This is a genomic window from Paralteromonas sediminis (assembly GCF_003820355.1).
GTDB lineage: Bacteria > Pseudomonadota > Gammaproteobacteria > Enterobacterales > Alteromonadaceae > Alteromonas_F > Alteromonas_F sediminis.
Window position 1 is genome coordinate 115,344 of record NZ_RPOK01000002.1, and the last position, 230,686, is coordinate 346,029.

The 230,686-nt window shown below is 45.3% G+C and carries 208 protein-coding genes, 6 tRNA genes and 1 pseudogene (2 of these 215 only partly in view); 109 read left to right on the plus strand and 106 right to left on the minus strand.

The window, feature by feature from the left end:
• From DRW07_RS05775 to DRW07_RS05790, 4 genes are all read right to left on the minus strand, one after another.
• Nucleotides 1–768: the 5' portion of an ABC transporter permease gene (locus tag DRW07_RS05775; protein ID WP_165870417.1), read on the minus strand. 393 nt of this gene lie to the left of the window's left edge; only the first 768 of its 1,161 coding nucleotides appear in the window; the start codon lies at nucleotides 766–768; the stop codon falls past the left edge of the window.
• Nucleotides 755–1,468 (minus strand): ABC transporter ATP-binding protein, encoded by a 714-nt coding sequence (locus tag DRW07_RS05780; RefSeq protein ID WP_124026959.1) that lies wholly within the window; start codon nucleotides 1,466–1,468, stop codon nucleotides 755–757. The genes DRW07_RS05775 and DRW07_RS05780 overlap by 14 nt, the downstream gene beginning before the upstream one ends.
• A 12-nt stretch (nucleotides 1,469–1,480) precedes the next feature.
• Nucleotides 1,481–2,536: an efflux RND transporter periplasmic adaptor subunit gene (locus DRW07_RS05785; RefSeq protein WP_124026960.1), complete on the minus strand. Its 1,056-nt coding sequence runs from the start codon at nucleotides 2,534–2,536 to the stop codon at nucleotides 1,481–1,483.
• A 110-nt stretch (nucleotides 2,537–2,646) separates the two neighbouring features.
• Nucleotides 2,647–3,309, minus strand: a complete 663-nt coding sequence (locus DRW07_RS05790; RefSeq protein ID WP_124026961.1) for an SDR family oxidoreductase — start codon at nucleotides 3,307–3,309, stop codon at nucleotides 2,647–2,649.
• A gap of 145 nt (nucleotides 3,310–3,454) precedes the next feature.
• On the opposite strand from DRW07_RS05790, the gene upp reads away from it, so the two are divergent.
• Both upp and DRW07_RS05800 read left to right on the plus strand, forming a co-directional pair.
• Nucleotides 3,455–4,078: a uracil phosphoribosyltransferase gene (gene upp, locus DRW07_RS05795; protein ID WP_377923183.1), complete on the plus strand. Its 624-nt coding sequence runs from the start codon at nucleotides 3,455–3,457 to the stop codon at nucleotides 4,076–4,078.
• A gap of 37 nt (nucleotides 4,079–4,115) precedes the next feature.
• Nucleotides 4,116–5,435, plus strand: coding sequence for a serine hydrolase domain-containing protein (locus DRW07_RS05800; protein ID WP_240630517.1), 1,320 nt, complete (start codon nucleotides 4,116–4,118; stop codon nucleotides 5,433–5,435).
• Here the strand turns inward: DRW07_RS05800 and DRW07_RS05805 are convergent.
• The 4 genes from DRW07_RS05805 to DRW07_RS05820 all read right to left on the minus strand — a co-directional run bounded on the left by DRW07_RS05805 (nucleotide 5,380) and on the right by DRW07_RS05820 (nucleotide 8,957).
• A complete protein-coding gene (locus DRW07_RS05805; RefSeq protein ID WP_124026963.1) occupies nucleotides 5,380–6,369 on the minus strand; it encodes a 5-oxoprolinase subunit C family protein in 990 nt (329 codons plus the stop codon). The two genes, DRW07_RS05800 and DRW07_RS05805, sit on opposite strands and share 56 nt — an antisense overlap.
• Nucleotides 6,366–7,070: a 5-oxoprolinase subunit PxpB gene (pxpB, locus tag DRW07_RS05810; protein WP_205665370.1), complete on the minus strand. Its 705-nt coding sequence runs from the start codon at nucleotides 7,068–7,070 to the stop codon at nucleotides 6,366–6,368. The genes DRW07_RS05805 and pxpB overlap by 4 nt, the downstream gene beginning before the upstream one ends.
• Complete coding sequence (locus DRW07_RS05815) at nucleotides 7,046–7,786, minus strand: 5-oxoprolinase subunit PxpA (RefSeq protein WP_124026964.1); 741 nt, start codon at nucleotides 7,784–7,786, stop codon at nucleotides 7,046–7,048. The genes pxpB and DRW07_RS05815 overlap by 25 nt, the downstream gene beginning before the upstream one ends.
• Nucleotides 7,787–7,922: 136 nt before the next feature.
• Complete coding sequence (locus tag DRW07_RS05820; RefSeq protein WP_124026965.1) at nucleotides 7,923–8,957, minus strand: low temperature requirement protein A; 1,035 nt, start codon at nucleotides 8,955–8,957, stop codon at nucleotides 7,923–7,925.
• 98 nt (nucleotides 8,958–9,055) lie between these two features.
• Here DRW07_RS05820 and DRW07_RS05825 point away from each other — a divergent pair, with 98 nt between their 5' ends.
• The gene (locus tag DRW07_RS05825; RefSeq protein WP_165870418.1) at nucleotides 9,056–10,099 is read left to right on the plus strand and encodes a hypothetical protein; all 1,044 of its coding nucleotides are present in this window, start codon (nucleotides 9,056–9,058) and stop codon (nucleotides 10,097–10,099) included.
• On the opposite strand, the gene DRW07_RS05830 is transcribed toward DRW07_RS05825, so the two are convergent.
• Nucleotides 10,087–10,692: an IMPACT family protein gene (locus DRW07_RS05830; protein WP_240630519.1), complete on the minus strand. Its 606-nt coding sequence runs from the start codon at nucleotides 10,690–10,692 to the stop codon at nucleotides 10,087–10,089. The genes DRW07_RS05825 and DRW07_RS05830 overlap by 13 nt on opposite strands.
• 234 nt (nucleotides 10,693–10,926) lie before the next feature.
• Here DRW07_RS05830 and DRW07_RS05835 point away from each other — a divergent pair, with 234 nt between their 5' ends.
• Complete coding sequence (locus DRW07_RS05835) at nucleotides 10,927–11,466, plus strand: acyloxyacyl hydrolase (protein WP_124027554.1); 540 nt, start codon at nucleotides 10,927–10,929, stop codon at nucleotides 11,464–11,466.
• Nucleotides 11,467–11,478: 12 nt separating this feature from the next.
• Here DRW07_RS05835 and DRW07_RS05840 read toward each other — a convergent pair whose 3' ends face one another.
• Nucleotides 11,479–12,231 carry an MBL fold metallo-hydrolase gene (locus tag DRW07_RS05840; RefSeq protein WP_124026967.1) on the minus strand — a complete coding sequence of 251 codons (753 nt, stop codon included), beginning with the start codon at nucleotides 12,229–12,231 and terminating at the stop codon, nucleotides 11,479–11,481.
• Nucleotides 12,232–12,308: 77 nt separating this feature from the next.
• Complete coding sequence (locus DRW07_RS05845; protein WP_124026968.1) at nucleotides 12,309–12,611, minus strand: hypothetical protein; 303 nt, start codon at nucleotides 12,609–12,611, stop codon at nucleotides 12,309–12,311.
• Nucleotides 12,612–12,849: 238 nt separating this feature from the next.
• On the opposite strand from DRW07_RS05845, the gene DRW07_RS05850 reads away from it, so the two are divergent.
• Nucleotides 12,850–13,788, plus strand: a complete 939-nt coding sequence (locus DRW07_RS05850) for an SPFH domain-containing protein (protein ID WP_124026969.1) — start codon at nucleotides 12,850–12,852, stop codon at nucleotides 13,786–13,788.
• Entirely contained in the window at nucleotides 13,788–14,246 is a 459-nt protein-coding gene (locus tag DRW07_RS05855; RefSeq protein ID WP_124026970.1) for an NfeD family protein, read from the plus strand. Before DRW07_RS05850 ends, DRW07_RS05855 begins: the two co-directional genes overlap by 1 nt.
• 14 nt (nucleotides 14,247–14,260) lie before the next feature.
• Here the strand turns inward: DRW07_RS05855 and DRW07_RS05860 are convergent, their stop codons facing one another.
• Both DRW07_RS05860 and DRW07_RS05865 read right to left on the minus strand, forming a co-directional pair.
• On the minus strand, nucleotides 14,261–15,172 hold the full coding sequence (locus DRW07_RS05860; RefSeq protein ID WP_124026971.1) for a LysR family transcriptional regulator: 912 nt from the start codon (nucleotides 15,170–15,172) through the stop codon (nucleotides 14,261–14,263).
• A gap of 35 nt (nucleotides 15,173–15,207) precedes the next feature.
• Nucleotides 15,208–15,858 (minus strand): PRC-barrel domain-containing protein, encoded by a 651-nt coding sequence (locus DRW07_RS05865; protein ID WP_124026972.1) that lies wholly within the window; start codon nucleotides 15,856–15,858, stop codon nucleotides 15,208–15,210.
• Between the two features lie 157 nt (nucleotides 15,859–16,015).
• Here DRW07_RS05865 and DRW07_RS05870 point away from each other — a divergent pair, with 157 nt between their 5' ends.
• Genes DRW07_RS05870 through DRW07_RS05880 form a run of 3 tightly spaced genes read left to right on the plus strand, consistent with a single transcriptional unit; the run spans nucleotide 16,016 to nucleotide 19,987 of the window.
• Nucleotides 16,016–16,345 (plus strand): DUF2750 domain-containing protein, encoded by a 330-nt coding sequence (locus tag DRW07_RS05870; RefSeq protein WP_124026973.1) that lies wholly within the window; start codon nucleotides 16,016–16,018, stop codon nucleotides 16,343–16,345.
• A 12-nt stretch (nucleotides 16,346–16,357) separates the two neighbouring features.
• On the plus strand, nucleotides 16,358–18,526 hold the full coding sequence (locus DRW07_RS05875) for a S46 family peptidase (RefSeq protein WP_124026974.1): 2,169 nt from the start codon (nucleotides 16,358–16,360) through the stop codon (nucleotides 18,524–18,526).
• 51 nt (nucleotides 18,527–18,577) lie between these two features.
• Nucleotides 18,578–19,987, plus strand: coding sequence for a ribonuclease J (locus DRW07_RS05880; RefSeq protein ID WP_240630521.1), 1,410 nt, complete (start codon nucleotides 18,578–18,580; stop codon nucleotides 19,985–19,987).
• A 175-nt stretch (nucleotides 19,988–20,162) separates the two neighbouring features.
• On the opposite strand, the gene DRW07_RS05885 is transcribed toward DRW07_RS05880, so the two are convergent.
• Together DRW07_RS05885 and DRW07_RS05890 are read right to left on the minus strand one after the other, a co-directional pair.
• The gene (locus tag DRW07_RS05885; protein WP_124026975.1) at nucleotides 20,163–21,002 is read right to left on the minus strand and encodes a class I SAM-dependent methyltransferase; all 840 of its coding nucleotides are present in this window, start codon (nucleotides 21,000–21,002) and stop codon (nucleotides 20,163–20,165) included.
• Nucleotides 21,003–21,429: 427 nt separating this feature from the next.
• Nucleotides 21,430–22,152 carry a substrate-binding periplasmic protein gene (locus DRW07_RS05890; RefSeq protein WP_124026976.1) on the minus strand — a complete coding sequence of 241 codons (723 nt, stop codon included), beginning with the start codon at nucleotides 22,150–22,152 and terminating at the stop codon, nucleotides 21,430–21,432.
• Between the two features lie 331 nt (nucleotides 22,153–22,483).
• Between DRW07_RS05890 and DRW07_RS05895 the strand changes: the two genes are divergently transcribed.
• From DRW07_RS05895 to DRW07_RS05905, 3 genes are all read left to right on the plus strand, one after another.
• Nucleotides 22,484–26,599, plus strand: a complete 4,116-nt coding sequence (locus DRW07_RS05895; RefSeq protein ID WP_165870419.1) for an EAL domain-containing protein — start codon at nucleotides 22,484–22,486, stop codon at nucleotides 26,597–26,599.
• A gap of 58 nt (nucleotides 26,600–26,657) precedes the next feature.
• Nucleotides 26,658–28,325: an AMP-binding protein gene (locus DRW07_RS05900; protein ID WP_124026978.1), complete on the plus strand. Its 1,668-nt coding sequence runs from the start codon at nucleotides 26,658–26,660 to the stop codon at nucleotides 28,323–28,325.
• Between the two features lie 221 nt (nucleotides 28,326–28,546).
• Nucleotides 28,547–28,918, plus strand: a complete 372-nt coding sequence (locus DRW07_RS05905) for a hypothetical protein (protein ID WP_124026979.1) — start codon at nucleotides 28,547–28,549, stop codon at nucleotides 28,916–28,918.
• On the opposite strand, the gene DRW07_RS05910 is transcribed toward DRW07_RS05905, so the two are convergent.
• The gene (locus DRW07_RS05910; RefSeq protein ID WP_124026980.1) at nucleotides 28,915–29,568 is read right to left on the minus strand and encodes a dUTP diphosphatase; all 654 of its coding nucleotides are present in this window, start codon (nucleotides 29,566–29,568) and stop codon (nucleotides 28,915–28,917) included. The genes DRW07_RS05905 and DRW07_RS05910 overlap by 4 nt on opposite strands.
• 360 nt (nucleotides 29,569–29,928) lie before the next feature.
• Here DRW07_RS05910 and recC point away from each other — a divergent pair, with 360 nt between their 5' ends.
• The 4 genes from recC to DRW07_RS05930 all read left to right on the plus strand — a co-directional run bounded on the left by recC (nucleotide 29,929) and on the right by DRW07_RS05930 (nucleotide 39,359).
• Complete coding sequence (gene recC, locus DRW07_RS05915; RefSeq protein WP_124026981.1) at nucleotides 29,929–33,216, plus strand: exodeoxyribonuclease V subunit gamma; 3,288 nt, start codon at nucleotides 29,929–29,931, stop codon at nucleotides 33,214–33,216.
• Nucleotides 33,213–36,758 (plus strand): exodeoxyribonuclease V subunit beta, encoded by a 3,546-nt coding sequence (gene recB, locus DRW07_RS05920; protein ID WP_124026982.1) that lies wholly within the window; start codon nucleotides 33,213–33,215, stop codon nucleotides 36,756–36,758. The genes recC and recB overlap by 4 nt, the downstream gene beginning before the upstream one ends.
• The gene (gene recD, locus DRW07_RS05925; protein WP_124026983.1) at nucleotides 36,755–38,509 is read left to right on the plus strand and encodes an exodeoxyribonuclease V subunit alpha; all 1,755 of its coding nucleotides are present in this window, start codon (nucleotides 36,755–36,757) and stop codon (nucleotides 38,507–38,509) included. The genes recB and recD overlap by 4 nt, the downstream gene beginning before the upstream one ends.
• An 82-nt stretch (nucleotides 38,510–38,591) precedes the next feature.
• A complete protein-coding gene (locus DRW07_RS05930) occupies nucleotides 38,592–39,359 on the plus strand; it encodes a substrate-binding periplasmic protein (protein ID WP_124026984.1) in 768 nt (255 codons plus the stop codon).
• Here DRW07_RS05930 and DRW07_RS05935 read toward each other — a convergent pair.
• Nucleotides 39,356–40,483, minus strand: coding sequence for a M14 family metallopeptidase (locus tag DRW07_RS05935; protein ID WP_124026985.1), 1,128 nt, complete (start codon nucleotides 40,481–40,483; stop codon nucleotides 39,356–39,358). The two genes, DRW07_RS05930 and DRW07_RS05935, sit on opposite strands and share 4 nt — an antisense overlap.
• 98 nt (nucleotides 40,484–40,581) lie before the next feature.
• On the opposite strand from DRW07_RS05935, the gene moaB reads away from it, so the two are divergent.
• Genes moaB through DRW07_RS05970 form a run of 7 tightly spaced genes read left to right on the plus strand, consistent with a single transcriptional unit; the run spans nucleotide 40,582 to nucleotide 44,746 of the window.
• The gene (gene moaB / locus DRW07_RS05940) at nucleotides 40,582–41,088 is read left to right on the plus strand and encodes a molybdenum cofactor biosynthesis protein B (protein ID WP_124026986.1); all 507 of its coding nucleotides are present in this window, start codon (nucleotides 40,582–40,584) and stop codon (nucleotides 41,086–41,088) included.
• Between the two features lie 10 nt (nucleotides 41,089–41,098).
• Nucleotides 41,099–41,557: a cyclic pyranopterin monophosphate synthase MoaC gene (moaC, locus tag DRW07_RS05945; RefSeq protein WP_124026987.1), complete on the plus strand. Its 459-nt coding sequence runs from the start codon at nucleotides 41,099–41,101 to the stop codon at nucleotides 41,555–41,557.
• Nucleotides 41,550–41,801, plus strand: coding sequence for a molybdopterin converting factor subunit 1 (moaD, locus tag DRW07_RS05950; RefSeq protein ID WP_124026988.1), 252 nt, complete (start codon nucleotides 41,550–41,552; stop codon nucleotides 41,799–41,801). The genes moaC and moaD overlap by 8 nt, the downstream gene beginning before the upstream one ends.
• Nucleotides 41,801–42,271, plus strand: a complete 471-nt coding sequence (locus DRW07_RS05955) for a molybdenum cofactor biosynthesis protein MoaE (RefSeq protein WP_124026989.1) — start codon at nucleotides 41,801–41,803, stop codon at nucleotides 42,269–42,271. The genes moaD and DRW07_RS05955 overlap by 1 nt, the downstream gene beginning before the upstream one ends.
• The gene (gene modA, locus DRW07_RS05960; protein ID WP_124026990.1) at nucleotides 42,268–43,053 is read left to right on the plus strand and encodes a molybdate ABC transporter substrate-binding protein; all 786 of its coding nucleotides are present in this window, start codon (nucleotides 42,268–42,270) and stop codon (nucleotides 43,051–43,053) included. The genes DRW07_RS05955 and modA overlap by 4 nt, the downstream gene beginning before the upstream one ends.
• Nucleotides 43,050–43,733 (plus strand): molybdate ABC transporter permease subunit, encoded by a 684-nt coding sequence (gene modB / locus DRW07_RS05965; protein WP_124026991.1) that lies wholly within the window; start codon nucleotides 43,050–43,052, stop codon nucleotides 43,731–43,733. Before modA ends, modB begins: the two co-directional genes overlap by 4 nt.
• On the plus strand, nucleotides 43,718–44,746 hold the full coding sequence (locus tag DRW07_RS05970) for an ATP-binding cassette domain-containing protein (RefSeq protein WP_124026992.1): 1,029 nt from the start codon (nucleotides 43,718–43,720) through the stop codon (nucleotides 44,744–44,746). The genes modB and DRW07_RS05970 overlap by 16 nt, the downstream gene beginning before the upstream one ends.
• A gap of 8 nt (nucleotides 44,747–44,754) precedes the next feature.
• Here DRW07_RS05970 and DRW07_RS05975 read toward each other — a convergent pair whose 3' ends face one another.
• The 4 genes from DRW07_RS05975 to DRW07_RS05990 form a co-directional block, all read right to left on the minus strand.
• Nucleotides 44,755–45,639: a glycoside hydrolase family 17 protein gene (locus tag DRW07_RS05975; RefSeq protein WP_205665371.1), complete on the minus strand. Its 885-nt coding sequence runs from the start codon at nucleotides 45,637–45,639 to the stop codon at nucleotides 44,755–44,757.
• An 11-nt stretch (nucleotides 45,640–45,650) separates the two neighbouring features.
• The gene (locus DRW07_RS05980) at nucleotides 45,651–49,121 is read right to left on the minus strand and encodes a hypothetical protein (protein WP_124026993.1); all 3,471 of its coding nucleotides are present in this window, start codon (nucleotides 49,119–49,121) and stop codon (nucleotides 45,651–45,653) included.
• Nucleotides 49,122–49,363: 242 nt separating this feature from the next.
• On the minus strand, nucleotides 49,364–52,480 hold the full coding sequence (locus DRW07_RS05985) for a glycoside hydrolase family 16 protein (RefSeq protein WP_124026994.1): 3,117 nt from the start codon (nucleotides 52,478–52,480) through the stop codon (nucleotides 49,364–49,366).
• Between the two features lie 171 nt (nucleotides 52,481–52,651).
• Nucleotides 52,652–53,362, minus strand: coding sequence for a DUF6445 family protein (locus DRW07_RS05990; protein ID WP_124026995.1), 711 nt, complete (start codon nucleotides 53,360–53,362; stop codon nucleotides 52,652–52,654).
• A gap of 198 nt (nucleotides 53,363–53,560) precedes the next feature.
• Between DRW07_RS05990 and DRW07_RS05995 the strand changes: the two genes are divergently transcribed.
• The 7 genes from DRW07_RS05995 (at nucleotide 53,561) to DRW07_RS06025 (ending at nucleotide 64,269) form a co-directional block, all read left to right on the plus strand.
• Complete coding sequence (locus tag DRW07_RS05995) at nucleotides 53,561–55,645, plus strand: tetratricopeptide repeat protein (RefSeq protein WP_124026996.1); 2,085 nt, start codon at nucleotides 53,561–53,563, stop codon at nucleotides 55,643–55,645.
• A gap of 160 nt (nucleotides 55,646–55,805) precedes the next feature.
• On the plus strand, nucleotides 55,806–58,802 hold the full coding sequence (locus DRW07_RS06000; protein ID WP_124026997.1) for a TonB-dependent receptor: 2,997 nt from the start codon (nucleotides 55,806–55,808) through the stop codon (nucleotides 58,800–58,802).
• 53 nt (nucleotides 58,803–58,855) lie between these two features.
• Nucleotides 58,856–60,424 (plus strand): tryptophan halogenase family protein, encoded by a 1,569-nt coding sequence (locus DRW07_RS06005; protein ID WP_205665372.1) that lies wholly within the window; start codon nucleotides 58,856–58,858, stop codon nucleotides 60,422–60,424.
• 2 nt (nucleotides 60,425–60,426) lie between these two features.
• On the plus strand, nucleotides 60,427–61,149 hold the full coding sequence (locus DRW07_RS06010) for a SapC family protein (RefSeq protein WP_124026998.1): 723 nt from the start codon (nucleotides 60,427–60,429) through the stop codon (nucleotides 61,147–61,149).
• Between the two features lie 12 nt (nucleotides 61,150–61,161).
• Complete coding sequence (locus tag DRW07_RS06015; protein WP_124026999.1) at nucleotides 61,162–62,172, plus strand: cupin-like domain-containing protein; 1,011 nt, start codon at nucleotides 61,162–61,164, stop codon at nucleotides 62,170–62,172.
• 20 nt (nucleotides 62,173–62,192) lie between these two features.
• On the plus strand, nucleotides 62,193–63,692 hold the full coding sequence (locus tag DRW07_RS06020; protein ID WP_124027000.1) for a tryptophan halogenase family protein: 1,500 nt from the start codon (nucleotides 62,193–62,195) through the stop codon (nucleotides 63,690–63,692).
• A gap of 67 nt (nucleotides 63,693–63,759) precedes the next feature.
• The gene (locus DRW07_RS06025; RefSeq protein ID WP_124027001.1) at nucleotides 63,760–64,269 is read left to right on the plus strand and encodes a DUF2059 domain-containing protein; all 510 of its coding nucleotides are present in this window, start codon (nucleotides 63,760–63,762) and stop codon (nucleotides 64,267–64,269) included.
• A gap of 34 nt (nucleotides 64,270–64,303) precedes the next feature.
• Here DRW07_RS06025 and DRW07_RS06030 read toward each other — a convergent pair whose 3' ends face one another.
• A complete protein-coding gene (locus DRW07_RS06030) occupies nucleotides 64,304–65,245 on the minus strand; it encodes a glycoside hydrolase family 17 protein (protein ID WP_124027002.1) in 942 nt (313 codons plus the stop codon).
• Between the two features lie 222 nt (nucleotides 65,246–65,467).
• On the opposite strand from DRW07_RS06030, the gene DRW07_RS06035 reads away from it, so the two are divergent.
• The 3 genes from DRW07_RS06035 to DRW07_RS18265 all read left to right on the plus strand — a co-directional run bounded on the left by DRW07_RS06035 (nucleotide 65,468) and on the right by DRW07_RS18265 (nucleotide 66,990).
• On the plus strand, nucleotides 65,468–66,067 hold the full coding sequence (locus tag DRW07_RS06035; RefSeq protein WP_240630522.1) for a hypothetical protein: 600 nt from the start codon (nucleotides 65,468–65,470) through the stop codon (nucleotides 66,065–66,067).
• A 51-nt stretch (nucleotides 66,068–66,118) separates the two neighbouring features.
• Complete coding sequence (locus DRW07_RS06040) at nucleotides 66,119–66,730, plus strand: methyltransferase family protein (RefSeq protein WP_124027004.1); 612 nt, start codon at nucleotides 66,119–66,121, stop codon at nucleotides 66,728–66,730.
• A gap of 101 nt (nucleotides 66,731–66,831) precedes the next feature.
• Nucleotides 66,832–66,990, plus strand: coding sequence for a hypothetical protein (locus DRW07_RS18265; RefSeq protein WP_165870420.1), 159 nt, complete (start codon nucleotides 66,832–66,834; stop codon nucleotides 66,988–66,990).
• Nucleotides 66,991–66,997: 7 nt separating this feature from the next.
• Here the strand turns inward: DRW07_RS18265 and DRW07_RS06045 are convergent, their stop codons facing one another.
• Together DRW07_RS06045 and DRW07_RS06050 are read right to left on the minus strand one after the other, a co-directional pair.
• Nucleotides 66,998–67,186, minus strand: coding sequence for a hypothetical protein (locus DRW07_RS06045; protein ID WP_124027005.1), 189 nt, complete (start codon nucleotides 67,184–67,186; stop codon nucleotides 66,998–67,000).
• A gap of 63 nt (nucleotides 67,187–67,249) precedes the next feature.
• Nucleotides 67,250–67,918 (minus strand): arylesterase, encoded by a 669-nt coding sequence (locus DRW07_RS06050; RefSeq protein ID WP_124027006.1) that lies wholly within the window; start codon nucleotides 67,916–67,918, stop codon nucleotides 67,250–67,252.
• Here DRW07_RS06050 and DRW07_RS06055 point away from each other — a divergent pair.
• Nucleotides 67,907–68,620: an ABC transporter ATP-binding protein gene (locus DRW07_RS06055; RefSeq protein WP_124027007.1), complete on the plus strand. Its 714-nt coding sequence runs from the start codon at nucleotides 67,907–67,909 to the stop codon at nucleotides 68,618–68,620. The two genes, DRW07_RS06050 and DRW07_RS06055, sit on opposite strands and share 12 nt — an antisense overlap.
• Nucleotides 68,621–68,622: 2 nt before the next feature.
• Nucleotides 68,623–71,148, plus strand: a complete 2,526-nt coding sequence (locus tag DRW07_RS06060) for an ABC transporter permease (protein ID WP_124027008.1) — start codon at nucleotides 68,623–68,625, stop codon at nucleotides 71,146–71,148.
• A gap of 19 nt (nucleotides 71,149–71,167) precedes the next feature.
• Here DRW07_RS06060 and DRW07_RS06065 read toward each other — a convergent pair whose 3' ends face one another.
• Together DRW07_RS06065 and folX are read right to left on the minus strand one after the other, a co-directional pair.
• Nucleotides 71,168–72,082 carry a TIGR01777 family oxidoreductase gene (locus tag DRW07_RS06065; RefSeq protein ID WP_205665373.1) on the minus strand — a complete coding sequence of 305 codons (915 nt, stop codon included), beginning with the start codon at nucleotides 72,080–72,082 and terminating at the stop codon, nucleotides 71,168–71,170.
• On the minus strand, nucleotides 72,079–72,450 hold the full coding sequence (gene folX, locus DRW07_RS06070; protein ID WP_124027009.1) for a dihydroneopterin triphosphate 2'-epimerase: 372 nt from the start codon (nucleotides 72,448–72,450) through the stop codon (nucleotides 72,079–72,081). The genes DRW07_RS06065 and folX overlap by 4 nt, the downstream gene beginning before the upstream one ends.
• 69 nt (nucleotides 72,451–72,519) lie before the next feature.
• Between folX and DRW07_RS06075 the strand changes: the two genes are divergently transcribed.
• On the plus strand, nucleotides 72,520–73,584 hold the full coding sequence (locus tag DRW07_RS06075; RefSeq protein ID WP_124027010.1) for an AI-2E family transporter: 1,065 nt from the start codon (nucleotides 72,520–72,522) through the stop codon (nucleotides 73,582–73,584).
• Here DRW07_RS06075 and DRW07_RS06080 read toward each other — a convergent pair.
• From DRW07_RS06080 to DRW07_RS06125, 10 genes are all read right to left on the minus strand, one after another.
• Entirely contained in the window at nucleotides 73,519–74,847 is a 1,329-nt protein-coding gene (locus tag DRW07_RS06080; RefSeq protein WP_124027011.1) for an ATP-binding protein, read from the minus strand. The genes DRW07_RS06075 and DRW07_RS06080 overlap by 66 nt on opposite strands.
• Nucleotides 74,847–75,536 (minus strand): response regulator transcription factor, encoded by a 690-nt coding sequence (locus DRW07_RS06085; RefSeq protein ID WP_124027012.1) that lies wholly within the window; start codon nucleotides 75,534–75,536, stop codon nucleotides 74,847–74,849. The genes DRW07_RS06080 and DRW07_RS06085 overlap by 1 nt, the downstream gene beginning before the upstream one ends.
• 1 nt (nucleotide 75,537) lies before the next feature.
• Nucleotides 75,538–75,843 (minus strand): PepSY domain-containing protein, encoded by a 306-nt coding sequence (locus tag DRW07_RS06090; RefSeq protein ID WP_165870421.1) that lies wholly within the window; start codon nucleotides 75,841–75,843, stop codon nucleotides 75,538–75,540.
• A gap of 86 nt (nucleotides 75,844–75,929) precedes the next feature.
• Nucleotides 75,930–76,229 (minus strand): YciI family protein, encoded by a 300-nt coding sequence (locus DRW07_RS06095; protein WP_124027014.1) that lies wholly within the window; start codon nucleotides 76,227–76,229, stop codon nucleotides 75,930–75,932.
• Nucleotides 76,229–77,059, minus strand: a complete 831-nt coding sequence (trpA, locus tag DRW07_RS06100; RefSeq protein ID WP_124027015.1) for a tryptophan synthase subunit alpha — start codon at nucleotides 77,057–77,059, stop codon at nucleotides 76,229–76,231. Before trpA ends, DRW07_RS06095 begins: the two co-directional genes overlap by 1 nt.
• On the minus strand, nucleotides 77,052–78,239 hold the full coding sequence (gene trpB / locus DRW07_RS06105; RefSeq protein WP_124027016.1) for a tryptophan synthase subunit beta: 1,188 nt from the start codon (nucleotides 78,237–78,239) through the stop codon (nucleotides 77,052–77,054). The genes trpA and trpB overlap by 8 nt, the downstream gene beginning before the upstream one ends.
• Before the next feature lie 9 nt (nucleotides 78,240–78,248).
• Complete coding sequence (trpCF, locus tag DRW07_RS06110; protein WP_124027017.1) at nucleotides 78,249–79,685, minus strand: bifunctional indole-3-glycerol-phosphate synthase TrpC/phosphoribosylanthranilate isomerase TrpF; 1,437 nt, start codon at nucleotides 79,683–79,685, stop codon at nucleotides 78,249–78,251.
• The gene (gene trpD, locus DRW07_RS06115) at nucleotides 79,686–80,711 is read right to left on the minus strand and encodes an anthranilate phosphoribosyltransferase (RefSeq protein ID WP_124027018.1); all 1,026 of its coding nucleotides are present in this window, start codon (nucleotides 80,709–80,711) and stop codon (nucleotides 79,686–79,688) included.
• 1 nt (nucleotide 80,712) lies between these two features.
• The gene (locus DRW07_RS06120) at nucleotides 80,713–81,318 is read right to left on the minus strand and encodes an aminodeoxychorismate/anthranilate synthase component II (protein WP_124027019.1); all 606 of its coding nucleotides are present in this window, start codon (nucleotides 81,316–81,318) and stop codon (nucleotides 80,713–80,715) included.
• On the minus strand, nucleotides 81,318–82,916 hold the full coding sequence (locus DRW07_RS06125) for an anthranilate synthase component 1 (RefSeq protein WP_124027559.1): 1,599 nt from the start codon (nucleotides 82,914–82,916) through the stop codon (nucleotides 81,318–81,320). Before DRW07_RS06125 ends, DRW07_RS06120 begins: the two co-directional genes overlap by 1 nt.
• A gap of 227 nt (nucleotides 82,917–83,143) precedes the next feature.
• Here DRW07_RS06125 and DRW07_RS06130 point away from each other — a divergent pair, with 227 nt between their 5' ends.
• The 6 genes from DRW07_RS06130 (at nucleotide 83,144) to DRW07_RS06155 (ending at nucleotide 87,338) form a co-directional block, all read left to right on the plus strand.
• Nucleotides 83,144–83,989, plus strand: coding sequence for a PHP domain-containing protein (locus tag DRW07_RS06130; RefSeq protein ID WP_205665374.1), 846 nt, complete (start codon nucleotides 83,144–83,146; stop codon nucleotides 83,987–83,989).
• Between the two features lie 30 nt (nucleotides 83,990–84,019).
• Nucleotides 84,020–84,640, plus strand: a complete 621-nt coding sequence (locus tag DRW07_RS06135) for an L-threonylcarbamoyladenylate synthase (protein WP_124027020.1) — start codon at nucleotides 84,020–84,022, stop codon at nucleotides 84,638–84,640.
• Between the two features lie 15 nt (nucleotides 84,641–84,655).
• Nucleotides 84,656–85,495, plus strand: coding sequence for a segregation and condensation protein A (locus DRW07_RS06140; RefSeq protein ID WP_124027021.1), 840 nt, complete (start codon nucleotides 84,656–84,658; stop codon nucleotides 85,493–85,495).
• The gene (gene scpB / locus DRW07_RS06145; RefSeq protein WP_124027022.1) at nucleotides 85,467–86,015 is read left to right on the plus strand and encodes an SMC-Scp complex subunit ScpB; all 549 of its coding nucleotides are present in this window, start codon (nucleotides 85,467–85,469) and stop codon (nucleotides 86,013–86,015) included. Before DRW07_RS06140 ends, scpB begins: the two co-directional genes overlap by 29 nt.
• On the plus strand, nucleotides 86,012–86,902 hold the full coding sequence (rluB, locus tag DRW07_RS06150) for a 23S rRNA pseudouridine(2605) synthase RluB (RefSeq protein WP_124027023.1): 891 nt from the start codon (nucleotides 86,012–86,014) through the stop codon (nucleotides 86,900–86,902). Before scpB ends, rluB begins: the two co-directional genes overlap by 4 nt.
• 79 nt (nucleotides 86,903–86,981) lie before the next feature.
• Nucleotides 86,982–87,338, plus strand: coding sequence for an outer membrane protein assembly factor BamE (locus DRW07_RS06155; RefSeq protein ID WP_124027024.1), 357 nt, complete (start codon nucleotides 86,982–86,984; stop codon nucleotides 87,336–87,338).
• A gap of 62 nt (nucleotides 87,339–87,400) precedes the next feature.
• Here DRW07_RS06155 and recN read toward each other — a convergent pair whose 3' ends face one another.
• Nucleotides 87,401–89,080, minus strand: coding sequence for a DNA repair protein RecN (gene recN / locus DRW07_RS06160; protein WP_124027025.1), 1,680 nt, complete (start codon nucleotides 89,078–89,080; stop codon nucleotides 87,401–87,403).
• Nucleotides 89,081–89,279: 199 nt separating this feature from the next.
• Here recN and DRW07_RS06165 point away from each other — a divergent pair, with 199 nt between their 5' ends.
• Genes DRW07_RS06165 through DRW07_RS06175 form a run of 3 tightly spaced genes read left to right on the plus strand, consistent with a single transcriptional unit; the run spans nucleotide 89,280 to nucleotide 92,640 of the window.
• On the plus strand, nucleotides 89,280–90,737 hold the full coding sequence (locus DRW07_RS06165; RefSeq protein WP_165870422.1) for a capsule assembly Wzi family protein: 1,458 nt from the start codon (nucleotides 89,280–89,282) through the stop codon (nucleotides 90,735–90,737).
• A 50-nt stretch (nucleotides 90,738–90,787) separates the two neighbouring features.
• Nucleotides 90,788–91,525 (plus strand): glycosyltransferase family 25 protein, encoded by a 738-nt coding sequence (locus tag DRW07_RS06170; protein WP_124027027.1) that lies wholly within the window; start codon nucleotides 90,788–90,790, stop codon nucleotides 91,523–91,525.
• Nucleotides 91,525–92,640: a glycosyltransferase gene (locus DRW07_RS06175; RefSeq protein ID WP_124027028.1), complete on the plus strand. Its 1,116-nt coding sequence runs from the start codon at nucleotides 91,525–91,527 to the stop codon at nucleotides 92,638–92,640. The genes DRW07_RS06170 and DRW07_RS06175 overlap by 1 nt, the downstream gene beginning before the upstream one ends.
• Here the strand turns inward: DRW07_RS06175 and nadK are convergent.
• From nadK to DRW07_RS06205, 6 genes are all read right to left on the minus strand, one after another.
• Nucleotides 92,637–93,512, minus strand: coding sequence for an NAD(+) kinase (gene nadK / locus DRW07_RS06180; protein WP_124027029.1), 876 nt, complete (start codon nucleotides 93,510–93,512; stop codon nucleotides 92,637–92,639). The genes DRW07_RS06175 and nadK overlap by 4 nt on opposite strands.
• Nucleotides 93,513–93,587: 75 nt before the next feature.
• Nucleotides 93,588–94,349: a 3-hydroxybutyrate dehydrogenase gene (locus tag DRW07_RS06185; protein WP_124027030.1), complete on the minus strand. Its 762-nt coding sequence runs from the start codon at nucleotides 94,347–94,349 to the stop codon at nucleotides 93,588–93,590.
• 96 nt (nucleotides 94,350–94,445) lie between these two features.
• Nucleotides 94,446–95,441 (minus strand): extracellular catalytic domain type 2 short-chain-length polyhydroxyalkanoate depolymerase, encoded by a 996-nt coding sequence (locus DRW07_RS06190; protein ID WP_124027031.1) that lies wholly within the window; start codon nucleotides 95,439–95,441, stop codon nucleotides 94,446–94,448.
• Nucleotides 95,438–96,637, minus strand: a complete 1,200-nt coding sequence (locus DRW07_RS06195) for an E22 family MetX-like putative esterase (RefSeq protein WP_124027561.1) — start codon at nucleotides 96,635–96,637, stop codon at nucleotides 95,438–95,440. Before DRW07_RS06195 ends, DRW07_RS06190 begins: the two co-directional genes overlap by 4 nt.
• A 30-nt stretch (nucleotides 96,638–96,667) precedes the next feature.
• Complete coding sequence (locus DRW07_RS06200) at nucleotides 96,668–97,963, minus strand: GntP family permease (protein ID WP_124027032.1); 1,296 nt, start codon at nucleotides 97,961–97,963, stop codon at nucleotides 96,668–96,670.
• A gap of 74 nt (nucleotides 97,964–98,037) precedes the next feature.
• A complete protein-coding gene (locus DRW07_RS06205; RefSeq protein ID WP_124027033.1) occupies nucleotides 98,038–100,299 on the minus strand; it encodes a TonB-dependent receptor in 2,262 nt (753 codons plus the stop codon).
• 205 nt (nucleotides 100,300–100,504) lie between these two features.
• On the opposite strand from DRW07_RS06205, the gene DRW07_RS06210 reads away from it, so the two are divergent.
• Nucleotides 100,505–101,185: a response regulator gene (locus DRW07_RS06210; protein ID WP_124027034.1), complete on the plus strand. Its 681-nt coding sequence runs from the start codon at nucleotides 100,505–100,507 to the stop codon at nucleotides 101,183–101,185.
• Here the strand turns inward: DRW07_RS06210 and DRW07_RS06215 are convergent.
• Entirely contained in the window at nucleotides 101,130–104,522 is a 3,393-nt protein-coding gene (locus tag DRW07_RS06215) for a PAS domain-containing hybrid sensor histidine kinase/response regulator (RefSeq protein ID WP_338067758.1), read from the minus strand. The genes DRW07_RS06210 and DRW07_RS06215 overlap by 56 nt on opposite strands.
• Before the next feature lie 209 nt (nucleotides 104,523–104,731).
• Here DRW07_RS06215 and grpE point away from each other — a divergent pair, with 209 nt between their 5' ends.
• The 18 genes from grpE (at nucleotide 104,732) to DRW07_RS06305 (ending at nucleotide 128,189) form a co-directional block, all read left to right on the plus strand.
• Nucleotides 104,732–105,355 (plus strand): nucleotide exchange factor GrpE, encoded by a 624-nt coding sequence (grpE, locus tag DRW07_RS06220; protein ID WP_124027036.1) that lies wholly within the window; start codon nucleotides 104,732–104,734, stop codon nucleotides 105,353–105,355.
• Nucleotides 105,356–105,446: 91 nt separating this feature from the next.
• Nucleotides 105,447–107,369, plus strand: a complete 1,923-nt coding sequence (gene dnaK / locus DRW07_RS06225; protein WP_124027037.1) for a molecular chaperone DnaK — start codon at nucleotides 105,447–105,449, stop codon at nucleotides 107,367–107,369.
• A 146-nt stretch (nucleotides 107,370–107,515) separates the two neighbouring features.
• Nucleotides 107,516–108,658: a molecular chaperone DnaJ gene (dnaJ, locus tag DRW07_RS06230; RefSeq protein ID WP_124027038.1), complete on the plus strand. Its 1,143-nt coding sequence runs from the start codon at nucleotides 107,516–107,518 to the stop codon at nucleotides 108,656–108,658.
• 101 nt (nucleotides 108,659–108,759) lie between these two features.
• Nucleotides 108,760–109,245, plus strand: a complete 486-nt coding sequence (locus DRW07_RS06235; protein WP_124027039.1) for a c-type cytochrome — start codon at nucleotides 108,760–108,762, stop codon at nucleotides 109,243–109,245.
• 134 nt (nucleotides 109,246–109,379) lie between these two features.
• Nucleotides 109,380–111,275, plus strand: a complete 1,896-nt coding sequence (locus DRW07_RS06240) for a DUF885 domain-containing protein (RefSeq protein WP_124027040.1) — start codon at nucleotides 109,380–109,382, stop codon at nucleotides 111,273–111,275.
• 142 nt (nucleotides 111,276–111,417) lie between these two features.
• Nucleotides 111,418–113,301 (plus strand): HDOD domain-containing protein, encoded by a 1,884-nt coding sequence (locus DRW07_RS06245; protein ID WP_124027041.1) that lies wholly within the window; start codon nucleotides 111,418–111,420, stop codon nucleotides 113,299–113,301.
• 100 nt (nucleotides 113,302–113,401) lie between these two features.
• A complete protein-coding gene (locus tag DRW07_RS06250) occupies nucleotides 113,402–114,208 on the plus strand; it encodes a hypothetical protein (RefSeq protein WP_124027042.1) in 807 nt (268 codons plus the stop codon).
• Nucleotides 114,209–114,337: 129 nt separating this feature from the next.
• Nucleotides 114,338–115,657: a nucleotide sugar dehydrogenase gene (locus DRW07_RS06255; RefSeq protein ID WP_124027043.1), complete on the plus strand. Its 1,320-nt coding sequence runs from the start codon at nucleotides 114,338–114,340 to the stop codon at nucleotides 115,655–115,657.
• Between the two features lie 6 nt (nucleotides 115,658–115,663).
• A complete protein-coding gene (locus tag DRW07_RS06260; protein ID WP_124027044.1) occupies nucleotides 115,664–117,136 on the plus strand; it encodes a glycosyltransferase family 2 protein in 1,473 nt (490 codons plus the stop codon).
• Nucleotides 117,137–117,160: 24 nt separating this feature from the next.
• Nucleotides 117,161–118,306 (plus strand): PilZ domain-containing protein, encoded by a 1,146-nt coding sequence (locus DRW07_RS06265; RefSeq protein WP_124027045.1) that lies wholly within the window; start codon nucleotides 117,161–117,163, stop codon nucleotides 118,304–118,306.
• A gap of 11 nt (nucleotides 118,307–118,317) precedes the next feature.
• Nucleotides 118,318–119,697 carry an alginate export family protein gene (locus tag DRW07_RS06270; RefSeq protein WP_165870423.1) on the plus strand — a complete coding sequence of 460 codons (1,380 nt, stop codon included), beginning with the start codon at nucleotides 118,318–118,320 and terminating at the stop codon, nucleotides 119,695–119,697.
• 4 nt (nucleotides 119,698–119,701) lie between these two features.
• On the plus strand, nucleotides 119,702–121,216 hold the full coding sequence (locus DRW07_RS06275) for a right-handed parallel beta-helix repeat-containing protein (protein WP_165870424.1): 1,515 nt from the start codon (nucleotides 119,702–119,704) through the stop codon (nucleotides 121,214–121,216).
• On the plus strand, nucleotides 121,203–122,531 hold the full coding sequence (locus DRW07_RS06280; RefSeq protein ID WP_124027048.1) for an SEL1-like repeat protein: 1,329 nt from the start codon (nucleotides 121,203–121,205) through the stop codon (nucleotides 122,529–122,531). Before DRW07_RS06275 ends, DRW07_RS06280 begins: the two co-directional genes overlap by 14 nt.
• A 140-nt stretch (nucleotides 122,532–122,671) precedes the next feature.
• On the plus strand, nucleotides 122,672–124,003 hold the full coding sequence (locus tag DRW07_RS06285; RefSeq protein ID WP_240630524.1) for an MBOAT family O-acyltransferase: 1,332 nt from the start codon (nucleotides 122,672–122,674) through the stop codon (nucleotides 124,001–124,003).
• Between the two features lie 10 nt (nucleotides 124,004–124,013).
• Nucleotides 124,014–125,087, plus strand: coding sequence for an alginate O-acetyltransferase AlgX-related protein (locus DRW07_RS06290; protein WP_124027050.1), 1,074 nt, complete (start codon nucleotides 124,014–124,016; stop codon nucleotides 125,085–125,087).
• Nucleotides 125,084–125,704 carry an alginate O-acetyltransferase AlgF gene (locus tag DRW07_RS06295; RefSeq protein WP_165870425.1) on the plus strand — a complete coding sequence of 207 codons (621 nt, stop codon included), beginning with the start codon at nucleotides 125,084–125,086 and terminating at the stop codon, nucleotides 125,702–125,704. The genes DRW07_RS06290 and DRW07_RS06295 overlap by 4 nt, the downstream gene beginning before the upstream one ends.
• Nucleotides 125,701–127,110 (plus strand): alginate O-acetyltransferase AlgX-related protein, encoded by a 1,410-nt coding sequence (locus tag DRW07_RS06300; RefSeq protein ID WP_124027052.1) that lies wholly within the window; start codon nucleotides 125,701–125,703, stop codon nucleotides 127,108–127,110. The genes DRW07_RS06295 and DRW07_RS06300 overlap by 4 nt, the downstream gene beginning before the upstream one ends.
• Before the next feature lie 14 nt (nucleotides 127,111–127,124).
• The gene (locus DRW07_RS06305; protein ID WP_124027053.1) at nucleotides 127,125–128,189 is read left to right on the plus strand and encodes an alginate lyase family protein; all 1,065 of its coding nucleotides are present in this window, start codon (nucleotides 127,125–127,127) and stop codon (nucleotides 128,187–128,189) included.
• A 4-nt stretch (nucleotides 128,190–128,193) separates the two neighbouring features.
• On the opposite strand, the gene DRW07_RS06310 is transcribed toward DRW07_RS06305, so the two are convergent.
• On the minus strand, nucleotides 128,194–129,129 hold the full coding sequence (locus DRW07_RS06310; RefSeq protein ID WP_165870426.1) for a GAF domain-containing protein: 936 nt from the start codon (nucleotides 129,127–129,129) through the stop codon (nucleotides 128,194–128,196).
• Nucleotides 129,130–129,158: 29 nt separating this feature from the next.
• The gene (locus tag DRW07_RS06315) at nucleotides 129,159–129,866 is read right to left on the minus strand and encodes a cytochrome b/b6 domain-containing protein (protein ID WP_124027055.1); all 708 of its coding nucleotides are present in this window, start codon (nucleotides 129,864–129,866) and stop codon (nucleotides 129,159–129,161) included.
• 57 nt (nucleotides 129,867–129,923) lie between these two features.
• Here DRW07_RS06315 and dapB point away from each other — a divergent pair, with 57 nt between their 5' ends.
• The 4 genes from dapB to greA all read left to right on the plus strand — a co-directional run bounded on the left by dapB (nucleotide 129,924) and on the right by greA (nucleotide 135,912).
• Nucleotides 129,924–130,730, plus strand: a complete 807-nt coding sequence (dapB, locus tag DRW07_RS06320) for a 4-hydroxy-tetrahydrodipicolinate reductase (RefSeq protein WP_124027056.1) — start codon at nucleotides 129,924–129,926, stop codon at nucleotides 130,728–130,730.
• A 278-nt stretch (nucleotides 130,731–131,008) separates the two neighbouring features.
• Nucleotides 131,009–132,142 (plus strand): glutamine-hydrolyzing carbamoyl-phosphate synthase small subunit, encoded by a 1,134-nt coding sequence (carA, locus tag DRW07_RS06325; protein WP_124027057.1) that lies wholly within the window; start codon nucleotides 131,009–131,011, stop codon nucleotides 132,140–132,142.
• A gap of 5 nt (nucleotides 132,143–132,147) precedes the next feature.
• Nucleotides 132,148–135,372: a carbamoyl-phosphate synthase large subunit gene (carB, locus tag DRW07_RS06330; RefSeq protein WP_124027058.1), complete on the plus strand. Its 3,225-nt coding sequence runs from the start codon at nucleotides 132,148–132,150 to the stop codon at nucleotides 135,370–135,372.
• Nucleotides 135,373–135,435: 63 nt separating this feature from the next.
• Nucleotides 135,436–135,912, plus strand: coding sequence for a transcription elongation factor GreA (gene greA / locus DRW07_RS06335; RefSeq protein ID WP_124027059.1), 477 nt, complete (start codon nucleotides 135,436–135,438; stop codon nucleotides 135,910–135,912).
• 49 nt (nucleotides 135,913–135,961) lie between these two features.
• Here greA and DRW07_RS06340 read toward each other — a convergent pair whose 3' ends face one another.
• The 8 genes from DRW07_RS06340 to miaB form a co-directional block, all read right to left on the minus strand.
• On the minus strand, nucleotides 135,962–137,602 hold the full coding sequence (locus DRW07_RS06340; RefSeq protein ID WP_124027060.1) for a SulP family inorganic anion transporter: 1,641 nt from the start codon (nucleotides 137,600–137,602) through the stop codon (nucleotides 135,962–135,964).
• 147 nt (nucleotides 137,603–137,749) lie between these two features.
• On the minus strand, nucleotides 137,750–138,187 hold the full coding sequence (locus DRW07_RS06345) for an Hsp20 family protein (RefSeq protein WP_124027061.1): 438 nt from the start codon (nucleotides 138,185–138,187) through the stop codon (nucleotides 137,750–137,752).
• Between the two features lie 162 nt (nucleotides 138,188–138,349).
• Nucleotides 138,350–139,618: a Xaa-Pro dipeptidase gene (locus DRW07_RS06350; protein ID WP_124027062.1), complete on the minus strand. Its 1,269-nt coding sequence runs from the start codon at nucleotides 139,616–139,618 to the stop codon at nucleotides 138,350–138,352.
• A 17-nt stretch (nucleotides 139,619–139,635) separates the two neighbouring features.
• On the minus strand, nucleotides 139,636–141,144 hold the full coding sequence (gene lnt, locus DRW07_RS06355; protein ID WP_124027063.1) for an apolipoprotein N-acyltransferase: 1,509 nt from the start codon (nucleotides 141,142–141,144) through the stop codon (nucleotides 139,636–139,638).
• A 3-nt stretch (nucleotides 141,145–141,147) separates the two neighbouring features.
• Nucleotides 141,148–142,008: a CNNM family magnesium/cobalt transport protein CorC gene (gene corC / locus DRW07_RS06360; RefSeq protein ID WP_124027064.1), complete on the minus strand. Its 861-nt coding sequence runs from the start codon at nucleotides 142,006–142,008 to the stop codon at nucleotides 141,148–141,150.
• Between the two features lie 32 nt (nucleotides 142,009–142,040).
• A complete protein-coding gene (gene ybeY, locus DRW07_RS06365; protein ID WP_240630525.1) occupies nucleotides 142,041–142,514 on the minus strand; it encodes an rRNA maturation RNase YbeY in 474 nt (157 codons plus the stop codon).
• Complete coding sequence (locus tag DRW07_RS06370; RefSeq protein WP_124027066.1) at nucleotides 142,511–143,554, minus strand: PhoH family protein; 1,044 nt, start codon at nucleotides 143,552–143,554, stop codon at nucleotides 142,511–142,513. The genes ybeY and DRW07_RS06370 overlap by 4 nt, the downstream gene beginning before the upstream one ends.
• A gap of 13 nt (nucleotides 143,555–143,567) precedes the next feature.
• Nucleotides 143,568–144,998 (minus strand): tRNA (N6-isopentenyl adenosine(37)-C2)-methylthiotransferase MiaB, encoded by a 1,431-nt coding sequence (gene miaB / locus DRW07_RS06375; protein WP_124027067.1) that lies wholly within the window; start codon nucleotides 144,996–144,998, stop codon nucleotides 143,568–143,570.
• 300 nt (nucleotides 144,999–145,298) lie between these two features.
• Between miaB and DRW07_RS06380 the strand changes: the two genes are divergently transcribed.
• Nucleotides 145,299–146,480: an FAD-dependent monooxygenase gene (locus tag DRW07_RS06380; protein ID WP_165870427.1), complete on the plus strand. Its 1,182-nt coding sequence runs from the start codon at nucleotides 145,299–145,301 to the stop codon at nucleotides 146,478–146,480.
• A 9-nt stretch (nucleotides 146,481–146,489) separates the two neighbouring features.
• Nucleotides 146,490–146,663 carry a hypothetical protein gene (locus DRW07_RS18270; RefSeq protein WP_165870428.1) on the plus strand — a complete coding sequence of 58 codons (174 nt, stop codon included), beginning with the start codon at nucleotides 146,490–146,492 and terminating at the stop codon, nucleotides 146,661–146,663.
• Here the strand turns inward: DRW07_RS18270 and DRW07_RS06385 are convergent.
• The 6 genes from DRW07_RS06385 to DRW07_RS06410 all read right to left on the minus strand — a co-directional run bounded on the left by DRW07_RS06385 (nucleotide 146,660) and on the right by DRW07_RS06410 (nucleotide 149,542).
• Nucleotides 146,660–148,072, minus strand: coding sequence for an alanine/glycine:cation symporter family protein (locus DRW07_RS06385; RefSeq protein ID WP_124027069.1), 1,413 nt, complete (start codon nucleotides 148,070–148,072; stop codon nucleotides 146,660–146,662). The genes DRW07_RS18270 and DRW07_RS06385 overlap by 4 nt on opposite strands.
• Nucleotides 148,073–148,201: 129 nt before the next feature.
• Nucleotides 148,202–148,277 (minus strand) — tRNA-Gln (locus DRW07_RS06390).
• Nucleotides 148,278–148,325: 48 nt separating this feature from the next.
• Nucleotides 148,326–148,401, minus strand: a tRNA-Gln gene (locus tag DRW07_RS06395).
• A gap of 4 nt (nucleotides 148,402–148,405) precedes the next feature.
• Nucleotides 148,406–148,490: transfer RNA gene (locus tag DRW07_RS06400), tRNA-Leu, on the minus strand.
• 21 nt (nucleotides 148,491–148,511) lie between these two features.
• Nucleotides 148,512–148,588, minus strand: a tRNA-Met gene (locus DRW07_RS06405).
• A gap of 159 nt (nucleotides 148,589–148,747) precedes the next feature.
• A complete protein-coding gene (locus DRW07_RS06410; protein ID WP_124027070.1) occupies nucleotides 148,748–149,542 on the minus strand; it encodes an AsmA family protein in 795 nt (264 codons plus the stop codon).
• Nucleotides 149,543–149,684: 142 nt separating this feature from the next.
• On the opposite strand from DRW07_RS06410, the gene DRW07_RS06415 reads away from it, so the two are divergent.
• Nucleotides 149,685–151,169: a sensor domain-containing diguanylate cyclase gene (locus tag DRW07_RS06415; RefSeq protein ID WP_124027071.1), complete on the plus strand. Its 1,485-nt coding sequence runs from the start codon at nucleotides 149,685–149,687 to the stop codon at nucleotides 151,167–151,169.
• 34 nt (nucleotides 151,170–151,203) lie between these two features.
• Here DRW07_RS06415 and ychF read toward each other — a convergent pair whose 3' ends face one another.
• From ychF to lolB, 9 genes are all read right to left on the minus strand, one after another.
• A complete protein-coding gene (gene ychF / locus DRW07_RS06420; RefSeq protein WP_124027072.1) occupies nucleotides 151,204–152,295 on the minus strand; it encodes a redox-regulated ATPase YchF in 1,092 nt (363 codons plus the stop codon).
• Between the two features lie 25 nt (nucleotides 152,296–152,320).
• On the minus strand, nucleotides 152,321–152,920 hold the full coding sequence (gene pth / locus DRW07_RS06425; RefSeq protein WP_124027073.1) for an aminoacyl-tRNA hydrolase: 600 nt from the start codon (nucleotides 152,918–152,920) through the stop codon (nucleotides 152,321–152,323).
• A 5-nt stretch (nucleotides 152,921–152,925) separates the two neighbouring features.
• A complete protein-coding gene (locus DRW07_RS06430) occupies nucleotides 152,926–153,561 on the minus strand; it encodes a 50S ribosomal protein L25/general stress protein Ctc (protein ID WP_124027074.1) in 636 nt (211 codons plus the stop codon).
• 117 nt (nucleotides 153,562–153,678) lie between these two features.
• On the minus strand, nucleotides 153,679–154,191 hold the full coding sequence (locus DRW07_RS06435; RefSeq protein ID WP_124027075.1) for an RNA methyltransferase: 513 nt from the start codon (nucleotides 154,189–154,191) through the stop codon (nucleotides 153,679–153,681).
• A gap of 14 nt (nucleotides 154,192–154,205) precedes the next feature.
• Nucleotides 154,206–154,625 carry a hypothetical protein gene (locus DRW07_RS06440; RefSeq protein ID WP_124027076.1) on the minus strand — a complete coding sequence of 140 codons (420 nt, stop codon included), beginning with the start codon at nucleotides 154,623–154,625 and terminating at the stop codon, nucleotides 154,206–154,208.
• Nucleotides 154,626–154,655: 30 nt separating this feature from the next.
• Nucleotides 154,656–155,603, minus strand: a complete 948-nt coding sequence (locus tag DRW07_RS06445; protein WP_124027077.1) for a ribose-phosphate pyrophosphokinase — start codon at nucleotides 155,601–155,603, stop codon at nucleotides 154,656–154,658.
• 34 nt (nucleotides 155,604–155,637) lie between these two features.
• Nucleotides 155,638–155,713 (minus strand) — tRNA-Gln (locus DRW07_RS06450).
• Nucleotides 155,714–155,730: 17 nt separating this feature from the next.
• On the minus strand, nucleotides 155,731–156,579 hold the full coding sequence (gene ispE, locus DRW07_RS06455; RefSeq protein ID WP_124027078.1) for a 4-(cytidine 5'-diphospho)-2-C-methyl-D-erythritol kinase: 849 nt from the start codon (nucleotides 156,577–156,579) through the stop codon (nucleotides 155,731–155,733).
• Nucleotides 156,570–157,187 carry a lipoprotein insertase outer membrane protein LolB gene (lolB, locus tag DRW07_RS06460; RefSeq protein WP_124027079.1) on the minus strand — a complete coding sequence of 206 codons (618 nt, stop codon included), beginning with the start codon at nucleotides 157,185–157,187 and terminating at the stop codon, nucleotides 156,570–156,572. The genes ispE and lolB overlap by 10 nt, the downstream gene beginning before the upstream one ends.
• Nucleotides 157,188–157,302: 115 nt before the next feature.
• Between lolB and hemA the strand changes: the two genes are divergently transcribed.
• From hemA to kdsA, 6 genes are read left to right on the plus strand one after another with little or no spacing between them, the layout of a single operon-like run.
• On the plus strand, nucleotides 157,303–158,583 hold the full coding sequence (gene hemA, locus DRW07_RS06465) for a glutamyl-tRNA reductase (RefSeq protein WP_124027080.1): 1,281 nt from the start codon (nucleotides 157,303–157,305) through the stop codon (nucleotides 158,581–158,583).
• A gap of 12 nt (nucleotides 158,584–158,595) precedes the next feature.
• Nucleotides 158,596–159,681 (plus strand): peptide chain release factor 1, encoded by a 1,086-nt coding sequence (prfA, locus tag DRW07_RS06470; protein ID WP_124027081.1) that lies wholly within the window; start codon nucleotides 158,596–158,598, stop codon nucleotides 159,679–159,681.
• Nucleotides 159,682–159,683: 2 nt separating this feature from the next.
• The gene (gene prmC / locus DRW07_RS06475) at nucleotides 159,684–160,538 is read left to right on the plus strand and encodes a peptide chain release factor N(5)-glutamine methyltransferase (RefSeq protein ID WP_124027082.1); all 855 of its coding nucleotides are present in this window, start codon (nucleotides 159,684–159,686) and stop codon (nucleotides 160,536–160,538) included.
• On the plus strand, nucleotides 160,531–162,093 hold the full coding sequence (locus tag DRW07_RS06480; RefSeq protein ID WP_124027083.1) for a DUF3369 domain-containing protein: 1,563 nt from the start codon (nucleotides 160,531–160,533) through the stop codon (nucleotides 162,091–162,093). Before prmC ends, DRW07_RS06480 begins: the two co-directional genes overlap by 8 nt.
• 14 nt (nucleotides 162,094–162,107) lie before the next feature.
• Nucleotides 162,108–162,476, plus strand: coding sequence for a SirB2 family protein (locus DRW07_RS06485; RefSeq protein WP_240630526.1), 369 nt, complete (start codon nucleotides 162,108–162,110; stop codon nucleotides 162,474–162,476).
• 3 nt (nucleotides 162,477–162,479) lie between these two features.
• Nucleotides 162,480–163,337 carry a 3-deoxy-8-phosphooctulonate synthase gene (gene kdsA, locus DRW07_RS06490; protein WP_124027085.1) on the plus strand — a complete coding sequence of 286 codons (858 nt, stop codon included), beginning with the start codon at nucleotides 162,480–162,482 and terminating at the stop codon, nucleotides 163,335–163,337.
• 57 nt (nucleotides 163,338–163,394) lie between these two features.
• Here kdsA and DRW07_RS06495 read toward each other — a convergent pair whose 3' ends face one another.
• Nucleotides 163,395–163,670 (minus strand): hypothetical protein, encoded by a 276-nt coding sequence (locus tag DRW07_RS06495; protein ID WP_124027086.1) that lies wholly within the window; start codon nucleotides 163,668–163,670, stop codon nucleotides 163,395–163,397.
• A gap of 217 nt (nucleotides 163,671–163,887) precedes the next feature.
• Here DRW07_RS06495 and DRW07_RS06500 point away from each other — a divergent pair, with 217 nt between their 5' ends.
• The 5 genes from DRW07_RS06500 to fusA all read left to right on the plus strand — a co-directional run bounded on the left by DRW07_RS06500 (nucleotide 163,888) and on the right by fusA (nucleotide 169,060).
• Nucleotides 163,888–164,781, plus strand: a complete 894-nt coding sequence (locus tag DRW07_RS06500) for a transcriptional regulator GcvA (RefSeq protein ID WP_124027087.1) — start codon at nucleotides 163,888–163,890, stop codon at nucleotides 164,779–164,781.
• Entirely contained in the window at nucleotides 164,771–165,400 is a 630-nt protein-coding gene (locus DRW07_RS06505) for an alpha/beta family hydrolase (RefSeq protein ID WP_124027088.1), read from the plus strand. The genes DRW07_RS06500 and DRW07_RS06505 overlap by 11 nt, the downstream gene beginning before the upstream one ends.
• A gap of 2 nt (nucleotides 165,401–165,402) precedes the next feature.
• Nucleotides 165,403–165,789: a DUF423 domain-containing protein gene (locus DRW07_RS06510; RefSeq protein WP_124027562.1), complete on the plus strand. Its 387-nt coding sequence runs from the start codon at nucleotides 165,403–165,405 to the stop codon at nucleotides 165,787–165,789.
• A complete protein-coding gene (gene rlmM, locus DRW07_RS06515) occupies nucleotides 165,786–166,883 on the plus strand; it encodes a 23S rRNA (cytidine(2498)-2'-O)-methyltransferase RlmM (protein WP_124027089.1) in 1,098 nt (365 codons plus the stop codon). Before DRW07_RS06510 ends, rlmM begins: the two co-directional genes overlap by 4 nt.
• A gap of 89 nt (nucleotides 166,884–166,972) precedes the next feature.
• Nucleotides 166,973–169,060 carry an elongation factor G gene (fusA, locus tag DRW07_RS06520; RefSeq protein WP_124027090.1) on the plus strand — a complete coding sequence of 696 codons (2,088 nt, stop codon included), beginning with the start codon at nucleotides 166,973–166,975 and terminating at the stop codon, nucleotides 169,058–169,060.
• 67 nt (nucleotides 169,061–169,127) lie between these two features.
• Here the strand turns inward: fusA and DRW07_RS06525 are convergent, their stop codons facing one another.
• Nucleotides 169,128–171,452, minus strand: coding sequence for a methyl-accepting chemotaxis protein (locus DRW07_RS06525; protein ID WP_124027091.1), 2,325 nt, complete (start codon nucleotides 171,450–171,452; stop codon nucleotides 169,128–169,130).
• Between the two features lie 166 nt (nucleotides 171,453–171,618).
• Here DRW07_RS06525 and DRW07_RS06530 point away from each other — a divergent pair, with 166 nt between their 5' ends.
• The 5 genes from DRW07_RS06530 to DRW07_RS06550 all read left to right on the plus strand — a co-directional run bounded on the left by DRW07_RS06530 (nucleotide 171,619) and on the right by DRW07_RS06550 (nucleotide 173,993).
• Nucleotides 171,619–171,864 (plus strand): DUF2164 domain-containing protein, encoded by a 246-nt coding sequence (locus DRW07_RS06530; protein ID WP_124027092.1) that lies wholly within the window; start codon nucleotides 171,619–171,621, stop codon nucleotides 171,862–171,864.
• Nucleotides 171,865–171,881: 17 nt separating this feature from the next.
• On the plus strand, nucleotides 171,882–172,316 hold the full coding sequence (locus DRW07_RS06535; RefSeq protein WP_124027093.1) for a GNAT family N-acetyltransferase: 435 nt from the start codon (nucleotides 171,882–171,884) through the stop codon (nucleotides 172,314–172,316).
• A gap of 153 nt (nucleotides 172,317–172,469) precedes the next feature.
• Nucleotides 172,470–172,964 (plus strand): GNAT family N-acetyltransferase, encoded by a 495-nt coding sequence (locus DRW07_RS06540; protein ID WP_124027094.1) that lies wholly within the window; start codon nucleotides 172,470–172,472, stop codon nucleotides 172,962–172,964.
• Nucleotides 172,965–172,984: 20 nt separating this feature from the next.
• Nucleotides 172,985–173,284 (plus strand): pyridoxine 5'-phosphate oxidase C-terminal domain-containing protein, encoded by a 300-nt coding sequence (locus DRW07_RS06545; RefSeq protein ID WP_240630527.1) that lies wholly within the window; start codon nucleotides 172,985–172,987, stop codon nucleotides 173,282–173,284.
• Between the two features lie 121 nt (nucleotides 173,285–173,405).
• Complete coding sequence (locus DRW07_RS06550; protein WP_165870429.1) at nucleotides 173,406–173,993, plus strand: thiol:disulfide interchange protein DsbA/DsbL; 588 nt, start codon at nucleotides 173,406–173,408, stop codon at nucleotides 173,991–173,993.
• Here the strand turns inward: DRW07_RS06550 and DRW07_RS06555 are convergent, their stop codons facing one another.
• Genes DRW07_RS06555 through DRW07_RS06565 form a run of 3 tightly spaced genes read right to left on the minus strand, consistent with a single transcriptional unit; the run spans nucleotide 173,994 to nucleotide 177,928 of the window.
• A complete protein-coding gene (locus tag DRW07_RS06555; protein WP_165870430.1) occupies nucleotides 173,994–176,012 on the minus strand; it encodes a transglutaminase TgpA family protein in 2,019 nt (672 codons plus the stop codon).
• Nucleotides 176,012–177,001, minus strand: a complete 990-nt coding sequence (locus DRW07_RS06560) for a DUF58 domain-containing protein (protein WP_124027097.1) — start codon at nucleotides 176,999–177,001, stop codon at nucleotides 176,012–176,014. The genes DRW07_RS06555 and DRW07_RS06560 overlap by 1 nt, the downstream gene beginning before the upstream one ends.
• Before the next feature lie 12 nt (nucleotides 177,002–177,013).
• Nucleotides 177,014–177,928, minus strand: coding sequence for an AAA family ATPase (locus DRW07_RS06565; protein ID WP_124027098.1), 915 nt, complete (start codon nucleotides 177,926–177,928; stop codon nucleotides 177,014–177,016).
• Nucleotides 177,929–178,160: 232 nt separating this feature from the next.
• Here DRW07_RS06565 and seqA point away from each other — a divergent pair, with 232 nt between their 5' ends.
• The 6 genes from seqA to DRW07_RS06595 all read left to right on the plus strand — a co-directional run bounded on the left by seqA (nucleotide 178,161) and on the right by DRW07_RS06595 (nucleotide 186,178).
• A complete protein-coding gene (gene seqA / locus DRW07_RS06570) occupies nucleotides 178,161–178,724 on the plus strand; it encodes a replication initiation negative regulator SeqA (RefSeq protein WP_124027099.1) in 564 nt (187 codons plus the stop codon).
• Nucleotides 178,725–178,750: 26 nt separating this feature from the next.
• On the plus strand, nucleotides 178,751–180,403 hold the full coding sequence (gene pgm, locus DRW07_RS06575) for a phosphoglucomutase (alpha-D-glucose-1,6-bisphosphate-dependent) (protein ID WP_124027100.1): 1,653 nt from the start codon (nucleotides 178,751–178,753) through the stop codon (nucleotides 180,401–180,403).
• A gap of 379 nt (nucleotides 180,404–180,782) precedes the next feature.
• The gene (locus DRW07_RS06580) at nucleotides 180,783–183,272 is read left to right on the plus strand and encodes a glycogen/starch/alpha-glucan phosphorylase (RefSeq protein ID WP_124027101.1); all 2,490 of its coding nucleotides are present in this window, start codon (nucleotides 180,783–180,785) and stop codon (nucleotides 183,270–183,272) included.
• A 178-nt stretch (nucleotides 183,273–183,450) separates the two neighbouring features.
• Nucleotides 183,451–184,764 carry a putative bifunctional diguanylate cyclase/phosphodiesterase gene (locus tag DRW07_RS06585; RefSeq protein ID WP_124027102.1) on the plus strand — a complete coding sequence of 438 codons (1,314 nt, stop codon included), beginning with the start codon at nucleotides 183,451–183,453 and terminating at the stop codon, nucleotides 184,762–184,764.
• 51 nt (nucleotides 184,765–184,815) lie between these two features.
• Entirely contained in the window at nucleotides 184,816–185,835 is a 1,020-nt protein-coding gene (astE, locus tag DRW07_RS06590; RefSeq protein ID WP_124027103.1) for a succinylglutamate desuccinylase, read from the plus strand.
• A gap of 19 nt (nucleotides 185,836–185,854) precedes the next feature.
• Entirely contained in the window at nucleotides 185,855–186,178 is a 324-nt protein-coding gene (locus DRW07_RS06595; protein WP_124027104.1) for a heavy metal-binding domain-containing protein, read from the plus strand.
• Here the strand turns inward: DRW07_RS06595 and DRW07_RS06600 are convergent.
• The 6 genes from DRW07_RS06600 to DRW07_RS06625 are packed head-to-tail and all read right to left on the minus strand — an operon-like array spanning nucleotide 186,175 to nucleotide 189,454.
• Entirely contained in the window at nucleotides 186,175–186,321 is a 147-nt protein-coding gene (locus DRW07_RS06600) for a DUF2897 family protein (RefSeq protein ID WP_124027105.1), read from the minus strand. The two genes, DRW07_RS06595 and DRW07_RS06600, sit on opposite strands and share 4 nt — an antisense overlap.
• Nucleotides 186,321–186,998: a M15 family metallopeptidase gene (locus DRW07_RS06605; protein ID WP_124027106.1), complete on the minus strand. Its 678-nt coding sequence runs from the start codon at nucleotides 186,996–186,998 to the stop codon at nucleotides 186,321–186,323. The genes DRW07_RS06600 and DRW07_RS06605 overlap by 1 nt, the downstream gene beginning before the upstream one ends.
• Nucleotides 186,995–188,119: a succinyl-diaminopimelate desuccinylase gene (dapE, locus tag DRW07_RS06610; protein WP_124027107.1), complete on the minus strand. Its 1,125-nt coding sequence runs from the start codon at nucleotides 188,117–188,119 to the stop codon at nucleotides 186,995–186,997. Before dapE ends, DRW07_RS06605 begins: the two co-directional genes overlap by 4 nt.
• 2 nt (nucleotides 188,120–188,121) lie before the next feature.
• Nucleotides 188,122–188,469 carry an arsenate reductase gene (locus tag DRW07_RS06615; protein ID WP_124027108.1) on the minus strand — a complete coding sequence of 116 codons (348 nt, stop codon included), beginning with the start codon at nucleotides 188,467–188,469 and terminating at the stop codon, nucleotides 188,122–188,124.
• A gap of 60 nt (nucleotides 188,470–188,529) precedes the next feature.
• Entirely contained in the window at nucleotides 188,530–189,057 is a 528-nt protein-coding gene (locus DRW07_RS06620; protein ID WP_124027109.1) for a PTS glucose transporter subunit IIA, read from the minus strand.
• 10 nt (nucleotides 189,058–189,067) lie between these two features.
• The gene (locus DRW07_RS06625; protein ID WP_124027110.1) at nucleotides 189,068–189,454 is read right to left on the minus strand and encodes an ACT domain-containing protein; all 387 of its coding nucleotides are present in this window, start codon (nucleotides 189,452–189,454) and stop codon (nucleotides 189,068–189,070) included.
• 302 nt (nucleotides 189,455–189,756) lie between these two features.
• Between DRW07_RS06625 and DRW07_RS06630 the strand changes: the two genes are divergently transcribed.
• Together DRW07_RS06630 and DRW07_RS06635 are read left to right on the plus strand one after the other, a co-directional pair.
• The gene (locus DRW07_RS06630) at nucleotides 189,757–190,836 is read left to right on the plus strand and encodes a patatin-like phospholipase family protein (RefSeq protein ID WP_124027111.1); all 1,080 of its coding nucleotides are present in this window, start codon (nucleotides 189,757–189,759) and stop codon (nucleotides 190,834–190,836) included.
• Nucleotides 190,837–190,926: 90 nt separating this feature from the next.
• A tRNA-Val gene (locus DRW07_RS06635) sits at nucleotides 190,927–191,003 on the plus strand.
• A 290-nt stretch (nucleotides 191,004–191,293) separates the two neighbouring features.
• Here DRW07_RS06635 and DRW07_RS06640 read toward each other — a convergent pair.
• Nucleotides 191,294–192,826, minus strand: coding sequence for a transposase (locus DRW07_RS06640; protein ID WP_452039005.1), 1,533 nt, complete (start codon nucleotides 192,824–192,826; stop codon nucleotides 191,294–191,296).
• 144 nt (nucleotides 192,827–192,970) lie between these two features.
• Between DRW07_RS06640 and DRW07_RS06645 the strand changes: the two genes are divergently transcribed.
• Nucleotides 192,971–193,423 (plus strand): LabA-like NYN domain-containing protein, encoded by a 453-nt coding sequence (locus DRW07_RS06645; protein ID WP_124027113.1) that lies wholly within the window; start codon nucleotides 192,971–192,973, stop codon nucleotides 193,421–193,423.
• A 51-nt stretch (nucleotides 193,424–193,474) separates the two neighbouring features.
• Here the strand turns inward: DRW07_RS06645 and DRW07_RS18435 are convergent, their stop codons facing one another.
• Both DRW07_RS18435 and DRW07_RS18440 read right to left on the minus strand, forming a co-directional pair.
• Nucleotides 193,475–193,657 (minus strand): hypothetical protein, encoded by a 183-nt coding sequence (locus tag DRW07_RS18435; protein ID WP_240630528.1) that lies wholly within the window; start codon nucleotides 193,655–193,657, stop codon nucleotides 193,475–193,477.
• Between the two features lie 178 nt (nucleotides 193,658–193,835).
• Nucleotides 193,836–194,693 carry a M24 family metallopeptidase gene (locus DRW07_RS18440; RefSeq protein ID WP_240630529.1) on the minus strand — a complete coding sequence of 286 codons (858 nt, stop codon included), beginning with the start codon at nucleotides 194,691–194,693 and terminating at the stop codon, nucleotides 193,836–193,838.
• A 308-nt stretch (nucleotides 194,694–195,001) separates the two neighbouring features.
• On the opposite strand from DRW07_RS18440, the gene DRW07_RS06655 reads away from it, so the two are divergent.
• The 5 genes from DRW07_RS06655 (at nucleotide 195,002) to DRW07_RS06670 (ending at nucleotide 198,549) form a co-directional block, all read left to right on the plus strand.
• Complete coding sequence (locus DRW07_RS06655; RefSeq protein ID WP_165870431.1) at nucleotides 195,002–196,216, plus strand: aspartyl protease family protein; 1,215 nt, start codon at nucleotides 195,002–195,004, stop codon at nucleotides 196,214–196,216.
• An 8-nt stretch (nucleotides 196,217–196,224) separates the two neighbouring features.
• Complete coding sequence (locus DRW07_RS06660; RefSeq protein WP_165870432.1) at nucleotides 196,225–197,439, plus strand: sensor histidine kinase; 1,215 nt, start codon at nucleotides 196,225–196,227, stop codon at nucleotides 197,437–197,439.
• Nucleotides 197,440–197,445: 6 nt separating this feature from the next.
• Nucleotides 197,446–197,850 (plus strand): hypothetical protein, encoded by a 405-nt coding sequence (locus tag DRW07_RS06665; RefSeq protein WP_124027116.1) that lies wholly within the window; start codon nucleotides 197,446–197,448, stop codon nucleotides 197,848–197,850.
• 14 nt (nucleotides 197,851–197,864) lie between these two features.
• Entirely contained in the window at nucleotides 197,865–198,032 is a 168-nt protein-coding gene (locus tag DRW07_RS18275; protein ID WP_165870433.1) for a hypothetical protein, read from the plus strand.
• Between the two features lie 157 nt (nucleotides 198,033–198,189).
• Nucleotides 198,190–198,549, plus strand: coding sequence for a VOC family protein (locus DRW07_RS06670; RefSeq protein ID WP_240630530.1), 360 nt, complete (start codon nucleotides 198,190–198,192; stop codon nucleotides 198,547–198,549).
• A gap of 67 nt (nucleotides 198,550–198,616) precedes the next feature.
• On the opposite strand, the gene DRW07_RS06675 is transcribed toward DRW07_RS06670, so the two are convergent.
• From DRW07_RS06675 to DRW07_RS06690, 5 genes are all read right to left on the minus strand, one after another.
• Nucleotides 198,617–199,339 (minus strand): S41 family peptidase, encoded by a 723-nt coding sequence (locus DRW07_RS06675; protein WP_165870434.1) that lies wholly within the window; start codon nucleotides 199,337–199,339, stop codon nucleotides 198,617–198,619.
• Nucleotides 199,340–199,389: 50 nt separating this feature from the next.
• Nucleotides 199,390–199,551 (minus strand): hypothetical protein, encoded by a 162-nt coding sequence (locus DRW07_RS18280; protein ID WP_165870435.1) that lies wholly within the window; start codon nucleotides 199,549–199,551, stop codon nucleotides 199,390–199,392.
• Nucleotides 199,541–200,239 carry a response regulator transcription factor gene (locus DRW07_RS06680; protein ID WP_124027118.1) on the minus strand — a complete coding sequence of 233 codons (699 nt, stop codon included), beginning with the start codon at nucleotides 200,237–200,239 and terminating at the stop codon, nucleotides 199,541–199,543. Before DRW07_RS06680 ends, DRW07_RS18280 begins: the two co-directional genes overlap by 11 nt.
• A 488-nt stretch (nucleotides 200,240–200,727) precedes the next feature.
• Nucleotides 200,728–201,297 carry a tyrosine-type recombinase/integrase gene (locus DRW07_RS06685; RefSeq protein ID WP_124027119.1) on the minus strand — a complete coding sequence of 190 codons (570 nt, stop codon included), beginning with the start codon at nucleotides 201,295–201,297 and terminating at the stop codon, nucleotides 200,728–200,730.
• Between the two features lie 203 nt (nucleotides 201,298–201,500).
• Entirely contained in the window at nucleotides 201,501–202,091 is a 591-nt protein-coding gene (locus tag DRW07_RS06690; protein WP_124027120.1) for a hypothetical protein, read from the minus strand.
• Between the two features lie 1,139 nt (nucleotides 202,092–203,230).
• On the opposite strand from DRW07_RS06690, the gene DRW07_RS06695 reads away from it, so the two are divergent.
• Nucleotides 203,231–204,553 (plus strand): DUF4240 domain-containing protein, encoded by a 1,323-nt coding sequence (locus DRW07_RS06695; protein ID WP_124027121.1) that lies wholly within the window; start codon nucleotides 203,231–203,233, stop codon nucleotides 204,551–204,553.
• Nucleotides 204,554–204,925: 372 nt separating this feature from the next.
• Here the strand turns inward: DRW07_RS06695 and DRW07_RS06700 are convergent, their stop codons facing one another.
• The gene (locus DRW07_RS06700) at nucleotides 204,926–205,453 is read right to left on the minus strand and encodes a hypothetical protein (RefSeq protein WP_124027122.1); all 528 of its coding nucleotides are present in this window, start codon (nucleotides 205,451–205,453) and stop codon (nucleotides 204,926–204,928) included.
• 223 nt (nucleotides 205,454–205,676) lie between these two features.
• Nucleotides 205,677–205,946 (minus strand): annotated as a pseudogene (locus DRW07_RS18600) (topoisomerase DNA-binding C4 zinc finger domain-containing protein); the annotation flags it as partial.
• 113 nt (nucleotides 205,947–206,059) lie between these two features.
• On the opposite strand from DRW07_RS18600, the gene DRW07_RS06710 reads away from it, so the two are divergent.
• Entirely contained in the window at nucleotides 206,060–207,868 is a 1,809-nt protein-coding gene (locus DRW07_RS06710) for a tetratricopeptide repeat protein (RefSeq protein WP_124027123.1), read from the plus strand.
• A gap of 144 nt (nucleotides 207,869–208,012) precedes the next feature.
• Here DRW07_RS06710 and DRW07_RS06715 read toward each other — a convergent pair whose 3' ends face one another.
• Complete coding sequence (locus tag DRW07_RS06715; RefSeq protein WP_165870436.1) at nucleotides 208,013–209,248, minus strand: esterase/lipase family protein; 1,236 nt, start codon at nucleotides 209,246–209,248, stop codon at nucleotides 208,013–208,015.
• 403 nt (nucleotides 209,249–209,651) lie between these two features.
• Here DRW07_RS06715 and DRW07_RS06720 point away from each other — a divergent pair, with 403 nt between their 5' ends.
• A complete protein-coding gene (locus DRW07_RS06720; RefSeq protein WP_124027125.1) occupies nucleotides 209,652–210,491 on the plus strand; it encodes an alpha/beta fold hydrolase in 840 nt (279 codons plus the stop codon).
• 2 nt (nucleotides 210,492–210,493) lie between these two features.
• On the opposite strand, the gene DRW07_RS06725 is transcribed toward DRW07_RS06720, so the two are convergent.
• Nucleotides 210,494–211,537, minus strand: a complete 1,044-nt coding sequence (locus tag DRW07_RS06725; RefSeq protein WP_124027126.1) for a helix-turn-helix transcriptional regulator — start codon at nucleotides 211,535–211,537, stop codon at nucleotides 210,494–210,496.
• Between the two features lie 233 nt (nucleotides 211,538–211,770).
• Here DRW07_RS06725 and DRW07_RS06730 point away from each other — a divergent pair, with 233 nt between their 5' ends.
• Nucleotides 211,771–212,610 (plus strand): DUF2306 domain-containing protein, encoded by an 840-nt coding sequence (locus DRW07_RS06730; RefSeq protein ID WP_240630531.1) that lies wholly within the window; start codon nucleotides 211,771–211,773, stop codon nucleotides 212,608–212,610.
• A 45-nt stretch (nucleotides 212,611–212,655) separates the two neighbouring features.
• On the opposite strand, the gene DRW07_RS06735 is transcribed toward DRW07_RS06730, so the two are convergent.
• On the minus strand, nucleotides 212,656–213,429 hold the full coding sequence (locus DRW07_RS06735; RefSeq protein ID WP_124027127.1) for a substrate-binding periplasmic protein: 774 nt from the start codon (nucleotides 213,427–213,429) through the stop codon (nucleotides 212,656–212,658).
• A gap of 150 nt (nucleotides 213,430–213,579) precedes the next feature.
• On the opposite strand from DRW07_RS06735, the gene DRW07_RS06740 reads away from it, so the two are divergent.
• From DRW07_RS06740 to DRW07_RS06750, 3 genes are all read left to right on the plus strand, one after another.
• The gene (locus DRW07_RS06740) at nucleotides 213,580–214,308 is read left to right on the plus strand and encodes a type 2 periplasmic-binding domain-containing protein (protein ID WP_124027128.1); all 729 of its coding nucleotides are present in this window, start codon (nucleotides 213,580–213,582) and stop codon (nucleotides 214,306–214,308) included.
• A 43-nt stretch (nucleotides 214,309–214,351) separates the two neighbouring features.
• The gene (locus DRW07_RS06745) at nucleotides 214,352–215,311 is read left to right on the plus strand and encodes a Gfo/Idh/MocA family protein (protein WP_124027129.1); all 960 of its coding nucleotides are present in this window, start codon (nucleotides 214,352–214,354) and stop codon (nucleotides 215,309–215,311) included.
• Between the two features lie 172 nt (nucleotides 215,312–215,483).
• The gene (locus tag DRW07_RS06750) at nucleotides 215,484–217,217 is read left to right on the plus strand and encodes an N-acyl-D-amino-acid deacylase family protein (RefSeq protein ID WP_124027130.1); all 1,734 of its coding nucleotides are present in this window, start codon (nucleotides 215,484–215,486) and stop codon (nucleotides 217,215–217,217) included.
• 6 nt (nucleotides 217,218–217,223) lie between these two features.
• On the opposite strand, the gene DRW07_RS06755 is transcribed toward DRW07_RS06750, so the two are convergent.
• The 4 genes from DRW07_RS06755 to DRW07_RS06770 form a co-directional block, all read right to left on the minus strand.
• Nucleotides 217,224–217,931, minus strand: coding sequence for a crotonase/enoyl-CoA hydratase family protein (locus tag DRW07_RS06755; RefSeq protein WP_124027131.1), 708 nt, complete (start codon nucleotides 217,929–217,931; stop codon nucleotides 217,224–217,226).
• A gap of 100 nt (nucleotides 217,932–218,031) precedes the next feature.
• Complete coding sequence (locus DRW07_RS06760) at nucleotides 218,032–219,513, minus strand: sensor histidine kinase (RefSeq protein ID WP_124027132.1); 1,482 nt, start codon at nucleotides 219,511–219,513, stop codon at nucleotides 218,032–218,034.
• Between the two features lie 18 nt (nucleotides 219,514–219,531).
• Nucleotides 219,532–220,074 carry a heme NO-binding domain-containing protein gene (locus DRW07_RS06765; RefSeq protein ID WP_124027133.1) on the minus strand — a complete coding sequence of 181 codons (543 nt, stop codon included), beginning with the start codon at nucleotides 220,072–220,074 and terminating at the stop codon, nucleotides 219,532–219,534.
• A gap of 37 nt (nucleotides 220,075–220,111) precedes the next feature.
• A complete protein-coding gene (locus DRW07_RS06770; RefSeq protein ID WP_124027134.1) occupies nucleotides 220,112–221,182 on the minus strand; it encodes an AraC family transcriptional regulator in 1,071 nt (356 codons plus the stop codon).
• A gap of 40 nt (nucleotides 221,183–221,222) precedes the next feature.
• Here DRW07_RS06770 and DRW07_RS06775 point away from each other — a divergent pair, with 40 nt between their 5' ends.
• On the plus strand, nucleotides 221,223–222,134 hold the full coding sequence (locus DRW07_RS06775) for a sterol desaturase family protein (RefSeq protein WP_124027135.1): 912 nt from the start codon (nucleotides 221,223–221,225) through the stop codon (nucleotides 222,132–222,134).
• Between the two features lie 20 nt (nucleotides 222,135–222,154).
• Here DRW07_RS06775 and DRW07_RS06780 read toward each other — a convergent pair whose 3' ends face one another.
• The 9 genes from DRW07_RS06780 to DRW07_RS06820 form a co-directional block, all read right to left on the minus strand.
• A complete protein-coding gene (locus tag DRW07_RS06780; protein ID WP_377923186.1) occupies nucleotides 222,155–222,562 on the minus strand; it encodes a type 2 periplasmic-binding domain-containing protein in 408 nt (135 codons plus the stop codon).
• A 14-nt stretch (nucleotides 222,563–222,576) separates the two neighbouring features.
• The gene (locus DRW07_RS06785; RefSeq protein ID WP_124027137.1) at nucleotides 222,577–222,831 is read right to left on the minus strand and encodes a hypothetical protein; all 255 of its coding nucleotides are present in this window, start codon (nucleotides 222,829–222,831) and stop codon (nucleotides 222,577–222,579) included.
• Nucleotides 222,832–222,976: 145 nt separating this feature from the next.
• A complete protein-coding gene (locus DRW07_RS06790) occupies nucleotides 222,977–224,314 on the minus strand; it encodes a GAF domain-containing sensor histidine kinase (RefSeq protein ID WP_124027138.1) in 1,338 nt (445 codons plus the stop codon).
• Between the two features lie 90 nt (nucleotides 224,315–224,404).
• Complete coding sequence (locus DRW07_RS06795) at nucleotides 224,405–224,767, minus strand: hypothetical protein (RefSeq protein ID WP_124027139.1); 363 nt, start codon at nucleotides 224,765–224,767, stop codon at nucleotides 224,405–224,407.
• A complete protein-coding gene (locus tag DRW07_RS06800; RefSeq protein WP_124027140.1) occupies nucleotides 224,764–227,289 on the minus strand; it encodes a reprolysin-like metallopeptidase in 2,526 nt (841 codons plus the stop codon). The genes DRW07_RS06795 and DRW07_RS06800 overlap by 4 nt, the downstream gene beginning before the upstream one ends.
• Nucleotides 227,290–227,379: 90 nt before the next feature.
• Nucleotides 227,380–227,577 carry a hypothetical protein gene (locus tag DRW07_RS06805; RefSeq protein WP_124027141.1) on the minus strand — a complete coding sequence of 66 codons (198 nt, stop codon included), beginning with the start codon at nucleotides 227,575–227,577 and terminating at the stop codon, nucleotides 227,380–227,382.
• A 265-nt stretch (nucleotides 227,578–227,842) separates the two neighbouring features.
• A complete protein-coding gene (locus tag DRW07_RS06810) occupies nucleotides 227,843–229,954 on the minus strand; it encodes a response regulator (RefSeq protein WP_124027142.1) in 2,112 nt (703 codons plus the stop codon).
• Between the two features lie 3 nt (nucleotides 229,955–229,957).
• A complete protein-coding gene (locus DRW07_RS06815) occupies nucleotides 229,958–230,164 on the minus strand; it encodes a histidine kinase dimerization/phospho-acceptor domain-containing protein (protein ID WP_124027143.1) in 207 nt (68 codons plus the stop codon).
• Nucleotides 230,161–230,686: the 3' portion of a sigma-54-dependent transcriptional regulator gene (locus tag DRW07_RS06820; protein ID WP_124027144.1), read on the minus strand. The gene runs 809 nt beyond the window's last position; only the last 526 of its 1,335 coding nucleotides appear in the window; the start codon falls outside the window, past its right edge; its stop codon occupies nucleotides 230,161–230,163. The genes DRW07_RS06815 and DRW07_RS06820 overlap by 4 nt, the downstream gene beginning before the upstream one ends.

Genomic DNA, 230,686 nt, shown 5'->3' on the forward strand with positions numbered 1-230,686 from the left:
CATATCAGCAAATTGTTGTGTTTGTTCCTTTTTGAAAACCTGCTCTGTGCTAGTTCGTGTTGGCTCTACCGCATTTTCAAAAAAGGCGTCAATGTCCAGACTTACTTTTGCAGCATTTGCTGTTTTGTCTATCTGCGGTATGAACCAGTTTGCCTCATAGCGACCAAATGCTCTGGCCTCATCAAAATACTGATGATGGAAAAACGCCTGGTTGTCATTAACGCTAGGACTATTTCCCTGGAAGATGGCACTAACAGTAAAAAACCATGTGAAATGCCCATCGCGGTTCATCCAAATTGAGGTACTGATTGGAACCTTATCACCCACCTTCCAACCGAAGTTATCAGCCAGTTTTTGTCCTACTAATATACCCGTTTGTTGTTTTTGCCAGCGTGTTAATTGTTCTGCATCAAGTGCGTATTCAGGGTGCATTTGGAAGTAACTTTCATGGTCAACCGCAAACACTGAGATTTGTTGCGTTTCATCTTTGACATAGCCGCCAAACCAACTGGCATAACTTACGCTTGTGACGCCTTCAATAGACCGCATTTTCTGCTTATAGCTAACCGGTAACCCTCGTGTTAGTGATACCTTATGGCTTGAATTTAACCTTAGCTGATTAGCCTCTGTCACTGAGGCGGTGAGCGCTGTATTGATCCCCGAATAGGCGGTATATAAAAAAAAGGCTATGGCAACCGAAAGCAGAGTGAGCGCAAAGCGGATTTTGTTTCTGACACTATTACGCCAAATTAAATTAATTGTACCCACTGTCAGCCATCCTGTTGTCAGAGTTCTGTGACAAATACTGCTCAAGCTGAATCACACGTGTGGCATATTCGGCCGCCTTAGGGTCATGGGTAACCATAATCACAGTTTTGTTGAATTGCTGATTCAGTTCAGCCAGTAAACGCAGAATGTCATCTGCCGTTTTGCGGTCCAGATTACCTGTAGGTTCATCACATAATAAAAGGTTTGGATCACTGACGATGGCTCTTGCAATGGCTACCCTTTGCTCCTGTCCACCAGATAGTTCACTAGGATAGTGTTTGCATCTTTCTTTCATATCTACCAGTTCAAGCGCGGCGAGTCCGTGTTTTTGACGATCTTTTGCACTAAGTTTGGTTAGGATAAGTGGCAGTTCAACATTTTTCTGTGCGGTTAACACGGGAATAAGATGGTGCGCCTGAAATACAAACCCCACGTGATGAGCCCGCCACTTTGTGCGCTCAGATTCAGACAGTCCTGACAGGGTTACATCACCTATTTTTATGGTACCGTCACAGGGCTCATCCAGTCCACCAATGAGGTGCAGCAGCGTACTTTTCCCCAGCCCAGAAGGCCCCATAATGGCAACAAACTCACCTTGATTTATTGACAGATTGAAGCTTTTTAAAATGTCTACGCTTTCTCTGCCCTTACTAAATGACTTATTTACACCGTCTAATTGAATATAATGATTCTTTTGCATAATTCGTTTCTCTCAAATCTCTGCGACAAGACCGTCGTCTCTTTGGGGGGAAAGAAAACTCACCCTGACCCCCATATCAGGCAGAACTCTGCTATCAATTTCCAGCAGTCTTATACGCACTTTAATACTGGCTTTCTGTCTGTCTGCGGTAGGGATAATGGCGATCACTTCACTGGGAATTTCCCAACTGGGATAGGCGTCTAATTTTGCAATCACAGGTTGATCAGGCTGAATACGATTGATATAGCTTTCACTCACTTCCACTTCTACTTCCAATGAGTTCATATCGACTATGGTCCCAACACCAGTTCTAATAGAACCTCCGGACATTCCTGCTGAAATCAGCTCGCCTACCTGTGCATTTTTGCTGATCACGACACCATCAAAGGGGGCGCGAATCTGATGTTGATCCAGTTCATACTTTGCCAGTGCAAGATTACTCTGCGCTAACTGTATATGCGCGTTGGCTTGGTTTATCTGGGCGGTCAACTGATCAATACGCATCTCACTGTCTTCTGTCAGCTGTTTACTCACCAGTTGGCTTTGATTCAGTTTTTGATGTCTTTTCAGGCGCTTTTTCTCGTGTTCTTTAAGCACGACCAACTCCTGATAACTGGCTTTGCTGGCAGCAAGGTTCGCATTGGCGCGCTCATAGGCCAATTTAGCCTGAATATTGTCAACTTTAGCCAGTACTTGATCGCGTGTTACCTGCTGGCCTTCTTCTATGTGCAGGGTTTCAAGCTTTCCAGTCACCCTGGATGACACAGTAGCAATACGTCGGGCAACAACGTGGCCACTTGCATCAAGAATGGCTTCACCGCTGGATTCATCTAAATCAACAGGGATAGGCTCAGCTAGCGCTTGTGTAAGTTGAGGCGTAGGTGTTTTGGGCGTATCAAATTGTATAAATGATGTGGAAGAGGTCTGTTGTGACAGATACAAATAACCAGCCACACTTCCGCTCAAAAACAATAATGCTACCCACACGCCTTTACTTACCACTGCTTTGGTACTGCGTTGGCTACTGTCTATTCTCAGTTGGTCAAGAGCTGGTGTTTTTGCGGTCATATTCGTTTCCTGCCTGCAAAGCGTGGGGCGATCTTATCGGGCAGCAAACGAAGCAGCTAGTGACAAAAGTCACTAATATAGTGGTGAGTTTCGCAGAGATATTAGGGGAGTCACCAGGGCAAAACTTCTCCACTGCTATGTATGAAAATACCTGATGTTTCTAGACTTAAATCGTCCATTCTAGCGATCAGGCCGCTTGCAGATTCATCGGGCTCAATCAATCCATTGCCATTTGTCATTTCAGTACGCACATAGCCAGGGTGTAGAAGTGCAACGGCAATACCGTCTGCCGCCAAATCAATACTGAGACATTTTCCAACCATGTTCAGGGCTGTTTTAGATACGCGATAGGCGTAATTATTGCCGCTGCTATTATCAGCAATTGAGCCAACTCTGGATGTCACCAATCCGACTTTACTTTTAGGCGCTAGCTTACTTTTTAATGCCAATACGGTTTTTAATGGCGCCAACGTATTTATTTCGAAATGTTCACGTAGAGTGTCCATGTTGATAGTCGCAAGGGTGTCAGACTTTAAAATACCTGCGTTGTGAATGAGTGTATCTATCTGGTTAACCGGAATACGCGCAGCCAATGAGTCGACAAGTTGGTCGTCACTCACATCAACGTGCTCAATGACTTCACAACCAACTTGCAATAATGGTGCTGATGCTTTTCGGCATACAGCTATAACTGTGTCACCACGAACGGCGTATTGTTTTGCCAGTTCAAGTCCAATGCCCCTGTTAGCACCAATGATCACTACATTTGCCATTTCTTTTCCTTATTATTCTGAATATGCATTTACGCTATAACGCTATCAAAAAAACCTTTGCTTTATCCACCTTGTCTGTTTTCGTTTTGGGAATAGTTGATTTATGCTTTTATTAGTTCCTCATCAATGATTTGCGCAAACTATTATGATCAACGAAATAACACATCCCCTCATTCAGCATAAAATTGGCCTGATGCGAGAAGATATCAGTAGCAAACAATTCCGCGAGTTGGCCAGCGAAATAGGCAATTTACTTACTTACGAAGCAACAAGAGATTTACCTGTGGAGGATGTGATTATCGATGGTTGGACAGGTGAAGAATTAAAGGTCAAACGAGTAAAAGGTAAAAAAATCACGGTAGTACCGATTTTGAGAGCTGGGTTGGGGATGCTTGATGGCGTGTTACAGCTTATTCCTAATGCCAAGATCAGCGTTGTAGGCCTGTATCGCAATGAGGAAACTTTGCAGCCGGTGGCCTATTTTGACAAGGTGGTGAATGACGTAGCATTGCGCACTGCACTAATTGTCGACCCGATGTTAGCGACAGGTGGAACCTTGAATGCAACTATTGATTTACTGAAGCAAAAAGGCTGTAAAAAAATCATGGGATTGTTTTTAGTCGCCGCACCTGAAGGTATCCAGGCAGTGCAGACTCAACATCCAGATGTGACCATTTATGTGGCGTCTATAGACGAAAAATTAAATGAAAAAGGCTACATATTGCCTGGGTTAGGAGATGCTGGTGATAAGTTGTTTGGAACTAAATAACGGAAAGACAACTGTCTTGAAACGGAATGTAATAGAAATGAAAAAATGGCTTTTTATCGCTGCCGCGACAATGATTATATTAATCAGTACTAGCGCCTATTCTTCGTCTGGAGAAATACCAAATTTATCTGACGCGCAGTCAGACCCCAAAACACTGGAATTAATGCAAGGGTTTCCGCCAAACCCGGAAAAGCGTGTCATGCTGCCTGACAGTAACTTTTTTAGTTTTCCAAATTTGCGTTGGTCCGTGTGTCATATGCGTGAATTGTTACCCACAGCAAGCATCGAAAGAGCGGTAGCAGGCTATTCCCCTTTAACGTATTCACTTGTCGAGGGAATAGATGAGGTGGCGTTCACTCCCATGCATGCTAAGACAGCCATGTCTTGGCAGGAGAGCCTGGCAGAAAACTATACCGACGGCCTGTTGATCCTGCACCAAGGCCACATTGTCTATGAAAGCTACAGAGGGTGTTTGGATGCACATACCAAACACGCTGCAATGTCTATGACAAAGTCAGTGACGGGGCTGATTGCTGAAATATTGATAGCGCAGGGCAAACTGGATGAGTTTGCAATCGTCAAAGACATTGTGCCCGAGTTAACCCGCTCAGCGTTTGGTGATGCCACTGTAAGGCAGGTCATGGACATGACAACTTCGCTGGCATACAGCGAAAATTATGCTGATCCTAAGGCTGATATATGGCAATACAGTGCTGCTGCAAACCCGTTACCTAAACCCCTTGATTACACTGGTCCGGTAGGCTATTTCGAATATCTACAAACAGTTAAAAAAGCCGGTGTTCACGGTGACGCTTTTGGCTATAAGACAGTTAACACAGACGCACTTGGCTGGATTCTTTCACGGGTAACAGGTAAGAAATTCAATGTACTTGTCTCGGAATTGTTGTGGCAGCCTTTAGGGATGGAAATGAGTGCTGATATAACGGTTGATGGATTGGGTATTCCATTTGCAGGTGGTGGCTTGAGTGCAACATTGAGAGATTTGGGGCGTTTAGGTTTGGCCATAGCAAATGACGGTACGGTAAATGGGGTTCAGGTTATCCCTAAACGTGCGATTGATAGTATTCGTCTGGGGGGCAGCAAAGCGGCCTTTGCTAAAGCAGGGTATAAAACGATGCCAAATGGTAGTTATCGGAGTATGTGGTGGCACTTTCACAATGAGCATGGTGCTTTTGCTGCAAGAGGGGTTCACGGTCAAACTATCTACATCGACCCTACTGCTAAAATGATCATAGTGCGGTTTGCTTCGCATCCGGTTGCCTCAAACAGTGTTATTGACCCTACGTCGCTTCCTGCTTATGAGGCAATTGCGCGTTTTTTGATGAACCGCGAATAAGTGGAACTTCCCGACATCGATGCAACGCAAGAAGGGCATGGGCATCTTCAATTGTAATGGGTGTAAAGGTAACAACAGCACCTGTCGATGCCTGCATTAACTGATTAAGGTCAAGTGACAGCAAGGAACCAATTTTGGGATAGCCCCCCATAGTTTGCTTATCTGCGCCCAAAACAATAGGTTGCCCGTCAGGGGGGATCTGGATCGCGCCCGCACAAACTCCCTCTGAATAAAGCGCGCGCGAGGGATATTCAATGGTGGGGCCAGACAACCTATACCCCATACGATCAGCCTGTTTAGTTACTTTATAGCGGCCACTAAAAAAACGCCTGCGTTGCAAAGACGGGAAATATTCGTACTGGTACCCAATGACAACACGAAGTGAAAGTTCGTCAGGGTAAGTGGGAATATATGCTTGTGGCAATTCAACCGTAGGTACGAGTGAGGTTGGTTTTATGAACAAACATTGGTTTGCGCCAAGTGCGTTGCCGTCATAGCCTCCCATACGCTCTCTCAGCACGGTTGATGTGCTGCCTAATTGAGGTTTTACGACAAACCCACCCTTTACGGCGAGATAAATACGACAGCCCGCTTCTGCATAGCCGATTTCTATGTGGTCACCTTTTTGTAGTGTTAACACAGACCACTGTGCAGCAGGCATATTGTTAATCTTAACGCCTGCTTTTGCCCCTGTTATCGCAATTTGACAACCATGGTCACAGCGCAATTTCGTGCCGCCAATGCTAATTTCGAGTGCAGTGGTACCTTTATCGTTCGCCAGCAGTCGATTAGCATAGTCAAACGCTAATGAATCAGCGGGACCGCCCTGCGTCAGTCCCAGATGCGCTTGACCAAGTCGCCCTTTGTCTTGTAACAAACTCATAATTCCCGGGGCCAATAGGGTGAGAGCAGAAACGGCTTGATCGTGTTTCATAATGTGCCCCCTAGCGATAAGAATGTTTCCTTATCTATGGCTTCAAACCTGACTGTATCGCCAACAATATAAGGCATCGTGGGGCTTTTATTCATGTTAAATAAGTCAACCGGACACTTTCCAATAATATTCCAACCGCCGGGACTGCTAGCCGGATATACCGCAGTTTGTTGATCAGCGATACCTACTGAGCCTTTGGGAACGGATGCACGTGGTGTTGCTAACCGGGGGGTTGCGATACGCGCGTCTACCTCGCCTAAATAGGCAAATCCCGGTGCAAACCCAATGGAGTAAACCAGATATTCTTGGCTGCTGTGAAGCTGAATAACGTCGCTGACAGACAAACCTGATTGCTGCGCAATAGTCGGCAAATCTGGCCCGGTTTCAAGTGCATAGTATACCGGTAGCGTTACTTTTTTTCCGGCTGAAGCGTTCTGTGAGGTCGTGTTGACACGTTCCCAGACGCAATTTATAGCTGCTTTTATTTCAAAATGGTCCGTTAACTCAGTGTGATATTGCACCAACAAAGAAGCGAAAGAAGGTACAAGGTCAATAAGTTTGTGGTCAAGGCTATCCTGTAGGCCTTGTTTAAGACTCTGTATTAGATGCGTCGTCTTCGGGGAAGGAGACGATGAAAAATAAATGATCAGTGCATTTTCGGCGGCGGGCTCTATAGTTATTTTGGGGTTTGCGTCTGACATATTGCCTTAATTTGTTTGACCATTTCTATGGACTCTGAGTTATCGCCATGAACGCATAAAGTATCAGCCATTATTGTTATATGGCGACCACAATCAGTCGTTACTTTATTGTGTTTAACGAGTTGGTTTACTTGGTCCAATATCTGCGCCTTATTCAGTACGGCCCCAGGCTTTTGTCGATCAAGTAAATGGCCATTGATGTCATAACGACGATCAGCAAATGCTTCAAACAACAGACCAATACCAAATTGCTCGGCTTCCTTTAGGTGTTGATCTGCCTGAGCCGTTGCCAGAATCATAAGTTTAAGTTTCGAGTGATAGCTGGAAACGGCTTGCATAACCGTCTTACGACAGCTGTTGTCGGCCATCATCAGATTATATAGCGCGCCGTGGGGTTTAACGTAACTTAGCTGTTGACCATGGATACGGGCCATACCGTCAAGTGCAGCAATTTGATAATGCAGTAGGTTAATTAATTCGTCAGGCAATATTTGCATGTGCCGGCGACCAAAACCTTTTTGGTCTGGATAGCTGGGATGAGCACCAATTTGGGTGCCACATTGCTGGGTCATTGACAGTGTGTTGGCAATGACATCAGGATCACCGGCATGAAAACCACAGGCAATATTGGCCATATCTATGTGGGGGATAACCGCTTGATCTAAGCCCATTGTCCAAGCCCCGAAGCTTTCACCTAAGTCGCAGTTAAGTTTCATGTGCCTAAATATTTAATCCAGTAATACAAATAACATACAATGTTAGTGCGTCGATATATACCCCCAATCTGCGCGTAGTTTGACATTAACCTGCAACGATTGAAGATAAAATCCATAACACAAACTGTTGCGCTGTTTAAACGTGCCTAGTGGCTGCCTTTTCTTCCTTTGATAAGGTGATATACCCCTTGGTTAACGGGATAACAATTTGCGAAATTAGCGCGGTTCCCCACAAAAGATTACCGATTAATGAGGGCACTATGGGGATCACTGGTATGGTAGCCAGTGCCAGCACAATTCCAAATAATCGTATTCCCGGCGTGGCAAATCTGTGCGCAACCCGAGTTTCGATAGATTGTTGAATAAACCATAAACAGGTCAGATAACCCGCTAGACCAAGGCACCCTAGGTTGGCATAGTAAAGGGGGTAGGGGGCCCAAATCCCCACTTTGACTTCACCTGACAGGGCTACGCCGATCATAACCGCAAATAACATTAGAAATAGATGCGCTAGCCACCAGGTAACCAGAGTCAGTTTACGCTTGTCTTTTGGCTTTCCGTTTCCTACAAAGTCAAAGTAAATCCAGCAAAGTACGAAAACTGACACGCCACCAAATACATAATTAATAAACACATCTGGTGACACGTAATACACGCCTTTTTCAGACAAGGTGACAACCAGTTTAAAAAAACCTTCACCGACTACAATAAGAAGGAGCAGGGCGAATCGCTCAGCCATATGTCCCAATCGGGGTATGAAACGTTCGCATTCCAGCAAACCAATTTTTGGCAACATATACTGCAATTGAATCGCTACGATACCAAAGCCGAATAACCAATAAGCATAAGGTGCAGGTAAAAAGGCACTGATAAAAAACAACAGACTGAGTAAGAAAAAATGGCGGCTGGCTTTGGTCGCTAACTTGGTTTCTTCTCTTCCTAACCTGTCAGTTCGATAGTACAAATACGCAGTGATTAAACGATTAGCCGCAAATGCCAACGCAAAATACATCCATCCTTTGCCATCTATTGCCGGTATTGCGGCGGCCATGATCATGGCAGTGATGATTTGGCTGCACATAATGAGCCGGTGATTCATGTCTGTGCTGACATACAAAGAGTTAAAAACACTGGAATCTGCCCATGCAAACCAAATAGCAATAATGCTAATTGGGGATTGTAGCGGTTGGTGAGAGAGTTACAAAGTATAGTTTATATTAACCTGAGTGATTTCATAACTTTACAAGCTCTAGGGGCCGTGCAAGTATAATGCCGATGATTTCAATTAAACAGCACTACACCAGCGCAAAAAATCAGCTTAGCAATACAGTAAACCGTGTAAAAAGCAAGGTAAGCAACATTGGTTTTTTGCAAAAAATTAAGCACCTAACGCCCTCTCAGTGGTGTTATTTTGTTGCGCTTTTTTTATTGTTTACTGGCTCCGAAAATGGCGAATTGCCCGATGAAAGGTTAGGCCTTGTTGCATTGATAGCAGGCATTGGTTTTAGCCGTGAATTATTTAGAGTTATTCATAAAATATGGGACTCAATGCTGGGAAAAGGCATCTTCTTGCTGCTATATGCAGGCGTTGCCAATATTGCCCTTGCACTCGCTGCCGTAAAGGTTAACAGTATTGCAGGCATAGAGCCTGCCATACTAACGTTCTCCGTCGCGTTTACCCTCATGCTCACCTTACCTATTTGGTTTTTCTTTGCCACCATAGTGTTTGCCTCAGTGCTATTATTGATAGGCAATTTATGGTTGCTGCTAACCTTGCTGCTTCGTATTGTTAGGATAAAAATCAAAGCGCATTGGGAAGACAGCGTTTTTGTGATTGCTTCAATGATTGCAAGACTGGTTTTATTGGTGGTAGTGATGTTGGCAATGTCAGACATGATAGAACCTTATATCGACCAGTTCTCTGCCAGAGAAAATGGCGAACCCATATTTTCTATCTCCACGCCAAAAGACCGAGCGCGTAATGCGCAAAAAGAAGCACTGTTAGCAGAGGCTGAAGCTGCTGTTGCTGAAGCGAACAAAAATGAAGCAGACCAAGCTACTTCTGATGAAGCCATTCCTGAGAATGAAACCGAAGAGCAGGATGACCGCATTATTGATAGGCTGATTGCTGCATTTATCTACAATTTCGAAACTTATCCTAGCTCTAGCTGTAAACAAGCTGAAAATGAAAAGGTTATTGCTATTGACGAAAACAGTATTTTTGTTGCGGCTGAAGCAGACAATGAACTGGGCTATGAGTTTTATGTTATGCCTTGTATTCACCGATACAGCGATGAGCCCTATCCACCTTGATCCACACTAATCCCCAGTCCAGCGCACTTTTGCAGTAGTGCTTTTAGCTTGTTTTGGGGAATTGTTGCTTTAATAGTGAGTTTATCTGTGTAGCGTGTGTGGCCAATTTCACCAGAAAGCCCAGTGACAATGTGCCTGAAATTGTGCTCTTTGTTAAATTCCATTACAGCGTAAACCTCAGACAAAGGAACGAATGAGGTAGTTGGAAGCTGTGTCAGAACTTGTTTCGCCGCATTCGCGTATGCCCTTATCAAGCCACCGGCACCAAGCTTAATACCGCCAAAATAACGGGAAACGACAATTATAGTATTACCAATATTATGGTGCTGAATAATGTTCAAAATAGGTTTGCCAGCAGTGCCAGAAGGCTCTCCATCATCTGACATACTGGCGTGCTCTGGCTGCATCGGCTGACCAATAATATAGGCCCAACAGTGATGTCTAGCAGAAGGGTAACGCTGCTTTTCTGCCTTAAGCACATTAACCGCGCTTTCTTTGTCTCTGACTTCCGTGGCATAGGCGTGAAAGTCACTTTTTTTCACGTCTATTGACACACGTGCATGACCGTTGGGTAGGAAATACTGAGACATCATCTTTATCGTTGTTTGATTACTGAGTTAGGTTTGAAAAAGAACAAACCCTTTACCTTGTGCTCATCTTACCAAAAATGGTCGACGCGTATTGCATTGATGCATCTTGCAACAATTAATTTTTATAAACATTCCATTTCGTGATAAATTCAATATAAATATATTATTTTAAATAATGATTTAGTGCCGCCATATCTCAATCAAGTCATTTGATTGGAATTGGATACGGTGAAATACATAGTCATATTAATCATTTTTATAACAGTACTTTATAGTGGGAAAAGCAGTGCCGATAACGGCGTCCGTCAGGCTGTTGCTATCGACTATCTGCATGGTGAAGGCGATTTATCTGGCGTTCGTTTAGCCTATCGACCCTATACAGTCAATTTGAAAGAAGCCTTTCTAATGGGGGATGTAGACATCTATTGGGAAGTGAGTATTAATTTCTGGGAATTTGGTGAGAACAATCAGCACGAGACTAATTACGCCATTGCCCTGTCACCAGTGTTTTCCTGGCATCTAATGGACTTGTCGGGTAAATATCCCCTCGATATTGAATTTGGTATAGGATTGTCATTGGTGGAAGACACACGATTTGCAGGCAAAGACATTGGCTCTCACTATCAATTTGAAGACAGGTTGGGGTTCACACTTGCATTTGGCGATGAACTGGAACACGCCGCATCATTGCGCTATATGCATTATTCAAACGGTGGGCTCAATGACAAAAACCCAGGAATGGACTTTCTAACAGTGTCTTACGTGTATCACTATTAATTAATGCGGCGATTAATTTACGCGCTTAAAAGCGCGTTTTATTCTGCTTTTCATGGCTTTGACATAGTCACTTGGCTCGTTTGGAGCAACTGCAATGAGTTGATTGATATCGTCTGAGGTAAGCTGACTGGCTTTAACATGCGCAAACAACAAGGTTGGCTGCCCTAGGGTTAACAAGCGTTTTAGCGAGTCTTTGTATCGATTTGGGTAGTAGACCGGATAAGGCGGGTGATACCTGCCTTTCACTCTAACAATCAGGTCGGCGACATACAGGTTTTCAGACTCTGCGTGGAAGAGTGATAAATCATGGTTAGTATGACCTGGCGTATGCAAGGCTACCCAGTCTGTAAAGAAGGGTAACGCTTGTCCGTCTTCAAGTATAAAGTCGGGTTGCAAGATAGGATTAAACCAACCCGGCTTTTTCTTGCGGCCTATTCTATGTGCAACCCAGTGCATGAGTACAAGGTCGACAATATGCGCAGTTCTGCCAAGTAAAGAAGCATACCAGCCGGGAGCTTTGGGGTGGCTGGCTATTTGCGCGCCAGTTATTGCTCTTAATTTATGCGCGCCGCCAGCATGGTCCGGATGCATATGCGTCACGACAATAAGTTTTAAATCACTGAGCGGGCGGTTAAGGGTTGTCGTAATAAAATCGACAACGGTTTTCACATCCGCACGCCCACAACCGTCTAACAGCAAGAGGGTATGCTGATATTCTGCAAGAAAAATATTCTGGATATACCCCTGAATGGTGTGAATGTGCATACTGCTATCCGATAAGCCTACTTCAGTGATTAGCTTACCAAATTAGTCTGGTCGGATCAGCAGTTATGGTTTCTCTTTCATTCGTCAGTCTTACGAACAATAAACACAAATTTATGGTTGCCTTGCTTCACGGAAAAGTGCTCGCCTAAATGCGCGTCCAACGTTGGTGTAGAACGCTGATCATCAATCAGAATTCGGGTAGTTAAAGCCAACTCGTTAGCTTGTTTAGGCGTAACGATCAGTGTGAGGTCGTAAACACCATCTAAAAACACTCGGGCTTTTTCATTGGCCTCAACAATCAGTCGGGGTTTTCCTATTAGCTTGTTATTGTCAAACACTTCTGCATCAACGATAAAACCTGCTGTCGCGTGAGTGCTCATTAGTAGGCATAGAACACACAATAACGTTTTCATTATTACACTCTCGGTAGACCAAACACAGTCTTACCATAGACGTTATTCACCGAAGCTGGGGTATATTTATGACTACTTATCGTACCAAGCTAATATCTAATCAAAAATGCAGCTCACAAATTATAGGCAGGAATAAAGCATGCCTTGCCTAAGCTGACATAAGCGTTTATGTTGATAACCTAGTAAATAAAAAGGAGTTATCGATATGGAAATGGTGCTTGAATATCTGCTAAGTGTTGAAGTTATTGTCATAGTTTTTTTACTGGTGTTGCTGAAGACGTCGGTAAAATTTGTCCCACAAAATCGTGCATATATCATAGAGCGATTTGGAAAATATCAATCAACGAAGGAAGCCGGCCTTAATTTCATTTTGCCCATTATCGACAGTGTTTCAGCTGACCGTTCACTTAAAGAGCAAGCTGTAGATGTACCTGAACAAAGCGCGATCACAAAAGACAATATCTCTTTGTCCGTAGACGGCGTCCTGTATTTCCGAGTACTTGATCCATATAAAGCTACGTACGGTGTTGATGATTATATATTTGCGGTCACACAGTTGGCACAAACGACCATGCGTTCTGAATTAGGTAAAATGGAGTTGGACAAAACGTTCGAAGAGCGTGACCAACTAAATACTAACATTGTTAGTGCAATCAATGATGCAGCCATGCCTTGGGGTATCCAGGTGTTGAGATACGAGATTAAAGATATAGTCCCGCCCAACTCAGTGATGGAAGCTATGGAAGCACAAATGAAAGCAGAGCGGGTGAAAAGGGCGCAGATTCTTGAATCTGAAGGTGACAGACAAGCCGCCATTAATCGCGCAGAAGGTGAGAAAGAGTCTGTCGTCTTGGCCGCCCAGGCAGATAAAGAAGAAAAAATACTGCGTGCAGAAGGTGAGGCAAGAGCAATAATTGCGGTTGCTGAAGCACAGGCCGAAGCTTTGCTAAAAGTAGGACAGGAAGCTAACACTGAGGGTGGGCAAAAAGCGATTCAATTAGACTTGGCTACCAAAGCCATTGAAGCAAAGCAAGCTATTGCCAAAGAATCATCTATTGTTTTACTTCCCGATCAGCAAACGGATGCTGCATCACTGGTTGCGCAAGCGACCAGCATCATCAACACGCTTAACAAGGGGAGCTAATGGACGCAGAAATAACTAATCTTGCCAATTATCTGATTATTGCTGGATTAATCATTCTGGCCGTAGAAATACTATTGCTGGGGTTAAGCACATTTGTGTTGACCTTCTTTGGTTTGAGTTTGCTGATTACAGGTGTATTAGTCATGGCTGATGGCATATCGCCTACGCTAATGGCTGCAACAACCAGTGTGGCTGTTTTGAGTGCATTACTGGCTATCGTGCTATGGAAACCCATGAAGTCGCTGCAAAACAAAACAGAGCGCAAACAAGCACAAAGTGACTTGATTGGTTACCGTTTTGAATTAGATTCGACCTTGTCACCGACTAAGCCTGGCTCGGTAACCTATTCCGGAATTACGTGGAAGGTAGTGAGCGACTCAATGATTCCCGCAGGCACTGAGGTAGAGACTATAGAAGTTAAAGTAGGGCAATGGAAAGTAAAAGCGGTCGACGATTAACGCTCCCTTTTTCTTTAATTACCTAAAACGTTTTCGGCTTTTGGTAGTGAGAGTAAGGCATAACGCAATTGTCCGATAAAGTCTCGCGCTGCCGGGCCTAGGGTATCAGCATCTTTAAAATTTAGGTACAGCAATGCTGACCGTATTTGACCACTTTCCATTGACAGAGGTTTAAGTAGTTGTCGTTCCATTAAAGGTTCAACAAAGGGTACAGGTAGCCAAGCATACCCAAAACCTTTGCTGATCATGTCCACAGACGTACGCAAGTGACTCACCGTCCATCTTTGGTCCGCACCAAGCCAGCCTGCGTCTTTTTTTTGCTGTTTGGCAGAATCTCTTATAACCACTTGTCGGTATTGTTTAAGGTCTTGGTAAGAGACAGGCCTTTGTTGTTGATGCAAAGGATGGTCTGGATGAGCAACCGCAACAAATTCAATGTCGCATAAGTCTTCATTAAAGCCATCTTTAATTGGATAAGCCGATATCGCCATGTCCACTTCGCCATTTTGCAAGAGTTCATTGGCACCATTGAGAATCGACTCCATGAGCTCAATACGAAGAAAAGGAAAGGCCTCAGAGGTTTTATTGAGTACCTGATACAGTAAGTCAGGTGGGAAAATTTCATCAACCGCTATCCGAAGCTGTACATCAGCTTGATCATTTAAACTTTCAGCAACCCGCTCTAACTTTTCTGCTTCATCCAGTAAAAAAGTGGCTCGACGCAATAATACCTCACCTTGCGAAGTCAGGCTGACGCGTCGACCCTGATTTTCAAACAAAGTAACGCCCAAGCTCTGCTCCAGCTTTTGTACCGCATGGTGGATACTCGACTGGCTTTTGTGCACTGCTTGAGCAGCCTGATTGAAACCACCAGCATCTACCACTGCTTTAAACATTCGCCACTGCTCAAGTGTTGCTTTTAACAAGAAAAAATCGCCTATAGAAACGTGCCAGTAAGGTATCAGGCCTGAGACGATATTTCTACACAGTGAGACGGCCAGTCTATGCTTTTGCAATCTTGCACATCGATATGCTGCTCGTCTCCACTACCAACCCACTGACTTTGACTGATAATAAGTTCGCGAATGGCCCAGGTGCGTTTATCAAAAATAAAATCCCGAATCTGACCGATGACCTTACCGTCGGCGACGGCATCGTATCCTATTATTTCTTTGCATGACCGAATATGATTGACAATACCAGATTGCGCCTCACTTTCAGTCTCGTCATCTACTGGGTGATCAACCAACTCTGTGGGGTGGGCGAAGTCCCCCCAGGCTCCCGGACCAATCCAGTAATACCCATAACCAAAAAATTGGAACAATAGTTCTTCGTAGTCCCTAGAAACCGGCTTATGTTCTTCAATAGAAGGACTTTCCTTGACTAATTCACGACTAAGAGTCAGGTCTATGGCTTTCTCATCTTCATCGATATCCTTAATGGAAATGGGCGAGATAAGCACTTTTTGAGACAATGGAATCCAATTACTGGTATCGACTAAAAAATACCGAATGACAAAATCCTGATCGTCAAATAGACAATCTTTTATGTGACCAAGATTCCCATTAGTGGCGTGAAGACTATAACTTTGCAGGTTAACAAAAGATAACATTGTGAGGCGTCCTATCTTACTGTGTCATTTGTAAGTGTAGTCAGTTTTTAGTATCAGGCAGTGACTCCGATCAAACCTCAAGCAATTATCGTTCTTGTACTTGGTACAAGTGGCGCGTTATTCTTGGACCGTGACTTTTCATATACACAGGTATTCCATGCTAGATAACGATTCGATACATACTGTTACACAAATGCGAGAAAAAGATGCTATCTGGATATTGAAGGACGATGATGGTTGCGTGATGCTTACCACCGATGAAGAAGACGGTGTACCTGTTTGGTCAAGCCAGGAGCAAGCGGTAGCTTGGACAAGTGACGACTGGTCACACTGTGAACCTTTGTCGATAAATGTAGAGACATGGCTTAAAAAATGGACGGTTGGGCTAATGCAAGATCAACTAGTGATCATGCTTAATCCATCAGAATTTCAGGAAGAAGGCGTGGTAACCTCACCTGAAGCGTTCGCCGAAGCACTAACAAAATAGGAAAATATAATAATGAAAAAGACGCCCATCGCTGCATTATTTGCAGTCTGCGCGACAGTTCCCTTTGCCAATGCAGGGGAGGGCATGTACACACCTGAACAACTCCCTAAAATTGAAAAAGAGCTCCGTCAGGCCGGCTTGGCGGTTGACCCTGCAATGCTTTCTTCACTAACAGCGTTTCCTATGGGAGCGATTGTGGACTTGGCGGGTTGTACGGGGTCGTTTGTGTCAGACCAAGGACTCGTAGTGACTAACCACCACTGTGCTAGAGGATCAGTTCAATTTAATAGTTCGGCAGAAAATAACTATTTGGAAGAGGGCTTTTTGGCCAAAACACCGGCACAGGAAATTCCTGCGGCACCAGGAAGCTATGTGTATGTGACGACTGACTTTTCAGATGTTACTAATCAGGTATTGGATGGCACGGCAAACTTAACCGGTAAAGACAGGTTTGATGCCATAGAGAGAAACCGAAAATCCTTGATTGCAGAATGTGAAATGGACGAAGGGCATCGCTGTGAGGTTCCTGCCTTTTTTGGTGGAAAAGAGTACAAACTCATCAAGCAACTTGAAATTCGCGACGTCCGTATCGCCTATTCACCAGCTGATTCCATTGGCCGTTATGGCGGCGACATAGATAACTGGATGTGGCCACGTCACACCGGTGACTTTGCCTTTTATCGTGCCTATGTTGGGCCAGATGGTAAGCCTGCAGATTTTAGTGAAGACAATGTCCCTTATCAGCCTCCACATGTGCTTAAAGTGTCTGCTGCGCCACTACAAGAAGGCGATTTTGTTATGGTGGCGGGTTATCCTGGCAGTACCAACCGTTATGCGCGTCAAACACAGGTGAGCTATGTCTTCGATTGGCTGTATCCAAACTACATAGATTTAGTAGAAAACTGGATTGGCATTATAGAATCTTCTGCGCCGCAGGGCAGTGATGCGCGAGTGAAGTACGAAAGCTATTTAGCTAGCCTAAATAACTTTTTGAAAAACACCAAAGGACAAATTTCAGGCGCTAAACGCGTTGGATTAGTGGAGCGACGTGCTGAACGTCAACAAGCCATGTCTGAGTGGTTGGCCAAAACACCAAAATATGCCAATTTACAGCAGTCAATTGAGCGTTTAGATGAATTGCGTGAACAAAAAGCGCAGTTGAGTAAGCAGCAGTTTTGGTTTGTCCAGGCCAAGCGCTCACAGTTACTTTCTACTGCACAAACCCTTTATAAGTTTGCGGTAGAGCAGGAAAAACCTGATGCAGAACGCGAGTTTGGCTATCAGGACCGAGACCGTACACAGCGCGAACAACAAATGATGCGTCTGGACAGGCGTTTTGATGCCACTGTAGATAAAGCCGTTTGGATGGCCTTTATTGAGATGTATCTGTCACGCCCACAAGAAGAGCGTGTAGCAGCGTTTGATAATGCACTGGGTCTCACGAGTTCCAATGCGCTATCGTTGCCTCAAAAGCTCGAGGATTTCTATCGCCAGACACAGTTAATGGATGTCGACCAAAGGTTGGCATTACTTAAAGCGTCTAAGGAGACATTTGATGATAGCAGCGACCCGTTTGTCAAACTGGCCGTCGCCTTGTACGACACTGAAAAAGCAATTGAAGACCAGGATAAAGCGCTAGACGGCGAAATACTTGCACTTCAAAAAGACTACATGGAAGCCGTTATTGCTTGGCAGGCGTCACAGGGCACAATTGCTTATCCCGATGCAAACAGCACATTACGGGTAACTTATGGTTCTGTATTGGGTGGTTCACCTAAAGATGGACTCATCTATGAGGCGTTTACTCGACTAGAGGGTATCAGTCAAAAAGATATGGGCAGTGCCCCATTTAACGCACCGCAAAAGCAGTTGGACCTCATTCAGCAAAAAGCTTATGGTCCGTATGCCGATCCAGTGTTGGGCACCGTACCCGTTAACTTCTTGACTGACCTTGATTCTACTGGCGGTAACAGTGGTTCAGCGACATTAAACGCGAATGCTGAGCTGGTGGGCTTGTTGTTTGATGGCACCATTGAAAGTGTCAACTCAGATTGGGACTTTGACCCACGGACTACCCGTTCAATTCACGTCGACTCGCGTTATATGTTGTGGATAATGGAATACGTAGATGGCGCGCAAAACTTGCTTGAAGAAATGGATATTGTTGGCAAACCTGAATAAGTATCAAGCCAAAAGCAAAGTAACAATGAGCTAATCGTAAATAACCTCTGTATGAAAGTGCAGAGGTTTTTTTATGCAGGAGAGACGTTTCTGAATCCGGACAGCAACACACTGTGGTATATTCCGTTAGGCGGAACGGGAGAGATTGGCATGAATATGAACCTGTACGGCCACAACGGAAGCTGGCTTGTGGTAGATTGCGGTGTGTCTTTTGACGAACCCCTAATTCCCTCCTACAAAAATAGCCAAGAGAACGAAGAGGAAGGGCCGACGCACAGAGTAGTGTGTGCTGATCCTCAGTTTATCATTGAACAAAAAGAAGCGGTTGCTGGCATTGTCATCACGCACGCCCACGAGGATCATATAGGCGCAATTGCAGACATTTGGCCTTACGTAAAAGCGCCCATTTATGCCACACCTTTTACTGTGCAAGTTGCACAACGAAAGTTGGCTGAACGACAGTTATTGCATAAAGTAGAGTTGATAACCGTGCCTATCAATGGGCGGCTTCAAATCGGCCATTTTGATGTGAGCTGGTTGGCTATGACACATTCAATTCCAGAGCCTAGTGCACTGGTCATCCGCACACCCGTAGGAACAGTGCTGCATACAGCCGATTGGAAAATAGATGCAGCCCCTATTGTTGGAAAGCCTTTTGACAATACCGCACTGCTAGCACTTAAACATGAGGCTAATCTCACCGTAGTAGGAGATTCAACAAACGCGACAAAGCCGGGTTATTCGCTTTCTGAACAGGACTGTTATGAGGGGCTGCTTGCGACAGTTCGGGGGCAGGCAGGGCGTGTGGTGGTAGGCTGCTTTGCCAGTAATATCGCAAGGTTGATTTCTTTGGCTAAAATCGCATCAGAAACTGGGCGATACCTGTGCTTGCTAGGGCGGTCTTTGCATAATATGTACAGCAATGCCAAGGCGACAGGCTACTGGCCAGAAGATGCACAAATCATTGACCACAGGCATGCTGGATACCTGCTACCAGAAGAGGTATTGGCATTAGCTACCGGTACACAAGGAGAGCCTAGGGCAGCATTGGCACGGTTAGCTTCAGAAAGTCACCAAGACCTTGAACTTGATAAAGGTGATACAGTGATTTTCAGTAGCATAGTGATCCCTGGAAATGAAAAATCGGTTGAAAAACTGGTACGTCAGCTAAAAGCAAAAGAGGTAAAAGTATTGATGTCCGAGCACTACCCCTTAGCAATCCATGCCAGCGGACATCCCAACAAAGAAGAGTTAACCCAGTTGTACCACTGGACTAGACCAGAACGTGTTATACCGACTCATGGTGAGCTGCAGCACCTCAGGGCACATGCTGAGATCGCTAAAAACGCGGGAGTGAAAAAAACGTCGGTTGGCATCAACGGCGACTTATTTGAGTTGGCACCGCAATCAGGAGTTAAAAGACAAAAAGTGACTGTTGGGCGATGGGCGATTAATCGCTAAATTTATCCGAGTAGATAAACGTAATAGTGAGTGAGCACGATAATGAGACGCCTCACTTAACGCCATGCGACGCGTTATTTGAATAAAGCGGTATCATGAAGTTGCTACAATTTAATCTGTCTGCATTTTTCATTAATTTGCTTCTTTTGTACACCACGAAAAATCAACGCGGATATTAGTGCTTATACGCCACTATTTTATCCTGATACCCAACGGAGTTCTGTCTTTTACACCAATTTCCGTAATATATGGGAAAGCGTATTTCTAGACCTGCTTCTTTAAACTGATTCAGGATATAGCATTCGTTGTAGGCGACCGCCTCCTCGGGTACATTAGGGTTTTGAAGTTTCATCTCTCCCTTGCAAAAAGCAAACTGATGCGTTGCTTTACCGGCTTTAATGAGTGCTTCAGATTCCGGGTTTAATAAGAAATACGTGACCAGGCATTTTCCATTTGGTTTAAGTAGTCTAGATACTTCACCAAGATAGTTCTCCATTTCTTCAATTTGCATATGTGTAAAAACCGAGTTTAGACAGATAAAATCAAAGCTACTGTCTGCAAAGGGAAGCTTGTATTGCGCGGCTGATTCTCCCTTTTCACGATAAAAAGGGTTCTTTACATCCAGTAAATGAAAATAAAAGTTTGGGAATTCAGACGATATATTCTGATTGCACCATTTAATGCCTTTTTGTACCACGTCTACACCGTGATATTCGGTATCCCTGGTTAAATAGCTAGTTAAAGGGACTGCCATTCTGCCCAGACCACAACCTATATCCAGTACACGATCTGTCTTTTGAAGGTTTGCAAACTCAGTGAAGTACCGAAAAAACTCGTTACCTATGGCTTTAAAGTCTCCACCGCCAATATAATCGAGGCGTTTTGAAGGTAACATTTTTTGGCCGCTGACCTCTATATCACTCTTAACAAATTCCCATTGCTGCTTCAGTATCTTTGGTGTGTTTAGAATTGGCCTTAGTGACTTTCGAAGTAATGATTTGGCAGTAGTTTTCACAGAGTCCTTTCTTGTGATTTACGAATGAGATTTTTGACGAAAGAGCGGTTAGACTCGCCCACTCCGTTGATGCTACAGAAAAACGAGCATCAGGCCAACTTCGATGCCCACTGTTTTGTAACTAGATATGAATCTTAGTAATCAGAATTAGACACAAGTGCATTATACCGTTATCGTCCGAATTACGGAAAATGCAGGACGTGCAGCAAAGCTGGTAGCAGCCGACTTGCAAGCGAATATTGGGCACGCAACGAGGTAACGGATTGCTTCTTCTTTTACTTCCCATTTTGAGCGCAGGTTTGTATTAAGTCTCTTTGCCTGAAGTGTGTATCCGCGACATACCTATCTTGTTGTTAAACGGTTAGTAATAGTCATAAAACGCTATCGATGAACGTCTTGTCTTGGTCTTTTGCTGCTCTTTACCGCATTATTGGTACTGCTCGCGAATTGCTTCAAGTGCCGACCAAAACTCTTCAATCTGGTTGGCATATTGTTGATAAGTAGCGTGAGTAAAGGCAATGTGAATATCCTTTTCAACAAACGCGGGCTGTTTTTTACGCAAAATACTTTGCAGCCCTAAACTCTTTATCGCGTTGTCGCCCATTTCCTCGGCAATTAGGTAGGCGTCAAGCTTGCGCTTGCCTAACATGGCGAAGCCCTCTTTTATGCTGTAATCGATCGGTGATAACCAGCCTTGTTTCTCAAGATAGTCACGAGCAACATAGCCAAGTGGCGCGCCTATACCAAACTCAAGATTTTTAAGATCCAAAGGTCTGTCAATATTTTCATAAAAGAAAAAACGCGTCTGGCGTAGTCTGGATGCATTGTTGCTAAGCTCACTACCCTTAGGAAAGGTTAGAAAGGTTGCCCGCTCTGATGTCCAGAATAGGGCATAGATGGCGTCAATGTGGTTATTCTGGGCCAGTTGCAAACAGCGGTTCCAAGTATGATATTGGATAGTAAAGCGTATACCTGCGCGCTTGCCGGCATGAATGACTTGATCCGTAGTAGAGCCGTTAATTACGTTATTCACATCGGCGTGTTCAGAAAGCTCAGTACATACAGAAAATGTGGGCTGCTGCGCGTCTCCGCTCGCGTTTGCTAAAGCGTTAGTGCACATCACGAACACGGCAAAAACGAATATTCTCAAGGTAAGCCCGAATGATTTTTATGATTTAAAAAACAATAGCATAATAAGCACATTTCACAAATTAAGCGGCAGAACGTCTTGATGTAACATCTATTTATTGGACTGTCATCACAATAAATCACCAGTGCCTATTGATGAGAAGATGGAGCTGGGTACGTATCAAAATACGCAATTTAACTCTTTAACGACAATCGCTTAAAAAACAGTAAACAGCGATACACAAACAGTAACAAATTGATATACTTTAAAAACTATGCGGATTTATCTCCTATCAATTTGTCTGTTTGCACTCATACCAGTTGGCTTTCCAACTCATGCGGTGCTCCAGCCCTTGCCGCAGTTTTTTCAGCTTTCTACTCAGAACGGACTCAATCAAGATTCGGTTTTTGCTATCGCAAAAGATCCTTCTGGCAGAATGTGGTTTGGTACCCAATCAGGCATTCAGGTGTGGGACGGGAATACACTTATCGCTCCAAACGCAGCAAGCGGTAACATTGATCTGCAAAATGTCTATGTCACCCGATTGTATGCCGATCAGGACCATGTTTGGATTGGCACTGAGTTAAATGGGCTGTTGAGGTTTAACAAAAGCACCCATGCTGTGTCTCTGGTTGATATCAGGCCTTACCATGACTTCGAGGAAGCCATGCAAATTGTTGTCGCTATTGAGCCTGTAGATAGGCAACATTTACTCATTGCTACCCACGAAACCGTGTTTTTACTCAACAAAGCCACTGGCGCAAAACGTGAGCTGTTTGACCTTGTGCCTGTCGCAGTTGATGACGATACCGTTATTCGCAATGCAACTCTGAAAGACGACACCTTGTATATCGGCACCAGTAAAGGTCTTTATGTCGGTATAGCGCAAAATGAAAGTTTTGCTGTATCAAAAGTGACGTTCTTACCTGCGTCGGATGCCTCGTCTTTCTCAGCGGTGGTAAAGAGTTTTCATATCGATAAGCAGGGCAATATTTTCATCGGAACGGCAAGAGGTTTATACAAAACACAAAAATCTTCGTTGCTGTGCGATACCGAATTATGCACATTAGCAGCGCCCGCAACAGCAGTATTACCCGATCGCAACATATGGGCATTTACAACGGCTACAAATGTTCGCGGAGAAACGGACTTTTGGATTGCCACTGATGATGGTCTATTTGCTTATGCGTCTGGTGAAGTCAGGCATGTATTGCGGCCGCAAGTCAGTTTGGTAAAAACGTCAAAAAAACACATCTATGCCATATCGGAGGATGCGGTAGGGAATGTTTGGCTTGGAACCGACGATAAAGGTGCGCTTTTTTGGCAGCCTGACAGTTTGTTGTTTGACATTATTCAAAACACCTTGGCGCAAGACCAACAAGAGGCTCCATTGGCCGACAATATGGTGTGGGCATTGGCAGAGGCGCCTAATAATGGGCTATGGGTTGGCACAGACGGCGGCTTGACTCGGCTTAATTTGGCTACATCACAGAGCGAGCATTTTCTGGTCACCGAGGCGAACGTGTCTTACGGTGACGCCAATATTCTGGATATAGAGGTTTTATCGGGTAACCGGTTGCTGATCGAAAAGCCTACTGGCATGTCGGTGTTTAACGTTAAGACCGCAACGGAGTCTCCTTTACTCACTAAAGCGGTTAAAGAGGCCTATGACATAGAGAACTATCTGTACGGGTTGGGTATTGATAGTGAAGAGCGCGCTTATTTTATGGGCTCAACACTGTACCGCTTTGACCCTAGAACGGGCGCGGTAGATATGTTGTCGCATGAAGAATATGGTGTTAGGAAGTCCGAATCGGAAACGTTTCTTGGCGAGGAGCCTCAGCTAGGCGGTGATATGCTATTTAATGGCCGAGGCAGCCTGTGGAGAGTCGATAAGTCGAACTTTTCTATTTCTCTTTTGCATGAGCTGAGTACTGACCATGCGACGGGTAACGTTACGCCGTCGTCATATACCTTCACGTCAACGTCGTTATGGATAGCCTATGCCGGCTACGGGCTGGTTGAACTCGACCCGGTTACGTTTGAAGAAAAATCTCATGTTACCCGACAAAATGGTTTGCCGTCTTCTATCGTGTACGGCCTGTTAACAGACAGTCGCGACAATATTTGGTTTTCATCTAATCAAGGGTTACATAGGTTAACGGCCAAGGAACAGCGGCTAACCAATTTTAGATATGGTCACGAGATCCCTGTCGCCGAGTTTAACGAAGGGGCCGCGATTGTGCTCTCCGATGGCAGAATGGCCTTTGGTTCACCCAGAGGGATTGTTATATTTGATCCCGAAAAAGTGAACTCTGCCTTAAGCCAAAAGTACGACCAGGTGGTTGAGCCGGAACTAACACAGCTAAGTTTGTCTACTCGCGAAACGGCAGTCGACGTGTATGACGCAATCAGTCAGAGTATCTCACTAGCCCACGATGATGCCGGTCTCCGTTTAGTATGGTCAACCCTGAGAACCGACCTAGCCACTGACCTGTCACTGGAATACATACTCAGAGAATCTAACAACATCGTCACACGGGGCCTAGTAACAAATGGCATTATTGACTTTGCCTTATTACCCCCTGGCGAATATCAGCTAACGGTGCAACAAAACTCGTTGTTTAATACTGTCGATGTGTTGCCAAAAACGGTCAGTATTTCGGTCCCTTATCCACCGTTTCGTTCACCCATCGCCTACGGTTTGTATGTGTTAATGGCTGTACTGTTATTAACACTGTTTTTACTTCAAAGGGCGTTTAGTCGTAAACAGTTGAATATGGCAGAGGCGCAGAACCGTCTGTTTGGTGAGGCGTTTAAGCAAACCCGTGATGCCGTGGTCATTTTTTCAAAGGATCTAATTCCCATTGCCGCTAACCCGGTATTCGTGGCGAATTACGGCCTGCGGCCTGAGTTGAGCGATGTTGAACAGGTCAGTGTGTTTGCTGAATCTGTGCCCGTTTTTCAAGCTAAGGTAATAGACAAGCTTAAAAATGTGACTGCGGGCGAGCACTACCAAACAGAACAAACCTGGTCGTTGCCAGGTGGGCGGGAGTTTGATGTTATTGCCGATGTAACCGCAGTGACGGATATTCAGGAACAGCTTATTAGTCACTATTTGGTCGTTATTTCTGATATCACTGAGCAAAAGCGTGCAGAGCGCAAATTGCAACGTATTGCGAGCTATGATGGTCTGACGGGCCTTGTCAATCGAAGCTTGCTGGCAGACCGGCTCGATCACGCTATGGCCAATGCCAGAGCGCAAGGTTCAAAAATGGCTGTACTCTTTATCGACCTTGATCGGTTTAAGGGCGTTAATGACACACTGGGTCATGAAATAGGTGACAAGTTGTTGCGCGTTATTGCTACCAGAATGCGAAATTTGGCCACACCGTCTGATACCGTCGCGAGGCTTGGAGGCGACGAGTTTGTTATTGTCATAGAAGATTTAGCCGATGACAACTATGTTGCCTCTTTCTCCAGAGAGCTCATTGAAACCATTGAAATGCCAGTTTCAATCGACAACGAAGTCCTCATGCTTTCTTGCAGCATAGGTGCAACTTTATATCCGGGAGATGGTGACTCAGCGTCGGAGTTACTGCGCAATGCCGATGTTGCTATGTACGCAGCGAAAAAGAGTCAGCTCAATGCGTTTCAATTTTTTACCCGTAGCCTAAATGAAAATGCCAATCAACGCTTGCGACTTGAAAATGCGGTGAAAAAAGCCTATCAAAACAACGGTTTTTACAACGTCTATCAACCGATTGTTGATGCTACAACCGGTTCAGTAAACGGGCTTGAAATGTTGTTAAGGGCACAGGTAGATGACGAGCAACTTATGCCCAATGACTTCATTCCCTTGCTTGAAGATTTAAGGCTCATTGTTGAAGTAACACATGCGGCTATTATTCGTGCTGTGAGCGATTTGACTATATGGTACGAAGCGGGATTTAAGGGTTACATTTCTATTAACCTGTCGCCCTCGCATTTTGTTTCAGGTTACCGCTTTGATTCAGTAAAAGAATTGCTGAAAGAACATGATTTACCTGCTTCTGCTATACGTTTTGAAGTAACTGAAAACATTCTTATCGAAGATGAAAAACGCACGCTTGAAACCATACAAGCGTGCAATAACCAAGGTTTTGAAATCATGTTGGATGACTTTGGGACCGGTTACTCTAGTTTAAGCTATTTGCGTACCTTTACACTGCAAGGGTTAAAAATCGATAAAAGTTTTACTGATGATATTGGTCAGAACACCCGTAGTGAAGCTTTGATAAACGCCACGGTCAAAATGGCCCGCAGTTTGGGTATGCAGGTCATTGCCGAAGGGGTTGAAACTGAAGAGCAAGCAGCGTCGTTGCAAGCCTTTGGTTGTCAGGATTTACAAGGTTATTATTTCTCTAAGCCGGTACAACCCGCTTTAGTACCTTCGCTTTTGAAACAAGAGTTTAGCTTTGGTGAATAATGTGAGCTGTTTATAGCACTTGACTCGTATGTAAAAGAAAAGTAAACAAGGAGTCAAGATGCCTTTAACCACACACGCAAAAGACATGCAAATTCCAACCGCTCTTGAACTATTTTACAAATGGGAAAAAGAAACGCCCACTAAACCTTATCTCAATCAACCCGTTGACGGACATATTAAAACATATACCTGGAGCGACTTTGCAGACAGGGTACGGCGGCTGGCAGCAGCACTGAAGAGTAAAGGGTTTCCTGAAGGAAGCCGTATTGGTGTCTTGTCCAAAAACTGTGCTGAGTGGTTCATGACGGACATAGCCATCATGTTGGCAGGTCATGTCAGCGTGCCGATTTTTGCAACAGCGGGTAAAGACACCATTCGTTATGTGTCCGAGCATGCTGACATTCAGTTGATGTTTGTTGGGAAATTAGATGACACCCAAACTCAGGTGTCGGCTATTCCTGAACATATTCCCACAGTAGCGTATCCCTATCCCGATATCCCTGCTTCGCAAAGTTGGGACGCGTTTATCGACATTGAACCTTATGCAGAATCGCCAGTACCCGACCTCAATGCTGTAGCCACCATTATTTACACCTCGGGCAGTACAGGCCAACCTAAGGGTGTGGTGCATACGTTTAGCAGCATTTGTTGGGCTGCGAAAAATGCTGTTCATGTGTTGGAAGCGACACCAGATGATCGCGTGATGAGTTACCTGCCGCTAGCACATATTACAGAGCGTGTGCTGATCGAGCTGTGCAGTTTCTACGCGGGTTTTGAATTGTGGTTTGTCGAGTCTCTGGATACGTTCCAGCGCGATGTACAAACATGCCGGCCAACTTTGTTTGTTTCTGTGCCCAGATTGTGGACTAAGTTTCAAATGGGTATTTTAGCTAAACTACCACAGAAGAAACTGAATCTTTTACTAAGTATTCCCATTGTGAAAGGGCTTATCAGTAAAAAAATCAGAACCGGTTTGGGTTTAAATGAAACGCGTCTTTTTGGTAGTGGCTCCGCACCACTTCCGCCAGCACTGATTACCTGGTTTCATCGCTTGGGTATTAGTATTTCTGAGGGGTGGGGCATGACTGAGAATTGTGCCTATGGCACAACCTGTGTGCCCTTTAGAATTGATAAGGTAGGCGCAATAGGCAAGGTGCACCCCGGTGTTGATTTACGAATTTCGGACGAAGGGGAAATTCAGGTAAAAGGGCCTTGCAATATGCGTGAGTATTATCTTGAGCCTGAAAAAACCGCCGAAGTATTCACCGATGATGGCTATTTGCGCACGGGTGACAAGGGGGAGATTGATGCTGATGGCTACGTTCGAATTACCGGCCGATTAAAAGATATCTTCAAAACATCAAAGGGAAAATATGTCACTCCGGCACCCATTGAATCTAAGTTTATGGCTAACCCTATCGTAGAGCAGGTGTGTGTGACGGGTAGTAGCCTGCCGCAGCCTGTCGCTTTGGTTGTGTTATCTGAAGAAGCAGCCAAGCAGGACAGGGGGCAAATAACTGCTGAGCTGAGTGAATTGCTGGGAGCCATTAACGGCACACTGGAGAGTCACCAAAAGTTAGATCGGGTTATTGTATGCGATGAGCCTTGGACACCGGAAAATAATATGCTAACGCCTACGCTCAAGGTGCGCAGACACATCTTGGAAGAGAAACTCAAATCGACCATAGAAGCAAGGTACACAGATAAAGTCATTTGGAAATCTTAATTGACCTGGATTGGCGGTTACACCGGCTGTTAGCTCAGCGCCCGTCCTTTCAAAAAGGGCGGGCTAGCTACTTCTCTCTTTAAGCTTATAGCAATATCAAACAATCAATGAGACATTCCTTTAAAATTATATTGTCAAAAAACGGTAAGAAAAACCTTGTGGCAGTTAGACTTTGGATAGTGTTAGTATAAATTGTAATCAATCACAAGGATGCGTTATCTATGAAAATCAAATTATCTCATTTCGCCTTTTTCCCACTTGTAATGACATGTCAAGTGGCCGCTGACCCGCTAAAAGATGCCTCCAATAAGTTATGCGAAAAAGTGAAAGAATGTACATTTCAAGAAATGGCAAAAGAGCAGGGGTTACCTCCTGAAATGAAGGCCATGGTAGAGGGGGTGCTGGTAAAAATGTGTACTAAGTTCACGCCCGATACCATTGAGCAGTCCATGGGCAATGCCAAGTTAACAGACTTGGCTACAGAGTGTGTTGAGTCGTTAGCGGCTTTGTCGTGCAATGATTTTAAAGAGCCCGAAAACTCGGCGACTCCAGCCTGTAAAAAGCTGGAGCGTGAAGCTGAAAAATATAATTAGCCAGGGTAACGGACCTTAAGACCATCATAAACCTGCTCAGCATAGTTACTGGCATTGATATCCAGAGCATTTAGTACCTTCATTAAATGCTCATTATCTTCTTCTCCATGCCATATCTTTACATACTCACCCGTTTTGTAGCCGTGATCTTGTCGAAAAAAGTTTAGTACGTTTTTGCCAACATACTGGCGGTATAGTTCATCGCCAGACAAGTCGCATTGTTGGCAGATATGCATAAAAAGAAACGCGCTAAACCGATTTGCCGCACTTAGGCCAGTCATAAGTTGTAAATTTTCCAGTAGCCCCAAAGACTCTGGCGTATAAATCGAATCATCAAAACGTACACCGGCCTGCGACAGACTAATTTCATTGAGGATGGTTTCGGACGCTTTATCGGCATCGCCTTGGTGTTTGATAAGATAATCTGACAGGGCAAAGTGCCAAATATCTATCATCTCCATTTGCAGTTGCGGCAGGTCCTTTTCTTGTGCTTTCCACCATTTCCATCCATGGTGTTCAATAGCCTCGACAGACTCAACCATAGCAGCTCTGAGGTAGCCATAACCCGCGGTTAGCCATTCAGGGTTAACTTTTACGTTCATATTGTTTTGTAAGGCGAGCATAGTGCCGAGCTGCGTTTTGGATAACATATAAAATTCTCATACAGTGGGAAGCTTGGATTGTACCCAAACCACTGACTGTGCGCAAAACCAGTGCACTTGCACCAAAAACAGGCTGTTAATTTCTGTTTTAACCCCTTGGTGGATTTTAACCTTATGATATTTAATGGTTTTTAACTTTGGCATTAATGATGCTTTGTTAAATATGTTGAGTGTCATACACCGCATCACAGCAGTCGCGAATCGGGTGCGCGTCTGGCGGAGTATGTAAACTTCCCCGTGTTAACAACACGTGTCCTGTTGTTAACACGGGTTCTTTTCTTTACTTTAACCCTAGGTGAGTATCCATTACACTCAAGGCAGGAATAGTCTTTTTGCCAAGTATGGATTTTGTTAACCATTTACCCCTCTAACCGACTGGAACATCTTAGTGCGCTGATGCACGCTGTTCAGGTCGCCCAGCCATCCGGTGTCTTTGACGCTGACGTTATTTTGGTTGAAAGTCCCGGTATGCAGCACTGGCTGCAGATGCAACTTGCCAGCGCACAGCAAACACCGGCAGGTGCCATTAGCATGAATGTCAACTTCCCACTAACATCAAGGTTTGTGTGGGAGATTGCTAGGTCTGTGTTAGGTCAGGATGCCATTCCAGAACAATCGCCGTATCGTAGAGAAGTACTACAATTTCGTATCTTGGCACTCTTTCAGTCAGACGCGTTTTTGACCCGTTCTGAGGTTGCCCCTGTCGTCACATATTGGCAAAACGCGCATACCTCCCATGAACAAACAGTACGCCGGCTTAATTTAGCCGTTGCTCTTGCAGACGCCTTTGAACAGTACAGTTTGTTCAGGCCGGACTGGCTAGCGTGTTGGGAAGCCGGTGAGGATCCCATTGGTACAGACACCAGTGCATGGCAAATGCAGGTATGGCGAAACCTAGTTGATATTTGTGGTCCTCATCCTGCACAGTTATTGGCTAAGACGGTCGAGGTATTAAGCTCCACCGATAGCGATGCACTGCAAGCTAGGTTACCCGAACGTATTTTCCTTTTCGCCGTTAACACGCTGGCACCATCACTGATGGCATTTTTTGATGCACTGGGAAAGCATTGTGATATTCACTTTTTTTATTTAAATCCCAGTCAGGCGTATTGGGGAAATGTCCGAAGTGACAAGGCCATTGCTAAATCACTGCTGCGTACTATCTCAGGTGAAGATGAAGACAAGGGTAACCCGCTATTGGCCAATCTCGGGCAACAAGGAAAAGACTTGTTTAACCGGCTTGTGCAGCTTGAGTCGTTGGAAATAGGGGCATTTGATGCGCCACAACCTAGCAATCAATCGTGCCTGTTAGCACAGATACAACAAGATATTTTTATGAACGAGCCAGGTAGTCTCTGGGCAAAAGATCCAGATGACTCTATCAATGTAGTGTCCTGCTACACGGCGCTTCGCGAGGTGCAGGTACTGCACGACCACTTGCGTAAATTGATGATCAGTGATCCTGATCTTAAGGCGCGAGACATTGTTGTGCTGTGTCCTGAAATTGAACATTATGCACCTTATGTATATAGCGTATTCTCAAGACCTTCTGAATCAGACGGCAGCCGTTTACCTTGTTCCTTATCTGACAGGAGTGTTCAGGATGCAGACCCCTTGGTAACGGCTTTTGTCAGCTTATTGTCACTCCCTGATTCTCGATTTTCTGCAAAGGAACTGGTGGCCTATTTAAAGCAGCCTGCCATTTCAAAGCAGTTTGCGTTGGAAGAGAATGACGTTGCATTAATCGAAACCTGGATTCAAGCAGCGTCAATCCGATGGGGGCTCAATGGTACACATAAGGCCAGCATGGTCGATGAAAACACCACACAACTGAGTGAGCAAAATAGCTGGGAATGGGGTTTACATCGATTGTTAACAGGCTTGATGGGGCCAGATCAGGCGTTTTTTTACGAGTACCACAACAAACCGTATCTATCAGTGCCCAATGTAGAAGGACAGCAAACCCTAGTACTTGGCAAACTCATTCGATTCTTAGTTACGCTTCACGGCATGGCTACACAATTTCGGCAGGATTATACTATGCCCCAATGGGTTGAGTTGCTGAGATCGTCTGCTGACAGCTTGTTTTCTATTACTGCTGAGCAGGAATATAGTTGGACGCTGATTACACAAACACTTGCACAGCTATTGTTACACGCGGAGCAAGCGGAGAATTCACAGGTCTTTTGCTTGGCAGAAATAAAGGCGCTGCTGATGCAAAAGCTGTCACGCCCAGAGGTGAAAAACAACTTTCTAACCGGCAAGGTTACATTTTGCTCCATGATGCCCATGCGTAGTATTCCGTTTAAGGTAGTGGCTATCTTAGGACTTAATGATGACAGTTTTCCACGCAAAGAGACCCGTTCTAGCCTGAATCTGATGCACAGTGATAGTGTGCGTCAGGGAGACAGATCGCGGTCCAAAGAAGACAAATACCTCTTTCTAGAAGCAATATTGTCTGCTCGTCAGTATTTATACCTGAGTTATCAAGGGTTGAGCGTAAGAGATAACAGTGAACGTCAGCCGAGTTCCGTTGTCTCGCAGTTTTTGGGCATCCTGTCTGAACAGTATGCGCTTGAACTACCTGTGCATCAGGCACCTTTACACAGTTATAGTCCTGACAATTTTGGTCACTTGTGGTTATCAACTTATGAGGATGCGTTTCGGTTGGCAAAACTGCTCCAAAACCCTGACAGCATTATTGAAAGACAGTTTACGCCGTTGCTTCCTGAACATGAGGTCGAAGATTGGACTGTGGAGCAGGTTGCGCGCTGTTTTGCTGATCCCTTAGCATTTTTTACTCAATATCGCTTGGGTATAAGCGGTTTTATAGAAGGGCAAGTATTGGAAGAATTTGAACCCTTTGAAGAGAATGCGTTGCATCGTTTTTTCGCTTTTGGAGATGCATTGGAAAGCGGGTTCGATGCAATAAAAGATCGGTTGCTGCTGGACGGGCACTTACCCGATAACGAAGTGGGAGCGCATATCAGTCGACAATGGGAAAGTGGCTATGAACTACTAACCCAAGCAATGGCGACACATGAGGCACCTAGAGAGCATGTCTCCTACCAAGTGCCTTTTGGTGAGTCAGTGCTGATGATGCAATCCCATGTTTATGGTGCAGAACATGTAATGGTGTGGTCTGGTAGTAAATCAGACAAAAGATTGGTTCATTTTTGGCTCAACCACCTTGTTCTCAATGCTGTCAAGGAAACGCCTATTTCCAGCGTGGCCTATTATGTCGACTGGTCGGGGGAACCCGAAGTCAGACAAGTTACTTTGCCATTGTTACCCAGTACTGAAGCCAAGCACATTCTACATAAAGTACATGAATTGCTGTTGCAATTTTTATCTTATCCCACTTTGGCAGATGTTCGAGTAGCTGAAAAAATAAATAAGGTGTTTGATAGCGACACGCAATGTTTTGATAACAGTCAGTTACATGCGGTATTTAACGAGGCGATACAGGGTTCAGAAATGAGGCCGGGCTTATCATCGAGCCCCTATTGTGAACTTTTCTTCGCCGCAATACACACTGACAATCTACCTATTCCTGATCAGTCTGTACTCTCGCTCCTGATTGCCGTTTACGGCCCTTTATTTGCTCAGTGCTCAGATAAAAAGGTGAAGTTGTGAGTCATCGGCAAACGCAAACTTTGGATCCGATTACTCTGCCGTTAACGGGTAGACAATTAATAGAAGCCAGTGCAGGTACCGGTAAAACCTTTAACATCACCCGTTTATATTTGCGTGCCATTCTTGAGTACAAGCTCACGGTAGAACAAATCCTGGTTATGACCTTTAGCAAAGCGGCAACGGAGGAGATTAGAGGACGGGTAGCACAAACCCTCAGGGAGGCATTGTCTTACTGGCAGCACCGCTTGAAGGGGGCTGAAGCCTCAACGGGAGATGATCCTGTCTATGCACAACTGTATGCAAATTTCCCCACAGAGCAGGCGAGAGCTAGGATTAAAAGTAACCTATTACTCATTGACGACGCCGCTATTTTCACCATTCATGGTTTTTGTCAGCAAATGCTCTCAACCTATGCCTATGACACGGGAAACGCATTAAATACCTCGCTAAACAACAATACCCGGGACACGCTGTTAGCCTGCACGGCAGACTGGTTGCGAACGCAAAGCGCGCAAACTGACAATTTGCGCTTGCTAGAACAAAACAAGTGGCACACACCGTTACGTTTCTTGGCTAAATTTGAAAAAGCTATCAGGTCTCCGCTGCACATCAAAACGTTAGACTTAACGCAATTGGCCGATGATAAGGCGATTGCGTTTTATGATGAAGGTAACGCTTTGTTACCACGTAGAGAGCAGCTTAAAGGTTATATCGAAGAACACTATCAGACTTTGCATGAAGGTCTTACTCATCATAAAGATGCGAAAACGCAGGCACAACGCGAAGACGAATGGCAGTATTTGATCGCATGGTTAAATGAAGCGGCATTAAGCAGACCAGAAAAAACGATATCAAACCTATTGAATGGCAACCGTTATCGGGGCAACGAGTCGCTTAAAGTTGCGGTCAAACCCATAAAGGCCTTCAGTGATGAGGTCAAGAAAGTCATTGCTGATATCGAAAAGTCTGCATCGAAAAGAGAAGAGCTGGTGGCCGCGTTCGAGTTGGCCACACAAGGCATTAAGTGGATCGCCTCTCGTTTCAAACAGGTTAAGGATGAGCAAGGGTGGGTTGAGTTTGATGACTTAGTTGCACACCTTGCTGATACGGTGGAGAAGAACAGCTCACTGGCAGACACGTTAAAGCATCGGTTTCCCCTTGCACTGGTTGATGAGTTTCAGGATACCGACAGAGCGCAATATGCGTTGCTTGCCGCCATTTATCCTAAGGCCAACGTGCAGGTGACTTCGGAGCATACGGCGCTCCTTATGATAGGTGACCCAAAACAAGCCATTTACGGTTTTAGAGGCGGGGATATTTTTACTTATCTGGCGGCCGCTCAGGAAGCGGATGCATGTTGGGTTATGGATACCAACTGGCGTAGTACGCCACAAATGGTTCAAGCTTACAACGGTCTGTTTTGTTCGGTACCATTTGACTTTGATATGACCTATCACGAAGTCAATTATGCTAATGAGGCAAAAGCAAATAAAACGCCTATGCAAGACCCTGATGTGTCAGACGCTCTTCAGTTGATATGGTGTGACACGGAAGAGGAGAATCCGTCCAAGGAAGCGCTGCGCCTGCAGCAATCTGTCTGGCTGGCGACAGAAATAGGCCGGTTGCTGGACGATGTGCGCTTGGGTGAAAACCCATTGCAAACCCGAGATATCGCGGTATTGGTGAGAACGGGGGCAGATGCTAAGCTGGTCAAAGATACGCTGGATACGGCGGGCATTGCCAGTGTATACATGAGCAACCAGCAGAGTATTTATCTTACCCGTCAGGCACAGGATTGTTTGCGCCTGTTAATAGGCATTAATACCTTCCAGGATCCTGCGAGGCTAAAAGCAGCATTAGTGAGTCCTTTGCTGGGTCTCAATAGTGAAACACTTAACCGCTTATTCATTGAAGACGATGATCAGACTTGGCATCGTGTGATCAGTCTAGTTGAATCGCTTAAGGCAGTCTGGTTACGTGATGGTATTCTGGCAATGTTGCAACGTCTTATCGACAAACATTTGCAATTGCCTAAAGTACAAACTGAACGGGTTTTATCTAATTACCAGCACCTTGCCGAACTGTTGCAGGCACAGAGTAGTCTTATGCACTTGTTTGAGCCTCAGGCATTGATTGATTGGTTCAGTGAGCAAATGGAAAGCCCGCCAATGAACGATGAATCGGCCGTTGAACGGCTTGAGTCAGACCGCGACGCTATCCAAATTATTACCCAGCACAAATCCAAAGGGCTTGAATATCCCGTTGTATTTGTACCTTTCGCCAACGATTATCGCGATGCTACGCGATCAGGAAATAGCAAATCGATTGTTTGTCAGTATTATGACCCTGACATCTCTCAATTGGTGCTGCAAGTGGGCGATAGTCACCAGGCACTCAATAAAATAAAGCGAGAAGCTGAAGCCGAGGCGGCACGTTTGCTTTATGTTGCCGTTACCCGCGCCGCTCATAGGTGCTATTTACTGTGCTCGGACTTTTCTGGTGCAGAGCAATCAACACTAGGCAAAGCATTTGCAGTCGATAGCAAAGCCTGGCCAGAGGCACTCCGCAGGTTTCAATGTGAGCATAATTACGTCGCTTTGCGACATTTTAAGCCGCTTCCTGCTATCACTCGCAGAAAGCGAGCCTCTGATCAAGTACAAGCCCCTATGTGTCCTCCCTCAGCATTTAATTACCAAGCAGACAACTGGCGGTTATTGTCCTATTCCGCTTTGAGTCATGGTCAGTGGACTTGGCGCAGAGCAAGGGCAGACGAACAAAGTAGAGTCATAGCTGAAGACATAGAGGGAGACGATGAGGTTATTCAGGCTCGTTTTCGGTTTCCGAAAGGCGCTGCACCTGGCAATGTGCTGCACGACATATTCGAGCAACATGACTTTGTTAGTGACGTATTTTCTGAGCAGGCCAAAGCGGCCATCCTGAGTTTGTGTCAAGTCCCAAGCGTGGAAGACGTTTTAATATGGCTGAACCAAATATTAGATGCGCCTTTTACTTTAAACGATCAGACACTTAGATTAAGGGAAATACCAAGGCAAAAGACGTTGCGAGAGGCAGAATTTTATTTCCCGCTGCAAAATCTGGATGTATCAGACTTGATTAGCTGGTTACAGCGTTTTAGCCTGCGTCAGCCCGAACCTGCGCAAGTACAAACTCAATTGTCTGGCATGATGCATGGATTTATTGACCTGATTTTTGAACATGAGGGCCGGTATTACGTGGCTGACTACAAATCAACGTTTTTGGGTACGCGTCTCGAAGACTATTTGTCAGCAGCACTACGACAAGATATGCAGCAGCATCAGTACGACCTTCAGGCCGCTATTTATGCACTTGCGCTACACAGGTATTTAATGAGGAGTCTACCAAATTATGACGCCTCAACGCATTTTGGTGGTGTTGTGTATTTCTATTTGCGAGGTATGCACCCTGATAATCAAGCGGGAGAGGGGGTTATTCATCTACCCGTTGATTGTGTTCTGTTGCAGCAACTAGATGCAATCTTTGACGCTGAGGTGATGTCGTGAAATGGCTTGATGCCCTGACAAAAGGCCATTTTATCGATAAGGCTATCAATACAGAGTGCCAAGATATAGACAGGTATGCGGCAGCGCATTTTACCCATTGTTTGCCCGATGGCTTTGACGCCAATGTTGCCACTCTTTGGTATAAATTGGTATTGGTCCTGAATCTTGCTCAAAGAGCTGGGCACAGCTGTCTTATACTTGCTGACGTTGCCAATAAAGAAATGGTGACGGGGCTTAGACTGCCTGACGAAGCGCAACTAGTTGATTGCATTGCACAATGCTTAGAACATATGCCGTCAGCATGTTTTGGACTAGAGCATGGCTGTTTCTATTCAGGAAGATATATGGCTTTTGAGCGTGACATAGCAGCCGCCGTTAGTCGACGTGCGTCTGTATCAAGCCCAGACCAAGACGAGGATGATATCAATGCTTTTATGGCGCAGCATTGGGCTTCGTGGTTTGATGGTGCCGCCTTCACTGATTCACCTCAAGATAAGCAACAACAGGCTGTATCAAAGGCACTGCGAGCTAACTTATTGATTGTTAATGGTGGTCCGGGTACGGGAAAAACGTATACAGCGGCGAAGATCCTGGCTGCTTTAAGGGAGCTGTACCAGCAAAAAGAAAAGTCGTCACTCAAGATACTGCTCGCCGCCCCAACGGGCAAAGCGGCCCAGAGACTCACCGAAGCCCTGCAATCACAAAGTGGTCATGGTGCACAGACCTTGCACCGCTTGTTGGGCGTCAGAATGGATCGTGTCGAGCCTAAATTTAATGAGCACAATAAACTGCACTGCGATGTGCTGCTTGTTGATGAAGCTTCGATGATAGATCTCAGTCTTATGGCCAGATTATTTAGGGCATTGCCGGATAGATGTGTGTTGATTATGCTGGGTGATGCTAATCAGTTGCCTTCTGTTGAGTCCGGTAATGTACTAAAAGAATTGGTCGATGCAGCAAGCCACCCTGAAGCACCTTATGACGTGGTAACACTCAATAAAAGTTATCGGTTTGGCGGCGCACTGGGTGAATTTGCTGATGCTGTATTGTATGGGCAAAACAGTCAAATACGCGCCTTATTGGATGCAGACAATGGCATAACGCGGGTTGATATGTCGCAGGACCCGAATATTTTTACTCAAAAAGCCATTGCTGATTTTTCAGCACTGTTTCAAAGCGATTCGCCAAAGGAGGCGTTAGAGAGGGCGAGGTCTGCGCGATGGCTTACGCCAATGCGAAGAGGACAGTGGGGCGTCGAATCATTGAACCAGCAGATAGAAATGGCACTGAGTCGCAAATACAAACAGGTCTTGCCTGAGCGGGTATATGCTGGAAAGTTAATTATGATTACGCAAAATCACTACAGTGCATCTTTGTTCAATGGCGATGTGGGCGTAGTGTGGCCCGACGACACTGGTAATTTAATGGCGTGGTTTGAAGGCCCACATGGTGATCTTGTATCGCATCATGTTGCCAGACTACCAGCAAACATAACGGCCTTCGCAATGACAGTGCATAAATCGCAAGGCTCAGAATTTGACCATCCAACATTGGTACTTCCACCTGTATCTGATTTTACGCCGCAGACCAGGCAGCTTATTGATCGTGCGCTAATCTACACGGCAGTGACTCGCGCCAAAAAGGCACTGTGCATAAGTTCCAGTGTCGAGAGTCTTGAAATGGCAATACTGCAAAAGCACAGTAGGATGTCTGGTTTGGCCAAACAAATTTTTACACTGGCAGGTAGATAAAGTTCGCTATCATTGTTGGCATAGACTACGCTTTGGATGGTTGGGTGACGATGACATCACCCTTTAAAAAGGAGGTCATACCGTGTTTAATCGCCTGATCATATGGCTATGTGTATTCATAGTTGGAACAGGCTCTGTGGCTTTTGCAGAGGAAAAACCCGTTGTCAGTGCGTACGCTTATCATTTAAAGCCGCCATTTATCATTGATCCCCTGCAAGAGAGCGGGCTTTGCTATGACTATTCCCGATTACTCAGTGAACTCAGTGATGTTGAATTCTTCACGCTTTTCATTCCTCGAAAGAGACTTAATCGACTGCTGTCTGATGGCGGATTTGATGGAATAGTGCTTGGCGCGAATCCTTTGTGGTTTAAAGACGCGGACAAAAAAAAGTACCTCTGGTCTGATCCGCTAATTAAAGACAGGGATGAGTTTATCTCACTGAAATCAAGCAAGTTTGATTATGTCGACCCAAAATCACTATTGCGGCATTCGCTGGCTGGTGTAAGAGGCTTTTACTATGGCAAAGTTGAAAAAGCCAAGGCCTATGGGCCGATCAAACGGTTTGACACCATTGGCGAAAAGGAAGTGCTGGATATGGTGGTAAAAGGTCGTGCAGATATCGGAATTATCAGTCGCTCAACATTGAACTACATGCGGTCGCTAAAACCCTCAGAATACGAAGTCCTTTACCTGTCTCGCGTCCCCCATGAAGAATATTCGCGCTATGTTATGTTGCCAAACAAACGTCAAAAGCTGCACACCAAAATTGTTGCGCTTATGCGTTCGCCTGAATATCAAGCGCGGTGGAAAAAACTGGTTGCCAAATACAACTTAAAGTACGAAGACTAACTCGCTTCAATCGCGTAATAATTAGTGAAACACTTGTATAATTGTGTCCCGCTAAGCACAGATGCAGATGGGAAATGTAAAATAGGGATGAGATCACATGGCGCCGTAATGGTGTGAATTGCATTTTGATTGTCCAAGTCATCAATATTGAGCACGCGGGCCAAAACCTTGCCTTTCTTCATCGCTCGTCCTGGTTTGGCACAGTATTCAACCATGCCACCAAAGTCGGTGAACAGGGTTTTGTAGTTTTCTAACGCTACGCCATAACGTTTAATTGTCATAGGGAAAAACGCGTTTTTATCGAGTACTCCCTTGGCAGATAAATACGCCATAATGCCTTTTGCATCTTCTTCTCCTTCGCTAAAGCTGATCACCTCCTGACTACCCATTTCCAGAGTAAAGGCCTCAACATCAAAGGAAACAGGCCGGGAAAAGCGTTTCTCAAGTGCGCTTTGCAATGTCCACCAAGGACAAAAACAAGCTTCATCCAATGCGCCGGCAAATTTGTTTGGAATAAAAATGCAATGTGGAATTGAAAATTGCCGGGCGGCCTGTTTGGCATATTCAGGAATATAAATATGTCGGGTTGATACCGGACCATTATGCAAATCCAGCACAATATCCGCGCCTACAGCAAGCTGTTGTAACGTGAGATTGAGCTGATTAGCCAAACCAAGTCCCCAGGGGGCACGCCGTTTGTCATTCAGTGCAGAGGTTAGCATGTGACGAAAACGAGCCTTGATAGAGGTGACGGACTCTTCAGGCGTAACGGTTTCAGCAAATGCCAGAACGGCATCATGGTCGTAATGGTAGCCCCTATTCCAATTGGTACCATTGACAGGATCGAACCGTCCCAGCGTGTATTCTCCAGCCTTAATGTTTGTGCCGACTGGGTTGCAGTTTGGAACAAGCGTTATCTCGCCGTAAATCGTTGTGTTTTGTAATGCTTGGAGCAAGTGGTAAATGACGATGTTACCTTGAACTTCTGCGCCGTGAATGGAGCTCTGGATATAGACACTAGGGCCTGGTAACCCATCAGTGATTTTATAAACGGGTACATTCAGGTTTCTGCCAGAGGCGTTCTGGGCGACAGGGATATGCGATTTCGACAGTTGTTTTTTCATTTGCCAAGTATAGGGCGCAAGTTATTGAAGGCTGGGTTAACTGCGAGTAGAGTATCAGGTCATTTACTGGATTGCATCACGGGAATAAATTTCTCTTCATGACTACAGAATCTCAAACTTCATTAAATATTGCCGTACTTACGGTTTCAGACACAAGAGACCTAGAAACAGATACTTCAGGGGGCTATTTGGTAGAAGCGACTAGCGCCCAAGGTCACAACGTGGTGGCAAGAGATATAGTAAAAGACGATGTGTACCAGCTGCGTGCAATTGTTTCGCAATGGATTGCTGATTCAGAGATACAAGTCGTGCTTGTCACAGGTGGAACAGGGTTTAGTGGCAGAGATTCAACGCCAGAGGCCTTAACGGTATTGTTTGATAAGACTATAGACGGTTTCGGGGAGTTGTTTCGGCACATCAGTTTTCATGAAATTGGCACATCTACCATTCAGTCACGTGCTATTGCCGGTTACGCCAATCAGACCGTGATTTTTTGTTTACCTGGCTCTACGGGGGCGTGCCGAACTGGTTGGGAAAAAATAATCCGCGATCAACTGGATGCGCGTAATAAACCGTGTAATTTTGTTCATCATCTTCTGAAATAAAGGCGCAACTATGCAGGGTTTTTCACATCTCGATGAGCAGGGCAAGGCTGCCATGGTCGATGTTTCTGACAAAGCCGTTACTGCTCGCAGAGCGGTAGCAACTGGACGTATTCACATGCATGTTGACACGCTCAGAGCGGTAAAAGAGCAGAATTTAAAGAAGGGCGATGTATTGGCTGTTGCACGTATTGCAGGCATTCAAGGGGCTAAAAAATGCAGTGACCTGATCCCTTTATGCCATCCGCTGGCGCTGAGTAAAGTGGATATTCAGTTTCGTTTTGAGGACTCAGCCATTGTCGTCACCTGTGAATGCAAATTGAAAGGACAGACAGGCGTTGAAATGGAGGCATTAACAGGCGTAAATGTGGCGCTACTGACTATTTATGATATGTGTAAAGCTTTGGATAAAAGTATGCATTTTGAGGGAGTGACCTTGCTGGAAAAAACGGGAGGACGCGGTGATGGCTAGGGTAACCGTTAAGTTTTTTGCACAAGTGAGAGAGCTGGCCGGCGTAGAAGAAGTGCCGCTATCTATTGAAGACAATGCAACGTTGGACAGTATTCGTCAGGTATTGAGTGAGCAAAATGAATCATTTAAGAACGCGTTAGCAGGCACGATTGTTATGGCGCGAAACCAAACTATTGTAAAGGCCGATACCAAGGTGGCTGATGGCGATGAAATTGCGTTCTTCCCGCCGGTTACGGGGGGGTAATGGTCGTCGCAACCATTCAATTTGAGCCACTCAATATTGGTCAGTTACAGGCGCAGTTATTTGAGCAAACAAAAGGTGCCGGTGCCTGTGTGTGTTTTACAGGCTCAGTCAGAGACTATAATAAACATGGTGCAATAGAGGGAATTGAACTTGAGCACTATCCTGGAATGACCGAAAAGGCCTTACTGGCCCTAGCCGCGTCGACACAAAAAAAGTTCAATTGTGACGGGGTTGCCATTGTCCATCGTGTTGGCAAGGTGCTAAACCATGAGCCTATTGTTTGGGTGGGCACTGCAAGTGCGCATCGAGAGGCCGCTTTTAATGCTGCTATGTATGCGATGGATGCACTCAAGCAGTCTGTACCCTTGTGGAAGCGGGAATGGTCGGGGCAACATGCAACCTGGGTAGACAGCAAAGCCGCTGACGTGAAAGCCTTTGAACGCTGGCAAACAAGTGTTGAGGATGAATGACCAGTAAGTTTGTCGTCATGTTAATTGTTTTGTTTTTGAATGGCTTTGTGAGTTTGGTTTATGCTCAAACCGACGATGTGCCCAAAGTAAGAATTGCAGTGTCAGCTAATTTTTATGGACCTATAAAAGCCATGGCCCCATCCCTTGAAAATGCCTGTGAATGTTCGCTTTCGTTTACGGTTGGCGCAAGTGGTGCGCTTGCTGTTCAGTTTGCCCATGGTGCCCCCTATGACTTGTTTCTGTCTGCAGATAAAGACAAACCTGAATGGCTGTATCAGCAAGGTCTGACTACCGCTAAACCCGTTACTTATGCCATTGGCAAGTTAGTGCTTTTAGACAAATACAGAAGTAATCTGCGTTTTGAGGATTTGGCGAAACCGGTTCAAACGCTCAGTGGCAACCCCATTAAAATTGCAGTTGCAAACCCCAAAACGGCGCCTTATGGCGTTGCAGCAATAGAGGTCATTGACCGACACACAAGCCATCAACAAGTGCAACTGGTTAAAGGCAACAACGTGATGCAAGCCATGCAGTTTTTTACAACTGGAGCGGTTGATCAGGCCATCGTATCTGCCTCATTGGTGGTAGCTCAACCTATTTACCGCGACATGGCGGCAGAGGTTCCTCGATCTGCGTATACCGCACTGGCACAGCAAGCCGTTGTTAATATAAGCGGTCAAACAGAACTCGCTGAAAAGCTACTGGCCATTTTATTAAGTGCGCCAATGCAAGAAACGCTAAGTACACTGGGTTATTTTCCAGTACAGGGGGAGGGAATATGACAGCTGAAGACTGGCAAGCAGTCCAGCTGACTGCGTTACTAGCGGCTGTTAGCAGTCTACTTTTGCTGGCCTTTGCGCTGCCATTTTCATGGTGGTTGGCACACTGGCATAATCGTATGAAACCCATAGTTCTTGCATTCATAGCATTGCCTTTGGTTATGCCTCCTACTGTACTTGGGTTTTATTTGTTGGTGGCCTTTTCGCCTAACCACCCTTTCGGCGCTATGTGGCAGTCATGGTTTGGTAGTCCGCTCACTTTTTCTTTTACCGGTCTGGTGCTTGGCTCAATGGTATATTCACTGCCTTTTGCTGTGCAGCCCCTGTACTCAGGATTTAGTCAGTTTAATCATCAGTTGCTGGCAGAGGCCAAAGTACTTCACATTTCAAAGTCTACTTTATGGCGACGAGTGATTTTACCCGCTTGTTTGCCTGCAATTCTGGTCTCTTTGGGGTTGAGTTTCGCCCATACATTAGGCGAATTTGGTGTGGTATTAATGATTGGCGGCAGTATCCCGGGTGAAACTCGTGTCGTGTCCATTGCATTATTCGAGCACGTGGAATCGCTCAATTTTACTCAGGCTCACCAACTGGCGGCGGTACTAACCGGCTTTTCATTTTTCATGTTGATGCTGTTGTATTCCAGCGGACGTAAGAGGCGTGTAGCATGGAATTGGACTTAACAATTGTGCGCGACACTGCCATGTTGGGCCGGGTCGCTGTCCAGTTTAAAGAAAAGGTAGCCACTGTCGGTATATTTGGCGTGTCGGGCGCGGGAAAGAGCACCTTGCTATCCGCCATTGCTGGACTACTTCCTTCTTCAACAGGTCAACTTAATTGGGATGGTCACACAATCAGCCCTGCAACAACGAGTCCTTTATTGAGCCTCGTTTTTCAACGTCCTGCACTTTTCCCGCACATGACTATTGGCGAGCAATTGCATATGGTTGCGGCTCGTCCTTTACGCAGATTGAGCGCAGTTTCTGATATCAGTGAAGGTTGTCAGATAAGCCATCTCCTAAACAAAAGGCCTCACCAGCTCTCGGGCGGTGAGACACAACGGGCAGGTCTTGCCCGTGCGCTTTCCTATGGTCCGTCGGTGTTACTACTCGATGAACCTTTTAGTGCATTGGATTGGGACACTAGAATTCAGCTACAGCAATATTTGCGTGCGTGGCAGAATAAACACGACGTAAACATAATTATGGTTTCTCATCAGCTGGAGGATTTGTCAGCTTATTGTGATGGTTTAATTAAGTTTGATGGATTTGAAGCGGTTGATTTTGGTTCGAGTGATCAGGTTCTACAGCGGCACTTTCACGGTGCTGCGCCTGACGAGCAGGTCTCGGTGATCAGAGGAAAACTGCTAGAAGTAAATTCCGAAAGCAATGCTGTGGCTTTGGAGGTAGAAGGGGTAACCATCCAGGTTAAGTCGGCTATCACTCATCGTGGGCATGGCACATTTATTCTCCACCCCCAACAGATTATTACAGACCGCTCTGATGGCGTGCATCCGTCTTTGCTTAATGCCTTAATTGGCGAGGTTGTGAGTATCACTGGTACGCAAGATGGCAATAAACTTGTTGGTATCAAAGTAGGCGAGACCGCATTACTCGCTGCGGTTAATAAGCTCGCTTTTGAACGTAAACCTTTTGTTGTGGGGGAGTCAATCACTGCACGATTCGGTGTGGTGTAACAACCCCATTACTCATCCCAAAATTTGGTTTCACCGTCCTTGTCCCATAGCCCCCAATAAGCACCCACATCGCCTTCTGCATCCACTTTCCAAGCTTCGTCAAAGGCCGAAAAATAAAATAAATCAATGTTGTTTTGTTCGGTCCACTCACAAGCCTGAATAAAATACCGCATGGCAAATTCTTCAGAGGGTTGTGCTTGGCCTTCCAGAGAGCCTTTGTTTGGCCAACCTGTTTCACTGATGATCACGGGCCGTTCACCTGCAATCGCTTTCGCCCGGTAGTACATATCTCGCATGTAGATATGCGCATGCTCGATAGAGTAACCTTCCCAGAACGGGTAACAGTTGGCAAATAATACGTCGCAGACGTCAGCGACCTGTGGAAAATCTTCAAACAGATAGTAAGCGTCAACGTAGCCAACGGGGATATGTGGTACGGCTTTTTTAACGCGTTGGATGTAGTCAATGAGTTGTTCTGGCGTTAACTCTTCTCTCAATAACACTTCGTTGCCAACGGCCAGCAGATTGACATCTCCGCGTTTGGCTAGCTCGATGCCTTTTTCAATCTCAATGTCATTGTTTTCAAGGTCTTCATCAAGCCACACTCCTACTAGTGTTTTGAGCCCTTGGTCTTTGGCAAGGGCAGGGATTCGTTCATTACCCTGTGTACAGGAGAAGGTCCGAACCCAGCGGCAGTGATTTGAGATCACTGCCAAACGACTGCTTATTTGTTCATCGGTAAGTGCTGAACCAGGGCCTTGTCCTTCTAGATAAGGGCTAAAACATAAACCGTGCAGCTTTTGCTGCATGATTTCTTTAATGCGCTCTCGCGGGTTATCTGTACCCGCAAAAACATGGCCGCGTCGCTTTTTATATGGGTTCATACGAGACATGAAGTTAACTCCTACGCACTCTGCTTAAATAAGTGTGCTGTTGGCACTGAAACCGTAATTTTCTTTATAGTATTGTTGCGTAAAAACAGGGCTTTACTCGTTTCTACGTCAAGTTTTCCATGCTCCGCATTGATAGTACCGCGATCAACAGTGTCAACTTGAGCGGTCAACCCTGAACTGCCTTCATGCAGTCGGTAGATGATAGGTACCTGACACCAGGTAAAGGCTAAACTACCGGGTTCTAAAGTGAGCTTTTGCCAGTCTCCGTTAACATCAAGGTATTCAAAATCGGTTTGTGATGTTACGAATTCCTGCTGTCTAAGTAAAAACGGATTGAATGTCACAGCACCTTCTTCAACAAAACAGCCCAGCTCATTCAGACGAGTTAACAACTCTTCTTTTACCTGTCCAGTCATACCGGGCTGTTGGGCACCTGCATGTTTTGGAGTATGCGAATAGGGGTCGGTTGGGAATGCACCGTACTCTTCAGGTGTTTTATTAAAGCCAATGCCTTCTCGAATGCGGTAATAGTAATCACCTAATGCTTGTGTAACATCATCCATACAACGGTTCTGCATACTGTCTATCACGCATTCTTGGGCTGCCAGCAGCAGTTTTGAGACCATATGCCAGTAAATACAACCCAAACCCTCGAAGCCAAACATGCCACCCGAGCGACCGGTAAAGGCGTTGTGATTAAATACTGATTCAAATATTTCTTGCAACTCAGCAAGTGTTTCTGCGTTGGCCAGACTAGGATAATCCTCTGCAATACTGGCATATTTTTCAGCGAGTACGCCAGCATTAGCAATGTCACTGTTGAAGCGATAGTGACCTTTTGCATCCTGTTTAATAAGTCGTGTATCACCTGCTTTAAGCATCGTCGTGATCAAATCAATTGATTGTACTCTGTCGCTTGGAATACAGTTCTTACTTAAGAAGGAGGCTTGTTTCCGATCAGGATAGAGCATAAAGGTTTTTTGATCGTCTCTATACATGTCACTGGAAAACAGGCTCTGTAGTACTGGTAATGCCTGCTCGGCACTCAACGCGCCAGAACTCAATGCTGCTACTTGGCCTTCAAGCATGGGGTACAAGTGCTTCACATTGAGCGAATTGTCATCAACAGTGAGTGTGTTATAGGCATGGTATAAGCCGTCTTTTTCCAAATTGTATTCGATACTGTGCTGGATGAGTGTTGTTGCTTGTTTGCACAACGCTATCGCGGCAGAAATATCAGTACTTACTTTGGTTAACTGAGGTGATGCGCTGTAAACAGATTGTCTGAATTTACTGGCTGACTGACCTAAACGTTGCAAAACACTGTGTTGCAATTCGCTGGAGACCCTTTTATCTGTCAATTGCGTTGCGGCATCTGCCAGTATATCGGTGGTTTCTTGCAACCAAGTAGCAACTTGCTGAGTAAGCTGATAGTGGGTGTTACCTTGCTCATGCTCTCGTTCCAATAGCTTAATCATAAAGTCGAGATAACGATTGGTATAATAAAGCGTGACCATAGACAACCCTTGGCCAACCAGGGCATTGTTTGCATCATTCCACTCGGGACGCTGTGTATTTAGCCAGATTCCGCCATCAATAACCAAGTTACTGAGTTTGGTCAGTAAAGGCACTAACAGCTTTTCAAACAAGTTCACTTGGTACACAGCGTTATTGCTATTTAAAATAAGCTTTCCGTCGGCCCCCATATCAGCAACACGCTGGTCTATCAGGTGCGCCAACTGTTCGTCAAATAGCACGGTATCTTTTGGATTTTTTACAATCTGCTCGTAGTCTTTAATGCGATAAGGCACATTGGCATAACAATAACGCTCAGCATTCAAGAGCTCACTAAGTTGACCAGGCCAAAATTTGTCAGATAGCTCTAGTAATTTGAGCAGATAGATAATCTGGTGATCACCCCAATAGCCAATGTAACTCCATGGATCATCGGGTTCTTCTACCTCCCAATCAATACCTTGCTTGGTAATGCGGTAGGGGTTGTAGCCATCAATGGTTGATGCATTGACGAACTTGGCGATAACTGCGTCAATAAAAGCAGGGTAGCTTAATGCCAAGGCTTCCCAGTTCTGAAAAATATCTCGCCAGTTTCCTTGGTAAGACAACAAAGGGGCGCCCAATTCATCTTTTAGCTCTATGGCAAATTGATTCCACGGACGGCTAGGGTCGCCATGACGCCGGCCAAATGTAATGGGAAGGTATTCACTCAATAGACGTTGTAACTGGGGGTCGCCACTCTCTTTTGCGACCGCGTCTAAACGAGATAAGTCAAACACATCTGGCAGGCTATTTAAACGCACTTTATTAGCTTCAAACACGTATTTGTTAAAGTGCTTGATGGTTTTGATGATATCAGACTTAGTGATACTGTATTGATCGGCGAATATGCCACCGCGCAACACATTAAACAGTGTATTTGCATAATGGTGAAGTGCGACTTCAGGCTCGCCAGTAGTCTGAAAGCCATCAGATGCTGCCATTATTCTGGCAAGGTTGTCGCTACCTTTCTCGTAGGACGCATCCAGGTCTTTTTGCACTGTATCTGGTGAGGCTAACGCTTGCTGTAAACTGACGATGTCCGCTTGGTCCTGTTCCACATCAACGACCAATGTCCAGCTTTGCTGTTCACCGGCTGCAAGTGTGACGGAGTGATTTACCAAGTAGGCGCCTCTCACTCCTCGGGAGCTCGTCATCGCGTTTATTGTTGCGCCGGATTTAAACAGCGTGACAGCTTGACTGTCTAGACTCACTGTGGCGTCGGGTATACCAGTACAAAAAATGGTAGTCGCTCTTAGCGCTTCCACCGGTTCTGCTCGGTCTGTTATCGCAGAATATAGGGTGTACAAGGCTAACTTGTTGTGCGGATCCATTTCTGTCCATTTATAGGCATCCACTAAGTTACTTGATTGCGTTTGCGTGAATCTTGGCGTGCCAGCGGGCAGTACATTTTGTAAGCCGTCCAAAAATTCTAGTTGGACGTCGTCTTCATTATTATTGACAAGTTCACAAATTCGGCAGAGTCCAAATTGTTCTGAAAATCGCCACGTGTAGGCAAAGGTTAACCCTAGGTCGTGATTGATTTCTTCAAATCGCAATACGTTGCCCAGTGCACTTTTATACAAGTGTTGCGAACACGCGTATTCACTACTGTGTTCTGGGTTGAAAGGTTGCCAAAGCTGAGACTGGCCGTTATGTCCATGCTTTCGGATGAGCGTTTTGGGGCCAGAGTGCGGCGTGCTCTCGTAAATTTTGTCTACCGTTATATAAGGAAAGACGGCAGTGTCAGGCGATACTCGTCCCATGGTAACGCCACCATTTGAGGCAGCAAACAGCCAGTGGTCTTGATCAGATATCAGACTAATGAAAAAAGGAGGCATCTGATCAACGTGTTCAATTTTATAAAATGACTCACCATTGATGCTGGTAAAAGTGCCTGACGTTTTAATGTGTAAGCTGTCTGTCATAAGTCATGCGCATGTAATAATTATATTGATCGATAAACCTAGTGATACGGTCGTGTAAAGCAAATTAAACTCGCCAAGTCGGACTCTTCTTGCGATTAAATGCGCAGTCATCTTCTTAAGCGAAATATCACTGTTTTTGTCTTTTGAAATCTAAAAAAAAAGCCCTTTACAAAGGTAAAGGGCTTTTGGTTTTTAGGCGACTGAGAAGCGACCAAAATACTCTGATCGCCAACTTAGTCGTATTACTGTTTCTCCATGATGAAGCGCCACCACACGCCAGCACCAGATTCAATGTCTACGGTCATGCGTGAATTGTCATCGGAAAACTCAACCATATAAACGGTGGTTGCTGTGACTGTACCGCCATTGCCCAGCTCACCATCATTAACAGCCTTGGGAATGCCAACGTATCCACCTACACCATTGATGGTCAGCATGCCATTGTCCATGTCCAATTCCCAAGTATATTCACCCGCGCCATCATGGGGAGCGACAGGGGTGCCGCACTCTTCACCGGTTACTCCCTGCCAAGCTTCAAGCCAAGTATCATCGCCAAGCACGTTGTCAAAGGTGCCGTCTTCCATAAAGACATAGTCGTCGTCATAGAAGCAAGCTCTGGTGGTAACGCCTGCGTCATCAATCGCCCACCAGCTTATGTCGCCCATTGCCGGACCTACACCTAGTGAGTTGGCCTCAGGGGCAACCCGCCATGTACCTACGATAGGTGGCGCCTCAGGAAGTGGCTCTGGTTGGACGGTTTTGATCATTCTGTAGCGCCACCACACACCAGGACCAGCTTCAATATCGATTACCACAGTGTTGTCATCTTCCCACATGACATCATAAGTCACGTTCGGTGGTACAGATACACCAGGCAATTCACCCGCATTGACGGCTTTTGGTATACCCATGTAGCCACCCAGCCCGTCGATGAAGAGAGTACCAGTATCTTCAGTGTCTTCGGTGTATGTCCAGGTATAATCGCCGGCGCCGTCATGAGGAGCAACTGGCGCACCACACTCTTCACCCGTTACACCCTGCCATGCTTCCAGCCAGGTATCATCGCCGAGGACGTTATCGAACGTACCGTCACGGTCAAATACGTACTTATCATCATAGAAGCAAGCCCGTGTTGTTACACCTGCATCATCGATTGACCACCAACTGATGTCGCCTTGTGCAGGACCTACTCCTAACGACCCAGCTACTGGTTCTACTTGCCACGTTCCTGCGAATGTACGTTCAGGTGCAGGACCTGGGTTTCCAAAGCTTTCCAGTTTTTGCATGACAAACTGCCACCATACACCTGTGCCAGCCTCAATAGTCACAATCATTCGGTCGTTGCCAACCTCTTCAATTTGATAGGTCACATTGGGTGGAGTTGGCACTGCTGGTAATTCGCCTGCGTTTACGGCTTTTGGTATTCCTACATATGATCCAAATCCATCAATCAGCAAAGTTCCAGCATCAGCATCATAGCTCCACGAACCTGTAGTCATGCCGTCATGAGGCGAGACAGGTGTACCACAGTTTTCTGGGTTTCCACCTTGCCACTCTTCAAGCCAGGTATCATCGCCAAGTACATTTTGGAATGTACCATCTTCGTTGAATACGTAAGTATCATCATAGAAGCATGAGCGGTCTGATACGCCTTGATCATCAATGGCAAACCAGGTGATATCTCCCTTCGCAGGACCGACACCCAAAGAGCCAGCTTCTGGCGCTACTGCCCATACACCTTCAAGTGCAAATGGACCTTCGATGGGAGGCGCAGGTGGAACAGGGGCTGAAATACCACACCCTCCAGGGCTACCGCATGACAAGGTGATATTGTCAATTAACACATCTGCTGCACCCGTGGGTTCGAAGACGAACATGCTTTGAATTGAGCTGGTATCCAGTGGGCTAAAGCCTTCGCCACGGAAAGCTATTAGGTCATTGACCTTCACGCTTACCGTTGTCCACGTATTAGCAGCGAAGCTGTCAGCATCCAAACTCACCTGGCCAAGAGCAGGATAGCCACTGTCCATCTTAACGAGGAACTCACTGTCCGCTTCTGCACTTCTTACATAAATATCAAAACGAAGCTCGCCCGCGTGCAACTCAGCAAAGTTAGGATTGTTACCCATGCCAAATAATTCGATAGGTTCTACTACCGGATTGATTGAGATGTTACCGCTGTTGGAGGTGACTACTTCAATGACATTTCCGCGGCCATCAAACGGCACTTCTGCAAAAGAGAGCGCGCCATCATTATTCCAGAAAGAGTTAAGCGCAAGAGGACGTTCAAATAGTTCACCGACAATTGTCCAGCTGTATGTAGCGGGTTCATCAATGTAAATATCAAAAGATTCAGTGACCGGGCGTAATGGATCTGGCGTCTCTAAGTCTGGATTGACGTTTGAGTTACACCCTTTACCGTCTGGTGTATCGTATGAACAGCGGTAAACGCGAACATAATCCACTTCCAGTTCACCGGGTAAAGATGAATCTTCAACTAGGTTTCCAGTGAGATTTCCACCCACAGCCAAGTTGAGGATCAAATAGAACTCGGTATCAAATGGGGCGCCATCTTCAGCGAGTTCATAGGTTTCTTTAGCGTCATTATAGAAATATGAATAATAGCTATCTGATGTAATGGTTTTAAAATGAATGTCGTTCACAAAGAACCGAATTTCATTTTGTTCCCATTCAACCGCGTATTCATTGAATTCTGTTGCATCAATCTCAGCAGGCAGTCTCTCGGAAATAGACTGCTGCAAAGGCCAAGGGAAACCGTGAAACAGGGTTGAGCCTAGGAATTCTGTTTCAGCAACACCGGGATTAGCCGCCTCCATAATGTCGATTTCACCGGTGGCTGCCCAGCCGTCAGAACCATAAGGTGAATTGCTAGACAGCATCCAGAATGCACCCCAAAGGCCTTGCCCTGAGGTTGTCTTAAGCGAAGCCTCAACACGACCGTATTTAAAGTCGAGCTTGCCAGCCGTAGTGATTCTGGACGAGGTGTACGGGAAGCCATCTTGTACGGACTCTGCGCGAGCGGTAATTTTCAGGGTGCCATCGGACACAGAAGTATTCTGGTCAGTATACCACTGCTGTTCATTGTTACCCCAGCGCTCTAGTCCCCTGTCAGAACCGTCTCCGAGATCATAGCCCCAGTTACTGGTGTTAAGTGCGTCGCCGTCAAACTCATCGCTCCACACAAGTTCCCACTCTTCAGTAGGTTCCGGGTAGAATGGTGCAGTTACAGGAGATTCCTTGGTGTCACCGACTGTATCGCCCCCTCCACAAGCTGTTAAAAACAGCCCTGTGGACGCAATCAGTAACGCGTGTGTGAGTGTTCGTCTACGGTTAGTCATTTTTGTCCTCGTTTCCGATTTTATGCGTGCAACAAAAAGTAAACATTTTGTTAATCATGCAATATATGAGGATGTAATTTAATTGTTAATACCTGATTCTCCTATTTGCGGTCAGGTGGGACTAGTCTGGGGTGAAGCGGACTGGGCAGCGTCGACGTAGAATTTTTTAAGCTATTCAGGTGGTGTAAAATTGAGAAAAATGTTGGCGGTTAATCTACCTGTTGCGGGATTGGCATCGATATCGGTTTTAGGGTGAATGACACCAGAATGCAACAGATTACCCGGATAAATAGCCAACCGATTCTGTGCATAAGGTATTTCACCGATCTTGGTAAACTCGGAATGTGAACCATCAACATATCCCTGACTGAACGCGCTATGACCATTCACAAACTCGCTGATCGACGACAAATATCGATTGACGTTTGACTCATCGACACGTTCTATGTGTGTGGCGTCATGGCGGTAAAAGGCTGTTCCACCGTGTCCATTTGGATTCAAGTAATGCAGTAGGGCCAGCCGATATTGGTCTGTACCATCAAAATGTGGGAATTGTTGTTCGACAGACAATTCTTGCGGCTCAAGTGTAACGAGGGAGTAATAGCTGTCGAAAAACGCGACTTGATAGTCTTGTGGTATTTGATAAATCTTTGTTATTACAGGCAGCATAGCGGTGGCAACCGCTAATACGTATTGTTCAGGAAGTTTTGCTCGGATACCGGGGTAGTAAGTTGGTGATGTTTCAAATTCTACTTGTTCAATGTTCTGTAGCAGGCTGGGTACCAGATTTTCTAGGAAATTATCAAGAATAAATACGGGCGACTTTTCTTTGCCGACATAACTAAAATAAGGTTTGGCAGCTCGATTTATTTTGAACGACATGGTCAGTCTTCCCCAACATAACGACGTATTTTTCAGACTACCTGATTTTTTTCTCAGCGTCAGGACCCTTTCATTTTGTCGGTCTTTGTTTTAGAGCAATAGTCATTGACTCAATGTAACGGCTTGGACTAAGTTAAAAATAAGGTCATTTCGACGATCGCACCGCGCTTTTACACTAATTTACTCTGGAGTTTATTCATGTCTCCTGCAAAGAAATTGCTGTTTTCTTTCATTGCATTAGTCGTCATACCGGCGTTCTGTTTATTGGCGCTTGAGGGCGGCTTGAGATTAGCTGGTGTCGGCACCCACTATACCTACTTTAACGAGATTGATATTGATGGTGAAAAATACCTTCAAGACAATAAATCTTTTGCCAATCAATTTTATCCTTCGTCTCTTGGTGTGGCTCCACTGAACAATACCTTGTCAGTAAACCAAGACCAGGATCTAGTGCGTGTTTTTGTGTTAGGTGGTTCTGCTGCACAAGGCTTTCCTCATGTAAATCATGGAATGGACCGCCATTTGAGTGCCCATCTAAAAACGGCGTTACCCAATAAAAATATCGAGATCATCAATACGGCAATGACCTCTGTCAATTCACATGTAGTTTATGAAGTAGCCAGAACATTGCCTGCCAACTCCGCCGACTATGCGGTAATTTTGATGGGTAACAACGAAGTGGTTGGGCCTTACGGACCAAGTACATTCAGCCAAAACTTTCTGTCTAGCCTGACATTAATCAGGACTCTACAAGCATTAAAAAGGACGCGTATTTGGCAGGTCATAGCGATGTTTGTGGAACAGGCACAAGTGTCGTCGGGTGAGGGCGATCTTGAATGGCAGGGCATGCAGATGTTCTCTGGTTTTAGTGTGCCTCATGACGATCCCAGGTTGACGCAGGTATATTCGCATTATGAGAGTAATCTAAAGGATATTATTACTCTGCTACAGCAAAAAGGGATGCACGTTATTCTCTCTTCTGTACCGGTAAATACGCGTCACTCTGCCCCATTTGGATCTCGCCACAAAAGCACGCTAACGGAATCTGAGTTGACACAATGGCATGCCATGAACAGTAAAGCGGAAGAAGCCTTTATCAATGAAAACTGGCAAGCTGCTGTAACGGCCTATGCAGCAATGCTAGAAATAGACGATGAATATGCAGATAGTCATTTTAGGTTGGCTACTGCGTTGGAAAACCTGAATAAATTTGAAGCCGCAAAGCAGCATTTTGAGTTGGCGCTACATTACGATACCAAGCGATTTAGGACGAATCACGTTATTAATAATATTATCCAGCGAGTCGCTATTGAGAAAGCTGGCGAGCAACTGACATATGTGGACAATGTGGACGTATTCAATGCCGCCAGTGCACCCTATGCACCGGGCCTTGACTTACTTCACGAACATGTACATTTTGACTTTGCCGGCAACTACTACCTAGCGCGTGAGTTTACGCAGGCGATCATGTCTGATATTGCGCCGTCTGAACAGTATAAGCGCCTTGCCAAGCATCAGACTGCAGCTTTGATAGGGTTCCCAAACCATGAAACAAATCAGGTGATGGAACGTATGCTGAATATGATACAGAAAGCGCCGTTTACTGAACAAAGTAATCACATTGAACTGAAAGCGCACACCGAGGCGCGAAAAGAGACACTAGAAAAGCAAGTGGGCCGTCCTGCAGAGGTAGTAGAACGACGCCAAAGTATTGTGGATAAAGGATTAGCAGACTGGAAAATTCACTATGAACTAGCGGAATTACACCGGTTTTTACGCAACAAAGAGCAGCATTATTTCCATCTTTCAGAGGTTATCAGGCTTTATCCCCATAACCACGAAAGTTACATTAAAATGGCCGAATACCTGTCGGCAGAAGGCAAGTTTTCTCAAGCAAACGCACATTTACAACGGTCTTTGCATTACACGCGAAACAGTGTTGAAAAAGAAGTGCAAGCACTCGGTTGGTTAGGGCTTAACTATATGAAGTTAAACGATTATTTTAAGGGTAAATCCTATTTACAGGATGTTGTGCGCCAATATCCAGAACAAATAGGGGCGAACATTAGGGCTTATGGTCTTTTGGTCAAGTATGCCCGAGATAACAATCAAAATGACGATTTACGGCAAACGGTTGACGCTGTAAAAGACTATGCCTCAGCATTGATAGAAGCAGGCCGAGATAAAGAATTTCCTTTGCTATATCGGCGAATGGCACAAATAATGACGCTGGCAGGTGAAAGCGAAGAAGCAAAGCATTGGCAAGCGCTGCAAACCTCTTAGATAGGGCTCGCCACAGTGCATTCTGGTTTCCTTCCGCTTTACCGCAATGCAAAACCCACTCACCGCAACCCGTTTCTGTTTGCCCGATTCCTGTGCGAAGTTAAAATTTGAAATAAATAGATAACAAACTGATAACAAACGGAATCGGGGACACACGTTTATGTACAAGAACAACCGTCTTAAAAGCCCTGTTGCGAAGGGGGTTTCACTCGCCCTCGGCGTGAGCTTGATGGCGCCAATATACGCGCAGCAAACTGCTGATACAACTGAGAGCGCTCAGTCTGCGGCCGAACAGGACCCGACTGTTGAGGTCATTCAGGTTACGGGTATTCGCGGAAGTTTAATGCGCTCTATGGACACTAAAAGAGAGTCTGTGGGCGTAGTAGACGCGATTAATTCGGAAGATATTGGTAAGTTTCCCGATACAAACTTGGCCGAATCCTTGCAGCGCATTACCGGTGTGTCCATAGATCGACAAAACGGTGAAGGTTCAAGGGTTACGGTGCGTGGTTTTGGACCCGACTTTAACTTGGTAACGCTTAACGGTCGTCAATTACCGACCAACTCTGGATTAGGACGGTCATTTGATTTTGGTGATTTGGCTTCAGAGGGTGTTGCAGGTGTTGAGATTTACAAAACCGGTAAAGCCCATGTACCCACTGGGGGCATAGGCGCTACTATTAACATTCTCTCCCTCAAGCCTCTTGAAGCGGGTGAGATGAAAGCCAGTTTTGGTGTAAAAGCGGTTAACGATACGTCTACCATCACCGGTGACGCTTGGACGCCCGAATTTTCGGGTCTGTACAGCGATACTTTCCTTGATGATACCGTGGGTGTTGCTATTGTGGCGAGCATCCAAGAAAGAAATAACGGCGCACAGTCTGCATTGACAGATTCATGGGCTGAGGTTGATGGTGCGTCCGTTCGTGATGGCGTCAGCCTTGATGGTACAAGACCTGGAGCTGGTGATATCGTCGCCATTCCAAGAGCTGTTGCTTATAAATTAGACGAGATTGAGCGAACTCGAACCAATGCTCAACTAACCCTGCAATATGCGCCTCTAGATACGCTAACCTTTACCTTGGATTACACATACGCTGAGCAAGAAGTGTCTACCAGTTATAACGATGTTTCATTCTGGGTGGCTCAGGTTCCAGATGAAGTTTTATGGTCTGAAGGGCCTATCGTTTCACCGCTAGTATATAAGGAAACAGGCAGAGAGCCTGATTTTCCGCATGCTGCTGGTGGTGGCGCTTCGCGTAATGAGTTGAACTCTGTAGGTATCAATATCGAGTGGTTGGCAACAGAGGATTTAGAGTTTACATTTGATTACCACGAATCTGAATCAACTCGTGAACCAGATGATATGATCCGCGGAACCAATTCATTCCTAACGGTAGCGGGTTTACGTGGTCAGAGCCGTGAATCAACGACTATAGATTATCGCGGTGACATCCCCGTCACTACAACTACTGCAAGCGATCCCTTATCACCTGATGACATGCGACTAACAGGAAGCGTCTTTGGTAATTCATGGGCAGAAATGGATATTGAACAAGGTCAGTTTTCTGGTAAGTGGTATATTGATAGTGACCAGACGATTGATTTTGGTGTGGGGTTGACCAAAGTTGCCAATTTTGAGGCAAGCAGCAATGTCCAAAGAAATACATGGGGGGTTAATGCTGCCAGTGCGTTAGGTTCAATGTCAGACTTAATGACGCCAGCTAGCTTGGCGGGGATTTTTGATTCATTTAACTCTGGCGATCAAATAACCAATAACTTCTTTATTTTTGATTACACAGAAGTAGCGGCTCGAGCCGTATTCCTAGAGTCCCTTGACCCCAGTAACCCATTGTATCTTGCGCCTGACCCAGGTAACCCCGTCGGAAGTTGTGGAAACGCATTTTGCCCAGATTTTGACCCCGGCTTTGGAAATAACTTTGAAGAAGAGACTGTTTCAGCCTTTATTCAATATAGGTTGTTGGGTGAAATTGGCGACTTCCCATTTAGTATACTCGCCGGATTGCGTTATGAAGAGACTGAAGTATTATCTAGCTCTGCTTCTCGTAACTACACACGTGTTGATTGGGTAGGTGCAACGGAGTGGATAGCCATAGATGATGGCACTGAAGTACCTTCGGGGTTGGAAGCTGAGTATGATAACCTTATGCCAAGTTTGGATATAGACGTAGATATCCACGATGACATGAAACTCCGATATTCATACAGCGAGACTATAGCTCGTGCAGGCTACGGTGCCTTGATTGGTAGTTTGAACATTGCACCTTTTATCCAATATAACTCTTCTGGCCTATACCGAGCGACGGGTAATATTGGTAATCCAGGGTTGTTGCCTTATGAATCGGAAAACCACGACGTGTCATATGAATGGTATTACGATGACGCAAGCTATTTCTCCATCGGCTATTTCAACAAAACAGTATCGAACTTTATTGCTTCTACTGTACGTGAAGATGTCGCTATTTTCCCTGATTTGGCGTTCCCAGGATTTGGTTCTTTATTTGATGAGGCGGTAGCAGCCTTAGGTGGAACACCGTCAAATCAGCAGATAAGAGAGTGGATTTTCGCTAATAGGTCTGACGCGCCTGGTGTTCAACCTGACGGCAATGGCGGTGGTGTTATCACCGGTGTTGCAGGGCGAGATGCGCCGGCTGTGTTTGATTTAACAACCAGTATAAACAGCGATCAAACCTTGACCATAGATGGGTGGGAAGTGGCGTTGCAACATGACTTTGAGGATACAGGTTTTGGCTTTATTGCAAACGCTACCTTTGCAGAGGCCGACAAGAACTTTGATCGCTTCTTGAATGAGCCTCAATTTGCTGTAGCGGGATTAAGCGACTCACGCAACTTGATCTTGTATTACGACAAAGACGGCATTCAAATTCGCCTAGCATACAACTGGCGTGATTCTTGGTATGCCGGTGACGGCGGCCGTCAGCCGGGGTATGTGAATGACTACGAACAGTTTGACTTAAATGCTAGTTACGATTTCGACAACGGTGTAGTTGTCTTCTTTGAAGGGATCAACATTACCGATGCAACGACACGCGGTTGGGCAAGGGATTGGTCACAGGTCAATGGCGTAACGCAAACAGGGCCCAGATACAATCTTGGTGTGCGATATACGTTTTAAGGTAAAATAAGTTGTACCAAAAACTCACCTTAGCGGTATGCTAGGGTGAGTTTTTGAGTTTAGGACCTATGAATATCGATATTAATAATGTTGTTATTGTTGGTGGTGGAACGGCAGGCTGGTTAACCGCTGCCGTGTTAGCGGCACAGTTTGATACTCGAAAAAATTTCAGTGTAACGCTGATCGAATCGCCAAATATCAAAACCATTGGAGTGGGTGAGGGAACCTGGCCAACCATGGCGGCCACATTGAGGCGTATCGGTCTGTCAGAAGCGCAATTTATCAGTGAATGTGATGCCAGTTTTAAACAGGGGTCGCGCTTTATTAACTGGCGCAGTGGGCAGAACGAAAGCTACTATCATCCGTTTTCATTACCTGTTGGATACAATGACATCAACATTGTCGATCACTGGCTCGACAATGGTGCCACAACAAGTTTTGATGAGTTTGCCACTAATCAGGCGAGCGTGTGTAGCAGGCACTTGGCACCTAAGCAGGCTTCCACGCCTGAATATGCCAATGTGGTTAACTATGGTTATCACTTAGATGCGGGAAAGTTTGCAAGGTTATTGAAAACGCATTGTGTTGAACGTCTTGGCGTACAGCATATTTCAGCTGATGTCACCCGTGTTAATCACACCAATGAACACATAGATTCAGTCATATTAGCAGATGGTCGCGCAGTACTTGGTCATTTGTTTATCGATTGTACTGGCTTTAAGCGCTTGCTGATCGGTGACCATATGGGCGCACGGTTTATTAGTCAAAAGTCAGTGCTCTTTAACGATAGGGCAATGGCGTTTCAGGTTCCCTATGCAGATGAGCATGCGCCCATAAACTCCACCACGCATGCAACAGCGCATAAGAATGGCTGGATTTGGGATATTGGCTTACCCTCCAGAAAAGGCATAGGTATTGTGTATTCGTCCGACTATGGCAACGAGCAACAAGCCTACGATATGATGGAGAATTACATAGAGCAACAGGCTCCTCACTGTAATTTAGCTGATATCACGCCGAATAAAATTACGCTAGATCCTGGACACTTAAACACCTTTTGGAAGGGCAATTGTGTGGCAATTGGCTTATCAGCAGGGTTTATTGATCCGTTGGAGGCCACCGCTATGGTGCTTATTGAATTCTCTGCCAAGTTTATCAGAGATCACTTGCCTGCCGGTAAACAGGATTTGGGATTTCTATCTAACAAGTTTAATCAGCGAATGGATTTGCACTGGCGAAATATCATTGATTTTATAAAGTTACATTATGTGTTGTCAGAAAGAACAGATAGCCAATATTGGCTAGATCACAGGGCACAGCATTCCGTGCCAGAATCCCTCAACCGCTTGCTTACTGTGTGGGCACGAAGAGCTCCCTGGCATGCAGATATTGAAGTGGCTGAATCTATGTTTCCGCCTGCGAGCTATCAATATATTCTCTACGGTATGGGGTTTAGGTCGCTATCTGCACTTTCCGATAAGCGGTTTGCTGACAAAGAACGTGCGCATCTTAAGAAATTGCTAAGTCACAAACAAACAGAATTACAAAAGTTGTATCAACATCTGCCAACAAACCGGACGTTGTTACGTGATATCAAACACAGTTGGAATAGCAGGTTGTAAACATGTCGAAATATGAAATGCTGAATAACGTCGCCCATGCAGATCTGAAAATAAGGCTCGATAGGGCAGCAGAGCTGGGGGATGACGTGATGTTTTGCATGACCTATCCGTTTGAGTTTAGGTTGGTTTTGTCTCATTACCCGATTTTAGTCTACCGTGACAAAGACGCTCAGTCTGCCTTCCCTGTGGCACTGTTTGGTTTTGAAGAGGGCGAAAACCTGTTTTTGAGCGGCAGCAGCGGCTGGAATGCCAGATACATTCCTATCATGGTGCAACGTCAGCCTTTTTCTATTGGTTTTCAGCAAGTGCAAGGCAGCTCAGACAAACAGCAGGTTATTACCTTTAATCCGGCGCACCCGCGGGTAAATCGTGAAGTTGGTGAGTCTGTATTCAATGAATATGGAGGGTATACGCCTTACTTAGACCAAGTGGTGAAAATGCTGGAGTCGATCGATACGGGCCACGAACAAAACAGGCGTCTAATCGAGGCATTGGATAAGTACAATTTACTTGAAGAAAGTACTATTGCCATCACGCTTAAAGACGGTACAAATTATGAGTTGGTGGGCTTTAGCACGATTGCGGATGACAGATTTGAAGCACTATCTGCGGAGGCGCTCGATGATCTCAACAAGCAAAAACTGCTTTTGCCCATCACTATGATAATGGCGTCAATGTCTAACCTCGGCAATTTGGTTGATATGCGCAACGCTGCCTTAGGGTAGAGCAGGGGCTAAATGACGTTGCATTACGGTAGTCCAATAGAAGAGATTTCTTGCAGTAATGGTGAGTTTCCTGCTCACCTATACGATGCGGATATGCCTTGTATCCTAAGAGGGATGGTCGCCGATTGGCCTTTGGTACAAGAAGGTTTGCGATCTGACCAACACGCCGTTGACTATCTAATGTCTTTTTACAATCAACAACCAGTCAACGCCTTTATGGCAGGACCTGAAGCGAAACGCAGAATTTTCTACAATGACACAATAGATGGCTTCAACTTTGTTCAATCACAGGTTTATCTTAACGATGCCCTAAACAAGATTATAGAAGTGGCCGAGCAGCCCGATCCTCCTACCTTTTATGTGGGTTCACTCGAAATTGCACGCTATTTACCTGGTTTCAGTGACAACAACCAAGTAGCCATCGATCAGAATCAAATTCGCGAAAGTATTTGGCTCGGGAATCGTACAGTCATTGCGCCCCATTTTGACTTTCCCGACAATCTTGCGTGTTGCGTTTTGGGTGAAAGAAAATTCACACTGTTTCCGCCGCAAGAACACAATAATCTTTATGTTGGCCCGCTCGATTTTACGCCTGCTGGGCAGGTAATCAGTATGGTGGATGTAAATGCGCCTGATCTTGAAAGGTTTCCCCGTTTTGAAAATGCAATGGCCGCTGCAAAAACAGCGCATCTTAAACCGGGGGATGCGATTTACATTCCCAGTATGTGGTGGCATGCGGTAGAAGGGCTTGGCCCTCTTAATGGGTTAGTCAATTATTGGTGGCGCACCATGCCTGACTATCTGGGTATGCCAAACAATGCACTGCTACACGCTATTATGAGTATTAAACATTTGCCCAAGCGTCAGAGACAAGCGTGGAAAACACTGTTCGACAACTATGTTTTTGAACAACCTGAAGACTTCTACCAGCATTTACCTGAAAAGGTACGTGATAATCAGACCAAAATGTCTGATATGACAGCGCGAAAATTACGCGCACAACTGATCAATAAACTTAAGTAGCCGGATAATTCATAAACGTTATGACAGAAAAAAAGTTAGTGCAAAAAGTCATTATCGCTGGTGGAGGGACTGCTGGCTGGATGGCGGCAGCAACCCTGGCTGCAACGATAGGCAAACGGTTACAAATAACCCTTATTGAATCTGACGACATTCCTACCGTCGGTGTGGGTGAAGCTACCGTGCCGTCTTTGCTGACTATTCACCAACTGCTTAAGATTCGCGAAGACGACTTTCTCAGAGCCGTAAATGGAACCTATAAGCTGGGTATCATGTTTGAAAACTGGACCAAACTTAACCATAAGTATTTTCATTCTTTTGGCAAGTCTGGTTTGTCGTGCTGGGCAGCAGGTTTTCACCATTTTTGGGTAAGGGCTAATGAGCAAAAAATGGCCAAAGACTACGCTGCATACAGTCTTGAGTCGGTTGCGGCTGAAAAAGGCAAGTTTGCGCATATCAAAGATCCCCAATTGAACTACGCCTATCACCTGGATTCTGCTGCGTACGGTCAGTTTCTTCGTAGCATTGCACAACAACACGGCACGACGCGCATTGAAGGCAAAATTGACCGGGTTAATGTGCACTCTCAGTCCGGCCATATCGAGTCTTTAACCCTAGCTTCGGGGCAGGTTGTAGACGGTGATTTATTCATAGATTGTACCGGCTTCCGGTCGTTACTTTTGGGTCAGGCACTTAAAGTGGGTTATAACGACTGGAGCGATGTTTTACCGGCAAATGCAGCCTATGCGGTGCAAACTGAATCGCACCGACCCGCGGTACCTTTTACTCGGTCAATAGCACTGGATGCGGGTTGGCGATGGCAAATACCCTTGCAGCACAGAGTGGGCAATGGTGTGGTGTTTTCAACAGAATTTAAAAGTGAGCAAAGTGCACTTGATGATCTATTGCAAGGTATAGATGGCACGCCATTGACCGATCCCCGACTCATACGTTTTACCACGGGACAGCGAAAAGAGTTTTGGCATAAAAACTGTGTATCTGTGGGTTTGTCTAGTGGGTTTATTGAACCGCTTGAATCGACCAGTATCCACCTTATTCAGCAAGCAATAATCTGGTTGATTAGTTTGTTTCCGACCGAAGGGGTGGATGAGAACTTAGTTAACCGCTTTAATCAGCAAATGCGCGTTGAAACAGAAACTATCAGGGACTTTATCGTGTTGCACTACCATTTACAGCAGCGTGATGATCATGAGTTCTGGCGCTATTTACGCAACATGAAAGTGTCTGACCGACTTCAACAAATTATGGACCTGTTTGCCAACAATGGCACCATTGTGGAAGAGCAGGATGACCTGTTTGCAGAGAATTCCTGGGTACAAGTTATGATGGGGCAAGGTTTAACACCCAAGCAATATCATCCTATTGTGGATATGATGAGTGACCGCGACCTGAATACATTCATGCGTCAACAAGAAAGCCAGATCCAACAGCAATTAGCCAATTTGCCAATGCACACACAGTTTATTCAATATTTGCTGCAGGCACAAACACGTGCAAATTGACTAATACTAACGGATTGGATAGGGTGCTCACAGACGGACCGATTAACACTTTCACAAGGAGAGCTCCATGCTACGTCTATCTGCAATACTCTTTATTGTTTCCTTTTCATTCAATGTGCTAGCAAAAGCCGATCAGTCTTCTGATCAAAGCGGTGATGAAATTGACCGTTTATTTACCGCTATGCAGGCGGATCAAATGACCCAGCAAATGTGGACACAGATGCAAGGGTTGTTCAGTCAAATGACTCAAGACTTAAACGTGGATGCCGCAGCCAATGAAATCATTAAACAATATCAAAAGGAGTTGGTAAGCCTGTTACAACAGGAAATGTCATGGGAAAAAATGGCACCGGAAATTCGTCATATTTACGCGCAAAACTTTACGGTAGATGAAATTACTAAAATGGCAGAGTTCTATGAGAGTCCGGCGGGTCAGGCATTTGTAGAAAGAATGCCTATTGTCATGCAGGAATCTATGCAGCTTGGCCAGCGTATGGCGATGAATGCCATGCCTAAACTACAAGCGTTATCTGAGCGTATGCGCGAAGAATTAAAAGAAAAGGCTTCTGAAAAATAAGCTGAAATAAGTGAAGGGCGCCTTTCAGCGCCTTTTATTTTTCAAGGCGCTTCATCACCTGTTTCGGTGTGCGATCGACATAAAATAGTCCCCAGTGTTTTTCCGCACCATGAATGGCGTCAGGGTGCCCTTTCCATGGCTCATCAAACGCTTCAAAGAAGAAAAAGGTGATATTGGCCTTGTTAGCCCACTGATACACCTGTTCAAAGTAGGTTTGCTGATTCATGCAGTTAGCTTGTTCAGGAAACTCCTCGGCAGTGGTTGCCCAGCCACCTTCAAGCACGGCTATTGGCTTCTGAGGAAGTGCTTCATGCACGCGATGAATATTGTCAAGCGTGTAGGCTAACCCTTCCTCAATAAGCTTATGCTCCCACATTGGGTAGGTGTGTACGCCAATATAATCGACAATGTTGGCCAGTGCTTGCCCGTGCTCAATCCACCAGGCATAATTTTCAGCGACTGTAACAGGTTGTTGGATGTGTTGCTTTACCAGTTTTACATAATCAATAACAGTATCAACGGGTACCATGTGGTCATTCCAACTGACAAGCGCCTCATTGCCAACATTCACAGACACAATAATATCGGCGTAATCATTGGCCAGAGAAATGGCTCGCTCAATTTCATGACCATTTTGCAACTTGTTCTTGCTCAGCACCGATTCGGAAATGGGCTCAGTGAGCCAGGGACAACCGTCGTGATTGCTTATTTCTGCGTCTAACCAAATACCGAGTAACACCTTGATAGGAAGCTGGTGTTGACGAATGAGCGATAAAGTATCGGCGGAGTTTTGGCCACTGTCATACAGGCGAATTAAGGTAAAGTTGTGCTCAATCAGTATGTGCAAATCTTCGAGTATTTCTTGCTTGCTAGGGTTATTGGCACCTTCGCCCCTGTCTGGGTGTTGGCCTTCACGAAAGCCTGAGTAGGCAACGGCCATCACTTGGTCAGCAATTAAATTGCGCTTTGATTGCATGTTACCGCCTTTTATCAATGCATTTGTGGTGCTATTTTCTGTTACTGCTAGGCGTCTGTCTCGCCGTTAGCGTTTGGATGGGTACTTATACCGATGAAAGGGACTACGCTTTTTAAAAATACGGGCTCGATGAGGAGTTGCCTTATGCCCTACAAGCTCAGCTTATTGTGTGTATTTCTGCCTTTAACTTGTGTGCATCTCACGTTAACAATAGGTATTGGAATGGGGAATTTATCACCTTGTGTACCGTATTGGTCTGAATGCCATTCCATTAGTGCTACCGGCAGACAATACCCGGAGTTTTTTGTATTTAAAGCGTTAATGATCCCGACTGCGGTTTGCATGGCCATGTATTGGTTATTGCTCGATATATGGTTGCGTCAAATTTCTAAACGGGTATCAGCCAAGTGGGTAACCGCGCAGGGGCTGATGGCTTGTGTGGCACTCATCGTTTATACCGTCACCTTAGGGGCAGAAGGTGAGCCTTACAAACTGGCGAGAAGGGTAGGGATCGTGTTTTTCTTTGTATTTACGTCTTTTGCCCATCTTTTATTGTTAGCAAAACTGACCACTCTAGATACAAAACGTCTGGGGTTAACCACTTGGTGCAAACGAATGCACCGCGTATGTTTCGTTCTGGTTGCTAGCAGTATTATCAGTGCTATTTTAGGGTATGTTTTCCCCAATGTATGGGATAGGTGGGATAATGCTTTTGAGTGGTCGTACTCGTTGCTCATGATATCGCTGTTCTATATCGTGGGTAAAATGTGGCAGACCACTACATTTTCTGTGTGTTTTACAACCAAGAACGAGTCGCCCTAGTCTGCTACACTGTGTGTAAGAATTTCTTTACTCTTTGGGTTGGTTTAATCAATGGACTCTGAATTTGCCATTGAATTTACACGCATTTTCCTCGCGTGTTTTTACACCTTTGTTGCCGCTTTTTATATTGTGCGCCTTAGCAGAAAAAGCACTGATGGAAAAAACTTGGTATTTTCAGGTGAAAAATACAGTGCTACATGGTGGAACCACCTTTTGTTCAGATGGTTTCGTGTTGCTATTTGGGCTGCATGCCTGATTCGCGTGTTTTTCCCTTCATTTGATCAATTTCTAGGCGTGTTACAGGTGCTACATCATTGGCCTTTGATTGTGCTAGGGAATGTACTCTTGATAGCGGGGTTCGTAGCAACAGTGTTAGTGCATAAGTCAATGGGACACTTGTGGCGTTCTGGTATCGACCCTCAAGGACCGTCTAACTTGAAAACTGACAGTTATTTTCAGTTTTCCCGTAACCCTATGTTTGTATCTGTAGCCCTTGCTCAACTTGGCTTTTTTCTGGCATTCCCTAGTGTTTTTTCACTGATTTGTTTACTGCTTGGTTGGGCGGCTTTACATCGCCAAATACTGGCGGAAGAGCAGCATTTATCCGCGCATTTCCGTTATCAGTATCAGAATTACAGAAAGCGTGTCCCACGTTGGTTGTAGAGTTATTTAAATTTATACCTATGGGTCAGTTCTTATACCTTTTATTCCCACGGAATAATCCTATTGCTGCTATTTTTTTAGCTGGGAAGGGGAATGATCACATGAATACGAAGCACTCAGAGCAGGTGGTGGTTGAAAAGGGCGTATTGCAAATGTATCGCTTGAAAAGGCTTTTGAATAACGCGTGCCCAAGCATGGAAGAGCGCTACTGGCAGACGCGAATTAACCGTTTAAATGACACTAAAAAATCCAACCGATAGGCCTGATTCATACAAAGGTATCTATTCGGCTTCCTAATCTTTCATTGCTATTATTACTTGCCTGAGATGAATCTGATTGTTGAGATGGGGTTTCAAGCGACACCGATTCTCTCTGCTCAGGTTGCGAGGTTTGCGTAGATCTGGGCTCAGTAGCCAGTTGGGCTATTGCCGCTGCGTTTGTGGAGCCTACTTCCATTCTTATTTACCTCTCATGTTAGTTATCTCTCAAACAACTTATTTCACTATAGAACAGCTTTAGTTATTTGGCCAGAATAAGCGGGGTTAGTTGTTCAAACATGATGTCGGCAATAAGTGGTTGAGCTTGCTTATTGGGATGGATTCCGTCAGACATCATTAATGTCTTGTCTAGTGCGATCTCTGATAAGAAAAACGGGATGAGCGGGATATCGTATTCAGACGCCAGATCGTCGTACGCCTGACCAAACATCCTGGTATATCGGGCGCCATAGTTGGTGGGTATCTCCATATCCTGCAAAATTACGTTAGCGCCGGCTGCTTGGGAAAGCTCAATCATTTTGCGTAAGTTTTGCTTCATGGTTTTAATACTGAGCCCCTGCAAACCGTCATTTCCGCCCAATTCAATGAGGACGTGTGTCGGCTGGTTTTGTTCTAGCAGACGAGGTAACCTTTCTAATCCTCCAGTGGTGGTATAGCCACTTATCGCAGCATTTATGACTTCAATCCCGTGTTCACCCTCGTGCCATTGATTTGCCAGTAAATTTACCCAACCCTCAGATTCAAGTAACTCATAAGCAGCGCTTAAACTGTCACCAAGGACAAGTAAGCTTTTGTTACTCTTTTTTAATGCCTGGTTTGGCGTTGAAGCTTGATCCGACAGCGCTGTTGAGGGTATTAACAATAAACAAAGAGAAATAGCAGCAAAGTAGGCTTTTAGATGACTCAACACGGTAAAACAGACTCCAGTTCAAGTATAAGTGCGCGACAGGTTACTAAAACTGTCACTACGGGTGAAGGCAAGCTTCAGATCCTTCAGCCCATTTCTTTTGAAGTAATGGCTGGAGAATCAATCGCTATTGTAGGCGCATCTGGCTCTGGTAAGTCAACACTTCTTGGGTTACTCGCGGGGCTTGATGAGACGAGCAGCGGAGAGATTTGGCTGGAAGGGTCACCCCTTCACAATCTTGACGAAGAGGCCAGAGCACGCCTTAGAGGTGAAAAAGTGGGCTTCATCTTTCAAAGCTTTATGTTGGTACAAAGCCTGACAGCACTCGAAAACGTGATGTTACCGGCGCAGATTGCTGGCTTGTCCGATCCAAAAGGGCGTGCAGAACAAATTCTCGACCAAGTCGGGTTGTCGCACCGAGCGCATCACTATCCCAATCAATTGAGTGGGGGCGAGCAGCAGCGTGTTGCCATTGCTCGAGCTTTTATTGGGCAACCAAAAATTTTGTTTGCCGATGAACCTACAGGCAACCTTGATGCGGCAAACAGTGGCAAAGTGGAGCAGTTACTGTTTGATTTAAATAAACAAAACGGTACGACTCTAGTGTTGGTGACGCACGATGATGAGCTTGCCGCTCGATGCCAAAGACAGTTGAGAATGCACGCCGGCGAACTTTCAGAAGTAGCCTTGAAGGAGGCCAGTTAAACATGGTTGTTGATTTAGCCTGGCGACTTTTTCGCCACGAGGCCAAACGGGGTGAATTAACTGTCATCCTTTTTGCCATTGTGCTCTCTGTTTCTGCTGTCTTGTCGTTAAGCTTGTTTAGTGAGCGGTTGCAAAGTGCGTTGGTTGAACGCTCTGCTGCATTTATCGCGGCTGATAGTCAGTTATGGTCAAGGAATGGTTTTGATGAGAGCTGGATAAACTATGCGCAAGAACAGGGTTTAAATACGGCTAAACGCGCCTCCACACGATCAATGGCGTTTGGCCAGGAAGATATGGCGCTGGTTGATCTACGAGCGGTAAGTGACGCATACCCGCTCAAGGGCACAGTAAAAGTCGCTGATGAGCCCTTCGGGCAGCTCTACGATACAGAATCTTTACCTCAACCTGGTTTTGCTTGGATAGATGCGCGTTTATTTCAATTGCTTGACCTGACACTGGGCGGCACTATTGACATCGGAGATAAAACACTCGTTGTTGAGCGAGTACTTGGTGAAATTCCCGACGCTGGCTTTAGTGTATTTAACACTGATCCTATTGTTTTGATGGCGATAGAGGATTTGCCAGAAGCCAACATTACTGGCCCAGGAAGCAGAGTGAATTACGTCACCTACTTCACTGGCAGCGAGGATCAGCTCGAGGCGTATTATGAATGGTTGAGACCGCAGATGGACGATGAAATTCACTGGTGGCGGTCACTAGAGGGAGATGAATCTAGAATAGGTCGTTCGGTGGCCCGTGCCGAACAGTACTTTTTACTCGCTAGTCTTTTGGCCATTGTACTAGCTGCGGTGTCTATTGCGGTTGCCGCGCAGCGCTACAGTCAGCGACATTTTGATCCTGTGGCTATTATGAAAACGCTGGGGGCGACTAAGCAAATGATCCAGCGGGTATATGTTCTGCAAATCTTGTTCATTATGCTGTTAGGCATCACGCTAGGACTTGCCGTTGGCTTTGCCATTCAACAACTGGTAGTCATAGCTCTGGCAGATACCGTTGATGTCTCTTTGTCAGTGTGGCATTGGCGCCCGGTTGTTATCGCAACGTTTACCGGCGCATTATGTGCGCTAATGTTTTCGTTGTACCCGTTAATGCAGTTGTTTTCAGTACCGCCGTTGCGCGTTTTGCGCCGTGATATCTCGTCAACACTTACAGCTCGATGGCTTCAGTTCTTGCTGGCAGGTGGCGCCATATTCTTTTTGATGTGGTCCTACAGTGGTGATTTATTGATAAGCGCAATCTTATTTGCCTCTGGTATTGTGCTAATCGCAGGGTTGATCGGTGTGACTTTCGGCCTAATAGCGCTGGGTCGAAAGCTCGGGCAAGGTAGCATGGGAGCGTGGCAGCTAGCGTGGGCACGTATCCGTCGGCGTGCAATGGATAACAGTGTGCAATTAATCAGTTTCTCTATCACCATTATGCTGCTCCTTGTGGTTTTGGTAATGCGTAACGATATGATAGAGGAGTGGCGGGGCCAGTTACCCGAAGGGACGCCTAATTATTTCATGGCAAATATAGCCGACGATGATAAGGCGGCATTGCTGTCACATTTTGAGACCAATGGCGTAACAGTGGATGAACTGTTTCCAATCGTTAGGGGACGCTTTATTGAAGTTAACGGTGAACGTGTTAACACAGAAGTGACCAAAGAGGATGACGACACTCCACGCGAGGGGCGCGACGGGCTTGGCCGTGAGGCAAACCTAAGTTGGAGTAACCAACTGCAAAAAGAAAATGTGGTGGTGGAAGGTGAGTGGCATGACAAGTGGCAACCATCCACGTCGGAAGGTACTGTCTATTATCCTGTTTCTCTTGAGAGTGAAGTAGCAGGAAGGCTAGATCTTAAACTGGGAGACAAGCTGACCTTCAATATAGGGAGTGAAATGGTCTACACCGAGGTTACCAGTATCCGAGAGGTTAACTGGCAGACTATGCAGCCTAATTTCTTCTTTGTATTGCATCCAGCAGCAATGGACGCTTTCAAACCGACTTATTTAACCAGTTTCCATCTAGACGCTGAGCGCAAACCTGTGTTGACGTCATTGCTTCAACCATTTCCTACTATTACGCTGTTTGATGTGGATGCGCGTATCAATCAGCTTAGAAGCATTGTTGACCAAGTCTCTTTAGCCGTAGAGTTTATCCTTATTCTCGTGTTGGCTGCCGGTTCATTGGTGCTTATTGCACAAGTACAGGCCAGCATGGATGAGCGACAGCAAGAGCTGGCCATATTGCGAACATTAGGGGCCAAAGGCAGCCTGATCAGACAGAGCGTTGTCTTTGAATTTATCATAATCGGCGTCGTGGCGGGCTTGATGGCTGCAATAGCCAATGAGTTGAGCTTGTACTTGTTACAAACGCAAGTGTTCCAAATGTCGCCTGGGTTGCACCTAGACTATTGGGGGGTAGCAGCTGTCGCGGGGGCTGTCGTCGTGGGAACCTTGGGTGCCATTAGCTGCTGGCGCCTGCTGTCATTGAACACGACCACACTGTTACGACGAATGGTGTAAGTGCAATAAGACCAGGACGCTATTGAAAAATAGCGTCCAATGCTGGTTGCAATTCAGGATAGATAAAGTTGTAACCAGCTTCCTGTAATCGTTGGGGTAACACAAACTGGCCAGTTAGCAGCAAATCTGAGGCTTCGCCCATGAGCATATTGAGGGCAAACGCAGGCATGGGTATAACGGTAGGTCTGTTCAATGCTTTGCCAAGCGCTTTGGTAAAAGCAGCATTACTGACTGGTGACGGGGCGGTAAAGTTGAATGCACCTTTGAGTGAATCATTAGCAATCAAATAGTGTATTCCCGCAACCATATCATCGATGTGGATCCAGGACATGCCTTGCTTGCCATTACCAATAGGGCCGCCTAAACCCAATGAAAAGGGCAGTGTCATTTTGCCGAGCGCACCTTTGCCTTTGCCCAGTACAATGCCTGTTCTCAACATGCACACCCTGGTTTTTTCTGACTGTGCGCCAGACGCAATATTTTCCCATGTGGCGCAGAGCCTGTGGGTAAACTCGTCATTGATATTGTGTTCAACCTCTGTCACTGGCGTGGACGATTGACGCCCATAATAGCCAATTGCAGAGCCTGAAATAAAAACAGAGGGTGGAGATGCACTGGCCTGTAGTAATTTAATAATATGTGATGTGGTTTGCCAGCGGCTGTCCTGAATCTTTTGTTTTTGCGTTTTAGTCCAGCGTTTGTCTGCAATAGGCTCTCCCGCTAAATTGATCACGCAATCAAAATCATCCAGGTGATTAAGGTGGTTGAGTGAGGCTATTACTGCAACTTCACAGGATACATTTTCAAACTGATTAAGACAGTCCTGACCTTGTCGACTGAGCACGCTGACTTTTACCCCGTCGGGTAAAGAGCGAATAAAAGCGCTACCTACAAAGCCCGTGCCGCCTGTTATCAAGTAGTGAGAGGGTTTCACTCAGCATCCTTATTACACGACAGCGTTAACGACACGGAATCAGAAAAGCGCAATGCATGAGGCTTATCAACTTCTACTTGTGCATATTTTACCCAAGGGTGCTCTGCTGCTACTGCAAGCACATCAGCAGTCAGTTTTTCAAGTAAATAAAAACGGTTATCTTCGACCAGCTTAATGATGGCCTTGGTGATGCCCTTATAGTTTAATGCATCATCTATTTGATCACTGTTTGTTGCACGTTGACCGTCATAATGGATAACAACATTGACCACTACGTCCTGCTTATTTTGTATTTCTTCCTCTTTAATCCCTATATAAGTGCGTAAGCGAAGGTTTTTAATTCTGATTGTCGCATCGTTTAACGTCATTCTGCTTCCTGATGAGTTATTTTCTGTTAGTCTACATGCCTATGTAGGACAAGGCATTGCTATTTATTAATGGAAATTCAATCTCCCGCAGCAAAAACACTTTTGATTTTGGCCTGTTTCATTGTTGTGATGGCCGGTATTAAAGCCGCGAGCGCTATTATGGTGCCGTTCTTTCTTTCAGTCTTTATTGCCATCGCTTGTGGCCCTGTTATTAACTGGTCCAGCAAACGTGGCGTTCCGCGATGGGCATCGGTATTTTTAGTTATACTGTTAATCGTTGTGATTGGATTCATGCTTGCTGGTCTGGTAGGCCAATCGATGACTGAATTCAGAGCAAACATGCCGCAATATAAGGAGCAGTTGGAGGTAGAGTTTGCCTGGGTAGTTGAGCAACTCGCCCGCTTTAACATCCAGCTCAATCAAGCACTGATTAGCCAGCATCTTAACCCAGGTATGGCGATGTCGATTGCTACAAATTTCTTGAGCGGTATGGGCGGGGTGTTGTCCAATCTCTTATTGATTCTGCTTACTGTTATTTTCATGTTGTTTGAAGCCGAGAGCTTTCCTCGACGAATACACATCGCTATGGCAGATCCGGATATGAAGTTTACCCACATAGACCGCTTTATTCAGTCAGTAAATAGTTACCTTGCAATCAAAACGGTAGTAAGCCTGTTTACGGGGTTGTTTATTGGCGTTTATTTGTGGTTCTTAGGCGTTGACCACTTTTTATTGTGGAGTGTACTCGCATTTATGCTCAACTATATTCCCAATATAGGTTCTTTTATCGCCGCAGTACCTGCCATTTTAATGGCTTTTATCGAACAGGGGATGGGCGTGGCGGGGCTAACAGCCCTTGGTTTTGTTGTTGTGAATACGGTGATGGGCAATTTCATTGAGCCTAAATTTATGGGTAAAGGTTTGGGGCTATCTACCCTTGTGGTTTTCTTGTCACTTGTGTTTTGGGGCTGGTTACTGGGTAGCGTAGGTATGTTGTTATCTGTGCCACTCACCATGGTAGTGAAAATTGCCCTGGAATCCCGCGAAGAGAGTAAATGGATAGCGGTATTATTGTCCAGTGAGGGTAGTGAGCCGATTAAAGCTCAACCTGATGCTGGCACCTCCAGAGGCTGAAGATTCTATGGCCAGCCTGCCGCCGTAGCTGGCCATAATGTCACTCACTACTGCCATGCCAATACCTTGGCCTTCCTGATAGGTATCGAGCCTCTTGCCACGGGTGAGCAGTGTTTGTTTGTCCTGTTCTTTGATGCCGGGACCGTCATCTTCAATAATGACGTCACGCGTTGCAGAGGTGTCTTCCGAATAAATAGAGACCTGTGTGTTTGCAGCTTTACAGGCATTGTCTAACACATTTCCCAGAACCTCCATGAGATCTGTCGATTCCATCGGCAGTGTAAAGCCATCAGCAATATTATTGATCAGCGTTAAATTCTGCTCTGCATGTACTTTGGCCATGGCAGACAACAATTGCTGCGCAATGGCCTTTACTGGAATGGGGGCGTGCCAACCGGGCTTTTGGGTAGCAGCACGTTTTAACTGGCGTTGAATAATGCTTTCTATTTCATTGAGAGGCTGTATTAGCTGGGGCAGACTGCCTGCCTCACCTTTGGCAACAGTGAGAGGGGTTTTTAGACTGTGGGCCAAATCACTCAGACTATTTTTATATCTTTCTCTTTGTTGTTTCTCGTGCGTTATGAGTTGATTAATACTGCTACTAAGCGGTGTAATTTCGATAGGATAATCAGACGACACTAAGCCTTTAGTGCCATCTGATGCGGCCGCGATTTCTCTATTCAAACGGTTTAGTGGTTTTAGCAGAAACTTTATGCCCAACAACAGTGATAACAGAAGTAGTGCATCCAATAATAATAAACCTTGCCACAATGCCTTAAGGAAAGATTCCCGCTCTTGATCAAAACTACTTTTGTCGTAAACGACATAAAAATGAACCGGCGAAAAGCCCTCTGAATGGGCGAACTCTGCGGTAAAAATATAGATAAATAGACCATCCTGTTCACTGAATTGCTCGGAACCCGTTTGTGGTGGAGAGGGTAGTAGAGGCACCGGAATGCTCAAACTAGACGATGAGCGCCACACTAACTCGCCTTGCCATTTTATGTAGCCATAAACGCCGGAATCAGTAAGGTTTAGCTGTTCATCTCTTACGCTAACCGGCATGCTCGGTGCTTCGTTATCAAACTCGAATTCACTGATAAGCATCAGCGAGTTGAGTTTGAGTTGCTGGAGTGTGGCTTGGGTCAGACTGGCTTTGTACGCTTCGTCGAGTGTGAAAATTGCCGCTGGCGTGAACAACAATAAGGCTACTACGGCGATTAATACACTTCTCGCCCTTAACGAGAGAGTATTTATGTCCATTAAGCGCGTTGTTGCTCAGTCGTTCGTGCCAGCCTGTAACCTCTGCCTCGCAGTGTCTCAATGGGCTTTAACGTGCCATCAGGGTCGAGTTTTTTACGCAGTCTACCAATAAACACCTCAATTACATTACTATCCAAATCAAAATCCTGGTCGTAAATGTGCTCGGTCAGCTCAGTTTTAGAAATGACTTTTTCTGGGTTGAGTAAGAAATACTCGACGACTTTGTATTCGTAGGCGGTAAGGGAAACCGGACTACTATTTACTAGTACTTCTTCACTCACGGTATCGAGGGAGAGCGCACCGTGATTTAACACCGGGTTAGCTTTACCAGAGGCTCTTCTGATCAGCGCTTTCAAGCGCGCCAAAAGCTCTTCATCATGAAAAGGTTTGGTGAGGTAGTCGTCGGCACCCGCATCCAAACCCTCGACTTTTTCCTGCCATCTGTCTCTGGCCGTTAAAAGCAGGATCGGGCAACGAATATCTTGCTGACGACATCGACGTACCAGTTCAAAACCATCAATTTTGGGTAAGCCAACATCAACGATGGCAGCATCATAGGGGTGCTCTGAGAATAAAAAAAGCGCTTTTTCGCCATCATCGGCTAAGTCGACACTGTAGCCTTGTTGGCGCAACATTACATCCAGTTGCATCAAAAGTCTGGCATCGTCTTCTACTACTAGTAGTCTCACCCTAATTATCCTTTTTAATTTTCGGTTGCGGCGTTTGCTGCACCACTCTGCCGGTATGCCGATTAACATCCACATTCACTACACGTCCGGATTTTTGCAGCATTTTTACACGGTAATGTTGGTTCTTTTGATCAACCCTGAGGACACGACCGTCTACGCGTTGACGTGCTTGCTGGATAGCCTGCGCCTGATTAATTGTTTTGTTTTGCTTTTTATCATCACTTTGCTGCGCCATAGCCACAGAGGGGCCAAGCACCAGCGCAGCAATGGCAGCTGCTATTGCGATCACAGTGTTTATCTTGCTCATAATGCTCATGGCGGACCCACAGTGAAATTTAAAGCCAGTATCCATTTTGCAACTGAATACTGGCTGAATGCAACCGAATAGAAGCGTTAAGGGAGGACTTTAATAAAGGGTTTGACCACCACAGATTGGTAAACACCAGCCGCTACATAGGGATCTGCATCAGCCCATTTTTGGGCGTCTTCTAGGTTGTCGAAATCAATGATCAACACAGAGCCAGACACACCAGCATCGGAAATGGTCTCAGTGTCTTCGTTGGGGCAGGGGCCTGCAACAAGGACTCTGCCTTGCTCAACCAGCGGCTTCATTCGCGCGAGATGCTCTGGTCTTGCCGCTTTTCGTTTGTCCCATGTGTCAGGGGCGTCTTCGGCATAGATGATATAATACATTACTGTCCCTTACTCGTTGCCGCTTTCATCGCGGATACAAACTGGCTTAACGCGTTAAGCATCGCGTCTTCATCATTGAGGTGCTTGGCGATAATATTGACCGTTGCAGAGCCTGAAATAGCGCCAGCAGCACCCGCCTTAATAGCCTCTTTAACCTGTTCTGGCGTTGAAATACCAAACCCTAAAATCGGTCTTGCGGCACCCACAGTTTGGAGGTTATCAATAAGGGTTTTAGCGGGTATCTCGGCTTTTGTCTCGGCACCCGTTACCCCAGCTCTACCGAGTAAATAGGTGTAACCGGAGGATAGTTCACCAATAGACTTTAAGGTCTCTTGTGTGGCGTTTGGCGGGGCAATAAGGATCTGGTCAATCCCAACCCCGTCCGCGATGGTTTTAAAGCGCGCTGCTTCACGAATGGGAACGTCCGCAATTAAGATTGAATCAACACCGGCTCCTTTCGCCTGCTGATAGAAGTTGTCAATACCAGCAGCGAGTACAAGATTACTGTATAAAAGCAAACCAATAGGCACATGGGGATGTTGTTCCCTTACCCGCTTTAGCAGATTTAAACAATCAATGGGGGTAATCTTGTGATCCAGTGCGCGAATGCTCGCCGCTTGAATAGTGGGGCCATCAGCAATTGGGTCAGAGTAGGGAATACCCAATTCCAGCGCATCAGCACCACTTTCTATAAGTTGTAGTAGAATTTTTTCTGATTGCTCAATAGACGGATCACCGAGCATCACAAAAGGTACAAATGCGCCTTCATTTTTGTCATCGAGCGCTGCAAACATGTGCTCATATCGCTGCTTGTGTTGCCCATTATCCATTGATTTCATCTCCCAAAATAGATATTACATGATTCAGGTCTTTGTCACCACGACCCGACAAATTGACGACTATCAGCATTTCCTCCTCAGCTTCATCCGCCATATTCAAGGCGTGAGCAAGTGCATGCGATGACTCAAGGGCAGGAATGATCCCTTCTTTGTTCGCTAATAGTTTAAACGCATTCAAAGCCTCTTCATCCGTTGCGGCCACATATTCTGCCCGCCCGATATCGGCTAAATGCGCATGCTGAGGCCCTACAGCAGGGTAATCAAGACCGGCTGATACGGAATAACTTTCTTCAATTTGTCCTTCTTTGTCCTGCATTATGTAGGTAAATGCGCCGTGTAAGATGCCTTGTGAACCGGTCACAATTGTTGCGCCATGCTCTTTGGTATGCACACCTTTCCCTGCTGGCTCGACGCCTATAAGACGCACACTGGGCTCATCGATAAAATCAGCAAACATGCCAATAGCGTTAGAGCCCCCGCCAACACAGGCGACAACAGCATCAGGCAATTTGCCTTCTTTTTCCATAATTTGAGCGCGAGTTTCCTCACCAATCATCCGATGGTACTCACGAACGATTGTAGGAAAGGGGTGAGGTCCGGCGGCTGTACCTAGTAAATAATGCGCCTTATCATAATTAGCTGACCAGTCTCGCATTGCTTCATTGACAGCGTCTTTCAAAGTACCTGACCCCGCGTTAACCGGAATAACTTCCGCACCCATCAGGCGCATTCTAAAGACGTTTGGCGCTTGTCTTTCAACATCCTTCGCACCCATATAAATACGTGCTTTTAATCCCATTAACGCACAAGCCAGCGCGGTAGCTACGCCGTGTTGGCCTGCACCAGTTTCTGCAATGACCTCAGTTTTTCCCATGCGTTTAGTGAGTAGTGCCTGACCTAACACCTGATTCGTTTTATGTGCACCACCGTGCAATAAGTCTTCTCGTTTTAAGTACAATTTAACCTTAGGGTTACTCACCAGATTTCGAGTGAGTGTCATGGCGGTAGGACGCCCAGCATAGTCGTGCAATAGAGACAAAAACTCTTTCTTAAATGCCGGATCATCGTTGGCTTCTAGAAAGGCTTGCTCTAGTTGGTCGAGGGCAGGTATGAGTAATTCTGGAACATACATACCGCCATACTGGCCAAATTTACTGTCTAATTGATTCATAGTTTTCTCTTATCCTGCCTGTTTTAAAGCATGCACGGCAATGGCGCGCCGTGCATCTAACGTATTTTTAATGCGTGTAGGATCTTTTTTCCCCGGTGCGCTTTCGACTTTCGAATTGATATCTATGATACTCGGCCCGAAAGCGGCTGCTTGCGCAATATTGTCTTCGCCAATCCCGCCTGCAAGCACAATTTTTTCTGCAGCCCCCAAAGTATTAAGTACCGACCAGTCAAAAGCTTGACCTGTGCCGCCGCTTTGCGTTCCTACCTTGCAATCAAGCAATACCCGGTCACAGCTTTTATCGTTAATGAGTGAATTCACTGCTTTCAACTGTTCTTTCGTTGGCGATGATGACAACGCGACGGCTTGCCATAACTCCACTGACTCAGGCAAGGCGGCGCGAAGGCTCTGCCGGAATGCTATGTCTTCATCGCCGTGTAACTGCACAGCCGCTAATTGCAGGGACGTTACGTGCTGAATAATGTTGTCAACAGTACTGTTAACAAACACACCGACGTAAGATGCGCTAACTTGTTCAACTACAGCCTTTGCACTCGTGAGTGTCATAAATCGAGGGGATTTTTGAGCGAATATCAGACCTAACCGGGTTGCACCGCAGGCCTGTGCCTGTGCTGCGTCTTCTGCTTGGGTTATGCCACAAACTTTTGTGTCACCAAATATCAACCGACGCACTGCATTGGACAAATCCGATTCTGCCATGAGTGCGCTACCGACTAAAAAGCCATTGCTGACTGCAGACAATCGTTGTACGTCTTGGTGGGTATAGATACCTGACTCAGAAATCAGCACATATTCGTGAGTAGCATGTTGCAGCATGGGGACCAGTGTTTCAGTGGTTGCCAAATCGGTCGATAAATCGCGCAAATTTCGGTTGTTGATACCGATGATCTTGGCTTCCAGATCAATGGCACGTGCCATTTCTTGTTCATTGCTGACCTCTGTCAAAATGTCCAGATTCAGGGAGTCAGCCAATGTGGCCAGCGACTTATATTCTGTATCGTCCAACACAGATAACATAAGAAGAATTGCGTCTGCGTGGTAATAGCGGGCAAGGTATACTTGATAAGGTGCAACAAAAAAATCCTTGTTGAGTACAGGTTGTCTGGCGCGGGCAGTGACATACTCCAGGTATTCATAAGTGCCCTGAAAATACTTTTCGTCGGTTAACACTGAAATACCCGATGCATAAGGGGTATAGGCCTCAAGTATTTCATCTAAGTCAAACTGTGGGCGAATTAGTCCCTTAGACGGTGATGCTTTTTTACATTCGAATATAAAGCCCGCAGCAGGTTTGCTTAATGCAGCGAACAACGACTTTTCAGATGGCACCAGCGTGTCTATAAAGCTATTAAGCGGTAAAGTGCGCTCTCGTTCTGTTACTTCTTGGCGTTTATCAGCGACAATTTTTTCAAGTACGTTGGCCATTTAGCAATTTGCTCCTTTGCTGCATTGAGCTGTTTTCTCGAGTAGTGCTAGGGGAAGCTGATCTTTCATGGCTTGCATGGCTTGTTCCGTTCCGTCTTTGTAAGAATCGGCCTTGCCAGTTAATACCAGCAACGCCGCACAGTTCATCGCAATTGCAGCCCTGTGAGCCTCTTTTCCTTTTCCACTGAGCGCGTCCATGATCAGGGCCTTATTCTCTTGAGGCTCACCCCCTTCAATGGCGCTAATCGGATAATCAGGTAATCCGAAATCGCTAGCCGTTACCGTGGTGCGTCGCACGTCGCCATGTTCAAGCTCTACAATGGTACTGACACCATGCAAGGCAAGCTCATCTAGGCCATCACCATGAACAATCATGGCTTTATGTTGACCCATCAACATGAGTGTTTTGGCATAGATATCAAGCAGCTCAGGAGCATAGACACCGAGCATGCTGTGCGTGGGACGAGCGGGATTGGCCAGTGGGCCGAGTATATTGAACAAAGTACGTGTCTTAAGTTGTGTACGTACAGGCATTACGTATTTCATTCCCTGGTGATATACAGGTGCAAATAAAAACGAGAGTCCAGTCTTATCTAGGCATTGTCTGGCCGTGTCAGGTGACATCTCAAGATTGATGCCGCATTCTCTAAATAGGTCAGCGGATCCCGACTTGCTTGATACACTTCGGTTTCCGTGTTTGGCCACTTTTACGCCACATGCAGCTGCTACAATGGCGGCAGAACTTGAAATGTTAATGGTGTTGTGACCGTCTCCTCCCGTGCCCACTATATCTGCGAATGCGTAGTCGGGTGTAGGAAAAGGCCGAGCATTAGATACCATAGCACTGGCAGCCCCGGCGATTTCATCGGGAGACTCGCCTTTTATTTTCAGAGTAACTAGCAAAGCCGTCAGAGAGGTTTCATCCGCCTTTCCGTGTAAAACATCGTTAAACACACTAAAAGCCTGAGCCTGATGTAAACTGCCACCATCAAACAGCTTGCTTAACGCGCGAGATATATCCGTCATACTACACCTGTTGTTGAGTTAAGAACTGCATACAATCTGCCAACAATTGGCTTCCCGCAGTGGTTAAAATGGATTCTGGATGAAACTGAAAGCCCAACATTTTATCGGTTGGGTGCCAAATTGCCATGACCTGATCATCAACTTCTGCTAGTACCTGTAAACATTCTGGCAAATGTGTAGCAACCAATGAGTGGTATCTGGCAATGGGTAAAGGCTGTGGCATATTAGCAAAAACACCAGCGCCATCATGTGATAACAGTGAGGCTTTTCCGTGCATCACAGCGGGGGCACGACTTACTGTGCCACCAAAATGCTCAACAATGGCCTGATGACCTAAGCAAATGCCTAGTACAGGGAAACGACCCGCTACAGCAGCCAGAAGTTCAGGCATACAGCCTGCATCGCTTGGTGCTCCTGGCCCCGGCGACAACACTAGCACAACGTTTTTATCGAGACTTGCTTCGTGCATTGCTTTTAGGATTGTCTGCGCGTCCAACGTATTTCTAAACACAGTGACGTCAGCGTCCATGAGTTGCAATTCATCTACCAGGTTATAAGTAAATGAGTCAACGTTATCGAGCAAGAATATGGCTTTTGATTTTGACATTATGCTAGGCCTCCTTGCGCATTGGCTGCAATGATCGCACTGATTACCGCTTGTGCTTTACTTCTTGTCTCGTCAGCTTCTGCCTGTGGATCGGAATCGTAGACAACACCAGCACCGGCCTGAATGTGGGCCATACCATCTTTGATAAACGCTGAGCGGATAACAATACACGTATCCATGTCACCTTTTCCATTTAGGTAACCCACTGCACCGCCATAGCTTCCTCTTCTTTGCTTTTCTACCTGACGGATGAGCGTGGCTGCGCTGACTTTTGGGGCTCCCACTAATGTGCCCATGTTCATACAGGCTTGGTAAGCATGCAGTGCATCTAAATCGTTTCTTAACTGGCCCACTACTCGAGAGACCAAATGCATGACGTGGGAGTAGCGGTCAACTTTAAGTAGCTCTTTTACATGTCTGGAACCCGGCTGGCTGACTTTAGCGACATCATTTCGGGCAAGGTCAACTAACATAATATGTTCTGCTTTTTCTTTCTCATCCTCTCGAAGTGACAACTCTAGTCTGCTGTCCAAATCCCAGTCCATAGTGCCATCGATGCGCTTTCCTCTTGGGCGGGTGCCGGCAATGGGATAGACCTCTACCTGATTTGTTGTCGAGCAGTACTTTAGCGCCGACTCAGGTGATGCACCAAACAAAGCAAAATCGCCTGTTTGCAAATAAAACATGTACGGACTGGGGTTTGATTGTTTAAGGCTGCGATAGGCTTCTCGTGGCATAAGGCAGGGTAATGAAAACGTTCGCGAGGGCACTACTTGAAAGATATCACCAGAAAGAATATGTTCTTTTAACGAAATTACATCGCGTTTAAACGTATCATCGTCTTTGTCTACTTTGAGCTCAGTGCATCCCTTAATTGAAGATGTGTGACATGCTGAGGGAGAACTGCCGACCTCAGAGATAGCCTGTGCAAGATGCTCTATTTTTTGTGAAACGCTAAAATAGTGTTGGGCGACATCGGGCGCACTAAAAACACTGCCAATCAGCTCAGCAGTATTACTTTGATGATCAAAGGTCACTAAGGTTTCTGCTAAATAGAACAGGTAATCCGGACAGGTATTCTGGCTACCTTCAACAGAAGGTAATACCTCATAGCTCGCTAATACATCATAGGCAAAGACACCGCCGAGAAAAACCGCGTTATCGTGATCTCGTAAAGGCTCGATGTGTTTAATGGCGCTTCTGAGTACATCAAACACGCTGGTTGCCTTGAGGCGGCGATCCTCATCCAGCGCGCGGGCATCTCTGGCAATTGTCAGTATCAGTTTAGGCCCATCACGAGTTATGCTTGCATTTGTCATCAGCCGCTCTGCCAGCACGTCTAGTACCGCAAGGCCATTCTCGGTGAGCGCTTCACAAACTATGTGATCACCATTACATTCAAATTTGACTGCGGCACTTGTCATCAGCAGGCTCTTCAGATTGTCCTTACTATCAATTTCAGCTGATTCAAGGAGCAAGGCCGGTGTCTCAATATCACAAACTTGTTCCATCACCGACAACGGGTCACTGTGATACGGTACATTTTTTATAAGTGTTTCTACCTGTCCCGGCTTCGTGCCGAGTGACGCCAAACTCATGGCTAACCTCACTGTTTTTTGGTCAAAAAAAAAGCCCGTCTTAAAACGGGCTTTTATAAAATACGCGTGCACGCGACTCTGCCCGATATGTCAGGACATCCACCACCAGTTGTTAACGGTTTGCATACACATAAAAAATTTCTTTCTACTTTACGTTCACGGTTACTAAGCAACCTGTATAATGCTCTATAGAAGAAAACAAATAGACTCTTGTGTCAAGGGTAAAATTGAAAATAGACCTACATTCTCATACCACTGCATCCGACGGACAACTCACCCCGACAGAACTAATGCTTCGGGCAGACACGATGCAAGTCGACATGATCGCAATAACGGACCACGATACGGTAAGCGGGATTGAAGAGGCCGAACAAGCCATTGTTGATCATCGACTCAAAGTATCGTTAATTTCCGGTATTGAGCTATCAACGCAATGGAAAAGTTTCGGTATCCATATTGTTGGTTTGAATCTTAATGTAAATGAACCCACCTTTTTGCGTGGTGTAGCGGCGCAAAAAGCGGTGCGGCAAAATCGTGCCAACAAGATTGCTGAGAAATTGGCGCGCACTGGATTTTCGGATATTTTACCACAGGCTCAGGCGCTGGCTGGAAAGGGAGAAATAACACGAGCGCATTTTGCTAGAGCGCTAGTGACCCATCATGGTTTAGGTACCATGGATAATGCGTTTAAGCGTTTTATGGGTAAGGGCAAAGTTGGCGATGTGAAAGGCGAGTGGCTGTCAATCGCAGAGGCTGTAAAATTGATACATGCTGCTGGTGGTCAGGCCGTGCTGGCACATCCACTGAAATACGAGATGTCAACAAAGTGGTTACGACGCTTGATCGCGCATTTTGCTGAAGTAAATGGAGATGCAGTGGAAGTAGCCGGGCCGGGTGTCTCGGGTCAGTCACAACAATTAATTCATGAGATTGTAGCGAGTGAAAAGCTAAAAGGGTCAGTTGGTTCTGATTTTCACAACCCAGGACGATGGACTGAGCTGGGGCGTTTTCAACAGATATTACCGTCAGTAACACCACTTTGGCATGACTGGCCATGTGTGTCTGTGGCATAATTACAACAATTCTTTTTTGTAGCGCTAATTATGAGCCAGTTCTTTTACATTCACCCAGACAACCCTCAGCAGAGATTGCTCAATCAAGCCTGCGATTTGATTCGACAAGGCGAAGTCATTGTTTATCCAACCGATTCAGGCTATGCAATAGGGTGTCAAATGGCTGACAAACAGGCTCTTGAGCAGATTATTCGCATTCGTCAGCTTGATCAGCATCACAACTTCACGCTTATGTGCAGAGATATGTCTGAGTTATCTGTTTACTCAAAAGTCGACAACGTGGCTTTTAGGCAAATCAAAAATAACACACCAGGACCTTACACTTTCATTCTAAAGGCAACGAAAGAGGTGCCGCGTCGGGTACAGAATGCTAAGCGGAAAACCATCGGGTTGCGCGTGCCTGACAATACCATTGCGCTACAGCTTCTTGAAACCTTGGATGCACCATTGCTTTCAACCACGTTAATTCTGCCCGGAGCGGACAGCGCTGAGTCTGATCCAGATGAAATTCGGGACAAACTTGAACGACAGGTGGGTCTGATTATTCATGGAGGTTATTTGGGCGAGCAGCCAACGACAGTGGTTGATATGAGTGAAGGTGACGCGACCATTATCCGGCTTGGGAATGGCGACCCAACGCCCTTTGAATAAGACATACCCACGTACATGACTGCGACTAATCAGCCTGCTCAACAGCCCTTGCCTTTGGCTTTTATTAACGGCGAAGCCTTAATTGAAAAACCACAAGATTTGTATATTCCGCCTGATGCGCTAGAGGTGATTTTAGAGACCTTTGAGGGGCCGTTAGATCTCTTACTGTATTTGATTAGGAAACAAAAGCTCGACATCGTCACGATGCCGGTTGCTGACATCACCAAGCAGTACATGGAATACGTTGATGTAATGAAAACACTGCAGCTTGAATTAGCCGGTGAGTATTTGTTGATGGCAGCGGTATTGGCTGAAATAAAGTCTCGGCTATTGTTGCCAAAACGCGAGATAGAAGACAATGACGAAGATGATCCCAGAGCGGAGTTAATTCGTCGGTTGCAGGAATATGAACGAGTTAAACAAGCCGCACAGTCTTTGGATGAGCGCCCTAGATTGGAACGAGACTGTTTTGTTGCCAACGTTGGAAAAGAGACCATTACCTTGCCAGATCGTCCTCTTCCTGATGTGACTCTACAAGAATTGATACTAGCATTTTCCAGGGCGATGAAGCGCGCCGAAGCCTTTGAACATCATCAAATTGCAAGGGAAAAACTGAGCACACGTGAAAGGATGAGTTCCATTCTGCAAACGTTACAACAGCATGAAGGTGAACGCTTTGTGACCTTCGATAAGTTATTTATGCCTGAAGAGGGCAAGGCAGGCGTTGTGGTGTCTTTTTTGGCCATTCTTGAACTAATAAAAGAACACCTTATTTCATTGGTCCAAACAGGGCCGTTTGCACCATTACATATTTCACTTAAGCAAGATGAAGAAAATACAACACGAACAGCTTAAACAAATTCTGGAAGCGGCGGTTTTTGTCCACGAGACACCGCTGTCGATGGAAACTATTAAGCATACTTTGCTTGCAGACTATTCAGTGTCAAGTCAAGCCGTGAATAAAGCCATGAATGAACTTAGCCTAGACTATGCGCCAAGAGGCATAAATTTGGTCAAAGTTGCATCGGGCTGGCGTTTTCAATCAGAAGATAGCTTGGGGCCTATTTTAAGTAATTTATGGCAGGAACCGCCTCCGCGATACTCCCGAGCGTTGCTTGAGACGCTTTCACTTATCGCATATCGGCAACCCATTACCCGTGGTGAAATTGAAGATATTCGTGGTGTTGCAGTAAGTAGCAACATCATTAAAACGCTTACTGAACGGGAATGGGTGAGCGTAGTAGGGCACAAAGAAGTACCGGGACGGCCGGCTTTGTACGCCACAACACAACAGTTTTTAGATTATTTTTCGCTTGAGTCACTGGCTGACTTGCCAGATAGCGAACTTTTTGAACAGACAGGCACAGTACAATGACAGCACAGAGCGAAAAGCTGCAAAAGGTTTTAGCAAGTTTAGGTTTAGGATCGCGCCGGGAAATTGAAGGCTGGATCAGCGAAGGTAGGGTTTCTGTAAACGGAACAATTGCTACTTTGGGTGACAGAGTAGATGAAACCGCACAATTGCGCGTAGACGGTCAATTAATCAGTCGGCAACAGGCACAAAAAACCTGTCGCGTGCTCATGTATAACAAGCCTGAAGGTGAGTTGTGTACGCGAAAAGATGAAGCGGGAAGACCAACAGTTTTTGACCGCTTGCCACAAATCAAAGGAGGCCGGTGGATTGCTATTGGTCGTTTGGATCTTAACACCAGCGGCCTACTCCTGTTCACCAACGATGGCGAACTCGCAAACAGACTCATGCACCCCAGCCACCAAATTGAACGGGAATACGCAGTGAGGGTCTTTGGTGAAGTGACACCGCAGGCCCTAAAAAATCTTCGTCGAGGTGTAAAACTGGAAGACGGCATGGCAAAGTTCACAACGCTTCGACAGAGAAAGCAGGATGAAGATAGTCAGAACCAATGGTTTGACGTAACACTCAACGAAGGTCGAAATCGGGAAGTAAGGCGATTGTGGGAAAGCCAAGAATTACAAGTAAGCCGACTTATACGTTTGCGTTATGGGTCATTGGCGCTGAAAAAGCGTCTTCCACAAGGTGGGTGGATAGAACTGGAATTGGATGATGTTAATGCATTAAGGCGTAGTGTGCAGCTGCCCGATGAGGCCGAGTCTGCCGTAGACGGTAAACAGAATAAGCTTGATCATGTTCGCTTGAGCAGAATGCGTCGTTCTGTGAAAAAACATCGGGTTAAACGTGAACATAATATAAAACGAACTAAACGCGAACGATTCGGTAGTTGATTGGTCTGACGCTAACAGGTAGCATGCCTGCCGATAGTTTTTTATTACCATAATTAGAATGAAATAAATGAGTAAATACATGAAACGTCTTGCGCTCTCTTTTATCCTGGCTTTCACATTAATAGGGACAGGGTGCTCCGATTGGATATACCGTATCGATGTACCTCAGGGAAATTACCTCGATAAAAATGATATTGAGGATTTGCGTATGGGCATGACAAAAGAGCAAGTCATATTTGTGTTAGGCCGCCCCATAGTCGCGGATAGCTTTGATAATGATACCTGGTATTACATCTACGATATGAAACGCGGCATGACGAAACGCGGTAGTGATTTTCAGCAGGAATTCATCATCCATTTCGAGGACGATAAGGTAGCAAAAGTTGAAGGCGATTTTGAACTCCCTGAAAGCTTTTACGATCCGATAGAACAATAGTCAGTAGGCCGATTTATTGGCTCATCACAGACTTGCGATGAGCCGAACTTTTCCCATCATTTTCAAACTACTTGTTCCAGAAGTGCCTTTGCATTGTCTATAGCGCTTTGCGTGACCTTATCGCCCGCTAGCAGCCTCGCCAACTCATGCACTCTATCTTGCGGTGTTAAGGGTAATACGCTGGTCGTTGTTTCATTTTTTTCCGTGTGTTTCGTCACATAAAGCTGGTTGTGTGCTTGCGCAGCAACCTGGGGTAAATGTGTAACACACATGACCTGGTGCGCCTTACCTAACTTGCGTAAAAGCTGGCCGACTACTGACGCTGTGGGGCCACTGATTCCTGCATCTACCTCATCGAAGATCATGGAAGGAACGGGATTAGTTGCACGGGAAACCACTTGGACTGCCAACCCAATCCTTGATAACTCACCGCCAGAGACCACTTTTTCGAGTTTACCAAAAGCCTGCCCTTTGTTGGTTGACGCAACCAAAGCCACGCTATCTAAACCCTGCTTAGTGGCTGTTTTTTGCGTATCGAAATTTACTTGAAAAGCAATTTCAGCACTTTCCATATTCATCTGATGAACATACTGCATTATAGCCTTGGCCAGTGCTTTACCTTGTTTAGTCCTGTTAGCACTGACTTGCTTAGCAAGACTAATATAATCCTGTTTGGCGTTATCAACTTCTACGGCGAGTTGTTCCAATCTTTCGTCGCTGCCTGTGATTTGTGACAGTTCAGCGGCTAAACTTTGATGGTGTTCATACAGTGATTCAGGCCTTACCTGATGCTTCCGTGCAAGCTCGACTGCACAACTAAAACGACGTTCAACTTGCGCTAACTGAGCAGGATCAGACTCTAGATTATCAACGTAGTGTCTAAGTTCACGCACAGCTTCTTCAATTTGAATCGAAGATTCATCAAGCATCTGCACAATAGGCGCTAATGCTTTATCGTGTTCGGTTAGCCCATTTAGCCGGTCTTTATACTGTTTAAGTGTTGATAATACCGAACCGTCATCAGATTCGTATAAGGAATACAAACTCTGCTGTGATACATCTAATAAGTGCTGGCTGTGACTGAGTTTTTTGTGGTCGTCTTCTAGCGCTGAAAATTCATCTTCCTCAATAGCAAAGTCATCAAGCTCTTTAACCTGATATGCCAGGAGTTGTTCTCTGTCTTTGTTTAATTGATGCGTATTACGTGTTTCTTCTAATACTTTTTCCTTGCTTTTCCACAATTTAAATGCATTTTCTAGATCGTTAAGTAATTGACTATGGCCGGCGTAGTCATCAAGTAAACGAAGCTGCTCAGATTCTTTTAACAGTTTTAAATGTGTGTTTTGACCATAGATTAATAACAACAGAGACCCGAGAGCCTTAAGTTGATTCAATGAGGCTGTAGTACCGTTAATAAACGCTTTTGAGCGCCCCTCAGAGGAGATTACTCTGCGGATAAAGCAAACCTCAGATTCATCATCAGCATCTAATTCATTTTCACTCAACCAGGCTTTCGCTGCATGATTATTATTGAGTGAAAAATGCGCGATAATTTCTGATTTTGCGGCACCTTTTCGCACGCAGCTCGCGTCAGCGCGCTCTCCTAAGCAGAGTGACAAAGCGTCAATGGCAATCGACTTACCTGCACCGGTTTCTCCTGTAATTGCTGTGAGCCCTTGTTCAAAATTGAGCTCAAGCTGTTTAACAACGGCAAAATTCTTTATGGACAAATGTATCAGCATAATAAGCGCTATATGTTTATACAGTATAGTGTAAATATATACAGTATATTTGCGGTGTAAAGTAATTTTTTTATTCTACCGAAGAAGATGTGTATTTGTGTAACGCGCTATTGTATTGAGGATAAAATTCTTTACACTGCTGGCAACGCAGTGGTGGTAAGCGTCGCCTTTAAATATGTATTCATCAGGGATTTGTTACTTGGTTATCAGAAAGCTCTCTCTCCTTCTTTTTGTGTCTTTCGTTTTAGCGGGCACTAAAAGTCAGGCCTCCCCGTGGGTAGGTATCAGCGATGCTTCGCTTCACAATGACGTACAAACGTTAGTGGAGTTTGGCTATTTAACGTCTGTCAGTATGACGTATCCACTCCCATGGAAGGGTATTGACAGTCAATTGTCACAAATCACGGTAGGTAGCATGCCTAGTGCCGCGCGTATTGCCTACGTTCGCTTGCAGCACTACTTGGCGCAAACAGTTAATCGCCGCACTGTGCATATGGCTGGCCTGCACCTTTCGTCGGAAGAAAAACGTTTTAGCCGTTTTAGTAACAATGAATATGATAAAGGCAGACTTTATTATTCGGCTGAGATGCGATCAGGTCGTATAGCAGGGCGGGCAAAAGTGAATGTTCTAGATGATGGGAGCAGTCACATTGACGGAAGCTATATGGCGTACACCTTTGATGACTGGACAGTCAGAGCCGGTATGATCGACCAATGGTGGGGAGCGGGCCAATCAAGCAGTCTGATACTATCAAACAACGCTCGTCCTATTAAAACCTTAGCGCTATCTCGGGCTACATCCGCGCCCTCTGAATCTGCATGGTTACGCTGGTTAGGTCCCTGGTACGCAACTTTTCAGCTTGGTCAACTTGAAGCTCAGCGTCACATACCGAATGCGAAATTGGCAATGAGCAGGGTAAATCTGTCACCACTAAGCAATCTAGAAATAGGCTTGTCTTGGGTTGCCATGTGGGGAGGAGACGGCGTAGGTAATGGGCTTGGCCGATTATTTGATGTAATGACCTTCAGGGAGGTGTGCGCAGATGGCAGCGAAAATTGCGATCCTGCTTTAAACACGAAAGTAGGTAATCATCTTGCAGGGTATGATATCAAATATACGCTTATGGCGTTTGGGCAACCCGTTAATTTATATGCTCAACGTATAGGTGAAGATGCGGCGGATTACTGGCGGGTTACTGACACAGCCGACCTTTTGGGGATATCAACCTATGTTATGGGGGCAAAAGTGTCGGTTGAGTGGAGCGATACTAACGTGCAGTGTAACGGCGATGATTCCCCGAAAACGAATTGTTATTACGAGCATTCCGAATTTAAATCAGGATATCGCCACAGAGGCCGAGCTATTGGCAGCGCTTACGACTCCGATGCAGAAGTGTTGACTATGCATGTTGACAGGCGGTTTGCAAATGGTACTCGAGCTGAAATAAGCATGAGTAAAATAGAGATGAATTTAGATGGAGAAAGGCCCTCACCTGCAGTTGAGGGGGTCTCCGACGCCTTGTACCGAATCAATTTGTCTTATCAATTCCCTTATAAATCTTGGATATTCGATGCAGATATTGACGCTTACAAGGGAATTGAATCCGAAGAAGACGATACAGTAGTTGTGTCCTCTACAGCGAAATGGGTATTCTAATAGAGATGACGCCTATACATCGGTGCCAATGTCGAGTGCTTTAAGTCGCTATGCAAAACTACAATATTTTCTTAATTAATCTAGATAAGTCTGTCGAGCGACTGAGAAACGCTGATGAACAATTTAAGCGTCTTCATATTGCATACGAGAGAATGCCCGCCGTTTACGGGCCGGATCTCTCTGAAACAGAGCTTAACGTACACTACAGTGCTGAAAAAAATAGAAAGATTTATCACAAACAACTTAATGTAGGTGAAGTAGGCTGCTATCTCAGCCATCGAAAAGTGTGGCAGGCCATTGTTGAACAAAACCTGGATTTTGCCATTGTCCTAGAAGACGACTTTTCCTTAAACGCCAATTTTTTAGCGTCTATTGCAGCAGTTGCTGCTGTAGACGTTGAGTGGGACTACATAAAGCTTGCTGAGTATCCAGAAAAACGAAAAGCTCTCAGCAGCAGAGAATTCAACGGATTTTCACTAATCACCTACGACAAAATACCAGCCAGGACGGGCGCACAAGCGGTGAGTTTGTCGGGTGCTAAGAAGTTATTGGCGACATCAGAACAATTTGGTCGGCCCATCGACATTGATTTGCAGTACATTTGGGAGAAAAAACTTCGCCTGTACGGCCTTAAGCCCTATCCGGTTAATCTGAAGAGCCAGTTTGCCAGTGAGATTGATGAGATTGGCAAACGCTGTACACCCAAGGTCAATTTCTTCGCCAAAGCTTTCGATCAAATTCGCTTTAAAATCATGAATCATTTATACCGCAATAAATTGGGCGAGTGATGCAACCTGACGCGTTACCCGATACTGAACCAAAGCGATTTGCTATACATATAGATAATCTAGTGGGCGGAGGCGCAGAAAATGTCATGCTTACCCTCGCTCGTGCTTTAAAGGAAAAAGGGCATTCTGCCCACTTCTTTCTTCTTAATCAGGCTATTGGTTATGCAATCCCAGATAACCTGCCTATACATGTGCTATGTCCACAAGATCGGCTGAGTAAAATAGCCGGCTTTTTTCGCGTAAGAGCCAGTGCAAAATTACTCGAAGAGAAGGTTACTGCGGTTGAACAAGCGTGTGGAAAATTCGATATTCACATCGTCAATCTCGATGCAACAACAGCCGTTTTGTCGCATACCTCCCTGCCAAATAAGTATTTTGTTGTACATAACTCGATTCGCCAAGAATTAAAGCGAGAACGGAAAATGGGGCCTGTCAAATATCTGAAAAAGCGCCTTCAGAAGGCCTGCTTTTCAGGTAAAAACCTTATTTGTGTGTCTAGAGGGTTGGCGAGTGAAATTGAACAACTGAGGTGGATAGCTCCACGCTCTGTTACTGCAATTTACAATCCGTGTGACAAGGCGAAAATACTCGCCTTGAGCCAACAGGAAAACCCTGCGATACCCACAGAGCCGTACCTCATTCACGTAGGACGGTTCGCTAGACAGAAACGCCATGATATCTTATTTGAAGCCATTAAACAGGTACCCGATATCCCCTTGGTTTTGCTGTGTAGAAAGACAAATAAACTGTTGAAAATGGCAGAACGCCACGGTGTCAAAGACCGTTTGATATTACCCGGCTTTCAGTCTAATCCTTACAACTGGCTAGCCAGGGCCCGGCTCAAAGTACTAAGCTCAGATTATGAAGGCCTATCCATGGTGCTGATTGAATCGCTTATGTGTGGTACGCCAGTGGTTAGCACTGAATGTGACTTTGGCCCCTCAGAAATTCTCAGCGGTCATTTGTCGCAGTTTTTATCGGCGACCGGTGATGCCAATGCCTTAACCAAAAACATTAATCATGCACTTAGCGTTGATGCCAATCTGACTACGTCACCAATTTTAGAGGAGGTAGAGGCCAACAAAGTAGCGGACCGCTATTTGCAGCTGATTTAAAAGGGCTTGCTGCCCCAATTCAATTTCTTTCTTAAAACCGTAAAATAGTCGTATGAATCAGAGTGCACCATGCGCAGGCGTTCATTACATTTTTGTACGCTTACAAAATCACCGGGCTTTACGGGTAACTCAATGTGGCTGTCGCAACTTACTTGCAGGCTATCACTATTTTCTGTCGAAACGTGCATGGTGATGCGACGCTTTGCATCGACTACAATCGGACGACTGGTTAGTGTATGTGGGAACATAGGTACCAGAGTTAAGGCATCCAGCGTTGGCATTAAAATAGGGCCTCCACCTGAAAGCGAGTATGCGGTAGAGCCCGTAGGCGTTGCCACTATCATACCGTCAGCGCGCTGGCTTGAGACGAAGTGATCATCCAAAAAAATCTCAAATTGCATCATGTGGGCTACTTTACCATGGTGAAGCACCACCTCATTGACAGCCGTGTTTTTATGGATCAGTTCACCATTGCGTGTGACTTTTACTTCGAGTAAGAAACGGTCTTCCACATGCCACTTTCCCGCCATGAGAGAATCAAGCTGTTGCTCAATTTCATCAGGGCTAATATCGGCTAAAAAGCCGAGCTTTCCGCGATTAACGCCTACCACATGAATATTGTAACGCGCGAGTATTCTGGCAGCGCCCAACATGTTCCCGTCACCACCCACAACAATAGCAAGGTCGGCATGTTCGCCAATTTCAACCACACTGGATGAACTAAACTCACCTGACTCGACGTCGTTAGCGATATTACTAGCAACTAAAACAGAACAGTTTTTACTATTTAAATAAGTAACTAACGTTTGCAAGCTGGACTTAGTGCCCGCATGGTCTGGTTTACCAATCAGGCCGACAGTTTGATAGCGCATATGCTGTGTTAATTTTTGATATATCGAAAAACAGTACCATAGCTTATGCGCGAACCCAACACTAATCGCAGTGCATTAACGCGCGGTCCAACCGCCATCAAGGATCAGCGTTTGCGCAGTGATGTTCTTTGCTGCATCACTAAGCAAAAAGGCGGCTGATTCAGCCAGTTCGCTAATGTCGATAAAGGCTTTTTTGGGCATGGGCTCTAGCATGATTTTGTTCACCACGTCTTCTTCAGACATGTTGTTCTCGATAGCCTGTGCCGCTATCTGTTTTTCAACCAAAGGTGTTTTGACATAGGCAGGGCAGAGTGTATTGATAGTAATATCCACATCGCCTGTTTCGAGCGCCACCGTTTTTGCGAATCCAAGTAGACCATGCTTCGCGGCAATGTAGGCCGATTTATAGGGTGACGCAATCACTGAGTGAATCGAGCCAACGTTTATAATGCGACCATGTCCCCGTTCACGCATGCCGGGAAGTAACGCTTTGGTGAGCATCGCCGGTCCCACTAACATAACTTCTATTAGCTTTTGCCATTTGTCAGCAGGGAAGTTCTCAAGCTTAGCAACATGCTGAATTCCCGCATTATTTATCAGTGCGTCGGCCGGTTTGAATAATCTTGATGGCAGTTCAGATACTGCTTGCATATCCGTGACATCTAACTGCAACGCATATGCACCCGCTTCTTCTCCCCCCAGGTCTGCTGCAGCTTTGCTGACAGCGTCCTGATTCATGTCGGCCAGAGTAACACTGTGCCCTTTCTCAATCATGAACTTGGCGATACCAAAGCCAATACCACTGGCCGCACCAGTAATAACTATGTGCTTAGACATAAGTAATCCTCTATTTTTAAGGCCCAGTGGCCAACTGATTTATCACGCTGAATTGTTACTGACCTAATGTCTAAAGCCCATAGTACTTTGGTTTTATTACAAAGGCGGTTTGGCTAAGTTTCCTACCGTGGTTTTTATCGCCATAATTTGTGCAGCATCACGGGTAGCATAGTTTTCGCCGGTGTAGCCCCACCAGTCCCAGCACCCCTGAGGGTTCAGAGGCATAAACAGAGACTTCTTGGTTTGCGGATACAGGACCACTATATTGTTGTCGTCAGCCCATGCATTGAGTCCAGTCTTGGTCACGAAGTCCTGACCGACGGCTTCGGCGTACTGATTACAGCCGTGGAAACTCACATGTACCCGACACTCTGTACCTTCTTCACAGGCTTTAGGCACAAATAGGTAGCCTTTCTCAGCAAGACCATCAGCGGTTTCACCACCTACGACTTGTTGATTGTATTCGAATATTCGTCCAGTAATCTGTTCATCAGGTTTAACTAAATCGGTGTATAGATGATTTAACAATGCACCTGCTGCATCATAGTTACAGTTGCCAATAAAAGGGGCCGCCGATTGAGTGCAGTTTGTGCCTGTATCAACAGCAGGGAAGTGATGACCAAAAGGTTTGTCATTCAGGTAAACAAGGTTTTCTGCAGATACCCATTGGGCGTACTGTGCATGCAACGCGTCGGCTACCGTTTCGTGAATGGTGGCATCTAGAGTGCCTCGTAATAGCCACACTCGGCTGTCTTTTAGGTTGTCCAAAGGCGCGATTTTTTCCTCACTTGCCAGTTTTTGCGCATGAGAAATTAAAGGCGATATATCGAGCTTGTCACTGGCCTTATTCACACATTGTTCAAGTGCAGTGGTGATGGCATTTTGGGCACAATAGTAAGGCCCTGCTGCTATTATTCCAGCTCCTGAAACCCAGTCACTGTATGCAAGGTGCATTTGCGTAGCCATATAGCCACCTGATGAGAGTCCGGAAACCGTAATGTGGTCGGTGTCCAACGAAAGTGGAGGCACTTCTGCATTTGCACTGCTCGCCGCTAGTAATAAAGCGGCACTCAAAAAGGGAGTTTTTTTCATTTTGGGTTTTCCGGTGAAACATCAGTATTAAGAAAAGTGCTCAATGTTTTGGCCATTTTACCGATGCCCGTTACCCCCTCAAGGTGACCTTGGTCTCCCTCAATGGTATGTAACGATACCGGATGGTTACGTTTAGCCAGTTCATCTGCGAGTAACTCTGACATGTAGGGCATAAGAAGCAGGTCTTGCTCGGCTGGTAACAAAAGCACGGGCGCCGTAATGTTCGATAGCCCTTTTTCTAGTGAATCGCTATGGCCAGTAATAAACAATTGGCACGCCCGAACTAGGTAGAGTAAGTGGTTGGCATCCATCAAGGATGCACGCTGCCTTGCTCTGTCGTGAAGCCAGTTTACTATGGAGTGCTTTTGTCTAATATCGTGTAGTGGGCCTGATTCCAAAGGCTGGTAGTCAAGACTTTCACCTATCTGATTAATAAATGCAGGGGCGAGGGCAATTTGCGTGACTTGCATGAGTGCTGCCGTCAGTCCATCCAGCGGCGCTGTTTCTCTTGTGTAGTTACCCTGGTTCCATTGCTTATCCAGTCTAATCGGGATGGCCCACTGCTCAAGTTCCACAGTGGACCAGGCATCCATATAACCTGTTCCGATAACAGAAACGATTCGCTCAACCTCATCAGGGTACGTCGATGCCCACTCAATGGCCTGCATTGAACCCATTGATGCGCCAATAACGGCATGCAGTTTCTTTATTCCCAATGATTGCAACACCGCACGCTGCGTATTGACAAAATCTCTGATGGTCACAACCGGAAAATCCAGACCATAAGGTGTTTGTGTTGTTGGATTGACGCTGGCGGGTCCGGTTGTATGAACATTGGAGGAGTAGGCATTAATATTGGCCAGCGTGTCGACACTGATAACAAAAAAGCGGTTAGTATCAATTGCCTTTCCTGGGCCAATAATGGCATCCCAGTACCCGGGTGCGGGATCTGACTCCGCGTATTTCCCCGCAGCATGTGAAGAGCCGGTAAAGTAATGATTGATTAGAATGGCATTACTCTTGTCTTCATTGAGTTCACCGTAGGCTTCCCAACCTATTTGTACGTTTTTTAGTTCAGCGCCGTTAAACAGGGTGAAGCTTGGAATGACATGTTTTTGCTTTTCCACAATCATTGCCCAAGAGGGCAATGCAGTCAGTGCAAGGAGGAGTAATGTTGTGATCCTTGTAGAGGTCATGGTTACCTTTGTCATCATGGTTTTTTGTGACTAAAAAATTGAAAATAAGCCAATAGCTAATGCTAGACCCACCAATGGCACAACCACTGTCAGTGCCGCCACAGGCCCGTATGCTGCCTGATGCGTCTCACCACAAATTGCGCGTATTGTAGTGACCACATACCCATTGTGGGGCAGGGAGTCTAATGCGCCTGACGATATAGACACAATACGGTGTAGTTCGTCAGGATTAACACCCTGATCGAGATAATGTGGACCTACCAGCGGTAGGGCAATAGCTTGTCCACCCGATGCAGAGCCAGTTAATCCAGCAATAACACTCACGGCTACCGCAGCACCTACTAATTCATTACCCGGTAGATGCGTCATTACCTCAACAGTTTGCTGAAAAGCATCCGTCGTTTTGGCGATAGAGCCAAACCCAACCACGGCCGCTGTGTTACCAATCGCGACTAGTGCTCCTGTGGTACCCGCGTTTACCGCAGCACTGAGGTTGTGGAAAAATTTAAAGTTGATGACCATCAGTGTGGCTACACCGCCTCCCAACGCCACTATCAACGCTAGTTGTGCCAGTGATTCATGTAGTGTAAATGACAGGCCTAACACCACCAATAGGGGGACAATTCCAGTAATAGGATGTGGCAGTGCGCGCTCAGGGACTTCAGGGTCGCCCTGTCGGGTTTCGAATTTTTCACCACGGGCAACAGCAGCATTTACCATCTGCCTAAGCCATGCAAAACCAAACGCGGCCATAAAAATAGCGACCACAAGACTAACTTCCCACGCCGCAAAAGGAGAAGTGCCCAAGTACTGAATGGGGATCCAGTTTTGAATTTCAGGCGAACCCGCAGAGGTCATCGTAAAGGTCACTGAGCCAAACGCCATGGCTGCGGGAATGAAGCGCCTTGGTAAGTTTGCATCTTTGAACAGGCTCAGAGCCATAGGGTAGACAGAAAAGGCAACAACAAAAACGCTTACGCCACCATAAGTGAGAATGGCACAAGCCAGAACTACTGCTACTACCGCATGTTTTTTGCCAAGTTTGCTAACGATTAAGTTAGCTACCGCATCAGCAGCACCCGTGTCTTCCATAAATTTACCGAACAGGGCGCCAAGCAAAAACATGAAAAACCAAGAGGCGATAAAGCCGGTAAATCCACTCATATAAGTGGAAACAAAATTAACCTCGCCGAGGAAAAGTGGCATACCTGATGCCAGGGCAACAATAACTGCGCAAAAGGGGGCGGCTATAAACAGATTCATTCCGCGGATGGTGAGAATAATGAGCAGCAACAGCCCACCAACTAACCCTATCATGCTAAGCATTCTTTATTCCTTAATGTCAGTCTGAATGTAGATGTGGGTAACACCCTGTTACCCACACTTTTTATGATGAGTGACTAGAAACGGTACCCAACGGTTAAACTGATTGTTCTTGGGTCGCCATAGTAACCCGCTACGGTTGTATCACCACCGAAACCAGGCAGGAAGTTACCATCATCGTCTACACCGCCCACAAACACATAGCCACCAAGCAGATACTCTTCATCTGTCAGGTTTTTACCATGAAGACTACCGTACCAGTTACCATCAGTGCTTTCCCAAGCGATACTGGCATTGAACATACCATAACCGTCCTGGTTGAGTACGTCATTGTCTTCAAAGATTAAATAGTCGTCACGATAATAATAACCGGCATTGAAAACAAATGTTCCAACATCAGAATCCAGCACATAATTGGCTGACAGCGCATAGGTGTTGTCTGGCGTATTGGAAAGACCAACAAGAGGAGTCGTTATTGCTGGATCTTGTTTAACTTCAGCATCTAGCATGCCTACAGATAAATCAAATGTAAGATTATCGGTAGCAACGTAGGTGATTTCCGCTTCTATTCCATCAACATCTGACTGTGCAGCGTTGCCGAGATTTTGACCGAGAACGGTAGGGTCGTTTGGATCAGGGACTACCACAATGTACTGGCGATCTTTGTGGTCAAGTGAGAATAGGGTGATGTTTGTACGCAACGCACTGCCCCAGTCTTTTTTCACACCAATTTCAAATGAGTCAACCACTTCAGGATCGGCCGCGTTTTCGTTTGTGCTTGCTCTTGGGTTGAAGGTACCAGATTTGAAGCCTTGTGAGTAACTGGCGAAGAACATGGTGTCATCATCGTATTGATACTCAAAACCAAGACGTGGTGTAAACCGTGACCAGTCAGCTTTTTTCGGTGCATCGAGCAGGCCATCGCCATTGGTATCAACACCAAGGCTCTGTGGCACAGAAACTTCTGGACCTCTTACGTAACCGTCTGTCCAACCTGAGAATGGATAAGCTGCGCCTGGCAAGAACCCATAAAATACATCAGCCTCTTTTTCCTCTTCTGTATAGCGAGCTCCCAGCGTCATTGATAGCTTTTCAGTCAAGTCTATACTGCTTTGTACGTAGGCTGCGATAGATGTGCTGTTGTTACAGCCAGAGGTTTCTAAGGTCAGGCCCAGTCCACCTAATATGGCGTCAAACTGACCACAGGACTCGCCATCGTAATAGTACAACCCCCCCACTACAGAGAAGGTGTCAGCAAAATAGCTGCTCTGTAATTCATGGGTCGTGTTTTCATCGTCGTACACGGCTGGCACGTCAAACAAGTTAATGCCGGTATTGTCGAAGTCTATGTTAGTAGGAGAGTAGCCTTCCCGTGAAGAACCAATATATTTCAAAGACAAATTGTCTGATACGTCCCAGTTAGCGGTAAAGCTATACCCTTCAAGCTCTACTTTATTCCAAGTGGGTAAACTCGTGTACGAATCATAAATACTGTCTGGGATGGGTGCATCAGTCAATAAGCTGGGTGCTAAACGGTAGCCGCCACGAGAGTTAGAGTCGTCTTCAGATTTGTCCCAATCAAAACGAAAGAAGAGGTCATCAGAGGGACGGAACTCAACGGTCACACGTGCTGCAGTTACATCTTTGTTGTAGTTTTCGGTATCTTGACCAGCAGGGGCTACTAAAAACTCACCAAAACCATCTCGGTTGAGATTGGCATAGCCAAATCCTACATAAAGCTTGTCATCAATGACGGGGATCTGGCCGGTGAGTTTTATGTCTCGCTGACTGTAACTGCCGACAGTTGCCTGCGCATTAAACTCGGTGCTCCCGCTCATTTCTTTAGTAACGTATTTAATTGCGCCACCCACAGTATTTTTACCGTACAGTGTACCCTGCGGCCCGCGCAGCACTTCTATCCGCTCTACGTCTAATAAGTCTAATACAGCGCCTTGAGGGCGCGCATAATAAACATCGTTAACATAAATACCGACGCCAGGCTCATAACCCCAAAGAGGATCTTGCTGCCCTACACCACGAATAAACGCCGTTAATGTAGAGTTGGTGCCGCGGCTTGCTTGTAGAGTGGTACTAGGCGAAAACTGTTGAATTTCCACAATGGTGGAAATGCCTTTTTCCGCTAGTTCAGCTGCGCCTATTGAGGTCACTGAGACAGGGGTTTCCTGAAGGCTCTCCACTTGCTTACGTGCTGTGACTTCAATGCGCTCTAGTCCGCCTTCATTCGCGTCTTGCTCTTGTGCGAGAGCGGTAAAACTGGTCGATAGGGCGGTAGACACCGCCAATGCACATAGGGTCTTTTTAGTTATGTTGTGTTTCATGTGAGTCCTCTTCAGAGACAGTATCAGGTGTAATCAAAATATTGCTAAATTGTTAACGCTTGATAAGGTACACCAAATTTCTGAAGATTAACGCAGTACTTAAGTACTATGGCCCAAGGTTAGTGTGCCTGACGACAAACCTGCTAAGCTAAACAGACGTTATAGTGCGATGGCACAAATGAGCTTTACTCACGTGTAATTATTTATGAATAAAAGTGGTACCCCAATTCTAATCGTAGACGATCACCCTCTGTTTAGAAGTGCGCTGTGTCAGGCACTGAGTGACAAGGTGAGCGGAGATTTTATTCAGGCTGATACCTTTGATAAAGCAATATCAATACTGGAACAAAACAATGATATTGAACTGGTTCTGCTGGACTTAAACTTACCCGGCGTGGTGGGCTTGAATGGTCTGGTAGCGATCCGTGCCCAGTTTCCTGGCGTTCTGGTTGCAATTGTCTCGGCTAATGAAGCTCATAAAACGGTGCAGGGCGCACTGGCCTTAGGCGCATGTGGCTATATTCCTAAGTCAAGTTCTCTGGAAACGCTACACTATGCTATTTCACAAATTTTAGATGGTGAAATATGGGTGCCTGAAGAGTTAGCGGAAAGTGTAGAGGGCGATCTTGACCCACAAACAGCAGCACTGGCACACAATATTGCTCAACTGACACCACACCAGCTGCAGGTGTTAAATTATATTTCAGCCGGTTTGCTTAACAAACAAATTGCTTATGAGTTGCAAATTTCTGAGTCGACCGTGAAGCAGCACGTATCCGCGGTCCTCAGGAAACTCCAGGTTATCAATCGCACACAAGCCGGTATACTGTTTAAACAGTTGATGTCGGCTGAGCAGGATGCAGATTCTGACGAAGTGACTGCTTAAGCAATCGCTTCAATGCCAAGGGCTTCAACGGTTTAGGTAAGTAGTGCAAGCCATCACTGGTACATTGCTCTCTCACTTCTGCGGAAAGGTTTGCTGAACTCATTATGCTAAGTACTGTAGTGCCCCACAATGCAGACATGATGTTTGCGGCGTCCAGACCATTTTCGTCGTTGTCCAATTGGTAATCTACTATCATGCAGAATGGCGGGGAGGGGCATTGTGTTTTTGCTTCTTCAACATTTGTCACACCGATGACAGTGGCTCCCCAGTCGCTCAGTAAAGCCGTTAAAGCATCTAGAATTTGCAGGTCGTTTTCAACAATAAGAATAGTTTGATCACGCAAAAACTGTTTGTTTTTGCCTTCGTCCAAGGTTTTGGTCTTAGTGGTTGAATGCTGCACTAATGCCTGTTTGCGATTCACATTGATACTAAAAGCAGTACCTTTATTCAGTGTCGATGAAACGTCTAATGGATGATTCAAGAGCTCAGCAATTCTGGCTACTATCGTTAACCCTAAGCCCAGACCTTGGTTACTTAATTCTGGATTTAACTGTCTGAACTCATCAAAAATAACACTGAGATCATTATCGGAAACGCCAACACCGGTATCGATAACAAGGATAGTAGCGTGCGCTTTACCTTGTCTGCGTACTCCCACAAGGATACCGCCTTCATCTGTGTATCGAATAGCATTTGCCAGTAAATTTTGCACCATGCGTCTTAGCAATACTGGGTCGCTTTCCACCCAAAGGCTTGATTCACAATAGCGCAGCGAAAGGCCTTTTTTTTCTGCAAGAGGGCGCATGGCAACAAATAATGGCTGCAATATATCGTGGAGTCTGAATGTCTGTTTGTTAACTCTTTGGGTGCCCGATTCCAGTTTGGTTATATCAAGCAGTGACGTCAGCAAATCCTCAGCGCTTCTGAGAGATGCATTTAATCCTTCGGAGACCTTGCTCAGTTCAGTATTTTCGGTTTTTTGACGCAGCATATCCGCAAACAGCGTTGCAGCATTAAAAGGTTGCATCAGATCATGGCCAGCCGCGGCTAAAAAACGGGTCTTACTGTCATTGGCGCGCTCTGCAGCCAGTCTTGCCTCGTTTAATTGAGTAGTGCGTTCATCTACGCGTCTTTCAAGGTCTGTTTTAGCTTGTTCCAAGGCGCGTTGGATTTCGATATATTCGGTAATGTCACTAAAAGTGGTGACATAGCCCCCGCCAGGTAATGGGCTGCCATTGAGCTCGATGACTCTTCCGTCAACCTGTTTTCTGATATATTTGTATTTACTGCCTTGTGCAATAAAGTTGATGCGCTTCTCTATTTCTCTCCCTGCATTGGGGCCATCTCCAAAGAGTCCGCGCTGTGCGTTAAATTCCAAAAGGCGACGCAAAGGCATGCCGACACTGATAAAACCACTTGGATAATCAAACAAATCCAAATAGCGTTCATTCCACGCGAGTAGCTTGTGATCATTGTCAATTACGCAGATGCCCTGCTGGATATGCTGAACAGACGACTGTAAAACTTCATGGTTAAAGTGAAAGTCCTGTTGCGCTTTTTCGACCCAGTCCACCAGATCTTCTATCTGGTCTGTTTCATTTGAAGCCAGTGTTGACAGCAGAAGTCGCGCACCAGGACTACCAACACGAGCGGCCAATTGCGCTTCAATATTGGCAATTAAGGCTGGTGAAGCGAGTTTATTGCTGTGCAGCGCATCATCGGGAAGTCCCCGCTGAATTTGCTCGATGGCTTTTGCATCCAAGGTTCTTTGGGTGAGCGCCAAAAGCTGGTCGAGTCTAACGGTGACTGCAGATGTTCGGGTGTCCTGATTAAGTGTCTTATTACTCTTTATTAAGCCCAAAAAAACCAGTAGCAAACCTGTGCCAAGATATACCGTAAAATTAATCCCGATACTCTTAAGAAAACCAATACCCAGAGCTTGGTCTGTCGGTATGGGGTTAAAATAGTAACTAGATAGAATACTGGGTAAAAGCAGATAGACAAACCAAGAGACGAGGCCTGCTGTCAAACCGAGGAGGGCTGACAGGCGGTTGGCTTTTTGCCAATAGAGCCCAAACATCATTGGGACGAGTATTTGTGCCATGAGCGCCATGGCAACGACGCCTGATTTTACTAGCGGCGTATTTTGACTGATGTTGATATGGTACCAATAGGCCGCAGCGAGTACCGCCATAACAGTAATTCTGCGCACGGTCAGGATACTTGACGCTTTCATGTAAGAGTCGCCCTGCCTACGTAAGGAAAGACGTAGCCAAAGCGGGGTGGCAATGTTATTGGCAATCATGATCCCCATTGCCAGCGTCGACACTATGATCATACTGGTGGTGGCCGATAGTCCGCCCACAAACGCAATTAATGCCATTACCGTGCTGTTTTGGTTCATTGGAATGGCCAGCATGAAGGTATCCGAATTCAGGCCTTGCGTAGGCAGTAATAAATGCCCCGCAAGTGCGATAGGCAGTACGAAGACAGTCATCGCAAACAAAAAGACGGGTAAAAACCATCGCGCGGTACGCAACTCCTGTGTGCTGTTGAGTTCAACGAAGCTAACGTGAAACTGCCGTGGCAGGATGAACATACAACAAGCCCCTAAAATAACGTGACTGATGAAGGCTCCCGCACTGCCGGCGTGAGATAAGACTGCTGATGCGCTTTCATCCTTGCTGGCGTGCAGCACAATATCAGCAAATCCATCAAAAACGGAAAAACAAATGTAAACGCCCACCACCACAAATGCGATGAGTTTAACAGCGGACTCAAATGCGATAGACAACATGAGTCCAGGGTGTTTATCCGCCAAAAATAGTGAACGCGTACCGAATAATATGGCAAATACCGCCATCAGCGCTGCGATGTACATGCTAACGGTTGCCGATGAGGCTTCAGACAGATTGGTCAGGATATTTAAACTCATCGTTAGGGCGTCAATTTGCAGTGCAATGTAGGGCACTACACCAATAAAACAGATAACCGATATGGTAGCGGCTACGCTGTGTGAACCGCCGTACAAGAGCCCAACAAAATCAGCCAACGAACTAATATTGTGCTGCTGACAGAGGGTGGCGATACGCTGGATAGTGGCAAAGGCGAAAATAATGGCAAAGGACATGCCCACATACGTAGGAATGATTGCCCAGCCGTACTGACTGGCTTGGGTGACCGTGCCAAAGAAAGCCCACGACGTGCAGTGTATTCCTGTCGCCAATGCATATACATAGGGAGAGAGTGTTATATGTTTGAAATACCTGTCGCCAACAAATGCAATTAAGAACAACATGGCTAAATAGGTAATTACCACAGCTGCAGTGGCCCACACACTAATCAAAGTACGTACCTCAAAGTGACTTTGCTCATTACCTTACAAGGCACTTATCCATTGCACAACAAAAGGCTGTATCGAATAAACGTATCCACCTACAAAAAATGTGTCTTTACCCTTGAAGCACAAAAAATTGTCCCCATAACGCTTTGCAATGAAAAAATGTAACCTTTAAATCCGCAGTTTTTGCATTACCGGAGGACTGCATGAGCGAAGAACGCGATATGCAAAATGAACAAGAGCTAAACCAGGAAGAGCTGGTTGAAGAACAGGGTGTAGACATCAATGAAGATGGCACTGTTATCGACGACGAAGCGACGCGCATTGCCGAACTTGAAAAGGCGCTGGCTGAGTCTCAGGCCACGGTAGAGGCACAGAAGGATACGGTGCTCAGAGCTAAAGCAGATGCTGAGAACGCGCGCCGTCGTGCTGATACTGAAGTGGAGAAGGCGAGAAAGTTTGCACTTGAGCGCTTTGCCGGTGAGCTATTGCCAGTCGTGGATAACCTTGAAAGAGCCATTAGTGCTGCCGATGCTGAAAACGAGAGCGTCAAGCCGCTGTTGGAAGGCGTAGAAATGACGCACAAGAGCTTCTTGGACACGGTAGAAAAATTTGGGCTTGCACTTGTTGACCCTGTGGGCGAGGTGTTTAACCCGGAATTGCACCAGGCCATGTCGATGCAAGAAAGTGCTGAGCACGCACCTAATACGGTTATCGCCGTGATGCAGAAAGGTTATTCATTGAATGGCCGTTTACTACGACCAGCAATGGTTATGGTGTCTAAGGCACCAAGTGGTGAAGCAACCAGCTCTGTGGATACACAGGCGTAATTAATCAAAAAATGTCGAGTTGGGATATTGAAATAGAATCAAATAACCCCACTCTTTATGCAGGTAAAGAATTTTAGTTGGAGATTTTCACATGGGTAAGATTATTGGTATTGACTTAGGTACAACCAATTCCTGTGTAGCCGTACTTGATGGCGATAAAGCAAAAGTAATTGAAAATGCTGAGGGCGATCGCACAACGCCATCAATCATCGCTTACACAGACGAAGGTGAGACATTAGTAGGGCAACCTGCTAAGCGTCAGGCGGTAACGAATCCGAACAACACCTTGTTTGCTATCAAGCGTTTGATTGGTCGTCGTTTCGAAGATAAAGAAGTGCAGCGCGACATCGATATTATGCCGTTTAAAATTGCAAAAGCTGACAACGGCGACGCGTGGGTAGAAGTGAAAGGCGAGAAAATGGCGCCTCCTCAGATTTCTGCCGAAGTGTTGAAAAAAATGAAAAAGACCGCCGAAGATTTCTTGGGCGAAAAAGTAACGGGTGCGGTTATCACAGTGCCTGCTTACTTTAATGATTCACAACGTCAGGCTACCAAAGATGCAGGTCGTATTGCAGGATTAGATGTTAAGCGCATTATTAATGAGCCAACGGCCGCTGCACTTGCTTATGGCATGGACAAGAAAAAAGGCGACAATGTTGTTGCTGTGTATGACCTAGGTGGTGGTACGTTCGATATCTCTATCATTGAAATTGATGAAGTTGATGGTGAGCATACCTTCGAAGTACTGGCGACCAACGGTAACACTCACTTGGGTGGTGAAGATTTTGACAACCGCATGATCAACTACCTTGTTGAAGAGTTTAAGAAAGATCAGGGCGTTGATTTGCGCAAAGATCCGCTCGCCATGCAGCGTCTTAAAGAGGCTGGTGAGAAAGCAAAAATTGAGTTGTCTTCTGCACAACAGACTGAAGTAAACTTACCTTACGTTACCGCAGATGCATCGGGTCCTAAGCACTTGGCGATTAAAGTGACCAGAGCAAAGCTTGAGTCATTGGTTGAAGACATGGTGAAAGATTCACTTGAGCCAGTGAAACAAGCACTTGCTGACGCAGATTTGTCAGTGAGTGATGTCAACGACATCATTTTGGTTGGCGGTCAGACACGTATGCCGTTGGTACAGAAATACGTGACTGAGTTCTTCGGCAAAGAGCCGCGCAAAGACGTTAACCCTGATGAAGCAGTTGCAGTGGGTGCCGCGATACAGGGTGGTGTACTGTCTGGTGAAGTGAAAGATGTACTTCTGCTTGATGTGACGCCACTGTCTCTGGGTATTGAAACCATGGGCGGCGTGATGACAGCGCTGATCGAGAAAAACACGACTATCCCTACCAAGAAGTCACAAACGTTCTCGACGGCTGAAGACAATCAGTCTGCAGTAACGGTTCATGTACTTCAGGGTGAGCGTAAGCAGGCTACCGGCAACAAGTCGCTAGGGCAATTCAACTTAGAGGGAATTCGTCCGGCAGCACGCGGTGTTCCGCAAATTGAAGTGACTTTTGATATTGATGCTGACGGTATTCTACACGTGTCAGCAAAAGACAAAGACACAGGCAAAGAGCAGAAGATAACCATTCAGGCATCATCGGGTTTGAGCGATGATGAAGTTGAAAAAATGGTCGCTGACGCGGAAGCTAACAAAGATGCCGATAAGAAGTTTGAAGAGCTCATTCAGGCGCGAAACCAAGCTGACGGTATGGTCCATGGTACGCGTAAACAGCTTGAAGAAGTCGGCGATGCTTTGTCTGGTGAAGACAAGGAAGCCATTGAAGCGGCAATCTCTGATTTGGAAGGCGTGTTGAAAGGCGATGACAAAGAAGCGATTGAAGCAAAAACACAGGCGCTTATTCAGGCTTCAGCAAAACTGATGGAAGCCGCTCAGGCTGCGCAAGCGACCAATGCGGCAGATGCAGGTGCCCAAGAGTCCTCTGGCAAGCCGGAAGATGATGTGGTTGACGCCGAATTTGAAGAAGTTAAAGACGACGACAAAAAGTAGTCGTAATAGGTAAGAAAGAGGCGCAACCCAACACGGTTGCGCCTTTTGTGTGTCTTAATTAACAGCTTGTTTGTCAAATCAATTCCCCCTGTGAAGGGCGGTTTGACTTGCAACGTAAAGACTCACACCAGAAGTTAGGAATCAAAATGTCAAAACGCGATTATTATGAAGTTCTAGGTGTTGATAAAGGCGCTGCTGAACGAGATATAAAAAAGGCGTATAAAAAACTCGCCATGAAATATCACCCTGACCGTACCCAGGGCGATAAAGCTTTGGAAGAAAAGTTTAAAGAGATCCAAGAAGCTTATGAAGTTTTGACCGATTCGCAAAAGCGCGCGGCCTATGATCAGTATGGGCATGCTGGTGTCGACCCTAATCGTAGTGGTTTCGGTGGTGGCGGTGCTGGTGCTGACTTTGGTGACATCTTCGGTGATGTATTTGGCGACATATTTGGTGGCGGTGGTCGTGGTGGCCGTCAGTCCCGAGCACGTCAGGGGGCAGACCTTCGGTATAACTTAGAGCTTACCCTCGAAGAAGCAGTACGCGGTAAAGACGTAGAAATTCGTGTGCCCACGCTGGTGGGCTGTGACGTTTGTGACGGTTCTGGTGCCAAAAAGGGGACGAAACCGACAACCTGTCCAACCTGTCATGGCAATGGTCAGGTTCAAATGCGACAGGGATTTTTTGCCGTTCAGCAAACCTGTCCAACGTGTTCGGGTAGAGGGAAAATTATCAGTGATCCCTGTAATGCCTGTCATGGCCAGGGCCGTGTAGAAAAGACTAAAACTTTGTCTGTTAAGGTGCCGGCGGGTGTTGATACTGGAGACAGAATTCGGCTGTCTGGTGAAGGTGAAGCGGGCGAAAACGGTGCACCTCCTGGCGATTTGTACGTACAAGTGCACGTGCGTGAGCACAAAATATTTACACGAGATGGCAGCAATTTGTATTGTGAAGTACCACTTAGCTTTACTGCAGCGGCATTGGGTGGTGAACTGGATGTACCTACACTTGACGGTAAAGTAAAGCTGAAGATCAATCCGGAGACGCAAACTGGGCGCATGTTCCGCTTACGTGGGAAAGGTGTGAAGTCGGTCCGTGGTGGTGCGGTTGGCGATTTAATGTGTAAAGTAGTCGTTGAAACCCCCGTCAATCTGTCGTCTAAGCAAAAAGCATTACTGGAGGAATTCCAGGCTTCAATGGGCGAGGGCAAGCAGGCAGCCAAACACAGGCCAAAAGAGCACGGCTTTTTTGATGGCGTGAAAAAGTTCTTTGACGATTGGACGAACTAATGTAACGATTAGCCGTATTAAAAGCCGTAGAAATAGAAAACTACGGCTTTTTTGTTTGTATAAGAATTAAAAACGTTTTATTGACAAAACACAGGTGTGAAATGAAAAAAATGTTTAAAGTGGCGTTATTGTCAGCTGCATTGGTGGTTCCTGCCGCGGGTGTAAGTCTGCATGTTCACGCACAGGAAGCAACGTCAGAGAAACAGGCTGGGAATGTCATCACGTTTCGCCAGTCTCTATTTCAGCTTATTCGTTCGAATATGGGGCCTTTAGGTGCCATGGCCCGCGGCCAAATGCCTTTTGATGAAGCTGTGATGGCAAAAAACGCAGAGCGACTTACACAGCTCGCTGCTATGGTGCCAGATTATATGGCTGTTGATACAACAAAGTTTAATGATGGCAGCGACGCAAAAGCTGACATTTGGCAAAACAGGGATGACTTTAATAAAAAAGCACAGGCGCTGTATGATGCATCTGCTGGGCTCCTAGCCACAGTCGAGGCAAAAGATACAGACAGTTATCGCAAGGCGATAGGGGCGGTTGGTGCAAGCTGTAAAGCGTGCCACGACGATTACAAAGCCGACTGATTATGTAAAAGGCAGCGTCGAGCTGCTTTTTTTTTACATAGACATGCTCTGTAACACTTTTTTCAGACAAATTTCTCAGGGTACGTTATCTTCGTTCAACCCTCATGAACAATCAAATAAAGGTAAAATACCCTATGCGAATCGCAATGCTTTCGCTGGCTGTTACGCTCGCGCTTGCAGGATGTAGCCGTCCAGCAGATGAATCCACAGTATCTAACGCTAACACCGAAACGCCTTCTGTTTCCCAAGAATCAGCAATTACTCAAAAAGAGATCAAAGCTGAAACCGCTAGATTAAACGCATGGTTTGAGGAGAAATACGAAGCAGAAGTACTTGAAAGCCCAATTACGTTGACCTTACTTGGACGTTCAGAGCGTCAGGGTGAAATAGACAGTTTTGGCAACGAGGCGCTTGATCGCACGCTGGAAAGAAGCCGCACAAACCTGGCTGAACTGAAAGCAAATTTTGATTACAACAAACTATCCGAAGACGCCAAGATATCTTATGACATCTGGGTATACGGTGCGGAGCAAGCAGAAGCTGCAGACAAATTCAGGGGCAATGGTTATGTCTTTGAACAAATGCAAGCACTGCACAGCTTTTTCCCTCAGCTCTTAATCACCTATCACAAAGTTAATACAGAACAAGATTTACTTAATTATCTATCACGGGTGTCAGCCGTTGGGACAGCTATTGACGAGTTGATAGCACAATCCAAACAAGCCGCTGAACAGGGTGTGAGACCTCCTTACTTTGCATTTGATGCTGTTATTGAAGGTGCCCAAGGTATCATAACAGGCGCACCTTTTGACAAGGGTGATGACAGCGCGCTTTGGGCCGATGCTAAAGGTAAAGTAGCCGCGCTAGTTGAGAACGGTGCGCTGAATAAGGAAAAAGCAGATGAACTGCTTGAGCAAATTAGAACGGCTTACATTAATGACTTTAAACCGGCCTACGAGCGACTCATCACTTGGCAAAAAGAAGATAGCGTCAATGCGAGTCGCGAAGCAAAAGGCGTTTCATCGCTCCCTGATGGCATCGACTACTACAACGAGCGATTAGCGAACCAGACAACTACATCAATGACCGCAGATGAAGTGCATCAGCTCGGATTGTCTGAGGTTGCTCGATTGCGTGCCGAAATGGAAAAAGTGCAGGCAGAGTTTGGCTTTGATGGCACACTGCAAGAGTTTTTGACATTCCTGCGTGATACAAAAGACGATGAGCGTTTATATTATCCCGACACGGATGAAGGGCGTCAGGGCTATATTGACGACGCTACCGCTGCTATCGATAAGATAAAGGCACAGCTACCTAATTATTTCGGTATTTTACCGAAAGCAGATATGGAAGTGAGACGGGTAGAGGCATTTCGCGAGCAACCCGGCGCAGCACAGCATTACTCGGCGCCTGCGCTAGACGGGTCTAGACCAGGTATATATTACGCACATCTTTCTGATATGACAGCCATGCCCAAACGTGAATTGGAAGTGATCGCCTATCACGAAGGCTTGCCTGGCCACCATATGCAGATAGCGATAGCCCAGGAACTGGAGTCTGTACCTACTTTTAGAACTCAGCAGTTTTATGTGGCTTATGTAGAAGGCTGGGCGCTTTATTCGGAATGGCTAGCTAAGCAAATGCCAGGGACATTCCAAGATCCACTTTCTGAATTTGGACGCTTGGGCTCTGAAATTTGGCGTGCTGTAAGATTAGTTGTCGATACTGGGTTACATGCAAAAGGTTGGACAGAACAGCAAGCTATCGATTACTTCAAAGAGAATTCAGCCATTACTCATGAACAGGCTGTGTCTGAAATTCGCCGTTATCTGGTATTACCGGGTCAGGCAACGGGTTATAAAGTGGGCATGATAAAAATCCAGCAAATGCGTGCCGACGCAGAAAAAGCGTTAGGTGATAAATTTGACGTAAAAGGGTTCCATGACACCCTGTTAGGTGGTGGTGCTATGCCCTTATCAATCTTAGAACGAAGAGTAAACGATTGGGTTGAGCAGGTTAAATCTGCCTAGTCGCCCTTATAAAGTTCTATCTTATAAAAGCCCACTGTATGTGGGCTTTTATTTGCGTCAAATAGTTAGGTTTGTGTCGTTTTTGCAATCCCATTAGAATGGTTTCAATAATAGTGATTTGTGTAGTGTGGTAACAACATCAATGACAAGTGACGCTTCTGGGCAACCCATTCCAGTGAAGGTATTATCTTCTTTGTTAGTGTCTGCGATAGACGCGGCGGGGCAGGATAGCGTTAATGCCTGTATTAATGCGCAGTCAGGTTTATCTTTTGCCGAGTTTTCTAAGAGAGAACACAACACCGATGCCATTAATGCACTCTTGCAAGCTCTGAGTGATACAACGCAAATCCCGCTTTTTTCTTTTGAAATGGGGTGGGCGCTTTCTCCGCGCAGTTTTGGCTCATATGGCAGGGCATTGTATTCCAGCCCATCCTGGACGACATGGTGTCGAACGGCAGTGAAGTTTGCTGACCACATTGGTCTTCCTTCTGGCGCATTGAGTGTGGGGAAATCTCATGACAAAGCGGCACTTCAATTCCATGGCCTGAATTTCGAGGCGCATCAATTAGACTTGTTTTACACTGGCGCATTATTGCGGCTGTATTTACTTTCTAGCGAATCCAATCAGCAAGCCAGCGTGCACATTCGTAACGACGTCATCCCTATTGTTAATGAAAGCTTTGGCCTCAGCTGTACGGCCACCAGTAACAGTTGTCTGATATTGTCATTTACAGGCTCGGCTGGCCTGCCCAGATTGGCAAATGCAAAGGTACACGCTGTTTTTGTGCGGGATATGTCTCAGTTAGGCAGTGAGGAAGAGCCTCATCCACTGGCCTTTCATGTACAAAGGCTGATTGAATCTCAGGCTAACCTTCATCATGTCAATCAATCATGGGTCGCTGAAAAGTTGAATATGAGTGAGCGTAACCTACTCAGAAAGCTTAAAAGCGCCAATATCTCTTTTAGAGATCTCTTTAATCGGGTTCGTAGCAAACGTTCGTTGGATTTGTTATTTAGCGGTATGTCTATTGGCGAAATAGGCAATGCCCTTGGTTATTCAGAGCGTGCAACTTTTGAGCGGGCGTTCAAAACCTGGCAGGGGATCACGCCCGTCGCTATGCAATCGCGATTTGCCAGTTTGGCCGCTGAACACAAAATCGATAACCTGATCACTGCAGAGTCCATTCCGGCACCACCGACCATGTTGCCAAAACTTGTCAGCCTTATTGGAGACGATGATTTCCATATTGATGAATTGGTAGCACTAGTAGAGTCGGACCCTGTGATCACCTCTAAGGTCCTCACTATTGCTAACAGTGCACTTTATGGGTACTCAGGCATTGCGTCAGTTAAGCAGGCTATTCTTACTGTTCTGGGTGTACAAAAGCTGCAAGCAATTGTCATCACCATTTTGAGCACAGACGTGTTTTCTGATCTGCCAAGTCACTTTCCTTATGACCGATTTTGGTTTAGGTCGTTGGCGGCAGCACAGATAAGTGCTGAACTTGCGGACATTGCAGGCATTAAGAGTGATCAAAAATTTACAATTTATATTGCTGCTTTGTTACATAATATCGGCCATCTGGGACTCGCTTATTGTTTGTCAGAAGGCTTTGAAGAATTAATGCATGAAGATATGGATTCATTGTCCTGGCGTGAACAAATTAACTTGCAACGTTTGAGGCTGGGTATTCACAGCGTGCAAGTCACAGAGGTTTTATTAAACCTGTGGGCGTTTCCATCCGATATAGTGAAGGTTTTGAGAGAAAGTGGTATTTGTTCTGATTTTCTGAACGCCGACACCAACAAGGCACCGAGCATACTTCATCAAACACTAAAATTGGTTGAAATAGCGGAGCAATGTTGGAAAGACGAGTCTGCGACAAAAGACCAAGTTAGTGTATATATAGCATCTGAACTTTCAGATGGCGACCAGAAAACGCAAATATTTGAACCACTTAGTGATAAACTTGTCGCAATATGTAGTGCATTGTGGGAACATGCCGGCACATTGGTATTAAAGTAGATACCTAATTTTTGTTGAAATTGTCGGAATTTGCCATATTCAGCGGTTTTGCCGAGTAGTATCCTTTGCAGCATGAATAGGAGTATTGGTGATTGTGGTCATGTTAAGAGTATTATTGTTATCACTTAGTATTGTTTGTGGAACTGCACAAGCAAGTTTGATGATGTCATCACCTACAGGCGCTGGACCGCTTGATAACGCTATCCCCGATTTTGGTGGCGCTGTGATTGATATTGTTTGGGATACAGGTGACAGATTTAACGCTTTCCTTGGTGCGGATGCACTTATGAAGCGTGAAACCGTCACAACAGATTCAGAAACGGGTTTGGCGTCAGAAGAAATTGGCTCTTACTTGTTCAACCCTGAATTATTCTCGTCTTCTTTGATCGGTGGTATTGCCAAACTGGCGATCCGCTTGTCCTTGTACGATGGTGACAACGCTACAATGGAGGGTGTTGACAGTATCGAAGGTCAGTTTCAGGCAAACGAAAACTTTTTGGGTGTGAATGGTGCCAATTTAGGTAACTTCTCAACGGTTGAAACGGTGACGTTTACGCAAAAAGGTGAAGAGATTGTAGACACACCAGAGGGCATGACAGGCTTTTTAGGTGGGCATACTGGCGTAGGTTGGTTTTTTACAGAGGATTCATCCTTGCTTGAGACGGTTTTTAAAGGAATCGAAGAGACAGGTTCACTGCAAATGACGTTTGACGTCGACAAAGTAACTCATGACAAAGTGAAAAACTTAGAGCAAAAAAATTACGTGTCTTTTGGCGAGCCTAACAAGCGTCCAGTGATTGAACCAAAGCCTGACATTCCGACAAAGGTTAATGCACCTGCAGCTTTGATCTTGATGTTGTTGATTGCAATGGGCTGGATTGTAAAAACGCGCAAAAGCGTAGCGTAATAACAAGATAACCGATGGAATACAAAGCACCGCCTATGCGGTGCTTTTTTTTGTTCAACAATCTCTGGAGAACTTCTTGATATCGTGAAATACTTGCTAAATCAGATAGTAAGAAAGTGTTTTCTGAATATGGCAAGAATAAGTATCATGGGGTTGGGGTATGTTGGTGCTGTGTGCTGTGCATGTCAGGCTAACGACGGTCATCAGGTTATCGGTGTCGATATCAACGAGCAAAAGAATAAGCTGATAGCCTCAGGTAAAGCGCCAATAGTAGAAGCACAATTAGATGCTTTGCTCACTAGGGCGGTGACACAGGGTACATTAACCACATCTTCTGATACACAAAAAGCCGTCTTACACTCAGATATATCGTTTGTGTGCGTTGGCACACCGAGCGATAAAAACGGAGGCTTAGATCTCACCTACATAGAGCGTGTTTGTGAAGATATTGGGTCAGCACTCAAAGAAAAATCTGAATTCCATGTTGTGGTTATCCGAAGTACTGTTTTGCCGGGCACAGTGATGGGGGTAGTAAAACCCATACTGGAAGAAATGTCAGGTAAACAAGCCGGCGTGGATTTTGGCGTGGCAACCAACCCAGAATTTCTTCGCGAAGGCACGGCCGTAGAAGACTACAGAAATCCACCTATGACGGTAATTGGGTGTCTGGACGAACGTTCTGAGTCAGTACTGAAAGACCTCTATGCTGACTTGCCCTGTAAACTGATTTCCATGTCAATTGAGTCTGCCGAGTTAATTAAATACAGTTGCAATGCATGGCATGCAACCAAAGTGGCTTTTGCCAATGAAATCGGCAGTCTTGCGAAAGCATTCGATGTCGATGGCAGAGACGTGATGAACGTATTGTGCGAAGACAAAGTACTAAACCTCTCGTCTTACTACATGCGGCCCGCCTTTGCTTTTGGCGGTTCATGCTTGCCTAAAGACCTAAGGGCACTTGACCATTCTGCTCGCAGCAGACATATTCAGTTGCCTCTTGTGCACGCTGTGCTGGAAAGTAATAGGAAACACATCTACAAGGCGTTTAGCCTGATAAACAAGATAGGTAAAACCCGAATAGGCTTACTAGGACTCAGCTTCAAAGCGGGTACCGATGATTTAAGAGAGAGCCCATTGGTTGAGTTGGCGAGTATCCTTACCGGTAAGGGGTATGACCTTCAGATATATGATCCTAACTTAACGTCAGTACCTGAAAAAATGCAGCAAGATGATTCTTTCTCGCGTCACGTACCTTTTCCTTATTTGCTGCGATTGCTTAATAATAACGTTGAGCAGGTATTGAACTTTGCTGACTTGGTGATAATTGGTAACCCTGAACCTGAATTTATCGAAATAGTGAAGCATTTGCCTGATGATAAGGAAGTGCTTGATCTGGTTGGTGTGATGAAAGGCAGAAGCGAAGGTAATCAGCACGGTATTTGTTGGTAAACGCGTATGCTGAATCGGTTGATGACATTCTGTGGTTGGCTACTCTGGTTTAGTGTAGTAGGGATACTATTTCTTGCTGTTCCAGAAGGCACTTTTGATGAAAACAGTCCTAATTATCTGTTTATCATAGGCGCCTTGGGTATTTGGCGCTATGGCGTTGGGATAATGCATTACATTCGCGGTATGATATTTATCTATTTTATCTTTCCGCACCAGCGTAAGTGGGCACATAAAGCCGTAAAGCGCGTTCCTCCCTCACATATCTACCTTATGGTGACCAGTTTTAGAATAGATGCCATGACCACGGCCAAAGTTTATAAGTCTGTCATCCGAGAAGCGATTGAGTGCGGCTACCCTGCCACGGTTGTAGCGTCTATTGTGGAGATGAGTGATGAGATTCTGGTTAACACCTTGTGGGAGGCCTTTTCGCCACCTCCGCATGTAGCGTTGAAAATCGTACGTATTCCAGGAACAGGCAAGCGTGATGGTCTAGCAAATGGCTTTCGATGCATAGCAAAAGACCTTCCTGACGAAACTGCCTTGGTTGCTGTTATAGATGGTGATACTGAGTTGCAACCTGGGGTCATACCAAAATGTGCCCCTTACTTTTCGCTGTATCCCAATGTGGGAGCACTGACAACCAATGAAAAATGTCATGTGTTGGGTTCCTATTTGATGAGCCAGTGGCATCAATTGCGCTTTGCGCAGCGGCACGTCAATATGAGTAGTATGGGGTTAGCAAAGCGCGTATTAACCCTTACAGGGCGTATGTCAGTGTTCAGGGCTGCAGTTGTTACGCAAACCGAGTTCATCCAAGATGTCGAAAATGATCATTTGGAACACTGGCGTTTAGGCACTTTCAAGTTCCTCACCGGTGATGACAAATCAAGCTGGTTTTCGTTAATGAAGCGCGGTTGGGATACCTATTATGTGCCTGATGCGCTGATCAATACCTGGGAGCATCCACCCGATAAGAACTTTTTACGCGCAGCCAGACAATTAACGTTTCGCTGGTCAGGTAATTCTCTTAGACAAAATTTTCGTGCCACTAGGCTAGGGCTGCGGCGGCTGGGATTGCTAACCTATTATGTTTTATGGGATCAGCGAATTTCCATGTGGACAAGTTTGGTTGGGTTGGCTGCTGCCATTGTAGGTGGGTTAAAATATGATATTTTCTTCTTGATCATGTATCTGCTGTGGGTGGCGTTGACGCGTTCTTTAGTCGCGATTTTACTACGCCTATCAGGGCATAACGTGGGGCCCTTGTATCCTGCATTACTGTATTTTAATCAAATATTTACCGCTCTGATGAAAGTCTATGTGACATTTCGTTTAGACAGGCAAAGCTGGACAAGACAAAAAACCGCTAGCAAAAAGAGTGATGATACCTTTCAGAGGTACTTCAACGTAATTTCAACCAGGCTTATGACATTTGGCGCATTTTGCCTGTTTTTCGCATTCATTTTGCGACTTGTTTGAATATAAAAATAAGGTGACAAGTTAATGAACACTGGTTCCGATTCTAATTCATTGGTTCACGAGTCAGAAACCCAAAGACGGCACTCGCGGGTCAAAATTCCCAGTACGCTCGTTATGAAAAACGAGCAGGGTGAAGAGAAAAAATATCCATTGCTGGACATTTCAGCCAGTGGATTTGCCATTTCCGGTGAAGAACTTGAGTTAACAGCCGGGGATGTTAGATCCGGTATAGTACATTTTCAGTTTGACAGTCTTGAAATTGGACTTAAAGTCAATTTCCAAGTTGTGGCGAAACACGGTAATGACCCCGTAAGATACGGCTGTGAATTTCATAATTTAGGGCGCGAGGAAATTTCCACGCTGCGGACTATTATCACCAAGTTTCTGAGCGGTGAGGTCACCCAACTCGATGATATTCTCACCACGCTTTCACGGGAAAACTTTGCCAAAGAGCGGGTCGACTTTTCGAAAGCGTTATCGGGTTCTGAAAAACTTCGGGCACTGATATTTACCGGCGTTTTTGTCTTTTTAAGCTTGCTAGCGTTTGCCTATGTACTGTTCAGCATTCATCAGTCGTTCTTTGTTATCAAAGCGGATACTGCCATAGTATCGGCGCAGACTTCAGTGGCTACGTCGCCAAGGTCTGGGCCCGTTACGTTAAAAGTAAAAGAAGGCGATAAGGTTTCCATAGGTCAGCCGATTGCCGTTATTGAATCCCCGGCGCTGTCTGATACTTCATCCATTGCCAGTGCCGCGGGAATTTCAGATGAAGACCTGAATGCCTTACTAGGTAAGACGGTCAGCAGTGTTATTGAAAGCCGTTGCAATTGTGAGGTAGTTAGCCTGAGAGTGAGTGAGGGTGAATTTGTATCAGCAGGCCAGACCATTGCAAACTTTGGAGAAGATAACACCCAAACTATCGTGTTGGCGCGATTTGCTCACGACGTACTTCAAGATATCGCAGAGGGTACAAAGGTAGATGTTTACATCTCACCAGAACAGGGACAGATATCAGGCGTAATTACTAAGCTGCAAGTGCCAGAGCCTATTCGCTCTGAGGAACACCGTGTTCACAGTGTGCTGGCAACCATAACCACAGATGAAGCTATTCCATTTAAATACCTCAATCGTCCCGTGACTGTAAAAGTGGGCGAGCTCTCTGGTTTTTAGGATAGGGTATTGTGGCAACGCGTAATTGGATTTTGAGCAAAGCTATCATTGCTGGGGTTATCCTGGGTACTGGCACATTACAGGTGTTATCTGACGAGGTACCTCAAGCACTGCAATGGGATCCTTGGGTGTCATTTGCTGTATCAAGCAGAGACCTTAACCACCGCCCCGGCAATAGTAGTCTTAATGAAGACAATGCCTATATCCAGTTGCGTTTGGCAGCAACTGGCAGTGTATTTCAGCGAGCTGACTTTAGCTGGAAAGTCGATACTAGGACCTATTTATCGAGCAGCAACGTGGTCTTGTTTGACGACGACACAGATACGGTTAGAGAGCCCAACTCGGACAACAATTATTATTTTCAATTGCGCGAAGCATGGATCCGCTATCACGGATTAACATCTTTGCCGGGTGAACACCTGACGCTTGGCCTGCAACGTCTGAGAAATGGTGATGGACTGTGGTGGGATGTCGATATCGAGTCATTGACCTGGCAAGGTGACACGACGCAGTTGGATTGGTTGTTAGCGGTGGGCGAGGAGTTTGATACCTACCGAACTAATTCTGACCTGATTACACGTGCAGACAATACCTTGCGTTGGTTTGGAAATATAGCGTGGGACTGGACGGCCTATCACAATATCGGCGCAAGCTTCATGCAAAGTAAGCAGGATTTGAAGGATCTCAGTCAGGCTAGACAAGATACATCGATTGGTGCGAATGCCGACAGTCTGTGGTTTGGTATTAAGGTGTCCTCAGGTTGGGATCAACGTAACCCGTACCGCACTTTTGCCTACAAAGCTGAGTGGATAATGCAGCAGGGAGAAAGTGTACAGCCTTTTGATGGCAATATGCTGACATACCGAGATATCAGCGCTCAAGCCCTGGATTTTGGCCTTCGCATCGATTTAGAGCGAATGTCTCTAGGCGCTATGTATACCAGAGCAAGTGGTGGAGAAAGCGCGGAAGAATCCGAGCGCTTTAGTCAGACAGGCGTTCATACCAACCGCACACGTGCGTTTGGCAATCGACAGTATTTGTTCCGATTTAACGAAGCATTCAGAGCGGATATCAGTAACCTCACCTACCATGGTCTGTTCGCGACCTGGAATCCAGACCCAAAATGGGAGAGTGTGCTCCTGCTTGGTCACTACCAAAAAACGGATAACGCGTCTCCGGTATATGTAGGTGGACGTGAAATCGACGTGATAGACGGGCAGTCAAATGTAGGTAAGAGTGTTGATATCAATGTTACCTTTTATCCCGAAGACGGTTGGTTTCTCAATCTTAATGTGTTGCGCCTCAGAGCGGGTTTTTTTGACCCAGGCACAGGGCTGACAAACCAAAATAATGACTATCGCATTACGCTTGAATCGCAATTCAGGTACTGAAATTATGCTTAAAACGATTGTTTGCATCACACTAATGTCATTCTCCTTAGCAGCTAGTTTTGCGGGAACAGTTAACAAGGTGCCTTTATCTGTCGATGCAGCTACTAAGCCAATCATTCCCGACTATACGGTTTATACGCCAGACGCTGTGAGAGAAAAAATAACGCTGCCGCAGCGTCAAGCGACTGTGTCCATCGACAGGTTAGAAGCGTCAAGGGAGTACTTGCGTTCGGTTTACTCCCGCAATTTTCTTATGTTTGCGAATATTCAAAAACAACTGCCCCGCGGGATTTTTATCGACGGTGGGAGGATTACGCTCACCGCATTGTCTGAGCAACTCCCGCGGTTGGTTAAACGCCTTGATTCAGGAATGTTTGTCGCGCGCTTGCCCATTATTATTGAGGCTGATGCCGCATTGTTGATTGAGCCCGGTGATACGTTGCGTTTATCGGCGGAACGAGGTGCCTTTATTCACAGTAACGGCAAGCTGGTGGTAGACAGTGCCCGTGTTGAAGGTTGGCTTGAAAGTACAAACAGTTATAGCGTTTACTCAGGTGATGAGAAGGCATTCAGGCCATTTATCCAAAGCTATGGTGGTAGTGAAACCTTCCTTATCAATGCAAAATTTACTTCTTTAGGACATGATTCCGGTGGCTCTTACGGTATCAGTCTTAAGAGTGCATCGCCTAAACTCCTCACCAAATTATCAGGTGCAGAGCGGCAGCAAACCGCAAAACCGCCAACCGGCTATATTGTTGATTCTGAATTTAATGATTTGTATTTCGGATTTTACAGTTTTGGTGCAAAAGACGTGGTTATTGTAGGTAATCGTTACAATAATAATATTATTTATGGCATAGATCCTCACGATTATTCTGTCAATCTACTGATTGCTGATAACACAGTGGTAGGTACGCAAAGACACGGCATTATCGTTTCTAGGCACGTCAACGACAGTTTTATCGTGCACAATGTGTCAAAAAATAACGCGCGCACAGGCATTATGGTAGAGCGTGAGAGCCGAAACAATGTTGTGGCATTCAACGAAACTTATAACAACCAAGGTGACGGCATAACAATTTACGAGTCACCTAATAATCTGGTGTTTGGTAATAGGGTATATGATAACGCAGATCACGGTATTCGGGTGCGCAACAGTACCGACATCAAACTGCATCACAATATTGTTTTAAATAATCGCGGGGCAGGCGTGTATTTTCATGTCCGAGACCTCAGCTATCAGACCGAGCGTGATCTAAACATCGATCCCTATCGCATGGAAAGTTCAGGTGAGGTAATAGGCGGCTTAATTGCTTATAACAACAGTGGTGGCATCTTTAGTGAAAAGGCTTTGTCGTTAACGCTCGCACAGTTAAGACTGGAAAGTAATGGCAGTCGACCATTCCGTGGCGATCTGGAGCAACATTATGCTGCCATTAAAGTAACGACTTGGGACAGTCAGAACGCCGCACAGGTCGTTTTCGAGCATCAACAGGCAGGTGATAATGAAAACCCATAAGTTATTTATACTATTGGTAATTATAACCGCTGCGGGCTGTGCAAATCTGGCTGACGTTGACAGAGCAAAAAAAGCTATTGATCAACCTATTATAAATGAAGACTACGAGCAAGGTGTAGATGCGTTAATATTTCTAGCGGAAAAGGGGTATGTCGAGGCACAAGGTGAACTCGCAAGTTTATATGCTAAGGACCCTTCACCTGATGCCAAGGCACAGGCCGCACGCTGGTTTACAGAGGTAAACCAGCACACCGATAGGTATATGTCTAGGTATGTACGATGGTTGGCTAACTACGCGCAGCAAGATGATGCATTGTATGATGAGGCAGTGCTGTTATTGCAACAACAAATGCGTAGCGATGGGGATGTGGGTCCTGAGTTGGTAAGGCTCTTGGCGGCAAAGCAAACCCTCAGCAATGATACGCTGCGCAGTATAGTCAACATGATAAGCGGACCGGACGCAGAGGAAGATGGCATAAAAGTACTGGCCTATGCTGATGATTTGGGACCGTTTCTCGCTGAATTTGATGCGTTGTGCCAGGCTAATTTACAAATGAAATACGAGTGTTTGCTGGCTCGATTGCGATACGCAAAATTGCACGACAGTGAAAGTCTCGCTCGCATTGTTTCACAGGCAAATGCCGCTTACATGCAAGGTGATATTGATGATGATCACCTTACACGGTTACTCAGCCAATTGGTCACAACGGAAGGTGGAGCCGTGCCCAGCTATCCTCAATTTGCGCGATTACTCGTTGACGGTGCACTCACCGGCAATGATGCGCTCTTTTTGCGATTCGCTAAACTGGACGAGGCATATGCCACAGGTAAAGCGGATATTCTGGCTCGACTTGAGCAGTTACACGAAGCCGGTAACGCTGAAGCCAGTGTCATCCTGGCGAATATTCATATTGAAGGTAAACACCTAGTAGCAAGGCCTGCTGTGGGTGAGCGATATTTACAAAGTGTACTTGCCCATGAGGATGCTAAATTCTTTTTAGGGCGACTTTATTTATCCGGACGGCTTGGCTATGTGAAATTGCAACAAGGTGTCGACCTTCTGGTTGATTCAGGCAGACAGGGAAATCCCCAGGCATACAGAGAACTGATGAGAGTCTTTTCCGGCATGCGGGGTGTGCAGGTGAACGGTGTGTACGCACATACCTTTGCAGGTGTATTCAAATTATTTGGTTACACCTTGGCTGAGCGCGATCAGGCGCGCTTGGACGCTTTAACTCTGACAAGCCAAGAACGGACGCAAGTTGACAATAACATCAAAAACGAAATGGCTAGCGTTGACACCACGGAGTCATGAATGGGCGTAGGTAATAAGATGATTTACAATGAAATAGGCCGGTAGGCAAACGCATGGTCTTCTCTTCTAGCGTATTTCTTTTTCTCTTCTTACCACTATTTCTAAGTTGCTATTACCTAACACCTTTTCGCTATCGCTCGGTGACAATTATTGTCGGTAGTTACCTGTTTTACGCATGGTGGCGCGTTGACTTTTTGTTGCTATTTGCGCTTGTTACCATGTGGAACTTTTGCATTGCGAGACAAATACACAACAATCTCGAGTGCAAGCATCGCAATGCGAAGCGCTGGTTAACACTGGGGTTGAGTGGAAACCTGAGCGTACTGGGCTACTTCAAATATGCTAATTTTGGCGTTGAAAGCCTCAATAGTGCGCTTGCCAGCGTCGGGGCAGCGCCACTTTCCTTGGGCGAGGTAATACTGCCCATCGGCATTTCATTTTATATTTTTCAGGCGATCAGTTATTTAATTGATGTGTACCGAAAAGACACGCCTCCCGCGGCGAGATTCATTGACTTTGCCGCTTTTATTTCTCTTTTTCCCCAATTAATCGCAGGGCCGGTACTCAGGTACAAAGACTTGGCCAGTCAGTTCGATTCACGGCAGCACTCATGGACCGTGTTTGCCTCAGGTGTAGCCGTATTTATTCAGGGTTTAATTAAAAAGGTACTGATTGCAGACAATGTTGCACCTATTGCCGATACGATGTTTGCGGGTGGTGCGCTCGGTGTTGCTGATGCGTGGCTTGGACTGCTTGCATACAGTGTTCAGTTGTACTTTGATTTTTCTGGCTACAGCGATATGGCCATTGGTTTAGGCCTAATGATGGGGTTCAGGTTTGTAAAAAACTTCAACCAACCTTACATCAGTCAGAGTATCACCGAATTCTGGCGCCGGTGGCACATCAGCTTGTCGTCATGGCTACGTGATTACCTTTATATTTCGTTAGGGGGAAATCGCAATGGCGTATATCGCACATACAGAAACCTGTTTTTAACAATGTTGTTAGGTGGCTTATGGCATGGTGCGAACTGGACATTTGTTGTTTGGGGTATGTGGCACGGGGCACTACTGGCGATCGAGCGTTATTTCGGCACAGCAGAATACTCAGGTTTCAGTATATTGCGTTGGGGTCTAACGATACTGCTTGTAGGTGTGGGTTGGGTTTTTTTCAGGGCAGATGATTTGCCCCATGCAATGGGCTACTTGAGTGCACTTTTTTCTGTGGGCAGTGTCGCAATTTCGGTGGAATATCAATATGCCATTACCCGGCTTTCTGTTACTACCCTGTTTATAGCTTGCACAATAATTTTACTTCAGGGGCTCAAGCAGCATTTCACCGGGTTGCAAAGGCTCCTTGACGCAGCATTAGTTGTGACCTTGGGGCAATGGTTGAAAATGCCGCTCTTTGTACTTGCGCTCATGAGTTTGATCGCATCCAGTTACTCTCCATTTCTGTATTTTCAGTTCTAGGGGGAGCACTATGATTAAAACAATAAATGCAGCTCTTTTTAGTTTTATTCTGGTTGGGTTCTGTATGGCAACCTTGGTCAACTGGCCACAAATGCCTGACGTCAGTGCGCAAGACATTATTAAAGGTAAAGCCGCATTGCTTGTAGAGAAACAGCTAGAGGACGAACTTCTGTTAAGGCAATCACTCATAAACGCCTGGACCCAGCTTAAATTTAGCATTTTTCAGGAGGGTAAGTCTGGCGTCGTGATAGGTGACTCTGGGTGGCTGTTTAGCACGGAAGAATACGAATGGTCAGCACAAGCTAATAAATACTTTGATGAAAATCTGCGCTTAATCCGGTCGTTGGTTCACTTGCTAAATGACAACCAAGTTAACGTATATCTGGTAATGATACCGACAAAAATAGAGGTTTATCAGGACTACTCACCGTTTGACAGCGCACTGATAAATTACGCGGTTCGCCAAAACATGGCTAACCAGCTGGAGAAATTGCGAATTTCGCACCTTGATAGCTACCCTGTACTGGCTGCATCAGCTAAGACAGAGCAGATGTTTATGAGGACGGATACCCACTGGACACCGATGGGGGCATCTAAGGTGGCGATGGCCATGTCTGAGACTTTCAAGAGTTTGCGTCGAGATACGCAATTTGAACGCACATTGATGCAACCTGAACCCTTTCTAGGCGATTTAGTCACCTTTATTCCTGCAGGTGACGAATGGTTAAATAAAAACCTTGAGCCAGAAAGTCTGTCCAAACCTGTTACCTCCTTAGTTGAAGCGGAATCTGATGACCTTTTTAGCGAGTCGTTGGCACCTGAACTTGCGCTGATTGGCACGAGTTATAGTGCCGATCAGCGATGGGATTTTGCAGGCGCACTGCAGCATGCGCTTGGCGCAGAAGTGGTTAACTTTGCTGAAGAGGGCGAGGGGCCCTTTGTACCCATGCAACGATTTATTGAACAACAGGTCTTGCAGGATTTAGGTATTCGTCATGTAATATGGGAGGTGCCCGTAAGATATATGGTACAAAAACCAACGACCACACAACATTCCATACAGGAACTACGGAGGAAAGAGTGAAGGCAAGGGTAGTCATATTAATAATGGTTTGTCTGTTTTGCTCGGTAGTAAGCGCTGATGAAGCGCTGTATGGGCCTGCGCCACCGCCTGATGCTGCATTTTTTAGGTTGCTTAATTTGTCTGATTCAGAAGTAGCTCTGCAGGTAAGTGAGGGAATGTCCATCGACGTTAACGCATTAGAAATTACCGAATACGGTTACTTACCCGCGTCAGAAATACAGCTAAAGGTGAATGAAAAATCGATAGCTGATGGCCTCCAGCCTGGTCAACAACTTACCTTGGTCTATTTCGGAAATCAAGGTGGCAGCATAGTGATTGAAGATACGCCCTTTGACAATAAACGCATGGCACTGCTGAGACTTTACAATGTTAGCCATAACGATGATCTTTCAATGAAAACGTTGAATGGTAAAACGACTATTCTTGACAATATCGCATTTAAAAGCAGTAAGGAGCGCGTCATTAAAGCGGTAAAATTACCGGTCGCACTATATCGGGGAGAGACGCGTGTGATTGAATCAGAACCTCTCTTGTTGCAAAAAAATAGGGTTACGAGTGTCTTTGCTATTCAAAACGAAAATGGCACCTCTTTGCTTATCACGGAGAGTGAGCAATGAAAAAATGCCTGAGTGTAATAGCGCTAGCCTTGCTTGTTTATTCTGCTTTTTCGTCGGGAACATCACGCGCAGACTCTCCATATACTGTTAAGACTTATCCAGCCACTTGTGCCGCGATGAATGATCAAGCCGCTTACGATACGAGTTATCTAAAAAGTGTTTGGAGAATTCAACAGGGAGAGGAGGGATGGTTATCTACATCAAGACGTGATTTTCCTCCCGAGTTTGGTCTCAAAGACCGTATAGGCGCTAAGGAGTTAGACCGGTTAGTCAGTTATTTGGCGAAACAAGGTATTAAATTGATGCTAGTGTACCCGCCGACTCGTGGCTTGCTTTACCCTGAGTTGACCAGAGCAAGCGCAGCGGGTTATCAGGTAGAAGATAAGCGAAAAGCCTATATCACAGCGCTTCAGTATTTTCGTGAGAAAGGCATTTACGTGCCCGATTTTGCATCTGCGTTTGAGCACAATGGCGAGCCTTATTTGTTCTTTCCAAAAGATGCGCATTGGTCTCAGGCGGGGGCCATCTATTTTGCTAAAATGATCGCTGATGAGATGGCGGAACTAGGATATCGCGATAAGGGGCCTGCTAGGTTTGAGACAACCTATAGCGGTATTATTGCAAACAACGAGAATATCCAAAATGGGGTGGAAGATCTGTGTGACTTCAGTTATCCCAGGTTATATGTGGAAACGCACGTCACTACAGAGTTAGTGTCTGAGGAGGGGCTGTTTACCGATGAAGCAACTGATGATCCCCATGTTGTGCTTATTGGCACCAGCTTTTCAGCCCAACGCAGGTTTAACTTTTCAGGGTACATTCAGCAGTTTTCTAATATTCCAGTTATTGACTATTCAACCACGGGCGGTGGTTTTACGGGCTCGTGGATAAACTACCTTAAATCAGGCGATTTTGAAAAACGAAAACCCGATCTTATTATTTGGGAAGTGCCCGGTTGGTGGCAGTTTGAAGCCAGATATTTTGATGCAATTTTGCCTTATTTCCAAAACGGCTGCGATTCTACTAACACTATGATGCTGGCGAGTTCAGTGAAGCTCAACCCTGTGTCAGGGAAAAAGAATGCGCTCTTTTCAACTGAATTTGCCAATGTTAGGTCGAAAAATCTGCTTTTTGATGTGCGATTCTCCCATTCCAATATAGAGAATGTCAGTGTACGAGCCTGGTTTTCATCGGGGCTGTCAAAAGGGTTTACGCTGCGTCGTGAGCCAGGCACAACAACTAGCGGCCGCTTTTTGTCAAACCTTGGACTGGATCATAAATACGTAAACGAAGGGATTGTTGCATTGGATGTCGAGAATATCTCCTACAGAGGCAAAACATCACCTCCAGATAAACTGACGACCGATATTCGCATCTGCCGCTCGCAATTACCCTACGTGGACTAGGGTAAAGCAAAGTTATGTTTCGGGTTATATTGCTCTTATGCTTGAGTTTTGCGTTGGTGAGTTGTTCGCGTACACCTGTGGTTTTCCCCGCGGGTTTTGCAAAACAGATAGCACTGAAAGAATCGGCAGCAGAAACGGACTGCAAAGTGCCTGCTGCATATACAGATTCATTAATTTTCCCAAGTAAATATGAGGGCTCAGATGGCTCTCGTGATCAGTTGAATGAAGAAAGCGAAGCGCGTTATCGGGCACAGACAAGACAAATTAATCAATTTAGTGCGGGCATAGCAAAGTTATCCAGCAGGCTATACCGAGACAAGGGCGAACGGCAGGATTATGAATGTGTGTTATCCAGGTTGGCAGAATGGGCAAGTCAAGGTGCCTTGCTAGCTGAGGCCAATGGTACCGGTAAAGCGATTAGAAAATGGAACCTCGCGCTGTTGAGCAGTCAGTATTTGAAGCTTCATGATTTGCATAATAGTCTTCAGGATGAACCGCTTCAGGATAGCCGAAAGGCCATAAAAACCTGGTTGAGTAAGCTGGCTGATAAAGTGATTACTGATTATTCAGACATACCGCGAGACAAGATAAACAACCACCAGTACTGGGCTGCGTGGGCTGTTATGGTAACAAGTGCAGTTACCCAGTCACGTACCCACTATAACTGGGCGAAAGCGCAATTCGAAACTGCACTAGCACAAATTAATTCAGAAGGTTTTTGGCCAAATGAGTTAAACCGTGCGAGTCGCGCTCATCAATATCACAATTTTGCAATCGCACCTATCATCACGGTGGCACGCTTTTTACAAGTAAATGGCGACTTGATTCAGGGGCTAGATCCACGCTTACAATTATTGGCACGTAACGTATTAATGGGGATCGAATCACAGGCATTGTTCTTTAGCTTGACTGATCAGCAACAGGTTGACTATCCCATAACAGAAAGAGGGCGGCTTGCTTGGTTGCCTGTTTATCACATGATGACGGACGACCCTCTTGCAAAATTGATGTTAGAGAAATACCAACCTGACGGATTTACCCGCCTTGGCGGGGATACTTCAAGCCTGTTTAATGGATAATCGCTTAAAGTTGGTCATTGAGTTTTGTGAAAGCCCGGTATATTAAATCTTCAACGCAATCATCAGCGGCGCTCGCTACAATGCTCGCCTTAAGTGTAACGGGGAGTGGGGTTTCGACATCGTCTAGCGCGCCGTTTATGCGTTCAATAACTTTGGCTAACATCGCTTCAGTGTCATGTAGCGGTACGTTGCTTAACAGGGCGACGAAACTGGTTGGGTCGCAGCGACCCACTAGGTCTGAACTTCTGAATAATGACAGGAAATGCTCTTTTATCAAAAGGAGTACGTGAGCATATAAGGTTTCATTGGTGCGAAGACTCAGTAAACCATCCACAAATAGAAACGCCAAAGACGCGTCTAAGTTATGTTGCCTGCAAAAATCTAGACTGTACTGCCCAAGTAAGCAAAATCCTTGTTTATCAGACAACTGAGTCTCTGAATCAACTGAGACCTGCTCTTGGTTGACCAACTCTAGTTCAATGCACCTTTTCAAATCAGTGAGTAAATGCTTTTCATCCTGGCTTAAGGTTCGCGGCTGTTGATCAATTAAACACAAAGTACCCAGTGGAAGACCATTTGGGTGGATCAGCGGTGCGCCAGCATAAAATCTGATTTGAGGATCATCGGTTACCAATGGGTTATCGGCAAATCTGTCGTCTTTTAGTGCATCTTCAATAACAAAAATGTCGTGTTGTAATATCGCATGGGCACAAAAAGACACCTCTCGTGCGGTTTCGCTGGCCTCCAAACCCACTTTGGATTTAAAACATTGTTTGTCTTCATACACCAGAGAAATCAAAGCTATGGGAACATTGAATAGGTTTCTGGCTAAGTGGGTTATTCTGTCAAACCTTTCCTCTGGTAACGTTTGCAATAAATTAAGTGATTGCAAGGTTCTCAGGCGCTCTTCTTCATTGGGGTGGAAGCTGGGTGTTAACACAATGATTCCTTATTTAAAAACCTATTCAATTAGTACATCCACAGCGCTTCTTGCTCGGGGGGCCACACAACTACTGTCAAGTACAGTAGGACGCAAATCACAATTATGCTCACTATTAACTTTAGCCAGTAATCGTGAGAAATGCCTGATTCGGGCGTCGGTTTTTTGCCTGTAACCATGGCTTTGATGATAGGCTGCTTTTTAACAAAAACATAAATAAGGGCTGCAATAACATGCAGTAACACAGCAATCTGAATGACGGTAAACGCTTGATGATGCAGTGTGTTCATCAACGATTGTACGTCACTGCTTACTGCACTGAAATAAGGCGCTGAAAAGAAAATTTCATCGGTCATAAACAAGCCTGTAATGCTTTGGACAAGTAAAACAAGCAAAAGAAATAAAGCCATCCATCCACCGAGCGGGTTGTGTCCAGTATAGGTAGGTGCTTCTCCCTTAAACGTCGCGACTAAGTAGTGTAAAACCGTTTTGGGCGATGCTAAAAACTGCCCAAACCTAGCATACCGAGACCCAATAAAGCCCCACAGAAGGCGAAAAACCACAACACCTAATAACCCATAACCAAACCATGCGTGCCATTGTATGGCGTCGTCAAGCAATTCGGCGGTGACCCATTGTGCGATCACTAATAACACAATAGCCCAATGGCAAATGCGAACGGGAATATCCCAAATAGTCTGAGTCTGCTGATCCATGAAATCGTTTATTGGTTGCATTTGAATTTCATTATTGCATAGTTGGCGCTTTGCAGTAATAACTAAGAGAGCAAGTACATGAATATTGGGATATTTGGGGCCAATGGACGCATGGGACGGCGTTTAGTTGAAGTGGTACTAAACGATCACGAGAGTAAACTCAGTGGTGCCTATGTGCGAATTGGCTCTTCATTCATCGGAATTGATGCAGGTGACTTGGCAGGGAGCGGGCAGTGTGGTGTGCGCTGCGAGCCGTTTGAGAAAGCGCAAGCCAGTAACATTGATGCCATGATAGATTTCACCTTGCCAGAAACCTTATCCACTCACCTATCTTGGTGTGTAGAGAACAAGGTTGCGCTTGTGATCGGTACGACAGGCCTAACCGCTGAACAACACCATCAAATCAGTGAAGCCGGCAAATCAATACCTGTATTGTGGGCGGCAAACTTTAGTATTGGCGTCAATGTAATGTTGAGTCTAGTAAGGCAGGCTGCTCGGGTGCTCGAGTCAGTGGCTGACATTGAAATTATTGAAGCACATCACAGACACAAACTGGATGCGCCTTCGGGCACAGCGATGGCGATTGGTGAAGCCATTGCCGGTGAGTTAAACCGCGACTTAACTAAATGTGCAATTTATGGGCGTGAAGGCATTGAAGACCCTAGACAGCGCGAAACAATAGGTTTTTCGACAATTCGTGGCGGCGATATAGTGGGTGAACATACTGCCTTATTCGCATGTGAAGGTGAAAGGCTTGAAATAACACATAAAGCATCAACCCGTCTTACTTTTGCATCTGGCGCAGTCAATGTTGCGAAGTGGTTAAAAAACCAACGAGCAGGAAGTTATACTATGCATGATTACGTCAAAAGCCGGTTAGGTTAATAATGGTTTTAGCTGTTTAGTGTTGAAAATTAATTAAAATCCTTATTTTTACATTTTTTTGAAATCTAATTAGACCTTATGCCGTTAGTAATATATACTCAGCGGAATTTGCCAAAAATCTGCGCATAAAGCATTTTAAGTGCCTTAATTATGCGCATATATTAGCTGCAAAGAATGGTAAACAGATTTTGTTTTAGCAAGCAAAGTGTGTTTTTGCGCGCGTTTTTGCACTTAGTAACTGCATAAAACGCTTAGTTACCCTTAATCCGGAGGTTGACTTGGCTAATTCCGCCCTTTTGGTGTTAGAAGACGGTTCTGTATTCAAAGGCACGTCTATCGGAGCATCAGGTTTCGCTGTTGGTGAAGTAGTGTTTAATACTTCAATGACTGGCTATCAAGAGATATTGACTGACCCATCTTACGCTGAGCAAATCATAACGCTCACTTACCCTCATATTGGAAATACCGGCACAAACAAAGAAGACGTAGAAGCGAATAAAATCTGGTCTAAAGGGCTAGTTATTCGTGATTTGCCACTCATTGCGAGCAATTTTAGAACTGAGCAAACCCTCTCAGATTACCTGCAGGATAATAACATCGTAGGTATTGCTGACATCGATACACGACGCCTCACGCGTATTCTGCGTGAGAAAGGTGCCCAGAATGGATGCATCGTCAGTGCTGAGGCGCTTGATGAGTCCGCAGCATTAGAAAAAGCGAAAGCCTTTCCCGGTCTCAAGGGGATGGATTTAGCAAAAGTTGTGTCCACAGAGTCGGCACAGGAATGGACGGGCAGCACCTGGTCTTTGGGCGAAGGCTATGGACAAGCAAAGGATACACAGTTTCATGTAGTTGCCTATGACTTCGGTGCCAAGCACAATATATTGCGCATGTTGGTAGAGCGCGGATGTAAAGTGACCTTAGTACCTGCACAAACGTCGGCAGATGAGGCGTTGGCTTTAAACCCTGACGGTATATTCCTGTCCAATGGGCCGGGTGATCCCGAACCTTGTGATTATGCAATTCAGGCGATAAAAACGTTTTTGGAAAAGCGTATTCCCCTATTTGGTATTTGCTTAGGTCATCAATTGTTAGCATTGGCCAGTGGTGCAAAAACGCTGAAAATGAAGTTTGGCCACCATGGTGCGAACCACCCTGTTAAAGATCTGGTTCGTGACGTGGTCATGATAACCAGTCAAAACCATGGGTTTGCGGTTGACGAAACAACCTTACCTGACAATGTTGAAGCGACCCATGTATCGCTTTTTGACAAATCCTTGCAGGGCATACACTTGACTGACAAGCCAGCATTCAGTTTTCAAGGTCACCCAGAAGCGAGTCCTGGTCCACACGATGCCGCGCCATTGTTTGACCACTTTATTGAATTAATGCAACAAGCCAAGGCTGATTGATCACCATGCCAAAACGTACCGACATAAAAAGCATATTGATATTAGGAGCCGGCCCAATCGTCATCGGCCAGGCCTGTGAATTCGACTATTCAGGCGCGCAAGCCTGTAAAGCATTGCGAGAGGAAGGGTACCGCGTCATTCTGGTTAACTCTAACCCTGCAACTATAATGACCGACCCAGAGATGGCAGATGCGACCTACATCGAACCCATTCATTGGGAAGTTGTTAGACAAATCATTGCCAAAGAAAAGCCTGACGCTATTCTTCCTACCATGGGTGGTCAAACCGCTCTTAACTGTGCATTGGACTTAAACCGCGAAGGCGTGCTTGAAGAGTTCAACGTAGAGCTTATCGGCGCTACGGCAGACGCCATTGATAAAGCGGAAGACAGAGAGCGTTTTGACAAGGCCATGAAATCTATAGGCCTAGAGTGCCCCCGAGCAGAAATTGCACATTCCATGGAGCAAGCTCACGATGTACTGAGCCGTATTGGCTTCCCGTGTATTATTCGTCCATCGTTCACAATGGGGGGAACTGGTGGTGGTATTGCCTACAACAAAGACGAATTTAATGAAATTTGTGCCCGGGGTTTAGACCTGTCACCCACCAACGAATTGCTGATCGATGAGTCATTAATAGGTTGGAAAGAATATGAAATGGAAGTGGTCCGTGATAAAGCGGATAACTGCATTATCGTGTGTACCATCGAAAATTTTGATCCGATGGGCGTGCACACAGGTGACTCCATCACAGTTGCGCCTGCACAGACATTAACTGACAAAGAGTTTCAAATAATGCGTAACGCCGCCATGGCGGTATTACGAGAGATTGGTGTCGAAACCGGGGGGTCAAATGTCCAGTTTGGTGTAGACCCTAAAACGGGACGCATGGTCATCATTGAGATGAACCCCCGCGTGTCAAGATCGTCTGCGCTGGCGTCTAAAGCGACCGGTTTCCCCATTGCAAAAATTGCAGCAAAACTGGCTGTTGGCTTCACGCTGGATGAATTAGCAAACGATATCACCGGTGGTGCAACACCAGCTTCTTTCGAACCGGCAATTGATTATGTCGTGACGAAAATTCCTCGCTTTAACTTTGAAAAGTTTGCCGGTGCGAACGATCGCCTGACAACACAGATGAAGTCTGTGGGAGAGGTTATGGCAATAGGTCGTAATCAGCAGGAGTCGTTGCAAAAAGCCTTACGTGGTCTTGAAGTTGGGGCTTCTGGTCTTGATCCTATTGTTGATTTAGAAGATTCAGAAGCGCGGAATAAAATTGTTTTTGAATTACGTCAGCCAGGCGCAGAGCGTATTTGGTATATCGGTGATGCATTTAGAATGGGCATGACGGTTGATGAGGTCTTCAATCTGACCAACATCGACCCCTGGTATTTGGTTCAGCTTGAAGAACTGATCCAACTGGAAGATAAGGTTAAGCAAAAACCCATGAGTGATATGGACGCAGATTTTCTGCGTGCATTAAAGCGTAAAGGCTTCTCCGACACTCGGTTGGCCGAGCTTATGAGCGTGGCGGAAAGCGACGTGCGTGAAAAGCGTTTGGAACACAACATTGTTCCTGTGTATAAACGCGTTGATACCTGCGCCGCAGAATTTTCTACCAGTACGGCTTACATGTATTCAAGTTACGATGAAGAATGTGAAGCCGACCCGTCAGATAGAGACAAAATTATGGTTCTGGGTGGCGGGCCAAACCGCATTGGTCAGGGTATAGAGTTTGACTATTGCTGTGTACACGCGGCCCTGTCTATGCGAGAAGATGGCTACGAAACCATCATGGTTAACTGTAACCCTGAAACTGTGTCGACTGACTACGATACGTCTGACCGACTCTACTTCGAGCCGGTAACTCTGGAAGATGTTCTGGCCATCGTCGACGTGGAAAAACCCAAAGGCGTGATAGTGCAATATGGTGGTCAAACACCACTTAAATTGGCGCGAGCTCTTGAAGCAAACGGCGTTCCCATTATTGGCACGTCACCCGATGCTATCGATAGGGCAGAAGATCGCGAGCGGTTCCAGCAAATGGTGAATAAGCTGGGTCTTAAGCAGCCAGCAAATGCCACTGTGAATAATATCGACGAAGCACTTGCTAATGCAGAAGATATTGGCTTTCCGCTTGTCGTTCGTCCTTCTTATGTGTTGGGTGGACGAGCGATGGAAATCGTTTATGACATGAAAGACCTTAAGCGCTACTTAAATGAAGCGGTGAAGGTGTCGAACGATTCCCCTGTTTTGCTAGACCGTTTCCTTGATGATGCTATTGAAGTTGATATCGATGCTATTTGTGACGGAGAAACAGTCGTCATTGGCGGGATAATGGAGCATATAGAGCAAGCCGGTGTGCACTCAGGTGATTCAGCGTGTTCTTTGCCCCCTTACAGTTTATCCGCAGAAATTCAAAATACCATGCGTGAGCAAGTTTCTGCTATGGCACTGGAGCTGGGTGTTATCGGCTTGATGAACACGCAATTTGCTATCAAAGACAATGAGGTTTATCTCATAGAAGTAAACCCACGTGCAGCGCGTACTGTGCCATTTGTGTCAAAAGCCACAGGTGTTTCACTGGCCAAAGTTGCTGCCAGAGTTATGGCAGGTAAGTCACTGAAAGAACAGGGAATTACGGAGGAGGTTATTCCGCCTTTCTATTCTGTTAAAGAGGTTGTTCTGCCTTTTGCTAAATTCCAGGGCGTCGATCCACTTTTAGGCCCAGAAATGCGCTCTACCGGCGAAGTGATGGGCGTAGGTGATACCTTTGAAGAGGCTTATGCTAAAGCTAATTTGGGGGCAGGTTCGCCTCTACCACGTGATGGTAAGGTGTTAATATCGGTTCGCCAGGCAGACAAGCCTCGGGCGATTGAACTGGTCAAGAAAATGGTTGCTGAGGGCTATACCATCGAAGCGACACGAGGTACAGCTACTGAACTTTATGATGCAGGCATTGTGACATCGGTAGTGAATAAAATGTCGGAAGGCCGTCCAAATATTGTTGATGCGATAAAAAACGGCGAATACGCCTATATCATCAATACCACTGAAGGGCGTCAAGCGATAACAGACTCCGTTTACATTCGTCGTGAAGCTTTGCTGAATAAAGTGATGTATACCACAACGATGAACGCGGCTGCCGCGACCGTAAATGCGCATAAAGCCGACGACAGAGGAAGTGTTACCTCTGTTCAGGCTTTGCATGCGCGTATTGATCAAGCATAATCTATCGTTATTACAGCGCTTTTGATTTCAAAAGCGCTCCGAAATTTTAATACGAGGATAAGAATGAGCCAGTATCCTATGACGGCGAAAGGAGCAGAAATGCTCCGCGAAGAATTAAACGAACTCAAGTCAGTCACGCGTCCAAAGATCATTGAGGCGATTGCTGAGGCAAGAGAGCATGGTGACTTGAAAGAAAATGCCGAATACCATGCAGCACGTGAACAGCAGAGTTTTTGTGAAGGGCGGATTCAAGACATCGAAGGTAAATTGTCGAATGCGCAAATTATCGATGTTACAAAAATGGAAAACACAGGAAAGGTTATTTTTGGTGTTACCGTGACTATCCTTAACGTCGAAACAGAAGAAGAAACGACGTATAAGATTGTTGGCGATGATGAAGCAGACATTAAAAACAATCTTATATCAGTGAATTCACCGATAGCCAGAGGCCTTATTGGTAAAGAGTTGGACGATGTGGTCAATATCCAAACTCCAGCCGGTACGGTGGAATTTGAAATCATTGAAGTAGAATATATCTAAGGGTTCTACTCACAGTACATGGCCCCACACAGTGGGGCTTTTTTTTGCTTTACTGCAACATATCCGTAGCTAATTGAAGCGCATGGGTACGATCTTTCACTAAGATATCATCCAAGCTCTCATGATGTTCCTCGAGTAAGCGCAAGAGCTGTTGTTTACCAGCCTCCGTCTTCACAATTACTACGACCGCTTTATTCATCTCTCGCACTTCATGGATCAGGTTTTCAATTGACAGAGACATGGTGTCATCCAATAACGACACGTCACTTAAATCAATTAACACTACATCATGATCGGCAATTGATGAACGTTCTCTGGCAAGGGCTTTGGACACGCCAAAAATCATTGGACCGCTAAGGTAGAAATACAGAATTCGCCCATTAGCTTGATTGAGCAGCGCTTTTTGTTCTTTGTTAAGCGGTAATTGGTCATCCATATCACTGATCGCTCTGACGTTTTTCGCCTGGGTAACACTCAGCTTTTCAATGATAATAATGTTGGCAATAAATACCCCGATCCCCACGGCAACAATAAGGTCGACGAATACGGTTAACAGTAAAACCGAGTACATAATAAACGTGGTGTGAATGGACACTCGATGCGCGCGTTTGATAAAGCTCCAGTCCAGAATATCAACGCCCACTTTCACTGCAATACCGGCAAGCACTGCTAAGGGGATATTCCCCAGTAAACTAGCAAAACCAAAAATGCCCACCAGAAGCGTGATAACACGGGTAACACCAGACCAGGCACTTCGTGCACCGGTTTGAATATTTACAACGGTTCCCATGGTAGCGCCCGCGCCAGGCAGACCGCCCAAAAAACCTGACATCAAGTTGCCTAACCCTTGTCCAATAAGCTCTTTGTCTGATTTGTGTTCGGTGCGCGTTAAGTTATCTGAGATAACGGAGGTGAGCATAGAATCAATACAGCCAAGCATGCCCAGTACCATGGCATCTACCAGCATGGTTCTGAATTGCTCAAGGGTAAATGTGGGAATAACAGGCGTGGGAAGAGACATGGAAATATCGCCAATTCGACGAATACTGTCATAGTCGAACCACACAACAGAAAACACACTAATACCAACCAGCGCAATTAGCTGGGCTGGAATTTTTCGAGTCCACTTTTTAGGAATAAGGAACAGGATAACCAACGTCATCAGTGTGAGGGTAATTTCGGCAAGCTGTACATTGCTGAGTATATCTGGCAGGTTTTGTAGCGTCCCTAATACACCGCCCGGAGGTGCTGGCTGTCCAAGTGCGGGGGCTAGCTGAATAATAATCAGAATAACACCAATCCCAGACATAAACCCCGAAACCACACTGTATGGCATTAGCGTGATGTATTTACCCAGTTTGAGTAGGCCAAAAGCAATCTGGAATAACCCAGCCATCATAACAACAGTAAAAGCCATGGCTAATCCATTGTCTGGGTTATTGGCCAGTAACCCAGTAACTACTGCGGCCATTACCACTGTCATTGGACCAGTAGGTTCAGAGATTAGGGTAGGGGTTCCACCAAAGACGGCAGCGAACAAACCGATGATAACAGCGCCGTACAGTCCGGCTTCAGCGCCAGCTCCTGAGGCAACACCAAATGTAAGTGCGAGAGGAAGTGAAACAATTGCAGCAGTGATGCCACCAAGGATGTCGTTGCGAAGTGTCTTGCGTGAAAAATAGTTAAACATAAACTCCCCTTCCATTCGGCGGTTTATTCTAACCAATAATTCAAAAAAAGCGATGTATAAATATAAATGTCTGGTCCAACAACTTTGAAATATATAAAAAAGGCCACGGATGTGGCCTTTTTCAGGAAACTAATTTAACAGGGCTGCTTAGTTTTCTAGCAGGCGACTGCCAATTTCAATTTTTCGGGGTTTTTTAGCTTCGGGAATTACCCGTTCTAAATCTATGCTAAGAAGCCCGTTTTCCAAGTCTGCGCTCAATACCTTAACATGGTCGCCGAGTTGGAATTTGCGTTCAAAGTTGCGCTCTGAAATTCCTTTGTGAAGGAATTTGCGTCCTTCATTGTCATCAGTATTGCGTTTGCCTGTGACAGTCAGGGTGTTCTCCTGAACTTCAATTGTCACATCGTCCTGCCCAAACCCTGCGATAGCCATGGTTATTTGATACTTGTCCTCGCCTAATAACTCAATGTTGTAAGGGGGATAGCTGCTTTGCTTTTCGTTTCGTGCGGCAGCATCAATCATCTGCGCGAGATGGTCTGAACCAATGAAAGAGCGGTAAAGTGGTGATAGATCGATAGTTCTCATAGTCATATCCTTTCAATTAAGCAATATGGTAAAAATTATGCCCCGATAATCGGCGGCGTTAATTGTCGGCCCAGGTTCTGGCGCCGACAATTAATAGATGGGAACAACCGAATGCTTTTCAAGAAAATATTTTGAAAAATTTTTCAAGTTATTGAAAAATAATTACTTATTTTTATAAATTTTTCCATTTTTCATAACGAAACTTACGTCTTCCATGACCGACATATCACTAAAAGGGTTCCCTTTTACTGCAACAATATCGGCGTACTTGCCAGAAGCGATGCTTCCAATCTTGTCTTGCTTAAGCAGATTGGCGGTGTTGATTGTCGCAGCTTGAATGGCTTGCATTGGGGACATGCCAAAATTTACCATACGCGCGAACTGCCTGCCATTTTGCCCGTGGGGGTATACCCCTGCATCAGAGCCAAACACCATATTCACGCCTGCATCGACAGCTTTTTTGAAATTGTCTCTCTGTGTTTTGCCTACCACACGCTCTTTATCCAGACTTTCCTGCAAAATGCCCGCTTTTTCACCTTCGCCCAAAATGTATTCAGTTACATAGATATCCATGGAAAAGTAGGTGCCTTTTTCCAACGCGAGCGCGATGGCCTCATCATCAAGCAGGCTCACGTGCTCTGCGGAATCTACCCCTGCTCTGATGGCTGTTTTTATCCCTGACGTGCCATGCGCATGCGTGGCCACAGTCAAACCACGCATGTGCGCTTCTTCAACTAATGCCTTCATTTCTTCGTAGGTGTACTGCTGAACACCCACTTTTGTGCCTTTAGACAGTACGCCTCCAGTAGCACAGTACTTTATGACATCTGCGCCGTATTTTATGTTGTGCCTAACTTTTTCTCTTACTTTCCAGGGACCGTCAGCAACCCCTTCGCTGAAATTTTTATATAGATAGGGCAACAGGTTGTTGTCACAGTGGCCACCTGTAACCCCAATAGAGGGGCCTGATACAAACATACGAGGTCCATCAACCTTGCCCTTTTTTATAGCATTTTTTAGGGCAACATCAGCAAAACCAGGAGCCCCCACATTGCGTACTGTGGTGAATCCCGCCATGAGCGTTTTCTGCGCATTGGTGACTCCCGTGATGGTGGCATCGGGCAAAGATACAGATAGCCGGTTGTAACCATGAACTCCGGCATCTGAAGTTAGGTGAACATGCATATCCATAAGGCCTGGCATAAGTGTGCTGTCCCCAAGGTTTATTACTTTCGCATCAGCGGGTATTGCAACCTGACTTGCCTTTCCTACTTCAATGATTGTATTACCGTCAATAATTACAACGGCATTGTTGACCAGTGTTCCAGCTTCAACGTCGACAAGTCTGTCAGCAGTGATAGCAGTAATAGCCAAAGCCAGGGCAGGGAAATAAAGTGAACCAACAAGTAAAAGTATTTTGAGTGTTTGCATAATAGCGCTCTGTGTGATCAGATTGTTCTCATGTTGCCTCTTTTTACTGTGTAGATAAAGGTCAGCAGATAAATAAATACCAGTGGCCAGTCACCAAGCTGTCTATAGGGGGTCTGACCTCGCGTAGTGACAACATTATCGGTCAATGTGGCCGTCTCAAACTGGGGTAACATAGAGCTAATGTTGCCGTTGTGATCAACAAATGCAGTAATGCCATTATTTGTCGCACGTATTACCGGTAACCCCAGTTCTTTAGCCCGAACCTGAGCAATTTGCATGTGTTGTGCAGGACCGTGTGAACGCCCAAACCAGGCATCATTGCTGACGGTAAGAATCATATCGGTTGTGCTTGTTACATTGGCTCTGAGTTGTCTTGGAAAAGCAATTTCAAAACATAAGGCAGGTGCAATGCTTGCCCCATTTACCAAAAGGTTTGCCTGCTGATAATTCCCTCTTGAAAAAGAAGACATGGGCAAATCAAAAATAGGTGCTAGATTGCGTAGTAGATCCTCAAACGGCACAAATTCGCCGATGGGTAACAAGTGGTGTTTAGCATATCGGTTTGCGTGAAAGTAGCGGTAGTGACCATTTTCTTCGTTATGACCAGACTGGCCCAGCGCAATAACATTGTTAAATACTTCACCCGATTCGAAATTGTAATTGATTATCCCTGTGACCAGTCCCGTGTCTGTTTGCGCTGCCGTATAGTCAAGCTCGATAAGATAAGGTTGACTCAAACTTTCCAGCTTGGGTACAGCAGCTTCTGGCCATACTACAATGTCACTGTCCCACAGCGTGTCGGTAAGCGCGCGGTAACGCTGCATAGTCGGCTCATCTTGCTCTGGCACCCAGCGCAAAGATTGTGGGATATTGCCTTGAACCATGGATACAGTGTACGTGTGGGACGCCTTGACCCACGGCACTTGGTTAAGGGTGTAGCCACCCAAAACCACCACTGCAGTGATGAGAATGAGCGATTGCCATTGGCGCTTTACCGACCATAGCGCCCAGCAGGCTGACAGTAAAACGAGTAAACTGGTCAATCCGGTTTCACCTACTACTGGCATCCATCCAGATAGCGGGCTTGAGAGCTGTGAGTAGCCCAGACTCAGCCATGGAAAACCTGTTAACACCCAGCTTCTAAGCCATTCAGTGAAAAACCAAATGCATGCCAAGGCGACGGGCCACCAATGCTTAGCGGTAAATCTTGTTGTCAGATAAAGTGCCAATGCCGGAAATAAAGCCAAGTAACTACACAGTAAAGCCATCAGGGCTATGGAGCCGATCAGGGGTAGGCCTCCAAAATCTGCGATGCTCACATGCACCCAGCTGATCCCCGCACCAAACCAGCCGGCACCGAAACACCAGCCAAGCACAAATACACGTTTAGTGGGAACTTTGGGCCATTGTCGTAAAAACAATACCAGCGCAACAGGTGTGATAAGCCACATATCAAAAGGGGCATAGGCAAGGGTGAGGCATGCCCCGCTTAGTGCAGCTAGCAGGTAAGGGAGATAAGTGACCAGCGTTTAAGACTCCAGAGCAGGGATTGTCACTTTAAGCTGAATCAATCGACGTTTGTCAGAATTTGTCACCTTAAAGTGAATATCACTGATTTCAATCTCGTCGTTGGTTGCAGGCATATGGCCAAACGCTTTCAATACGATGCCGCCGATGGTATCGGCTTCTTCTTCATTAAATTTCGTTTCAAAAAATGCGTTAAATTCCTCTACTGACGTTAGTGCTTTTACTGAGTAAGTAGATTTATTCAGGGGGCGGATAGCATCAGTGCTATCTTCTTCCACATCATATTCATCCTCAATTTCGCCAACTATGAGTTCGAGAATATCTTCGATCGTTACTAAACCCGATACGCCACCATATTCATCAACCACAATGGCCATGTGATAACGCTGTTGACGGAATTCTTTGAGTAACACATCTACACGCTTGCTCTCTGGCACAATAACAGCGGGGCGCAGTACGTGTTTAAGGTGAAACTCTTTTCCAGGAATAAAGGCATAGGCCAGTAAATCTTTGGCCAGCAAAATACCTTCAATGTGATCTTTATCTTCACTGATGACCGGGAAGCGCGAGTGCGCGGTATCCAGCATAACGGGAAGAAACTCTTCCACTGTTTGATTTATATCGATGGTAGTCATTTGTGCACGAGGGATCATAATATCCCGTACACTTAATTCATTGACTTCAATTACACCCTCCAGCATTTCTCTGGTTTGTGGGTCAATGACGTCTCTGGTTTCTGCTTCTGTAATTAATTCGACCAGTTCATCTTTATTTTTCGGCTCACCAGCTAAGGTTTGCTTGATACGTCCAAGCCACCCCTTAGAGTGGGAACCGTTACTAGAGTGGGGGTTGTCTTCGCTCATGTTTTCTTTTTTCAGTGTGCTGAGTGCTCAAATTAATGATCTTGGTAAGGGTCGTCAATGCCTAATTCGGCTAAAAGCTGAATTTCTAACGATTCCATCTCTTCTGCTTCTTCATCCTGTATATGGTCATACCCAAGTAGATGCAAGGTGCCATGAATGATCATATGAGCAAAATGCGCTTGTAAGGTTTTATTCTGTTCACTGGCTTCTCTGATGATGACAGGGACGCAAATAACCAAATCACCCAGCAAGGGGATAGGGACATCCGGCACATGTTCAAAAGGGAAAGAGAGAACATTTGTCGGCTTGTTTTTGCCGCGATAGGTGCTGTTAAGCTCTTGTGATTCTGCAGCTTCAACGAACCGAATAGTTATTTCATGTTGTCTTGTATCATGCTTATTAAGTACACAGGCTACCCAGTGCTGAAGTTGCTCTGGGGAAGGGAGAACAGACGCATCTGAGTTACTAAGCGCCTGCTGAATATCCACAATGATTTCCGACATCAATTATTGTCGGCATCTTTGGATGCCTCTTCTTGTGCCCTTTTTTTATCAGCGCGAATCTTTTCCTGCTCAGCATCATATTCTTCATATGCCTGAACAATGCGCGCCACAACAGGATGTCGCACAACATCATGAGCGTTGAAAAAGTTAAACGAGATGTCATTGACATCGCCCAACACTTCAATAGCGTGACGTAATCCTGACCGCACGCCTCTTGGCAGGTCAACTTGCGTTATATCACCAGTAATAACTGCCTGTGAGTTGAAGCCAATTCGGGTGAGGAACATTTTCATTTGTTCTACCGTCGTGTTTTGGCTTTCATCAAGAATTATGAAGGCATCATTCAAGGTGCGGCCACGCATGTACGCAAGAGGGGCGACTTCAATCACGTTGCGCTCAATAAGCTTTTCAACTTTCTCAAATCCGAGCATTTCAAAAAGTGCATCGTAAAGTGGACGAAGATAGGGATCGACTTTTTGCGATAGATCGCCAGGTAAGAAGCCCAGTTTTTCACCTGCTTCAACCGCAGGACGAGTCAACAGAATGCGACGTATTTCTTGTCTTTCTAATGCATCAACAGCACAGGCAACGGCAAGGTAGGTTTTTCCCGTACCTGCAGGTCCAATACCAAAGCTAATGTCATGGCCTATAATATTCGCGACATACTTTGACTGGTTGGGGTTACGAGGTTTTATAACGCCGCGTTTGGTGCGAATATGAACCTCTTTGCCATAATGACCCGCTTCAGCCCGTTCAAGACACTTTGCTTCCTGAATGGCCAAGTGTACCTGTTCAGGCGCTAGTTCAGGTATACGACCTTTTACTGGCTGGGTTTCAATATAGAGCAACTTTAACAACTCGCCCACGCCATTAACCTGTTCGCCTTCGCCGGTTACAGTAAAGGCATTATTGCGATAGGCTATTTCAACGCCTAAGCGCCGCTCTATTTGCTTAATATTATCGTCAAATGGGCCGCACAGGCTTAACAACCGTTTATTGTCTTCGGGCTCCAGGGTGACTTCACTGGATACTAAACTCGTCAAAGTTACCGTCCTGTTATTGAGTAAAATGTTGCACACCCAACTCGTCGGGTTGTGATGCGTTTTGCTTAGCAAGAATGCTTTGTGGTGATACTGCCACACGTAATCCCATGTCCTTTTCGCGTCTTATTACTTCACCGCGAAGGGAGTTAGTCCATACGTCTGTGATCTTGACATCGACAAACTCACCAATCATATCCGGCGTGCCTTCAAAATTAACCGCCCGATTATTCTCCGTGCGACCGGTTAGCTCCATAGGGTTCTTTTTAGATGGCCCTTCAACCAAAATACGTTGCTCTGTGTTGAGCATGTTACGTGCAATGCGTACAGCTTGTTGAGTAATGCGTTGCTGCAGTAGATAAAGACGCTGCTTCTTGGTGTCTTCGCTGACATCGTCAACCGCGTCAGCGGCCGGTGTTCCGGGTCGAGCGCTGTAAATGAAGCTAAAACTGATATCAAAATCCATGGCCTGGATGAGATCCATTGTAGCTTCGAAATCAGCATCAGTTTCTCCTGGGAAACCAATGATAAAGTCTGAAGACATACTGATATTAGGGCGGATTTTTTTCAGTTTGCGGATTTTAGACTTGTATTCAAGTGCAGTATGACCGCGCTTCATCAAGTTAAGAATGCGATCAGAGCCGCTTTGCACAGGTAAATGCAAATGGTCGACTAACTCTGGAATCGTCTCATAAGCGGCAATAATGTCCTCAGTAAATTCAACAGGGTGTGATGTGGTGTAACGAATGCGATCAATACCGTCTATACTGGCTACCAGCTCAAGCAATTCCGCAAAGCGGCAGATGCTGCCGTCGTAATGCTCGCCGCGAAATGCATTAACGTTTTGCCCAAGGAGGTTAACTTCACGCACGCCTTGCTCTGCTAGTTGAGCAATTTCAAACAGCACGTCATCAACGGGACGACTTACTTCTTCGCCACGTGTGTAAGGGACAACACAGAAACTGCAATATTTGGAGCAACCTTCCATAATGGACACAAAGGCCGTCGGCCCATCAGCGCGGGGTTCGGGCAAACGGTCAAATTTTTCGATTTCAGGGAAGCTGACATCAACCACGGCTTTTTCGCCCCTGTTGACTTTCTCAATCATATCCGGCAATCGATGCAGGGTCTGCGGCCCAAATACCAAATCCACGTAAGGCGCACGTTTACGAATATTGTCACCTTCCTGAGAGGCAACACAACCGCCCACGCCAATGATAAGGTCAGGCTTGTTTTGTTTAAGGTTTTTCCAACGGCCCAGCTGATGAAATACTTTTTCCTGCGCTTTCTCACGAATAGAGCAAGTGTTAAGTAAAATGACATCCGCTTGCTCAGCCTCTTCGGCTAGCGTAAACCCTTGTGTTGCATCCAGAAGGTCAGCCATTTTTTCCGAGTCGTACTCGTTCATTTGGCAACCCCAGGTTTTGATATACAGCTTTTTACCCATACGGTGTTTGTCGAAACCTTTTAATTAAAAATACCATTGTTGCTGAATTTCGCTTGCCACCCTTCCGAGGCTGGAATGCCAAGGCAGAGCCCTTAGGGCCGGGTTTACGGCGTAGTAGCTGTAAACCTTTCCAATAATGGGCGCGTAGTTAATGACAATGGCCATAAGCTTAAAAAACAGCCCGATATTTTACGCTTTTTTGAAGGGTTTAGCCAGCCTGTGAAATGCGTTAAAAATCGGGATGAGAATCACAGAGTAAATAGGTAAACTGACAGTGAATTTGTAAGGAGCACAAGCCGGTTGAAATACGATTTTTGTGTAGTAGGAGGAGGCATGGTGGGGTCTGCGATGGCGCTCGCTGTTGCAGCCTTGGGACATCAGGTAGCTTGGGTAAGTGGTCCCTCCGTCAAACCTTTTAACCCTGTGTCTGAGCCAGATGTGAGAATGTCCGCCTTGTCAAAGGGGTCAATTGACTTCCTAATGGGGTTAGATGCCTGGTCGTACGTTACAGCTATGCGATGTAAACAATACGATACATTAACAGTGTGGGAGGGGGATGCTTCACCAGCCTCGTTTTACGCCAGGGAAATGGGCTCGGACTATCTTGGGTATTTTGTTGAGAATCGCCTTGTGCAACTGGCCTGTGAGCAAGCGTTGAGTCACTATTCTAATGTGCATAGAGTTGCTGACTGTCAGGTAGTGTCCTGTGAAGGAACGGCCCCGATCAGAGTAGCTTTGCAAAATGGAGACACCATTGAGGCTAACTGGCTGATTGGTGCAGACGGAGGACGATCTGTGGTTCGCCACCAAGCTGGTATTCTTACATCCGGGTGGCAATATACGCAGCAAGCCATGGGAATTATTGTTGAGCTGACAGAAGACAGTGGCAGCGAAACCTGGCAGCAGTTTCATCCCACAGGGCCTCGGGCATTATTGCCTATGCATGATAAATTTGCCGCTTTGATTTGGTACGACGACGCGCACCGGCTTAAGGCGATTTCCGCGTTAAATGAAAACCATTTGGTCAAAGAGATTACAGCCAATTTCCCTGCGCGATTACCAGCAATCGATCGGGTAGTGTCGTTTGCTCAATTTCCTCTTACTAGGATGCATGCTCGAACTTACATGTCTGGTAACACGCTATTGGTAGGCGATGCGGCCCATTTGGTTAATCCTTTGGCAGGCCAGGGTGTTAATATGGGCTTTGGCGATGCAAAATGTCTGGCTAAAGTAATGGGCGAATACAATCCTCATTCCCCTTATGCAGCGGTGTTTGTCGATAAATTGAAAACCGCATTTGCCCAAAAACGCCGAAGAGAAAACACCACTATGATGCTGACCTTAGACGCTGTTTACAATGTGTTTAAAGTACCTGCTGAGCCGGTTAGGTTACTCAGGCAGCTTGGTTTATTTGCGGCGCACAGGAGTGGGCCTTTGAAGACGGCAGCACTTAAACGCGCTGCTGGATTATTAGATTTTTAAGGAGTAGTAATGACCTTGCTCATTATTCTGGGCGTGTTGTTTGTTACATTAGCAGTCACAGTCACCTTGCTTGAAAAGTCGTCTTTTCGCATGAAGAGCGAAGACATGGCCAAGTGGACCAAATGGATATGGCCCTTGGTGTTTATTCTGATTATTGTGCAATTCATTCAAATGGCATTTTAGTCTTTGTTGTCCCAAATGCCGGTTTCTGAACTTCCCTGAATGTCACAATCTCCAGTTGTGTATTCAGGCAGCTCTCCCTTATCTCTTTTAGCAAAGTAATCTTTACTGATATTGACGATTGTGGGGGTCATCCACACAATGGCGATGACATTAATGAATGTCATTAGCCCCAATGCCATGTCGGCCATGGCCCATACTTGGGGTAACGCGGCCATACTGCCCCACAGGATCATGCCCAGGTAACCCGCAGTATAAAGCGCGCGGCCTAGTTTATTGTCCAGTCTAAACAAATGCAGGTTGCTTTCACCATAGGCATAATTTGCTACAACAGAGGTAAAGGCGAAGAAGCAAATGGCTGCTGCAACAAAATCAATACCGCCTGAACCTAAATGTGCGCTCATAGCCGTTTGTGTCAGACGAATACCTTCAGCCTGGTCGCCTGCAAAATCGCCGGCTAGTAAAATAATGAAGGCAGTACAGGTGCACAGGACCATAGTGTCAAGAAATACCCCTAGCATTTGTACATACCCTTGTGATACTGGGTGATTAGGATAGGGCGAGGCACTGGCTGCTGCGTGGGGCACACTACCAGAGCCCGCTTCGTTGGAGTATAAACCCCGTTGAATTCCTGCCTTCAACGCCGCGGCAAAGGCGCCAGCAGCGGCTTCCTGCAAACCAAATGCTGACAGAACAATATCTGAGAGGACGCCAGGTAAAAGCGCAATATTGGAAAAGGTGATAAAGAGTGCCACTATGACATAAGCAATTCCCATAAAGGGGACCACCCATTCAGAAAATCTGGCAATGGCGCGCAAACCTCCAATCACAATTAGGCCAGCGACGAATATAATCACTAATCCACTGTGTAGAACCGGAATATCATACGCATTATTTAGCGCATCGGTAATGGTATTCGCTTGCACAGCACTAAACACAAACCCGTATCCAAAAAATAAGCAAAGTGAAAAGGCAATGGCCAGCCAAGTTTTGTTAAGCCCTTGCTTTATATAGTATGCCGGGCCCCCACGGTACTCACCGTTTTCGTCTTTTACTTTGTAGAGCTGGCCCAGCACACTTTCGGCGAACCCAGTGGCCATGCCGAGTAGGGCAATAACCCACATCCAAAAAATGGCCCCTGGTCCACCTAATGAAATGGCTAATGCTACACCCGCTAAATTACCTGTACCGACACGCGCTGACAAACTGGTACACAAGGCCTGAAATGAGCTGATCCCTTGTTTATCACTTTTGGTACTGCCCTTGAGCAAGCTGAACATGTGTCCAAAATGACGCAGCTGAATGGCTCTCAATCGCCAGGTAAACCAAAGGCCGCAACCCAATAGCATGTAGATGAGTACTTGCCCCTGACCCCAGAGGATGTTGTTAACAAATGAGACGATTTCTGACATGTTATTTAATCCTATTGTATCGAGGTTCAGCATCAAGCTAAGTTTCTGCGTAAGTATTTAATAGTATTGAATTTTTGAGAGGTGTAAAGCAAAAAACGCCGGTAGCGTGAACTATCGGCGTTTTCAATATGGCTGGGGTAGCTGGACTCGAACCAACGAATCGCGGGATCAAAACCCGCTGCCTTACCAACTTGGCTATACCCCAAGTGTCAGGTCGCGACTAACTATGTAGATTGCAACACAACAAGAAAAATGGCTGGGGTAGCTGGACTCGAACCAACGAATCGCGGGATCAAAACCCGCTGCCTTACCAACTTGGCTATACCCCAGTAGTGGTGCGGAAGGAGAGACTTGAACTCTCACGCCGTGAAGCACTGGAACCTAAATCCAGCGTGTCTACCAATTCCACCACTTCCGCATGGTCATCATTTCTGATGCTTGGTGGCTACGGCGGGACTCGAACCTGCGACCCCATCATTATGAGTGATGTGCTCTAACCAGCTGAGCTACGTAGCCTCCAAAGGGTTACTCCTGTCTCGGAGTGGCGCGTATTATGCGTATCAGATTAGGCATCGTCAACCCCTTTTTTAGTTAAATCTATAATGGGATGATCAAACGATTATAATCTGACCAAGTGGGCGAGGTTGTAACCAGTTTTGATATCCTCGCCCTTAATCACTCGCTGCCAAGCAGGTCTTTAAGCTTGCTTTTAGCTTTCTCTTCTAATTCCTGCTTTTTCTCATCTAATTTTTCTTTCGCTTTTGCTTTGGCAGCATCCTTGAGTCGTTTCTCTGCCTCATTTTTCGCCTGTGCAATGATGTTGTCGAGCATTTTTTCTACAATAGCGGCACCAACCTGATCGGCGGGTAATCCGTTAGGTTGACCAATGGCTCCGGCGCTAAACGTGGGGAGTGTGATGTCGTAAGTCCTTTGATCAACAGGCAGGTTAAATTCGCCTGTGTCCAACTGTTCAAAGTTCAGTTTTAATTTTACTTTTGTTATCTGTACATCATCGACAATAACCAAAGGATTTGGGCCCGCGCTTGGCTTAGCGGGTGCTGAACGTTTGGGTAAAACTTGCTGAATATTGTCTTTTAATACGAGTAAATTTCCTTTTCCTTTTCCTTTTGCGTCAACTTCATAAAGCACTTCTGGCGCATTCACACTGATTGTTTGAACCGTGTAGGGCTCCTCTGAAACCTGGCCAATATCAACAGCAACTGATGAAAAAGAAAATGCACTTTGTTCGCTAAAACCACTAGGATTGGCTACATTAAAGTCGCTAAGGGTCAATTTACCTTCGGTTATGGCTAACTCTGCGCTAGCTAATGTGACCGATGTGCCGAGATACCGAGTCCCCTGAGTTTCTACCTGTTGCTTAATCAAATCTCCAGCGCTGCCGAGCAAAAAGACAATGCCTCCAATCAATAAGGCTACGAATACCACAATTGCAATTAATACTTTTTTCATCGCTTATCCCTGAGTTGCTGTTGATTGTCGTCAGGATAGACGAGGTATTTAAGCTAAGCAATAACTGGCAACACCTAACTTGCTTTTGTTCAAGGGTAGTAGCTACATTTAAGTGAAGTTTAGAATTTTATGCTGGCACAGAATGCGGACGTATGTTGCCAACCAGTCTTGGTCGCTGACACTTAGCCTTATCTTGTCATTATCGGTGGCAATTTGTTTCTTTTTTATGATGAACGTCAGCTGGTCATTCTTTATGGTGGGAGTAACTGCCATAGTGTGGCCTGCAAGCAGTGCTGCCTGTGCGTTTTTTATGGCGTTTCCCCGCCGTTATTGGGGGCCATTGGCAGTGGGTGTTGCCGCAGGCTACATAACTGGGCTGAACCAGACTGGAATGGGCTACCCTTTGGAACAATTGGGATACCTGCTAGCCAATCTAGCGGGTATTATTGTTGCGGTAGACTTGTTTAAACGCATCTACCCTACCAATGTCAACTTTCAGACATTAGAAGAAAGTTTTTCGTTTATCGCGCTAATCTGTGTGCTTAATGCAATTATATGCAGCGCCTTGGCCTTGGCCGTAGACAGTGCCGCCGCGGGCAGTTTCACGATAGGTGAAAAAAACCTTATTTGGCTCGTAGGTAATATCGTGACTAACTTTGCCTGTACCTTGCCATTTTATTATCTTCTTGTCAGGCTTCAAAACGCTGGGAAAACCTCATCTTGGAGTCGTTTGCGATCTGCCGAACTTATCATTTTATCACTGGTGACAATACTGGTGATGGCTGAAGTGTTTGGGCATCAGCATAACAGCAAGTTTAACCTTGGTTTAATCTTTACCTTGTTTCCTTTGGCAGTATGGGTGGCATTGCGCTTTAGCCATTTTGTATTGTCTCTTTGGATAATGTTTGTCTTTTTAACGTCTGCATTTTTTACCGCATTAGGTGTTGGTCCTTTTACTTATATTTTCGACGAGATGACCTATTCCATTTTCTATATGCATTTGTTTTTGTTTATGGCCTGCAGTACTGCCATGATCATAGGTGCTATAAACACACAAATGCGACAAAAAGCAGAGACGATCAGTGAATTAAATAAGAAGTTAGCAGAGCTATCTCATTTAGACCCGTTAACCAAGATTGCCAATAGGCGGTGTTATGATGATGCGTTTTATGTTGGTCTGAAAGACGCCAATAGCAAAAGTAAACCGCTTACACTGATCATCGTTGATGTAGACCATTTTAAACTGTTCAATGATCACTACGGGCATGCGGCAGGCGATCAGTGCCTAATTAGTGTGGCAACAGCAATCGCAGAAAATCTTGTGCGAGAATGCGATATTGTAGCCAGGATTGGGGGGGAGGAGTTCGCCTGCATTCTTCCAGATACTGATCGGCAAGGCGCAGAGCATGTCATGCGTAATATCCAGAAAAGTGTGGCCAAACTGTCTATTCCGCACGCCGTATCGCCAGTTTCAGATTTTGTCACTGTGAGTATGGGAGCGAGTACAAAACGTTCCTCATGTAGCAGTGATAAGATGGCACTTTTTCAGGCTGCTGATGCGGCGTTATACAAAGCCAAAGACAACGGCAGAAACCAGTTTGTTGGCGTTGATATTCATCAGAAGTAAAAAAGCCGCTTGGTAAACAAAGCGGCTTTTTTCATTATACGTTGAAGCGGAAGTGAATAACGTCGCCGTCTTTGACGATATAATCTTTGCCTTCTAATCGCCACTTACCCGCATCTTTTGCGCCTGACTCGCCATTAAATTCAATATAGTCGTCAAAGCCGACAATTTCTGCTCTGATGAATCCTTTTTCAAAATCAGTATGAATCTTACCAGCAGCCTGCGGTGCGGTAGAACCAATAGGATAAGTCCAGGCTCTGACTTCTTTTGGACCGGCAGTAAAGTAAGTTTCAAGGGTTAGTAGATTGTAACCGGCCCTTATAACACGATTAAGCCCGGGTTCTTCCAAGCCCATGTCCTGCATAAACTCTTCTCTGTCTTCATCGTCAAGCTCAGCAATATCAGATTCGATAGATGCGCACACAGCGACGACTACGGCATTTTCCTCTGCGGCTAGTGCTGTTACCTTGTCAAGGTGAGGGTTGTTTTCGAAACCGTCGTCGTTAACGTTGGCAATATACATAGTTGGCTTAATCGTTAACATATTCATGTAAGAAATCGCTGCCAACTCCTCTTTCTCCAAAGAAAGCGCACGCAAAGGCAAGCCTTCATCCAAATGAGGTTTAATTTTTTCTAGTACTTTCAGTTCGAATTTGGCGTCAGCATCGCCGCCTTTGGCTCGCTTGCCCACGCGTATAAGGGCTTTTTCAGTGGTTTCTAAATCAGCCAAAGCCAATTCAGTGTTAATCACTTCAATATCGTCCAATGGACTCACTTTACCCGATACGTGCACAATGTTTTCGTCTTCAAAACAACGAACAACATGACCAATTGCGTCTGTTTCACGAATATTGGCAAGGAATTTATTTCCCAAGCCTTCACCTTTTGAGGCGCCCGCTACAAGACCCGCTATATCCACAAATTCCATAGTGGTTGGGATCACGCGTTCAGGTTTGACGATAGCGGCAAGTTTGTCCAGGCGAGTGTCTGGCACAGGTACCACGCCGGTATTTGGCTCGATAGTACAAAACGGGAAATTTGCTGCCTCAATGCCCGCTTTGGTTAATGCATTAAAAAGCGTTGATTTACCTACGTTAGGTAAGCCGACGATGCCACATTTAAAACCCATGATTTGGTTCCTGTGTATGAATCATTTAAACAGTTGGTTTATAGGAGTGAAGCCGGTTTTGTGCCAGTTTCAACCCGTCTTGCAATAAGATATCTGTACACCTTATTGCTTCGTCTATCACACCTTCTATGGCCAGTTTGTCTTGTGACGACGGTTTCCCGAGCACATGACCAGTTACGCGACTTTTATGTCCCGGATGACCAATACCTAATCTAAGGCGCAAAAAGTCTTTGTTATTGCCAAGCCTTGCAACAATGTCTCTGATACCGTTTTGGCTGGAACTGCCGCCTATTTTAAACTTTGCAATTCCCGGATCTAAATCCAGTTCGTCAAAAGCAACCAGAATGGATTCAGGTGCAATGCGATAAAAGTTGGCTAGGGCTGCAACTGCCTGACCACTTTTGTTCATGTAAGTAGTGGGTATCAGCAGACGGATATCTTTGCCTTGTAGCGTTACCCGACCGGTAAAGCCATAAAACTTAGCGTCGTTTGTAAGGGAGGTGTGGTGCGTGCGGGCAAATTCTCTTACGAACCACTCACCCGCATTGTGTCTTGTGTCGGCATATTCTGAGCCTGGATTACCCAGGCCCACAATAAGACGAATGTCAGGACAATCGTCAGACAATCTGATTATTCCTCAGAAGCGCCTTCTTCGCCTTCTTCGTCGTCTGCAGCAGAGGCAGCTCTAGATGGCTTGATGGTCACAACAGCCAAGTCGTGATTTTCGTCACCTTTGGCCAATTCAACAGATGCTACACCAGCTGGAAGTTTAATGTCTGACAAGTGAACGGTTTGGTCCATTTCAACTGCCGCAACATCAACTTCGATGAACTCAGGCAAGTCTTTAGGAAGACAAGTGATTTCAATTTCATTCACGTGGTGCTCTGCCACACCGCCAGCCTTAACTGCTTCATTCTTGTTTTCATTCACAAAGTGTAGAGGAACTTGAGTATGAACTTCTTGACCTGCAATAACACGTTGGAAATCAAGGTGTAGGATTTTAGGCTTATACGGGTGGCGTTGTACGTCTTTAAGTAAAGCTTCAACAGGCTTTCCGTCGATATTCAAGGTAAGAACGTGAGAATAAAACGCTTCGAATTCTTGTGCTTGAAGTACTTTATTGTGTTCAAGTGTTAAAGAAACGGGGGCTTCTTCACCACCGTAAAGGATCGCAGGCACTTTGTCAGCGTGACGTAGGCGGCGGCTCGCACCTTTCCCCAAGTCTGTACGCACAGCTGCATCCAGATTGAAAATTGCATCAGACATTGTTATGTCTCCAAGTAAAAAAGTAAAATTTCAGTAGGTTTTTGCGACCAAAACCTACCTGTTTTTATTGCCCCGAATTTAAAGGGCGGCGAATTCTAGCATTGAGGGAAGGGGAACTCAATCTTTGTTTGTGCGGCGCAGGTTATTATTGTTGTCGCGGCTCTGTTTTATAGCGTCGTCGCTGTGCATGTAATGACTTTTAGCGAGCCTGTCATACAAAACTACATTGACGGTAGCCGCTAAATTCAGGCTGTTCGCCGTAGGGATATAAACCACGTCATCGACATCATCAATAACAGTTTGCGAGACGCTGCCGTCTTCAGGGCCAAAAATGTAAAAGGCATTTTCAGGATGAGAGTAGGCTGGGAGCGGCGTTGCTCCCTCTACAAGCTCTATAGCAATGGTGCTCGCACCTGCGGGCGCCATACTAAGCAGGTCATCAACGCCAATATGAGGAATATGCAAATGCGCATTTTTGGTATCGGAATGAAAATCTTTTGCGTAGCGAAATCTCTGCCCAGTATAAAATACTGACGACCCACCAAAACAACCGCATGCCCGCAAAATAGCGCCCACATTGGTGGCTGATTTGGGGTTAATTAACCCAATGGAAACAGTATTAATTGACAAATCAGCGCCTGCAATTATTTCTCTGACTGATGTTGAGCGTTGTTGTCTTCTAGCACTGTGATATGAGACAGCCTAAAAGGTATGCCAAACTGTGTGGTCGTCATAACATTGGGCTGTGGTATACCCTCAATGCGAACGTTTAATCCATCACGGCGATATTGTTTTTCAAGTCCTAAAAGGGTAAATCGTGCGCCCTGATTGTTTTCGAAGGCGTAGAACCCGCCTTCAAACGATTTGTATACAATAAAGCCAATATGAGTTTGTGTAGCTACTTGCACGTTATCCTGCCCACTCGACGAAGCACTGGCTTTTTCCGTGTCCGCCAGTGGCATCGATGACATAGCGTCGCTTTGCTCAGCGTTATCGTCCTTTTTTTTAGCTTCGCATGCCGCCAACGCAACAATACAAATCAGTGTGGTTAACACAAAACGCATCGGTTCTACTCCCTGTAAAATAAGCGTTGTTTAATAATCAAACATTGCCGAAATTGATTCTTCATTACTAATACGACGAATGGTTTCTGCAAGCATCTCTGACAGTGTAAGCTGTTTAACTTTACCGATACTACGCATTTCTGGCGCTAGCGGAATACTGTCAGTTACGATAATTTCGTCAATCACAGATTCTTGTAGATTTTTTGCTGCATTGCCTGAAAATATAGCGTGTGTCGCATAGGCGAACACGCGTTTTGCTCCGTGAGATTTCAGCGCTTCTGCTGCTTTTGCAAGCGTGCCGCCTGTGTCTATCATGTCGTCTACTATGATGCAGTCTCTGTCTTGTACATCACCGATAATGTTCATTACCTGAGCAACATTTGCCTTGGGGCGACGTTTGTCGATAATTGCTAAATCAGTATCATTAAGCAGTTTTGCTGTTGCGCGTGCTCTTACCACGCCACCGATATCTGGTGAAACAACAACAGGATCAGCAAAATCGCGTTTAAACATATCGTCAAGTAAAATAGGGGTACCAAAAGCATTGTCTACAGGCACATCAAAGAAACCTTGTATTTGCTCGGCGTGCAGGTCTATGGTCAATACTCTGTCTACCCCGACATTCGACAAGAAATCTGCAACAACTTTCGCGGTAATAGGTACGCGCGCAGACCTGACACGGCGATCCTGGCGAGCATAGCCAAAATAGGGGATAACCGCAGTGATACGCCCCGCAGAGGCACGGCGCAGAGCGTCAATCATCACGATCAATTCCATTAGGTTATCGTTAGTCGGCGCACAGGTAGACTGGATAATAAAAACGTCCGAGCCTCGGACGTTTTCATGAATTTCTACGCTTATTTCACCGTCACTGAAACGGCCAACGCTGGCATTACCTAATTTGGTATAAAGACGATCGGCGACTTTCTGTGCAAGTTCGGGGACTGCGTTACCTGCAAAAAGTTTCATATCTGGCACAAGTGTTTCCTCGGTGCGTATCAAGCTGAATAGATGGCTGGGGTAGCTGGACTCGAACCAACGAATCGCGGGATCAAAACCCGCTGCCTTACCAACTTGGCTATACCCCATCAGGTTAATTGTAGTCTTAAATGCTGTACTGCTTTAATTGTTTTAATAACGGTGATGTATGTACGCCCTGTGCAATAAATCCGCTCCACTGAGACGGAAGCTGCTTAAGGGTTTTTTCAGCAGATATTCTGTCAGAAAATACGGAAAACACACATGCACCAGTGCCAGTCATTCGCGACGGGGCGAATTGTAGCAACCACTGTAATAATTTTGCAACTTCAGGATGCCTTTTACAGACAATTTCCTGGCAATCATTTTGGGTGGCATTAAAAGAATAGTGCTGCGAAGAAATGACGGGCGTTTTTCTGGGCAAATCAGCGGCTGTAAATATAGCTTGTGTACTCACGTGTACATTAGGGTGAGCAACTAAAAACACGGTGTCGGGTGTGGTGATATCGGTGAATTTGTCTCCGGTACCCTCTGCAAAGGTGGTTCTGCCGTGGATAAATACAGGTACGTCCGCACCTAGCTGCTGACCAAGTTCAATCAGTTCCGATTGATTCAATGCAGTTCTCCACATGCTATTGAGTGCACAAAGTGTGGTGGCTGCGTTGGAAGAACCTCCGCCTACACCGCCACCCATGGGGAGTCGCTTATGAATATGTAACTTGGCCCCTTCAGTGGTTCGCGTTTCGGTCTGAAGCAACTTTGCAGCCCGATATACCAAGTTTTCATGATCAGCCACCCCGGATATTGATTGTGCGAGTGAAATCTCGCCTGTATCACTTGTCTCAACACCAATTTCATCTCCGTAATCAAGCATTTGGAAGACGGTCTGAAGCGCATGATATCCATCTTCATAGCGCCCCGTAATGTGCAGAAACAAATTGAGTTTAGCTGGGCTGGCCCACCAGGTTACTGCCATGATGTCACCTTGAGTTTTATAAAAGCATTGGGTTGCGAAAGGTCGGTAAGTGTCAGCGAATTTGGAAGTATCAAACCGTCAAAGTCAGCATAACTGTTGTAATGCACTTCCCATTTGCGACATGGGAGGCAGGTTGGTCTGAGTGTCTCAATATAGCCTTGCGCATTGAGCGTTATTTTGTCGTGGTCGTCAGGAAGTGCTTTTATCCAACGTCGAAGCTGTTGCACGGGAATGTCTAGCCCCGCAATGTCGGCTAACAATTGCTGTGCATTGTCACCTTGATAGACTTCCCCATCGGCTTCCAAAACTGTAAGCACGGGTGTGATATCGAGGCTAAGAATGGACACACCCAATGAACTAGTAAGTTTCAACGTGCTGGTGTCTGCAGATGTTTGCCAGCGAACACGAGCACTAAAGCCCTCGTCTTGTTGTTTATAGGCTAATCTGCCTTTTAACTCCCACTGAGAAAATGCCTTCAGACGAGACTCTTGCAACCGCCAGCCGCCAGTTGCAGCCAGTGATGCATTATCAATAGAAGGTTTGGTCGCACATGCTGAAACCAGACTGATAAATAATAAAAAGGTGATATGACGCAGGTAATTGGCCACAAAATAACCTAAATAATAATAACCAAGAGTTTAATGGGAACAAAAGCTGTCGCAACTTTCAATCATTTTGCGTTTTTCGTACAATGCCGCTCCAGACTCATCTTGACCAGAAGTAATGACATTCACTGCCCTAGGAATTAACCACAAAACTGCGCCTGTCTCCTTGCGTGAAAAAGTTGCATTTACGCCAGACTCCATGGCTGATGCGCTGCAAGCGCTTCGTGCGCTCAGTGGTATTCGTGAAGCTGTGATACTGTCAACGTGCAATCGCACCGAACTTTATATTCATCACGAGGGGGTGGCGCAATCCAGCCTGAGTCAGTGGTTGTCGACATTTCACAAAGTAGACAGCAAAAATATTGAAACACACCTTTATACAGAGCAGGACGAGGCAGCACTGAGTCATCTGATAAAAGTGGCAAGCGGACTGGATTCACTGGTGTTGGGCGAGCCACAAATTTTAGGTCAAGTGAAACAAGCTTACAACGTGGCGAAGCAGAACGGTGCCATTCATCGTCATTTTGACAAGTTGTTTCAGCACGTATTCTCCGCTGCAAAAAAAGTACGCAGTGAAACCGATATTGGTGCAAATGCTGTGTCTGTGGCGTTTGCGGCAGTGCAGTTGGCGAAGCATATATTTTCTAAACTCAATAAGTTGTCAGTGTTGCTCATTGGTGCAGGAGAAACCATAGAATTGGTAGCGAGGCATTTGCAAGACGCTGGGGTTACACAACTTACCGTTGCCAACAGAACGCGCGAGCGGGCTCAAAATCTGGCCGAACAGTTAAGTGCAAATGTAATCACTTTGGCACAAATGCCTGAACATTTTCATCAGTACGACATTGTAATCAGCTCCACCGCCAGCCAGCTGCCTTTAGTAGGAAAAGGGGTTGTTGAAGACGCATTGAAAAAGCGTCGAAACCAACCCGTATTTCTGGTCGACCTTGCGGTGCCAAGAGATATTGAATCGCAGGTAAACGAACTTGATAATGCGTATTTATATACAGTGGATGATTTGCAGCAAATTGTGGAGGCGAATCTGGCTTCCAGAGAAGAAGCGGCGATTGAAGCACAGGAAATCATCAATCAACAGGTACAGTCATTTATACAATGGCAAAACAGTCATGAACAAATCGACTTGGTAAAAACGTATCGGGAGCAGTGTTTACATACCCAGCAGCAATTTCTTAGCAGAGCGCTGAATCAGTTGCAGGAAGGTCGTGACGCTGAAGAGGTTGTAAAAGAGCTGAGTCACAAATTGAGCAATGCACTTATGCATGCACCGACTAAGCTATTAAAAGATAGTGGGTTAAATAGTATGGCGGGTGTATCCGACAAGCTGATAGCCCACTTTGAATTGGATAAGTCCTCACCGGTAAAGCCCGACAAGGACTAACGGAAACAGTAAATGAAAGCATCTGTAGTAACAAAACTTGAACATTTGGTTGAACGCTTTGATGAGGTACAGGCACTCTTGGGCGACCCTGATGTGATTGGTGATCAGGACAAATTTCGGGCCTTATCTAAAGAGTTTTCGCAACTTGAAAGTGTTGTGCAGACTTTTAATCAGTACAAGCAAACCCTTGATAATCTCGAAGCCGCAGAACTGATGTTACAGGAAGACGATGCAGAGATGCGTGAAATGGCGCAAGAAGAGATAAAGGATGCCAAGGCGGCCATTGATGAACAGGAACAGGCACTACAAGTACTGTTGTTGCCAAAAGATCCCAACGATGATCACAGTTGCTTTTTGGAAATCCGCGCCGGGGCGGGTGGCGATGAGGCGGCTATTTTCGCTGGCGATCTGTTTCGCATGTACAGCCGATATGCAGAAACGAAAGGTTGGCGTGTTGAGTTAGTTTCAGCCAATGAAGGTGAGCATGGTGGTTTTAAAGAGGTCATCGCGAATATTAGCGGTGAGGGCGCTTACGGTGTAATGAAATTTGAGTCTGGCGGTCATCGCGTTCAACGCGTACCAGAAACAGAGTCACAAGGGCGTATTCACACATCAGCGTGCACGGTTGCCGTTTTGCCTGAAATACCCGAATCTGAAGCAATCGAAATTAATCCTGCTGATCTGCGTATTGATACCTTCAGAGCGTCGGGTGCAGGAGGACAGCACGTTAACAAAACTGACTCCGCAATACGCATCACTCACTTACCCACAGGCGTTGTGGTGGAGTGTCAGGATGAGCGTTCTCAGCATAAAAATAGAGCTAAAGCCATGTCTGTGCTAAATGCAAGGCTAAATCAGATGGAGCAGGATAAGCGAACGGAAGAAGAGGCAACAACACGACGTAACTTGGTTGGAAGCGGAGACCGTTCTGAGCGCATTCGCACGTATAACTTTCCTCAGGGCCGGGTCACTGACCATCGTATAAATCTAACCTTATACAAGCTCGATGAAGTCATCGAAGGGGATTTGAATGCGTTGGCAGAACCTATCAGGCAAGAGCACCAAGCAGATCTTCTTGCATCGCTAGCGGACGAATAAGTGTGAACATTGGGCAGGCGCGTCAGTGGGCGCGCGGTCTACTTGATGAACCCACAGACGCTGACTATTTGCTGAGTGCCGTACTAAACAAGCCCAGAAGCTTTTTGTTTGCGTTTGACGATGTAGTCCTGAGCCAAGAGCAAGAATTGCAGTTTAAGGATGCTGTTGAGCGACGAGTAACGGGTGAACCCGTTGCTTATATTACGGGTGTCAAAGAATTTTGGTCTTTACCGTTATACGTCTCACCAGCAACGCTTATTCCGCGTCCGGAAACTGAGCTCTTAGTCGAAACCGTGCTAGAAAAAGTTAACATCGAAAAGGCCTCCATCTGCGATCTAGGCACAGGCACGGGGGCAGTAGCCTTGGCTATAGGACATGAAAAACCGAACTGGGATGTAGTGGGGGTAGATCGTATAACTCAGGCGGTCATGGTAGCGTCTCAGAATGCGGCAAATTTAGCCATAACTAATGTAGATTTTTTGCAAAGTGATTGGTTTTCCTCACTGACAGGAAAAAAATTTGATGCCATAGTGACCAATCCACCGTATGTAGAATCAGACAGTAAATATTTAGCTGAAGGCGATGTGCGGTTTGAACCCGAGTCGGCACTGTGTGCTGGATATGATGGTTTAGATGATATCCGCATTATTATCGAATGCGCAGGAACACACCTTAATCATGGGGGCTGGCTAATGATAGAGCATGGTTTTGATCAGCATCAAAATGTGGCTGCCTTATTGCGCAATGCAGATTTTGTTGACATTGCAGCTATAGAGGACTTAAATCTTTATCAGAGAGTGACAATTGCTAGGCTTAGAGCTGAGCAAAAGGCAACGCGTGGTAAAGCTTATGAATGATGAGTTTTTGTTTGCTGAAGACGATGACGATTTAGCACCCAAAATAGACGGTACATGGAAAATTCTCATCGTTGATGATGAGCCAGAAATTCACGCAGTGACAAAACTTGCACTGAGTGAGTTTGTGCTTAATGGTAAATCACTCAATTTTCTTAGCGCCTACAGCGGCGAAGAAGCTATCAATGTACTTAAAGCACACGATGATATCGCTGTCATGTTGCTCGATGTGGTGATGGAGACGGATGACGCGGGCTTGCGCGTGGCTGATCGCGTTAGAAATGAATTAAACAATAGCTTTACTCGCATTATTCTTCGCACTGGTCAACCCGGCCAGGCGCCTGAAAAAGAAGTTATCGTTAATTACGATATCAATGACTATAAATCGAAAACAGAATTAACTGCACAAAAGCTGTTTACGGTTATTATTGCGGCGCTGCGTTCATACCGCGACATTATTTCTATAGAAGAAAGCCGTGTAGGGCTTGAGAAGGTGGTACAAGCGTCGACGGATTTATTCAGTCGTCGATCACTGGAACAGTTCATGGAGGGCCTTATCCAGCAATTGAGTTCTGTACTGGGCTGTTCACAAGATGCTGCGTACATCACGAGTGCTGTCGCTGGTCATGAGCCTATTATGGACACACAGTCGGATGAATGGTTTATCTTTGCCGGCAATGGTGAATACTCCGAAAAACGCGGTAAACCTCTCGCTGAAGCATTAGGCGGCGACGAGTTTGAAAGTTGTCAACACGCCTTGGCGTCTCAAGACGTCGTTTTTGCCGATAACCATATAGTGGCGTATTGCGGCGGTCAGTCAAAATACGGCTCACTGTTATATTTGTCTGGACTGAACCGGCAAGTTAATGCCAACGATAAGCACTTGATTGACCTGTTTTCGCAAAATGTTCAAGTGGCATTTGAAAATGTTATGCGTATCAAAAAAGCGACGGAAACGCAGGCAAGGGTACTCGATCGCCTTTGTAACTTGTCTGATGTCAATGGACATGGCAGTACTCGAATGATGCGGTTGGTTGCCATGGCTGACTTTGTAGCAGGTAAAGCAGGGTTGAATGATTCCGATACGAAAGAACTGCGAATGGCAATTCCCTTAATGGGCTTGGAGCACTCCTGTCTGGCGCCTGTGCTATTAAATGATGCTGGAGTGGATATTACAGCCTGCATTAAAGCGATTTCTGAGCATGCAAAGGCATGCACAGCTGAAACCGATTATGAGGCTATACCCTTTCTTAAGAAGGCCATGGTATTGTCGCGCCAGCATCACGAAAAGTGGGATGGTAGTGGCTACCCACAAAAACTCTCTGAAGCGGCTATTTCTGTAGAAAGCATGGTAGTGGCCGCTGTTTATATGTTTGATACCCTTCTGGGTAAACAAACCTACAAATCTAACTGGTCAATCGAAGACGTGGTTGCGTTCTTCAAGGAGGAGCGCGGTAAGGCGTTTAGTCCGCAGATTGCCGACATTGTCATTGAACACCACGCATCGCTTGTCGATATTGAAAACTCACTTTCCGACGATATATTTCAAAAACCTTAGGATTTTCTATGTACATGATGGCAAAACATTTGCACCTCACGGCGCTGGTGCTGAGTATTTTATTGTTTGTTGCTCGGTTTGCAATGATGCAAATGCAGATGCAAGCTGCTAATAACAAATTTATGAAGATAGCCCCTCACATTGCCTATACGGTTCTAGTTGCAACTGCCGTCTGGCTTTGTATGCTTTTGTCGATATATCCATTTACGACCTCATGGGTAACCTTCAAATTGTTGGGGTTAATCGCTTTCATCGTGATGGGTTTAGTTGCTTTTAAATGGGGCAAAACAAAACTGATGCAGTGGGTTGGCTTTCTGGGCGCATTGGCGTGGTTAGCGGTCACAGCAAAAGTGGCAGTAACAAAACAACCTCTATGGTTTTAAGTAATGACAGTTAAATCAAAGCAACATATTACTCTCGGCGGAATTGAGATCGCTAACAGCAAGCCATTTGTTCTATTTGGCGGTATGAATGTACTCGAATCTCGGGATTTAGCAATGCGCATTGCTGAACACTACGTAGAAGTAACGAGAACACTCAATATCCCTTACGTATTCAAGGCGTCTTTTGACAAAGCCAATCGTTCATCCCTGCATTCTTACCGGGGGCCAGGTATGGAAGAGGGGTTGAAGGTTTTTGAGGAAATTAAACGTACCTTCAATGTGCCTGTTATTACCGATGTGCATGAGCCCTATCAGGCTAAGCCGGTTGCAGAGGTTGTTGATATTATTCAGCTCCCCGCATTCTTAGCGCGGCAAACTGACTTGGTAGATGCCATGGCGCGCACTGGGGCCGTGATCAATGTGAAAAAGCCGCAGTTTCTGGCTCCTCACGAAATGCGGCATATTATTAATAAGTGTCAGGAAGCGGGCAACGACAATATTATTTTATGTGAGCGTGGCACTAGCTTTGGGTATAACAACCTAGTCGTCGATATGCTGGGTATGGATGAAATGAAAACCTATGCACCGGTTATTTTCGATGCTACCCATGCCTTACAAAAGCCTGGTGGCAGGGCATCGTCGGCAGATGGTCGCAGAGCACAGGCTGCTCAGCTAGCAAGAAGTGGGATGGCGCTGGGTTTGGCTGGATTATTTATTGAAGCGCATCCTGATCCCAATGAAGCCAAATGCGATGGCCCATGTGCATTGCCGTTGCGAGCTCTCGAGCCTTATTTAGCACAAATGAAAGCGTTGGATGACCTCGTTAAATCATTCCCTGAATTAGATACAGATTCAGCGTGAAAGTTGTGTTAAGGCGACGGTATCGTCGCCTTGACAACTCAGAAGGTGTAGCAAGGGTTATTCGCCTTTAATCACCATCTTGTCTGTTGTACGCGAGTTTGAAACACTGGCTATAAAGATAGCAGTGCGTGCAACAGCTAATTGCTCGGTCATGGCTTTTTTTGCTTCGCGTTGAATAGTCTGTTCTAGCTTTGCATTTAATTCACTGTTCATAGACGCAATAGCAGATTCTGTCATTTCTGTTAGAGTTAAAGAAGACTCGTTAGAAGCTTGCACCGTGGTGGTAAGGCTTACGAGCGCAGTGAATGCAATAATTTTGCTTAATTGTTTCATTTATAAACACCTTTCTGATAAGTTTAAATAATTGTTAAAATTAACTCTTGCTTTTAACAAGTGTAAGTTTAACTGGTTGATATTATTTGCCTATATCCTGCATGGTTTAAATATTAACCAATTTCGTGAGCGGTTAAAAACGAGAATTAGTAAGGCTTTCTGATTAGAAAAACTAATGCTAATATAATATTAGTGTCACAGTAGAGGGTTTTATTATATGGCGCGTAGACTGCCTCCGCTCAATTCGTTGAAAGCCTTTGAGGCTGCCGCCAGGCATTTGAGCTTTACCAAAGCCGCTGACGAATTATTTGTCACTCAGGCTGCGGTGAGTCATCAAATTAAAGCGCTTGAAGAATATTTATCTATGAAGCTTTTTTTGCGACGTAACAGAACATTGTTGCTGACTGAAGAAGGGCAAGCGTATTACCTCGATTTAAAAGAGATATTCAAAGCATTACAGGATGCCACGGATAAGCTCCTTGCCAAAGGCAGTAAAGGCGCTATCACAGTTGCGACGCCGCCCAGTTTTGCCAGTCAATGGCTAGTACCGCGCATAAGTCAGTTTTCCAGCCAAAACCCCGATATTGATGTTCGAATTAAGGCAGTTGATTTTGATGAAGGGTTTTTGACAGACGATATCGATGTTGCGATTTATTACGGTAAAGGTCGTTGGTCAGGTGTGCAGGCAGACAAGCTGCACAGTGAGTTTCTTACGCCCATGTGTTCGCCTACGCTTCTGCAAATGGGAAAACCGCTCAGGGATCTCTTCGATTTGAAAAATCACGTGTTGTTGCACGACTCTAGCAGGGCCATGTGGAACACTTGGCTAAAGCACTTTAAGGTGAACGGCATTAACGTTAATCAAGGGCCAGTGTTCAGTCATTCAATGATGGTGTTGCAGGCAGCTGCACTGGGGCAGGGTATTGCACTTGGTAATACGGTACTTGCGCGACCAGAACTTGAAGCGGGCCGTTTGGTTGTGCCCTTTGCCGAGCGCTTGGAAAGTAAAGAAGCATACTATATGGTGTGCGACCCTCAGCACATGGATTTGGGTAAGATAACCACATTCAAACAATGGATGCAGTCGCAGGTACAAGAAGATGAGCAGTAAACTTAGGCCAATGGCAAGACTCTTACTCACGCATGGCGCTGGCGCGCCCGTAGAGTCTGATTTTATGCGGTGTTTAGCTGAACAACTCAGTCAGCACGGCATTGAGGTGATCACATTTAATTTCAGTTACATGCAGCGCCAGCTTAATGAAGGTAAAAAACGGCCTCCCTCCCGTGCACCCATATTGGAAGAAGAGTTTGCGCAACATATTGATAATACAGAACAAGACGGTATCCCTTTATTTATCGGTGGTAAAAGTATGGGGGGGCGAATTGCCACACATATGCTGGCTAATCCTGATTTTAAGGGCAGGATACAAGGGGCTGTGGTGTATGGTTATCCGTTTCATCCACCAGGAAAGCCAGAGAAATTGCGTTTGGCACACTTTGCACATTTACATTGTCCTTTACTCATTCTTCAAGGTGAGAGAGATACCTTTGGCAATAAAAAAGAAATTGAGACGTTTTCCTTGAGCAGTCAGGTTTCTGTCGACTATTTGGCAGACGGCGATCACAGTTTTAAACCCCGTAAAGCGTCTGGTTTCACCCAAAATGCGCATATTGCGTTAGCTGCAAAAAAAACAATTAGCTTTGTGCGCGCTCACAGGGGGAGAGAATGAGAGTGTGGCATAAGTATTTTTTACTGGTAGGGCTTTTTTATGCCATGACTGCCGTTGCACTGGGAGCGTTTGGTGCGCATGGGTTAAAAGCCGTATTAACCGATATGCAACTGCAAACGTTTGAAACAGCGGTTAGATATCAAATGTATCACGCCTTAGCCTTGATCGCGCTAAGCTTTGTTTCTCAACCCTTTGAGCGAAAAAAGTGGCTGACGGGATGTGGGCTGTTATGTATCGGCACGGCAGGGTTTAGTTGCAGTCTGTATGCCTATATTGGTACCGGTTTAACAGGGTTTGCTATGGTCACGCCTTTAGGAGGTAGTGCGCTAATCCTAGGGTGGATTTGGCTTATTATCGCTGCTTGGCAAGGCGCGGGTAAAACACAATGACACAATTGTTGCTGCTATGTCGGAGTGGCTACGAACAGGATTTGTCGGAAGAACTCATCCATGGTTTTGCCTTGCTCAATATCGCTGGCTATCCCAACTTTAAAAAGGGGCAAGCATGGTTGAGTTTTACTTTGGTCAACCAGCCAGCACAAGCTCTCGAACAAAAGCCGGTCAAAGCGTTGTTGGGAAGTTTGGTTTTTGCGCGGCAGGTTTGGCAGGTATTGGGCGAAGTAAGCTATGAAGACACGCAAGACAGAGTAACACCGCTGTTGCAGGCTTTTGAAAATATTGAGCCCAATGTATCGCTGGGTCATGATGTGTTGGTTGAGCATGCTGATTCAGAACAAGGCAATGAGCTGGCCAGGTTTGTGAAAAAATTTAACGTACCGCTTAGGCAGGCGATGCGCGCTAAGGGAATCATTGGACGCCGGCTCAAATCCGAAAAAACGGTTAAACAAGCCCACGTACTGTTTACCCGGTCTCACCATTGTATATACGGCGTTAGTATCAACCCCGTGAGTGCGCCTAATCCAGGAGGCATAATTCGACTCAAATTCCCTCCCAATGCGCCAAGTCGCTCAACGCTTAAGTTAGAAGATGCCATCAAACATCAACTTACAGAGCCAGAGCGCCAAGCTATATTTACAGAAGGTGCTAACGGCGTGGACCTAGGGGCGTGCCCTGGAGGATGGACGTATCAGTTGGTGCAGCGCGGAATGCACGTTGAAGCAGTTGATAATGGTTTAATTCAAGAAGCATTAATGAATACAGGTATGGTTGCGCACTATGCCCACGACGGTTTTTCCTACCAGCCACAATACGGAAAAGTGACATTATTAGTCTGTGACATGATTGAGCAACCCGACAAAGTCGCCAGCTTAATGGCTAAATGGTTAAAATTAGGTTGGACCGATCACGCCATTTTTAATCTTAAATTGCCTATGAAACAACGCTTTGACTGTGTTTCTCGCTGTTTGGATTTAGTCAGAACGGAGCTTGGTAAATCATTTTTCCGCTACAGAATGTCAGCCCGCCACCTCTATCACGACAGGGATGAAGTGACGGTTGTCGTGGTGCAATCTGACCTCATTTAAGGATTAATTTGCAAAAGGGGTATGAATTAGGGTGGGAAATCCTTTATAATCGCGCCGATTTTTTACTCTGAACCAATGAAAGTGAACAAATGGCTGACTTATCACACTATCGCAACATTGGTATTTTCGCGCACGTAGATGCCGGAAAAACCACAACAACTGAACGTATTCTTAAACTTACTGGTAAAATCCACAAAACCGGTGAAGTACATGACGGTGAATCAACAACTGACTTCATGGAACAGGAAGCAGAGCGCGGTATTACTATCCAGTCGGCCGCTACTACGTGCTTCTGGAAAGATCACCGCATGAACATCATCGATACGCCTGGACACGTTGACTTCACTGTTGAAGTTTACCGTTCATTGAAAGTACTCGATGGTGGTGTAGGTGTATTCTGTGGATCTGGTGGTGTTGAGCCCCAATCAGAAACGAACTGGCGTTATGCGAACGAATCAGAAGTAGCGCGTATTATCTTTGTAAACAAGTTGGACCGTATGGGGGCCGACTTCTACCGCGTAGTAAACCAGGTGAAAAAAGTACTTGGTGCTAATCCTTTAGTTATGACGCTTCCAATTGGTATCGAAGATGACTTCGTAGGCGTGGTAGACGTGTTGACTAAAAAAGCTTACGTTTGGGATGACTCTGGTCTTCCAGAAAACTACGAAGTACAAGACGTACCTGCTGACATGGTAGACAAAGTAAACGAATACCATGAACAATTGATTGAAACTGCCGTTGAGCAAGATGACGACTTAATGATGGCTTACATGGAAGGTGAAGAGCCTTCTATTGAAGATATCAAGCGTTGTATCCGCGAAGGTACACGTAAGCTTGATTTCTTCCCAACTTACTGTGGTTCTGCATTTAAAAACAAAGGTGTGCAATTGGTTTTGGACGCAGTTGTTGACTACTTGCCTAGCCCAACCGAAGTTGATCCACAGCCTCTTACCGACGAAGAAACCGGTGAGCCTACTGGCGAGGTGGCTACTGTATCTGTTGACGAACCTTTCCGTGCATTGGCGTTCAAGATCATGGATGACCGCTTCGGTGCCTTAACCTTTATCCGTATTTACTCAGGTAAACTGGAGAAGGGCATGACAGTACTTAACAGCGCAACCGGTAAGACTGAGCGTATCGGCCGTATGGTTGAAATGCACGCTGACGACCGTACAGAGCTGACTTCTGCACAAGCAGGAGACATCATCGCTGTTGTAGGTATGAAGAACGTACAAACGGGTCACACGCTTTGTGATACAAACCACCCTTGTACACTTGAGCCTATGATCTTCCCTGAGCCAGTAATCTCTATTGCTGTTAAGCCTAAAGACAAGGGCGCTACTGAGAAGATGGGTATCGCAATTGGTAAGTTGGTGTCTGAAGATCCTTCGTTCCAGGTTGAAACTGACGAAGATTCAGGTGAAACCATCCTTAAAGGTATGGGCGAGCTTCACTTAGACATCAAAGTAGATATTTTGAAGCGTACTTACGGCGTTGAACTTGAAGTCGGTCAGCCTCAGGTTGCTTACCGTGAAACTATCACGCAGATGGTTGAAGACAGCTACACGCACAAGAAGCAGTCTGGTGGTTCTGGTCAGTTCGGTAAGATTGATTACCGCATAAAGCCAGGTGAGCAGAACTCTGGCTTTAAGTTCGAATCTACCGTTGTTGGTGGTAACGTTCCAAAAGAGTTCTTCCCAGCTATCGAAAAAGGCTTTAAGTCAATGATGGAAACGGGTGTGCTTGCTGGGTATCCAGTACTCGACGTTGAAGTTGAACTTTATGACGGTGGTTTCCACGCCGTTGACTCATCAGCTATCGCGTTCGAAATTGCTGCAAAAGGTGCATTCCGTCAGTCTATTCCTAAGGCGGCGCCACAACTTCTTGAGCCAATCATGAAAGTTGACGTTTTCACGCCAGAAGATCACGTTGGTGACGTAATTGGTGATTTGAACCGCCGTCGTGGCATGATCAAAGACCAAGAAGCGGGTGTAACGGGTGTTCGTATTAAAGCAGACGTTCCTCTATCAGAAATGTTTGGTTATATCGGTCACTTGCGTACAATGACTTCAGGCCGTGGTCAGTTCTCTATGGAGTTCAGCCACTACAGTGCATGTCCGCAAAACGTTGCTGACAAAGTCATTGAAGAAGCTAAGGCACGTAAAGAAGCCAAATAAGCTGACATTGTTTATTTAGTAAAAAACCCTCGCATTGCGAGGGTTTTTTGTTTATAGAAAAAGCAACCTATACTTTGAAGCGTTCCACTGCATTCCTTGTCCGCGCTGCAATTTCAGCAAGCTCTAGCGCTGCGGAATTGATCTGATTAGCACCTTGTTCAGCCTCTACCGCCATTTCATTAATGCTTGAGACACTTTGCGAGACGTGCTCTGACGTGACATTTTGCTCTTCAGTTGCTGTAGCCACCTCTTCACTCATATTGAGTAACACATCAATGGTGTTGGACAGCTCATTCATCGCTTTTGTCACCAATTCTACCAAATGAATACCGCCATCAGCGGCCCGTTCGGCGCGTTCCATAGCGCTTACAGACTTGTCTGAGGTGCTATTCATGGTTTCCATAATCCGTGATATTTCGACCGCGCTTTCCTGAGACTGCGTAGCCAAGGTTCTTACTTCGTCTGCAACCACAGAGAAGCCTCTTCCTGCTTCACCGGCACGGGCAGCTTCTATCGCAGCGTTTAGCGCCAGTAAATTAGTTTGATCAGCAATACCGGTAATGGTGTTTAGCGCTGTGGTGATTTGGGTTACTTCCCCCTTAAGCGAAGCAATAATGCCGCTTGAATCTCTAATCAGCTCAACCAGTAATTCAATATTTTTCGCGGCCATTCGCACGCGTTCAACATTTTCTTTGAGGCTTGCATCGGCTTCTATACCTTTGTCTTTAGTGGTGGCAGAGGACTGCGCGATGGCATTGATAGAAGTGGTCAGCTGCTCCATCGCAGTCGCAACCGAGTAAGTTTGATTCTTTTGTTCAGCAGACAAAGAGGCGCTTTGCTGTGTGGTTGCACTGAGTTCCTCGGCAGCAGAGGCCAGTGTATCCGCATCCTGCTTCGTTTGCGCAACGATATCGCGTATTTGACCGATAAATACATTAAAGCTATTGGAAATCCTGTCTATTTCCGGGATGCGAGACGCCTTTATGCTGACGGTGAGATCACCTTCACCTTCTGTAAGGGCTTTACACGCGGTACCAAGTGTAATGAGCGGCTTGATAATTTTAAGGGAGAACCACACTGCCACTGCAACTGCTATTGAAGTGATGATAATAAACTCAATCAGTGCTGAAACAATCAAGCTGTTGCCAATTTCATCAGCAGGTGCCAGCGCCTCGGCAACATCAATTTCTGCCATTAACGCGTAGTTGTAGTCTCCTATTTTAAGCGTTGAAAACGCTGAATAAACGGGTACGTCCCGGTAGTCCTTAATTTCTAAAAAGCCGCTTTCACCGTTTAGCGCTTTTCTTGATGAAGGTGAATCAACGGGTTGAATACCTATGGATGTCTCACGGGATGCTATTTCTTTGGCTGCACTAGGGTACTTCTTCTGGATGGCCTTTAAGTAGTTGTCGTAGTCTTCCACGAAGAATCGGCTTTCGTTCATCAATAGTCCTGCTGGAGACACTAAGTAGGTTTCACCGGATTCACCAAACCCTTTAGCACTCCACTTGTCACCATGCGTCATAATGCTGTTAATTCTATCCATTGGCATCTGGAAGATTAATACTGCAACATTGTTGCCGTTCTCATCAACAATCGGTGACGCTGCAAAACCTGCCAGCGCCATGTAAGACGGTAGATATGAAGCAAACTGGCTAAACACAACTTGGTCGGGATTGCTCAGCCTATTCGCTGCGTTAAATACTTCACCTATGCCAGTCTCAGCATATGGCCCTGTTTTGAGGCTGGTTGCAAAATCCAGTTCTTTAAACACGCTGTAAACAATGTGGCCAGTTTGGCTATCTGCAATAAAAATATCATAGTAGCCAAACTCATAGAGGAACTTTTGCATAGTGGGATGAAACACACTGTGAGCACGCGCGTAGTCGGTGCCATTATTCAGATTTATTAGGCCATCCTTTTCACCCAAAGGAAGGCTAGAGCCGGCAATGAAGTCATATTGCAGCTGCTTACTCACGGTTGACAAGGGCGATACCAGACGCTCGGGTGAATCATATTCAGCTGGGTTTAGCTCCGAAAAGCGCGTAGCGAAATCATTGGTGTAATACCCCATCAATTGCGTTTCTTCGGCACGAGTGAGTGCTGAGCGTTGTTCTGAATAGGTGTTAAAGGCCTCAATGAAATCTTTTGCGGCTTGTACTGTGGTTAGGTTGTACGACTTTGCCCTAACTTGTGACTCGATGTTGTTGATGTAGTTTTCAATTGCTTCCTTTGTTTGTACATTTTGGCTCAGTAGCTTTTCTTGGACGCTCTCTTGCAGTGCATCACTTGATTCATCTACAGCAATGTTTACTGAGACAACCGCCATAACAAAGATAGATGCAACTGTGAGTGAAATGGTGACCAGCAGCAAACGAAGTTTTAAAGACATCGCAATTGACCCTTTTGATAACGAGAACAGATATTTAGCAGTTAATGCTGTGCGCTCAGAGTAAAGATTGAATTACCCTAGTTTCATACTAGACCATCATTCTATTAGTTCAATACCTGGCCATTTAATTTGTTATGCTGGTGCGGGCTTAAAAGGGAATCTAAAAATGTCGAAAATAGAACTTTCACCGGATGCAAAATCGTCGATTGTCGAAAAAATACAGGACTATTTTGAGTCAGAATTGGCCCAGGAGATTGGGCAGTTTGATGCGGAATTTCTGCTGGACTTTTTTACCCGTGAAGTCGGGGCTTATTATTACAATCAAGGTTTATACGATGCCAGAGCCATTTTTGAAGAAAGACTCAGCACCATAGATGATGATATATACGCCATTGAGAAAGAAGTAAAATAGACACAATAAGAAAGACAGTGATTATTACATGTAGAGCGGCTGAGGATTTGTTGCGCACCGCACAGTTTACCTATGACAATATGAAGGGCTATTACGAGCGCTTCGCGCCAGACTGGGATGTGAACAAAGTGATGGAGGCAGTTCAGCCCCTAGACAATCGAGAAATACTATTAGCTAACCAAGTTGTGGGTGTCATGCGCATTGAATTCAGAGAGCGGATTTGTTGGTTGAGGGATCTGCAAGTTATTGCGAGCGCGCAAAATAAAGGCATCGGCAAGGCAGCGTTAGAAAAGGTCAAAGAAATAGCTGCTCAGCATGGCGCATACGCAGTAAAGTTGAGAGTCTTCAAAATCAGTCCGGCAGTAGCACTTTATAATCGGAACGGATTTTTTACCCAATCTGAAGATGAGAAATTCTATAACATGCAGTTTGATTTGCAGGCAGAGAAGTAAAGCAACTTGGGCTTTCCGTTTGGTGGTAAGGGCGGTGGCATAGACATTGACTTTTAATAGGGACAGACACTAAATATTACGATTTACAGTAGACGGCAAAATTAGCGCCATGTTTTACTTGCAGCATATGATTAAAACGTTGATGGTGAAAACGTGGTGTTGTTGCGAGATTTTGATTATAGGGACATTAATCCACTGATCACCATTTTGAATGATGAAGCTGTCACGCGTTTTCTGTCTACAAAAATACCTTCCCCTTATACTAAAGAAGATGCCAAGTGGTGGGTAGAGGAGGGTAGTAAAACAGGCATTGTCAAAGCTATTTCGCTGAACAATAAGCTGGTGGGTTGTATTGGCGTCAATCCTGGTCAATTTGAATATGAATTAAGTGGCGAAGTGGGCTATTGGTTAGATAAACATTACTGGGGTAAAGGTATTGCCAGCGATGCATTATCCCAGATGGTGAATATTGTTTTTACTTCTACTGATTTAATTAGGCTCTTTGCCACGGTATTTGAAGACAATATCGCTTCGCAAAAGCTATTGGTAAAAGCAGGGTTTACTCGGGAAGCTATTCTCAAATCTGCGATATATAAACAGAGAAAACTGTACGACAGTCACATATTTGCAAAAATAAAAACGCCATAACGACAAAAAGGATGCCCTAGATGGACGAAAATATGGTCAGTAAGTTAAATGCAATCTGGCAAGCTGCGTTGAAGCGCTCACCCCTTAAACAAAAAAGTGCGGTATTTGTGTCTACTGTGGATACAGATGGTTATCCACAATCACGATTCGTCGATTTAAAACGCGCAAATACCGCTATTGCCCGCCCAGAAAACTGGGGGGGCTATGTCATCGAGCCGCTACTTATCGAGTTTTTAACCTTTAACGAGAACCGCGTTCATTTGCGAGAGCAGCATTGTAAGAAAGGTGATAAGTGGCATTCACCGCTGTTACAGCCCTAGTGTTCACCTGATCGCTGAACTATGCTCGTCAGTTGTAATCCAATCAGACAACCAGGAAATTTAATAAACAATTAGGATTCTTATGAAAGCAATGCAATTTTTTCTAGGGGCAATAGTGTTTATGTCCCTATCAGTACAGGCACAAAGTTTTCAGCCCGGTAAGCACTACCTAGAGGTAGAAGGGTTTCAGTCACAGGGTAAAAGCATTACAGAGTTTTTTTCATTTTATTGTCCGGCCTGCTTTAAACAAGAAGCCATTATTAAAATGATTAAAGATGATTTACCTCGGGATGTAACTTTTGTAAGAAATCATATTGATGGTATGCCTGGGCGTGACGGTAACATTGAACACATGCTTACCAAAGCCTCCATTGTGGCTGCTCACATTGGCAAGGAAGATGAGATTATCGATCAAATCTTTAAACATATACATGTTTCACGAGCAGACTTCACATCTCTGGATGACATTGAAGCCATTTTTGTGCAATCGGGTATCGACAGTCGGGACTTTTTGAGAACCTATAATAGCTTTGGGATAACTGCCAAGGCCAAGCAAAAACAACAAAATAACCAAAAGTTAGTCAATCAAGGAATAAGTAGCGTGCCAACCCTGGTAATTAACGGGAAGTACAAGCCTGTTTTGAGCGACATTAAAACGGTTGAAGAATACAAATCACTGGTTATGTATTTATTGAACAAGCCCGCTTGATCACAACGTACGCTTTAGACGATTGAGATGGTGTTTCATTTTACTTGTGTTGCCTTTTTCTAATCCACCTTGCGCATATTCCATGCGAATAAAGGCGCGTGTAATTAAGTCAAATAAGGTGTAGGCGTCTTTGCCCATTTTGTTTTTTACCGATGCAAGGTAATGCTGAGGCGCCTCGTTGTTGCGCTGGGTATTCGTTGCTTTTTCCACATAGCCTACTGCCCGCTGATAGCAATGAAGGTGTTTAGGTTTTTTAGGGCGCAAGGTTCTTGGAACAAAGTAAGCAGCCAGTAATAGACTGATAAGGAGCATGGCGCCAACCATCAAATATACCATTCTCTCGAAAGTGATTTCGCCGATGAGGCTTTTAAACAGGTTCTGTTGCTGCTTCTGGTCAAAGCCTAATACCCAGTGTGACCATAAGTAATCCATTTGATTTAGGTAATCACGCAATGTGGAAAAGAACGGCAAGTGTTGCAGCCTTCTGAGTGACAAGGGCTCGTTGGCTAGAAATTCAGTGCTGTCTTCCAACGCCTGTTCCAGGCCGAAGTTTATTCTGTTGGGGGCAACCACGGCAGTTGGATCGATGCGTTGCCAGCCTTTTTCATCAAACCATACCTCAATCCAGGCATGGGCGTCATACTGATAAACACTCAATACCTTGTTACTGAGTTGTTCCCCTCCCTGATACCCTGCAACCACTCTCGCGGGTATACCCGTCAATCGCATGATAAAGGCAGTCGCACTTGCGTAATGCGCACAAAAACCGGTTTGAGCGTCAAATAAAAATCGATCAATGCCGTCGCTTTGCATCAGCGGAGGGTTAAGGGTGTAACTGAAGTTTTGCTGTTTGAAGTAGTCAAGTACTGCGTTTAGTCGTTGTTTGGGGTCGGGATACTGCTGGCTTAACAAGGCTGCCCATTCTCGGGTGCGCGGATTTCCATCTTGTGGTACTTGGCGGTTGAGATAGCTATCTGTTCTGCTGTTGGTCTGATTTAACAAGGTAGAAGGGTAAGACATGACATCGTAAGCCATCGCACTCATTAAATTTTGATTTGCTATGAAGGTATATGAGGTGCTTTGCCATACTTTTTCAGACGTTATGGGTGAACCTGGTACAGGCACATCCAGTGTAAATAACCATTGTTGCCTAGAGGCTTCGGCAAACACCCTATACTGTAGGGCTTCACCAATAACTTGCGGTCTGAACGGACGATCCTGTAATTTGCGTTGTCCCTCCGCGGCCTTACGCCTTGCGCTCATGGTCCACTCTTCACCGTCAAAATACTCTAAAACTAGTGCACGCCAGTACCTGTCTTGAGGAGGTGGGACTTTACCTTCAAACCGGGCACGAAAGGCGAGTTCGGAAGATTGACTCAATGAGGCAATATCGCCAGGTCGCATCGTATCAGAAATGCCAGTACTGGCACTCTGGGTAGAGGGCATTTGCCACAAGGGGGGCAACTGGGGAAAAATGATAAAAAGCACAGCGGCAATCGGAAAGGCTTGTAAGGACATATTACCGAGCATTTTGAGCTGATATGTGTATGACTGATTGGACGCATATTGCAACGCCAGTGCAGTGAAAGCGACGATAACCATGGCACTGTAAAGGGCGACAAAAAGCATACCTTGCTCGAAGATATAGCCACATCCACATAAAAAGAGTATGCATAAGAACAATTGCAGTAAGTCTCTTTGGTTACGCATAACCATTAGTTTTAAACTGCAAGCAGTTACCAGCAGATTGATCATAGATATTAGTAAGCCCAAACTCAGGCTAAACCAGCCAAGTGCCAATAAGCTCAACACTGCGAGCAAGTTGACTGTTCTTGAGGCAGGAGGCTGAGGATACCAGCCAAGAAAGAGCGAAACCCTTACTACGGCTGCACATACTGATAAAAGTACCACCCACACCATTAATGGAGAAAAAAAGCTAAGGCTAATAGCGGCCAACACTAGTGATAGCAACAATCCTGCCTTGTGCTTGGCCAACGGAACATTGGGAGAGTAGCTCATCAGGCGTGCACCGTTTTGTCTGTCAAACGGTATAGGGCTAATGCGTTTAGGCATTTGTGCATATGGGTATTGCCTTTACCCGGCGGCACTGTAAGGTCAGGTAGGGCCAAGCCAAAAATCGCATTGTGTTCGCTTAACTGAATAATTTGGTAAGTAAGCTGACTGAGTCGTTGTTCTGTATCCTGGCTTGAAGCGCTCGCCCATGTCAGCCATCCAGAGCTGGACACGGGTTGATCAAATGTCTTAACCAGCCATTCATTTGTTTTTGCAACTTGTTTCCATGCCACATTCGATAAAGGATCTGACGGGCTGTATTCTCGCAAGGCATGAAAATCATCAAATCCGCCTTTTGTCACTTTGGAAACCGCCTCTTCTTCGCTAGCCAGCTCATACATTTTTATGTCACATTTTACGGGGGCGGGATAAACAATCAGATGCTGATCCAAATCGAGATGCGTCCAGCATTTAAACAACCCCAGAGGATAGTCACTGCGAATAGTCAGGCGAGGTAGAGTAGCATGCCCTCTGTTTGTCAGCGTAAAGGGAACATCGGCAAAGGTTGGATTGTCTGATAGCATTGCTGATCCTGTATCATTAAGATTGGATCGCCACCAAGAAAAATGCACTACACCCTGCGCCATCTTTCCATCAAATGAAATCATAATAGGAGCGGCACTTTCTTTGCCTGCAAATACGGCTTCAATTTTTAATGCTTTTATTCGCAAGCGAGAAAAGTTGATGTAACTGGCCAGCATGTGCAGAAGAAACAGGGAAAGTAAAAACGTGCACAGCAAACGCATCAGGTTGTTTTGATAATTTGTGCCCAACACAAAAAGCAAACCACAAAGCGCAATGAACCACACACCAAAACGCGATGGCAAAATAAATATTTTGCTATGGGAAAGTGACTGTTCCTTACCCGCTGGAATACGGCGTTTAAGCCAGCTAACAAACCAGTTGGATAATGATCGTTTAATGACCTGCTGCATGCTTGTGCGCCTCTATGCAGCCAGCGGATCAATATTATCCAGTAGTTTTTGACTCAGCAGAGCACCACTTTCGGTTGTATTTTCACCGCGAATTCTATGTTCGACCACAGCAGTGAAAACAGATTGAATGTCTTCTGGTACGACATAATCTCGGTTGTGTAAAAAGGCCCAAGATTTAGCGGCCTGCAAAATTGCCTTGCTGGCGCGTGGTGAAAGCGGGTGATCGACATAGTCTGCTGTGCGGCTCAATGCAACTAGGCGCAATATGTATTCAATAATGCTTTCGCTGGCATGTACTAAGGACACCTTATGCTGCATGTCAAGCAGTGCGTTTTCGGTGATCACCGCCTTGAATGGCTTTTTTTGTGTTGTATCATTTTGAAGCAGCATGTCTTTTTCTGCTTCCCAGTTAGGGTACCCCAAGCTCACTCGCATTAAAAACCTGTCCAGCTGAGACTCGGGTAGGGGATAGGTGCCAGACTGAAAGCCCGGGTTTTGGGTGGCAATAACAAAAAATGGCTTCGGTAGGGCGTGTGTGTTGCCATCGATGCTTACCTGACGTTCTTCCATTGCTTCCAGCAGTGCACTCTGTGTTTTTGGACTGGCCCGGTTAATTTCATCTGCTAATACCACCTGATTAAATATGGGCCCCTCATGAAAGGTAAATGAGTGGGTTTGCTGATTGAAAATAGACACACCCAACATATCTGCTGGTAGTAAGTCAGAGGTAAACTGCACTCGTGAAAATGCCAAACCAAAGGCGTTCGCCAGAGCATGAGAAAGCGTTGTTTTACCCATACCGGGCAAATCTTCTAACAATAAATGCCCATTTGCCAACAAACAGGTGAGTGCTAATTTGATTTGGGTTTCTTTGCCGAGAATGGTTCGGTTGAGCACATTTTCAATGGATTCGAGTTCTGTTGTCATGGCTATAATAAAGTAAGTGATTTAGATAAAGGCTAGTCCATCTATGGCTAACACGCTATTCATGTGGTTATACATTCGTATATTCAGTTCGTAATAAAGTTAACTACGGTTGAACGGCGCGAGACGGTCAGATTATTGTCTGTTTGCTTAGGATTTGCGCAATATACCCAATAATTTAAGCGACCTTTTTGTCACAAATTTATATACTACTGACAAAAATAAGAGGTCCAGCATGAAAAATATTGAAGTAGACGACGATCTATATGCATACATCGCAAGTCAAACCCAGTCAATCGGTGAGAGTGCATCACAAATTTTGCGCCGGTTACTGCTGCCTGAGTCCGGCACAGTAAAGTCGAATGAGCCAGTACAACCCAAGAAAAAAGTAGAATCAGCGGTTGATACGAAGGCTGATAAGAGCGCACCTGTTCAGGTAGCCTCTGGTGATGAAGACGCCACTCTTGAAACACGTATCACAGCAGAAAGATTGGCTGAGATGCCAAAAAAAGTGGCGCAGTTTCTCTATATTCTTGGTGAATTGAGTGCGCTACATCCAGAAAAATTTGCCAGTGTTGAATCAATAAGAGGCAAAGATAGACTGTACTTTGCGGCTTCGAAAGAGGCGCTTGAGGCCTCGGGAACCAGTATTAACGCGAAAGCCATTCCACATTCTACGTATTGGGTGGTGACGAATAATAATTCTGCAAAGAAAATCAGTATACTGCGTCAGGTAATGGCCTTGTTGAATTATAACGATTCAACGATAGACAAGGTTATTGCGTTATTTAAGGGATAATTCACACTCAATCAGCAGGAGCCACTATGCCATTACATCCTAACGCGGGTCAGCCAGCTGATCCGTCTCAACTGGCTAATATAGCCAGGCTAGTCAGTGATTATTACGTGAAACAGCCCAATCCGAGTAATGTTGAGCAAGCAGTTAGTTTCGGCACATCTGGCCATAGAGGCAGTGCAAGCTTGTCAACGTTTAACGACATGCACATTGCCGCAATTTGCCAGGCACTGGCTGAATACCGGCTTGCACAGGGCACTACAGGGCCATTATTTATCGGTAAAGACACACATGCTTTGTCCGAGCCTGCACTGACAACGGCAGTTGAAGTATTGGCAGCCAATAAGTTGAATGTAGTACTGCAACGTGAAGACAATGAAAGTTTAGGCTTCACCCCTACGCCCGTTATTTCAAGAACCATTGTCAGATACAACGAATTGCGTACTGAAGGTATGGCTGATGGTGTGGTGATCACTCCCTCCCACAATCCGCCGGAAGACGGTGGTTTTAAGTACAACCCTCCCCATGGCGGGCCGGCAGGCTCTGATGTTACTGCTGTGATTCAGGAAAGAGCCAATGCGCTTATGGCTGAAGGTAATAACGCAGTTAAGCGTGTCGCATTTGAGCAGGCCATAAACAGTGACTACGTCAGTTATGACGATTTCATGCACCCCTATATCGACGAGTTGGATACCGTGGTTGATATGCAAGCTATTCAGGCAGCAAACTTAAAACTAGGGACCGACCCATTAGGGGGTTCTGGTATTGGTTACTGGCAAGTGATTGCCAAGCGCTGGGGCCTCGACATTTCCGTGGTCAATGAATCGCTTGACCCGCGTTTTGCGTTTATGCACAGAGACAAAGACGGCAAATTGCGTATGGATTGCTCATCGCCTTATGCCATGGCTGGGTTGATTGCACTTAAAGATGACTTTGATTTGGCCTTTGGTAATGACCCTGATTTTGACCGACACGGCATAGTGTGCTCAGGCTCGGGGCTGATGAACCCCAATCATTATCTGGCTACCGTTGTGAATTACCTTTACACCCACAGACCAGAGTGGAAAACGTCTATGGTTGTAGGTAAAACCTTGGTCTCCAGCTCTATGATTGAACGCGTGGCAACACATATTGAGCGAGCCGTAGAGGAGATGCCAGTTGGCTTTAAATGGTTTGTCGACGGGTTATCCAAAGGTCATACGGGCTTTGCAGGTGAAGAAAGTGCTGGGGGCATTTTCCTCAAGCGTGATGGCAAAACATGGGCCACAGACAAAGACGGATTTATTATGTGTTTACTGGCGGCCGAAATGTTGGCAGTTACCGGCCTTGATCCCGCAAGCCATTATGATGCGTTACAAGTTCGCTTTGGCGCACCGCACTATATTCGCATAGATGTACCTACAACGCTGGAGAAAAAACAGCGCTTGTCATCAATGGAAGCATCTGTAGTGACTGCCGATATATTGGCAGGCGAGAAAATCGAAGCGGTAGTAACACATGCATCAGGTAATAATGCAGCCATTGGTGGCGTGAAAGTGTCAACACAAAATGGCTGGTTTGCCGCCAGGCCTTCAGGCACAGAAATGGTTTATAAAATATATGCGGAAAGCTTTACCAGCGACGCGCACTTGAAGCAGTTGGTGGACGAAGCAGAAGCACTGGTTGATTCTGTGTTGGATTAACTGTATTTGCTTATGCCCTAACGCTTTGCATTAGGGCATAGGTTTTTCTCCAATCATATCTTCAATTCATACGCAAAGGCTTTAAAGCTCCCATCTCCAACAGATTCTATGTTGAAGATGTTTTGAAAGTCACTTACAAAAAAATCGATAACAACACGTATAAATCAACGCCTCACTGGTTATTCATGCTCCTCAATAACTAAAAAATGTAATAAAAATGTAAAAATTGGGCTGAATACGTATGTATTTGCGTAAAATCTTCGTTTGTTTACAAAAAAATAACATAAGCTCGTCGAATCTACTGCTACTATCACTGCATACTAACCAGTTTAAGTGTAATTAAATTACACGCTGTGGCGAAATGATCTGAGAGGAAGATATGAACGCAAAAACAGCTACTGCAAGCAAACAAGCAAATTCTAGTCATCTGCCAACCAACAAGGCAGAGTTTAAAGCCGCTATTGTCCGTCATTTGCACTCAACCTTGGGTACCGACGAAAACAAAGCTAATGAACATGCATGGTGGAAAGCAACCTGCGCTGCCATACAGGAGCATGTGTTAGACGGCCTGAGAAAGACTCAAAAAACTCACTACATGAATGACACCAGGGCGGTTCACTATTTCTCTGCTGAGTTCCTGATGGGCAGATTGCTGTCGAACAACATGCAAAACTTTGGTGTATTTGAAGTGGCCAGAGACGCCTTAAAGGAGTTGGGTGTTGAGTTGTCTGATATTATGGAAGAAGAGCCAGATATGGCACTGGGCAATGGTGGTTTAGGACGTCTGGCGGCCTGTTATATTGATTCCTTGGCCACGCTGAACTATCCAGCCATTGGTTATGGGCTCCATTACGAACATGGTTTGTTCCGTCAGGAAATTCAAAACGGTGCGCAGATTGAACGTCCTGACAGCTGGCGAGATTATGGCAACCCTTGGGAAATTTGCCGTCCTGAATCTATTCAGGATATCTCGCTGTACGGCTATGTAGAGACTAAATACGGCGAAAATGGTCGTATTCAAAAAGAGTGGCACCCAGGTACTATCGTCAAAGGTGTACCGTGGGATATTCCTGTGGTGGGCTATAACGGTTCGACCGTCAACGTATTACGTCTATGGCAAAGTCAGGCTTCTAACTATTTTAACTGGGACGTGTTTAACGCTGGTGGTTATGTGGATGCGCAAAGCGAAAATGTGCAGGCAGAAACCATTTCCAAAGTCTTGTACCCCAATGATGAGACCGAAGCGGGTAAAGAATTGCGTTTGATCCAGCAATACTTTTTTTGTGCCTGTTCATTAAAAGACATTATTCGTCGGTATAAACGTGCCCATGGTGATGATTGGAGCCGATTTACACAGCAGGTGGTCATCCAATTAAACGACACGCACCCAGCCATTGCTATCCCTGAACTAATGCGCATTTTAGTTGACCGCGCTGAATTGGACTGGGAAAAAGCGTGGGAGATTTGTACTAACACCTTCGCATACACCAACCACACACTATTGCCAGAAGCCCTTGAAAAGTGGCCAGCGCGCATGATCGAGAAAATTTTGCCGCGTCACCTTGAAATCATTTATGAGATCAACCATCGCTTCATGAAGGAAGTTGACAAAAAATGGCCGGGCGACAATGAAGTCAAAGCCAAGTTGTCAATTATCGAAGAAAGCAACGAAAAAATGGTACGCATGGGGCACCTGTCGGTGGTGGGCAGTTTTGCCGTGAATGGCGTTGCTGAGCTTCACTCAAAATTAGTGAAAGAAAATCTATTTCCCGAATTTGATGCGCTTTATCCAAATAAACTGACCAATGTCACCAACGGCATAACGCCCAGGCGCTGGTTAAAGGTCTGCAACCCTAAACTCTCCAAGTTGGTATCGGATAAGGTGGGCGCAGATTGGCCATTGCATTTGTCTAAGTTGGCAGGGTTGGAAAAATTTGCTGAACAAAAGACCTTTCAAAAACAATTTATGCAAATTAAGCAAGCAAATAAGCAGGCTTTAGCCGATGAAATCAAAAGTTTGACCGGTATTGTGGTAGACACCAATGCAATCTTTGATATTCAAATTAAGCGTTTGCATGAGTATAAGCGACAGCACCTAAACCTGTTGCACATTATGGCGTTATATCGTCGTTTACTGGAAAACCCCGATTATGACATGCACCCTCGGGTGTTTATTTTTGGCGCAAAAGCCGCACCAGGGTACAAGTTGGCTAAAGATATTATTTTGGCTATCAACAAAGTCGCAGACAGAATTAACAACGACCCAAGAGTGAACAAAAAGCTCAAGGTTGTATTTATGCCGAACTATCGCGTGTCTCAGGCTGAAAAAATGATCCCTGCCGCTGATGTGTCTGAACAGATCAGCACCGCAGGTAAAGAAGCATCTGGAACGGGCAATATGAAGTTGGCGTTGAATGGTGCGGTGACGATAGGGACACTTGACGGTGCAAACGTTGAAATAGCCGAAGAAGTCGGTGATGACAACATCTTCATCTTTGGATTAACCGTCGACGAGGTGAATAGTCTGAAAGCCAAGGGCTATAACCCTTATGACATTTACGACAATAACACCGAAATTAAGGCTATTCTGGACTGGCTGGAAACTGACTACTTTACGCCGGGTGAGCCGGGTGGTTTAGTGTCCATTAAGCAAAGCTTGCTTGAAGGTGGCGACCCTTATTTAGTATTGGCAGACTTTGAGGCCTATAGTAATGCGCAACGCGCGGTTGATCAGGCTTATCGTGACAAAGCTAAATGGGCTAAAATGGCTATTTTGAACACGGCAAAAGTCGGTAAGTTTACGTCAGACCGTTCGATTCAGGATTATGTAGATCGCATATGGAAGCTAAATACGTGTAAAATTAGCTAACTTTTTGATTTACAAACAGCCGCTTTTTAAGCGGCTGTTTGTCATTTCATCACTGCTCTGCTGAGTATTTATACGGATACGCGATTATTGTTGATAATACCTCAGCATCATGGTTTTATAACCCAGCCGATACATATAATTACCCAATAGCAGTAAAGGTCGGGGCATGCCCTTAACTATGAATCGACTTCATCAGTCATTAACCACAATTCCAAATCGATTTGCCTTCATAGACTCTATTGAGAAAGAAGCAAAAAAGCAGCCGTATTTATCGCTCATGCTTATCGATGTCGTGCGTTTCTCTGATGTCACCACCAGTTTTGGGATGGCGATTGGCGATCAGTTTTTACTTGAGATTGCGAATCGGGTGATTTTACTGTTTAAAGGACGGGCCCGATTAGGGCGTATCAGCGGTGATGTTTTTGGTCTTGTATTTGATGGCAAACACAGTCGCAGTTTTCTCAATCAACAGTTTGAACGCTTAGTCGAGCACTTCAAAACGCCTATGTATCATGAAAGTCATGCGTTTATCGCAGATTTCAATGTGGGTGCGGTTAGCATGACGCATGGTGATTTTGATATCACCCGTTTTGTTGCCCGTGCTGAAGCCGCTCTTAAGCAAGCAAAAGAAAACCAGTACGAAAACTTTCATGTCTTAGACATGAATGACAAGGCGAATACCGGCAGAAGTCTGGCATTAAAAGCAGACTTACAGCGAGCTTTGTCAAACAGTGAACTCGCGTTATATCTGCAACCAAAAGTCAATCTGCGGACCCTTGAAATATGTGGCGCAGAGTGCCTGCTTCGATGGCATCACCCTATTGATGGCGTGCTCTTCCCCGGCCCGTTAATCGAAGCTGCTGAATCGTACAATATGATTAACGAATTGGCCTACTGGACCTTAAACCAGGCCTTTATCTGTATGGCTAAACTCATGGCGGAAGGTATTGATATTAAACTTTCGGTAAATATTTCGCCTACTCAGCTGTATGACAACAAACTGGTACCTGCATTAGAGCAGTTGCAAAAAGATTTTGGCATTCCGCTCAGCAAATTTGAGCTCGAGCTTACCGAAGATATGGCACTTTCAAACTCTTTGATGGTGAAAAAGCAACTTGCACAGTTGCATATCTTGGGTGTGTCGATTTCTGTGGATGACTTTGGAAAGGGGTATAGCAACCTTGCCTACATCCGGGATTTGGCGCTTCAGGGGTTAAAGATTGATAAAACCTTCGTAATGGAGCTTGAAAAAGAACCGGTAAACAAAGCGATTATACAAGCGGCGCAAATTATTGGTGATGCAAAAGCGTGCGAAGTGATTGCTGAAGGCGTAGAAACCGTTCAACAGCTGCATATTTTGAGAGACTTGAACATTACCGTAGGGCAGGGGTTTTTGTTTTCCCCAGCCATTCCACTTAATGACTTTATTGGTTTGGCGCGTGAGGAAATCATGATTGGCGGTTCACCGTTACGTCAGGTGCTTAACAATTGATAAGCAAATAGGTAAACTGTGGGTGAATTATTAAAAGAATAACACGCACTTATGACCCTTCCATTTTCCGATTCGTTTTTGTCTGCATCACGTCAGCATGCAGCACTGTTTTCTTCTCCTATTCAAAGCACACTGAGTAATGGCACTCAGGTTACTATTACTGCTCCGGGTATTATTTCGTTTGAGCCTGCAAAGTCTTTGGGTAAATCTATTGTGTATTCGTGCGGCGTTCACGGTAATGAAACGGCGCCGATAGAAATTTGCGATGAGCTTGTTACTGCGATCCTAAATGAGGATATCCAGATCCAACATCGTTTGTTGATTTTATTTGGCAATTTGGCGGCCATGGACACAGCAACGCGATTCATTGAAGAAAACATGAACCGCTTATTTTGTAACGAACACGCAAACCCCACAGTACCAACTAACCCCGAGCGCCAGCGAGCAGCTCTGTTAGAGCAAAGCGTAAGCACCTTTTTCGAAACGGCAGCGCCTTCGGACACTCGTTATCACTATGATTTGCATACCGCAATCAGAGCGTCGAAGAATGAGAAATTCGCCGTGTACCCCTTCTTACACGGCAAAAAACACAATAAAGCACAGCTGGCGTTTTTAGCTGATTGTGGCGTAAAGACGATTTTACTTTCGCAAAGTCCCACAACAACGTTCAGTTATTATTCTTCGGTCACCCACGGTGCACATGCCTTTACCGTTGAATTGGGTAAGGTGAAGCCCTTTGGCCAAAACGATATGAGTCGTTTTGCAGCGGCTAAACGCGCGCTTTTTGACTTGCTTACCCAGGAAGATTACCAACCACAGTCAGATCTGTCTGATACATTGCTGTACACAGTCAACCAGGTGATCAATAAACATCATCAGGATTTTGCGCTGCATTTTGACGACGACACCCCTAATTTTACCGATTACCCCAAGGGCACAGTGCTGGCCAGTGAAACCGGCGCTGAATATATCGCTGAGGTTGATGGTGAGGCCATTGTGTTCCCAAACGCCGACGTTGCCATAGGGCAAAGAGCATTGCTCACTGTGATACCCACCACAATCCCCGAATAACTTAAAAAGGAATAAACAAATGATAATGACAACCACGTCTGGTATTGAAGGAAAAAAAATTACCACGTACCACGGTATAGTAATAGGAGAGGCGGTTATGGGAGCGAATCTGTTTAAAGACATTTTTGCCTCGGTTCGCGATATTGTGGGCGGGCGGTCTGGTTCCTATGAAGCTGAGCTTACCAAAGCTCGACAGGTTGCGTTTGCTGAAATGCAACAGGAAGCCCTGTCCATGGGGGCAAATGCAGTTGTGGGTATCGCTATGGATTATGAAGTCGTGGGTGATAAAGGCAGTATGCTTATGGTGAGCATGTGCGGCACGGCTGTAACTGTTGAAGACTAATCGTCTTCCTCGTCATCCCAGTTTTTATTGTTGTCGTGTTTGGGCTTGGGCATTTTCATATTTGCGGTATATTTAACTAGCAATATGTTGCCCAAGATCATGCCAAGCGCCAGTACAATAATTAGTATCATCCAACCATTCATTACTGTGTTCCTCTGTTCATCACGAAGCGATGATAAACCTCATCGAAGTGTTTAAGTATACAGTCTTTGCCTGACAGCGATGTGGTGTCGATAAACTGGTATAGCGTGTCTTGTGTTAGTTGCAACATATAATCTTCTGCGATTGCCGCATAACTGATGTGCCAGGGCTCTTTTGCGACTCCGCCCTTGTAGTTTTCATAGGGGAGTGTAAAACCAAATTTGTGGGCTTCACGCTGAATAAAATCGGCTAATTGCGCACACGGGCCCGCTCCTGAGTATTCTGACTCAATCAACTGAAAAGGCTGATCACATTGGCGCACATTCTCTTTGTCATAAACATCAAGATCAGTACCCCAGTGATGTCTGCTGGCCCCAGGCAGCGCTGACCAAGTCAGGATCGCCTGTATTTTTTCCCATTCAGACAGCGATTCTGGGTCAAGAAGCGCTCCTTGCGCTGAATACAAAGGGGCTTCACCTCGCCACTTGCGTTCCCAAATAGCAAGTTGTCGTGTAAAAGGCCGAAATGCACTGACTATTTGGCAGTCTATACCCAGGGTGTGGGCAGTATATTGCATCGCTCTGAAGGCTGTTGCTGCATCGGGATGTAAACTTATGCCTTCATCAACCTCAGTAACATGCTTATCATTTAAACCAAATAAGCTGGATGCGTTGATCATGTGAGCAATCGCACCATGATCTGTTCATACATATCCACCAACGAATGAAGATCTTCTGCCTTAACGCACTCATCAACTTTGTGAATGGTGGCATTGACAGGGCCTAATTCAATGACCTGCGCGCCGGTTGGTGCGATGAAACGACCGTCTGATGTGCCGCCAGCTGTGGACAGTTGCGTATCGCGTCCTGTCACAGATTTGATGGCTTCTTGTGTCGCTACAATCAGTTCACCGACGTCAGTTAAAAATGGCTGACCATTAAACGTCCAGGTAATTTGAGTATCCAATGCGTGTTTTTCAAACACAGCTTCAACCCGTTTGATGAGCTCATGATCAGTCACTTCAGTGGAAAAGCGAAAGTTAAAACTTATATCACAATGTCCAGGGATAACGTTGCCAGCCCCTGTTCCTGCATGAATATTGGATACCTGAAAACTGGTTGGCGGGAAAAAAGCATTGCCCTCATCCCAATGTGTTTGTGCAAGCTCAGCCAGTGCAGGTGCAACGCAATGAACGGGATTTTTCGCCAAATGTGGATAGGCGACATGCCCTTGGATACCTGTTACTTTTACATCGGCAGTCAGTGAACCCCTGCGGCCATTTTTAACCACATCACCGACCAGTTCGGTACTTGAGGGTTCACCCACAACGCAATAAGTTATTTTTTCATTACGTGCCTCAAGTGTATCGATAACACGTGTTGTTCCGTTGATAAACGGACCTTCTTCGTCACTAGTGATTAAAAACGCAATACTGCCTTTATGATCAGGGTGTGTCTCAACAAAGCGCTCGGTTGCAATTAACATAGCGGCAAGACTGCCTTTCATGTCTGCGGCGCCGCGGCCATGCACCATACCCTCTTTTACTACCGCATCGAACGGTGGGTAAGTCCAGTTTTCCTCTGGCCCAGTTGGCACCACATCTGTATGCCCAGCAAAGCAAAAAACAGGTCCTTCAGAGCCTCTTCGGGCCCAAAGGTTGGTGGTATCTTCAAATACCATGGTTTCGTTTTTGAACCCCAACAATGCCAGGCGGTCTTTCATCATATTTTGACAGCCAGCATCGTCAGGGGTAACTGAGCGGCGCCTGATTAAAGCCTGGGTGAGTTCAACTACATCCATTGTTAGGCGAACACCTCGGCGTACTTTTGTTCAGAGAACCCACAATAAAACTCACCCTTGTGCTCAAGCACTGGTCGCTTGATCATAGAATGATGTTCAAGCAACAGTGACAGCGCCTTGTCTTTGTCGATATCTGCTTTGTCTTCGTCTGACAATTTGCGAAACGTGGTGCCTCTTTTGTTAAGCAATGTTTCCCAGCCAATTGCTGATTCGACCTGACTCAGCCACGCTAGGGTAGGTGCGTCTTTCTTAAAATCGTGAAATGTATAGTCGATATTGTGGGCGTCTAGCCACTTTTTTGCTTTTTTAACGGTATCGCAATTGCTGATACCAAAAAGAAGTGTTGTCATCTCTGTCTATTCAGTTGTTTACACCGTGTCGTTACAGTCTACCTGTTGCAACAATAATATTCATCTTGTCTTGGTGATATTCAGGTACAGGTGCAGCAGATCATCCATCGCATCTACGTGTTGGTCGAGTCTATTGGGAACGGCCGCGATGATTTGCTTGGTTGACAGTAAGGTTACAACACAATACAGCTCACCTAATTGACTGGCTAACCAAACAGGGTCCAGATAAGTGAGGATCTGTCCTTGTGTGAATTTCTGTTTTGGCTTCAACTGGGGTTGCAAACGTTCAGCGTACAAAGACTGCGGCAAAACGCCGATTTGGATCATAACCCTCAACCCATTTCTTGCTTTGAGTACCCATCGCTGGCGTGTCAGATCTGCGCTCTCAACAATGCCGTCAAAAGGCACTGAACATACCGTTGCACGGGTGTTAATTGCAACGCCACATCCCCACATTTCTTGTGAAAGCGCGGGTTCATTGAGCGACGATAAGGCTACGACACGACCGGCCATCGGAGAGGCTAACACCAGTTCATGGCTAAACGTTTCAGGCGCAGCAAGCGTTAACAGCGAAGGCCAGGTCATCATAGTGATTTTGTCAGTGTTGAATGACGGTGTAACCGTTGGATTCTAGTGCGGCAACCGCGGCATCAAGCTTGTTGTCTTTAACCAGAAAAAAGTCAGTTTCAAAGGTGGATACCACAAACATACTCACTTTTGCTTTTGCAAGTACATCGCCAATGCCTGCCATGATCCCCACCATGGAAAGTTCCAGAGGGCCGATTAACTCCAATGCGCGCCAGTTATCGTCAGACTCAATGGAATCGATCTCAATATCATTGGGCACAACAATAGACAGTTCTTCATAAGTTTTACCAATAAAAAACAGCGGTGAATCGTAGACGGCCTTCGGAATATCTGAGTCGGCATCTAAGGAGTGGATCACCATGCTCTGTGGCAGTATAGCAAGCGTTTGTTTTGACATATAAAGACTCGAAGACATGAATACACTCATCTTGCCTGTTATTTGATGTGTCTTCAATTGCTAATCGAGTTTCTGAGCTGGGATCGCGATCGCCCTTAGGTTTATCCCCTAAATCTGTGGATAACCTTGTTAATTGGCTTGGGGCTAGTTAGTAACTTACTGTTTATAATAATAAAAGAAACCTGAACGAAAACCGACCAGATTGGAGAAGATCGCAAAACCTGTCCCTTTCTATGGATGTGCTTTGATCAAAATTGGGGTAACATCAAACAAAACAACAATAAGAATAGGACGGCCACGCTATGCCCCCGTTACAGATTTATGCTGGGCAAAACGCGTTAAGAATAATTCGAGAAGAAGGGATAAAACCGCACCAGTTTGCCTATTTCCTTGGCGCATCAGGTGGTCCCAAGTGGTTTACTTTGGCCGGGCTGGACAGAGTGATCTTTCCTGAGTTTCTGAAATATCACAGTGGTGACGTCGATATTATCGGATCATCAGCCGGAGCGTTCCGAGCGGCGTGTTTTGTGCAGCGCGACCCACTCGCCGCTGTAAACCGTTTGGCCGACTTTTACTCCCATACGGTGTACTCAAAAAATGCAGGTGAAATCGAGATTACGGAGAAAGCCAGAGAGCTTTTAGCCTATGTGCTCCCCAGTGATGGTATTTTAGAATTACTGGCTAACGATGGTTTTCATTGTCATTTCATTGCCGTTAAATGCAAAGGGCTCATGGCGTCTTTTAGCCGAAGCGCGCAGCTTTTGGGGTTAATGGCCAGTGCGGCGTCAAATTCAGTCAGTCGACGCAATTTGAAGCATTTTTACGAGCGTGTGGTTTTCTCGTCGCCGAATAGCAAGATAAAAGTTACCGACCCTTACGACATACCCACAAGGTATGTCGAAATGGGTTACAGCACAGTGCGTGATGCATTGCTCGCTTCAGGGTCTATTCCTTTAGTGTTGCAAGGAGTCGAACATATCGTTGGCGCACCTGAGGGGGTTTATCGCGACGGCGGAATTGTGGACTATCACTTTGATTTACAGTTTGGTCCGAGAAAAGGTCTCATATTGTACCCACATTTTTACTCTTCACCCATTCCGGGCTGGTTTGACAAAAACCTCAAGCGTCGTGTTCCACACGTTAAATCTTACGATGATGTAGTGATGCTGGTGCCGTCTGCAGAATTTGTAGCGTCATTACCTTACGGTAAGATTCCTGATCGCAAAGACTTTTCCAGTATGGAAGACAAACCCAGAATTGAGTATTGGCAAACGGTGTTGTCTGAGAGTTATAGGCTAGGGGAGTATTTTATGCAAATTGCACAGGACGGCTCTATTGCTGATGAGATTCAACCCCTGCCTTTTAGACTAATGCTTGGCTAGTTTGTGCAAACAATCGCCAGTTCGACGTAAATCCATGAATTTAGGCTTGATCAGCATGCTAAGCGCGGCTATTATACGCGCCTCTTCGATGCGTCTATAGCTCAGTTGGTTAGAGCGCTACCTTGACATGGTAGAGGTCCCCTGTTCGAGTCAGGGTAGACGCACCAATTATACATTCAACTATATTCTTATACGTACATTTAAGCCTATTAAAATCAATGATTTAGGGGTTTTTATGTGAGCATAAGAAAAATTAACGCTATGTACTACCCACTGTGTCAGCTGTATTTAAGGCTAGTTGCACGTGTGTTAAATGGGTAGTTTTCAAAAGTCAGTGAAGTAGTTGTCGTCAAGATAGGCAACTGAACTGGTCTTTGGTACTGAAATCCGCAATGAGATATGTGAAAGCCCTGACCTCAACATTTTGCATGTTCAAGTGATGGTATGCTTTTGTGCTTCATGCGCCAAAATCGAAGTCGTGTTGAATGATATAGTCGCTGAATGTGGCAATGTCCGGGGGAGCTCTAAGTGGCGGCATAAGAGAGTCGTTGTCAGTTTCCGGCAAATTTTGCTTTTCCAAATATGACAAGATTTTATTGATAACGCTGGCGTCGGTTATGCAAGCAATGATCTTTACGTTAAATTTCTCACACACCTCGCATTGCGTGATATCGATGTTGAATACACGCTTAAGGCGTTGCGCCCATGACATACTGCGCGCATGATAGGGTTTATCAGAATCAATTAGATGTTCTGCTAAACGAGGGCTATTCTTTCCACGTTGTGAAGCGGTTACCTCTGCTCGCACATGACTATTCGAGGCAAACACCCCGTAAAAACGAGTAAGATTTAATCTGGGCGGTGGCACCAGCGCGGCTAGTTTACTCACAAAATCCAGCGGGCTGAAAGACACGTGAGTCGTGCCATTGCTGTAGGGTGTCTTGAGTTCATAACGCACTTTTCCTGAGTTGGTCAGGCTCAATCTTTGCTCGCTAATTGCGGGCCGCGCTATGTATCTGCACAAACGTTCCAGCTTGTTAGCTTGGTGACTGTCTGCAATCACCCCAGCGTGTAAGCTAAAACCGTTTATTTGAGCTAATTGACCGTAATGTTGTTCGTCTTTGGCAGGTAAGGTTTGCAAGGCAAAGACTTTTTTGCCTGTATCTGGTCCTACAGCCATGCGGTAATTGACAGAGGCCGCTTGCAAGGGCAGTAAACTATCTTCGTCATCCATGGGTAAATCGAGAAATGTGTTGTCGATATTCCGTTGAATAAGCCCGGCCTTCTCCAAGTAGATCGCGATGCGATGGCTAATGACATTCACGAGGCTTTCCATATCATTGTGGTTTGGTGCTTTAATGCACTTGAATTTGGACTGTCCACACTCCTGAGTGATAACGCCTTCCAAAAAGAGCATGTGAAAGTGAATGTTTAAATTCAACGCACTGCCAAAACGCTGAATGTAAGTTACCGCTCCTGTGTTTGCTTGCTTTTTCAGGTACCCAGCTCGATGAATAATATCTGTCGCAATAGCACGGTGGATGATTTGCATGATATTGCTTAAATATTTGGGATATCTGGCGAGTAACAACCTTAGTGGAATGGGCAAACTCAACACCCATTGACGTACTGGATATTCATGTAGGACATCATCGACCAATAGCTTGGCACTCTCGGCCATGCGTCTTGTCCCACACCTTGGACAAAAGCCCCGCTTTTTGCAACTAAAGGCTAGCAGCTTTTCATGTTTGCAATCGTCACATACCACACGAAGAAAACCATGTCCAAGACGCCCACACTTAAGAAATTCTTCAAATTCTTTTTCTACATGCCGTGGCAGCGATTTCACTTGACGTGAAAGCTGCTCAAGAAATTCTGGATAGTGATGTTCGACCAATTGATATAGTAACGTGTGCTCTGGTCGGTGGCGTTTATAGATATGCGTGTGAGTGGCTAACAATGGCGTCCTTGTCAAGGGTTGGCAGCTCAGTGTGCAGATGGTTTTGCTGTTAGTCTACTGGCCTTTGAGATGGAAAATTCATTTCTCCAAGGTCCGGTTTACGTACAGGCTGTGTGAAAACTCATTTTTTATCGATGCCGTTACCAATACCTCGGCACGGTAACTTTAAGGTTTGTGCAAAACATCTATTACACCTGCAAGCAGACTTTTCAACAGTCATTTAATTATCGCCAGCTCTATTCTCAGCTTGCGGTCGACTACAATTTGGTGACTGCGAATGTGTATGCGATTGAGAGTAATAACGACGGCCAACACAAATTCCAAACAGCGCTGCGCAGCATGGGGTTTACTGTGAAGCTCAAACCCTATATTCAGCGCCAGGACGGAACCGCAAAAGGCGATTGGGATGTGGGGATTACCATCGATATCATGGACGCTTCAAGTGCTGTTGAACACGTGTTTCTGCTCAGTGGTGACGGTGATTTTGACCGTTTAATGCGACGTTTGAAGCAGTCTGATAACCTTACGACCCATGTGATCAGTGCAGAACCATTAACTGCTCTTTCATTGATTAACAGTGTCGATCACTACACACCAATCTCGGCAGACATGTTGTTGAGCAAATAAAAAAGGCAAGGGGATAAGCCCTCTTGCCTTTATGACGCGAGTGCCGTATCCCTACCGAATGAGATGCCACTGCGTTTGGCGACCAGCTAAATACCAAACGGTTTCGCCATCAAAAACGGCACTTTGCTCGAGTTTGATTTGGATCCACTGGTTGTTCCACTCGGGTAGTTGAGTTAAGAAATTCTCTTCTATAGCATATCCCGTATTGGGGTATAGCTTCCAATCACCTTGCACGGGGGTTGCCTTGATTGTCCCACATGCCAATCGTCGGACCGCTGGCGTGACCTAACATGCCGAGCGGATGGGTATAAGTGCTGCTTTTAATCCCTCCTGCTTTGCTGTCTTTTATGGTGTTTGCGAGGAGCTCGTTGCCTGTGTCACCGGTTTTAAAGTTACTGGTGAGTATATCCTGCTAACGATTGCCGATAGCCATCGCGTCCTTGAGACCTTGTGGCACATCGTTTTCTTCCATTTTGAGGACATAGGCCATTTCCTGCGTATCGGTACACAGCGTCATGTAGCAGATTCCAACATCAGTATGAATGATATCGCCGGGTAACACAGTACGATTGTACACGCCCATAAACACGTCACCTTTACTGGTCTCGTCACCTTCGCGTTGGATGTTTACGTATGGTTGAAACCACGGACGCAACTGCAGTTCCTCGAAGCGTTCGCGGATATACCATGCAATATCATCTGTCGTGGTTGCACCAGGCGTTATCACTTTGTTTGAAAACGCTTCCGCTATTACACCTCGGGCTAGTGTGACAACTTGGGGGTAGATATTGAGTTCATTTTCACTGCGTGTTTCGAGCCAACGGACCACCAGATCTTCAGCACTGGTAAGGCGCGCCTGATAGGTTTCAGGTAAATACTTCAATAATTGTTGATGTAAACCAACACTCAGACCATCTGCCAATGCCCAATCTTCACTGATATTGATACCGATGCGTTTGGGATCGCGCTCCGCGATTACCTCAGCCAAACGTTGCCATTGTTGCTCCTTGGTACCACCATCCCATACTGTTGGATAAACTTCTCCAATTGGATAGCGGCTTACGCTGAAACGGTCAACAGAGCCATCTTCTTGCTTGTGAAATACCAGTATTGTCGTGCGTCGTGCTGCAAATGTGGGTTGTGGCACTAAAGTGTAAAACAAGCGGTCTTCGCCATACTCGCGATTGATCACTAACCACATATCAAGATCTGCTTCTTGCATCAATTTAGGTAGCAGACTGTCGAGACGACCGATTACCATTTCATTCAATGGTTCAACCCGCTCTTTAAATGACAAAACGTCCGGCAGCGCTTGTATAACACGCCCTTGACTGAAGTCAGCGGCGCTGGTTGAGAAAATTAACAGGGCTAGGGTAAGGATAGTAGTTTTCGCATATCCATGATTCTGTTTATTTTAGTGCTTTCAGTATGCCAGTATTCGATTAAAAAACAGCACGGTTGAATTCGTGAGAATGCTCGAACAAAGTTTAGTATTGCTCAGCATATTTCACCCTATCTTGACCTATACCGCCATAGGATGAATGACTCTTTGTCAACACTGGAGTGGTAAATATGTGGATGAGAATGGTTTTTTTGATAGCGGCGCTTACGTTGTCCGGCTGTTCGGTGGTCAACACGTTGCGTATGAAAAGTGCCAATGATGAACTGTCACCTATTTGGCCTCAAGGCCAGACTGAACACGAATTTGATGCTGTATATATCGGTCATAAGCCCTATGTGCATGTGACGATGGACGGTCAGGAGTTATTGTTTCTAATCGATAGCGGTGCTTCCTTCACTATGCTGTTTGATACACCAAAAGGTCGTAAGGTTTCTATTACCAAAGGCTTTGAATTGGCTATTGCAGGGTGGGGGCAAGAATCCAAAACACCTGCTTATCAAGCGGCTGTTGCCTCCATCGCATTCGGGGATGTGGTATTCAACGATCTGAAAGTTGCTTACATTCCACTGTCCACGACACCGTATTATCACAGTGAGCAAGAAGCGATCATGGATGGTGTTATTGGTCACGATCTTATGCGCCATTTCGCATGGACATTCGACAAAAAACATGGCCGTATTACGCTAAATAGAGAATCTGTACTGACACCGGGAGATCAATGGAGTGTCGGTTTTGATACAACATTTAGCAAGTTGAACATTCCAGCCAAGCTGAATTTTAACGACCAGGTATCAGTTGAGCGTGATATTGTGATCGATACTGGTAGCCGCCATTATTTGAAGCTGAATACTGCTTTTATTGCCAATGAGCAAGTAACGTTTCCAGCGACAGTTACTGCGGCAGACTTTGGGCTAAGCGGTAAGGTTGAACACCAACGAGCAACCATTGACAGTCTATCGTTTGGCGAACATACCTTTAAACGGGTCAAAACCAATCTCATCCCAAGCGAGGACGAAGATGATTGGTGGGTGATTGGCAGCGCGCTAATGAATCAATACGTCTCGATCATTGACTACCATTCATCTCAGTTCGCTCTAGTACCGTATGCAGGAGGGGCTTTCGAGATGCAGTACAATTTGGCTGGGTTAGAGCTACGCAAACTTCGCAACGGCCATTTGATCGTGCGCTATGTTTCACCTGACTTTCCCGCTTCGGATGCAGGCATAGCTGTCGGTGACGTAATTGTCTCGCTAAACGGTATTCCAAGTACTGACTTAACCGAAGAAGATTGGCTTACGATGGCGGATACGCCACAATCACTGTCATTATGCATGTTACGCAAAACCTGTGTGTCACTGCCATTAGAACACATAAAAGGTTATTCAAAGTAGGGTACTCAATGCCAATTAAATCCATTCGCTCTCGGTTGTTTGTCACATTTGGCGCTCTAACTGCGGGCGTATGTATTGTATTCGCAGGTATAACCTGGTTGTTCGCAGTGATCACTGAAGATGACGTGGTAAAGCAGGTTATGCATACCGAGGCGCGGTTTATTCAAGCGGTATATGAGCAAACCGGACAGCGGGTGCAGCCGCGAGTGGATTACATATTACTGTTTAATCGCAAAGATGAACTCAATCCGGCAATGCGAGCCGGCGTTGAGGAATACCAGCACGAGAAAGAGTTCGATGTAGAAGGGCATAATTTTCATTTTGAACGTTTCGAACTAGGTGAACAGGATCATTTTTGGTTGGTGATTGATGCGGCACAAATCGTTGTTATCGATAGTTTAAGCAAGCTGATTGGTTGGTTCGTTGGTGTGTCGTCTTTGCTTATGCTAATCGTCTCTCTAGTCGCGGCTAAGGTCCTCTCAAACCGAACGGCTAGGCCAATAGAATTGCTGACTGCGCAAATCAATCAACATAGTGCTGGAAGCGATTTCGCACCACATGAGTCGCGGCGACAAGACGAAATCGGCCAGTTAGGTAGAGCGTTCGAACAGGCGTTAAACGAAATAGACGTGTTGTTACAACGCGAGAAAAATTTTGTGCGCGACGTGAGTCACGAACTCAGAACGCCACTGGCCATCTTACAAAACACTTTAGTATTAAGCGCGGAGCACCCTATTGGCGGGGAAGACAAAGTGCTTCTGGGACAAATTTCAGACGCGTTGAAAAATACGGTCGAAGTGCTCCTGGCGTTGGCAAGAGCGGAGAGCCTGAGTTTCGAAAAGCTCAAAGTGATGCCAATTATTGAGAGAAGTATTCTTGCGTTACATCAAAGCCAATCCAACGCTGCGTTTGATGTTCGACTTGAGGTTGAGGAAAACTTCAGTGTGGAAGGGAATGGACTATTGCTCAGTCTATTGTGTCAAAACCTGATAAACAATGGCTTCTATCACGGTGGCAGTGGTTCTATGTGTATTACTAACCGAGGAGCTGTTCTAGCTTTTGAGAACGATGTTAACCAAGGGCCAGGCAAACACTATCAGGGGCTAGGCCATGGGCAATACCTAGTTCAACGTATTGCCGACGCGCTACAGTGGCGGGTAAACATTATCCAAACTGAACACGCCTATCGAGTCGAAATCGATACTCAACCGGTGAGCGGTTAGTTGATTATGCACGAGCGAAAAAGCACAAAAATCACCTTTCGATGGTATGCCTATGTGCTCATTCTAAATGCAATAGGTTTAGCAAGGCTGGCCGAAAAAGTATTCAATGAGACCGGCGGGTTTGCGAGCCGTTATTTACCTTTAGTGCTAACATTGGCGGTTTCAATTGGCGTATATGGCTGTATAGCCAGTAGACCAATATACAAACGATGGATTTGGCGGTTGCTGTTGAATCTGCTTATTGTGATCAGCATCGGTTTATTGATTTTCGCCGGTTATCTGCTGTTTTTCGCTGGAGCAAGTGCGATAACCGCGGCTATGGGATTGCTGTTTATTTTTATTGTGCTGCTGCCCGGACTGATTAAACTGCAACAATATTCATCTAAATCCGCTGAGTTTTGGCACTCGTAATTGCAGGAGCAAATATGTCCAAGGAAGACTCACAACAATTCCCCTTTTTCGCCAAGGCTATGGCGAATGCGACTGCTGCAGCTTTGACTTTAATGACGCTAGCTTTTTTGGATTTTCCTCGTTCTACCGAGGAACTCGGTATTGAGGCTTTACAGTTTTGGCCTATGTTGGTTTGTTCTTGATCTATCGACCTATCTCGAACCGACTGTTTGGCTGGCTCTATACCTAAGTTCTTAGCAGAGCTTTCACCGGAGCGGAAAGCTCAATGATCAGACTGCTGACATAAGCTGTCAGTAGCGTGAGGTTATGCTGCACCTACACACTATTTGGAGGCGTTTAATGATTAAAATGAATTACGTTGTCGTAGGTACCAACGACATTCAAGCGGCAGTGTTATTTTACGATTCGTTGTTTGCAGCAGAGGGACTACAAAAACTTGAGGCAAGCGAACGAATGACCTATTGGCTGGGGGAGGATTTTGCATTCTCAGTTGCGATCCCCTTTGACCAAGCTGCTGCTACTCATGGCAATGGCACAATGGTTGGTTTTAATTTCGGCAGTGTTGAAAAGGTCGAAGCTATCTATGCAAACGCCCTCCAATTAGGGGCTACGTGTGAGGGCATGCCGGCGCAAAGAGGTCCTCGTTTTTCTGCGTATGTGCGTGATTTGGACAAAAATAAACTGTGTTTTTCAGATTAAATGCCTCCTTTGTGGAGGCATCCAATAAGTTGAATTGACAATAGAGCGCAGGAAATAGTGAATTCCATTATTGATTTTGTATAGCATCCAGTGCCAGCGCATAAGCCACATCTAGGGCATTTTTACCCGTGGCGTCCACGTCTGATTGCACGCCCACGCCTTCCCAATTGCTTTGTGTGACGGGATTGATCGCTTTAGTGATGGGGATGCCAATACGGAAATCTTCTGCCAAAGGATACCAGCGCCAGGGATTTGCGCCGCCCTTACTGGCCTCGCCGACAATGGTTGCTCGTTTCATCTGCTGGAAATTATAGGTAAATTCTTCTGCTGCAGAAAAAGTTTCCCCGCTGATTAAGATATATAGGGGAATATTCTCTAAGTGGTTATTGTTGATCTCGGGTGTCGTCCAGAATTCTTGGGTGACATCTGTATGTCGTGTGTACAGCGAATTTAGGTGTACTTTGCCATCTACAAAATAACTGCTAATCAGGTGGACCATTTCGCCGCTGCCGCCGCCATTGTTGCGCAAATCAATAATCAGGGCGTCCACATCAGACAAGAAGGTCATCACACTGCTGACTTTTTGCTTAGATAATGCATTGACTGCCGCGAACCCCCAGAAATCAAGCACGCCGACATTTTTGTCTAGTATCTCGAGTGAAGTGAAGCCATAGTTTTGTCGCTCCAACCGCGCAAACCATAAGAGCTTACGCGGCTTGTTTTCATTTGCTGACGGCGGCTGATATCCAAGAGTGAAATGTTTGTCATGTTGCCTAAGAGTTTCGGTCAAATGTTCGGCAATCTGCTCTGAAGATACAGTTTCAGACGCTCGTGCTGATGTTAAATACGTTGCCAGTGATTCGTTGATAGCAGGAATTTTTCCGCGTCAACATAGTGTGTTTCGATCACATCTGATAGCTGTTCGGTTAATTGTTGTAGATTAGGAGAAGTCGCGGTCAGCGCTGCAGTCAAAGCCAACTGGCCGATGACGTTAGAGATCATGTTCGAGTCCTTGTAATTGGTAACCAATATTACTGATTGTTTTTAAAATAGGGGAGATACATACATCATCAAGCGATTTACGCAATGTATACATGTGTGATTTCAGCGCATTACTTTCCGGGGGCTCATCACCCCACAGCGCTTGCAGCAAATCGCTACGAGCAACCGGGTATGGATATGCTTTTGTCAGCTCCAACAAGATTTTGAAACCAAGCTTGGTTGTCTTGATGGGTTCGCCTTGCCAGGTCGCTGATAGTGCGCGCGTATCGAGCGCCAATAATCCCTTTTGAATGGTTGAATCGGTATGCAATTGTGGCCGCCGAGCCAGTGCTTCACAGCGAAGGGCGAGTTCACGTAAATCAAAGGGTTTCGTGAGATAGTCGTCTGTCCCGGTTGCAAAGCCTTTGGCCTTATCTTCGAACGCATCACGGGCGGTCAACATAAGAAGCGGCGTGGTGCGAGGTTGAGACTTTTTAATTTCTTCACAGACAACAAGCCCATCACAGTCGGGCAAGTTAAGGTCTAAGACGATTACGTCAAAGGTGTTTTCGAGTGCTAAGGTTATACCATGAGTACCTTTTTCACTGTAATCAATGCGCCAATTCAAGCCTTCCATAAAGCGACAAATTTGTTTTGCCAGTGCGATGTTGTCTTCAATCAGCAGAATGTTAAGTCTCGGTTTGTTCATGGTTTGGTCGCTTGAATCATGTTCTCTGGTCAGCACATGGAGAGACCACAAGGTGCTGAGGAAGGTTCAATTAAAAATGCTCGCATTAGCATAAAGTGGCGTGGGTCAAATTTGGGTGAAGAAAGCCAGCATGAGTGATAGCGTAAACTCGAGTGACGAATGGGTATCAAATGGATTTGTATCAAAGACTCAAGTTTCCAAAACAAGCGGCCCCTAAAGTTGTGCAAGCCAGTTTTGAATATTTCTTTTATTTAAACAGAGTTTTCTGAGGCCAAGTTTGATTAACCGTATGATGATTATTCGCTTAAAATAGTCTGATAGTTCGAATTCACTAACGTCAGCTTTAGGTCGTTAGTTGTCGTTTTACAGGGGCATAAAATGGTCTGCTTTTGGCACAAAGTGAGTGTATACAAATTTGAAGCCAACGATTGGTATGTCTGTTGAAACGTCTGTCAACAGAGAAGGTTGTTTATGTTAGAAGTCGCCAATTAAACTAAATTCACAGCACTTAATAGTTGTTTCGGATTAACCTCGATGTACCTTTGAGTTGTGCTCAGGTTCTTATGACCTGCCAGCGACATTATTACTTTAGCGTTTACAGAAGCATTAGCGAGTCTCGTAATAAATGTTCGTCTCCCTGAATGCGAGCTAGCATTACTTAAACCAGCCTGCTTGTATATACGCCAAAACACCTGACACAAGCTGTTAGATGAAAAATGTTTTTGACTTTTTTGGGAGGGTAGCAAGGGGCCGTCAAAGTTGCATGACTGAGCTTGCAGACAATAGACACGCAGTAGCTTTTGCATCTTTTGGTTGATGATAACCTGTCGACTGTTGCCACCTTTTGTCTGGCTGGCTGACAAGTTTACAATTTCTTTAACTGTGCCGTCTGCCTCATAGACATCGCTGACCTTTAACGCTGCAATTTCGCAAACGCGCAGTCCAACCCAAAAGCTAAGGCACAAAGCCACTTCATTACGCTTTCTGTGCTTACCGTCACGGACCATTGCAACGACACGTTTAAATTCAATTTCATTTAATACCTGAGCCTGCTTCATGTTATAACCACCTGATAAATATAACCTTTTTGTTGCTATCGAGTTTATTTTCTTATGACTTTTGAAACGACCATTTTTTGAATAAATTTAGACCACAGTAAGAATGCGGGTTACAGCAGGAATATAAGGTTTAATATAAAGTATTAGGTTTTTGGGGTGGGCAATAGTTAAAGAAGGGGCTCAGGTTACTGAGCCCCTAAAAATCACTGTACCTGATTAACGCAGTGGTAGTCCACGTCTGCTTTGCATTGTTCCAGAAATCCCACAGTCCCATACAAGTCAGAGAACGTTTGAGGGGCAAGAAGTTGACGAACGAACTGCTCACGATATTCGATTATAGGGAGCGTCCAATCGTCCAAATCCAAGCGAACGTTCGTCAATGAATAGCTCTTCACTATCTCACCTTCTTTCACTTCAAAGACATCCAAATAATGTGGACCATCGAAGAAGAATTGGACAAAGGTTAGAATGCTCCATGCGGTTGGATAGTGCCTGAAGCCAACACTCACGCTAAACGTCTCACCCTCTACTAGTGAGGACGACAGATTTTTCGCATAACCCAACAGACCATCCGGCGAAAATAATTCGTTTTCAGTGCGCATATACAACACACCATGCTCTGGAATTGCAGGGGTATTCGAACCCTCTTGGATCCCAACTAACCCATTAATCTCAAAAGCGTTCCCAAATGCAGCGGTTACCTTGTTTTTAAGGTTGCTTAGCTCTAGAACTGACGTTTCCAGCTCAATAGCAGGTGCGCCACAGCCATCAATTCTTACTGGTAAATAATGCACAAGCATCTCTCCTTCTTAAACATTTTAATAATTAAGCTATAAGACTTCATAGCCGTCTCTTCAGTTGAGACAGGTATAAAGCTATATCGAGTCGAAGAGACTATCCGGGGGCGACTTGTTTTTGCGAAAACTAGTAGATTTCTGAGTTATCTTTTGATACGAAAAACTGAAACGCAGTGGCTGAAAAATTCCGGAGGAAAAGGATCGAAAATTTATCGCCGGAATCTAAGTATTACTAATTTTAGGATTAGAAGAGTAACAAACAATATATGGTCAGTTTATGAATAAAGATACATACAGTGACAGTTTTCTCCAAAGATACAAGGGGCGTTTTATTAACGAGCAAAAAGAGCTCGATACCCTTTTTAAACGTAAGGAGCAATGAAGTCTTCTATATCTACTTTGCCTTTCTGAGAACGCGGTATTTGCAGCGGAGCGGTCAGCATTAGAGGAGCAGTGCTTAAAAAGTGGAGAGAGCATTCCTTGGGGAGATACGTCGAAACCAGTTAGAGACTTCTTTCAATACTATGCTTTATTGAGCTGTTATGAGTTCAAGCAATACTTTTGCTCAAACGGCGTATTCGTCAATAGCGAATATTGGCACAGACCATATCAAGAGAAAGTTCGCGAATTGTCTAGGCTATTCGCTAGTGATTACCATCATCGATACAACACATGTGTCAGATTTTTGAAAAACGGAATGGTTGACGCACCAATTATACATTCAACTATATTCTTCTACGTACATTTAAGCCTTTTAAAACCAATGGTTTAGGGTTATTTTTGTTCGTCATTATCTATTCGTTTTTGTATCGTTTGTACATCAGGTGATGTTGTCCAGTAAGAAAACGACTTAAGGTGCGGAGTTAAAGGACAATAAAGGGGTAATATTGCGTTTAAAGCCTATTTTTCTCCTGTACTTATTCACCTCAAAATTTTAAATAAATGTCTCTGTATTTTGAACCAACCAAAACATGACTTTTGGCATATGACATGCTCTTAATAAAGCCTATAGAGTAGTGATTCCTCACACAAATGTCGTTTAGCATATGTAGAAAATGTAAACAGGGCATGGCTAAAAAAACGCATATTGTAGTGGCCTGCTCTATGTTTGCATTAATACTGCACAAGGAGTCACAATGACCTTTTGGGAAATTGTCGAATTAGCGAAGACTGCCGCGGGTGATGATCGATTCATGAGAATTGATAAGTTACGCGAACAGCTTTTAAAACTCACCGCAGCTCAGGTCTCGCAATTTGAATACACTTATCGAAAAATGCTCGTTGAAGCTTACACCTGGGATTTATGGGGTGCTGCAGATGTCATTCATGGTGGATGTTCCGATGATGGATTTGATTATTACTGTGATTTTCTCATTTCCGAAGGACAAATCGTTTTTGAACAAGCTTTGAAAAAACCTGACAGTATTGCAAGTCTAAAAGACCTAGGTGAGGGAGGGCTTGAAAGCTACAGGTACGTAGCTGATGAAGTGTATAAAGAACTCACCGGGCGGGAACTGGAAGTTATTATAGATTCTCAAACGTCAAGGCCTCAGGATCCTCTTGGCGAGCAATGGGATAGCGAAGACGAACTTGAAGAGCGATATCCAGACTTGTACAAAAAATGTATCTCATCCTCAGTGGATATCAACCAGGCAGATTTCGATAGTAGAAAAACCAATAGTCGCTCCGATAAAGACTTCTCGAAAGCAAACCGATCAGAAAATCCTAAAAAAGAAGTTGGCAGTTCGGGAGACATGCACAATGCAAGTCGAGCAAGCTCGGCGACTAATTTTGCACCGGAACGTCTTCGTTTATTGCGGTACCAGTTCAGTGATCTTTATGATACCGCGACAACGAACCTGTTTTATTTTGCTATAGGTTTGCTCCTTTCGCTTCTTCTTTGGTATGTAAAAAGTGCCTATGGCATTTTCAGTCTCATTGCCGGGCTGTATTTCTTATACAAAGCCGTTGCGATTATCAAAGAGCTCATGCGTTATCTTCCTGGTGAGTGTTTCCGTTTCAAAAATGGTCTTATCACTGCCTCTATTGTCGAAGAAGATGGTCCTGTTCGTCTGATTAATATTGCTGTCCTATCAAATAAAGGGGAGCAGGAGGATTCTATTTACGGTGTGCAACGCAGAGAATATAGAAACTTTCCATGCCCGGTCAAAAAAGGTGAACATCATGCTTGTGTATCTGTTTTCTCTGATGAATGCGTATCTTGTCCTGGTACATGGGAGTCTTTTTATTCGACCCCGGTTTTATTCGGTACGGGAAACCCAGAGAAGCTATCCGCTTGTCTCGACGCTGCGTCTCAGTCCAGTGAAAAAGGCGGCGCTAACTATTTTGATATTATTGAGCGATTTCTCGGTAAACATAGTATTCCTGAGGGTTCAACAGAGACCTACGTTTGTAATGCTGCAGGAGACCTTCTCGAGGTACGTGACTCGCCAGTCTAGCAAATATACCTATTAGCAAGTCTTCAGGGGATTTGTGCCAGACCTTTTACGCATTCTTCGAATGAGGTTAGCTTTCTGATGCCGGACCATTGACTTGAGGTTTTCTCCAACTCGATTGAGGGAGCCTGCTTTGTGTTTAATGATTGGATTGTTAGTATGAAGCGTGAGAGTTGCCTCTATGTATGTTTTGATTTGGTCTGAACTAATGCATGTCAACTAATTCATATAACCATCAATCAAATTTAGAGTAGTGAACCCACATTCGCAATGAGGCCCTCAATATCCTTAACAACAAACTGATACATTACTCGTATTTGGACTCATTACTACATGTTTTCTGCTCATGCGGATAAAAATATCTTCCTTAAGACACTAAAAAAACCTTACCCCTTTTTCTCTTAGTAACAGATGCTTTTCTAGGCATATAATTTTCTGATATGACCATCCAGGAATCGTTTTCACTGCTTCAACGTCAACCGAAACGTCGCTGGTTCTGTATGTACGTTTGCACTCTCTACAATACACAGTGCCAATATTTTGTTGAGCAAGTGTTAACAAGTAATAACTATATCTAGCGAACTCAAATGGAATGATTGTGCATGACGCAATTTCTGTGTTTCTAGTAACAATAAAGTTCTTTAGAATATTTTCATCATTTGTGGCTGGGCCTTTGATTTCTGCAGCTCTTTCTAATACCAGAGGCACTATTTCATCAGAACTTACAACAAAGGTAGAAAGAGCTTTTTGGGGGTAGATATCAAAGCCATGAAATGCGACAAATTTCCCGCATTTGGGCAGACTATTGATTGCCAAAACCCTTCGAGAAGCCTCTTCTTCAAGACTTTTACGTAAAGGTTTCGCACCTATACTGTCAGTTGGATTAGAAATTAAGTCGTCCATCGTCGTACCAAAAGACCACATTGAGATGAAGTTTATTGGCCAAAAAACTGAGTAGATAGTTGCTCTTACCAACGCTGTTTGTGTATTTACCGGGTCCTTATTTTGACTTTTATTCACGAACCAATATGCAAGGTAAAAGCAACCAAACATAACGCCACAAACCGAATAAAAAAATACTATTTGTATGCCTAAATTCACTAGACTCATCGCAGCGTTTCTTTTCTTAATGTTCTATGTATCTGCAACGTGGGAAGTTGCTGCACCCTAAGAAGATATTACCAGTATGTGGCCCACGTTTCGCTTGACGTTCTACAAGCTCATTCCCGCATTTTGGACAAACCACCTGTGTTGTCATTGCTGCTTTGGGTTCCGTTTGCATATAATGGACAGGTGAAAGTAGTTCGTTCCCGTCAATGAGTGTTACTGGTTTATCAAATGCAAAGTCAATCGCCTGCTGGCTAAATATGCCTGAAAAAATAACAGTAACCTGATTCTACCAATAAAATACACGCTGATACGTTTGCTTACATTCTCCTTATTGTCTGACTATAGTCATCCATTTAGGATGGTTTAATAAATAAACAGATAGTCAGGCAGTCACACAACGTGCGGTTCACTCTCTTCAGAAATCTTAACGAATCTTGGACGCAATTTGGAGTTATTTACCTCGTAACGCTGACTGCAAAGTTCAGCAACTTCGCGTATCAGAAGCTTGCTAGGGGTGAGTCATTTGTTCCAACCATTATCCTGAGTATGATTTTGGCTTGTTGTCTCAACTATTCTGCCGGTGTTGGTGCTGAAGAGTCATCTCTCATCAATAAGTCGCTTACCTCCGCACAATGGCAGCAGGATTTAACGTACCTTGCGGATAATGTCGACGCTAATCACATTGATTTTTTCAGTAAGCATCGTCGTTCAGATTTTGATGCGGCCGTTTCTGACGTCAGTAACAAATTAGCACAGTACGACCATGATAAAATGATTGTAGAGCTTGCTAAGCTGGTATCAATGGCGCGAGATGGTCATTCCTTTATTCGCGGCTATCACCCACTATTTGAGAATGTCTTTTTTAACGGCATGTTTTTTGAACCGCTACCCATTAGGTTGTATGCGTTTAGTGATGGCATATATGTTTATGCCGCCCATAAAGATACTGCCCATCTACTTGGCGCGAGAGTTCTCAAAGTGAACGGTTTAAAAACCACTAGCGTGCTTGAAACAGTGTCGGCTATGTTCCCAGTCGAGAACGAAATGAATGTATTAGATTGGGGGGTGGATGGCTTAGTAACTCCCAAAGTTCTTAAGGCATTCGGCGTTGGCGATAGTGCGGAACAGGCTGTATTTACTCTTAGCAAAGAGGGGAAAATTTTTGACGTTACGCTAAGTGCAGGTGAACAGTACCGTCCGAACTTGGAAAGTAGGGTAGTTGTTGATGATGATTGGGTAAGTTTTATAGAACAAGTAGAAAAGCCACTATTTCTGAAGCATCCCGAAAGGCAAATTTGGTTCGCCCACCAGCCTGAAAACGGGCTTGTTTATCTGCAGATTAACGGTTATTCCAAACATAATTTTGAGCACATCCTTGAAGTGACTAAAACTGCGATAGATGCCGCTGAGGCTGATGAGGAAACCCGGTTTGTTCTCGATCTGCGTCTTCATCCAGGGGGCGAGACAGAGGTCGTCAATCCTTTGGTAAAGGCTTTACTTGCCAGCGACATTAATAGGGAAGGAAGGTTTTATGTATTGATTGGCCGTGGGACATTCTCTGCTGCACAACTTACAGTAACTGCATTAGAACAATTCAGTCACGCAATATTTGTAGGAGAGCCTACCGGGATTAATATTCATTTCTTTGGCAATGCTCGCAACCGAGTTACGCTGCCAAATAGTCAATTACAGGTTTTTCTTGCAACCAGCCGTTGGCAACAAACCAATATGGGAGATAGTCGGGTATGGAAAGCGCCTGATATAGCAGCACGATTATCATTTAGTGACTATAAGCAAGGTATAGACCCTGCATTAACTACTATTTTATCAGGTGTAGAGCCCAAGCGAATTGATCAGCTTATTGATGGCTTTAGGCAGCGTAAACTGACTTTAGATGAGTTTGTCAACGAATATCACGAGTTTAAAGCAAACCCTCATTACGTTTATCAGGAGACAGAAGATATCATTAACGCGTTAGGATATGACCTGCTTTCAGAACAGAAATTTGATGCTGCCATTACAGTACTTGAACTCAATCGCAAAGATTATCCAGACTCGTTAAATGCAATTGACAGTTTAGCGGATGCAAACCATCAAAAAGGAAACTTAGCCAAAGCTCTAGCCTTATATCAACAAGTACTTGCTCGCATACCTGATGATGAGAGAGTTAAGGAGCTTGTCGCTCAGATTAGGACGTCTATACACTAGCATGCATGTACGCCGGTTAAATTATGTGCCCGATTTAGGTTTGGACGGAACGCAATAGTAAGTTAGTTCAGCCTTTCTGGCATTTGCTCCTGAATACTGATAAGCCTTGGTTTGGCACGAGGAACAACCAAAACAGCAAAGCGTTTAACGCAGTAAGGTTTTATTGAATTGCTCTATAAATACTGGGTCTGCCAACACTCCCGCATGAGAACCGGTGAGCCCGAACATCTTCGTGGCTTCTTGCTGCAGTTTCAGCGGGATTTGACTCTCCAAAGAGACTACGCCGTCATCGCCGCTGCCGCTTTCATAAGTAAAGAAGAGGTAGTAGGGGATATCTTCAGGTAGATCCCAAGCCATAATGTTTTGAATGAATTCACTTCCCGCTGCCACATCACGCCACGACGGTATAATGATGGGGGAATACTTAACGCCAGAATTGGCGCTGTCCATACCCAGCATAGGGCTATTGATGGTGGAATATAGGCCAATTCTGGCAGTTCGTGGCGCGGCAAGATACTTTCTTATAAAGGAACGGCTTACCAATCCGCCCATACTATGGGCAACAACGTAAAACTCTGAAAAACCAAATTTTGATTGCAATTGATTCACGCCGTTTAGAATGAAATCACTGATCAAATCAAGTCTAAAACCGCTGGCGTAATATACGCCGACTGCTTGATATTTCGTTGCGTCCAGGTTTGAAATGATACTTTCCCAATTGCTAATACTGCCGCCAATTCCATGAATGAAAATCACAGGTATTTTATTTGGGTCGTATTCTTCGAACAGGTAAATGCCCCCGCCCACAGTTTGCACAAATTCGATTGGTCGGATCATGCCAAGCAAGGCATTTTTGCGAGAAAACACGGGGTCGTTTACTTTGACCACTCTACCAGCCGCAATATTTGAGTTGGGTAAATCAACAGTAACTGAGTAGTCGCCAGAGTCAATCAATGTGCCAGTTATGTGTAGCGGCTGCGCGAGATAACTTTGGGCTTTTGTAATATTGAGCATGGCGGGAGGACCGCTTGTCTGACCATAATAAGCGGCCATCTCAGTATCGCTCTGATAAGTCTTGTCACCATTGTTATCATAGTAGGCAACTAGGAAATACTCACCAGGGGGGACAGCAAATTTATAGTCGCCATTGGCGTCTACCGTGGTCTGATTAATTAAAATCAGGTCAAAATCATCCGCCTTTTTCATCAATAGCACGTAAACAGTATCTAACGGTTTGGTGTTATCGATTACAACACGCCCACTAATAACAGACAGAGAGTCTGCGACCGCGAGTTCTTGTTTAACCTCTTTAATTACCGAACAGGCAGGCAAAAATATGATGAAAAACACTATGCTGAAAAGGTGACGTAAGTGAGTCATTGAATTCATTGTGATTAAGTTGAACCACTAGTATGACTTAAATAGTAGGAGAAAGTTAACCCTCAAAATCTCGGCGTGGTGATATTTATGTTATACATGATGAGCTGTTAGGCAACGTTAATCGTCCAAGTGCGGCTTACGTCTTCCATTCCGTCTTTAAAAAGAAACGACAATTCCCAGTCCACACTGACTTTAGGCGTTTCATTGCCTGAGCTAGGCTTGTTATCGTCTGAATGGGCCTATCTGTGATCATTAAAGCAATGACGGCGGGTAACTTTCGCTTTTGACAAGGGCAAAGCTAAATGAAAAATTCTGGACGATGCGTATGATTTTTTGAACTAAGAAGCAATAAGTGATTTAGCCATCGTCTTACACTAGCGCTCTCATCAATGGGGGTTCAGTCATGAAAAAACTAATTGTGATCGGCTATCAGATGTATTTTTGGTTGATAAGTCGTTTGTTACCGCGCTACGCCTCAAAGAAAGCGCTTCTTTTAATTTTTACAGTGGGTCGTAAAGTAAAAGAGCATGGGCAACTTAAACAGGCAGACGAAACCATACATCTCCCTAGTGGTGCTCACCTATTTAAATGGAATGGAGATGGGAGCAAGTCGCTTTTGTTGCTGCATGGTTGGAATGGTTCACTTACCCAGTTTGATTCTTTGTTTAATCATTTTATTGCACAAGGGTATACAATATATGGGCTTTCACCTGCAGGGTTTGGCCCATCAAAGCAACGTCAATCGCATCCCGGACTGTTCATCGACGCAGTAACAGAGGCAGCAAGTTGTATTCCGGTGAGCGCTGATGTGGCAATAGGCCACTCTATGGGAGGCGGAGCCTTAGCCCTCGCGGCAACAAAAGTGAAAATTGCTAAACAGTTGGTGCTTATATCAAGCCCGGCGTCTTTCTTTAATGTTTTGGTTAGGTTTTCTGCTGTTCTCAAATTGGGGAAACGTGCATCGGATAGCTTTTATCATTTAGTCGAACATTTTATCGGTCGCTCACACAACGCATTAGAGGTAAGGGATGCCGTTAAAGCGTTATCGCTGCCTACATTGCTGGTTCATGACGAGTATGACCGAGAAGTGCCTTTTAGCGATGCTGAACATCTAAAACGCTCTGCTCCTCTCGCAACCCTCTACAATACCCAAGGCTTAGGGCATAACCGAATTTTGAACAATGAAAATGTGGTACTGAAAATCGTCGAACAAATAGAACAGACGAGTCTACAAAACCATTAGTTTTATGTGGTTGCATGCTGGGTCTTAAATTGTTTTGGTGTGCAGCCTACTTGTTGTTTAAATACTCTGTTGAACGTTGCCAGGGAAGAAAACCCAGACTCCATGCTCACTACCAGGATGGACCAATGTTGGCTTTGTTCTGAGAGCAGAAGATCTTTAGCATGCTTTATACGAAGGTGGTTTATATACTGGTTAACATTGTCGAATGACATTTGTTCATTAATCACTTTGCGTATTTTGTATTCTGGCTGATCAATAGCAAGGGCGATATCGATCAATTTAAGTTCAGATTGTAGAAATAGCTTTTTATCCTGCATCATACTTTCTATAGCGGTAAGTAACTCGGCATCTTCAGCATCAGACTTACTGGTATTACCCAACGTCTCTCTGTGCTTATGTTGGGACCAAAGTACATAAAGTATTGCCAGTATTATGGCTGATGCTGCCAGGCTTCTTGTAATCAGGTACAAAGCAACATCGAAAGCCGGCGATGATGAGAGGGCGGGCACAACGATCCTAGTACTCAAAACGGCAAGGACCATAGTAACGGCGAGTACTTTCTTTTGAAAACGCACGCGTTTACTAGCAGGGCCGTACCCTCGAATAATTTCCCAAAAACTCAGCAGTAAGACTCCTGAAGACAGCAATTGCAGGAGTTCACTGAGTGCGCGCTCGAGCCACAAAAGGGTATTACCATCTATCCAAGACAAATGTACAAATAACGCAATACTCTTTAAGCTTAAAATGAGAAATGCAATGATTCCCGCCAAGATAAAATGCGAGGTAACTAGCGCTTTTCCTTGCCTGAATAGGCTCCGCGTTAAAAGCCAAAAAACGTTACAGGTAGCAAAGGTGCCAAGAGAGACAAATTGTTGTTCAATTGAAAACGAGCCCGGCAATAATTGGCCAATTGCCAACCACATTAAAGAAAAACCCAACGCGGCATACAAATAATGTTCTAGTCGGTTTGGCCTAAATAAAAATAAACTCGCCATGCTTAATACGGCCAATATAAGCAAGACAATATGGGGAAGTGTTTCAAACATCGATAACAAACCAACTAAAACATAAACGAAATATAAAGTATTTTCTTCTGGTTACATGATAAGCCTTTCCATTCCGTTTGCCAGCAAACCAACCTCAAAATGTAGATGAAGGGTGTCGAGACTGTTTTTCGTGCAAGATCAGCGTTTTTTTACAGTCAAATTTTGAATTTGCACAGTTTTAACCGCTTTTCTTCCTCAGAATAGTGACTTCTCAAATTAATCAAGGTTGCAAAATGAGTGCAGTAGTGGTGCCACCAAAGGGGCAAAATGGTGTTTCATTGTTAAATAAATGGTGCAGTGGTGCAATCAAGGCATGGGTAGCCGCGGTGCTAATAGGGCAATGGATGTTTGCCTTCTATATTCTTTTTCAGTTCACTGTACCCTGGCTATCAGGTGGGCTCGAAGAATCTCAATTCAGTCATATGATAAGAGGATTTAAAAACGGTGAGTTTTTCAATAATGCCGTTTTGCTCGCTCACGTTGTCCCCGTCATGTTTATCAGCATGAGTGCGACCTTTCAGCTGATCCCTTTTTTCAGGGTGCGATTTCCAACTTTTCACCGTTGGAACGGCAGGGTGTTTTTAATTATTGGCTTCTTTGGCGCAATTAGCGGGCTTTATATGACGTGGTGGGTGGGGAGCCGACTCAGTGATATTGGTGCGATGGGTGTGACACTTAATGGCATACTCATTCCCATTTTTGTTATTTATGCTTGGCGAGCCGCGATCCATAAGCAATTCAATTTACATCGCAGACTGGCTGTCCATACTTTCATTCTGATAAATGGTGTATGGAGTGTACGTTTATATCTTATGGGGTGGTACATGATAAATCAGGGGCCTATGGGCAATACCCGGCTTATCGACGGGCCCGCAGACATTGCGATTTCGTTTGCTTCTTATTTGTTGCCAATGGCTGCGGTAGAAATCGTTTTTTGGGCTGAAAAAAAGAAGACTTCTATCCCTAAGCTCATTGCATGTATTGTTACGTCAATTTTGGCGCTGGTGACGATAATCGGGGTTTATGCCGCGACTAGTATGCTCTGGATCCCAAGAATAATGGCTGGGATATAACCCTGTTGAACTGTGTAAGATTTGCCAGTTTTTGGTCGGCTTTGTTCAATTATATTGACTGGCAATACGTTCATATTCACCGCTGTCATGTAACTCAGTGAGCACTGAATCAAAGATGCCAACCCGTTGCGATGGAACACTCTTTTTGCTAAACATTAAGTAGCTGCCTTGTTCTCCTTTGGTCGATATCTTCAACAAAGGCACGAAGGTGTCAGTATGTTGGGGATGCTGTTTGAAATACTGCTTACTTTCAACGTTTGAATCGATATAACCGTCAACACGGCCTTTCAGCGCAAATTCAACCATACTGTAGTCGTTATCGATATACACGATATGTTCAGCAAAAAGTGGATCGCTCATTAGCTCCTTATAAGAAGAAGAATAGATAGCCCCGCGCAACGCACCTATAAGAACGGGTTTATTTTTCAAATCTTCTAATGATGACACAAGGCCAAATAATTCAAGGCGGGTTTTATTGGCAAATAAGGTGTAGTCACTATATCGATAAGGCTTATGCGAGAAGTAAGCATATTGCTGGCGTTCAGGCGTAATGGCGGCGGCCAGTGTCATGTCTATTTCACCTGACTGCAAACTTTTTAATACCCGGGTCCATGGCATCGCAATAAGCGTGTAGGTATGTTCTGTCTTGCTAAAAATGGCTTTTACCAGGTCGATATCTTTTCCGTGCCAGAAGCCATCAGCATCTTTTTCCCGATAGATGGGTCGTTCGTTAATACCGATAATAAATTCGTCGGCTTGAGCGGCCAAGCTCAGTAAAGAATACAACAAAGCAACTAAAATAGAAGGAAAAACAGGCATCAACTTCACCCCTAATGACTCTGCTAAGTATGGTGTAATGAACGAGTCTTTTCCAATGAATAACAGTTAGCCACATTCAAAATTCTGCAAGTCAGAGTCTATATACTATTCTTACGATAAGTTTTTAGCAAAGTGGCATGGTGTCATCTCATGAAGTCGTTGTTAACTGCTATTTGTCTAATGACATTTTCGGTATGTATTTCACCTGCATTAGCCGAACAACCGCGAATTGTTGTGGCGACTGATGTTTGGCTGCCAAATTATACAGTTGAAGGTGGGACCGGCTTGTATGAAGACATAGTGCGGGCTGTTTATCCCCAGCATGAGATTGAATTCATCTACAGAGATTACTTAAGAACCAAAGCACTGGTAAGGCGAGGCCAAGCCGACCTGTGGTTAGGGGCCTACATGAATGAAGAAGAATATGCCTTGTATCCCAATTCACCAATGGATTTCGATGAAGTCGTCTCGCTACAGTTTATTGGTCCAAATAGCGGGCAAAATGCACGTTTTGATATTGAGGTTATCTGGTTAGAAGGCTATCAATACGACCAATACTTTACTGAATTGGCAGACTCCTACGCGGAGGTTACTGAAGTGAAAGCGGCGGTTTGGCTGCTCATGGCCGGAAAGGCAAAAACATTGCTGGGAGATGAAACTGAATTGAAAGTAGAGTTACATGCTATTGGCTATGATATCAGTGATTTTGAACTCAAACGATTTGGTGATCTTGGTTTATACCCAGCATTTGCGAAAACGCCAAGTGCAGGCGCGTTGATAGCACAATGGGACAAGAGGCTAGGTGAGATGAAAATGAACGGAGAGCTGTTATCCCTTTATCAAAAACATGGATTAGGTGAATACTATCTTTTTGAGTAGTCTTGGTATACTTCATCTAAATCAGTAGGGGTCAAGGTAAACTGTGGTAGAAAACATTCGTTGGGGCATCGTGGGGGCGGGGCGAATAGCCCATACTTTTACCAGTGACATTCGATTTGCCGAGCACGCTACGCTAAAAGCGGTTGCAGCAAGGGAAATGCCACGCGCTTTGGCCTTTTCACAACAATATGGTGATATCAAGGCCTACGCTGATTATCAGGCACTCTTCAGCGCCCCCGACATAGATGCAATTTACATTGCGACCCCACACGCCATGCACTTTGAGCAGGTAAAAGCGGCAATGGAAGAGGGTAAAGCCGTGCTGTGCGAAAAGCCCATTACTGTTTCATATGGACAATGCGAGGCGCTTGCAGCACTATCAAAATCCAGTCAGTGCTTTTTAATGGAAGCCATGTGGACTTATTTACTTCCTGCTATTCAGCAGGCTCAACAGTGGGTGAAGGAAGGTAGAATAGGGGACATCCGACAAATTCAGGCCGATTTTGGTTATGCCTTCCCTTTTAATCCACAACAGAGAGAATGGAACACCGAATTAGGCGGCGGGTGTTTGCGCGAGATGGGCGTGTATCCATTGGCATTTAATCGCTTGTTTATGAAAAGTGAACCTTTAAATATAACGGCGTCTGTCCATCGGGCAGAGAATGGTGCTGATGCGCACGTTGTGGCCCTAATGGATTACGGCAGTGTAGTGTCTGTTATGGGGGCGTCATTCGTTAGCAAGCTTAGAAACTGGGCATATGTCATTGGCACTGAAGGCTACATCGCCATTCCCGACTTTTGGCGTGCCACCGAGATTACTTTGTTTAAGGGAGATGAATGTATTGAAACCTTCAGTTTTCCGATGAAGGGAAGTGGTTTTGAATATCAAATTGAGCATGCATCTAACGCCATAATAGCGGGTAAACGTGAGTCAGATATTGTATCGCACAGTGACTCTCTGGCAGTACAACATCACATGGACCAGATTTTATCAATGGCGTAAACAGATACACTGGATGTAATGAGTATATTCTTACAGAGCAAAAAGATTGCGCTACTGCTTCGCCGCTATTGAACCCCATTCCGTGTTGAAAAGTCTAAAAGTAGCTTAAAAAATTGCAAAAAATACACGGAATCTTCACTATGGAAAGCGTGTATTAACCGGTGTTTATATCATGTTCGATACGATAATTTCTGGCGGCCGTTACATAGACGGCACAGGGGCGCCTTCCTCATTAAAAAATATAGCGATAAAAGATGGCGTAATTGTAAAGGTCACCTCCCAAGAAATGTCAGCAGATGAGGCCAAGACCTTTGTTGATGCGACAGGTAAATGGGTGACACCAGGTTTTATTGATACCCATACCCATTATGATGCAGAGCTCTTGGTTTCTCCCAGTTTGTCAGAATCCGTTCGTCATGGTGTAACTACTATTCTTGTAGGGAGTTGCTCGCTAAGTATGGTTTGTAGTGATTGCGAAGACGCCTCTGATATTTTCACTCGCGTAGAAACGGTTCCCAGAGACAGGGTATTGCCCATTCTTAAGCAAAATAAAACCTGGTCCAGACCTAAAGAGTGGGTTGATTACGTGTCTGAACTCCCCTTAGGCCCAAATGTGATCAGTCTAATAGGGCACAGCGATATACGTACAGCCGTGATGGGGTTATCGCGGGCGACTGATCCAGATATTGTGCCAACCGAGCCGGAGATGCTGCAGATGGAAGCGCTTCTGACTGAATCGCTCGAGTGCGGTTTTTTGGGGCTCTCTACCATGCGCTTGACTTGGGATAAAGTGGACGGCGACCGCGAGTGGTCAAAGAGCTTGCCCAGTACGTACGCAAAATGGCGAGAAATAGCCCGTTTGACTAAGCTGCTCAGAAAATATGGCAGGGTGCATCAGGGGGCGCCAAATGCGGCAACGCCACTGCGCATATTCGATTACATCAAGGAGAGTATTGGTTTCTTTAGAAAACCGCTTAAGACCACCTTGATCAGCCGAATGGATCTTAAAGGCAGCCCCTATATTAATTTTTTGACTAAATTGGCCTCGTTTACGGCAAATAGTCTGAAGGGTAATTTTAGGTGGCAGGTGCTCCCTACACCTTTTACCGTTTATGCTGATGGTATCGATGTTGTCTTTTTTGAAGAGTTCGGTGCAGGAGAATTAGCGCTCGATCTAAAAACCAAAGTAGAAAGAGACGAGTTGCTTAAGGACGAGCACTATCGCAGGGATTTCAGAAAATTTTATGGCGAAAAGCTGAGTCCGCGTGTGTGGCAAAGAGACTTTGGTGACGCCATCATTTTAGCTTGTCCAGATAACACACTAGAAGGTCGCGATTTTGAGTCGGTGGCCAATGAGCGTGGTATTCACGTGGTAGACCTGTTTCTTGATTTGGTGGTGGAGTTTGGGAAGGACTTGCGCTGGTATACGACAGTTGCAAATCACAGGCCCGATGTATTGAAAAAGCTGATTAAAGACAAAGACTCTCTGATCACCTTTAGCGACGCAGGCGCACATATCCGAAATATGGCTTTTTATAATTTACCTTTGCGCCTGCTTAAACTCGCACAACAGAGCAAGTCCGATGAATTTATGAGTATCGAACAGGCTGTATGGCGGGTAACCGGTGATCAGGCTGACTGGTTTGGCGTTGATGCTGGGAAAATACGAGAAGGGGACCGGGCGGATGTTGTGGTGATCAACCCTGAAGGATTAGCACAAGACTTAGAGGCTGTATGCTGGGCAGAAATGGAAAACTTTGACCTTTCTCGTTTAGTTAATAGAAACCCTGGCATCATTGAACATGTATGGATAAATGGGAAGCACGCTGTTGACAATGAAGAGATTGCCAACAGCTTAGGTCGGGAAAAAGGGTTCGGCCGATTTGTTCCCGCTAAAAAGCCATAACAGCGCTTAAAAATTAAAGTCGATGCCTTTGGTGTCCTTGTCTATCGCGTCATCCAAGCGACTTAAATAGTCATGTCTGGCTTTGAGCTTCGTTTGCTGGTGGGCATGCAAATCCATATTGTCTTTAAAGTGGTTTGCCAAGGCCATGGCTTCACTCATCAGTGATTCAGCAGCTACCACCTTATCGAGAAACCCTGCCGATACGGCATCTGGAGGGCTGAACATTTCAGCACATAACACTGATCGTGTAAAAAAGCTGTCTGGCAATCTGGCTTTGGCAATTTCAATGCCCGCATAATGCATCGTCATGCCTATGTTGACTTCATTTAGGCCAATTTTAAACGGGCCGTCTGCCCCTATGCGCACATCAGAAGCAAGCAGAATGAATGCACCTTTAGCAACAGCATGGCCACTGCATGCGGTGATAACGGGGGTTGGAAAACTCAGCAGTCTTCTAGCTAGTTTAGAGCCACTTTGAACCAATGCGGATGCGGCTTCAATCCCAGACTGCATTACCTTAAGATCGAACCCGCCAGAGAATATCCCGGCTTTCCCAGTCAAAATAATAATATCGTTGCGACGCTCTGCTTCATCCAGAGCATGATTCATTTCGTCAATCAGGGTATGTGAAAAGGCATTAACTTTGCCGTTATCCAGCGTGATTACGCTGACCCCATCTTCATTATCTACGTTAATTTCTTGGTAGGATGTCATAGTGATCTTTGGTTTTAGTATTGTGAATACCAGAGTATTCAACAATGCATGGTTAGGATCAACAATGTAAGAAATGCACACAGATAAATGTGTGCAAGCGTCATTGTGGCAAGGGGAAAGTCAATTTGAATGTCGTACCCAGACCAACATCAGATTTCACCTGCACTTTTACATTGTGAGCTTCAAGTATAGCCATAGAAACACTGAGTCCTAGCCCTGTGCCCTGACCAACAGGCTTGGTCGTATAAAAGGGGAGAAAAAGTTTTTTCTGTTGTTCCGCATCCATCCCTACACCCGTATCTGATACAAAGATACTCAGTGTTTTTTGCTCGGCGTTAACCTCAGACTGGATGAGCAGTTCGCCACCTTTTGGCATAGCATGAGCAGCATTCACAAACAAGTTGATAAATACCTGTTGCAGTTGCCCGGCGTTCCCGATGATTTTGGGTAAATTATCTGGTAAACCGGCCTCTACCTGATGCAAGTACTTGAGCGCATTTCCAGCAACTTTTAAGGCACTTTGTATACAGTCTTTAATTGAAATGAGCGACTGAATGTTTTCACCAGCATGTGAGTACGTTTTTAATTCTTTGACGATATCGCTCACACGTTTAATTCCATCAATATTGGTTTGGAGTATATCAGCGGCATCTTCTATTAAAAAAGTGACGTCATATTTTTCATATAACTGTTGTAATAGGTCGTAATTCAATGTGTTGGCTTTAACCAAGCTGCTTATTTCAATGAGTAACTCACTAAATGTCACCTGATATTCACCTAGAATTTCCAGGTTGGATTTTATATAGCCAATGGGGTTATTGATTTCATGCGCCACGCCTGCCGCTAATATGCCTAATGACGCCATTTTTTCCGATTGCACTAACTGTTGCTGTGTAGTTTCAAGTGTGGCAATCGTGTCTACTAATTGCTTGTTCCGTCGTTGGATGCGTTTATCTGCTAAACGCCGCTTTAATCCGCTAGATAAATGATCATGGATGGTGTCTAGAACATACAAGGTTTCTTCCTGAATACTTTGGTCACCGCATAAAAATGCCAATACTACCGTTGAGCGTTTATCCAAAGTATAGGTTTTATATATCAACCACGTACTCAATGGATTTTCCAGTTCTGGTTGCTCCAATGGTGCAATTATCCACTGCGGGATATCTTGTGTGTTTTTTATCTGAACATGCGCTTTTATTAAACTGACTAGCTTATCATCATGGTGCCACTGTTCTTCTTTGGTCCACACCAAAGCCTCTTCCACTTCTTGTATTGATAAGTCGCTGTATAAATAGAAGCCGCCCGCATTGGCAGCAACAAATTTTGCGATATAAGACGTAATAGATTTCAGCAAGCCGGTAATGGATAAATCAGAATTCACCATGCCCGACGCATTGTGCAAAAACTCCAGCTCAAAACTGCGTTTTTCAACACGCTGTAGGTTCTCCTTCAGTGACTGATTAGTATGATAGACTTCTCTTGAGTAGCGCTCCAATTGACTTTCAGCCAATTCTCTGGCTTTTATTTCCCGCGCTATCTTTCGCCTCAGCAGTTCAAGTTCTTCTTCGGGTGATGTCATCGTTTTCAACTCAACTCATCAGCACTTATCGACTCTGATAACACTTTTTTTATCACCCTTATGCTCACACAAGAGATGAGTCACAGTGATCGTCTGATCAACGTACTCGGCCAGACCAAGAATGAGGCCTTCACAGAAATAGTTCATCTTCCGCGGCGAGCGGTACTCAAAGGTCAGCGCGGTGTCCGTTTCCTCAAGAAATTCAAACTCTGGTAATAACACATCAGGATTAAGCTTTTTCACTTCAACGTGGATCACGTCCTGAACGGCCCTTAAAAAACCAAAAACATCATTAAACTGATGCACTCCTGCGGGTGCAATAGCGTATAGCTCTTTAAAAAGCCATTGACCAAACGTTTTTTGTGCTTCAAATGGGTGAAGAGATTTTTGTTTTGAAATGGCATCAATCAATGCGAATATTTCGTTGTCATCATAGGTCATGACTGAGGTGTAAATACCGCCACTGGGTAAATCTGTGGCTGCTAATAGCGATTCCCAACATGCCAGTCCCCAGGTTTGCTCTACAAATTCATTGAGTTTTACAAAGACGATACCTTTCACATGGTTTACCCTTTGAGTGTTTTATTAACTATAAACACTAAATGAAAGAATGGGCAACGGAATACTGCCTTGGTGTCATGCCATACCATTGCTTAAAGGCCCGATTAAAGGCGCTTTGTTCTGAGTATCCCAGCTTTAGTGCAATGGTACTCAATGAGCAGGCGTTTTCTGCAATAAGTTGCGCAGCCATATTTTTGCGCATAGCAAGCAGCAAACTGTTAAAGCGCAGGCCACGTTCATCAAGTCGTCGGTACAAGGTTCTGGGTGACATAGACATACGTTGAGCTACAACGTTAAGCGTGGGGTGGCCACTTTGCATAGCGATACTTATATGCTGGTAAAACCAACGTAAAAATAGATCGTCATCAGGCAATTGTGCGATTTGTTCAATAACGGCCTCTTCAAGAATACGGTTTAGATAAGGATCAGCCCTTACCAAAGACAAGCCAATGGCATCATTAGAAAAGGTAATTTGGGTGTTCTTGGCGCCAAATCTGACCCTACAGTTAAAGAAGCTCTCGTACGTATCGACTAACGGGGGACGTGTATGAATAAAACCAACATGCTTAGGGCTTAGGCTATTATCACCAGAAATATGGCGCAAGGTAGATACTAAACCAGCCAGCAACGTCTCATCTGATGCGGCAGTAGAAAATCCATAATCCATGGGCCAAAAAAGGGTCGTATCTGAGCGTTCTTGATGAATCGTCGATGAGGCGCCTTCATACAAATAACGCTCATATTTCTGAAAGTTACACAGTGCAGCATGCACATCGCTAGAGGTGTCAATCAAATAGCCCAGAGCACCGAAGAAATGAGGTTGGGTTAGCTGACCAAGTGCTATACCAACACTTTTGTCTTGTTGCTTGGACTGCAGAATATGCAGCGCTTCCCACCATAGTGTTATTGGCATCCTTCCATTAGCGAAACGCTTGGCTAACAGTTTGTCCAGTGACGGAGAGTAGATGCCATGTTGTGATACATAATGCTTAATGTACCCCATCATATCGGCATTAATACTAAACTCGGCTAACATAAGCGATACATTGGCTTTAAATGTCAAAAATGAAGTAGTGTCGGTCAATAAACTATATCGATATACTGGCATTATTCAACGTTATTAAACGCTAGATCGTGAGCAGTCAGCCATGAACGATATTTTACGAGCGATGACTTTTGTCGTACTAGCCGGAGCGGTTTTTTTCATCGTCATGTTTATTGAAGGTTTTTATTTAAAGGTCACCCGAGGTAAATCTGGCTACTACTTTAAGGAAACCTTGGCAAATATGATGACGGGTTTCAGTTATAAACTGGTCGATGGTTTAGCCATAGCATTGTTCATTACAGCATTTGCAACATACCTTAATGACGTCGGTGTGCAGTGGCAGTTCGAGTCAAAAATAATTGAGTTTATAGTCATATTTGTGCTTGCTGATTTACTCTTTTATGGCATGCATGTTGTGGCGCACAAGGTAAGGTGGTTTTGGTGCGTTCATGTAACCCATCACAGTTCTGATCACTTTAACTTTTCAACGGCCTTGCGCCAGAATTTTCTTTATGCAATTCAGGGGACCTGGGCCTTTCAATGGGTCCCTTTGGCGTTACTAGGCTTTGATCCCTCGCTCATCCTGATTGCGATAGAAATCAATCTGTTTTATCAGTTCTTCATTCATACTGAAGCCATTAAGAAGTTAGGGTGGGCAGAATGGATATTCAATACGCCGTCTCACCATCGTGTTCACCACGGTTGTAACAAAGAGCAAATTGATTGCAACTTTGGCGGAGTCTTAATTGTTTGGGACCGGTTATTTGGTACGTTTCAGTCAGAAGAAAACGCGGGGACAATTCGTTACGGCGTTACTCGAATGCCCTACAGCAATACTAACCCGTTGTATATTCAAGTGTATGAGGTAATTGATTTGTTTAGAGACATTTGTCGTTACAAAGACCTGCGATTGTTGTTTATGCACCCTGATTGGGTTCACCAACATTTTGGACGACAAATAAAACCCACAGCGCAATCGCCTAATGAGCTAGAAAAGCGTGAGGACCTTAGTTAAGGCCTCACGGCAGTCCAGAATTAAAAAGTTGCTATTACCTTCACCGAATCATCAACTGACGCCGCATCAATGTAGCCTATGAGATTAGGGTTGGCGGCAATCAACTGCTTCACAGCAGCATCATCGGCTTCTTCCCTAGGGGGCTGTCCTTTACCCGTAAACAAAAGCTTTGACCAGTACGCTTTTAGTTGACTTGAGGAGCGATTGAGCACTTTACTGTTAAACTCTTCTGTGGCGGCGGAACTGGCTTCCTGGTTTATTGGCACTGCTTGCGAGCCGTCAGGGAACGATTTAGCCTTGCCAATAAAAATACGTTCAATGGTTTTATTGTCTAAAGCATTGGCGTTTGAAGGATGAACCACAACGGCAACGTCGGCAAAAACGCTGGCACTGAGCAGTGCAAATGTGGCTACCAGTAGTTTGTAAATCATCACACTTCTCCTCAAAAAACTAAGTCTATGCCGACAGTCAATTCACTGTCGTCTTCATCGATGTCATGGTTGCTGCATAGCACTGGGTGTTCTAAACCAGGGTTAGGCATACCTAAGGTCAAGAAAATCGTTGCAGCTGTAAAATGGGTACCGAAACCGGACTGCTCTGAGGGTATTGCTATCGCTGAGGGCATAATTTCTGCGCTGCTGGCGCTTGAAAACAGTGCAGCAGAAACAGCAATGGCTACTAATGCTTTTGTGTTCATGTGCTCGACCAAGGTAATTGTTTTGTTTGTGTTTCCTTATCAAACAAAGAGTAGTCTCAGAAACGGTGTTTCGCCAATCAGTAGTAAACAAAAAATTTGCAATATGCTTTTAAACGAGCACACAGAGAACAGCGCTATGCCACTATTAATTCTCTTTGGCGTCACTCAGTGTAATGACAACTTCAGTGCCAACACCTTCTTTGGTACTAATATCAAGTTGACCATTCATCGATTTAGTGAGTAGGTTGTTGGCGATAGTCATCCCTAAGCCTGCACTGCCTGAAGCCCGGGCCGTTGTGTAAAAAGGCTCAAGTATATTTTTCATAGCCTCGTCTTTCATACCAACGCCGTTATCACGTATAGATATTTTGGCTTCATTGGGAGAGAGCGTGAGTGAGAATTTGATGCATTTTGCGGCAATGTGACTACCATGCGGAAAAGCGTGATTGATTGCATTAGTAAAAACGTTGGTGATCACCTGTGCCAATCTTGAGGGGTAGGTTCTTATTATGTATGGAGCTTCAGGGAGTGTGGCGCATAATTCAATGTCTGTTTCTTTTAGAAGTGGTTTGAGGCTCGTGAACAAAGACGGAAGCCAGGTCGTCAAATCTACATCCGTGATTTCATCTACATAGGACTCAGTCGCCATTTGCTTAAAGTTCATGATGAGCTGACTAGCGCGCTGGAGGTTATAATTGACCGTTTTTTGAGATTCCAGAGAGTCGTTTACTAATGACATTAATGCTGCTTTACTCACTTGCCCTTTAGATAATTTTTTTTGAATAGAGACAATGTTGGCCTCTGTAGTTGAGGCGGCCAATACAGATACCCCTAAAGGCGTGTTTACCTCATGTGCGACACCTGCAACTAAACGCCCCAACGAGGCGAGTTTCTCTTGTTGGATGAGGCGCTCTTGTGATGATTTTAACTGAACAATAGTGTCTTTTAACTCCTGAGTGCGCTCTTCTACACGTTTTTCCAGCGCTTCATTTAACGATTCAAGTTCCTCTTGTTTTTCCAGTCTTTCCACTTCTGCCGCAATACGTCCTGAAAACAATTCAAAGAGATCACCTACATCTTGTGGGTTTTGAATTTTGCTTTTGTAAAGTGCTACCACCAATCCAAACACCTCGCCATCAGCGCGTTGCAAGGGCGCACCCACATATCCTTCTACGCCCATATCGATCAGCAGTTGATCGTGAGGATAAAAAGCACAAATTCGTTCGGGATAAATACAGGTATTATTTTGCGAAACATCAGCACAAGGCGTGTGGGTCAGTGAATATTCAAAATTATCAGCAAAGGTTTCACCAGCCACCAAAGTAAGCGTATTTGATGTGAACTTATTTCTGTCTAGTTTAGCTATAAACGTGAAGTCGGCGTCTATCGCTTTATGCAACTGCATGGCAATAGTGTCTAAAAAGTCCTTGCCATAAGACATTTTTAGCGATGAAAGGATAGTAGAAATATCAAATTGCTGCACGATAGTCTTTTCTTTACGTTTAACTATGGATTGACAACGCTCATCAAACCTTTTTTATAAGTTTGGCACGAGGTTTAAATATGGGCAAAATTACAGTGCATTTTTTTTCAAACACAATGCGTAAATGTGTTTGTTATACTCTTTTGCGAATGCCAATGCGCGTGCAACATATTCTCTGTTGTCAGGCGTTTTAACATCGCTAAACTCAGTCAAAGTTACACTACCGCATACCTGCAATGCCGTTTGCATTTCTTCATGGGTTAAACCAGGGGCAACCTGACCCCGCATGTTGGCCACCAATATCTTATAGTCACCACTTTTTCGTGCCTGTTCAACTGCTGTGGTCACATCATTATTATTAATCAGAGTAGATAAGGTCTCAGGCGTTTTTTGACAAGCTGTAAGCGCCAAAAGCGTTATTGCCAACGAGGGTTTTAGAAAAGGAGCAATCATTGAACCTTCTCCAGTCTGGTTCTACATAAAGCAAAAATACTCAGTATGAACAGTACAGAAACAGGACTACTTCCGCCACCACCAGAAGAAGACGGAGTTGTTGGTGGAACGGGCGGGGCTGTGACTGCGATATTGATGCTACTGGCGTCTGACAATTCACCATCACTAATTTCAAAATTAACGTTTAAGGTGCCGGTAAAACCGCTATTCGGTGTGATGGTAAGGCCATTAAAAGAGTAATTTTCACCAGCTAACACAACCAAGGTCACAGAATCGCCATCAACATCGGTATAATTAATGTTGTTTAGCGAAAGCGTAAGCGTTTGTGTATTGTTGATACTCAAATTCGTCGCCACTCCATTAATTACCGGTGCGTCGTTAACAGGCCGCACATCAATCAGCAACAAAAATGGCGGGCTGGTACCAGCAGAATTTGTCGCTGTAACGCTTGCTGATAAGGCGCCACTGAAATTATTGTTCGGCGTAATCGTGTTATTATTTACTGTGTAGTTGTCGCCATCTGATACCGTTAAGGTGAGATCGTCGGTATCTCCAGCACTTATGGTAAGGTCTTGTTTAACAATAGAGATCGCAGTATCTTCATCGACGGTTAACTCACGTTGACCACTTATCACTGGGGCTGTAATAGCCTCTATGGCCACCGCAAGGTTAGCATCTGAAACGTCAAAAAATAGATTGTTTGTACACGCCACTTTTAATCTGACCTTATCTGTTGCTGTGTCGGGCCATATAATATCCTCACTCCCATCGTTTTCAGTAGCCGCTACGAGCGTTAAAGGGAAGGTATAACCACCATCGGCCGAAAAGAGAATGTCCACGTTAGCGCAATTAATTGGCGCCATATTGGTACCTGCAGTTTCCCAAAATACGGTGCTGATTGAATTCGCCACAAAGGTACCCGTATTGGGTGATGTAATGCTAAATGCACTGCCTGTATCGCTGATGAGCAATTGTGTTTCGTCAAATGACAATGCTCCCTGGCCATCGCGAGCGACAAATCTGAACGTCAAACGGCGTGTTGTAGCGGGTAGTATTTCTCCAAAGGTCGATGTGCCTGAAAGCAGGTCGTCGATTTTTGGCACAGTGCGGTTAGGTGAAGCGCTTAGCGCATAATTTCTTATGATAGGCCGGCTGCCATCATCGGTTGAGACATCTGATGCGCTTGCTGTTTCAGTGCCTAAATCATACTGCTCCCAACTGAATTGTAAGGAATCACCGTCAGCATCACTCGCTATACCTCGTAATTCAAAAGGGGTATTCGCTGGCAGGGTGTAATCAGGTCCGGCATCCACGACTGGCGGCACATTGCTACTTACGGAAGTCGTGCCACATGATGCGCTTTCCAGTGTATCTCTAATTTGAACCACTGAACTAATGTGAAAATAATCGTAAGTGGACGCATCGGGAAAGTTGTCCTCTATATTCTCACCCGCACACAGTGCAGCGTAAGACATAATTGTGGCACCACTGCCAGGTTCATACGCCCATGCTGATGCTCGGTTGCCTTCACATCCGCCTGAGGTGCCATTAAAAGAGTGGTTTGCCCCCATTTGATGACCAATTTCATGTGCCACATAGTCGACATAGAAGGCATCATTAACCGGGTTACTTAATCCTGTGATGCCATCGGCTTTGAAACTGGTACATACAGACGCCAACGCGGCCAGTCCGCCGGGAGCGGTATTAAACACATGACCAATATCGTAGCTGTCACTGCCTACTGCATTGTTAGTTACTTCAATATTGAGTTCACCATCGTCAACGTCATTATTGAAGGGGTCTGTATCAGGATCATCGAAAATGAGCTGGTCATAATTGTCAATCAAGGTGAAGTTGACCCCAAGGTCGCGATTGTATATCTGATTAACGCGATTGATTGCGACTGCCACTTCCGCTACCGCATTGTCTTTCCCCTCATGGAAGTTTGTATATTCGCCCGTAGCCGACACCGCCAGCCTAAAAGTACGAATATCTGTGGTTTGTCCTTTTGATAGGCGAGGGGATGCATTCGCTGTTGGCTGTTGATATAAGTAGGTTTGCTTAATGGCATCTGAAAAAACGCGTGGCCGGGGTTGTCGAAAATAAACCTTATAACCTTCGTCCATGCCATGCGGGTCTATATACACCCACTTGCCATCATATTGAAACATGGCATTAAACTGACCGTGAGAAAAAGTAAACTTGCCCTGACTGCTACCGTCAAGGCTTACCCCATCATAGGCGCGTAAGGCCGGATATCTCTGTTTGATACTTATCGGTAATAAGTTGTTTTCTGTTAACTGAAAGCTGAGAAGCGTGCCATCTGGTGTGGGTACATTAATCTGCAGCCCGCTTGCCAATTTATGTTGGGTGAGGCGTGCTAAATCCAGTGTGTAGCGCGCGCTCTGTATTTGAGTATCAGATGTTGTTTTTGCTTCACCCATTAACGTCCATTCGGATGCAGCCACCTTGATCATTAAGTGACCGACAACTAGTAGGGTGATGATTGCGATACGCTTCATTTAACACCTGTGAAATACTTTAAATAAAGGCCGTAACTATCGCTGTTAAGCTGTGTTACGGCGTAAAATTATAAATAAGCCTAGCACAATCTAGGGTGCAGGATAGGTATACTCAGTGGGTATATGGTTTACGCTACTCTCTATTTGTAGTTCTGAGCTGTAGTTAGTTGGTTGTGGACCAGGAATGAGGTTGTCTGAATCTGAAAGCAATGGCTTATCTTTGCTTTCATAGCGTGCAAACCAGTTAAAAACCCGCATAGTGTTGTGTGATGATGAATGTGTGCTCATGGTGATTAGTCGCGCCTATAGGTAATGCGTGATTGTCGCGGAAAAAGATAGCGCTGAAAGATGACAATTTTTGTGCTGGATAAAAAATTCCATGATATTACTCCTTGTTGTTGAAAAAGTTTCCATTTAATTGATGTAAACAAATATCTAGTTAGCAAAAGACGGGCCCATATTTAATGGCTTTTATTTAGGGGGGCTCCTTGCTTCCTTATGTTTTGAATATCCTTTAAGTAGGCAGTATTTACAATGGGCGTGTAAGTTTGACTCACGCCAGCATATTTTCGATGTCTTTATTAGCTATCGGCTTTAGGTAAGCCGCTTTAGCACCAGACTGATGCGCGAGTTCTTGACTTATTGCATGGCCACTGACCAGATAGATATTGATACTGGGAAAATCAGAAGCAATTGTGCGGATCAAGCTTAGACCATCATTATCAGGCAGGTTTACATCACAGATTACATGCGTTGGAACAGACTTGCGAATTGCTTCCTGAGCCGCGTTCGCAGAGGTAACGTGAGTCACAGTGATACCCTTGGCACGTAACAACAAACAAAGTAGTGCACCGGAGTCAGGATCATCTTCAATGACTAAGACATCTTTTTTGCAATGACGTTGACACACGGCATAAAGGCTCTGCGTCTCAATTGGTTTACCCAATACTGAATCAAAGCCCACTGCAAGGAGCTGTTTCTCCATGCCCTCTGCCAGCCCCGCTGTAATCGCAACAACGGGCGTGTTTATATTGGCATCTCTCAAGGAGCGTAATGTGTCTTGCCCCGACATGGATGGCATGTGCAAATCCATAAGGATGAGGTCCACATGATTATTTTTCAGGTAAATCAGTGCTTGTTCACCACTCTGAGCAAGCGCTGCACAGATCCCCATTTGGGTAAGCATATTTTCAGTAAGGCGTCTGATATCAGGGTTGTCGTCCACTACTAAAACAGTGCCAGCGAGAGCGGTCTGATGCTCATGAGAAAGGTTGTGCTGTGATTTTTTGAACCGGTAATGGCCATAGTCATCAGAGAAATCATCGGCGCACTGTATGCATACTTCAAATGTACTGCCAGTCTCGTTAGAGGAAACCACAATTGTGCCGTCCATTTTTTCAACCAGTTGATGGCTTATCGCTAAGCCCAGTCCAACCCCTTGATTAACTGCGTAGGAAGACGCCTGCTCGAAAGGCTTAAAAATAGATGTCAGTTTATCTTCGGGGATCCCGCATCCGGTGTCCTTTACTGTAAAAATGAGCGAACGCTTTCCGGCACAAGTGACTACTAGCTGAATATTACCCTCGGCCGTGAATTTAACGGCATTATTGATTAAATTAATAAGGATTTGCTTCACTCTGGTGGGGTCAATGTTGACCATTGTGGGGATAGCCGAAGTGGAGCGTACCCGCAGCGACAAACCCTTTTCTTCAGCGACAATCCCCATACTTGCATGAATATCATCAAGGAGTTGATGCAGGTTACATTGCTGGATGTTCAACCGCATCTTTCCAGCCACTAATGTAGAAAGGTCCAATAAATCATTAATGAGTGTTTGAAGGTGTTGGGCGTTTCGCACCACGGTCGTCATATGCGACTTTACCCTAGCATTATTCTCTGTGTTGAGCAGTAACTCTGAGTAACCCAGAATGGACGTGAGGGGAGTACGTAATTCATGTCCTAAGTGAGCTAAAAATCGGTCTTTTGCTTCGCTTTGTTGCTGTTGTTGTCGCTGGTACAGGCTAACCGCTAAATAAATCATGCTTAACAGCATAATGACTAACACCGTAGTTATTATACTGCTTACTAAGAAAGTCATCCTAGAATCTTTGCGACCTTCGGCCACGGCCAGAGTTAATTCTGCTTGCCGTTTATCAAGCAAAGAAGCGTATGCCATATAATGGCGCTTAATATTGGTATACAGCAACAAGCCCTCATAATTGCTCATTGAGGCATCTGCCAATGCCGCTTTTCCTTCCTTTAACAGGGCAACGGACTCAGCAATTTCTGAACGCTTTAATGCAGCATAGGCAAGCATTGCGTCAAGATCACTGTTTTCAATACTGTTTGATCGCAAGCCACTATGAAGGGTGTCGGTATGTTTAAGGAGTTGCCTCATGTTGCTGTCAAAGTCGACTAAATAGGCCTCATCTTGAGTATACAGGTAACCTCGCTGGGCCGATTCGAGCGCTAACAAAGTGGCGTGAAAATGGAAAAGAGTGGATGAGACCAGCTGCATTTCGCTCAATCGAGCTTCCAAGTCGCTTAGGTTTTGTATTGTACTTAGACTTTTATAAATACCTGCGCCTGCGGCAGTGATGACGAGAGCCAGTATACTGAACCATACTCTTTTGGTTTTGACCCAATAGGCCAATGGTACAGCCATTATTCAAGGCTCAACGAGTGCTTGCAACAATTCACTACACGTTTTGCAGTTGGCGATGATGGCTTCAAGCGATGCTCTCCCTTGTTCGGCGGGGAGTTCATTATTCAGTGCAAGTTTTGCAATTTCAGCATGCATACTAATATTGTTTAGCGGTGAACGAATGTCGTGAATAGTATCTTCAAGGCGTTGTTTTTTGTTGTTGTGGATCATGCACCCTCATCCTCGAAATCACCGTAGGCATGCAAGCGATTATAAAGCGTCTTAGTGCTAATGCCGAGCATGCTGGCGGCGGCTGTCTTATTTCCAGAGACTTTGCTCAATGTGGCATAAATCAGCTCTTTCTCCACATCGTCAATGGTTCTGCCTGCTTCAATGGTTCCACCGTTTTGGGTTGTTTTTGAAAAGGGTGAGCCTATTTGCATTGGCAGTAATAATGTATGGTCGTATGGGTCGCTCATAATGGCCGCCCTGTACAAAACGTGCCGGAGTTCTCTTACATTGCCAGGCCAATCATACTCTTGTAACAATCGAATTTGCTTGTCAGAAATTGCGTACTTTGTAGCGTTTTCGATGTTGTATTCATGGATAAATGCGTCGGCTAACAATTGAATATCTTGTTTTCGTTGGCGCAATGGAGGTACTGTTAAAGGAAAGACAGCAAGTCGAAAATAAATGTCTTCGCGCAAAACATTATCAGTCGCAATGTCGTCAACAGGTTTATTAGTGGCGCTG

Excerpts from the sequence above, each read along its gene's own strand:
- DRW07_RS05780 (WP_124026959.1), bottom strand. The coding sequence starts at position 1,468 with ATGCAAAAGAATCATTATATTCAATTAGACGGTGTAAATAAGTCATTT.
- DRW07_RS05785 (WP_124026960.1), bottom strand. The coding sequence starts at position 2,536 with ATGACCGCAAAAACACCAGCTCTTGACCAACTGAGAATAGACAGTAGC.
- DRW07_RS05790 (WP_124026961.1), bottom strand. The coding sequence starts at position 3,309 with ATGGCAAATGTAGTGATCATTGGTGCTAACAGGGGCATTGGACTTGAA.
- upp (WP_377923183.1), top strand. The coding sequence starts at position 3,455 with ATGATCAACGAAATAACACATCCCCTCATTCAGCATAAAATTGGCCTG.
- DRW07_RS05800 (WP_240630517.1), top strand. The coding sequence starts at position 4,116 with ATGAAAAAATGGCTTTTTATCGCTGCCGCGACAATGATTATATTAATC.
- DRW07_RS05805 (WP_124026963.1), bottom strand. The coding sequence starts at position 6,369 with ATGAAACACGATCAAGCCGTTTCTGCTCTCACCCTATTGGCCCCGGGA.
- pxpB (WP_205665370.1), bottom strand. The coding sequence starts at position 7,070 with ATGTCAGACGCAAACCCCAAAATAACTATAGAGCCCGCCGCCGAAAAT.
- DRW07_RS05815 (WP_124026964.1), bottom strand. The coding sequence starts at position 7,786 with ATGAAACTTAACTGCGACTTAGGTGAAAGCTTCGGGGCTTGGACAATG.
- DRW07_RS05825 (WP_165870418.1), top strand. The coding sequence starts at position 9,056 with ATGCCGATGATTTCAATTAAACAGCACTACACCAGCGCAAAAAATCAG.
- DRW07_RS05830 (WP_240630519.1), bottom strand. The coding sequence starts at position 10,692 with ATGATGTCTCAGTATTTCCTACCCAACGGTCATGCACGTGTGTCAATA.
- DRW07_RS05840 (WP_124026967.1), bottom strand. The coding sequence starts at position 12,231 with ATGCACATTCACACCATTCAGGGGTATATCCAGAATATTTTTCTTGCA.
- DRW07_RS05845 (WP_124026968.1), bottom strand. The coding sequence starts at position 12,611 with ATGAGCACTCACGCGACAGCAGGTTTTATCGTTGATGCAGAAGTGTTT.
- DRW07_RS05850 (WP_124026969.1), top strand. The coding sequence starts at position 12,850 with ATGGAAATGGTGCTTGAATATCTGCTAAGTGTTGAAGTTATTGTCATA.
- DRW07_RS05855 (WP_124026970.1), top strand. The coding sequence starts at position 13,788 with ATGGACGCAGAAATAACTAATCTTGCCAATTATCTGATTATTGCTGGA.
- DRW07_RS05865 (WP_124026972.1), bottom strand. The coding sequence starts at position 15,858 with ATGTTATCTTTTGTTAACCTGCAAAGTTATAGTCTTCACGCCACTAAT.
- DRW07_RS05870 (WP_124026973.1), top strand. The coding sequence starts at position 16,016 with ATGCTAGATAACGATTCGATACATACTGTTACACAAATGCGAGAAAAA.
- DRW07_RS05875 (WP_124026974.1), top strand. The coding sequence starts at position 16,358 with ATGAAAAAGACGCCCATCGCTGCATTATTTGCAGTCTGCGCGACAGTT.
- DRW07_RS05880 (WP_240630521.1), top strand. The coding sequence starts at position 18,578 with ATGAAAGTGCAGAGGTTTTTTTATGCAGGAGAGACGTTTCTGAATCCG.
- DRW07_RS05900 (WP_124026978.1), top strand. The coding sequence starts at position 26,658 with ATGCCTTTAACCACACACGCAAAAGACATGCAAATTCCAACCGCTCTT.
- DRW07_RS05905 (WP_124026979.1), top strand. The coding sequence starts at position 28,547 with ATGAAAATCAAATTATCTCATTTCGCCTTTTTCCCACTTGTAATGACA.
- DRW07_RS05910 (WP_124026980.1), bottom strand. The coding sequence starts at position 29,568 with ATGTTATCCAAAACGCAGCTCGGCACTATGCTCGCCTTACAAAACAAT.
- DRW07_RS05935 (WP_124026985.1), bottom strand. The coding sequence starts at position 40,483 with ATGAAAAAACAACTGTCGAAATCGCATATCCCTGTCGCCCAGAACGCC.
- moaB (WP_124026986.1), top strand. The coding sequence starts at position 40,582 with ATGACTACAGAATCTCAAACTTCATTAAATATTGCCGTACTTACGGTT.
- moaC (WP_124026987.1), top strand. The coding sequence starts at position 41,099 with ATGCAGGGTTTTTCACATCTCGATGAGCAGGGCAAGGCTGCCATGGTC.
- moaD (WP_124026988.1), top strand. The coding sequence starts at position 41,550 with ATGGCTAGGGTAACCGTTAAGTTTTTTGCACAAGTGAGAGAGCTGGCC.
- DRW07_RS05955 (WP_124026989.1), top strand. The coding sequence starts at position 41,801 with ATGGTCGTCGCAACCATTCAATTTGAGCCACTCAATATTGGTCAGTTA.
- modA (WP_124026990.1), top strand. The coding sequence starts at position 42,268 with ATGACCAGTAAGTTTGTCGTCATGTTAATTGTTTTGTTTTTGAATGGC.
- modB (WP_124026991.1), top strand. The coding sequence starts at position 43,050 with ATGACAGCTGAAGACTGGCAAGCAGTCCAGCTGACTGCGTTACTAGCG.
- DRW07_RS05970 (WP_124026992.1), top strand. The coding sequence starts at position 43,718 with ATGGAATTGGACTTAACAATTGTGCGCGACACTGCCATGTTGGGCCGG.
- DRW07_RS05975 (WP_205665371.1), bottom strand. The coding sequence starts at position 45,639 with ATGTCTCGTATGAACCCATATAAAAAGCGACGCGGCCATGTTTTTGCG.
- DRW07_RS05980 (WP_124026993.1), bottom strand. The coding sequence starts at position 49,121 with ATGACAGACAGCTTACACATTAAAACGTCAGGCACTTTTACCAGCATC.
- DRW07_RS05985 (WP_124026994.1), bottom strand. The coding sequence starts at position 52,480 with ATGACTAACCGTAGACGAACACTCACACACGCGTTACTGATTGCGTCC.
- DRW07_RS05990 (WP_124026995.1), bottom strand. The coding sequence starts at position 53,362 with ATGTCGTTCAAAATAAATCGAGCTGCCAAACCTTATTTTAGTTATGTC.
- DRW07_RS05995 (WP_124026996.1), top strand. The coding sequence starts at position 53,561 with ATGTCTCCTGCAAAGAAATTGCTGTTTTCTTTCATTGCATTAGTCGTC.
- DRW07_RS06000 (WP_124026997.1), top strand. The coding sequence starts at position 55,806 with ATGTACAAGAACAACCGTCTTAAAAGCCCTGTTGCGAAGGGGGTTTCA.
- DRW07_RS06010 (WP_124026998.1), top strand. The coding sequence starts at position 60,427 with ATGTCGAAATATGAAATGCTGAATAACGTCGCCCATGCAGATCTGAAA.
- DRW07_RS06015 (WP_124026999.1), top strand. The coding sequence starts at position 61,162 with ATGACGTTGCATTACGGTAGTCCAATAGAAGAGATTTCTTGCAGTAAT.
- DRW07_RS06020 (WP_124027000.1), top strand. The coding sequence starts at position 62,193 with ATGACAGAAAAAAAGTTAGTGCAAAAAGTCATTATCGCTGGTGGAGGG.
- DRW07_RS06025 (WP_124027001.1), top strand. The coding sequence starts at position 63,760 with ATGCTACGTCTATCTGCAATACTCTTTATTGTTTCCTTTTCATTCAAT.
- DRW07_RS06030 (WP_124027002.1), bottom strand. The coding sequence starts at position 65,245 with ATGCAATCAAAGCGCAATTTAATTGCTGACCAAGTGATGGCCGTTGCC.
- DRW07_RS06035 (WP_240630522.1), top strand. The coding sequence starts at position 65,468 with ATGGGGAATTTATCACCTTGTGTACCGTATTGGTCTGAATGCCATTCC.
- DRW07_RS06040 (WP_124027004.1), top strand. The coding sequence starts at position 66,119 with ATGGACTCTGAATTTGCCATTGAATTTACACGCATTTTCCTCGCGTGT.
- DRW07_RS18265 (WP_165870420.1), top strand. The coding sequence starts at position 66,832 with ATGAATACGAAGCACTCAGAGCAGGTGGTGGTTGAAAAGGGCGTATTG.
- DRW07_RS06045 (WP_124027005.1), bottom strand. The coding sequence starts at position 67,186 with ATGGAAGTAGGCTCCACAAACGCAGCGGCAATAGCCCAACTGGCTACT.
- DRW07_RS06055 (WP_124027007.1), top strand. The coding sequence starts at position 67,907 with ATGACTCAACACGGTAAAACAGACTCCAGTTCAAGTATAAGTGCGCGA.
- DRW07_RS06060 (WP_124027008.1), top strand. The coding sequence starts at position 68,623 with ATGGTTGTTGATTTAGCCTGGCGACTTTTTCGCCACGAGGCCAAACGG.
- folX (WP_124027009.1), bottom strand. The coding sequence starts at position 72,450 with ATGACGTTAAACGATGCGACAATCAGAATTAAAAACCTTCGCTTACGC.
- DRW07_RS06075 (WP_124027010.1), top strand. The coding sequence starts at position 72,520 with ATGGAAATTCAATCTCCCGCAGCAAAAACACTTTTGATTTTGGCCTGT.
- DRW07_RS06080 (WP_124027011.1), bottom strand. The coding sequence starts at position 74,847 with ATGGACATAAATACTCTCTCGTTAAGGGCGAGAAGTGTATTAATCGCC.
- DRW07_RS06090 (WP_165870421.1), bottom strand. The coding sequence starts at position 75,843 with ATGAGCAAGATAAACACTGTGATCGCAATAGCAGCTGCCATTGCTGCG.
- DRW07_RS06095 (WP_124027014.1), bottom strand. The coding sequence starts at position 76,229 with ATGTATTATATCATCTATGCCGAAGACGCCCCTGACACATGGGACAAA.
- trpA (WP_124027015.1), bottom strand. The coding sequence starts at position 77,059 with ATGGATAATGGGCAACACAAGCAGCGATATGAGCACATGTTTGCAGCG.
- trpB (WP_124027016.1), bottom strand. The coding sequence starts at position 78,239 with ATGAATCAATTAGACAGTAAATTTGGCCAGTATGGCGGTATGTATGTT.
- trpCF (WP_124027017.1), bottom strand. The coding sequence starts at position 79,685 with ATGGCCAACGTACTTGAAAAAATTGTCGCTGATAAACGCCAAGAAGTA.
- trpD (WP_124027018.1), bottom strand. The coding sequence starts at position 80,711 with ATGACGGATATATCTCGCGCGTTAAGCAAGCTGTTTGATGGTGGCAGT.
- DRW07_RS06120 (WP_124027019.1), bottom strand. The coding sequence starts at position 81,318 with ATGTCAAAATCAAAAGCCATATTCTTGCTCGATAACGTTGACTCATTT.
- DRW07_RS06125 (WP_124027559.1), bottom strand. The coding sequence starts at position 82,916 with ATGAGTTTGGCGTCACTCGGCACGAAGCCGGGACAGGTAGAAACACTT.
- DRW07_RS06135 (WP_124027020.1), top strand. The coding sequence starts at position 84,020 with ATGAGCCAGTTCTTTTACATTCACCCAGACAACCCTCAGCAGAGATTG.
- DRW07_RS06140 (WP_124027021.1), top strand. The coding sequence starts at position 84,656 with ATGACTGCGACTAATCAGCCTGCTCAACAGCCCTTGCCTTTGGCTTTT.
- scpB (WP_124027022.1), top strand. The coding sequence starts at position 85,467 with ATGAAGAAAATACAACACGAACAGCTTAAACAAATTCTGGAAGCGGCG.
- rluB (WP_124027023.1), top strand. The coding sequence starts at position 86,012 with ATGACAGCACAGAGCGAAAAGCTGCAAAAGGTTTTAGCAAGTTTAGGT.
- DRW07_RS06155 (WP_124027024.1), top strand. The coding sequence starts at position 86,982 with ATGAAACGTCTTGCGCTCTCTTTTATCCTGGCTTTCACATTAATAGGG.
- recN (WP_124027025.1), bottom strand. The coding sequence starts at position 89,080 with ATGCTGATACATTTGTCCATAAAGAATTTTGCCGTTGTTAAACAGCTT.
- DRW07_RS06170 (WP_124027027.1), top strand. The coding sequence starts at position 90,788 with ATGCAAAACTACAATATTTTCTTAATTAATCTAGATAAGTCTGTCGAG.
- DRW07_RS06175 (WP_124027028.1), top strand. The coding sequence starts at position 91,525 with ATGCAACCTGACGCGTTACCCGATACTGAACCAAAGCGATTTGCTATA.
- nadK (WP_124027029.1), bottom strand. The coding sequence starts at position 93,512 with ATGCGCTATCAAACTGTCGGCCTGATTGGTAAACCAGACCATGCGGGC.
- DRW07_RS06185 (WP_124027030.1), bottom strand. The coding sequence starts at position 94,349 with ATGTCTAAGCACATAGTTATTACTGGTGCGGCCAGTGGTATTGGCTTT.
- DRW07_RS06190 (WP_124027031.1), bottom strand. The coding sequence starts at position 95,441 with ATGAAAAAAACTCCCTTTTTGAGTGCCGCTTTATTACTAGCGGCGAGC.
- DRW07_RS06195 (WP_124027561.1), bottom strand. The coding sequence starts at position 96,637 with ATGACCTCTACAAGGATCACAACATTACTCCTCCTTGCACTGACTGCA.
- DRW07_RS06200 (WP_124027032.1), bottom strand. The coding sequence starts at position 97,963 with ATGCTTAGCATGATAGGGTTAGTTGGTGGGCTGTTGCTGCTCATTATT.
- DRW07_RS06205 (WP_124027033.1), bottom strand. The coding sequence starts at position 100,299 with ATGAAACACAACATAACTAAAAAGACCCTATGTGCATTGGCGGTGTCT.
- DRW07_RS06210 (WP_124027034.1), top strand. The coding sequence starts at position 100,505 with ATGAATAAAAGTGGTACCCCAATTCTAATCGTAGACGATCACCCTCTG.
- grpE (WP_124027036.1), top strand. The coding sequence starts at position 104,732 with ATGAGCGAAGAACGCGATATGCAAAATGAACAAGAGCTAAACCAGGAA.
- dnaK (WP_124027037.1), top strand. The coding sequence starts at position 105,447 with ATGGGTAAGATTATTGGTATTGACTTAGGTACAACCAATTCCTGTGTA.
- dnaJ (WP_124027038.1), top strand. The coding sequence starts at position 107,516 with ATGTCAAAACGCGATTATTATGAAGTTCTAGGTGTTGATAAAGGCGCT.
- DRW07_RS06235 (WP_124027039.1), top strand. The coding sequence starts at position 108,760 with ATGAAAAAAATGTTTAAAGTGGCGTTATTGTCAGCTGCATTGGTGGTT.
- DRW07_RS06240 (WP_124027040.1), top strand. The coding sequence starts at position 109,380 with ATGCGAATCGCAATGCTTTCGCTGGCTGTTACGCTCGCGCTTGCAGGA.
- DRW07_RS06245 (WP_124027041.1), top strand. The coding sequence starts at position 111,418 with ATGACAAGTGACGCTTCTGGGCAACCCATTCCAGTGAAGGTATTATCT.
- DRW07_RS06250 (WP_124027042.1), top strand. The coding sequence starts at position 113,402 with ATGTTAAGAGTATTATTGTTATCACTTAGTATTGTTTGTGGAACTGCA.
- DRW07_RS06255 (WP_124027043.1), top strand. The coding sequence starts at position 114,338 with ATGGCAAGAATAAGTATCATGGGGTTGGGGTATGTTGGTGCTGTGTGC.
- DRW07_RS06260 (WP_124027044.1), top strand. The coding sequence starts at position 115,664 with ATGCTGAATCGGTTGATGACATTCTGTGGTTGGCTACTCTGGTTTAGT.
- DRW07_RS06265 (WP_124027045.1), top strand. The coding sequence starts at position 117,161 with ATGAACACTGGTTCCGATTCTAATTCATTGGTTCACGAGTCAGAAACC.
- DRW07_RS06275 (WP_165870424.1), top strand. The coding sequence starts at position 119,702 with ATGCTTAAAACGATTGTTTGCATCACACTAATGTCATTCTCCTTAGCA.
- DRW07_RS06280 (WP_124027048.1), top strand. The coding sequence starts at position 121,203 with ATGAAAACCCATAAGTTATTTATACTATTGGTAATTATAACCGCTGCG.
- DRW07_RS06290 (WP_124027050.1), top strand. The coding sequence starts at position 124,014 with ATGATTAAAACAATAAATGCAGCTCTTTTTAGTTTTATTCTGGTTGGG.
- DRW07_RS06300 (WP_124027052.1), top strand. The coding sequence starts at position 125,701 with ATGAAAAAATGCCTGAGTGTAATAGCGCTAGCCTTGCTTGTTTATTCT.
- DRW07_RS06305 (WP_124027053.1), top strand. The coding sequence starts at position 127,125 with ATGTTTCGGGTTATATTGCTCTTATGCTTGAGTTTTGCGTTGGTGAGT.
- DRW07_RS06315 (WP_124027055.1), bottom strand. The coding sequence starts at position 129,866 with ATGCAACCAATAAACGATTTCATGGATCAGCAGACTCAGACTATTTGG.
- dapB (WP_124027056.1), top strand. The coding sequence starts at position 129,924 with ATGAATATTGGGATATTTGGGGCCAATGGACGCATGGGACGGCGTTTA.
- carB (WP_124027058.1), top strand. The coding sequence starts at position 132,148 with ATGCCAAAACGTACCGACATAAAAAGCATATTGATATTAGGAGCCGGC.
- greA (WP_124027059.1), top strand. The coding sequence starts at position 135,436 with ATGAGCCAGTATCCTATGACGGCGAAAGGAGCAGAAATGCTCCGCGAA.
- DRW07_RS06340 (WP_124027060.1), bottom strand. The coding sequence starts at position 137,602 with ATGTTTAACTATTTTTCACGCAAGACACTTCGCAACGACATCCTTGGT.
- DRW07_RS06345 (WP_124027061.1), bottom strand. The coding sequence starts at position 138,187 with ATGAGAACTATCGATCTATCACCACTTTACCGCTCTTTCATTGGTTCA.
- DRW07_RS06350 (WP_124027062.1), bottom strand. The coding sequence starts at position 139,618 with ATGCAAACACTCAAAATACTTTTACTTGTTGGTTCACTTTATTTCCCT.
- corC (WP_124027064.1), bottom strand. The coding sequence starts at position 142,008 with ATGAGCGAAGACAACCCCCACTCTAGTAACGGTTCCCACTCTAAGGGG.
- miaB (WP_124027067.1), bottom strand. The coding sequence starts at position 144,998 with ATGGGTAAAAAGCTGTATATCAAAACCTGGGGTTGCCAAATGAACGAG.
- DRW07_RS18270 (WP_165870428.1), top strand. The coding sequence starts at position 146,490 with ATGACCTTGCTCATTATTCTGGGCGTGTTGTTTGTTACATTAGCAGTC.
- DRW07_RS06385 (WP_124027069.1), bottom strand. The coding sequence starts at position 148,072 with ATGTCAGAAATCGTCTCATTTGTTAACAACATCCTCTGGGGTCAGGGG.
- DRW07_RS06410 (WP_124027070.1), bottom strand. The coding sequence starts at position 149,542 with ATGAAAAAAGTATTAATTGCAATTGTGGTATTCGTAGCCTTATTGATT.
- DRW07_RS06415 (WP_124027071.1), top strand. The coding sequence starts at position 149,685 with ATGCGGACGTATGTTGCCAACCAGTCTTGGTCGCTGACACTTAGCCTT.
- ychF (WP_124027072.1), bottom strand. The coding sequence starts at position 152,295 with ATGGGTTTTAAATGTGGCATCGTCGGCTTACCTAACGTAGGTAAATCA.
- DRW07_RS06430 (WP_124027074.1), bottom strand. The coding sequence starts at position 153,561 with ATGTCTGATGCAATTTTCAATCTGGATGCAGCTGTGCGTACAGACTTG.
- DRW07_RS06440 (WP_124027076.1), bottom strand. The coding sequence starts at position 154,625 with ATGCGTTTTGTGTTAACCACACTGATTTGTATTGTTGCGTTGGCGGCA.
- ispE (WP_124027078.1), bottom strand. The coding sequence starts at position 156,579 with ATGGCAGTAACCTGGTGGGCCAGCCCAGCTAAACTCAATTTGTTTCTG.
- hemA (WP_124027080.1), top strand. The coding sequence starts at position 157,303 with ATGACATTCACTGCCCTAGGAATTAACCACAAAACTGCGCCTGTCTCC.
- prfA (WP_124027081.1), top strand. The coding sequence starts at position 158,596 with ATGAAAGCATCTGTAGTAACAAAACTTGAACATTTGGTTGAACGCTTT.
- DRW07_RS06480 (WP_124027083.1), top strand. The coding sequence starts at position 160,531 with ATGAATGATGAGTTTTTGTTTGCTGAAGACGATGACGATTTAGCACCC.
- DRW07_RS06485 (WP_240630526.1), top strand. The coding sequence starts at position 162,108 with ATGATGGCAAAACATTTGCACCTCACGGCGCTGGTGCTGAGTATTTTA.
- kdsA (WP_124027085.1), top strand. The coding sequence starts at position 162,480 with ATGACAGTTAAATCAAAGCAACATATTACTCTCGGCGGAATTGAGATC.
- DRW07_RS06495 (WP_124027086.1), bottom strand. The coding sequence starts at position 163,670 with ATGAAACAATTAAGCAAAATTATTGCATTCACTGCGCTCGTAAGCCTT.
- DRW07_RS06500 (WP_124027087.1), top strand. The coding sequence starts at position 163,888 with ATGGCGCGTAGACTGCCTCCGCTCAATTCGTTGAAAGCCTTTGAGGCT.
- DRW07_RS06505 (WP_124027088.1), top strand. The coding sequence starts at position 164,771 with ATGAGCAGTAAACTTAGGCCAATGGCAAGACTCTTACTCACGCATGGC.
- rlmM (WP_124027089.1), top strand. The coding sequence starts at position 165,786 with ATGACACAATTGTTGCTGCTATGTCGGAGTGGCTACGAACAGGATTTG.
- fusA (WP_124027090.1), top strand. The coding sequence starts at position 166,973 with ATGGCTGACTTATCACACTATCGCAACATTGGTATTTTCGCGCACGTA.
- DRW07_RS06525 (WP_124027091.1), bottom strand. The coding sequence starts at position 171,452 with ATGTCTTTAAAACTTCGTTTGCTGCTGGTCACCATTTCACTCACAGTT.
- DRW07_RS06530 (WP_124027092.1), top strand. The coding sequence starts at position 171,619 with ATGTCGAAAATAGAACTTTCACCGGATGCAAAATCGTCGATTGTCGAA.
- DRW07_RS06545 (WP_240630527.1), top strand. The coding sequence starts at position 172,985 with ATGGACGAAAATATGGTCAGTAAGTTAAATGCAATCTGGCAAGCTGCG.
- DRW07_RS06550 (WP_165870429.1), top strand. The coding sequence starts at position 173,406 with ATGTCCCTATCAGTACAGGCACAAAGTTTTCAGCCCGGTAAGCACTAC.
- DRW07_RS06555 (WP_165870430.1), bottom strand. The coding sequence starts at position 176,012 with ATGAGCTACTCTCCCAATGTTCCGTTGGCCAAGCACAAGGCAGGATTG.
- DRW07_RS06560 (WP_124027097.1), bottom strand. The coding sequence starts at position 177,001 with ATGCAGCAGGTCATTAAACGATCATTATCCAACTGGTTTGTTAGCTGG.
- DRW07_RS06565 (WP_124027098.1), bottom strand. The coding sequence starts at position 177,928 with ATGACAACAGAACTCGAATCCATTGAAAATGTGCTCAACCGAACCATT.
- seqA (WP_124027099.1), top strand. The coding sequence starts at position 178,161 with ATGAAAAATATTGAAGTAGACGACGATCTATATGCATACATCGCAAGT.
- pgm (WP_124027100.1), top strand. The coding sequence starts at position 178,751 with ATGCCATTACATCCTAACGCGGGTCAGCCAGCTGATCCGTCTCAACTG.
- DRW07_RS06580 (WP_124027101.1), top strand. The coding sequence starts at position 180,783 with ATGAACGCAAAAACAGCTACTGCAAGCAAACAAGCAAATTCTAGTCAT.
- DRW07_RS06585 (WP_124027102.1), top strand. The coding sequence starts at position 183,451 with ATGAATCGACTTCATCAGTCATTAACCACAATTCCAAATCGATTTGCC.
- astE (WP_124027103.1), top strand. The coding sequence starts at position 184,816 with ATGACCCTTCCATTTTCCGATTCGTTTTTGTCTGCATCACGTCAGCAT.
- DRW07_RS06595 (WP_124027104.1), top strand. The coding sequence starts at position 185,855 with ATGATAATGACAACCACGTCTGGTATTGAAGGAAAAAAAATTACCACG.
- DRW07_RS06600 (WP_124027105.1), bottom strand. The coding sequence starts at position 186,321 with ATGAATGGTTGGATGATACTAATTATTGTACTGGCGCTTGGCATGATC.
- DRW07_RS06605 (WP_124027106.1), bottom strand. The coding sequence starts at position 186,998 with ATGATCAACGCATCCAGCTTATTTGGTTTAAATGATAAGCATGTTACT.
- dapE (WP_124027107.1), bottom strand. The coding sequence starts at position 188,119 with ATGGATGTAGTTGAACTCACCCAGGCTTTAATCAGGCGCCGCTCAGTT.
- DRW07_RS06615 (WP_124027108.1), bottom strand. The coding sequence starts at position 188,469 with ATGACAACACTTCTTTTTGGTATCAGCAATTGCGATACCGTTAAAAAA.
- DRW07_RS06620 (WP_124027109.1), bottom strand. The coding sequence starts at position 189,057 with ATGATGACCTGGCCTTCGCTGTTAACGCTTGCTGCGCCTGAAACGTTT.
- DRW07_RS06625 (WP_124027110.1), bottom strand. The coding sequence starts at position 189,454 with ATGTCAAAACAAACGCTTGCTATACTGCCACAGAGCATGGTGATCCAC.
- DRW07_RS06630 (WP_124027111.1), top strand. The coding sequence starts at position 189,757 with ATGCCCCCGTTACAGATTTATGCTGGGCAAAACGCGTTAAGAATAATT.
- DRW07_RS06655 (WP_165870431.1), top strand. The coding sequence starts at position 195,002 with ATGAGAATGGTTTTTTTGATAGCGGCGCTTACGTTGTCCGGCTGTTCG.
- DRW07_RS06660 (WP_165870432.1), top strand. The coding sequence starts at position 196,225 with ATGCCAATTAAATCCATTCGCTCTCGGTTGTTTGTCACATTTGGCGCT.
- DRW07_RS06665 (WP_124027116.1), top strand. The coding sequence starts at position 197,446 with ATGCACGAGCGAAAAAGCACAAAAATCACCTTTCGATGGTATGCCTAT.
- DRW07_RS18275 (WP_165870433.1), top strand. The coding sequence starts at position 197,865 with ATGTCCAAGGAAGACTCACAACAATTCCCCTTTTTCGCCAAGGCTATG.
- DRW07_RS06670 (WP_240630530.1), top strand. The coding sequence starts at position 198,190 with ATGATTAAAATGAATTACGTTGTCGTAGGTACCAACGACATTCAAGCG.
- DRW07_RS18280 (WP_165870435.1), bottom strand. The coding sequence starts at position 199,551 with ATGATCTCTAACGTCATCGGCCAGTTGGCTTTGACTGCAGCGCTGACC.
- DRW07_RS06680 (WP_124027118.1), bottom strand. The coding sequence starts at position 200,239 with ATGAACAAACCGAGACTTAACATTCTGCTGATTGAAGACAACATCGCA.
- DRW07_RS06685 (WP_124027119.1), bottom strand. The coding sequence starts at position 201,297 with ATGAAGCAGGCTCAGGTATTAAATGAAATTGAATTTAAACGTGTCGTT.
- DRW07_RS06695 (WP_124027121.1), top strand. The coding sequence starts at position 203,231 with ATGACCTTTTGGGAAATTGTCGAATTAGCGAAGACTGCCGCGGGTGAT.
- DRW07_RS06700 (WP_124027122.1), bottom strand. The coding sequence starts at position 205,453 with ATGGACGACTTAATTTCTAATCCAACTGACAGTATAGGTGCGAAACCT.
- DRW07_RS06715 (WP_165870436.1), bottom strand. The coding sequence starts at position 209,248 with ATGACTCACTTACGTCACCTTTTCAGCATAGTGTTTTTCATCATATTT.
- DRW07_RS06720 (WP_124027125.1), top strand. The coding sequence starts at position 209,652 with ATGAAAAAACTAATTGTGATCGGCTATCAGATGTATTTTTGGTTGATA.
- DRW07_RS06725 (WP_124027126.1), bottom strand. The coding sequence starts at position 211,537 with ATGTTTGAAACACTTCCCCATATTGTCTTGCTTATATTGGCCGTATTA.
- DRW07_RS06730 (WP_240630531.1), top strand. The coding sequence starts at position 211,771 with ATGAGTGCAGTAGTGGTGCCACCAAAGGGGCAAAATGGTGTTTCATTG.
- DRW07_RS06735 (WP_124027127.1), bottom strand. The coding sequence starts at position 213,429 with ATGCCTGTTTTTCCTTCTATTTTAGTTGCTTTGTTGTATTCTTTACTG.
- DRW07_RS06740 (WP_124027128.1), top strand. The coding sequence starts at position 213,580 with ATGAAGTCGTTGTTAACTGCTATTTGTCTAATGACATTTTCGGTATGT.
- DRW07_RS06750 (WP_124027130.1), top strand. The coding sequence starts at position 215,484 with ATGTTCGATACGATAATTTCTGGCGGCCGTTACATAGACGGCACAGGG.
- DRW07_RS06755 (WP_124027131.1), bottom strand. The coding sequence starts at position 217,931 with ATGACATCCTACCAAGAAATTAACGTAGATAATGAAGATGGGGTCAGC.
- DRW07_RS06760 (WP_124027132.1), bottom strand. The coding sequence starts at position 219,513 with ATGACATCACCCGAAGAAGAACTTGAACTGCTGAGGCGAAAGATAGCG.
- DRW07_RS06770 (WP_124027134.1), bottom strand. The coding sequence starts at position 221,182 with ATGCCAGTATATCGATATAGTTTATTGACCGACACTACTTCATTTTTG.
- DRW07_RS06775 (WP_124027135.1), top strand. The coding sequence starts at position 221,223 with ATGAACGATATTTTACGAGCGATGACTTTTGTCGTACTAGCCGGAGCG.
- DRW07_RS06785 (WP_124027137.1), bottom strand. The coding sequence starts at position 222,831 with ATGAACACAAAAGCATTAGTAGCCATTGCTGTTTCTGCTGCACTGTTT.
- DRW07_RS06795 (WP_124027139.1), bottom strand. The coding sequence starts at position 224,767 with ATGATTGCTCCTTTTCTAAAACCCTCGTTGGCAATAACGCTTTTGGCG.
- DRW07_RS06800 (WP_124027140.1), bottom strand. The coding sequence starts at position 227,289 with ATGAAGCGTATCGCAATCATCACCCTACTAGTTGTCGGTCACTTAATG.
- DRW07_RS06805 (WP_124027141.1), bottom strand. The coding sequence starts at position 227,577 with ATGAGCACACATTCATCATCACACAACACTATGCGGGTTTTTAACTGG.
- DRW07_RS06810 (WP_124027142.1), bottom strand. The coding sequence starts at position 229,954 with ATGGCTGTACCATTGGCCTATTGGGTCAAAACCAAAAGAGTATGGTTC.
- DRW07_RS06815 (WP_124027143.1), bottom strand. The coding sequence starts at position 230,164 with ATGATCCACAACAACAAAAAACAACGCCTTGAAGATACTATTCACGAC.